This is a genomic window from Terribacillus saccharophilus, assembly GCF_002272745.1.
GTDB classification, from domain to species: Bacteria; Bacillota; Bacilli; order Bacillales; family Amphibacillaceae; genus Terribacillus; species Terribacillus saccharophilus_B.
Map to the genome: position 1 here is coordinate 692,059 of NZ_NPBD01000007.1, position 230,686 is coordinate 922,744.

The following is a 230,686-nucleotide window of genomic DNA, read 5'->3' on the forward strand; positions in this document are numbered from 1 at the left end:
GAGAATTCTGTGGTGGCGAGTCTTTGATATGTATCATCCTCCAGCAGGGCATCATAGCGAATTGAGGAGCCAATTAGCAAGTCATCGTCTTCGGCAAGCTTACGCAGCGTCTGTTTTTCCATTAGATATCCTCCTATGGCAATTCCGATAATGAGGATTGCTCCTCCGATCCAAATCCATTTACGCTTTTTCACATGAAGCCCTCCAGTGTTTATATAGTAATTTCGGATGGGATCGGCAATTAAGTACCTTTTTCCAAAAGTACCCTATAATAAACCAGCCCACCCTAAAATGTAACTTTCCTCACATGACTGTTTTTGTGTATTTTACACAAAAACTCTAAAATTGTTTGTCTTTTCTGCATATTGAAAGCCCTTCAATAGATTTCTACAATAAAGGTATAGCACATGTGCAAGTGGATTGGGAGGTGTCACAGTTGGAAGCTTTATCTCGCAATTTTTTCTTGTATTTATCAAAAAATCAGCCGTTGAATAAACTGGCTAATTTATATGGCATTCGAATGGTCAAAGGAAAAATCGTCGGAGGTGTATCCTTCGATCAAGCAGTTCCGTTCATTCAGCAATTGAATCAAACAGGGATGAGTGTGACCGTGGATCATCTTGGAGAATACGTGGCTGATCCGCAAACAGCAGTAGAAAGAGCTGGTGAAGCAGTTGCAGCTCTTGAGTTGATTAAGTCTGCGAATCTGGATGCACAGGTATCTTTGAAATTGACGTCATTGGGACTTGATATCAGTGAAGAACTTGTCCGTTTGAATCTTCGTCGTATCCTAACGGCTGCTGATCGTCTGGATGTGATGGTGACAATTGATATGGAAGATTCGGAACGCTGTCAAAAGACACTGGATTTGTTCCAAGAGCTGAAAGCCGAGTATCAGAATGTTAGTACCGTTATACAGGCATATCTTTATCGCAGCAATGATGATCTTGACAGACTGCAACATATGCAGCCGTTCATCCGCTTAGTTAAAGGGGCATATAAAGAACCAAAATCCGTCGCTTTCCCGGAAAAACGGGATGTAGATGCGAATTATCGCAAGCTGATTGCAAAGCAGTTAGACAGCGGTAGCTATACAGCGATTGCGACGCATGACGATCGGATGGTGTCCTTTGCTAAACATTATGCCTTGGAAAAAGGGATAGGGAAAGACAAATTTGAGTTTCAAATGCTATACGGCATGCGGCAGCAGCTGCAGCAGGAGCTGGTCAAGCAAGGTTATAAGGTTAGGATCTACTTACCTTATGGCGATGATTGGTATGGCTATTTCATGCGCAGGCTGGCAGAGCGACCGGCGAATATTGCGTTCGCATTTAAAGGTATGACCCAAAAATAAAGGAAAAGGAGCGATTGATCATGACGACACCTTATAAACATGAACCGTTCACCGATTTTACAGAGGAAAAAGAGCAGCAGGCTTTTCATAAAGCGCTGGAGCAGGTACAAAAGGTGATGGGAGAATCGTACCCGCTAGTGATTGACGGTGAAAAAGTGACGACCGATGAGAAAATCGTCTCTATCAATCCAGCGAACAAAGAAGAAGTAGTAGGCGAGGTTTCCAAAGCTTCTAAGGAGCATGCGGAACGTGCCATCGAGGCAGCGGCAACAGCTTTTGAAACATGGCGTTATACGAAGCCTGAGGAACGTGCACATATACTTATGCGTGCAGCAGCGATAGTTCGTCGCAAAAAGCATTATTTCTCGGCGCTTCTCGTTAAGGAAGCAGGCAAGCCATGGAAAGAAGCAGATGCGGATACAGCAGAAGCAATTGATTTCATGGAATATTATGCACGTCAGATGATAGAGCTTGCTCCTGGTAAAGCCGTCATGTCACGTGAAGGTGAAGCAAACCGCTACATCTACACAGCAACGGGCGTAACTGTCGTTATTTCACCATGGAACTTCTTGTTTGCTATCATGGCTGGAACAACTGTTGCACCGCTAGTGACGGGTAACACGGTTGTTCTCAAGCCGGCAAGTGCAACACCTGTCATCGCTGCTCAGTTCGTCGAAGTGCTTGAGGAAGCTGGTGTTCCGAAAGGCGTTATTAACTTCGTACCAGGAAGCGGCGCAGAAGTAGGCGATTATCTTGTTGAGCATCCGAAAACAAGCATCATTACGTTCACTGGCTCGCGTGATGTCGGCACACGTATTTTCGAAAAAGCAGCCAAGGTACAGCCAGGACAGCAGCATCTGAAACGCGTCATTGCAGAAATGGGCGGGAAGGATACAATCGTTGTTGATGAAGATGCTGATATCGAACTTGCAGCGGATAGTATCTCAGTTTCCGCATTCGGCTTTGCCGGACAAAAATGCTCGGCTGGCTCTCGTGCAGTTGTTCATGAGAAGGTATACGACGCTGTGCTTCAGCGAGTAATTGAAATCACTGAATCCCGTATTACTGCAGCACCAGAAAGTGCAGATGTGTATATGGGACCAGTCATTGATCAAGATTCCTTCGATAAGATTACCGAATATATCGAAGTCGGCAAACAGGAAGGCAAGCTCGTAAGCGGCGGTTCCAGTGATGACAGCAAAGGCTTCTTCATTCAGCCGACCATCTTCTCTGAGTTGTCACCGACATCCCGCATCATGCAGGAAGAAATCTTCGGACCAGTCCTTGGTTTCTCTAAAGTATCCAGCTTCGAGGAAGCAATCGACGTTGCCAATAACACCGAGTACGGCCTGACTGGCGCAGTCATTACGAAAAACAGAGCCAACATCGAATATGCTAAAGAACGATTCCACGTCGGCAACCTGTACTTCAACCGCAATTGCACCGGCGCAATCGTAGGCTACCATCCATTCGGCGGCTTCAAAATGTCAGGAACCGACTCCAAAGCCGGCGGACCGGATTATCTGCAGTTGCATATGTTGGCGAAGACTGTTAGTGAGATGTATTAAAGAAAAGCGGAAGAAACCGTTTAGAAACGTAAGGATAAGCGAAAAAGCCCGGAGTAAGGCGACCTTTCCTTACGCAGGGATTTAGCGCTTATCCTCTAGTTTCTGGTTTCTGGAGCTAGACAACATCGAAAAGCGTAAAAGACCGGTTAGACACGGAGGAATAAGTGAGAGAGCCCGGAGTAAGGTGAAGTTTCCTTACGCAGGGATTTACCGCTTAAGCCGCAGTTTCTGGTCTTTGGAGCTAGACAGCAAAGAAAAGCGGAGAAAGCCGTTTAGGAACGGAGAAGGAAGTGAGAAAGCCCGGAGTAAGGTGATTTTTCTTACGCAGGGATTTATCGCTTCCGGCGCAGTTCCTGGCTTTCGCAGCTGGACAGCTCCTCCAAGCAAAAATACTCGTCCAAAACGAAGAAAAGCGTGCCATCAAAGGCACGCTTTTTATATATGGGGAAATAAAAAGAAGGAAGATAGAGGAGAAGGGGGTTAGCCGTCTAACTCTTCTTCGTTCTCTGGGTCACTTAATCTTGTCAGCCAGTCTCTGAACTCAGCATCATCTTTGCAATGAATTACCTTTGGTGTCTCTTCTAGTTTGTTAAGCATGTTACATCTCTCCTTTTCGGTGTTCACCCAGATTATACCCGATGCAGGATATATTGAAACCAATTTTACAGACTCTTCATCAATCTAACAAACACTTTGTAAAGTTATCTCCCAGACAATTTTTAGGATACAGACTTTACAAGTTGTGTCTCATCATGTATGATTTAAATCGTAACAATTACGAATTAGGTTTGAGAGGTGTATCATGTCTAATAGAACAAATAAAATTCCAGTCATTATTTTGACGGGGTTTTTAGGAGCAGGAAAGACGACTTTATTGAACCGCATTCTTCGTGACATGCGTTGCAGCAATACAGCCGTTATCATCAATGAATTTGGTGAAACAGGAATCGATGGAAAGTTTGTCGAGGGAACGAAGGAAGAAATAATCGAAATAAATAATGGCTGCATTTGCTGCAATGTACGCGGTGATTTGATTAGAATACTTAAAGATATGCTGGTACGTGCGCACAAGGAAGGAACCGAGCTTCAGCGCGTGATTATTGAGACAACTGGTCTGGCAAACCCCGCGCCTGTCATTCAGACTTTCCTGATGGACGATGTTATGCGTTATTGGTTTGAGCTGGATAGTGTGTGTACAGTCGTGGACGCTTTACATTCTGACAGACAATTGAATGCTCACGCAGTTGCTCGGGAGCAAATTGCTTTTGCAGATAAAATCATCATAAATAAACAAGATCTTGTATCAGAAGAAGAGCTGAAACTACTATCAACACGCATGCAGGGAATGAATCCGGAAGCGGAACTTTTCTTCACACAAAATAGTTCAGTTCCATTATTTAAATTGCTAGATGTATTCAGTTTCTCGCTGGATCAAAAATTAATTGTTCGTCCTGACATGCTGGATCACCATCATCACCATCATGATGACATTCAAGCAATCGTGATGAAGGATAAGCGGCAGATCGACCCGAAGCGCTTAGATATGTGGTTCTCTTATTTGGTTCAAGTAAAAGGAGAAAGCTTATTCCGCTATAAAGGTATTCTCCATGTGAAAGGGCAGAGCAGGCGAGTACTATTCCAAGGCGTACATATGTTGTTTGCAAGTACTGCTGACAGGGAGTGGAAGCAAGGAGAAGACAAGCAGAATGAACTTGTTTTTATAGGAAAAGAGTTGGATGAAGAAGAACTGCGGACTGGTTTCGCTTATTGTCTTGGCGATATAGACGATTTTCTTACAAAGGGCGCGTAATGCTCGAAAAAAATTTCGTTATTTTTAAATCGTAGTAATTACAATTAGGAGGAATAGAATGAACAAGAAAATACCTGTAACAGTACTAAGCGGTTATCTGGGAGCAGGGAAAACTACGCTGCTCAATCATATTCTACACAATCGTGAAGGCTTGAAGGTTGCAGTCATTGTCAATGACATGAGCGAAATCAATATTGATGCAGGTTTGGTAGAAAACGAAGGGACCTTATCACGAGTTGATGAACAGTTGGTTGAAATGTCCAATGGTTGTATTTGCTGCACATTGCGGGATGATTTATTGGTCGAAGTAGAGAAGCTGGCGAAGAATGGCAGCTTTGACTATATACTCATTGAATCAAGCGGTATTAGTGAGCCGGTACCTGTTGCGCAGACGTTTACGTATATCGATGAACAGTTGAATATCAATCTTTCAGACTTCACTACATTAGACACGATGGTGACGGTAGTGGATGCGAACCGGTTTTGGCATGACTTCGGCTCCGGTGAGAGTTTGCTGGATCGGCAGCAGGAAGTTGCTGAGAATGATGAACGGGAAATTGCCGACCTGTTACTTGATCAGATTGAATTTTGTAATGTGCTGATTCTTAATAAGTGTGATCTTGTGGAAGAACAGTCATTGCGTGATTTGAAGCATGTGCTGCGGCTATTACAGCCGGAAGCGAAAATCATTGAAGCAACACATGGAAAAGTGAATCCAAAGGAGATTCTTTCCACTCACTTGTTTGACTTTGAGAAAGTCAGTTCATCAGCTGGCTGGCTGAAGGAACTGGAGAATGGTCCAGAGCAGCATACACCTGAAACAGAGGAATATGGCATCGGATCATTCACATATGTTCGGCAGCATCCTTTTCATTCAGAGCGCTTCATGCAATTCGTAGAAACGATGCCTGAAAACATCATTCGATCCAAAGGGATCACTTGGTGTGCGACACGTAATCAATTCGCTTTACTGCTTTCACAAGCTGGACCAGCAGCAAATATTGAACCAGTATCTTATTGGGTTGCTTCCTTGGAAGAGGAGCGGCAGGAGTTCATTCGAAGGGAAAATCCAACCATTAATCAAGAGTGGCATCCCGAATATGGAGACAGAAAAACTCAGCTTGTGTTCATCGGAACTGATTTAGATCAGAAAGCAATAACAGAGGAACTGGACAGCTGCCTACTGACAGAATCAGAGCTTGAAAGCGATTGGTCTCAGCTGGCAGATCCTTTTCGCTGGAACATCCAGACAGCACAATAAATAGGAGGAAAAAATAATGGCAAAGAAATCAAAAATCGCTAAAGAGAAGAAAAGACAGGAAATGGTGATGAAATACGCAGAACTGCGCAGGGAACTAAAGGAAAAGGGAGATTACGAAGCATTGAAGAAACTGCCGCGTGATTCTTCTCCTACACGATTGAAAAACCGTTGTGAAATTACCGGACGACCGCGCGGCTATATGCGGCAGTTCGGCATGAGCCGTATTAAATTCCGTGAGTATGCACACAAAGGGCAAGTGCCTGGTGTAAGGAAAGCGAGCTGGTAAGCGGTGGATCAAAGAATACCGGTAACCGTGTTGAGCGGTTATCTTGGAGCAGGTAAGACAACTCTTCTCAATCATTTGCTTGCCAATAAGCGGCATATGAAAGGTGTGCTCGTGAATGATATGAGTGAAATTAATATAGATGCTCACTTGGTTGAGCAGGGAGGATTGAAGCGTACGGATGAGAAGCTGATACAGCTTGAGAATGGCTGTATTTGCTGTACGCTCAGAGAAGATTTAATCATTGAGATCGACAAGCTGGCAGATTTGGATATCGACTATATCATTGTAGAATCCACAGGTATATCTGAGCCCATTCCGGTAGCGCAAAGCTTTACGTATCAAGAAGATGTACTCGGAATTGACTTGTCTGCTAAATGCCGGCTGGATACGATGGTTACGGTTGTAGATGCCGGGAGCTTTTGGCATGATTATCAATCAGGAGAGTCTTTATTAGATCGGCAACAGCAGGCAGTAGAAGAAGACGAACGGGAGATTTCTGATCTACTGCTCGACCAAATCGAATTTGCGGATATAATTTTGCTTAATAAAGCAGATCAGCTGGATAAGGATGAACTGCAGCGATTGTACAGCTTGATGCATACACTGAACCCAGAAGCGGACATACATCAAACGGAGTTTGGGCAAGTAGATCCTAGGTTAGTCCTTGATACAAAGAAATTTTCCTTTGAAAAAGTAAGCCAATCTGCGGGCTGGATCAAGGAGTTAAACAGTGAGCATGTTCCGGAAACTGAGGAGTATGGAATTTCTTCTTTTGTCTATCGAAGACAACAGCCGTTCCATCCGGAGCGTTGGATGAAGTGGCTGGAGAAATGGCCAAGCAGTGTAGTGCGGGCGAAGGGCTTTTTCTGGCTCGCATCCCGTCCGGATACGAGCGGGTTATTGTCGCAGGCGGGACAGTCGCTGGCAATCGAGGCTGCGGGACCTTGGGTCAGCACGTATCCGCTGGAAGAACAGGAAGCAATGCGAGCCGAGGACGAGGAACTGGCCGCAAGGTGGCATCCTTTATATGGGGACAGAATGACGGAGCTAGTTTTTATTGGTATTGGTTTAGATAAAGGAGAAATAACAACGGGATTGGATTCGTGTCTATTGACAGATGAGGAAATGCAGCAGGATAGTGCCGTATTTTCTGATCCGCTGCCAGCCTTTGTATAGAAGAAAACCCGCTTTCCTAATGGAAAGCGGGTTTTTGTTAATCTAATTTAAATTGCTGCAGCTGCTCTTGTAATGTATTGGCATCCTGCTCAAGCTTTTCAGCAAGCTCTTTCAATTGATCCATAGAATGAGTTTGGTCGGCTACAGATGCTGTAATTTCTTCTGTACCGGCTGCTGTCTGCTGGCTTATTGCGGCAATTTCACCCGTATTGGTCGCCAGAGTAGCTTCTCTTTCCATCATGAGTTTCATTTCTTCCTTCGTCCGCGCAGTCAAATCCATGTTATGTGCAATTGCCTGCTGGATCTGGATAAAGATATCTTTCGTATTATTTACTGCTGTTTCTTGTCCGCGGACAACATCGCCAGTCTTTGTAGCGAAGACTGCTGTTTCAGCTGTTTCAGATTGAATTTCCTGTACGATAGAACCGATATCGCGTAGTGCATGTTCTGTCTGTTCTGCCAGCTTACGAACTTCATCTGCTACAACAGCAAAGCCTTTGCCGCTCTCGCCGGCACGTGCTGCTTCAATAGCAGCATTTAGCGCCAGCAGGTTAGTCTGTCCAGCAATATCTGTGATCGTATTAACGATACCGCTGATGTTAGCGGATTTTTGCTGCAGGTTCTGTACAGCTTGTTCTATCTTGCCGGTTGCTTCGATGGCATCTTTTGATTGCTCGATCAATTGCTGCATCTGTGAACCGCCGACTTTAGCCGATTCCGTCATTTCCAGCGCTTCTTCATATACTTGCTGGTTGTGCGCATTTACTAGTTTGATATTTTTGGATAATGCTTCCGTCGCAACAGTATTGCGTTCCATAATTTCAGCCAGACTCGTTGTACCGGCAGAAATCTCTTCCATCGTGGCTGCTACTTCTGCGGAACTGGCAGCATTCTCTTCTGCATTCGCCGCAAGTGCCTGCGAAGCGGACTGAACATTAGCAGAGATAGCAGTATTATGCTGCATCATGCTGTGAATGTTTCCAATCATATTATTGAAGCTTCTGGATAGATCGCCCATCTCGTCTGCAGATCTATTGTTCATTTGAACTGTTAAATCGCCATCTTCTACTTTTTTCATTTTATCTCGCAATAGTTTGATTGGCCGTACTACCGAGTTTACGACGAAGAAAGTAACGAGTAGAGCGATCGCAAGAACAATCAGTACAGTGATGATCAAAGGAAGAATGATCCCTTGTGCTAAATCACTGAACTCGTGTTTTGGAACAATTGCTGCAATTGTCCAGCCTGTTCTGTCATTTGTAGTAAAAGCAAGTACACGTTCTTCGCCTTCATATTCGTAATTGACAATACCGCCACGTCCGGTGGAGAGCATTTTCTTCCAAAATTTCTCTTTCGTTGCATCCGTACCTAGTTTTTCAGCATCCGGATGAGATAGGAAATGTCCTGTCCCATCGAATACTGCAGCAAAGCCAGTTTCACCAACTTTAACCTGCTCTGTCAGCTCCTTCAAACGGGAAAGCTTGAATTCGACGATAACCATTCCTTTTAGTTGATTATCATTGTCAAAGATTGGCTTTACAGCATCGACTACAGATTCGTTTGAATCTGCTGACACGTATGGATCTGTATAACCCACACGTTCTTCCAGCTCCAAACCAAGCTGATACCATGGCCGTGTAGTCGGATCATAATCATCTGGTAAATTGGCTTTTGGATAAGCCACCATGTCTCCATTAATCGGCTGATAGAAAATCGTACTAATATTTGGGTTGTCTTTAGTATAGCTTTCCATCGTGACAGCTAGTCGATCCATATCATCTTCTTGTAATGATTGTGTCCGGCTGATACTTCCTAAAGTAGACTCGATATTGTCTAGAAATAGATCATAGATGCTGTTCAGCTGAACAACTGTCTGATCCTCCATTTGATTAGTCTGGGTTTCAAGCACCATGTTACGGCTGAAGTCATATCCGAAATAGGCTGTTACTACTCCTGATATAATAAACATTGCAAGAATAGGATATAGAATTTTGCGTAAAATCTTCCTACTAAAGAAATTACCTCTTTTTTTGTTTTCTTCCATTATTTATATTGTTCCTCTCTCTGCTTGTATTACGGCTACGTCTATTTATCGGTAGGTAAATAGAATTATGTAGTTTTTTAAAATATAAATAATTAAAGAGAACTATTTCTTAGTTAAAGTTTATCGGTATTTTTGGTTTTTATAGAAAAAAAGGAAGTATCTAGGCAAAGCCCTCCTGCTGGAGTATGATAAAAGAAAAAAGCTTAGGGGTATGAGCTATGGAGTTATTCGATCGTGTATTATCCATCAATGACTTGGATGCTGTTATCGATTTGCTTAGCTTCGAGCTGGAGCGGCCAGTGATTGTCGAGAGTGCCGACTATACATTACTTGCGTATAATTCGCATTACATCCAACATTTTGATGAAGCGAACCAGCAGACGATTTTCACGAAGAAGTGGACGCTCCCGATTTATGAAACTTTCATAGATGCAGGCGTCGTTAATAAGCTGAAAACATATGAGCGTCCTTTTGTAGTAGAAGCAATGCCGGAAATAGGCTTGAATACGAGGATTGTAGTAAGTGCAAAGCATGAAGGCCGTATTATGGGCTATATCTGGATTCAACAGATGGAGGAACCTCTGCCTGTTGAGGGCCTTGATTTTCTATATGATATATCCTTCCACATCGGCAGGCTTATCTATGACATACAAAAGTCGAAGCTAAAGCAAGAGGAGAAAGAGGATCAATTTTATCAGAATATTTTTAATAGGTTATATAAGTCCGTTTCTGATTTGGAGTGGGGGGCAAAGGAATTCGGTGTGAAGTTGCCGGAGCATTTTGCTGTTGCAGCTGTCGAGCTGATATCAAAGGATGAAAAGCTCCTTAATGATTTGCAGCAGGTTGCCCAGACTTCCTTGCAGCTTGAAGATAAATTGCATCATGTTCTCATTCAAAATGACATCCTGCTCATCGTACTTGGAGGAAAGCGAGCTAATGCGCCAATCGAAACATTAGCTAGAGAAGTCATACAGCGGATTCGAGATTATGTAAAGGATAAAGAAGCGACTGTCATGAGCGGCGTCGGCAGTATCTATAAAAATCCTCTCGACTTGCTGAAAAGCGCAAATCAAGCAAAAGAGGTTATTCATGCCAGCAGGCTGACGCATCGTCCAGTCTCTCTTTATTACAAGGATTTGCATGTATACAGGTATCTGCAAGTCATTGCTGAAAAAAATGACGAGCTAGGCTATGAAAGTGAACATATGAAAAAGATTCGAAAGCTTGATCCGAACGATAAGAAGGAACTACTTAAAACCCTTGAAATATATCTGCTCCATAACTGTAAGATCAAACCGACTGCAGCAGCGCTCTTTGTCCATCCGAATACGGTGAATTATCGGATTAATCAGATCAATGAGGCATTGCAGCTTGATTTGACGGATGTGCTGCAGAGATTCCAGCTGCTGCTGGATTTGATGACGAGGGGAAGGGTAGAAAAGTAATATATTGAAAAGGAAGAGTGCTAATGTCTTATCAGATTGATAACCTCACTGCCGGGGAGTATAGAGAGAGTTTGCAAGCAGATTGTGCAAACTGCTTTGGCTTATGCTGTACGGCACTTCATATAGTAGCATCCAGCGACTTTGCTATAGACAAGCCGGCAGGTGTTCCATGTCCTAACCTGCAATCAGATTTTCGTTGTCAGATCCATAGCGAGCTGAGAGGGAAGGGCTTTAAAGGGTGTACTGTTTTTGATTGCTTTGGGGCCGGTCAACAAGTCTCCCAAATCACGTTCAATGGACAGGATTGGAGAGAAAGCAAGCAAGTTGCTGGAAAAATGTTCTCTGTATTCCCGGTGATGGTCCAGCTGTATGAGATGCTGGCCTATGTTACAGAGGCGTTGTCTTACCAAGTGCCACAGGATCTGTACAAAGAACTGACACATCAGCTACAGGGATTGGAGAGTTTAACAAAACTCGATGCTGACAAATTACTGGCTTTAGACATAATGGAGTATCGCATGCCTGTCAATGAGCTGCTTACCAAGACAAGCACTCATATCCGAAGTACAATAACAAATTCCATTCCAAACAAACGGAAACTAGACTATAGAGGTGCAGATTGGATAGGGGAAAATGCAAAAGGAAAAGACCTTAGAGCAGCAGATTTTAGAGGGGCTTATCTGATTGCAGCAGACCTGAAAGATGCAGATTTAAGGGCTGTCGACTTTATCGGAGCAGATTTACGGGATGCAAATCTGGAAGGAGCAGACCTGTCTACTAGTATGTTCTTGACGCAGATGCAGATTAATTCGGCAAAAGGTAATAAACAAACACAGTTGCCTTCCTATCTGGTACAGCCATCCCATTGGGCATCTTAAGCAGAGAAGAATGTAGTGATGAAGATTATGCAATAATGAAACCAGCTTTAAAGAAAGCATCATTAGACTTACTTCAAGACCAAATGTTAAAAAGGAGATGATACAAGTTGATTGAACAGAATATCAGCACAACAACTTCAGGAGAGTTAATTACTACCCATCTAATTGGTAAGATTAAAATTGAAGATGTTAATGAATGGTTCAACGGTTTTGAGCAAGCTTGTCAGCAATTCATTTCTGAGGGCCGTAAATACAAATTGTTGGTGGATAGAAAAGGTTACACACCAGATCATTTTTCTGTTCAAAAAGCATGGAAAGATAAATTTTTTGATGAAAGTATTCTGAATCACAGTAAGGCAATTGCATTTCTCCTTGAAGAAGGTGAAATCATGGATTATTTACAACAATCTAATACTAGAGACTCCGTGAAATTTTTTGATGACTATGAACAAGCGCTCGTTTGGATCAATCACTTTTAACCAATTAGGAGATTTTATTCCTTGCTCATATATTGATCGAGGTTTTAACACGATAAAAAATCAATGCTGAAGTGTGATCTACATTAGATATCTATTAAAGCTATTATTCTAGTCCATTTAAAACGGCTCATCTACTGATGAGCCGTTTTTCATTGGAAGTCATTCGACAATGCTAGTTTATGATAATAATGGAATTGTTCGATTTGTTGGGCTTCCCACAATAATTGAGAATAATCGCGCGCATAGCGGCGCATCAGGTAGAACAGACCGTTCTCTTTGAAATAAGTGATAGCTGAATCGTATACATAATCCATTGTGTCACGCTCAACATATTTCGCCCAAAGAATAGCGAACTGCCAGCGATACTCCAGGTTGCCCTTTTCTTCACATACATGCATGCCAGTTTTGTAATAGGCTTCCGCTTGATCAGATTTTCCAAGGATATAGAGGGAACGAGTCAGCGTGAACAGTGCCTGTACATACAAGGGATGTTCCGAATAGGTAACGGTCTGCATCAGATATGGGATACCTTTCTCATCTGCATGCTGTTTGTGGTACATGAGACCAAGATTGAATCCGCAAGCAACAACCATATCATTCTGTCCATGTTTTTCAGCAATGGACAGGGCTTCGAGGAGATTGTTCTCTGCCTTATCGAATTCCCGCAGATCGATTTGGTTTAATCCTTGGAGGGATTTGCAATTGGCTACCTTCAGTTCGTATTGAGGATATTTTGCGTAGATGGATATAGCATGTTCCAAATGAAAACTGGACAAGGCATTGATGTCCAAATAATAAAATTGCATTGCTTTATTATAATGCAAGCCGGCATGCTCTTCTTCATCCTCAATTGCATGCATATGTAATTCTGCTTTTTCAAGTAAATCGATAGCCGTAAAGTACTCTTTTCTGCTGTACTTCACGATTGCTAGAAAACTGTAATAGAAAAAAGACTGGTAATCATTCAGCTCATCCGGATTCAATCTCTGCAGCTTTTCCTCGCAAAGATCAATCTCTCCCTTTAAAAAATCAAACCGCGCATCAAGCAGCAAAAAACGATCCCATAGTTCGTCCGTAAATTCACCTGCATGCAAAGCAGCATATGCTTCCTCGCGCAGCGTAGCCGATTGAGCTAGGTCGCGTGTTTTTATTGTTTTATGCCATGTGTGTAAATGTGTAACAAATTGTTCCGCACTTTCAATAACAGCCATATACCAATACTCCTATAAGTCATAATATGCTGGACGGGTAAGGGGGTGGTGTTAATAGACTGCGATTATAAGAAAACTACTTTCATCTGATTCAAAAGCAGCTATACCGTCCCAAAAAGATAAAGCTAGTTTAACATATTTAGCCATTAGAAGCCTATTCCTATTGCCAAACAAATAGATGATTAAATTCGATAAAAGTATAAACATTTATTATTAAATGTCTAGACAAATAGAAATTTAGTTATATAATACAAATGAAAGCGCTTTTAATAAATCAGATCCAAGGAGTGTTATTCAATGAACAGAATCCTTTTAGCATGTAGTTCTGGTATGAGCACGAGTCTTTTAGTCACAAAAATGCAAGCGTTTGCAGATTCGGTTGGAGAAGAAGCAAAGATTTGGGCTGTTGGTCAGGATCAGGCGAAGAAAGAAATGGCTGATGCTGATGTTGTACTAATCGGGCCGCAAATGAGCTTTCTCAAAGGAGAACTTGCGGCTGAAGCACAGAAATATGGTATCCAGGTCGAAGTGATCGACATGATGGCATATGGTTTGGCTGATGGAGAGAAAGCATATAAACAGGCGCTTGGTCTGATTGGAGCAACATCATGAGCGAGCTGAAATTGGAAGAGCTGACAGAGGAGCAGATTTGTTTTCAGATGATCCTGCATAGCGGTAATGCCAGAAGTAAAGTTCTGCAAGCACTTCGGCTTTATCGTGAGGGTGACATAGAAAAGGTTAATGAAATGCTGGCAGATGCAGAAGATGATCTGTCTCTCGTGCACAAGGTTCATTTCCAGCTTGTGCAGCAGGAAGCGGGAGGGAAACAGCCGGAGCTTTCGCTACTGTTCCTTCATGCAGAGGACCATTTCATGTCTACGCTGACGATGAAAGAAATGGTCAAAGAAATGATTCCTATATTCCAAGAGCTAAAGAGCTAAAGGAGGAAACAGGCAATGTTTGATAAGTTCAGTAAATTCTTGATTCCAATTGCCGGTAAGCTGAATAACAATCGCTATCTAGGTGTGCTGCGGGACGCCTTTATGCTGGCATTTCCATTAACGATTTTCGGTTCGATCATGGTTGTATTGGCTAACTTGCCATTCCTCGATAATGTGATGAGTGAATCGCTGCTCGCTGGTATTCAGGAGTCTCTCGGACCAGCACCGAATGCCACGATGAATATTGCATCTGTCTTTGTTGTCTTCGGTATAGGGTACTATTTGGCAAGAAGCTATGGTGTGGAAGCTATTTTCGGCGGAGCTATAGCATTGACCGCATTCTTGCTGCTGACACCATTCGTTGTGTCAACAGAGAGCGGTGAAGTGGTGAATAATGTGCTTGCTGTCGATCGTCTTGGAGCGAAGGGTATGTTCCTCGGTATGATTGTCGCCTTCCTTTCGGGTGAGATTTATCGTTTTATTACACAGAAGAAAATTGTCATTAAGATGCCAGCAGGTGTACCGCCAGCTGTATCGAAATCATTCGCTGCCCTCATCCCGGCGGTTGTTACGCTAACTGTATTCTTAATACTTAATATCATTGTTACACAAGTCTTCAACACGAATTTGCATGATGTCATCTTCAATACAGTGCAAGCACCGCTTGTCGGACTTGGCGGAGGGCTTACGGCTACATTGATTGCTGTATTCTTCATCCAGATCCTATGGTTCTTCGGACTGCACGGACAAATCATCATCAACTCCGTGATGGATCCAATTTGGAACACTTTGTCTTTGGAAAACCTGCAAGTTTATACAGCTGGTGGTGAAGTACCGCATATCATCAATAAACAGTTCATGGAGGTGTATCTTGTTGGAGCAGGAGGGACTGGAATGACACTTGCTGTACTAGTGGCAATCCTTCTGTTCATGCGGAGCAAGCAGATGAAGCAGGTCGGTAAGCTAGGAATCGGGCCTGGTATTTTCAATGTTAACGAACCAGTCATTTTCGGACTGCCGATTGTAATGAATCCGCTGATTCTGCTTCCTTGGATTATTGCGCCAATGATTGTAACTGTTGTCAGCTATATAGCGATGGCTATTGGTCTCGTGCCGCCGCCAACTGGAGTCACGATTCCATGGACCGTGCCGATTTTCATTAGCGGATTCCTGGCAACCAATTCGATTGCCGGTTCGCTGCTGCAGCTCGTTAACGTCTTGATCGTATTCGCCATTTGGTTCCCATTCCTCAAATTTATCGACCGGATGAATATAAAGCAGGAAAGAGACGCGGAGCAGAAAAATGCAGAAACGGATATGCAAGTACCAAAGGAGAAGATTTGATATGGAAGTGACAGAACAAAAACAAAAGCAAATAAAGTATGTATTTCCTGATAACTTTTGGTGGGGTTCTTCCTCATCGGCGCCTCAGATGGAAGGTGCTGCGGATGTAGACGGGAAGACGCAGAACATTTGGGATTATTGGTATGAACAGGAGCCGAATCGTTTTCATAACGGTATCGGTCCTGCTGATACATCTGGATTCTACTATCGTTACAAAGAAGACATTGCTCTAATGAAGCAAGTCGGCCATAACTCTTTTCGGTTCTCCATATCCTGGTCGAGGCTGATACCGGAGGGCACAGGAGCAATCAATGAAAAAGCAGCAGCATTTTATCAGGACGTAATTGATGAATTGCTTGATAACGATATCGAGCCTTTCGTTAATCTATTCCATTTTGATATGCCTATGGTGATGCAGGAAATAGGCGGCTGGGAAAGCAGAGAAGTCGTCGATGCCTATCGGGATTATGCAGCGGCATGCTTCCGTCTGTTCGGCGATAAAGTGAAGAAGTGGTTCACGCATAACGAGCCGATCGTGCCTGTAGAGGGCGGTTATTTGTATGACTTTCATTATCCGAATGTCGTAGATTTCAGGCGGGCTGTACAAGTGGGATATCATACGCAGCTCTCGAGTGCACTTGCCATTCAGGCGTACCGAGAACAAGGGCAGGATGGTGAGATTGGTATCATTTTAAATCTGACGCCATCGTATCCGCGTAGCAGCAATCCCGCTGATGTGGAAGCTTCCCGAATTGCCGATGCTTTCTTCAACCGCTCCTTCCTGGATCCATCTGTGAAAGGTGAATTTCCGTATAAACTGGTAGACATACTTCGAAATGAGGGCTATATGCCAGTTTATACGGAAGCAGATTTGAATGTCATTCGTGAGAATACGGTCGATTTGCTCGGAGTGAACTATTATCAGCCGCGGCGTGTGAAGGCAAAGGAACATACTGTCCACCCAGATGCACCGTTCATGCCTGACAGATTCTTTGATTCCTATGAGATGCCTGGCCGGAAGATGAATGTGCATCGAGGCTGGGAGATCTATGAAAAAGGAATTTACGATATACTTGTCAACCTGCGTGATAATTATGGAAACATCCCTTGTTTCATTTCTGAAAATGGTATGGGTGTTGAAGGGGAAGAGAAGTTCCGTGATGCTGAAGGGATCATTCAGGATGACTATCGAATTGATTTCATCAAGGATCATTTACGCTGGGTGCAGAAGGCCTTAAATGAAGGAGCAAATGTAAAGGGATATCATTTGTGGACGTTCATGGATAATTGGTCGTGGACGAACGCATATAAAAATCGCTATGGCTTTGTATCGGTTAACCTGGAGAAAGACGGGGAACGTACTATCAAGAAAAGTGGTGAATGGATGAGACAAGTCGTACAGCGAAACGGCTTCTAATAGTGGCGGCCAATATGGCCGTCATTTTCATTGGCAGATTGCTGCAATTCCAGTATTTTGATAAGCTAACAACAAACAGATCGGCAGCAGAGGAGGAACACTATGAAATATCAAGTCATATCAGAAGAAATCAGACATCGTATCGAATCAGGATTCTACCCTCTGGACCAGCCGTTACCAGATGAGCATAGCCTTGTCGAAGAATTTTCCTGCAGTAGGATGACAGTTAAGCGCGCGCTTGATGTACTTGCATCAGAAGGAATCGTTTTCCGAAAGCGCGGACATGGAACGTTCATTGTGCAGTCTTCCTTCCAATCGGACTATATTCACGTAGGAACGAATGAAACACTCGGCTTCACCAGCTTAATGAAGGAAAAGCAAGTCACCTCAAAGCTTATATTGTTTGACATGATAGCTCCTACAGCTGAAGTAGCATCGTATTTAGCCATCTCGGAAGATACTCCGGTCTATCATCACATCCGTGTACGCTGTGTTAATGATAATCCTCATGTTATTGAGGAAACGTATATGCCGACTCCGCTCATTCCAGGCATCACTCCGACCATTTTGCATAACTCGGTTTATGCATACATGGAGAAAGAACTTGGCTTGAAAATAGCGGGATCGCGCCGACGAATCAGAGCGGAACAAGCAACAGCACAAGACATGGAGGAATTGGGACTATCCGAAAATGAGCCTGTACTTGTGATCGAGCAGGTTGCTTATCTCAATACTGGCATTGCCTTCGAATATTCCTTTGCAAGACATCGTTTTGACAAGTTCGAAATTACAACAGTAAATATAAATGCTAAGTGACCCGTCAGCTTCTGGCGGGTCACATTTTTGTTGCGGCGATAGCGTTCCGTACCTTTTCAACGGAAGTTTGGGCTTTTTCTTTCTGACGCATAATGACTGTCACATAAAGGGCATCAATAATACTCAGCTGTGCAATCCGCGACGCAAGCGCTTCGGAACGATAATCGGTTTCCTCCGAGCTAGTATGCAAGGCAATGTTCACCTGCTGGCCGATTGGGGATTTTGGAAAACCGGTGATGGCGATTGTTTTGGCACCTGTTTTCTTGACAGTTTGAAGCAGCAGATACGCATCCTTGCTGGCGCCTGAATGGGAAAAAATAAATGCGACATCTTGATTAGTCAGTTGAGAGGCAGACATGAGCTGCAAGTGGGCATCAGGAAAAGCAAAAGCCGGCACACCAGAGCGGACAAACTTATGGTATGCATCCATTGCGACCATATTTGATCCGCCAAATCCATAAAACTCCACTCTTCTTGCCTCTAGGAGCAAGGTGACAGCCTGCTCAAGTTCTGCCTTGTTCAGAACCTGCAATGTATTTTCCAATGTCCGAATATTGGATTGAAAAATCTTTTCAGCAACCATTATTGCTTCATCCGTATCATTTACATCCTCGTGCAGCATCTTATTAGGGGCGATGATTTCTGGTGCTAATGCAATTTTCAGCGCTTGAAAGCCTTTATAGCCGATTCGTTTACAGAAACGAGATACAGTAGCATCCGCTACTTCGAGCTGATCTGCTACTTGGCTGATAGTCTGGTGAACAATTTTTTCCGGGTGTTCCAAAATGAAATCTGCAATTTTTTTCTCTTTTTCACTCAATCTTGGATAGTGGGAGCGAATGCCCATTAATCCTTGTTGTGCCAAGAAAATCAGCTGCCTTTCGTCCTAATTGTATAAGCAGTATAGCATAAATTCATTGAAAGCGGTTGCTATATGAAAATTATTTTCGTATTATGGTATCATAAATAGAAAATTATTTTGAAGGAGCTAACTATTATGCATATTGGTTTAATTGGTCTTGGAAAAATGGGATTCAATCTTGGTTTGAACTTATTAGATAATAACTTCGATGTTGTAGCTTTTGATGTAAGTGAAGAAGCACGTGCTAAATTTGCTGAATCTAAAGGATCTGCTGCTGGTTCTCTAAAAGAATTGGTAGAACAACTGCCAAGCCCTAAAATCGTCTGGTCAATGGTACCGGCTGGTGAGATTACCGATAAAGTACTGCAGGAATTGAAAGGATACCTTTCTGAGGGAGACATCCTGTTGGATGGTGGTAACTCTAACTACAAGCAATCCGTTGAAAGATCAAAAATCTTCTCTGAAACAGGCGTTCATTTCTTCGATGTTGGTACGAGCGGCGGAACTGACGGTGCTCGTAACGGCGTGTGCACAATGATCGGCGGCGATGCAGAAGTGTTCAAGACAATTGAGCCGATCTTCCAAGCGATTAGTGTAGAAAATGGCTATCACTATGCTGGTAAAAGCGGCAGCGGCCACTTCCTGAAGATGGTCCACAATGGTATCGAATATGGCATGATGCAGGCGATTGCTGAAGGCTTTGAAGTATTAGAGAAAAGTGATTACGACTTTGATTATGAACAAGTTGCGAAAATGTGGAACAACGGCTCTGTTGTCCGTTCTTGGCTGATGGAACTAGTGGAATCTGCTTTCAGCAAAGATCCAAAACTTGATGCGATTCGCGGCGTGATGCACTCTTCCGGTGAAGGGAAATGGACTGTCGAAACTGCGCTGGAATTACAAGCAGCGACACCTGTTATCGCAATGTCACTTATGATGCGTTACCGTTCCTTGGACGAAGATACTTTCTCTGGAAAAGTAGTCGCAGCACTGCGAAATGAATTCGGTGGACATGCAGTGGTGAAACGGTAAAGAAAAGGGAGGGGAATACGTTGGCAGCTTCCTATATGATCGGTGTAGACATGGGCACAACAAGTACGAAGGCAGTCCTGTTCACTACCAAAGGCGAAGTAATTGCAAAGGAAGGTATTGAATATCCTTTGCATTCGCCGACAGCTGAAACAGCCGAACAAGATCCGGAAGTCATCTATCAAGCTGTTGTCACAGCAATCCGGGATACGATCCAAGTTAGCGGTGTAGACAAAGCGGCAATCCGCTGCATCTCCTTCAGTTCGGCGATGCATAGTGTCATTGCAGTGGATGCAGACAACAAACCGTTGACAGCATGTATTACTTGGGCTGATAACCGAGCGACGAAATGGACGGAGAAGATAAAAGAAGAGACGGATAGCCATAGCGTCTATTTGCGCACCGGCACACCGATTCATCCGATGGCGCCTCTGTCAAAATTGCGCTGGCTCAAAGAAGAGCATCCAGCTACATTTGAACAAGCAGCTAAATTCATTTCGATTAAAGAGTATGTCTTTTTCAAGCTGTTCGGCAGTTATAAGGTAGATTATTCTATCGCATCTGCAACTGGGATGTTCAATTTAGAAGAGCTTGCTTGGGACAAGGAAGCATTGCAGGTAGCTGGTGTTACGGAAGATAAGTTATCTGAGCCAGTTTCGACAACGTATCAATTCATTGGTCTTACAGAGCAAATGGCTGAACTGCTTGGAGTACTGCGTCAAACACCGTTTATCATCGGTGCAAGTGACGGTGTTCTATCGAACTTAGGTGTAGGCGCAGTTGACGAAGGCGTAGTAGCTGTCACAATCGGAACAAGCGGTGCAATCCGTGCTGTAACGGACAAGCCAACGACTGATCCAAAGGGCCGTATTTTCTGTTATGCCTTGACGGAGGATCATTGGGTTATCGGCGGTCCCGTGAATAACGGGGGCGTCGTGCTGCGCTGGGTACGGGATGAACTCGGAGCTGCTGAGACAGAAACGGCAGCTAGACTTGGTATCGATCCATATCAAGTGCTGACAAAAATCGCTTCAACGGTAAATCCAGGATCAGACGGCTTGCTGTTCCATCCGTATCTGGCTGGGGAGCGAGCACCGCTTTGGGATGCCAATGCACGCGGCTCTTTCTTCGGACTTGGTCTGCATCATAAAAAGGAGCATATGATTCGAGCAGTACTGGAAGGTGTGCTTTTCAATCTGTACTCTGTGCTGCTAGCTTTGACAGAACTAACCGGTAAACCGAAACGGATTCAAGCAACAGGCGGATTTGCGCGATCTGAATTGTGGAGACAAATGATGGCGGATATTTTCGATCAGGAAGTCCATATTCCGGAAAGCTATGAAAGCTCCTGCTTAGGTGCAGCTGTTCTCGGATTATACAGCTTAGGAGATATTGATTCCTTTGATGTGGTGAACGATATGATCGGCAGAACGCATCATCATACACCAGATCCGGAATGTGTTGAAGTATATCAGGAACTCATGAGTATCTACATTCAGCTTTCAAGAAGCTTCCAGACAGAATATGAACGAATCGCTGATTTCCAGCGGAGGATGCTGCACTAAGCAGCAACTTCCGCCTATAGGTTTGAAAGCGCTTAAATAGAGAGAGGAGAAATCGAGAGATGGATATCTATCTTTTACTCATGACATTGTTATCGATTGTGATCGTCATCATCGGTGTCACGTTATTTAAATGGCATGCTTTTATTAGTTTGACGGTTGCCAGTCTATTCCTTGCTATTACAGCAGGTTTGTCATTTGACCAGATTGTTGGGGCCTATGAAACGGGTGTCGGCGGCGTGCTCGGACATCTCGTCGGTATTTTGGCGCTCGGAACCATACTTGGTAAGATGATGGCAGATTCCGGAGCAGGTAATCAGGTGGCAGATTTCTTCGTTAAGATATTTGGGCCGAAAAAATTGCCATGGGCAATGTTTATAGCTGGTTTCATCATTGGAATTCCAGTCTTTTTTGAGGTTGGTATTCTGATAGTACTTCCGCTCGTTATCAGTATCTATAAGACAACAAAGCAGAATATCTTGCTGATCGCTTTGCCGGTCATCGCAGGTCTTTCCATTGTGCACGGACTTGTGCCGCCGCATCCTGGTGCGCTTGCAGCTATTAGTATTTTTGAGGCAGATCTTGGGATGGTATTATTGTACTCTCTTATTATCGCTATCCCAGCGGGGATTATCGGCGGACCGGTATTTGCCAAATGGGTGTATAAGCGTGTGATTCCAGAAGGTGAGCCTAATCTCATTAAAGTCACTCAGCCTGAAAGCAAGCCAGGCACAGGAATTAGCTTCTTTGTTATATTGCTGCCAGTTATATTAATGATTCTATCAGCAATTGGGCCGTATCTGCCGCTTCCAAGTTTAGCAGAGAAACTGCTTGTCTTTATTGGAAGTCCATTAGTAGCCTTATTGATTGCAGTATTTGCTGCTTACTACTTCCTTGGTTTCCGTCAAGGTATGAATAAAGATCGTTTGAAAAAAATGACGGAGGAATGCATCCTGCCGGTTGGTTCTATCATCTTGATTATTGGTGCTGGCGGAGGGTTCAAGCAAGTACTCATCGACAGCGGAGTTGGCGATACAATCGCGCAAATGTCTGAGCATTTATCTCTTTCTCCAATTGTACTAGCATTCATCGTTGCCGGCCTGATCCGAATAGCGACAGGATCCGCAACAGTTGCGCTGACAACAGCAGCAGGCATTGTATCTCCGATCATCGCACACATGTCAGGCGTCAATCTAGAGCTTCTTGTTATCGCCACTGGAGCCGGTTCTCTCATGTTCTCCCACGTGAATGACGCTGGTTTCTGGATGGTCAAAGAGTACCTCGGACTTACCGTCAAAGAAACATTCCGAACATGGACCGTTCTCGAAACGATCCTGTCATTTGTAGCATTCGGCGGCGTATTGATTATGGATATATTCGTTTGATAGATTTCACCTAATTTATATCAGGCTGGAGCAGGAGTTTTTCAGCCAAATAGAAATCCGAACTGTAATGCAATCTTCTCAAAGTAGAAATAGCATAAGTTCGGATTTTTATATTCCTATTCTCTTAGTGCGAGATACCATTTTAATTTGTAAAACTAATTAGCGTAGACAGAATACGTAGACTCCTACGGGAACAGCGCGAGCTGAAGACCCCACAGTGGTGTTTTTCCACGAGGAGGCTGAGGCCGTGCCCGTGGAAAGCGAAGTATTCTGTCGGAGCGGTACACGGAAGTATTGTTGCTTTAAATTAATTTTGCTTATCAAGAGAAGAAGGATTATGATATCATCATGTGCTTTTCAAGAGGAAAAGCAGTTGTAACTACTATTTTGGATGGTGAAATCAAAAATGAAACGTTTATATTTTCTCACTGTCATTCCCTTCATCGGGATGCTGGGATTCCTCCCGTTCGTAAATAGAGTGGAACCATTTGTACTTGGAATGCCATTCGTCATGTTTTGGGTGGTCCTATGGACTGTTCTTACATCAGTCATTTTGGCTATCATGTACAAACTAGATCCACGGAATAAAGAGGATGAGAAAAAATGAATATTGCACTTATTATTATATTGGGATTTTTGCTTTTAGCAGTCTTTTTAGGAATCAGGTCCACGAAAGGAAAAGATATGGACCTGGAGCAATGGACAGTCGGAGGTAGAGGATTCAGCGGTATCTTCGTCTTCCTGCTGATGGCAGGGGAAATTTATACAACATTCTCCTTCCTTGGCGGAAGCGGCTGGGCCTATGGTAAAGGAGCACCGGCTTTATATGTGCTTATGTATATTGGCTTGTCGTATGTTATGTCTTATTGGCTCCTGCCAGTCATTTGGCGGTATGCAAAGGAACATAGACTTGTATCGCAATCCGATTTCTTCGTCAGTAAATTCAATAGCCCGTATCTAGGTGTACTAGTTGCACTAGTCGGGGTGATTGGTATGATTCCTGTCATCGTCGTACAGCTGAAAGGCTTGGGAATCATTGTTTCGCAAGCATCGTACGGTGCTATTTCTATGCATACTGCTGTATGGATCGGCGCCATCAGCTTAACAATTTATGTGATGCTTTCGGGCGTACATGGGTCTGCATGGACAGCTGCGATCAAGGATATTGTCATGGTAATCGTCATTTGCTTCCTTGGTATATATCTGCCCTTACATTATTATGGCGGCTTCCAGCCTATGTTCGAGGCAGTCAATTCTGCGAACCCAGATTTTCTCAAGTTCCCGGATGAAGGCTACAGTATGACATGGGTCATCTCTACTGTCTTACTGCTCGTGCTAGGTTTCTATATGTGGCCGCAAGTGTTCAGTTCCACGTATACTGCGAAAAACGAAAAAGTCTTCCGGAAAAACGCGATCATTAGCCCGCTTTATACGCTTATGCTCTTATTCGTCTTTTTCGTCGGAACAGCAGCAATTCTGGCTGTGCCTGGATTGGAAGGAGAAGATGTGGATCTTTCCTTACTGCGATTATCGATTGAGACCTTCGACCCTTGGGTGATCGGCATCATCGGTGGCGCTGGCTTGCTGACAGCGTTGGTACCAGGTTCCTTGCTGATCATGAACACAGCGACTCTACTCGCGAAAAATATCTATCAAGTGTTTGCGCCTAGGACAAGTGACAAGACAATAGGAAAATTGGCGAGACTGTTTGTTCCGGTTGTTTCTTTACTGGCAGTCTACTATACGCTGCATGGGGGAGCAACTTTATCAAGTATCATATTAATGGGTTACAGTCTCATGACGCAGCTAGCTCCATCGCTTTTCTGCAGCCTGTGGAAGCGGAGCTTCATTAATAAATATGGAGCAGCAGCAGGTATCATTGCCGGACTAGCTGTTGTCGCCTATATCACAACAACTCAATCTACATTAGTGGATTTAATTCCATCTCTGCCGCAATCATGGAATGACGTGAACACGGGCATCATTGCTTTAGTTATCAACTGTGTTGTCATGATAGTAGTGAGTTTAGCAACACGGAAAAAACTTCACAACGCAGCTTAAATTTAAAACTATTTGAGAGAACTGGAACAGAAGTGTTTTACCCATATGAAAATCCGAACAGATGCGAATTTCTTTTGAAAAAAATTGCATGAGTTCGGATTTTTTTTGCTCTTTTAATTATCAAATACCTTTCGAACGAAAGAAATAATCAGCGTAGGCAGAATACGTAGACTCCTCGAAAATACAAACCAATTTTCTTCGTGCGACGTGCAGCTTTCGAAGCTTTCCTTGTCCAGTGGGAACAGCACAAGCTGAAGACCCCGCAGTGGTGCATTTCCACGAGGAGGCTGAGGCTATGCCCGCGGAAAGCGGAGTGTTCTGCCGAAGCGGGGATTTTTACTGTACATGAAAATTAATTATTAGTTTGTTCTTGTGTAACCAGGGCAGATATATTCACAGCCTTTTCAAGAACTAATTGATCATTGGATGGGAAGCATTTGCAATAATGTACTATATAACAGCAGTTACTTCGGTTTATATTCATGTTAGACCACTGAAAAAGGAGAGTCAGCATGAATATCACTTCTTTTCTGATTTACTGCTTTATCGTTACATTTACGCCCGGGCCAACTAATATCGTTATCTTATCAACAGTGAATCAATTCGGTACGAGAAAAGCGATGCATTATACATATGGGGCGACTCTTGCGTTTGGTTTGCTATTATTTCTATCTGCTATACTGAATTCAGTGCTTGTAACTGTGTTACCGAAAATACTAGTTCTCTTGCAAATAATCGGAAGTCTGTACATGGTATACCTTGCTTATCAAATATATAAGTCAGATAGCTCGAAAAAGAGCGGCCAACTGAACGGCACATTCTTATCTGGTTTCTTTATGCAGTTTTTAAATCCGAAGGTAATTATCTTTACACTAACTGTCATTCCAAGTTTCGTAATGAAAAACTATACAGAAAGTACTGTGATACTGATCTTTGTTGCTGTTATAACGATAATTGGTTTTCTGGCTTTTATTGGGTGGGTTCTTTTCGGAACACTCTTTAAGAGATTCTTGCAGAAACATACTAAAGTAGTAAATATACTTATGGCAGCTTTTTTACTCTATGCAGCTTGCATGATTTGGATTTAAAAAGCCAGAGGTGACGAAAATGGAAAAGTTCATCTATAAGAAGTCGGCGGGTATCACTGCATTGTCGGCGAGTATGAAGGAATTCACATATAAGAAACATGCACATAGAGAGTATGCCATGGGTGTTACGTTGCGCGGTATCCAACAATATAATTTGGATGGTCACAAGCAATTGTCTTATCCAAATGGCGTGATGCTCTTTAATCCAGAACAGACACATGACGGTATGGCGCACGATGAGACTGGCCTTGAATATGTGATGCTGTATTTGGAGCCTGAGCTACTGCAGGAAATTACAGGGCAAAAGGAATTGATTCGTTTTGCAGATCCAATCGTATATGATGCTGGACTTAAACGGAAGGTATTGAACTTATCTCACGCCATATTAAATGAAAAAGAGGAAGCGTTTTGCAATGAACTGGCAGTTTCCCTTACAGATACACTTGCTCGGACTGATCTGGATACAAACTGTAGGAAAGATAACGCGTTAATTATGAAGGCCAAGGATATAATTCATAGCAACTTACAAGGTGTACTTAAACTAGACGCAATATGTGATGAATTACAGATCTCGAAATACAAATTTATTAGACTCTTTAACACGCATACAGGAATTTCGCCGTACCAGTATTTTTTAAATAGCAAGTTACAGCAAGCAAAGCAAATAATAGAGAAACACAAAGATATATATGAAGCAGTTGCTGCTTGTGGGTTCGTTGACCTGGCACATTTGAATAAGCATTTTAAAAGTGTTTATGGAATAACTGCACATGATTATGTGCTGAACATAAGATAAGGCACTCATTATTGAAGTGAAAAAGTCAACTGAAAACTATACATTTTTATAAGGTAACAACGATTAATAATATTTTTAAGTATAAGAAATGCTGCAACCGCGCTATCACATCAGATAGCGCGGTTTTTGTATTTTTTCTTACCAATGATGCCAATATCTTCATTCACAATTTTTTTGCTATAAAAATGATTACTTTTGGGAATGTACCTTTTAGACGCACAGGAGGTGAGCAATCGTTAAAGCTAACAAAACAAAAGTAGCCAAGACAGCAACGAGGCTCGTAACCGGTGTCCTCAAAAAAGCTATTACTCAGGAAAAGCAAAAAAAACTCAAGAAAAAAATTGGGCAAGTAGCGAAGGATCAGATGCAGGCATCTTTATCAAATAAGGTCGGTGAGAAAGCGGAAACTGCCGCCTCAAAACTAGAACACATCAAGGAAAACAAAAGTACTGATGTGCACGAAAAGGCGCAGCAGTCGGCTGATAAGCTGCGGGCGAAATTGCTTGGCTGGAAGGATGAACTCCAAGACACTGCAACGCAGATGAAGGACAAGGTGGAGGGTGACCGCAGTTCTGACAGCAAAGGCCCGCAAGTTAAGTCGATTTCTCAAATCAAACATGTTGAGGAATTAAAGAGCTACCGGGATGTGAAAGGACCGGCAGCAGTGAAAAAATTGAGCGATGTGAAGAAAAAATAAGAAGGAGTGTTTAATATGGCAGTTCAAAAAAGTACAGATAGTTCCGGCTTGGCGGACGTAATTGATCGCATTTTAGATAAAGGGATTGTAATTGACGCGTTTGTACGGGTCTCTGTAGTAGGTATCGAAATCTTAACAATTGAGGCCAGAGTCGTAATCGCTAGTGTGGATACGTGGTTGCGATATGCCGAAGCGGTCGGTCTCTTACGTGATGAGGTGCAGAACGAAGGATTGCAGGAACAAAAGAATGAACGAGGCAATTCCTTATTCAGTGTATGAGGAGAGCAGGCTTTAAGCCTGTTTCCTCTTTCATAATTTACTAAAAGGAGGGGAAATATGAGCATCACAGATATCATGAAAAAAGTTAGCAGCTTCTTTGAAGAATATATCGCGCCGCCCCATAAGATCACGGCAGTGGAACCGAGGCGGGGTGAAGATGGTGAAGACGGATGGGCTGTCATTATAGAAGTATTTGAAGAGCGGGATTATATGAAGAAGTATGCGAAGGACGAGATGCTTGGTGTGTATGCCGTCACACTGAATAAAGATGCTGAAATTGAATCTTATTTAAGACAAAGTACACGTTACAGAAGTGCAGTAGATCATTAATAAAGGAGGCAGCAGCAATGGATGGAACATATGTATTTTGCGCAGTACAGAATCCGGTTGAGCCAAGCTTCGGAGATGTGGAGATGGATGGAGTTTCCGGAAGCACGTATATGATTCCCAATGGGGATATGGCATTTGTAGCGGCTAGAGTTCCGCAGAAAATTTATCATCCTACTAAGGATAATTTAATGGCACATCAAGCTATCCTTTCCTCGGTCATGGAGAAACAGGAAGCGATGATTCCGGTCAGTTTTGGCAATGTTTTTAAAACGGATGAAGATGCAAAGGTGATACTGAAGAAACTAGAACCTCAGTTTACAGAACTATTTCCAGAGATTCGCAATAAGATCGAGCTAGGATTGAAAGTTATTGGCAAACAGGAATGGCTAGAGGAGGAAATTCATAAAGAACCTGCTATCGTCAGACTGAAAGAAGCCGTAAGCAAAAAATCAAAGGAAGCTGGATACTATGATCGAATGAAGCTTGGTGAACTAACCCAGAAGTTCTTTACTGACAAGCGTCGGCAAATCGAAGAAGAGATTCTAATGCCACTCCAGGAGCTAGCTACAGCAGCAAAAGCGAATGAACCAATCAGTGAGAAAATGCTACTGAATAGTGCGTTTTTGCTGGAAAAGGAAAAAGAATCGCAATTTGATGAAGCAGTCAACGAGCTCCATGACATATGGGGAGGAAAGGTGGATTTCAAATATTCCGGCCCATGGCCAGCATATAACTTTATCAATATTCGTTTGCAGGTTGAGAAGCCGTCATGATACCTTTTCTGGTCTCTGCACCAATCAAACTATTGATAAAAATCGGGCAGAAGATCAAGGACGAAGCTGATAAGGAGTACTTCGATATTTCTGCTATACAGCAGAAACTGATACAGCTGCAGATGCTCTATGAATTAGAGGAAATCTCGGAAGAGGCATACAAAGAAAAGGAGCAGGAGCTTCTGCTGCGCTATGAAGTCGCCAAGCAGCGTGAACTGGATGAGTGGGAAAAGCTTGCTGAAGAAGAAGAAGATAAGGGGTAAGGAATATGGGACAGAAAGAAAATTATATTTATTTATACGGTATTGTACCGGCTAATGAACTGGATGTAACACCATTTTCCCCGTTTACGGGCATCGATAAAGAACAGAAAGCAACTATTGCGAGATACGGGGACATTGCAGCTATATATACGGTAGTAGATGCAGAAGCGTACGAAGGGGAAGCGCTGGAGACTAGGATGAAAGACGACCTCGAATGGCTTCAGGAGAGTGCGATGCACCATCATGAAGTGCTACTTTCTCTGCAGAAGCAGTATACGCTGATTCCAATGAAGTTCTGTACGATTTATTTAAGTCAGGGCAGTCTGGAAGAAAAGCTGTGTGAACAAGCGGAAACGATCGAAACCCTATTTACGAGAATTAAAGGCAGTGAGGAATGGAATCTAAAAATCTACTGTGATGATGAACCCCTCCGTGAGCACGTCCTGCAGCATAGCCCCAGTATTAAAGAAAAGATGAAGGAAATAGAGAGCTTGCCTCCAGGCCGTCAATTCTTTGAAAAGCGAAAAATCGATCAGCTTGTTGATGATGAATTAGAAAAAGAGAAGAATCAATTCTGTGAACAAATACATGCGGAACTAACTGAAATTGCTTCAGAAGAGAAAGTAAAGACAGCCTGGAGCAAGGATGTCACAGGCCGTGAGCTGGAAATGAGCTGGAATAGTGTCTATCTTATCCAGAAGAACCAAGTAGAAGCGTTCTTGGAGCTTGTTCAACAAAAAAATGAAGAAAGTGCTTCGTCGGGATGGAAATTCGAAGCAACCGGACCTTGGCCAGCTTATCATTTCGTCTATTAGATGGAGGAGCTAGATGAATACACGTGAGACGATCGACAGAAACAAGGATGTGTCCTTGATAGATATACTTGATGTTATTCTCGACAAGGGAGTTGCATTAAAAGGAGATTTAATTATTTCAATTGCGGGAGTCGACTTAGTCTACTTGGACTTACGGGTGCTAATTGCATCTGTTGAAACGCTAGTACAAAATCAATCCGGTAAATCGCGGATGGATATTACATCTGAAGCATTTGATAAACAGAAGGAGGAGCTGGAATATGGAAGTGCAGCAGCCGAAGAGCGGGCGAATCCATTTAGATCCTGATGATGCAGAACATGGTTTGGCGCAATTGGTCATGACAGTAATTGAATTGCTGCGCCAAATCGTCGAACGTCATGCTATCCGACGTGTGGAAGGCGGAACACTGTCGGATCAGCAAATCGAGGATCTAGGCATAGCATTGATGAACCTAGAATTAAAGATGGAAGAACTGAAACTAATCTTCAACTTAAAAGATGAAGATTTGAATATTGACCTTGGTCCATTAGGAAATCTCTTACCAGGAAAGAAGTGAAAAAATGGCAGAACAACAAGTCGTTCAGAGCAACACTAGTAACTTGGTCGATGTATTGGAAAAAGTACTGGATAAAGGTGTTGTCATTGCCGGAGACATTACAGTAGGAATAGCGGATGTAGAGTTGCTTACAATCAAAATACGTTTAATCGTAGCCTCGGTCGATAAAGCAAAAGAAATCGGCTTGGACTGGTGGGAATCAGATCCATATCTCTCCTCAAAAGCAGCAGACAGCCATACGAAACGGCTGCAGGAGGAAAATGAACAGCTTCAGAAACGCTTGGAACTACTAGAACAAAAAATGTCAGACTAAGGTGGAATAGAAAATGAGTGAAATGAAAGATAAAGTTGTAAATAAGGCAGTAGTTAAAGCAGCAGATAAAGTAAATAAAATAGATAATACCTGGAATTGGACAATTGCAGGTGGTTTAGCCGGAGCCTCAATCGGACTACTGACCAGCCCGAAAATTGGGAAGAAAATCGCAGGTACTTTCCAATCAGCGAAAACGAAGGTGAAGGGAAAAGACTTGGGTGGATCAGTTAAGCAGATGAAAGACCAGACCATCAATTTGGTGCAGGATAAACTTAAAAAAGATAAGAGTTCGGACGAAGATAATAGCACGGAAAACCAGGAAGAAAAGAATGAGAATGTTACTAACCAGAATGATAACAACAACCAGGACAATCAGAATGATAAGAACAATCAGGATAAGCAAGATGATAGCAACAATCAAGAGAATCAAAATGATAAGAACAATCAGGATAAACAAGATGATAACAACAACCAGGATAACCAAAAGGATCAAAGCAGCCAGAACAACCATGCTAATGAGAACCTGCGAGATGAGAATGAGCATCTAAAACAGAAAATCGAAGAACTGGAAAATAAATTGAACCAGCTCATGAACGACAGTTCGTCAAAAGAGGAAGATGCTGAGAACAGCAATGGAATAACAATCGTACGACAAGATGACGTTACAAAGTGATTAGGAGGGTTAAAAATGGCTAAAGATGAAATATTGTCATTCTTTGTACAAGCAGCCAATCATCATGATTTTTCCACGGATATTACACTGCATGTAAAAGGTGCGCTGGTCACCGGGACCATCATTTCAGCAGCATCTTATTTCTCCAATTTAAAAGACAGCATCTCAGAAGAAAATGATGTTGCTAAGCAATTGAAGGAAGCCTTAAAGCAGGCGGAGGAATCGGCGGACACCAAGCAAAGCAATGCGGAGTATATTCATTTAAAAAATATGTCCACATATATGGCAGAAACTAAAACTACACCAGTTAATTCTGATCTTCTATGGCGCGGTAAGATAAGCGAGATAGATGGATTCTTCCTTGGAAGAATATCAGATGAGGAATAAAAAAAGCTCAGGCATCGTTTGATGTCTGAGCTTTTTTTTATACAATCCGTATTCTTTAAGGATACGGACTTCAAGTCGTAGTCAGCTTGGCATAGATGATAAAAAACAAGGTCATTTCTACTACTATAAGGATATATGGAATCGGCACAAGTAGATTAAAAATAAAGAACACACCTAAAATTCCTAAAAACAAACCTAAATGATATATTTTCAATTGATGATGAACGTGCCTGTATTGATGGAACACAAAGGTAGTTGAGAAGAAATAAAGCAAAACAGAACCGAAAATAAAAAATAAGTTGAAATAGTAATCAACCTCATCCAAAACCATTAGTCTGATGGATGCGGCAATAGCACTTAATGACATTAGTATAAATAGATGACCGTAAATAATTGCTTGGCCAGCTGATTGTATCGATTTATCAACTTTCTTCTCAACGTTGTCGAAGTATTGCCACCACATTGCAATGATCAGCAGGAACGACATGATGGAAAATCCTATAGAACTCCAATCTCCTTTTGTTGGCTGAATAATTGCTAATGTACTAACAAGAGATTCACCAAAGAGAATAATAGTAAATAAGCCAAAGCGTTCTAATAAATGCGCTGTGTTAGGGGGGACTTTCATTAGGTATTTCCTTCCTAATATAGGAATTACAATATCAATAAAAATACCTAAATAAAGCACAATATAGCGAGCCCATGAATCGAAGATAAGAGATAGTAACGAAACTATAATTCCTAACCATAAGTATTTTCCAAGAAATAGTGCAGCTTCTTTCCTCGCTCCCTTTTCTATACGTTGTACAACAAGATATTGGATAGCAGTAACTGCTCTTAAGCCAATATAGCCAATTAAGAAGGAAATATAATATAGATCAAAATCAACGGATAAACTTGAGGTCATAACTAAAGCAAAAAACATCTGCAAAATTAAAAATAGTCGTTGATGAAACAAGTCCTGTCCAAAGCGGTTGACAAACATCGTCTGTCCTACCCATGCCCACCAAATTGGAACAAAGATTAATACAAACTTGAGCAGATATTCAATATGTATCTGACCATCTTCCACATGAATCAAAACATGTGTTGCCACTGCAACAGACGCAACAAACAGTAAATCATAAAAAAGTTCTAACCATGTAACTTTCTTTTCAAACAACTTTTCCACATCCTCATAAATGATTAACTCTCTTTTTTATTTCATACACACAATTCGGAACATTCTCTCCATACGAAGATTGATAAAACCCGAAGCAGGTAAGAATTTATCACTATCCTTTCTCCTAAGGTCAATGTACATTATAGCTTATAGTAACAGATTAATTGTTTTGCAAAGAATTTGTAAGAGTTATTGTATAGCATTATCCTGCTGTAATAGAGGTTGCAGATCAGCTGATTCCTTCAGTTTGGTTAGCGAGTGTTTAGGGGCGTGATAATAAGAAAAGCCTGCAGTTATACACTGCAGGCTTTTCTGTCTTTATTTATTACTTAGCTGCTTTCTTCGCCTGTTTTCTTTCCTTGCGACGTTGACGCTCTGCTTTATGATGCTCTTGCATGCTGAAGCGTGTTGTTGCTTCGTACACGATTGGTACGATAACAAGTGTCAGCAAGGTAGAACTGATAAGACCACCCATTACAGTGATTCCAAGTCCTTTCGAGATAAGGACGGAACCGCCGCCTTCGAATCCGAAGGCAAGTGGTGCGAGGGCACCGATTGTAGCAATGGCTGTCATAAGGATTGGACGAAGACGAGTTGCACCGGCTTCTAGAATTGCTTCGCGAGTCGGAATGCCTTCTTTTTCCTTGTGAATGATACGGTCGACTAGAACGATGGCGTTTGTTACAACGATACCGATCAGCATGAGCACCCCGATGAGGGAGGAAACGCTGATTGTTTCACCGCCAATGAGCAATCCTACTAACGCACCGATGACTGTGAACGGCAGGGAGAATAGGATGGCAAATGGTGCCAGTGCTCCGCCGAATGTCAATACTAATACGAAGTAGACAATCGCGATTGCTGCTAGAATAGCAAGACCAAGCTGGCTGAACGATTCGTTGATCTGTTCAGAAACCCCGCCCTGATCGATGCTTACGCCATCAGGCAAATCAAGGTTATCGATTTCTTCTTGCAAGCCGCTAGTAGCTGTTGCAATATCATCGCTCGTGATATCAGCAGATACAGAACCATAAAGTTTTTCATCACGGCGCTGCAATGTATTCGGAGATTGACCGTCTTCAATTTCGGCAATCTCGTTCAATGCTACTTCTGTTCCGAGTGATGTTTGGATTGTTGTGTTTTCAAGATCCTCTTTATCCTCGAAGGATTCGTTGGCTACTTGCACATAAACATCCAATGCATCGCCATCATCATTCTGGATAGTGGCGATTGATGGCTGACTTCCGATGTTAGACAGCTGAGCCGTAACTTGAGCTGCTGTCAAACCTAACTGAGCCAGTTCTTCCTGGTTGGCTACAATTGTATATTTATCATATTGCTCAGAAGCATCAGAATCTACGTTAGTGAAGTTATCGTCATTTTCAATAAGATCAATGACCTGCTGAGATGCAGTTTGAATATCTTCTACGTTGTTACCGTAAATGTAGTATTCTGTTGTGTTGCTGCTTGTGCCTGTCATATCGATGGATCCCCACTCGCCTTGGTCTGTCAAGGCTTGCAGATCATCAACAACTGCTTCTGTCTCACTTTGGATATCCTCATAATCATCGCTATAGCCCAAATAGAAGAGGGCTGAATCACCAGTTGAACCTGAAAGCGGGTTACCTCCGCTGCTGATTGTGTACTGCAAGGTCTCAACGCCGTTGCGATCAAGGAGCAACTCTTCCGCTTTATCAGCAACTTCCTGAATGTCCTCACGTGTTTGGCCTGGTTCAGGTGAATAAGACGCAACAACCATATTCTCGCCGGTGCTAGGAATAAAGCTGACACCAATCGAAGGAACTAGGAACAGACTTCCGATTAGTAAAGCAAGTGCAATAACGAAAGTGATGATTTTATGCGACAAGCTCCAAGTCAAGACACGCTTGTAGAAATTCGCCAGTTTGCTTGGTTTTTCTTCTTTGTGTACATATTTTTTTGCTTCTTCTTCGCTAGTGCCGCGATCCAATCGTTTACGGAACAGCGTATGTGCCACCATCGGTACAACGGTAACCGCAACGAGCAAGGATGCCAGCAAAGCGAATACGACAGCTAATGCGAATGGCAGGAACAATTCGCCGATTTGTCCTTCAACTAATCCAAGAGGAAGGAATACTGCTACTGTCACAATAGTAGAGGATAGAATCGGGACGAACATTTCGCGTGTTGCATCAATAATCAATTCTTTGCCGCGTAGTTTCTCATCTGCCAATGACATACGGCGGTAGATATTCTCTACAACAACAATTGAGTCATCGATTACCCGGCCGATGGCAACGGTGATGGCTCCTAATGTCATAATGTTCAAGCTGATATCCATTTCATAAAGCAAAATCAGACCGATCAAAATCGATAATGGAATCGAAATGATGGAAATGATTGTGGAACGGATATTCCGCAGGAACAAGAGGATGATGATAACAGCAAAAATGGCACCGAACAGTGCTTTGTTTACCATCGTATGGACAGAATCTTCAATTGGTGCACCCTGGTCCATTGTTGAAGTGATAGTCATACCATCATTATCATCTTCAAACTGCTTGATTTCATCTTTTACTGCATTAACAACTTCAACAGTATTGGCGTTTGGATCCTTCGTAATGTCAATCCCGATGGAATCCTCGCCATTTGTACGGGAAATAGATTCTACTTCACCGACTACTTCCACTTCTGCTACATCCTGCAGCTGGACAGTCGGAAGTTCAGTCGGAGCTTGTGCAGCCTGTGCTGCTTGTGCCGCAGCATCAGCCTGGCCGCCTGCAGCTGCTTGACCGCCCTGTGCCTGTTGTGCACTTGCACTTCCTGTAACTGGAATTTCCAAGTTGCGCAAATCATCAAGTGTAACAATATTGCCATCTACAGCAACGTTTTTCTCGCTGTTACCGAATTGATACAGACCGAGCGGGTAAGAATCACTGCTGTTCTGAATGACTTGACCGACAGTATCCTGTGTCAAACCATTCTCAGCTAATGCATCTTCATCATAAGTGATTTGTACTTCCTGTACCTGCTGCCCGGAAATACCGACAGAAGATACGCCTTCAATGCCTTCCAGTGCTGGCTGGAGATCTGATTCAACAGTCTGCGTTAGTTCTTCGATTGTCTGATTGCTATTAGAAGCACTAAGTGTGATGACTGGGAAGGAATTTAAGTTGATCTGTGCTGCTTCTGGTTCTTCTGCATCTTCCGGAAGCTGTAAATTCTCAAGTGCTTCCTTCACTTCTGTTTCTGCATCATCCAAATTTTTAGAATAGGCGTATTCCAACTGGATAGTAGAAGCATTCTGCAAAGATGTCGAGCTTATATTTTCTAAGCCATCCAAGCTTTGTACAGCCTGTTCGATTGGTTCTGTTACGTTTTCCAATACTTCCTCTGGCGGTGCGCCAGGATATGTAGTCGTTACGGTGAGGACTGGTACACTGATATCTGGTAGTGTTTCCAGTTTCATATTTGTTCCTGCATAAATACCTGTCACTACAACCATGATGGTTAGCAACCATACGGCAACCTTATTCTTTAAAGAAAAGTTGATGAACTTTCTCACGATCCAGCTCCTTTATTCTCCATTTGACCGACTGGTCATTAGTCCTCTATACTATATAGGCAACCACTTCACAATGCAACAATTATATCAAGGATATAAGGAAGTTCAATAGCTTAAATACAGCTTTTTATAAAGAATTCATATATTATTCACAGACTCTTAACACACTTATGACCGACCGGTCAGTCGAAGGGAAAGGCAATATGCAGGAGAAAAAAATTACAATAATTGAACGAGCAACTGAGATTATTGCCAAAAAGGGGTATCATGCTACAAGTATTCAAGAGATTGCGGTAGCGAGCAAGCTTTCAAAGGGGGCATTTTACCTCTACTTCAAATCTAAGGAAGAGCTGATGGCAGAAATCCTTCGTTACCATATTCGTTTAATAACGGAGGAAATCGAAAAAGTCGACCAACTGGATTTGGACAGCCGGGAGAAAGCGAAGCTGCGTCTGGCAACCATGATGCGTGAACTCGTCAAACGCGGAAATTTCATCATCATGCAACGTCATGATATTGATTCCGATATAGGGAAAGAGATGGAACTGTTCTTCCTGGAGGAAATGGAAAAGGGAAGGCGTAAAACAGAGCTTGATTTGCTCGAAGTATACGGAGAAGAAAGCAAAGCCTATTTAAAGGATTTAAGAATATTACAGGAAGGGATTCTTGCACAAATCATCGGTGACATGCTGCTTCATGGCCTGATCCTTGATTTGGACAAGACAGCTTCTTATATTCTCGAACGAATGGACGATATGGTGGAAGGTCTTTTGAAAAGGAAAGCTGAACCGCTTGTGACAGATGCTACACCAGTCTCAGCTTCCATTTTCGAGAAAGAGATGAAGGAACGGGAAGTGAAACTAGTATTGGAGCGCATGCAGGTTGTCATCCTTAAGCTCGATGCTGAAGTTCAGGAAGTGCAAGAACTGCAAGGTGTAGTCGAATTGATACAGGAAGAGTTACAAAAAAAGGAGCCAAGAAAGCTGCTTATTCAGGGACTGTCTGCCAACTTTAAAGGCATCAAGGAACTGGATGCCTTACGTCGGGAATTGGCAAGGCTTCTGGATATAAAAGTACTATAAGTGAAAACCGGCTGCAGCATGCATGCCGGCTTTCTTGTATTTAAACAAGTTTCCGTTATGATACGGCAAAAGAATAGCAGGAATTGTAAACGCTTTCATAGTATATTGAGAGTAAGAACTGAAGGGGGTAAAAAAATGAATATCTTACTCGTGTGTGCTGCTGGAATGTCTACTAGTCTGCTTGTCTCAAAAATGCAAAAGGCAGCAGAAGCAGAATCGAAAACCTACAATATCCAAGCTGTATCAGCCGATCAGGCGAAAAAACATATCGAACATGCTGAAGTACTATTGCTTGGCCCGCAAGTACGGTACATGCTGCCACAGATGAAAAAACTAGGAGAAGAGCGCGGTATTCCGGTTGATGTAATCAATAGTGTCGATTATGGTACTGGGAACGGAAAGAACGTGCTTCATCATGCTGAATCGCTATTTGCGAAGAAGGGGTGAGGTAGATGAGCCGTTTCAATGATTTTCTAGAGATGAAGGTTATGCCGGTTGCTGGTAAGGTCGCAGCACAGCGGCATCTGGTAGCACTGCGGGATGGTATCATCCTGACAATGCCATTGATCATTGTTGGATCACTTTTTCTTATTCTCGGTAACTTGCCGATACCGGGGTACGCTGATTTCATGGCGGGAATTTTTGGAGAGTCATGGAGTACGAAGCTGCAATATCCCGTTAATGTGACCTTTGATGTTATGGCGATCTTTGCCTGTTTCGGTATAGCGTACCGACTGGCGCAGGCTTATGAATCAGATGGTGTGGATCCGTTATCTTCAGGTGCAATTGCACTATCTGCATTCTTGCTTGCAACGCCTTATAGTCCTTTCCAAGTTGGAGAAGCTACTGCCAATTTCGTGCCGGTTTCCTTGCTTGGCAGCGGCGGCTTGTTCGTCGGAATGTTAGTGGCAATGTTCGCTACCGAGGTGTATCGAATCATTGTTAAAAGGAATATCGTCATTCGCATGCCAGATGGCGTACCGCCGGCTGTAGCACGATCATTCGTTGCACTTATTCCAGGTTTTGCAGTCATCATCCTTGTTTGGCTTATTCGTTTACTTGTAGAAGCAACGTCGTTTGGTGATATCCATAACTTGATTGCAACTATTATTGGATCACCGCTTACGCTCGTTGGTTCCTCCTTCATCGGCAGCTTTGTCGCAGAATTGATGATCGTGCTGCTATGGGTTTGTGGTCTGCATGGAGCCAATATCGTGGGCGGTATCATGTCCCCGATTTGGTTGAAGGCGACAGCGGAGAATGCAACGGCTTTTGCTGCCGGTACAGAGCTGCCGCATATATTTACAGCTCAATTCTTTGAAGTGTTTATTCATGTCGGAGGGTCCGGGTCGACGATCGGTTTGGTTTTAATCATGATTTGGCGGGCGAAGTTGAAGCAAAATAAACAGCTGGGTAAGCTAGCGACTGGTCCAGCGATTTTCAATATAAACGAACCGATCGTTTTCGGTCTTCCGATTGTACTGAATCCGATTATGATCATACCGTTCATCACTGTCCCACTCGTGATGGTCATCACCACCTATATTGGGATGAGCACAGGTCTAGTAGCGAAACCAGCCGGGATTGTTGTTCCTTGGACCATGCCGCCGTTCATCTCTGGATATTTGGCAACAGGAGGGAAAATCTCAGGTGCTGTTATTCAGCTGATCAACCTAGCGCTTGCGATGCTTATCTATTATCCATTCTTCCGCGCTCTGGAGAAAAACCAGCTGAAGGAAGAGGAAGCAAGACAGCGTGAAGTGGCAGCATCAGAGGACAGCACAGGTCCGGTTAGCAGGTAAAAGGAGGAACGTGATGAATATAGAAGAGAAAGCATTTCAGTTGATACTGCATGGCGGTGATGGCCGCAGCTATGCGATGGAAGCAATGATACTAGCCAGACAGCATGCATTTGAGGAAGCGAGACAGAAAATCCAGGCTAGCAAAGAAGCGATTAATCAGGCGCATCATGTCCAGACAGAGCTTATCACTGCCGAGGCAGGCGGCGAACAAACGACCTTAACTCTGTTGATGGTGCATGCACAGGATCACCTGATGAATGCTATGACTGTAAGGGAATTGGCAGAAGAAATCATTTATTTGCAGGAGGAGCTGGCCAGACAGGCAGCTGCTAGAGGGTCAGTTTGAAGCTGGGCGGTCATTTGATCGCCTTTTTTGCATAGGCATGGAGGATATGGGGGTGAATCTGTATGCTGCAACCGAGACTATTAGAATTATTGACTTTTTTGTCATCTGAATCACGTACGCTGACAGCAGATGAGCTGGCAAGGAAACTGGCTGTTTCAGAGCGGACAGTGCGTTCTGATATCAAGCTGCTGCAGCAGGAGCTGCCAGCCGACTACGCAAAAATTGAATCCTTACGAGGTAAAGGCTATCAGTTGATTGTCATTAAGGAAAAACTATTTCAGCAGTACCTGCAGGAAACTATTCGAGTGAAACAGGAGCGTCTGTATACGCGGGTAGAGACACCTGCAGAAAGAGTGAATCATCTTATGCAGCTATTACTCTTAGCCGATAGTTTTATCAAGATGGAAGATTTGGCGCAAGCTTGTTTCGTCAGTTTTCCGACTGTACAAAACGATCTCAAGCAAGTGCGATCTTTATTGCAGCAATCAGGGCTGGATCTGCAGAAAAAGCCGAAGTACGGCATTCGGATTGCGGGAACAGAGACAGAAAAACGGTATTTCCTGTCTGCGTTCTTTTCGAAGCAGGCTAGTTGGCATAAGCCGTACAGCTTACCGGATGCTATCGTCTCTGAGGCGGAAATTCGCTATGTGCATGATATTGTGCATAAGTTTGTGACGGAAAACCAATTGATGCTGTCGGATGTAGCTGTGCAGAACTTGGTTACGCATATTGCGATTGCCTGCCGGCGTATCAAGGATGAACAATATGTTGAACTCGCACCTGATGCTATGCAAGATATTATCCAGCAGCCGGCCTTCCGGGAAGCAGCCCAGCTTACCGCTATGCTTGAAGCGGAGCTTCATCTGTTTTTCCCGCAGGTGGAAGTAGCATATATGACGATCCATTTGATGGGAACGGATTATGTCTCCAAGAGTAAATTGGATGGCCATATAGGGATGCCGGACTTGGCAGCAGCAATTGTAGCGAGGATCTATGATAAGACAGGGTTAGATCTCAGGTTGGATCAGGAGCTGCTGCATGGATTGAGTTTGCATCTCAAACCAGCTGTACACCGCCACCTGTATGGTATGAATGTAAGGAATCCACTGCTGGAGGATATCAAGCGGCATTATCCGCTTGCGTTTGAAGCAGCTGTCATTGGTGCTTGTGCAGTAGAAAAAGAGATTAGCATTCAGCTGGCTGAGGAGGAAATCGGTTATTTGGCACTGCATATCGGTGCTGCCCTAGAGCGGAGCAGGCAAACGGGGCGGAAAATCAGATGTTTGCTAGTCTGTGCATCAGGTGCAGGCAGTGCCCAGCTGCTGCGGTATAAGCTGCAATCTCTTTTTCCGGACAAGTTGGACATTATTGATACGATAGAATATTATCGCCTGCTGCGTGAAAAAGAATGGGATGCTGACTTGATTATCAGTACAATTCCGATTGAATCGACGGTCACACCATTGCCTGTCATCCTTGTACCGGTCATCTTGGATAAAGAAGCGATTTCGAAACTGGAAGCTTATCTGCATTTTGGTCAGCAACTCCGCTACATCAAGCCAGCTTATGTATTTCTGCAGCAGGATTTACGGAGTCAGGAAGAAGTTTTAACTTATTTAACAGAGGTACTGCAATCTGATGGGAAGGTTGGGGAGGATTTTCTTGCTGCTGTATACGAGAGAGAGTCTATGGCGCCAACAAGTTTTGGGAATTTTGTAGCTGTGCCGCATCCGATTGAAGCTATAGTGGAAGAGACTTTGTGGGTTATCTGCACCTTGAAACAGCCGATAGACTGGGCAGGTAAGCAAGTGCGGTTTGTGTGTCTTTTATGTATCGAGAAGGAAAGCGATGAGGATTTTACCGGCATGTACCAGCAGCTTGTACGCATTATTGAGGAGCCGGAACATGTTCAAAAATTGTTAAAGGCCGAGTCATATGAGGACTTCCATAAGGCGCTTGTATCAATATAAAAATAGCTGCCTCAGATGGGCAGCTGTTTTTAGTTCGTGGAAGGCTCGACTTTACCGCTCTGACGGGCAAGCTTCATATTCGCACGTTTTGCCATTTTATAGGCGTCATAGATATTATAGATCCAGAAAATGAAAAACGTGAACAGACCGACAACAAACCACATCAGGAACAAGTTGATCAGATTGATCAGGACGAAGATTGTCCCTTTCAGATTCTGTTGATTATAAAACTGACCCAAGCCAGCAAATAGAAAGCTCAATAGTGCCGCAACGAGCGGGGTTCTTTTGAATTCCATTTTGTCACCTCATCTTTAAAATACTTTACCAGTTTTCACAATTGTATACAAATGCGGTCGGCAAGTCTTTTTTGTTGTATTTTGAAACCCTTTTCATAGAATGGACGTAAGGATATAATTAAGAAAAAAGCGAGGCGAGTCGAGATGGATGAACAGCTGCAAGTGAAAGAGACAATTCTGCAATTAGAAAGGTCCCTGCTGGAAGATGACACGAGACTATCGACAGACGCTGTCGGCAATTTACTGACAGAAGACTTTTTGGAGCATGGATCATCCGGTCAATCATTCAGTAAAGTCGATATTGTCACAAATGGATTGGATTCAGTCGATTTGGATATCAGGGATTTTGATGTGCGTATTCTATCTGAGGACACAGTTCTCGCTACATTTCGGACTTGTGATACAGCCTCAGGAAAAGAACAGCTGCGAAGCTCCATTTGGCGTTATCAGCCGGGCGGCTGGCGGATGTTATTCCATCAAGGAACTCCAGCGGAAATATGAAAAGGGCGGCCGCATGATGCGAGCCGCCCTTTTTTATGCTGAACATTATCATCGTTATTTATCCCAAACGAAGGTGATCGCAGATTGAGGGGCGAGTGTGTATTGGAGATACTGGTTCTCCTCTGCCATCTGGAACGTTTGCGTACTATCGCTTGTATTTGCTGCGAGCATGATGATTTTCTCTTCTTTTTGATCCCAAAAAGCGGCAGTTGAGAGATGCGGCAGCTCGGTACTTGAGATACGAACTGCCCCTGGCTGGACAAACTTGCTAATATGGCCAAGAGCATAATATTCAACGTTTTTCTTGATGCTGCTCGTTTGGCTGTCGATTGTGACGACGCCTCGGCAATTCGTACAGCCTCCATTTGTTGGTCCGCCTGTCTCATCCAGTGCCAAGTTCCATAAAAGCACCGTTTTTGCCCAATTCCGGGTTGTACCGATGATTACCTGATCCATCAGCCAGCTTAAGTTATCTCCGAAATCCTCACTCCATGCCCCGCCGCTGCACTCTGTGAAGTAAATGCCCTTATCGGGATGAAGCAGATGTATTTCTTCAGTATCCCCAGGATTGCCTGCATAACAATGATAAGCAGTTCCTGCTGTATAATCTAATGCCCCATTTAGCACTGTCTCCGCGTAGTCTTTGCTGTTTTCCCAATTATGGTCATACGCAAGAATAGCTGTATCCAAACCAGCATCCTTAATTGCTGGCCCTAAAAAATTCTGGATAAAGTATTGCTGCTCTGCTGCGCCCATAGACATACTCGGATAGGCTGCTGTTTCAAACTGCGGCTCGTTTTGCACAGATAGCAGATCGATAGCTAATCCTTCCGCCTGGTAAGCCTTCAAATACCGTATAAAATAATCGGCGTAAATCTCATAGGTGCGTTGCTCTGTATAATTCAAATAGGAGCCATTAAATGTGTGCTCTCCGTATTTCAGCCATGGTGGTGCAGTCCATGGTGTGCCCATCAATCGCAGCTCGGGGTTGCTTATCTTTGCTAGTTTCAGCATGTTCATCACAGTTTGATCTGGTGCAGTGGAGAAATGCTGCAGCGGATCTTCAGCAGGCCCTTGTTGATCTGCATACGTGTAGGAAGAAGGATTCCCTGTATCATCTACACTGTAATCTGATGCTCCGATTGTGTGGCGCAAGTAGGATAAATGAATACCGGAGTCGGTGAACAAATCTTGTAATAGCATATCACGTTCTTTGGTCGTCAATTTATGTTCGAGCAGATAGGCGCTTGATCCAGTCACTGCTGCTCCGAAGCCTTCCATTTGCTGATACGTTTTGTGCTGATCTATATAAATGGTTGGTACATCCTGCTTTTCATCCTGGAATAGTTTAGCAGGCTGTTTCTCGAGAAGGTGCTGTTCATCTCCGGTTGTCAGCCAGCTGTTTGCTAGGGGAGGAGGTTCTTTAAACCTATCCAGCAGGAGGAAAAAGCATAGGATGATTAACAGAAGGAAAACGAGTCTTTTCATCATTATCTCCTTACAAAAACATCCTGCAGGGTATCTGCAGGATGTTTTCTTTTTGTTATGGCAAGGTTACTGTACCTTTTAATCTAACATCTTCAGAAGAGCTGCCCACATAGACAGGCACTTCGCCAGAAGGCATAACCCATTCATTTTTCGTTTCATCATAATAAGAGAATGCTTTCGGATCAAGCTTAATCTTAACAGACTTCTGTTTACCAGCTTTCAGCTCAACTTTTTCAAAGCCGGCTAACTGCTTTTCAGGTGTTTCTACATCGTTTGTAGGTAGTTCACCTGCATATACCTGGACGACTTCTGCGCCTTTTGTATCTCCGGTGTTACGAAGGTTAAGTTTTACTTCAATGCTAGTATCATCTTTCTTATGCTTCACTTTTGTATGCAGATTGCGATATTTGAAGTCGGTATAAGAAAGACCATATCCGAATGGATAAGCTACTTCTAAGTTTTGTTTGTCATAGCCGCGATAGCCAACGAATACACCTTCTGAGTAGTTGTTTACGCCATTCGTACCAGGGAATTGGTCTTCGCTGCTAGTTGGCGTCTTGTCTTCATCGACAGGGAATGTAACTGGAAGCTTACCAGATGGGTTGACGTCTCCAAAGAGGACATCCGCAATGGCATTTCCTTGCTCTTGACCAGGATACCAAGCTTGAACGATAGCTTTGACATCGTCCTGCCAGTCTCCCATTTCAATTGCGATTCCGCTCTCATTCACGACAATTGTGTTTTCATTTACTTTTGACACTTCTTCAATCAGCTGCTGCTGGTTGTTTGGCAGTGCCATGTCGGAACGATCTGTATACCCTTCGCTATCATACGTACGTGTTACAATGACAGCTTTATCTGCTTTCTTGGCAGCTTTGACAGCTTCTTTGATCTGTTCGTCGACAGCACCTTTTGCAGGTTCCCAACCGAATCTCACTTGACCGCCATAATCACGGCCATCTCCAGTTTTATAATCTGTTTGATATTCGATTTTGATATTATGCTGCTCGCCTTTTTTCAATTCTACTTCAACGGATTTTGTTCCAAGTTCTTTTCCTTCATTATCGACAATCAGCTTGCCATCCAAATAAAGTTTACTTGTACCGAAGCTAGTAGTGGATAGATTATATGTTCCATTCTTTGGGGCTTCAATAACACCAGTCCAGCGAGCGGACATCATGCCATTCAAGTCTGTTGGCAGTTTGTCCAGTTTAGGTGACTGAGAGTTAAAGCCTTCATAGTTATAGAATCCAAGGTTCATGTTAACTTGTCTGTCTGTACGTTCGTGTGATGGATTTCCTTCAAAGTTCTTATTCGTCCAGTATTCTGCTTTTAATCCATTCTCAGATGCATCTTTTGCAGTGTGCAGCAGGGAAGAAGGAACAGCGTCAGGTCCAGGCATCACATCGCCTGCACTGATTGGATCCGTTCCAGCTGTATAGCTGACTTCGGTATTTTTCCCAGCTTGGTTTTTGATACCTTCTAGCGGACTTACAGTATACGTAGGATTCACGAGCGAGCTTCCGCCGCCAGCTGCGGATGCATTATCTGCATCAGGTCCGATTACAGCAATGGAATCAGTATTGTCCTGGATTGGCAGAACATCTTTTTTGTTTTTCAGCAATACCATGCTTTCGGCAGCTATTTCACGAGCTGTTTGTCCATGGGCTGCTGTGTCGATCTGTTCATTCTGTGTCGGATGATCAATCAAGCCTTTATCGAACATTTGGTAAAGCAGTCGGTATGTGCTCTGATTGATTGTTTCTTCGCTCACTTGACCGTCTTTGACAGCTTGGAGCAGATTATCGCCCCATTTACCATCTGGTTCTCCTGGAGTTTCTAGATCAAGACCGGAATTGATGGAGTTTGCCGTACTGATATTAGCACCATAATCACTCATAACAAAACCTTCGAAGTCTAGCTGATCACGAAGAAGATCAGTTAGTAATGTTTTGCTATCACAAGCATATTCTGTGTTCACTTTATTAAAGGAGCACATGATACTGCTAAGATCAGCATCTTCTATCGCTGCTTGGAATGGGCGTGCATAAATCTCATTGATTGCACGTTCACTTGCCTGCGAATCATTTGTGAAACGCAATGTTTCCTGGTTATTCAGCAGGTAGTGTTTGGCAGTTGTCATAACATGATTGTCTTGAACACCATTTATGTATGAAGTAGCCATGCGGGATTGCAGTACTGGATCTTCCCCTAAAGATTCGAAGTTACGGGAACCGAATGCGTTCCGCGCGATATCAAGGCCAGGTCCGAGCAGCACATTATGTGTCGTATTGAAAGCTTCGTTACCGAGCACATCTCCGTATGCAGCTGCTGCATCTGTATCCCATGAAGCTGCAAGGGCAATCGGAGCCGGCATTGCAGTTGATTGTTTGTTCTGTATATCTGGGTTAGCAATTCTGACCCCAGCCGGGCCGTCTGCCATTTTTAATTCAGGAATTCCGTATTTCTCCATTCCTTCATTGTAATATCCATAATAGTTATTCAAATTTCCTGTTATCAGATCGATCTTGTCCTCCAATGACATAGCATCAAGCAGGAGGTTTGTCCGTTTTTTAGGGGACAGATCTTCATTCATCCAAGGCTTATCTGTCTCTTCTGCAAAAGCTTGGAATGGAGATGCGATAAGTCCAACAAGTAATACAGTAATAAATCCGATGATCGGAAAGCGGGTAAGCTTAGCCAATAGTATTCCACTCCTCTTTTAAATCTGTCAGACGTGGCGGCGTCTGTTGTCCTTGTCTAATGCTACGGAAACAAGAGAAGGAAGGGAATAGACGAATCTGTTTGTTTCTTCCATGGAGGTTTTCACGCCTAATACACTAAGAAAAGGGTATAACTAGGAAAAGTCCAGTGCTATACACGTACATTTGTAATCGTGCCGTAATGGGAATATATTCTTTCGGGTTCATGAGCCTATATTTTGGCTGATTATGGGGTTAATTCATATGCTCCAAATAATTACTCATTCTTATAGTCATGCTTTTTCGGTTAAACAATATTTTTATCTATTCAGTAGGCAAAAGGTTTGACTGCATATAGTTTAGGGTATAAACTGAATTGGTATAGGGGGTAAACTAATGTGAATAAATTGAAAGAAGCAATTGATCTCTTCAATGAGGTGTCATTCATGGCAACCGAATTGTTCCATAAGAAAGGCTCCGCGTATGACGTGTTCAAAGAGGTATCACCGCAGCAAGTCGGATTGATAAAAATTTTGAGCTTGTATGGAGCGTCCTCACCTGGCCATTTGGCTATCGTGCAGCAAGTACATAAGAGTGCGATTTCTAATCGGCTGAAAAAGCTGCATGAAAAGGGCTGGGTGGAATGGGTTGATTCAGAAGGGGATAAGCGGACGAAGCTTGTGCAAATTACAGAGGATGGGGAAGAGATTCTGAAACAAGCTGAGGAAGCTATTTATGATAGATTCTGCGGGCTTTTCGAGCATATTAAGGATGAAGACGTAGAAGCATTCATCCGCATTTTTACAGATGTAAAAGAACAGCTTAAAAAAGGGGAGAGAGAAAATTGAGGACAATCATTCGTTTCAAATGGGTCATCGCGATTGCAGTTATCTTGATCGCGGTTGGATTGACGATTTTTTCACCGAATCTGACCCAGCTTGCATCAGATAAGGGGCAGACACAGCTTCCAGAAGATGCTGTATCCATCCGCGCTAGCGAGATTTTAGAAGATGCCGGGGAGAATAGTAATTCACTTAGTGTTGTATTCGAGCTTGACGAGGCTTTGAATCAAGACAGTGAAGACATGATTCAGGGAGTCATCGATAAAGTCGAACAAATCGACGGTGTCAGTGAAATTACAACACCGCTGACGGATAATCAAGAAATACAGGATCAAATGATGTCAGAGGATAAAAAGACAGTCATGATGCCGGTTACGGTTGACGGATCAGATGAAGAAGCTGAGAGAATCTCCGAGGATATCTATGATGCTGTACCTGACGATGAAACAGCATATGTGACAGGTGCATCATTGATTAATCAGGATTTCGCCAATACATCAGAAGATGGATTGAAGAAGACCGAGTTGATTACAGTATTCATTATTGTAGCATTGCTTTTGATTGTTTTCCGTTCCATCGTGACACCGTTCGTTCCTTTGATCACAGTAGGTATTACATACTTGATCAGTCAGGGAATTCTAGCTATCTTAGTAGACACTTTGGACTTTCCGATTTCAACGTTTACCCAGACATTCCTGGTGGCGATTCTATTTGGTATAGGAACAGACTATTGTATTCTGCTGCTTAGCCGTTTCCGAGAGGAGCTGGCTAATGGTCATGATAAAGTCGAAGCTACTGTTACGGCTTATCGGACAGCCGGACGTACGTTATTCATTAGTGCCATTGCGGTATTTGTAGGATTTGCATCTATCTTCTTCGCGAAGTTTGCTATCTTCCAATCTGCAGTGGGTGTGGCAGTAGGGGTTGCGGTATTGTTAATTGTCCTTGTTACGGTATTGCCATTGTTTATGGTAACGCTGGGCGAGAAACTATTTTGGCCTTCGAAAAAAGCTGCCTCTCATGGAGATAATAAGCTATGGCATTTCCTTGGACGCCATTCGGTAGCAAGACCGGTGCTGTTCCTGGCAATCACAGCGGCTATAACAGTGCCGTTTGTGCTTACGTACGATGAACAAGTATCCTTCAACTCAACGGAAGAAATCAGCAGTGATTATAATTCAATCAAAGGGCTTAACGCAATCGGAGACGCTATCGGAAAAGGCGAAGCGATGCCGATACAGGTTGTCATCAATGACGACGAAAATCTGACAACAGCAAACACACTGCCATATCTTGATAACTTGAGTGATGCGATCAGCAAGATTGATGGTGTGGAAAAAGTCCGGACAGCAACACAGCCTACGGGTGAGAAAATTGATGACTTGTATGTAGATTCCCAAACGGGTCAAATTGCGGATGGCATGAATGATGCAGTTGATGGAATTGGAGAAGTGCAGGATGGTCTGACGCAAGTACAAGATGGACTGAACCAAATATCTGGTCAGGCAGGCGGTGCTGGTTCATCAAGCGGTGGCGGATTATCTGATGCGACAGAAGGTCTTGGTCAAGTCAATACTGCGTTGCAGCAAGTAACTGGCCAATTGCAGCAAACTGGTAACGTCCAGCAAGCATCTGCTCAGCTGGCTGGAATCAGCGAGCAACTCACGCAGATTCAATCAGGTCTGGAACAGGCTGATACGCAATTGCAAGGACAGCAGGAGCAGGTTGGCACACTCACCGAAACACTGCAGCAGCTTGCAGATGGCGTGGGTTCGGCAAACGAAGGACTTACACAAGTATCAGATGGACTGACAACTGCATCTGATACGCTGCGTGATATTAGCGACAGCGAGACAGTCCGTGAAACTGGTATGTATATTCCGGAGGACGCCTTGGAGGGTGACTTCCAGGAAAGTATCGATACGTATGCCTTCCGTGATGGAGAGGGCGTAACGCTTGATGTCGTATTAGGCGCTGATCCATATTCTGAGGAAGCGATTCAAACACTGCAAACTATTAAGGACCGTATCGATGCAGAAGTGAAGGATACTCCTTATGAAAATGCGGAAATCGTTTATGGAGGAGTAACAAGCACCAACGCCGATTTGGAAGATTTATCTACATCAGATCTTTCCCGGACGATGGTCATCATGATGGTAGGATTATTCATTATCTTGACTTTACTGTTCCGTTCTATGGTCATTCCGGCTTACATGATAGGCTCCTTGCTGCTTACGTACTATACTGCTATCTCCATCACAGAATTAATCTTTGTCAACGGGTTGGACTATGCAGGTGTAAGTTGGGCTGTCCCATTCTTCAGCTTTGTAATCCTGATATCTCTCGGAGTCGATTACTCGATCTTCCTGCTTGATCGATTCACCGAAGAAGCACGTGATGATCTGCAGGTGGGCATGGTTCACTCCATGAAGAAAATGGGCGGTGTTATCATTACCGCATCCATCATTTTGGCAGGTACATTTGCTGCCATGATGCCATCAGGTGTGTTAACGCTTCTGGAAGTCGCAACAGTAATCATCATCGGTCTGTTATTGTATGGACTCGTGATTCTGCCGCTGCTTATCCCAGCAGTTGCTACGACTCTAGGTGAGCTGAACTGGTGGCCATTCAAACGGAAACGAAGAGAAGAAGATAAATAAGTAACAGGAGTGCGCCGCGAGGCGTGCTCTTTTTTTTGTGGACAAGTTTCCATACTATGCTGCATATAGTAGCTAGGAATGGAGGTATGCAGATGAAACGAAGCCTTGGATTGCGTCTTGTTTTGGCTGGGACAATGGTGATAGCTGGCCTGCTCTTTTTCTTCACCGACCGATCCACCCACCCTGTTCCGTATAATGATGTCCACGAAGAGATGATCCGACACGCATTGGAGGAAGTGAACAATACAGCAGTCGAGGAGTTGGCTGTTTATGATACGTATGAAGTACTGGGAGTTGGTTTTGAGCCGGAAGGCATCATCAGTTTGCGCATCCAGAACGAGGGAGAGGAAGTCGATCATCATATGCTGACTGTTTGGGAAGAAGTGAAAGGAGAAGCAGCTGATGTTGTGGAAGCACATGATCTAGAAGATGACATCAACCGGGAAATAGAACTGGAGGTCACTTTGATCGGACCAGAAGGCACTGTTTTGCACACACATTAAGGCTGGGCATAACCCGATATTACGTGCTTAAAGACAAGCAATATTATCAGATTGAAAGTTTGAATAGCCTTTCCGGGAATACACAGCGCTTACTATGGCGACTGGTGCCCCACCTTGTGCTGACGCACTCCGGGGTCTCACCTAAGCCTTCCTCCCGCAGGATAAGGAATGCTACGGTAGCAAAGCATCGCACGAAAAAAACTACTTTATATTTTTGAGGAGTTTTCGTGTAACTCTCTGCTAGTTAGTGGTAACCAACGTCTTTTTCATAAAGTAGACTTAAACAGCGCAGGCAGAATGCGAAGACTCCTGCGGGAAAAGCACTAGTCGAAGACCCCGCAGCGATGTTTTCCGCGAGGAGGCTGAGGCTGTGCCCGTGGAAAGCGAAGTATTCTGCCGGAGCGGGATTCTTACTCGCAATCCTAACAATGCAAATTCACTTAGAAATTTGCATTGTTAGGATTTTTGTTTGACCAAGGCACTTTTTCTTTTGCTTAAAGCTGGTAGCGAACGGGTATATTAAAGCAAGAACATAATTGAAAGGGGTGAGGCGTATGAAGATAGCAGGCTATTTTGGATTTTTCATCCTAGCGCTTGTCTTCCTACTAATCTTTGCATTTACAACCAATACGCTATTTCTTCTGCTCACTATTCTTTCAGGTGTAGTAGGGGCATTTTTCTTATTCCGAGAATTGAGAACAAGAGAAAAGAAAGAACCAAGAGAACGAGACTATAACCGCAAGGGGCGATAATAATGGGGCATGTCATTAAGACAGAATCAGGATATAACGTATTTGCGGAAGATATCGGTACAGGTACTCCTGTCGTATTTATACACGGATGGCCGGTAAACCATAAGATGTTCGAATATCAAATGAATGAGCTTCCGAAGCAAGGCTACCGCTTCATCGGTATAGATTTGCTCGGATTCGGTAAATCGGATAAGCCATGGGACAGCTACACCTATGATGCGCAGGCAGAAGCAGTACATGCTGTTGTCGAGCATCTGGGAATTGATAATTTCGTTTTAGCTGGCTTTTCGATGGGTGGTCCGATTGCCATTCGTTATATGAATAAATATGGTCTTGCTAAAGTGAACAAGCTGCTTCTCCTAGCAGCAGCAGCTCCGGTGTTCACGCAGCGTGATGCTTATCCATTTGGTATGAAGAAGGAAGAAGCAGATGATATGATTGTGCAAATACGGGCGGATCGTCCAAATACGCTGCAAGACTTCGGTGATATGTTCTTCGCTCAAGATCATTCTGAGCCTTTTAAGGAATGGTTCTTCCATCTAGGCTTAGAAGCTAGCGGACATGGAACAATTCAGGCGATGGAAGCTCTTCGCGATGAAGATCTTCGTGCTGAACTGGTGCATATCAGCACACCGACATATATCTTCCACGGTCAAAAGGATGAGATTTGTCCGTTTGATTTCACTGCTGAAATGACTGGCGGTATCGTCAATTCGACAATTATTCCTTTTGAAAATAGCGGCCATGGACTTATGTTCGATGAAAAAGAAAAATTCAATCAAGAGCTGCTGCGTGTTTTGCAAAGCTAAAGGAATTATAATAGAGCTGACGGGTGAGTCAGCTCTATTTTGTTATGGGAAGGAGGAAAAGAGATGGATGGGATTGTTACGATTATAGGGATAGCAGTTGTCATTATACTTGTCGGGATAGCTGTATTCTACAACACGGGAGCGCGTAAACGCCCGATGCAGAATTCCGATCGGCACCGTGAGCAGTTGAAACTGCAGTATGATACGTTAAGACTACGTCCGACAGGAATAGTGGATGAGGAGCATTTCGACAGACTGAAAAAAGCATTGGATTTTGACTATTTAGATAAGATTAACGATGCTTTTCGTAAAGAGCATTACGATTGGAGTCAGAAAAAAATCAACATGCATTTCCGGGGATTATTCCGCTTCTTTATGCTTGCATCCATTTTTCGCAGCAAGGAATTATTTGATAAGGAAATCCATCGTCTATGGGAAGTAATGCGTCAATTTGAAGACGAATACAAGAAGTTTTGTTTGGATGTTTTTGAAGGAGAAATTACCGAAGATGCTTCTGAGCGCGGTGAGCGGCATGCTGAGGAAAGAGAACGTTTCGAGATCAAATACTTGATGCTGTTCCAATTAGGAGAGCAGACACCAACTATATGGGGAGAATTCTTTCAATATGGTGATGGAAAAGAGTTTATCGAATATATCCGTACGCATAATCTAGAGCAGGTGAAACAAGAGTATATGGCGGAGAATATCACTCCAGACGCAGAAAGGACATTTGAAAACTTATATAACCAGATTAAATGGGGTATGGAGGCAGATGCTGATGAACTTCGTGATCATCAAGCGGACCCTGAAGGCGATGCAGAGGATAAAGAGATGGATGTGAGTATCCTCTATTTCCTTAGTATCCGAGGGGAGTCGACGGAGGAGGAAGAAGAGGAGTTATCGCTGTATACCGGTAAAGGCAGCGGGTTTTATGCTACCAATGTATCGTACGGTCAGATGCAAAAGCAATAAGCTTGGACATATTAGAACAAAGTTAAGACCAACAAGACTTTTTTGAAAAAACAATAAAATCCAAACTCATGCGAATTTCTACTTAAGAATTTGCGTGAGTTTGGATTTTTATTTGACTAGCGCTTTTATCGCATTCATTTTTTCATACTACCTTTAGTCGGTGGTGAATAAGCTAGTCCTGAAGGGGGCTTGGTTTATGCATCATTATCGGAGAATTAAACGTAAGCAACTGATGGCTATATGTTTGCTTATTATGCTGTTGCTTTGTCTGTTTGCCCTCTTGTTGAAAAGTGCTTCTCCCAATCAGTCTAAAAAGACAGTGGAAGATTTTTATACTTTAGAACAGAAGGGCGAATTTGCTACCTCCTGGGGTTTGCTGCATAAGGATTTGCAGGCTAGATTTCCTCTTAAGGATTATGTGACGGATCGTTCTCACGTATTTATGGGGCATTTTGGTGCAGACTCTTTTTCATTTGAAATAGAAAAGGGAGAAAAGCAGAAGAAGTGGCGAGCAGGACCAAATGGACAGACCTATAAAGACGTCTATTCCTATACAGTCAAACAGAATTATCAAGGGAAGTACGGACGCTTTTCCTTTGTGCAGTATGTCTACGTAACAAAGGAAAAGGGAGAATGGCGTATTTTATGGGATTATCGGAATCAGGGTTGACCTTTACACTGTATCAAGACCGTTGAATTCTTTTGTAAAAGGCGTATGATGGAGAAAAAGAGAAACGGAGAGACAGAATGAAAGCAATTCTTTTCGATTTGGATGGAACAATTCACGACAGGCATACTACATTACAACGGTTTTTGGCTGATCAATTCCAACGATTTCAATCTAAGCTAACAGGAGTTAGTGAATCAGATTTTACAGCAACATTTCTGGAATTAGATCAAAATGGTTATGTGGAGAAACCGGTTGTCTATCATGGGTTATTAAGCCGCTTTTCCTTGGATACGAGCATGGAGCCTGTTTTGACTGCTGATTATTTTGAAAAGGTTGCGCAGTTTGCGGTTGCATTTCCGGAAGCGCTTGAGACTTTGCAGGAACTCAGTATGTCCTATACATTGGGCATTGTCACAAATGGACCAGCCCTGCTTCAGCAGCAGGTGATCGAACAACTTGGCTTGTACTGGCATTGCCAAAGCTTGATCATTTCCGAAGCAGTCGGCTTACGAAAACCGGATCCAGCAATATTTGAAATGGCGCTGCTAGAGGTGGAGGCAGTAGCTTCAGAAGCTGTATTTGTTGGAGATCATGCAGAGGTTGATGTGGCTGGAAGCAGAAATGCTGGCCTGCAGCCGGTATTTTTCGGTGGAAAGCTGGAAGGAGTACCGAGTTTCTCGGATTGGCGAGTACTGCCAGCTCTCTTGGCCAACTGGAATAGGTCTGAAAGGAAAAATAAAGACGACTATACTATAATGGACATGGACTAAGCATTTACATAAAGGGGAGATTGGATGGCTGAGAACGTAAAACGAAAGGATTACAAACTGATCGCACTTGATATGGATGGAACAATGCTCAACCCGCGCGAAGAGGTATCGGATGCGAATAGTCAGGCGATACAACGGGCGCAGGAGGAAGGTGTGCATGTCATCCTCAGCACAGGTCGAGGTATTCGGACATGTAAGCCTTATGCGGATGATCTTGAGCTGCAATCTTTTCTGGTGACAGTAAACGGAAGTGAAATTTGGACTGCAGATGGCGAACTGCTCGATCGTGTATTGATCGAGGATGATTTGATTAAAAAAATGAAACGCCTTGCAGATGAGTATGACACGCATTATTGGGCGGTTAGCACAGAGCATGTGTTCCGCGGTAATTTCCCTGCAAATATGGAGGAATACGACTGGCTGAAATTCGGCTTTGATACATTCGATGATGAAAAGCGGGATGCGATCGTCAAAGCACTTTCCCATAAAAATGAACTGGAGCTTTCCAATTCCAGTCCAACAAATATCGAGGTCAATGCAGTAGGAATCAACAAAGCAGTAGCGGTGCAAAAGGTCTGTGACAGACTTGGTATCAAAATGGAGCAGGTAATTGCCATGGGTGATAGCCTGAATGACATTAAGATGATCGAAGCTGTCGGATGCGGCGTAGCGATGGGCAATGCCCAGGATGCAGTCAAGGAAGTTGCCGACTATCAAACTGATACGAATGAAGCTGATGGGGTAGCAAAAGCGATCCACCATCTGCTAGGATGGTCATAAGCCCGGTATTCCGGGCTTCTTACATAAGGGGGAGACAGAATGAAGACAGATCATTTGTATTACCCATATCATTCTCAGCGAATGACGACCATTGCAAGACAGGGGATGGTAGCCACATCACAGCCGCTTGCTGCACAAGCAGGACTGGATATGCTGAAAAAAGGCGGCAATGCAGTTGATGCCGCGATTGCAACTGCAGCGATGCTGACAGTTGTGGAGCCGACTTCGAATGGAATCGGCGGTGATGCTTTCGCGCTTGTTTGGATCAAGGACAAGCTATATGGTTTGAATGCCAGCGGCCCAGCACCGCAATCAATCAGCATTGATAAAGTGAGAGAACTTGGACATGAAGAGATGCCATTGCACGGCTTTCTGCCGGTGACGGTACCAGGTGCACCAGGAGGATGGGCTGCCCTTAGCAAGCGCTTCGGTAAGCTTCCATTGATAGAAGTACTTCAGCCAGCAATTTACTATGCTGAAAACGGGTTTGCAGTGACTCCGACAGTTGCTAAGCTGTGGGAACGTGCATATAAGAAGTTCAGTACTTCATGTACAGAACCGATGTACACTGGCTGGTTCGATACATTTGCTCCAAATGGAGAGTATCCAAAAATAGGGGACATATGGCGATCACCTGATCATGCCGAAACGCTCCGGCAAATAGCTCGAACAGATGCTACTGCTTTTTATGAAGGAGAACTAGCTACTAAAATGACGGAATTTTCTGCTGATAATGGCGGCTTCCTGACAAAAGAGGATTTGGCAGCTTACGAGCCGGAATGGGTGGAGCCGATTTCTGTTAATTACCGTGGCTATGATGTATGGGAAATTCCGCCGAACGGCCAAGGGTTGGTTGCTCTTTCTGCTTTGAATATATTAAAAGGCTTCTCTTTCCAAGAAAAAGAATCAATTGATACATATCATAAGCAAATGGAAGCAATGAAGCTTGCGTTCGCCGATGGACATGCATACATAACTGAAGAGCAGCATATGCCTGTCACTGTGGAAGAATTGCTGTCAGATGCTTATGCGGCCAAAAGACGGGCCCTAATTGGGGAGACAGCACAAGAACCAGAGGCAGGCGAACCGAAAGCAGGCGGAACGGTATATTTAGCAACGGCAGATAGCGATGGAAATATGGTTTCCTTCATTCAGAGCAACTACCATGGCTTCGGTTCCGGGCTGGTCGTACCAGGAACAGGTATTGCGCTGCAAAACCGCGGACATAATTTCAGTCTTGATCTAGAGCATGCTAACAGTTTACAAGGCGGAAAGAAGTCTTTCCACACGATCATCCCAGGCTTTTTGACGAAAGATAATCAGGCTATTGGACCATTCGGTGTAATGGGCGGATTCATGCAGCCACAGGGACATGCCCAGGTGGTTATGAATATGCTTGATTTCGGGCTTAACCCGCAAACAGCTCTGGACGCCCCGCGCTGGCAGTGGATCAAAGGTAAAACATTCCACGTAGAAGCAGATTTCCCGAAACATATCGCGGAGGCACTGATACGTAAAGGACATGATATCGAGGTGAAAGCGGACAGATCCACATTCGGGCGCGGACAAGTCATTTGGCGCGACCAGGAGAACGGAACATTATATGGAGGAACAGAAGCGCGAGCAGACGGCAGTATCGCTTCGTATTAGAAAGGTTGAACAACATGATCTACTGGCAATTATTTATGGCATTTTTCCGTGTCGGCATCCTCGGATACGGCGGGGGACCTGCATCAATCCCGCTTGTAGAAAAGGAAGTCGTCAAACAGTATAAGTGGATGGATGACGAGGAATTCGGTAATACGCTGGCACTTGGCAACAGTTTGCCCGGTCCGATTGCAACCAAATTAGCAGGCTATATCGGCTATCGGGTCGGCGGCTGGATCGGTATGATCAGCGCATTGATTGCTACCGTCATCCCGACAGTCATTTTACTCATCATTTTATTTTATTTTGTTGAAGCTTTGAGTGATCAGCCTTGGCTCAGCGGAATGACAACAGCTGTCATACCCGTTGTTGGGGTCATGCTGGCAGTGATGACACTGGATTTTCTTAAAAAGTCCCGTAATGGGTTGAGTAGCTGGCAGATTGTTGCTTTGTTAGCTGCATCTGTTGTGCTGATTGAACTGCTTCATCTCCATCCAGCATTCCTTATCCTGGCGCTTCTTCTGTTTGCAATTGTAAAACCGGAGAAACGGAAGGAGGAAGATGGAGCATGATTTATTGGCAGATATTCCTCGCCTTCTTCATTCCTGGAATTGTCGGATATGGCGGAGGTCCAGCAACTATTCCGCTTATCGAAAATGAAGTTGTGGACAGATATGGCTGGATGACAACAGCTGATTACAGCCAGATGCTGGCACTGGCAAATGCCCTTCCCGGTCCGATTGCGACGAAGCTGGCAGGTGTGATTGGTTTTCAGCAAGCTGGGGTGCTTGGGGCGGCAATCGGTTTGTTCGCTACAGTAGCTCCTTCACTCATCTTAATGATTGGATTATTAAGTATTTTAGCGAAGTTTAAGGATTCGCCTCGGGTGAAAAGAATGACAGCTTATATTCGGCCGACTATCGCTGTGCTGCTGGCAGGTATGGCAATCAGTTTCTTCCATACTTCCTACGAAAGTGCTGGATGGATACATACAATCATACTGGTTGTGCTAAGCTATTTGCTCATGGAGAGGTGGAAGGTGCATCCTGCCTTCGTTATCCTTGGGGCTTTGGTTTATGGTGCTGTGCTCCTCGGGTGAGAAAAAGATCCTGCATTTTTTTGCAGGATCTTTTTCTCTGGGCAGGAGATGAAAAGAAAAGGGCTAATGTAATTAGTAAAATAAAATTCACTGCATAATCTAATAGGGAACCGGGTAGCTACTTAACATGGGGAATAGGATAAAAAAACATGAAGGAGTATCTTATGCGCGTTACCATTTGGAACGAATACCGTCATGAGAAGGAAAACGACCAGGTGAGAAGCATCTATCCCCGAGGCATTCATGGAGCAATTGCCGAATTCCTGGAGGACTCTGGATTTACCGTACAAACAAGGACACTTGATGATTCGGAGCAGGGATTGGACCAAGAGACGCTGGAACAAACGGATGTCCTAATCTGGTGGGCACATAAGGCGCATGATGAAGTGAATGACTATGCAATTGAGCGAGTGAAACAGCGTGTTCTGGCAGGTATGGGACTGATTGTCCTTCATTCCGGCCATTTCTCCAAAATATTTCGTAACTTGATGGGCACAACATGTGACCTGAAATGGAGACAGGATGGCGAGAAAGAACGACTTTGGGTGGTTCAGCCAAGTCATCCGATCACGAGAGGACTAGGTGAGTATTTCGAGCTTCCGGAAGAAGAAATGTACGGCGAGCACTTCGATATACCAGAACCAGACCATACGCTGTTCATCAGCTGGTTTGAAGGCGGCGAAGTTTTCCGCAGCGGCTGCACGTATAATCGAGGAAAAGGGAAAATCTTCTATTTCCGACCCGGTCATGAGACATACCCGACTTACTATGATAAGAATGTGCAGACTGTTATCCGAAATGCTTGCGAGTGGGCAGCAGCACCATCAGCTGTCGTTCCGCACTACGGAAAGTCAGAAGCCTTGGAACCGATACTGCGCCTTGCGAAGAAGTGAGTATAAAGCCGTCTAAGATCGACGGCTTTTACATAAACAGATACAAAAATAGAGGAGGAGAAATAGATGCGTGCAATCGGGATATACAAACATACATCCGTGGATCAGGCAGACAGCTTTATAGAAGAACAGGTGGATAAGCCAACTGCAGCAGGCGAGGATGTGCTTGTCAAAGTGAAAGCTGTCAGTGTCAATCCAGTTGATACAAAACAGCGCAAGCTGAAAGAGGACGATGGTAATTTCCGCATTCTCGGTTTCGATGCAGCAGGAATCATCGAGGAAGTCGGTGAGAATGTAGAGGGATTCCAGCCGGGAGACGAAGTTTATTATGCTGGATCCGTTGCCCGTCAGGGATCCAATAGTGAATTCCAGCTTGTTGATTATAAAGTTATCGCCAAAAAACCGGCAAATCTTAGTTTTGCTGAAGCAGCAGCCTTGCCGTTGACCGCATTGACTGCATGGGAAGCTATGTTTGAGAAAATGCATATCCCGCTAGACGAGGAAGCGAATAAAGACAAGACAATTCTGCTGGTTAACGCAGCAGGAGGTGTTGGTTCGATTGCTTCTCAGTTTGCGCAATTGTATGGCCTGAATGTAGTCGGAACTGCTTCCCGGGAAGAGACGATCACGTGGGCCAAGCAGCACGGCACGGAGCGGGTGATCAATCATCATGAACCGTTTCATCCTCAGCTAGAAAAATTGGGAATAGACAGTGTCGACTATGTTTTCTGTATGCATCAGCTGGACAAGGCATGGGATGATATTATTGAAGTCGTGAAACCAGAAGGTATCATTTGTGCCATCACAGGCCCAGTTGAAGATATCAAACTGACTGATCTGACTTCCAAGAGCCTGACACTTGTCTGGGAGTATATGTTTACACGTACGCTCCATCAGACACCTAGCAGATATAAGCAAGGCGAGATCCTGTCCAAAGTAGCAGAGCTGATCGAGGACGAGCGCATTCGCACGACGAAAGCGGAGGAGCTCGAAGGTCTTACCGTCGAGAATGTGCAAAAAGCGCATAAGCGATTGGAAGACGGCAACATGATCGGGAAACTCGTCATTTCTGTATGACTTGGGCAGGCGTTATGCCTGTCTTTGTTCTGTTTCCTGCCAATTCTGTTGTATAATGAAAATAAGACATATATGGTGGAGAGGTGAACCGATGTTACATAAAGTAGCTGTTATCACAAGTGGTGGAGATTCACCGGGCATGAATGCGGCCATACGGGCTATTGTCAAGGCGGCAAACTATCATGATATTGAAGTTTATGGTGTGGAAGGCGGTTACCAGGGGCTAATTGAGGATAAATTATCCATTATTCGTACACCTGATGTAGAGACGATCGCTAATAAAGGCGGAACTATCTTGAAAACGTCACGCTCGCTTGCTTTCATGGATGAGTCTGGCAGAAAACAGGCAGTGGAAGTACTTCGCAACTATGGTATTGCTGATGTTATCGTCATCGGTGGGGAAGGTTCACTTCAAGGTGCACAAAAGCTGCACGAATTGGGTATCCGAGTCATCGGCATTCCGGGAACGATTGACAATGATCTTGATTACACCGACTATTCTATAGGCTTTGATACGACATTGAATACAGTGCTCAGCTCCATCGGACGAATCAAGGATACTGGATTATCACATAACAAAACAACCATCGTGGAAGTGATGGGCAGACATTGTGGTGATCTAGCCTTGTTCACTGCAGTTGCAGGAGAAGGGGATATCATTTCTACGCCGGAGCTTAAACTGAGTTTCGAGCAAATTTGTGAAAAACTTCAAGACAAAATTTCCAAAGGCCGGAATGATAATATCATCGTTGTCACAGAACGGATGTATGATTTAGATGAGCTGCAGCAATTTATCGAAGAACAAATGAATATCGAAGTACGTACGACAGTTCTCGGATTTATCCAGCGCGGTGGCGAGCCTTCCGCATTTGATCGGATTTTAGCTAACAAGATGGGCGTTAAAGCCGTTAATATGCTGATGGAAGGGCAGTCTGGTTATGCAATCGGAATCAAAGCCAATCAGCTAATTGAGAAAGATTTGCGTACGATGCTCGATGAAAAGACTGATAAACAGCCGAATTATGATTTGCTTGATATGCTATTGCATACTATATGAATAAGCGGAACGGAGCACGCCTAAGACAGGCGTGTTTTTTTCTTTGGCGAAACTTGTATATACAATGTTATTGAAAGCGTTTGCAATATTATGATAAACTTTTTATAACTTCTGCAGAAAAGACAAAATTTGGGGGATAGGCTTAATATAGTAAAAAGGAGGGAATGAGATAACCGCACTAAAGAAAGCGTTTACCAAAATGCGAGGAGGAGCTGTGATGAAGCGAAGCTTTCTGATGGTTGCCTTATTTGCCGGTCTTGGGCTGGCAGGCTGCTCAGCCGTGACGAGCGGAGATGGTGCGAGTGATGACAAAGTTCAGATTACATACGCGAGGGGGACAGATACGACTGGTGCCACGGATGTACTAGTCGAAGCATTCGAAAAGGAGCATCCTGAAATTGATGTGGAGGTTCGGGAAATGCCATCTGATACAGGGGAATCACATAATCAATATGTGACGATGTTCAGCGGCAGAAGTGAGGAAATAGATGTATTCGATGCAGACATTGTTTGGTCTGCAGAGTTTGGTCAGGCAAACTATGTGCTGCCGCTCGACCGATTGATTGAGCGGGATCAAGTGGATATGGACGCTTACTTCCCGGCTACGGTAGAGGCTGGCCGTTATAACGGTAGACAGTATGCTATGCCTGGCTATGCCGATGCAGGATTGCTTTATTATCGGACTGATATAACTGATCAGGTGCCTGAAACATGGGATGAGCTGGAACAATTGGCTCAAGAAAACATGGGTAAGGAAGGCTCCAAATTCGGTTATCTTATGCAAGCAGCCCAATATGAGGGCATCGTAACCAATGCCATCGAGTATATTTACTCCTACGGCGGGCAGGTATTGGACGCTAATGGGAACGTTGTTATTAACAGCCCGGAAGCCATAGAAGGCTTGCAGAAGATGATTGACATAACGAATAGCGATTTTGTACCAAACAACATACTTAACTTCCAGGAAATCGACACAGAGTCCTCCTTTAATGAGGGAAATGCCGTATATGCAAGAAACTGGCCATATTTGAATGATACAGCGAATGATCCGGAGATATCCAAAGTAGCAGGTAATGTTGGCATTGCCACACTTCCGGCCGGAAGTGAAGGAGCAGCATCATCACTAGGAGGATGGATGCGGATGATCAACCGCTACTCCGATGAAGTGGAAGCATCCTGGACTTTCGTGAAGTGGATGAGCGGAGAAGAAGGGCAGAAGATCAGCGCTCTTGAAGGCGGTAAGGCTCCGACGTTGGAAGCTTTATATGACGATAAAGAGATTACGGATGTTAGTACCGTGCTTGCAAGCGAGGATTTCTATGATTCTCTGCAAAATGCGATACCGCGCCCGATTACGCCAATTTATCCGGAGATCTCCGATATCATGCAAATCGAGCTTTCTCGTGCATTGGCAGGAGATATAACTGCTGAAGAAGCGGTAGAACGTATGGAGACAAAAATGCAAGCTGCGTTGGAATCCGTAACCAATTAAAGGAGCTGAGTGTATGAAGCAACCGAAAAAAAGACGGTTTCAGCTGAGTGAACGGCAGCTTGGTTACGCGATGGTCGCACCGTCTATCATTCTTATTGCCGTCATCATCATTTGGCCAATTATGTTGTCAGCCTGGAACAGCTTGTTTGATTACCGTTTGAATGACCCGGCAAAAGCAGAGCGGATTTCATCTTTAAGTATAAATCTCGAAACATATGCTGATAACCGGTATCTGGTATACGACACATTGGAAGATGTAAGAGATGCGATGCCTGATGCAGGCGGAACACTGGATGACATCATAACAGCATTGGATGAACAGCATGAAACATTATTGAATACCGATGAAGGACTTGCGGACCGGTATGAAGAAGTCAACACTATGCTGGATAATTTCCAGCCAGTGAACGATGAGGAGCTCCGACTGGTAGAGGTTCCAGAGGAATGGGCAGATGGATTTGCCAACACTTTAGATGAGCAAACGGCCGCTGTTCAGGCTTTACGAGAAGGCGCGCCTGAAGAAGCTGTCCAGCCGCTGACGGATCTAGAATCTCAGCTGTCGAATACACAAGGTTCAATCCTGGAGCCGAACTTTGTCGGGCTAAAGAATTATACAACCTATCTTGGTGATGGACGGACATGGACGGCGATGCTGAATACGTTATTGTTCACCGTCGTTACTGTAGGTGTGGAACTTGCCGTTGGGTTGGCCGTTGCTTTACTGATCAATCGTGTCTTTATTGGTCGCGGGCTTGTCCGAGCTGCTGTACTCGTGCCATGGGCGATTCCGACAGCGGTAGCAGCAATGATGTGGACATTCCTGTTTGATGGTCAATCAGGCATCATGGCCCATTATATGGCTCAGTTTGGTCTCATCGATGACCCTGGTGCACTGCTCTCCACTGGAGCAGGCGGTATGTTCTCTATCATGTTTGCTGATATTTGGAAAACGACACCATATATGGCACTTTTACTTTTAGCTGGCTTGCAGACCATTCCACGCTCACTGTATGAAGCAGCGGAAGTGGATGGTGCAAACAAATTCCAGCAGTTTATCTCTATCACTCTGCCGATGATTCGTTCGGCAATCCTAGTTGCAGTCTTATTCCGTGCTTTGGACGCATTCCGTGTGTTCGACCTTATTTACGTCCTTACTGGTGGAGGTCCAGCCAACTCGACGGAATCAATCAGCGTCTATGCTTACAAACTGCTGTTTGAACAACAGAATTTCGGGGCGGGTTCTGCTTTGAGTGTAATCGTATTCTTGAGTGTCGCATTGCTCAGTACGATCTTCATCAAGCTAATCGGCTCGGAATTGTTCAGCGGAAGGCTAAAACAATAGGACGGAGGAGGAGAATAGTATGGTAAAACGTGCTGGAGTCGGATTCTACATTTTTTTGATTATCTTTGTATTCCTGGTCATGTTCCCGTTTATCTGGGTGTTCCTGACCTCAATCAAACCGCAGGGAGAGATTTTTTCCTCCTTCCAATGGTTCTCAAGCAATATGACATTGGATAACTATGCATCGGCACTGGAAACAAGGCCGTTGCTTATGTACATGCTGAATAGCTTTGTTGTTGCAACTCTCACCACGATTATCTCCATCATTGTCGCATCATTCACAGCCTATGCGGTCACGCGGCTGCCAATCCGTTTCAAAGGTTTGATTCTAGGATTGGTACTTGCTGCATCCATGTTTCCGCAAATCGCAGTCCTATCACCAATCTTCAACTTTGTCACCGATGCAGGCTTGCGCAACAGCTATCTTGGTCTTGTAATCCCGTACATTACGATCAGTTTGCCTCTGGCAATCTGGATTCTATCGACATTTTTCATCAAGATTCCGCTGGCATTGGAAGAATCAGCGAAGCTGGATGGAGCGACTCCGTTCCAGACATTCCGCAAAATCATCTTCCCGCTGGCAGCACCAGGCGTGTTTACGACAGCGATTCTAGTCTTTATCGCTGCCTGGAATGAATATCTATTTGCCTTGACGATCAACACCGATGATCGCTGGCGCACGATACCAGTCGGTATCTCATTCTATCAAAGTCAATACACCGTTCCGTGGGGAGATATCACTGCCGCAACCGTTATCGTCACGATTCCGATCGTTGTTCTCGTACTCTTGTTCCAGCGTCGTATCGTCGCTGGTCTGACAAGCGGATCTGTTAAAGAATAATAAACTTGGAGGTACTTCTAGATAATGAAAACCTTACGCGTAGGAGTAGTTGGACTAGGAAGTATTGCACGCAATCGTCATTTGCCGGAGCTTGAAAACAATCCGAATACTGAAATCACTGCTGTTTGTGATGTGGTGCCGAGCCGTTCGGAGGAAATCGCCAAAGAATATAACGCAACAGCATATACCGAATATGAAGAGCTGATCGAGGACCCGCGCATCGATGCGGTCATCGTCTGTGCGGCCAACCATCTGCATGCACCGGTATCGATCGCTGCTCTGCAGGCGGGAAAGCATGTGCTTTGCGAAAAGCCGATGGCAACGACACTTGAGGAAGCGGATGACATGATCGCAGCACAAAAGGCGAGCGGCAAGCTTCTGCTAATCGCACATAATCAGTGCTTCGTTCCATCTCATCAAAAGGCGCGGAAGATGATTCAAAACGGCGAGCTCGGCAAGATATTCAGCTTCCGGACGACATTTGGTCACGGAGGTCCGGAGCAGTGGAGTATTGATGGGAAAAACAGCTGGTTCTTTGATAAAGACAAAGCTTATATTGGAGCACTTGGTGATCTGGGTGTGCATAAATCCCATTTGATTGAGTTCCTGCTCGATGAACCGATTCAAGAGGTAGCGGCTTTTGTCGATACGTTGGCGAAGCCTTACGCAGATGTGGATGATAATGCGGTCGCTGTACTGCGTACAAAGTCAGGAATCATCGGTACACTTACTGCTAGCTGGTCGTATGTAGCAGACGAAGATAACTCCACAATCATTTACGGTGAGAAAGGGGTCATCCGACTCGAGGAAAGCCCAGAATATAGTTTGGTTGTCGAGTATCACAACGGGGACAGAAGCAATCATTCGCTTGGAGCGATTCAGACAAATGATTCTGATACACAGTCGAATTCCGGTGTTGTGGACGCGTTTGCCAGCTGTGTGCTGGATAGTTCATCTAACTGTCCAATCACAGCAGAAAAAGGCAGATCTGCATTGGCTGTCATCTTGGCAGCGTTGGATTCCAATGGTACGAAAAAAATAATATCACTTGCACCAGAAACAGTAGAGAAAGGGGAACAAGCATGAAATTAGGCGTTTTTACAGTTCTGTTCCAGGAGCTTTCACTTGAGGATATGCTTGCACGTGTGAAGCAAGCAGGATTGGATACTGTTGAAATAGGTACCGGCGGCTATCCTGGCAATGCGCATTGTAAGATTGATGAATTATTGGAAAGTGAAGATTCATTGAAGCAATACCAAGCAACTTTTGAGAAATATGGTGTTACAATTGGCGCTTTCAGCTGCCATGGCAACCCTATTTCACCAGACAAGGCATTTGCGGAAGAATCGGATTGGCTTTTGCGCAAGACGATCAAGCTTGCTGCCAAGATGGAGGTTCCGGTTGTGAACTGCTTCTCCGGGGTGGCGGGTTCCGAAGAGAGTGCCACAAAGCCGAACTGGCCGGTTACCGCTTGGCCGACTGAGTATGGAGATGTCTTGAACTGGCAATGGGAAGAGAAACTTGTTCCTTACTGGAAGGAGCTCGGTACATTTGCAGAGGAGCATCAGGTGAAGATTGCGCTGGAATTGCACGGCGGCTTCCTTGTCCACACGCCTTATACGATGCTCAAGCTGCGTGAGCTGACGAGTGATGCAATTGGAGCTAACTTTGATCCAAGTCATATGTGGTGGCAGGGAATCGACCCAACCGCAGCTATTAAAATACTCGGAAAAGCCGGTGCCATCCATCATTTCCATGCCAAAGATACGTACATTGACCCTGATAATGTGAACATGTATGGTCTGACTGATATGCAACCATACAGCAATATCAAACAGCGGGCATGGAACTTCCGCACAGTCGGACTCGGGCATGGTCAAGAAGAGTGGAATAAGATGATCAGCGCACTGCGCACCTACGACTACGACTATGTTATCAGCATCGAGCATGAAGATTCGTTAATGTCGATTGAAGAAGGATTCCAGCGAGCTGTTGATAATCTGAAAAATGTCGTGATAAATGAACCTGCTACTACAATGTGGTGGTCGTAAGATTTGAGAGCATCTGCCATAATGGCAGGTGTTTTTTTGTTTGTTAGATACGCTAACATCTGCCAAAAACCGCGGTGTGTCAGGGTTTCTGACAAATATACATAATATTATTAATTTTCTAAAAACTATCTTGACTTGCCACATTTGCCTGTATATTATTAGACCTAACTTCGAGGCGGCACGTACATAATCTTACAAACGCTGAAAGAAGCAAAGGGGGAAAACAGGTGGGAAAGCGAGTAATGGCTTTAGCGATGACGAGTACATTGGCACTTGGTTTTTTAGCAGCATGTGGTAATACGGACTCTGCATCAGGTGGAGGAAGCAGCAGCGAAACGGTGAAGATTGCACTCCAAGCACCAATGTCTGGAGGCAGTGCGACATTAGGGGAAGCAATTAAGAATGGTGCTGCTATGGCGGTGGAAGAGGAAAAAGCTGATTTCGAGGAAGCTGGATTCAGTCTGGAGCTAGTAGAATACGATGACCAAGGTGATCCGCAGAAAGGGGTTTCCAACGCACAGATCATCGGTTCTGATCAGGATGTGTACGGCGTCGTAGCCCATTTGAATTCTGGTGTTTTCATACCTTCGAGTGAAGTGTATGAGCGTTATAATATTCCTTCTGTATCCCCAGCCTCAACTGCAACGGATGTTACCGACCGTAATTTGAAATCGGTCAACCGGATAGTAGCACGTGATGATTTCCAAGGACCAGCTGGTGCTGAATATGCTGTCCAGGAAATCGGTGCAAAGAAAATATTCGTCATCAATGATAAGACAGCTTATGGGCAAGGCTTGGCAACTGCTTTTGCTGAGGCAGCAGCAGAAGAGGGAGCCGAAATTGTCGGAGAAGCCGGAATCACAGTCGGGGAGAAAGATTTCAACGGCGTGTTGAATCAAGTATCATCTGCAGATCCGGATCTTGTCTATTTTGGCGGTCTGTATTCTGAGGGTGGTTTGCTGATCAAGCAGGCACGTGACAATGGTATCGATGCGGCCTTTATGGGTGGTGACGGAATGGATTCTTCCACACTAGTCGAGATTGCTGGTGACACAGTCAACAATGTTTATCTGACTTCAGTAGCCGGCGATTCGAGTGCGACTGAATTTGCCAAGAATTATGAAGAAGAATATGGAGCTAAGCCGGAATCCTTCTCCATTTATGGCTATGATTCAGCTAAGGTTTTGATGGAAGGCATACTTGATGCAGCAAAGGAGAACGGAGGCAAGCTTCCTGCTAAAGATAAAGTCGCAACTGCTGTACGTGCAATCGATGATTATGAAGGGGAAATGACCCAGGTCAGCTTTGATGATAAAGGCGACAACGAATTCGCTAAGATATTTATTTATAAATTTGATGAAGCAAGCTATCCAGCCAAAATCCAAGGCGAAATTTCACAGTGAGCAGTGAAAAGGGATATGGTCACGATACCATATCCTTTTCCATTACAGAAAGAAAGGAGTTGGAATGATGACACAGGTGTGGGATACACTTCCGCAGGTGCTGATTGATGGCCTGACACTTGGAGCTATTTATGCAATCATCGCTCTCGGTTATACGATGGTCTACGGGATTTTGGAACTTATCAACTTTGCTCACGGAGAAATTTTCATGGCAGGAGCTTTTATCGGAACAGCCGTCCTGATCGGTCTGACTGGTCTTGGCTGGGTTGCTGTCATGCCAGCTATATTTATTTTGCTTCTTGTCCTAGTGATAACAGGAGGGCTCACTGGTATGCTCGGCATGGGAATCGAGCGACTCGCATATCGTCCGCTCCGAAAAGCATCCAAGCTGATTACCTTGATTACAGCAATCGGCGTTTCCTTCCTGCTGCAGGACATTGTCCGCTTTATTACGGAGACACAGCAGAATAACTATATCGTCAATACACCATCGTTGTTCCCGGGCAGTTTGTCGATAAGCGGCTTGAACATTCGCTACTCCTTCCTCGTCGTCATTATCGTTGCAATCCTGATGATGATAGCATTGGAGTTTTTCGTTAACCGGACAAAGTGGGGACTGGCCATGCGTGCTGTAGCGCAGGACCAGGATACCGCTTCACTGATGAGTGTGAATGTAAATAAAGTTATCAGCGTCACCTTTTTTGTAGGTTCAGCTTTAGGAGGTGCCACAGGAGTATTGTTCGCCATCCATTATGGCACAATTGACCCGTATATTGGCTTTATCCTAGGGTTGAAGGCCTTCACTGCAGCTGTATTGGGCGGTATCGGGAATATCCGCGGTGCCATGGCTGGCGGTATGCTGCTGGGATTATTGGAAATGTTCGCAGCAGCAAATCTATCTGCGATAACTGCGGGTCTGCTTAGCTCTGAGTACAAAGATGTGTTTGCTTTCGCCATCCTTATCCTCGTATTGATATTTCGGCCTGAAGGCTTGTTCGGCAGAGCCGCAATCGAGAAAGTGTAGGTGACATATGAAAAAAATCCTGGAACAAATTCGTGGGAATAAATGGCTCCAGCTCGGACTTTTAGTAGGCTATATCGCGCTCACTTCTCTTAGCTTGATTTTGGCACAGCGTTCGGTTGCAGCATTTCTGCTGTTGCTGTTATCGTTTTTGCTGCTGTATTACACAAAGCTGCCGAACTGGTCAAAGTGGGCAATCGGTCTTGCTATCATGTTTTTCATCCTGCCTTTTTCGGCGATGCAGGGACCTGCTTATCAGGAATACATGGATGTAGCAACGCTTGTTGGTATCTACGTCAGCATGGCACTTGGATTGAATATCGTCGTCGGAATGGCTGGTTTATTGGATCTAGGATTTGTGGCCTTCTTTGCCGTCGGTGCTTATACATACGGTATTTTCGCCACAGCGCAGGCGTCCAACTTCATGCCGTTCGGTACGTACCCATTATCGGGTAACAGCTTCTGGATCTTCATCATCCTCGGCTGTTTCGTTGCCGCATTGTTCGGTGTGCTGCTTGGGATTCCGGTGCTGCGGGTGAAAGGTGATTACCTGGCCATTGTTACACTAGGTTTCGGGGAAATTATCCGGATCGTTTTCAATAACATGGACCAGCCAGTCAATATTACAAATGGTGCGCTAGGACTATCTTCCATTGCACCGCCTAAAATCTTCGGCATTGAGCTGCTTTATTCAAATCAAATTTATTTTGTTGTACTGTTCATTTTGCTTTTCATCATTTTTGCGGTTCGCAGTCTGGAGCATTCCAAGCTGGGGCGTTCGTGGAAAGCAGTACGTGAAAATGAAATTGCAGCTCAAGCGATGGGAATCCCGCTCGTAAAGACAAAGCTGATGGCCTTCGCAATCGGCGCATCATTCTCAGGTATGATGGGCGTCGTCTTTGCTGCCAAGCAAGCATTCATCGATCCGACCAGTTTCACATTGCTGCAATCAATCAATATACTCGTAATGGTTCTGCTCGGTGGGATGGGCAGTGTGCCTGGTGTCATTCTCGGAGCTGCCGTCGTGACAATCCTGAACGCCCAAGTGCTGAATGAATTGACAATGTGGTTCAACAGCTTAAGCACAGCAGGCATCATCACCTTGCCAGATGCCATGTCTCCTGTGAAAATGCAGCGCTTTTTCTTTGGTGCATTACTCATATTGTTTGCGCTGTATCGATCGAAAGGACTAATACCGGCAAAAAATGTCGTATATGATAAACGGAAATTCCTGTCTGAGAAAGGCACGAAGAAACGACTGCAATCTGTTGCCGCACCAAAGGAGGATGAACATGGCAATACTGGAAGTTGAGAAGCTGACCAAAACATTCGGAGGATTGACTGCCAATAAGGAAATCAGTCTTCGGGCTGAAGCAAATAAGATAACAGCTGTTATCGGACCGAATGGTGCTGGTAAAACGACTTTCTTTAACATGATTACAGGTGTCTATAAACCAACATCCGGTTCAATCCAGCTGCGCGGAAAGTCAATCGGTGGTCTAAAACCGCATGCAGTGGCGAAAAAAGGGATCTCCCGTACGTTCCAGAATATCCGTCTATTCGGTCCGATCACGGTTTTGGAAAATGTGCTAGTCGGCATGCATACACATTTGAAAGCAGGTATTTTCGGGACGATCTTTCATTTGCCAGGGGTGGATAAGGAAGAACGAATTGCCGAACGCGAAGCATATCGACTGCTGGAGTATGTTGGACTGGAAGAGCATTACAATGATGAAGCGGCTAGCCTGTCATATGGAAGCCAGCGACGTTTGGAGATTGCCAGGGCACTTGCGACGAAGCCATCCGTCCTACTTCTTGATGAACCTGCAGCCGGAATGAATCCAAAAGAAACTGCAGAGCTCACAGGTCTTATTCAAAAAATCAAACAAGAGATGGATATGACGATCATCTTGATTGAGCATGATATGAAGCTCGTCATGGAAATTTCGGATTATATTTATGTGCTGGACCATGGAGAGCTAATTGCAGAAGGACTGCCAGCCCAAATTCGACATGATAAAAAGGTTATCGAGGCGTATTTGGGTAAAGGAGCAACCGAGGAACAGGAGGCGGAAGGATGAGCTATCTGGAGCTAAAACAAGTGACTGCCTTTTATGGTGCTATCCAAGCCTTGAAACAGATTGATTTGACAGTAGAGGAAGGAGAAATCGTTACGCTGATCGGTAGTAACGGAGCCGGGAAATCTACTACATTGAAGACGATTAGCGGACTCGTGCCTGTAAAGGAAGGTACTGTCTTATATAAAGGAAAAGATATCACCTCCCGAAAAGCGCACCAGACGACAAAGCTTGGTGTCGCACATGTACCGGAAGGGAGAAGGATTTTCCCGAAGCTGACGGTGAAGGAAAATCTGCAAATTGGCGCATTCGGGGTAAAAGATAAAAAGCTGATCGATCAAAGAATGGAGAAGGTATTCGGCTATTTCCCGCGTGTAAAGGAACGGCTCCATCAGCTTGGCGGTACGATGAGCGGAGGCGAGCAGCAAATGCTGGCCATCGGCCGGGCGCTAATGATGGACCCTGATCTGCTCATGCTCGACGAGCCATCCATGGGCTTAGCCCCAATCATCGTCGAACAGATTTTCCACATTATTAAAGAGCTCAACGACGACGGCATGACCATCCTGCTCGTTGAACAAAATGCCTTTCAAGCACTCAAAGTCGCCCACCGCGGCTACGTCCTCCAAACCGGTAGCATCTGGCGCAGCGGCAATGGACAGACACTGCTGGCCGATCCTACGATTACGGAGGCATATTTGGCATAAGAAAGACCCGCTGGGAGGCGGGTCTTTTGTTATGTATTTTTTATCTAGTAATCTTTACACATATCTATATTGTATAAACTCATATGCTATCCAAAAATTAATGGAAAATTCCGTGAGATTTATTGACAAAACACTTCATGAAATTTTATTTTAGTAATATAATCTAAATATGAATTAAAATTTTAAAAGAGAGCAGGTGATCCTGACAGTGAAGGGCGGTTTAACACTGCTACGAGAAAGCTTACCTTTGATTAAGCCCTCTGAAAAAAATGCAGCCAACTACATACTTGCCCATCCCGCTGAAGTGGTAAAGCTTTCGGTGCAGGAGCTGGCTGGGAAAAGCGGGTCCAGTGAAGCGGCCGTTATCCGTCTATGTAAATCGATAGGCGTGACAGGGTACCGGGAACTGAAGCTGAAGATTGCGGGAGATTTGCAAAATGAAAGCGGTAACAAATATGCCTTTGGCGAAATAAAACCGAATGATACGGTTGCGCATTTGATGGAAGCAATTGCTGAGAAGCATACACAGTCGATCAGCCAGACGATGCAGGTTAATGAAGCGGTGGCAATTGAGCAGGCGGTCTCTATGATTTCCAGGGCAAGAAAGATTGATTTCTATGGAGTTGGAGCTTCTTATCTTGTTGCGCAGGATGGAGAGCAGAAATTTGGTCGGATTGGTAAATGGTGTACGGCTTACAGTGATGCCCATCAGCAGCTGGCTTCGGCGGCGAATCTAACTTATGGAGATGTTGCTTTTGCTATCAGTTACTCAGGAGAAACGGAGCAGCTGCTACCTGTCATCAAGCAGGCAAAGGAAGCTGGAGCGACGACGATTGCTCTGACGAAGCTAGGTCCTAACCGACTGCAGGAGCTAGCTGATATCCAGTTGTTCACTGTGGCAAAAGAAGCACGCATCCGGAGTGCGGCTACAAGCTCTCGGATTGTTCAAATGTACTTGATGGATATCATTTACACAGCAGTGGCAGGAAGAGATTATGAGCATACAATTGACGCATTAGAAAAATCACGGCAGGCAATTCAGCAAGCATTCCAAACAGAGCAAAAGTGAGGGAATAACATGCTAGATAAACTGACGACAGAAAAGCGCAATGAAAGTACGATGAAGCTGGATCAGCTTACCACAAAGGAAGTACTTCAGCTGATGAATAAGGAAGATCGAACAGTGCCGGACGCGGTGGAAGCAGCGCTGCCGGAAATTGAAGCAGCAGTAGAGCAAGTCATCGCAACATTTCAGGCTGGCGGCAGACTTATTTATACGGGGGCAGGTACAAGCGGAAGGCTTGGTATTTTGGATGCAGTTGAGTGTCCGCCAACTTTCAGTACACCAGATGACATGGTGCAAGGATTGTTGGCAGGGGGAATGTCCGCTTTCCGCAAAGCGAAGGAAGGAGCGGAGGATAATCCAGAGCTTGGGGCAAGAGAGTTGGAGGATATCGGTCTGACTGCAAAAGATACTGTAATTGGTATTGCTGCAAGCGGCAGAACACCTTATGTGATTGGGGCGCTGGATTATGCTGCAGCCGTAGGAGCTGCAACAGTCAGCGTTGCTTGCAATAAAGACTCAGCTATATCTAAGCATGCAAAAATCAGTATTGAGGTAGAAACTGGACCGGAAATACTGACAGGTTCGACAAGACTGAAAGCCGGAACAGCACAGAAGCTGGTGCTGAACATGATATCTACTGCCAGTATGGTAGGAGTCGGAAAAGTATATAAGAATTTAATGGTTGATGTAAAGCCGACGAATGACAAGCTTCAGGAGCGTGCTAAACGCATCATCATGGAAGCAACCGGTGCGAACTACGATGCAGCAGAGAAAGTTTTTGATCAAGCAGACGGCCAGGTCAAAACAGCGATTGTCATGCTGTTGCTTGATGTCACAAAAGAGGAGGCGGAGGAGAAGCTTCGTAATGCAGAGGGATTTGTCCGTTCAGCGATAAAAGCGTAAAGGGGAGGAATCAGAATGGCGAAGATGAAGCAATTGGCAGAAGACATTCTCCGTGAAGTTGGCGGAGAGCAGAATGTAGTTTCTTTGACGCATTGTATGACACGAGTGCGTTTGCGGGTAAGAAACGATAATCAGGTGAACTTTGATGCTCTAAAGCGAATTGACGGAGTCATGGGCGTAGTGGCGGATGATACAATTCAGATTGTAGTCGGACCTGGGACTGTTAATAAAGTCTCCGATGAGATCAGCAGAATTACCGGTCTCGGTGTCGGGGAAGAAGCAGCAGAAATTGATGATCTTACCTTTGAAGAAAAAGCCCAGCTTAAACGGGAGAACATGAAGGAAAAGAATAAAACGCCGATTAAGTTTTTATTAAAGCGCATCGGTAATATATTCATTCCGTTAATTCCCGGATTGATTGCTTCAGGTATCATCAATGGCGGTGTCAGCTTCGCTGTCAATGCGGGCGCAGATCCTACGCTCGGTATCATCCAAATACTGCAACTGATTGGCGGCAGTTTGTTTAGTTTCTTAGCGATATTAGTCGGGTGGAATACGGCGAAGGAATTCGGCGGTTCTCCAGTACTTGGTGCCATCGCTGGTATGATTCTGTTCAATCCGGCGTTGGCGAATATTACGTTATTCGGAGAAGCGCTCGTTCCTGGCCGGGGCGGATTATTCGGCGTCATTTTCGCTGCTTGGCTGATGAGTTTTATCGAGAAGCGCGTAAGAAAGTTCATGCCTAATAGTATTGATATTATTTTTACTCCTATCTTAACTGTTCTGTTCGTCGGTGTTGCTTCTTTACTTGTCATCATGCCAGTTGCCGGTGTGATGTCAGATGGTATCACTTCCGGAATCAACGCTATTCTTGATGTTGGCGGTGTCGTAGCTGGTGCTTTGCTTGCTGGATTCTTCCTGCCACTCGTCATGGTGGGCCTGCATCACGGATTAACGCCAATTCACATGGAGCTTATTCAGACGTTCAGCTATACAGCCTTGCTTCCTGTCTTGGCAATGGCTGGCGGCGGACAGGTCGGAGCTTCTATTGCTGTCTTCGTCAAAACGCGTAATAAACGTCTGCGAAATATTATCAAAGGTGCCTTACCAGCCGGATTCCTTGGTATCGGCGAGCCGCTATTGTATGGGGTAACTTTACCGCTCGGACGTCCCTTCTTAACAGCATGTCTTGGAGCAGCTGTCGGTGGAGCTACACAGGCTTTATTTGCAACAGGTGCAACTTCTATCGGTGTTTCCGGCCTTTCTTTAACGCCGCTCATTGCAGAAGGAAAGTACCTGCAATATTTGATTGGTATTTTTGTCGCTTATATTGCTGGATTCGTGTTTACTTACTTCTTCGGATTTAAGGAAGACATGGCGAAGGAGATATAACTATCAGGGCGTCTTTATGACGCCTTTTTTTGTACATAGGAGGGATAAGGTGTTAGGAATATCTGTGTATTTACAGGAACGTATAGAAGAAGAAAAGATCAGACGGTATTATGAAGCTGGTTTCCGGAGTTTGTTTACATCACTTCACATCCCGGAGGAAGATGCCTCCGCTTATCGAACTAAATTACAGCTTCTTGGTTCAATCGCTTCTTCCCTTGATATGGAATTGATAGCGGATATTTCGACAGCTTCGATGGAGAAGCTCAATTTAGATTGGAATTCTGCAGAAACGGTATTGGATTGGGGGCTGACAGGTTTGCGGATTGATTACGGAATTGAGGATGATGTTATTATCCGTTTATCTCAAAAAATGAAGGTGGCTTTGAATGCAAGTACACTGACGAAAGAACAGCTTGAGCGATTGATTGAGGCGGGTTTGCGTACCACCCACACAGAAGTTTGGCATAATTTTTACCCTCGACCCGAAACAGGGCTTTCACTCAGTGATTTTCTAGCGAAAAATCTCCTATTTCAAACGCATGGACTGAAGGTGCAAGCCTTCATACCGGGTGACCGTAATCTACGGGGGCCGCTTTATCAAGGATTGCCAACATTGGAACAGCATCGTATGTATGGAACTTTTGCAGCTTTCATAGAGCTGAAAGCGTACAAGGTGGACAAAATCTTAATTGGAGATCCAGACGTGACGGATGAGGCTCTAATGCAGCTGAAAGATTCAACAAAGACAATTACTCTCCGTGCACAACCTTATGGGGAGCTAGCTGAAGCTCATCATTTGCTGGAAAAGGGGACACATAATCGTCCGGATCGGGCTAGGGATGTGATCCGCTCGGAGGAAGCCAGAATGAGCGGAATGTTCCGTGATGTAGAGGTGAAACCTTTCAACTGTATCGAACGAAACGAAGGCAGCATAACTATCGACAACGATCTGTACATGCGTTACAAAGGTGAAATCCAAATTACAAGGAGAAACTTGCCTCAAGACGATAAAGTCAATGTGATTGGGCAGATTGTACCAGAGGATGTGCCTTTATTAAACTATATCGAAGGCAGCGAGCATTTCAGGGTTATATGGGTATAAAAAAAGTAGGCGAGGAATATCCTCAGCCTACTTTAACTTCTTCTGAACCGCCATTTTCCAAGTAATCTTTATTCAAATTGAATTTGCCTTCCCACTTAGAAACGACGATAACTGCAAGACTGTTACCCACAACGTTTACAACTGTACGTCCCATATCAAGGATACGGTCAATACCAGCGATGAAAGCAAGTCCTTCAACTGGCAATCCTACAGAGCTCAATGTTGCAAGCAATACGACAAAGCTTGTTCCAGGTACCGCTGCGATACCTTTGGATGTAACAATCAGCAATGCCATAATTCCAAGCTGCTGCCAGATTGTCAAATCGATACCATACATCTGTGCAATGAATAGAGATGCAAGTGCCTGATACATGGTTGATCCATCCAAGTTGAATGTGTAACCAGTCGGCAATACGAAGGAAACAATGGATTTTGGTGCACCCATGCGTTCCATCTTATACATTACTCGCGGCAATACTGTTTCACCACTGGAAGTGGAGAATGCAAGCAATAGTTCATCTTTCAATACTTTCAGCATCTTGAATAGGTTGATACCGACGATTTTTGCAATGATGGAGAAGATGACAAGGATGAAGAACGCCATCGCACCATATGTGACAAGTGCAAGTTTACCTAATGGAACCAAAGATGAAATACCGAATTTCGATACTGTAACACCGATAAGTCCGAATACACCGATTGGTGCTAATTTCATAACAAGGTTTGTTACCCAGAACATGGTCTGACTGACACCTTCGAAGAAGTTCAGTACAGGCTGTCCTTTTTGACCGATAGCTGCTACCCCAAGACCGAATAGAGCGGAGAAGAATACGATAGCGAGCATATCACCCTCACCGATTGCTTGGAAGACGTTCGTCGGGATGATTTCAAGAATTGTATCTACAATAGAACGATCTTCTTGTGTCTCTGCGGTTTCTTCATATTGTGAAATGCTTGTTGTTTCTAGAGAAGAACGGTCGATACCTTCTCCAGGCTGGAAAACATTGGCGAATATAAGACCGATAGCTAACGCAATGATCGTAACAATTTCAAAGTAGACGAGAGTTTTAAAACCTAGTCTACCAACTGATTTACCATCACCTGTGCCGGCTACACCGACAATGATAGAGGCGATGACGATTGGTATAACGATCATCTTAATCGCGCGTAAGAATAAATCGCCCAGAGGCTGTAGAATAGAAACGGCAGTTTCATTGCCGTAGAAGATTGAACCAACAATAACACCTAGCGCTAGACCAATTAAAATCTGGTAGGCTAGTCCAATTTTAAAACGCTTCATGATGTACCCCCACGTTGTAAGATTAATAAATTCTTAAATGTAATAATAGCATAGCTTACTAGAATCATGTCAACTTTCCTAACAAAGAAAAGGAAGACACAATTGTGTGCCCTCCCCGGTAAATCAGAACAAATTGATTAATTCGTTGACCATTAGTGCACCGAATAACAAAATACTGATACCCAACACGCCGTTTGTGATCCAGCCATTCCTGTAATCCGGTTCGACGCGCTTCGAGTTGAGCAGCCATATGAGTGTAATTGCGAGGAACGGCATGAGCAATGCTCCCAGCGCTCCTTGAATCAATACAAGTCCTACCGGTTTGCCAAAGAATAACAAAAGCATCGGCGGAAATGTAAGCCAAACAAGATAAAAACGATAAGCAGGATCTTTTTCAGAGACGGGTTTGTCTTCTGACTGCCCCTTTTTTCGTACGGTACGGATGAAATCCGCAAACAGATATGGAACACCATTCCAAACACCGATTAAAGATGAGAATGCAGCTGACCATGCACCGATCATGAACATCCAGGAAACAACTCCGTTGAATTCTTCCCCAAGCATGCCAGACAGTGTGATTAAACCTTCTTCTCCATCAATTCTGATATTGGAGCTGTGCAGGAATTCTGCACCGATAACCATTAAGGAAAGTGTAAAGATTGCTGTCACAATGTAGGCGACGCTATTATCAACGCGCATCATAGAGACCCAAGCCTTTCCTTTCCATTTCTTCTCCTGCAGCCAATAGCCGTAGGAAGCCATCGTAATCGTTCCCCCAACGCCGCCTATCAGACCCATGACGAGCAGGAAGCTGCCAGTATCCATTTTCGGTATGACGATACCTCGAATAATATTTCCGATATCAGGAAGCAAGATAACTGCAGTTCCTACTACAGTGACAAACATGATACCGATGAAGACGAGCATCACTTTCTCGAACAGCATGTATTTACCTGTCCAAATCAAGGCAAATCCTGCGAGAAGATGGATGATGGCCCATGCCCAAAGCGGCATGATCGGAAACATCGAACGCATCATCAATGCGCTAGTGGAACCTGCTGCAGCACCATAGAGGACGCCCCAGATAATTGAGTAGACACCGAAATAGCCGGTTGCCCATTTACCAAGAGAGTGCCAGCCTTGCAGGATGGTCTTGCCGGTTGCAAGATGCCATCTGCCGACCCCCTCGGTGAGGAAATATTTGATGATAGAACCTAATATGATTGCCCAGCCGAGCATCATGCCGAAGCCTGATCCGGCTACTAAGGCGGCGATAAGATCGCCTGTTCCGACGCCCGTTGCTGCGGTAACGAAGCCAGGTCCGACATTGCGGAGCTTCTGGCCGAAGGTTTTCGGAGGAGTAGGACTGGCGGGCGCCATTGGGTTGTTTTCGTTTTCCATACACGTACCCCCTTCGCTACTGTGATTTTAAACATAAAATACAGGTGTTGGCAAGATAAATTTGTAAGGCAAAAAAAACTTGCTGATTATAAATGGGATGATAGAATAATGATTGAGTCAAAAAAACTTAGGTATATCAACATTTTTAAAGTGAATAACCTGAATAGAAGGGTGTTCATTTGATTTTTAAAGTTAAGTACTTGTCAGACAAAAAGGAGAAGAAGTATACAACATGAAAAAGGAGAAAATGTCGCATCGGATTGCGGCTGAAATATTGGAACAAATAGTGGAAGGAGATATAAAACCAGGACAGAAGCTGCCCACAGAGAAGAAGCTGTGTGAAAAATATGGCGTCAGCCGTGCTTCTATACGAGAAGCATTGAGTGAGTTGAAAGCACAAGGCGCAGTAACCTCGAAGCAGGGCGGCGGCACGTACGTAGAGCAAGCATTTCATGGTGAGTTCTTCCACCAAGTGATGGTCGATGAATCAAATCTTGCCAGCTTCCGTTATCTTTTTGAAATGCGAAAGATCCTGGAGCCCGAAGCAGCCATGCTGGCAGCTGAACGCCGGACGGACAAAGAATTGGAAGAAATGCGCTCTGCACTTGAATTAATGAAGGAAGTGGATGTTGATAGCGCTGATTCTTATAAAGGACGTAATGCGGACTTTGCTTTCCATCTTGCTGTGATGAAAGCAACACATAATCCGGTCATGATTCAGACCTTTGCCAACTTGGACACTGTTTATAAGAAAGCATTAGATCTGTCTTTTGAAGAAAAACAAGATCTTTTGCGCAATAAGCAGATCATTTATAAGGAACATGAGAAAATTTATGAAGCCATCCAGGCAGGGGAAGCAGAGCTTGCACGTTTGCAATGCTTGATTCATCTGCGGAATGTTGAGAAGAAGCTGACCCCTGACAGCTGAAAAAGGGGAGAGGACCTGAAATTGCCGGGCGCAAGCCATGAAGAATGGTGGATGATTTTCAGCTATACCTCGTAAAGCGTCATTGCCAGCAGCTACAGCTCCGCTGGAAATCGAAAAACATTTTGAAAACAAGTTCAATAGAAAACCGAGCAGCCTAGGCTGCTCGGTTATTCTTTTTCCACAGGTACTGCTGTCCAAACAAAGCGTTCAGGAGCATCTCCTACATAAGAAAACGGGTAGCATGTTGTCACAGTTAAAACTTCCTCTGGAGCAGTTGGGACGATAACTGTCAAATCTTCTTTATCGACAATTTTTGTATTCTCAACTTTATAGGTGAAGGAGCCATACGGCATTTCAACGACAAAGGTGTCGCCTACTTTCACTTCTCCCATATTACGAAATACTGTATCGCGGTGACCGGATAAGACAATCTGGTCATCTTGGAGCGGATAGGCGGTTCCTTTATAATGGCCAACGCCTTTATCCAGATCATCAGCATCTGTTCCTTCGACGATTGGCAAATCCGCATCCAGCTTCGGTACATGCAGCACACCTACCACATCTCCTTGACCAGGCTCGAAGCTACTTGCTTCCTCTTCTGCTTGCTCAGGTGTAAGTTTCTCTGCTGCGTGAGCTTCATGAAGCATTGATTTTGCATTAGACAGTGAATCTTTCTGTGCCTTTGCGGTTGTATACCATTCAAATCCTCCGTATCCTACCAATAAAAGCCCTGCAACAACTAATATGACAGCGAATCGTTTCATATGTTCTCCTTTATGTACAAGCTCGCTTGTATAATATCTAACTTATATTATATATAAATATTTTCCAGCAAGGAAGCTGTTTCTTGTAAAGGTTTAGTAAAGCGAAGCACGGGATAAACTGCCCTTATATGCGCTGTTATGATATAATCGAAACTTATCCAAAAAAAGGGAGGGGAGAAGATGAGTTTGAAAAAATGGGTCTATGGTATGCTGCCGCTGGCTTGCATCATCATCATCTTCCTATTTTCCGCCACCCCTTACCAGGAGCAGGACATCAAGCCTATGCTTGCTTCCCACATAGATTTAAGTCCGCTTGAACCATTTCTTTCACCTATCCATTTTACCTACCATGGGCAGGAGGTCAGTGTCCAGGCAGTAGGAGTGTATTCTGTCGTGGAATTCTTTATAAGGAAAGCAGCACATTTTGGTGTCTATTTTTGCTTGGCGATTCTCGCATTTGCGGCACTTTATAAGGGATTTGGTTTGAAGTACCGCTTATCATTGCGTATAGCATTGGTAATATCAATCCTATATGCCTGCTTCGATGAATTCCATCAAAGCCTGACACCTGGCAGGACGCCATATGTCGGCGATGTAGTCATTGATACAATCGGTGCTTGTGTGGGGTTGCTAGTGGTAATTATCGGAAGAAATCTGTATCACATTTACTGGAAACGATCATAAATCCTCCGAAATCCTTATTTTTGGCAAAAATAGACATCCTTTTGCAAAAAATGTGGTATATTCACTATGATTCACACGATTCAGATTACGTACATAACGTATTGTATCGATTTACCAAACGAGGTGACATAGTGAAAGAGCAGGAAATATATAAGAATATCCTAGTAAAGCTGATCTCCCAGACAGAAAACAAACAGATCAACAATACAGAAGACATGATGACAAAGCTAATTCAAGAACTACAATCATATCGAACAGTAAGCCAAAGTTAAAAGAGCAGCGTACCGTAAACCGGCGCTGCTCTTTTTGTGTGCTTTTAACGATAGAAGCTGCTTGTGAACGTGTATTTATCCGCTCTATACGTGCTCGTTACATATTCAAAGGGCCGACCATCCTCTAGATAAGATAAGCGGTGGATGCGTAGGACTGCGTCGCCTGGTGTTATGTTAAGCAACTCAGCAAGTTCCGCGCCTGCCAAATCAGCTTCAATTTCCTGTTCAGCGCGATGAAGCGTCAATCCCATTTCCTTTTCTAAATAAGCGTAAAAGCTCTCCTTTAGCTTGTTTTCTGTCAGATCTTTAGCCATTTCCAGCGGAGAAGTGATTGTTTCGACAGCAATCGGATCCTGATCCGCCGAACGTAAGCGTCTGATTCGGATTGCGGCTGCCCCGATTTCCTTTTGCAATTTGTCTGCGGCCAGACTGCTCAGTTGTATTTCCTTCCATTCCAAGATACTGCTGGATGAAGAGAGTCCGCGTGCTTGCATATCTTCACTGAAACTTGTCAATTTTGATAAAGATTGATGATATGGACGCACTTTCACGAAAAGACCTTTGTTTTTTCTTCTTTCTAGCAGCCCATCTTCTATTAGTGCCTGCATTGCATGCCTTACTGTCATACGGCTGATAGCTAATGAATCGGTATAATGCCTTTCTGGCGGCAGCATCTCTCCGGGAGGTAAGCTGCCGGACTCTATGCGCTCACGGATCGCCTGCTCCAGCTGAAAATAAAGCGGAATGGGTGAATTTTTGTCAATCATGCCAGTGCTCCTCTCTCGTTTTATTTCGCTAAGTATAGCATGCTGATTTTTAATTGTATACATATTGTCTATTTAGTTAGACAATATGTATACCTTATGCTACGCTAATTGTACTTTCAAGGAAAGAAGGAATCTTGCTATGGGTGACATCTTGCTTCGCAATGTCCGAATTTGCCTGCCGGAAAAGCTATTGACGGGTTATATTGGCATGACGAATGGGGAAATAGTAGAAATAGGAGAAGGTGAACCATCCCAAAAGTATGGTAAGGAAGTGGATGGGCTGCTTCAATATGCACTACCCGGTTTTATCGATGGACATATTCATGGGGCAGCAGGAGCAGATACGATGGATGCAACGCAGGAAAGTCTGCATAAAATGGCTGCCTGGCTGCCGAATGAAGGAACAACCACTTTCCTGGCTACTACAATTACCCAAGAAACAGAGGCGATTGAGACAGCATTGGAACAAGTACGCTTATTTACAAATCAAGCTGGAGAAGCTGAACTTATCGGTGTGCATTTGGAAGGTCCGTTTGTTAATCCGGTTAAAGCTGGAGCCCAGCCGATTGCACATATCCGCAAACCTGACACAGAACTTTTTCGTAAGTGGCAGAAGCTATCAGGAAATAAGATAAAGGTAGTGACGCTTGCGCCTGAATGCGACGAAAACTACCAGTTGACGAAGCTGCTTGCTTCGGAACAGATCACCGCATCTGCAGGACATACAGATAGCTCTTTTGAACAGATAAAGGATGCTGCGGAACAGGGAATTACGCAGCTGACTCATTTGTGCAATCAGATGAATGGAATTCATCATCGCGATGTGGGGGCTGTCGGTGCAGCATTTTTACTACCCGAGCTCATGTCGGAGCTAATAGCAGATGGTATCCACGTAGCGCCTGAGATGCTGCGTATGATTTTTCAGAATGTCGGTCCAGATCGGTTGATTTTGATTACAGATTCCTTGCGCGGAAAAGGTTTGGAAGATGGTACTTATGATCTTGGCGGTCAGGCTGTCACTGTGAAGGATGGTAAAGCATTGCTGCCGGATGGAACGCTTGCCGGAAGTATGCTGCAGATGAAGGATGCCGTTCGAAACATGGCTGCATTTGCAGATGTGTCTGTTGCAGAAATTGCCAAGATGACTGCGGAGAATCCGGCCAAGCAGTATGGAATTTATGACCGAAAAGGGTCACTGGCTGTAGGAAAAGATGCAGACATCGTTCTGCTGGATGACCAGCTGACATTGCAAGTAACCTATTGCAAGGGACACTTGGCTTATCAGAAGGAGGAAGAATCATGCTGACAATGGAAAAAGCAAAGGATTATAAAGAACTTAGTGTAATGGCTGCCGAACGTATCGCCATGAAGCTTTCTAAAAAACCGAATGCTGTGCTGGGGCTAGCAACCGGTTCAACACCGGAAGGCATGTATAACGCACTTATCGAGATGTATATTCAAAAACGTATATCTTTTGCAGAAGCTGCAACATTCAATCTGGATGAATATGTAGGACTTCATTCAGATGATGAGAATAGCTATGCGTATTATATGAACCAGCATCTGTTCCAACATATTGATCTGTCCCCAGAAAAAGCGCATCTCCCGGATGGAGAAGCAGATGATATGGAAGAAGCATGTAAGGGCTATGAACAGCTGATCGAGAAAGCAGGCGGTATTGATTTACAAGTAATCGGTATCGGCTTAAATGGACATATCGGTTTCAATGAACCACATACACCATTTGAGCAGCGGACCCATGTAGTGGAACTGGACAAGACAACCAGAAGTGCGAATGCCCGCTTTTTCCCTAGCTTAGAAGCTGTCCCGACACATGCTATCACGATGGGCATCCAGAATATAATGGAAAGTAAAGAATTGCTGTTGCTTGTGGCAGGTGAACAAAAAGCTTCTGTATTGGAGAGGCTAGTATACGGTGATAAAACCGAAGCATTTCCTGCATCTATCATCAAAGAGCATCCAAATGTCACTATCATTGCGGATCAAGGAGCACTGAGCGGCTTGAAGGCGGCAGATTATCAAACCGGGCAGTGATTTCCCGGGTAATAATTTGTCAAAAAAAAGAAGATGTGTAGAAGCCGGCTCGACTTTTACACATCTTCTTCTATATATTCTTGACCGCCAAATATGATTTCTGCCTGTGCATTCGTCATATCTGTAACATATGCTTGGAATTCTTCTTCCTGTCCAGATTGGAATGCGGCATGAAGCACGACACGGTCAGCATAATCAATATTACGCAATGTATAGGCAGATTGCCGTAGTTCATTTTCGACTTTTCCGAGCAATGTATAATCGATATGAATTTCAGCCAGCTGCATGAGCTGCCGTTTTACGACACCAATTTCATCTATTGATTGCGATGCAGACCCAGAATAAGCGCGGATTAAACCGCCAGCTCCGAGTTTAATACCGCCAAAATACCTTGTGACGACAACAGCGGTATCCTTCAGGCCCTTCTTTTTCAATACTTCCAGAATCGGCACTCCAGCAGTTCCGCTCGGTTCACCATCATCACTAGCTTTTTGAATCAAGTCGTGTTCCCCGATCATATAAGCTGAGCAGTTATGGGTGGCATCTTTATGCTCTTTCTTGATTTTCTGAACGAAACTTATTGCTTCTTCTTCTGTCTCAACACGCTTCACATGACCGATAAAACGGGATTTTTGGATGACAATTTCGTGTGAACCTTCCGTTTTTACGGTAAAATAAGTTGTAAGCATCTTGCATTTTACCTCCTTGAGCACTCATTATATAAAGATAGCAGAAAACATGACGAATTACATAGAAAAGTATCCCGCAAACCCCATAAAGCAGTTGGGTAATTCGAATGATATAGCATACAAGATTGGAGAAATGAAATGGGTAAAAAAATCGAAGACAAAGCACTCGACCGAATCATCACTGAAATGGTGGAAGCTGTCGAGAACAGCAAGGATGAGATTTTTTACATAGGGGAAGAGTCACGCATGGAATATGAACAGCTTCTCGCTGATCTGCAGCTCACGAAGGAAAAGGTGGCTGATATGATCAAGGAAGGTGATCAGCTGGAACAGAAGGTCCGCTATTCCAAGATCCGCTTATCCGATGTGAGCCGTGATTTCGATCGCTATTCGGAGGAAGAGATCCGGGAAGTGTACGAGCAGACCCATAAGCTTCAGATTGAGTTGCGCATGTCCCGTGAAAAGGAAAAGCTTCTCCGGGAACGCCGTGATGAGATCCAGCGCCGATTGCAGGGACTGGAATTGAAAATGAAGCGCGCAGAAGGTCTTGTAGGTAAGATTAGTGTCGTCCTCAACTATCTGAATGATGATTTCAAACAAGTTTCCCAGCTGATTATTGATGCGAAGGAGAAACAGGAATTCGGATTGAAAATTATTGAAGCGCAAGAGGAAGAACGTCGCAGGCTATCCAGGGAAATGCATGACGGCCCTGCTCAAATGCTGGCGAATATACTGCTCAGATCCGAACTTGTTGATCGTACCTTCCGCGAAAGAAGTACAGAGGAAGCACTGCTTGAAATTCAGAATATGCGCAAGATGGTTCGCAGCTCGCTGTACGAAGTGCGCCGCATCATCTATGACCTTCGCCCGATGGCACTAGATGATCTTGGTTTGCTGCCTACAATAAGAAAGTACTTGGCTAATATTGAAGAATTCAATAATATCCATATTGATTTCACAGCATTGAAGGCAGAGAAACGCTTGGATCCCAAGTATGAGGTGGCATTGTTCCGTCTTACCCAGGAAGCAGTTCAGAATGCAGTCAAGCATGCAGAGCCAAGCACAATCAAAGTCCGCCTTGAAGTTATGCAGGAATTGGTTGTTATCAGCATCATTGACGATGGCAAAGGATTTGATGTTACTGTAAAGAAGGAAAACTCCTTTGGAATCATCGGAATGCGTGAGCGTGTCGAGATGTTAGACGGTACCATTGCCTTCCATTCTGAGATTGGAAAAGGGACCCGAGTCCTAATCAAGGTACCCCTTACAGAGGGATAAAAAGAAGGATTACAGTGGCGATAATCAGGTAATTATGCTTATAATTAGGAGCATGCATTAATGTCAACCGCTAGACGGGACTTGTTAACGCACTCATATTGACAATTTACTCATAATTTCTTAAAACATGCAGCAAAAGATGAAAAATGATAAGAACTTGTAGGAGGAGCGAACACATGAGTATTGGAATATTATTGATTGATGACCATAAGCTATTTCGAGAGGGAGTCAAACGTATCCTGGAATTCGAACCGGCTTTCCAGGTCGTAGCAGAAGGAGACGACGGTTCAGAGGCGCTTGAGCTTGTTGAGAAGTTTAATCCTGACGTCGTTCTTATGGATATTAATATGCCGACTACGAACGGTGTACAAGCAACAGCTGACTTGATCAAGCACCGTCCAGATATCAATGTTATCATCCTTTCTATCCATGATGATGAGAACTATGTGACACATGCTTTGAAAACAGGTGCACAAGGTTACCTGCTGAAAGAAATGGATGCAGATTCTTTGATTGATGCGATCAAGGTCGTTAGTGAAGGCGGATCCTATTTGCATCCGAAAGTCACTCATAATCTTGTGAAAGAATACAGACGCCTTTCAGAGGAAAGCAATTCGTCTATTTCGAGCAAAATCGGCGAACACCGCCGTCCTTTGCACTTGCTTACACGCAGAGAATGTGAAGTACTGCAGCTGCTTGCTGACGGTAAGAGCAACCGCGGTGTAGCGGAAGCATTATATATCAGTGAAAAAACAGTTAAGAACCATGTTAGTAATATCTTGCAGAAGATGAATGTAAATGACCGTACGCAGGCAGTTGTAACGGCAATTCGCAACGGCTGGGTCGAAGTATTGTAAGGTGAAAGTCCGGGCTATAAAGCCCGGACTTTTTTGTATTTCTAATAAAGGATTAAGCAAAATTCGCTATTTCAAGCAGGTAATCTTTAATTTTTTACTTACTCGCATGAGTTGGAATTCCTAATTGATTGATGCAAAAAGGACAGGCATAGGGTAAGATAGAGGCAGAAAACGTTAGATAGAAAGCAGAAAAACATAAGGGAGACCGATAGCATGAATATTGCTGTGATGACAGATAGTACAGCATATCTTACGCCAGAACAGCGAGAAGCGTTTGACATACATATGATCCCATTGCAGGTTGTTTTCGACGATGCAACATATGAAGAAGAAGTGGATATCACTGCTTCGGAATTTTATGAAAAGGTCAAGCAGCAGAAGACATTGCCTAAGACGTCGCAGCCAGTTGTCGGCAAAGTGATCGAGAAACTTGAGGAGCTGAGCCAATCCTACGATGCCGTCATTAGTGTGCATCTTTCCAGCGGTATCAGTGGTACATACCAATCTATGGTTGCTGCTGATGATATGGTTGAAGGAATAGACGTACATGCGTATGATTCCGAGCTGAGCTGTATGGCTCAGGGCTACTATGCGTTGGAAGCAGCTCGTATGGTGAAACAAGGAGCTAGTGTGGAAGAAATTCTCAAGCGTTTGGATGAAATGAAAGAAACGATGATCGCATACTTCATCGTCGACGATTTATCCAATTTGCAACGTGGAGGACGCTTAAACGGGGCGCAAGCCATTATCGGCAGTCTGCTCCAGGTAAAACCGGTCCTCCATTTTGAGGATAAAAGAATAGTACCGTTTGAAAAGATTCGTACGAAGAAGAAAGCTATCAGCCGTATCAAAGCATTGTTAGCAGAGCAAGCGGCAGATGGTGCGAAAATGAAGGCATGCTTACTTCACGGCAATCGACCTGAAGAAGCAGAAATTCTGCGTCAAGAATTGGCAGCTGAACATCCGAATGTGGAAGTGGAAGTCTCTTATTTCGGTCCGGTTATCGCCACCCATCTTGGGGAAGGTGCAATCGGTCTTGTGTGGTACAAAGTTTAAAAGGGGAGAATTTTTCTCCCCTTTTTTAATAGAAAGGAGCAAGTAAATGGAACTTGATCCAAAACGCTATGCTGGCAAGCGATTATTGCGTCGTGAAATACCCCTCTCAACGAATGTCCTCAGAGAAGCACTCCAACACCAACACTTCAAACAGATTCCAACACTCCGAAAAGAAAAAAACAGCATGTATTGCAATCGATGCAATGCTACCCAGCCTCATTTGCAAAATATTGACTGCCAGATTTGTGACCGTACGCATCTGTATTGCCGAAATTGCATTCAGATGGGAAGAGTAAGTTCCTGTGAATCTTTCTATGAATGGTCCGGTCCAGAGCCTGACTGGCATATTCATGCTAAACCTTGTGCATGGGAAGGAGAACTGACCAGACATCAGCAGATTGCGGCAGATACAATCGATCAGACGATGAAGCAGAATGGGAAGCTACTGGTACATGCTGTGTGTGGCGCAGGGAAGACTGAGATGCTCTTCCAAGGCATTACAACCTCTCTCCGGCAAGGCAAAAGAATTTGTCTCGCAACACCGCGAGCGGATGTTGTCCGGGAATTGCTGCCGCGATTTCAGCAGGCTTTCCCGAATGTCACCGTTCAAGCATTGTATGGCGGAAGTCCGGATAAAACCGGTGACGGTCAGCTTATCCTGGCGACCACGCATCAGCTTCTGCGATTTTATCAAGCTTTTGATGTACTCATTATTGATGAAATCGATGCTTTTCCATATCATGCAGACCCGATGCTCCATGTAGCTTCCGAAAAAGCCAAGAAACCCACATGTGCCTCCATCTTCCTCACCGCAACACCACGACAAAAAGAAAAGCGGCAAATCGCTGCTAAAACCCTCCCGCATGTTTTCGTTCCCGTACGGTTTCATGGACAGCCTCTTCCAGTACCAGCTTCAAAGCTCTGCATTGGTTTGCATAAGCAACTTCGAAAAGGAAGCTTTCAAAAAGGGCTGCTGCATTGGCTCCATAATCGAAGGAATGCTACTAGACAGGTACTTATTTTCCTCCCTACCGTTGTACTTGCTAATAGACTGCAAGATGAAGCGATGGAAGTGCTGCGTCCATTTGCGCAAAAAATCCTCCCAAAAAGAGAAGCTGAAACACTAATCAGAACCGTCCATGCTGCCGATAAAGACAGAGAGGCAAAAGTACAGGCGTTCCGAAATCGGGAAATAGCCATTATATTGACGACGACCATTCTTGAGCGTGGTGTCACGTTTCCTTCTGTGGATGTGGCTATTTTAGATGCTGCTCATGATGTGTTTGATGAGGCAGCATTGGTGCAGATTGCTGGTCGCGCCGGTAGAAGTCCGGCCGATCCGACGGGAGAGGTCATCTTTTTCCATGAAGGAAGAAGTGACGCTATGGATAAAGCAGTTCGGGCCATTCAAGACATGAATCGAAGGGCAAAGCGTCTATGAACCTCTGTATTGGATGCGGAGAGGCGTATACTTCCCGACCGAGCTGGTCCATTTTCTTCTGGCCGGAGCGTATTTCGCTTCTTTGTAGGGATTGCGAAGAATCTTTTCACAGGCTGAAGGAGCCAGGTTGCCCAAGTTGCATGAAGCAGACAGGTTCTAGTATTTGTTCGGATTGTCTGGAGTGGGAGAAATCGAGCTATCAGGGTGTGCTGGAAAAGAATGTTTCGTTATACAGCTATGAGCCTTTTATGCAGGATTATATAGCAAGATGGAAATATAGAGGCGATTATATACTGGGAAAAGTGTTTGAAGCAGAGTTTCGGAAACTCTATTATCAGCATTTCCAGGATTCCAAGTATGAGGTTGTTTCTATTCCGATAAGCGCAGAGCGGATGGTGGAAAGAGGCTTCAATCAAGCTGGAGAGTTAGCTGCTTTTACGCGGGCCAAGCGGAAAGATGTACTAGGAAGGAAGAAAGCATGGAGAAAAGCAATCCAAGCGCAGACGATTGCACAGGCTGACTGCAGAAAATCCTTTTCATTTGCTATCAGAGCCGCCTAAATACGCGGTGTTGATTGATGATATTTATACAACAGGCACAACGCTAAGGCATGCTGCTCAGGTTTTGCAGGAAAATGGTACCGATTTTGTGGCTGCCTGTACGTTAATTAGGGGGTAACTTTCCCATATGCCAAATGTCGCGTAAAGCGCAGGATTGTCACATTAGCATGCTATAATTATACTAATCAGGTCACCATCGAGTGTACCTATTATACTAGGAGGAGGGCGTTAGCCTATGTTAGAACTAGCAAATTGCGTCCGCTGCGGAAGCGTATTCGCACGAGATTACCGAGATATTTGTCCGAATTGTCATCGAGAGGAAGAGCGTTCCTATCAAATGGTCTATCAATATCTGCGCAAACGTGAAAATCGCCAAGCAACCATCCAGCAAATTACGGAAGTAACAACAGTACCAGAATCATTGATCATTAAATTTGTCCGCGAAAAACGATTGCAGCCAAGTCAATTCCCGATGCTGTCTTATTCCTGCCGTAACTGTTCCAATCAGATTACAGAAGGTGAAATCTGCACAGATTGCAAAGACCAATTGCGCAAAGATTTGGATATTGCCCGCGAATTGGATGATAAACGGGTAGCTGCCGGTGTTAAAGAGCAGCGTGTCTATTACAATGCAGACCGTTCTGCGAAATAATTCGTTAAATCGCTTAACATTTCCCCGATGTTGACCGATACTATCTGTAAGAGTGTTAAGAAGTTGGAAAGGGGTGTAGATCTTTGAAAATTCAAGGTCCGAACCAATCCGGTTTCAATCCGTACACAAAACAGCTCAAGCAGCAAGCTGATTTGCAAAAAGCAAGTCAGCGCCAGGATAAGCTGGAGATTTCTCCTGAGGCAAAACGTCTTCAGGAAGGCGATAAAATCCAGGCTAGCCGTCAGAGCCATGTGGAACAGATAAAAGCCGCAGTACAAAATGGCGAATATAAAGTCGATGCAGAGAAAACCGCTAAGAAAATGATGGATTTTTGGTCATAAGACCAAGGAGGAGCAACCATGGCTTTACAAGCTTTATTAGAAACAATTGAAAAACTGCATAAATTGCATCGGAGTCTTCTGGAAATCAGCAAGCTGAAAAGTGATTTTTTGAAGGCTAATGACATGGAAGGCCTGCAGAAGCAGCTGCTTGCAGAGAAGAAGCATGTGCAAGCAGTAGCCCAACTCGAGAAACAGAGAATCAAGCAAACAGAAGCTTATGCTGTTGCTTCTGGGCTTCCGGTGCCGTCAACTGTTTCTGAGCTTTTGGAACTGATCACAGATCAAAAGATAGCTCTTCGGTTTGAACAAGAACTGATTGGCCTTACTGAGACGGTGACAGAGCTCAAGAAGCAGGAAGCACTCAATCAGCAGCTGCTGGAGCAGTCGATGCAATTCTTGCAAATTTCATTGGATATGCTTGCTCCCTCCATTCAGTCATTGAATTATGGAACACCGAATCAAGATCAGCAGCGACCGCAGAATCGCACCTTATTTGACTCCAAAGCATAACACAGATACGGAAAAGCTATCGGTAAAAGGGGAATATACATGGGATCAACATTCCAAGGATTGGAAATCGCCCGTTCTGCGCTATTCGCACAGCAGACGGCGTTATATACGACAAGTAATAATATTGCAAATGCAAACACAAAAGGCTATACAAGGCAACGCGTTAACTTCGAACAAATCTCCCCATATCCAGCCGCAGGACTAAACCGTCCACAAATAGCCGGACAGCAGGGAACAGGTGTCCAAGCAGGTTCGATCGAACGGATCCGCAATAGTTATCTGGATGCACAATATCGTTCGCAGACGGGTACGGCTGCTTATTGGAGTATGAAATCAGAAGCTTTGAGCCGCATGGAAGGCGTCATCAATGAGCCGTCTGATTCAGGCTTATCTGCTGTTTTGGATGATTTCTGGAGTTCTCTCCAAGATCTTTCAGCTACACCGGATGAATCTGGTGCACGTTCTGTCGCCTTAGAAAAAGGTAAGGCTGTTGCAGATACATTTAATTATATCTCTGGCAGCCTTACCAATGTACGAGGCGATTTGCGTGATCAGATAGATAATGTATCTGTAAAGAGTGTCAATTCGTATTTGAACCAAATCAATGAATTGAACAAACAGATAGCAGAGATGGAACCACATGGTATGGTAACGAATGATCTGTATGATAAACGAGATGTACTCATTGATGAGTTATCATCAATGGTTAACATTAAAGTAGAATATCAAGAGTCAGGCGGTTTGGCTCCGACTGCTGCACAAGGTATCGCGAAGATTACATTGGTTGATGATCAAGGTGCAGCTCAAGCAGTGCTTGTTGATCCAGATACGAAGACATATCAGCCATTGTCCATTCAGTATGGTCAAGATGAAAACGGCATGGAAGCTGTAGAGAGTATCACATTCGGAGATACAGAAATTGCTGTAGAGGATTTTACATCCAAAGGTGAGCTCAAAGGCTTGATAGATTCTTATGGTTATTTGGAAGATGGTTCTGTTAAAGGTACATATCCGGAAATGATGAAGAACCTTGATAAAATGGCGTTTAACTTTGCACAGGCCATCAATGCTGTGCAGCAAACTGGTTATACAAAAGGTGGCGTGGTTTCAGGAATCGATTTCTTTGATGCTGGTGGGTCAGAGTACGGTGCTGCGGCAAGTATTAGTTTGTCTGATGAGATTGATGGTAATCCTGATTTAATTGCAGTAAGTGCAGATGGCACTTCCGGTAATGGTGATAATGCAAAGAAGCTTTCTGAAGCAATGCGTTCCCCATTGGATGGACTGGGCGGTACTTCTGTCAGCAGCTTTTATGAAGGTATGATTGGAACATTAGGTGTAAATGCACAGGAAGCGAAGAGACAAGCAACGAATTCTATTTCATTAGTTGACCAAGCTGATTTGCAGCGTCAATCTGTTTCCAGTGTTTCACTTGATGAAGAAATGACAAACATGATCAAGTTCCAGCACGCCTATAATGCTGCAGCCCGCAGCATGACAGCCGTTGACGAAATGCTCGATACAATTATTAATAACATGGGATTAGTAGGGAGGTAAGTGAAAGTATGCGAATAACACAAAGTATGATGTCCAACAGTATGCTGCGTAATCTAAGCAACAGCTACAGTGACCTGAACAAGTACACGGAACAGCTGTCATCAGGGAAAAAAATCACAAAGCCTTCTGATGATCCAGTTGTTGCAACGAAGGGTATGAGCTATCGCACAGAGGTACGTGATGTTGCGCAATACAAGCGGAATCTTTCGGAGGCGCAGACTTGGATTGATAACTCTGATTCTGCCTTGAGCAATGCTACAAGTGCACTACAGCGACTTCGTGAATTAGCTGTCCAAGCGAGCAACGGTACTTATGAAGAGGGACAGCGCGGAAATATTGCAGAGGAAGTTGATCAGTTAAAAGAACAGCTGGCAACGATTGCGAATACACAAGTGAATGAGAAATATATTTTTAATGGCTCCGCTACTAACACTGCTCCAGTTACAATTAATGAAGATGGAAGCACTACTGTAGATTTCAATTCTAATGCTGTTAATCTGACTTTGTCTAAAGGTGTTGATGTACAGATTAATGTCGATGGCGGTGCAGTATTTGGAAATAAATTATTCGATGACTTGAATAACTTCTCTGCAGCACTCCGCTCCAACGGCTCTGATGAAGACTTAGATCAGTATATTGGGCTGATTGACGAGAACATCAATAATCTTGTCAACGAAAGAGCAGATATAGGTGCACGGATGAATCGTATGGATCTTGTAGAATCACGCTTAGGTGACCAGGAGCTTTCAGCGACAGAATTGATGTCCAATAATGAAGATGCCGAGATGGAAGAAGTTATTATGAATCTTACTTCCCAGGAAGCTGTTCACCGAGCAGCGATGTCAGCTGGTGCGCGAATTATACAACCAACTCTTATGGACTTCTTACGATAAAATAGATAAAGCTCTGCCAGTTGGCGGGGCTTTTTGTATAGAAAGGAGCGAACGATATTCATGCAAATGCCTCAGGTACGATTGCAATCGCAGCAAGCTAAAATCAGCCTTAATACAACTGATGCTGCTGTAAATATTCAACAACCTAAAGCAGAACAAACTATCCGTCAGCCACAAGCAGAAATCACAATGCATACGACACCATCCAAGCTTACGATTGATCAGACGCAAGCTTGGAATGATATGGACTTAAAATCTGTTTTTAAGCGAACAGAGGATTTTGCTCAGCTTGGTAAGAAATCTAACTTGGAAGGCATCGCGCGCCGTGTCCAGGAAGGCAAAGAAATGATGGAGATTGAAAAAGGCGGAGATCCGATTGTGGCACAAGCAAAACGGATAGATGAAAGGAAACTGAAGGATTTCGCTATTGGGTGGATCCCTTCCCGTTTTTCTGTGAAAATCGATTACCAGCCTTCTCATTTGGATATCGATGTGAATATCAATTCTCCGGAAATAAAGAATACCCCGAATAAGCCGCAGGTCGCTTATGAACGCGGACAAGTGGATACAGGTATCCTGCAGTATCAGTCACTTAAGGTAGATTTTGAAAACTTGAAGTTTCATGGTGTTAACGGATTCGAGATAAATATATGAGGAGTTTAGAAATGAATATTGAGACAAAATACTTTGGAAACATGTCGGTCGATGAAGAAAAGGGGATTCGTTTCACAAAAGGCTTACCGGGTTTCCAGGAGGAAAAGATGTTTGTATTGATTGATTTTCCTGATAACCCTCTATTTCAAATTCTGCAAAGTACTGTAACAGCCCACGTGGCATTTGTAGTGGCCAGCCCATACCATTTCCGTGAGGAATATTCATTCAATTTGGGTGAACAAACAAAAGAAGAGCTGGCAATCACATCACCAAATCAAGTGAAGGTTTTATCAATACTGACTTTGCGTAAACCTTTTGAAAAGAGCACGATTAATTTACAGGCACCAATTGTTATTAATGTAGATGCATTAAAAGGGCAGCAAGTCATTCTTACGGATGATTTTTCTGCTCGTACACCTTTGCAAACTGAGAAAGCGAGGGCAAAATAATGCTTGTTCTCACAAGAAAGGTTGGAGAGTCAGTTAAGATTGGTGATGACATAGAATTAAAAGTCCTGAGTATTGATGGTGAACAGATCAAGCTTGGTATAGATGCTCCCAGAGAGATAGCTATACATCGGAAGGAAGTTTATCTATCAATTGAACAGGAAAATAGTGCGGCTGTCGAAACTTCTGTCGATTTACTTAAATTCTTAAAAAAAGAATAAAGAAAAAGCTAAACATATGGTGAAATCCTCCGATATAAATAGTACAGCAAAGGTGAGCACGGGCGGCCGACCGTTGCGAACCAGTGAAACCACAAGGATGTGGGCTGTACTTACACTCAAGGAGGAATTTTAAAATGAGAATCAATCATAATATCGCTGCTCTTAACACTTACAACAAACTAAGTGCTAACTCTGCTGCAACACAAGGATCTTTGGAAAAACTATCTTCAGGTCTTAAAATCAACAAAGCTGGAGACGATGCTGCAGGTCTAGCAATCTCCGAAAAAATGCGCGGACAGATCCGTGGTCTTGACATGGCTTCTAAAAACGCACAAGATGGTATCTCTTTGATCCAAACAGCTGAGGGTGCTTTGAACGAAACTCACTCTATCCTACAGCGTATGCGTGAATTGGCTACACAGTCTGCCAACGACACTAACACTGATACAGACCGTGCTGAACTACAAAAAGAAGTAGATCAGTTGGCTCAAGAGATCACTCGTATCTCTACAGACACTGAATTCAACACGAAGAAACTAATCAACGGTGATGCAGCGACAACTGCAATGACATTCCATATCGGTGCAAACGAAGGTCAAAACATTGAACTTACAATTGCTGACATGGGCGCTTCAGCGCTAGGCGTAGAAGGTGCTTCTACTACTGCTGGTATCAACATCTCTTCTCAAAGTGATGCTGACGCAGCTATCTCTACAATCAACACTGCAATCGAAACTGTTTCTGCTGAGCGCTCTAAACTTGGTGCTTACCAAAACCGTTTGGATCACACAATCAACAACTTGCAAACATCTTCAGAAAACCTAACAGCTTCCGAATCTCGTATTCGTGACGTTGACATGGCTTCTGAAATGATGGAATTCACTAAGAACAACATCCTTTCTCAAGCTGCACAGTCTATGCTTGCACAAGCTAACCAGCAGCCACAAGGTGTATTGCAACTACTTCAGTAATTTCATTATAGGCGAAATTCTTTTCGCCTATAAAAATACTGGTCCAATTGATTTTGGACCAGTATTTTTATAGATTGAGGTGTTACTGTGAAGAAAAAACCATTTGTTTCTCTTTGTATGATTGTTAAAAATGAAGAGAAAGTAATTAAACGTTGCTTAGATTCAGTTGTGGATTTAATTGAAGACATTATTATAGTAGATACTGGCTCTACTGACAGTACAATAAAGATCATTCAAGAGTACGAGAATATTCAATTATTTAATTTTGAATGGAATAATAGTTTTGCTGATGCCAGGAATTTCGCTGCGAGTCACGCACAGGGTGAATGGATACTTGTATTAGATGCAGATGAATTTCTTGAGCCAACAAATGCCCGTGCTGTATTAGATGACTTAAAAAATAGTAAAGACGATGTTTATGCAATAAATATTGTCAATTTTGTCGGTAGCGATGGGAATCGCATTATAGAAAATAAACATGTTAGATTGTACAAAAATTCTGGTGTTTATAAATACACTAGAGCAATACATGAACAAATAACACATATAGATAGTAAAAACTTCACTATCAAATTATCAGAGCTAATTGCATATCACTCTGGATACATGGAAGAAGTAGTGAAGAATAAGCAAAAGACAAAAAGAAACAAAAAGTTAATCGATCTACAACTTAAGAGAGAAAAAGATGGCTTCGACTATTATAATCTCGGAAATGAGTTGAAGACAGAAAAGAAGTACGAGCAAGCACTTAATGCCTATGTAACTGCATATAAGAAAAAGGTGGATCCATTTATCAATTGGGTTCCTATATGCTTACTCAATATGACAGAAACATTAATATTGTTGGACAGACACAATGATGCGCTTAATGTTCTTCAAGACGCAATAAGAATATATCAAGATTCAGCTGATTTCCTCTTTATTAAAGGTTCGATTTATCTATCTCAAGGTAGACTTGAAGATGCTAAGCAAGTTTTTACACTAATTTTAAATGAGAAATCAACGTTTAAAACGGTTGTGAAGAGTTCTGATTCTATAGAATATCTCCCATTATTAAGGTTAGGTAAAATTTATGAACTAGAAAATAACATTGAAAAAGCCGTAACTTATTATTCAAAAGCTTTGAACATTAATAATCGCTGCTTTGATTCACTTACGAGTCTTATGAAGATACTTGCAGTTCATACTTCTGCAAAAGAAACATTCGAGTTAGCTAGACCTTATCTTGAATTTAATCAATACGATGTTATTCGCTTCTTACTAAACGAAGGTTTGCATGAACTTTTGAGCGAGATTGTAGAGCACATTACATTGGATAAAGATGTTTTAGATATTATAGAAGTAAAAATAGCAATAATTAATTTTACAGAAGTTCAAGAGGACTGGCTTGAAAAGGATGAACAAAAACTTGCTAAGGCATTGAAACTTAGGTTTATCGATGCCGGGGACATCTATTTACTCCATCTTCTAAAACCTGCCCAGGAATTAAGCGACGTATACCGCAATATAATATTAAATTCAGTATTAGGATTCACGATTGACGACCATTATGATAAAGACAAACTGAAAAAAGAAGATTATACTCTAGAATTCTGTTATATGATTAAGAAATTAGTCAAATACCAAAACTATAAAATTGCTAATGAGTTACTGGAACAAGTTTCTTTGTTCTCACCTTCTATATATGCAAAATTAGGAGGAATACTGTTCAAATTATCGCAACAAGATTTAGCTATTACACTGTATGAAAAATCAGATGAACATAACTTAGAGAAACAAGATTATTTAAATATAGTTCTATGGCTGAAGGCGCAAGGTAACTTAACAGAAGCGAACAGGATAGCAAAAGAAGCATTAACGAAATTTAAAGATGAATATTTATTTTATGAACAGATAATTGAGACGGATGAGAATCCAGAGCCATATTTAATGGAAGCATTGAACTTATATAAAGACAGTATATGGCTTGAAGAGAAACTATTAAGAATTTAAGAAAAAGCGCACCTTATAAAAGGTGTGTTTTTTATGATGTTAAAGGAAAGAGGCTGAATATAATGCTAATTGATATGGTTTTAGGATATGCAGAAGGAAAAGGAGGTTTAGAGGACGTATTAACTACTGTTGTTAATGGTCTTGTGAGTAAAGGGCATAGGATTCGTGTATTACAAACGCATGCTCCGAAATTCGAATCTTGGGCAGACACAATACCCGAAATTTATTATTATGGCCAGGAAGGAAAGGTGGAGGAAGAAACTGTCTCTTCAATGCAGACTGGTTATACAAACTTCTTGAAGAGTGCGGAGCTTCCTGATGTAATTATAGCAACGCATGCTCCTATACTAAGTTACATCTGCAGGACAGCTATTGCGCGCTTCAAACCTGATACTCCTGTGGTATCTTGGCTCCATGGACCGCCTGCTTATTTCGGAGGAGGACAATTTCTAAAGTATAGTGATGCGCATTTTGCAATTTCTTCGAGTATAGGTCGTACAATAAAAGATATTGCGGAGGAACAGCCAATTTATTTGATCAATAACCCTATAGATATCAAACAGAATAAGATAATTCGACCTAATGTATTAAAAGTTATATTTATTGGTAGGTTGAGTAATAGGGAAAAAAGGCTGGATTTGTTGCTAAGAGCACTAGTGAATGTGCAAGGTGAGTGGAGCTTAACTTGTATTGGAGACGGCCCTGATAAGAATATGCTCTATAATTTAGCTGATGAATTACATATTAATAAAGAAATAACATGGTTAGGTTGGAAAGAATCTCCCTGGGATGAGATAGATGAAGCATCAGTATTGGTATTGCCATCTGATGTAGAGGGGTTTGGATTAGTATTAGTAGAAGCACTATCCCGTGGCGTGGCGGTTATCTCGACAGATTGTGATGGACCAATGGATATAGTAAAAGACGGTATTAACGGGTGGATTGTTCCGAAAGGAGATTTTAACAAGATAAAAGATATTCTAAACGCTATACAATCTGGAATAATTAAGCTGCCTGATGAACAGCAGTGTGTCAATTCAGTTTTAGAGTACGAAGCTGAGAGAGTATTGGATAAAATGAATGATATTCTAAATGAACTTAAAACTGATGGATTTATTCTAAACCAAAAAGTTGTAAATGAAAGTCAGATAGATGATATCATTACTTGTAAATTTATAACAGATGATATTTATCCCGAGCTAGTAGAAAAGCTATCAGGGGAAAGAGCCTTTAAGTTGTATGATATGAAAATCGATGTGATTAATTATTCTTATACAAGAGCTATCGTTCGTTTTAGCTATCAAAAAGACAGTCATGATAGTATAGAAGAAGTAAGAGTAAAAATTGTAAATGAAAATGGGACTTGGCAGGTAAAACGAATCTTTTAAAAATAAAGGAGCATTTACCATGATCATCGATTTCGCCCTCATTTACGCAGATGGCAATGGTCAGCTTGAACAGACTTTAACGAAGGCAGCAGGTCTGCTAGCTGAGAGTGGCCACCATGTGCGTATTTTTCAATCATATCGACCTGAGAATACGAAATGGGAGTCTGAATTGCCTGAAATTCATTATTATGGGGAGAAGAGCGGGCTAGAGTACGAAAATCCAGATTCACTTATAGAAGGCTATACTAATAGTCTGCGGCATCATGGCAAACCGGATGTGATTGTTGCATTACGGGCTCCGCTTCTAAATTATGTATGCCGAACAGCGGTAGCGCAGCTGCATGGAGCGGCGCCGCGGATCTACTCGTGGTTGCAAGGAGTACCAGAGGAATATGGATATGAAGACGCGCTAAAATTTGCCGATCGACATTTGGTTATGAATGAGCAGTTAGAGGAAGCGGTTAAGCGATATGCGTTTCAGGATCAATGGCTGCATATGATTGGTGAGCCGATATTGCAGGAGAAACATGATATAATTCCTCGTCCTTCAGATAAAGCGCATTTCATCTCCGTTGGTGAACTTTCTTTGTTCGATAACTATTTTGAACAGATTTTCACCGCTTTTCGAAATGTACAGCATAAAGCTCATTTGACGGTAATAGGAGAGGGTTCTGATAAGGAAGCAATTCAAAACATGGCGCAGCAAATGGGAATAGAAACAATAGATTGGAAAGACGCAGCGGAAGACACTTGGCAACATATCGAATCGGCAACAGCAATCTTCGTTAATGGCAACTATGAAGAAGGTCACTTGCTAACAGTTGAAGCATTATCTAGAGGAGTTGTAACAGTCTTTGAAGGATCTAGTGATGATCTGCCAACCTTAGATGATCTGCCAGTTATTGCTGATGGGGCATTTGAATTGCCTTCAGCTGATGCATGTCAGGCAATGGTCCAGCCATACTACATCAATACTGTAGTGGAAAAATTAGAAAATGCCTTGAATGACGAAAGTGATAATGAGATACCTCTGCAGGCAATCCATGATTCGCAATACCTCTACTATAAAGTGTTGAATGATATTTTAACTTGTGCAATAGATGGAGCAGAGTCGGTAATTCAAACTGAAGAAGAGATCGACTATATAGCTAGTTTCTTCACCCAGCGCTACATTATGGAAGAGTTCAAGCCAGTTGAGGCAGATGTAACCAGGCAGGTTGCGTATCCTAAAGTAGAATCTGTTGACTATAACTATACTAGAGCTTCAGTGCGCTTACTGCTTATTCAAAAGTGGGTAGACCAAGATTGGTCTGAGAAAGTTTATTGCAGACTAGAGCTGATTAACAAGGCAGGAACATGGAAAATCGATCAGCTTCATAGAGAAGCACCTTATCGGTCAGAAGAACTATCTGTTTCGACAACCGGACGTAAAAAGCTAGTGATGGTAGCACGTAACAGCAGCGGTTCAAATACCTATGCTATGGCGAAACATATTCCTGATTCTATCCAAGAGGCATTTGATGTAGAACTTTTACAACAGCAAGAAACACAGGAATTCCAAGAAAAAGTCAAAGCTGCTGATGTATTAGTCATTACAGAAGCGAATATCAAGCATAAAAAGAAGCTTTACAACCCAAATCAATTAATCATCGACACATGGCACGGCTTCCCACTAAAGGCAATGGGCTTCCAGGACAAAAACGAACAGAATAAGCATGTACTGGCGGATCGATGGGGAAGCATTAATTATGTATGTTCGTACTCAGACTTCTTCAGTGATTTGATGATCCGTTGCTTCAAACTGAATCCGGATCATATTCAGATGACTGGCGCTCCTCGTAATGATTTGCTACTGCAGCGGCCAGATATACATTTCCTCAAAGAAGAATTTGATATAGATCCAAGTGAAAGCCGGATGATTTTCTTTATGCCAACATATCGGCAGGTAGCGCATAATGATCGTGCTGATACGAACTTGAATCGGGATAATCTATTTGGAATGGAAAGCTTTGATAATGATCAATTTTACGATTTTCTAGAGAGAGAAAATCTGGAGCTAGTTGTTAAATTGCATCCGGCTGAGGAAAAATTGTTTCTAAATCATTTCGAAATGCAGACTCGTGTTCATTTGCTGACGGATGAGATGTTAACGCGTTATGGAATGGATTTGTATGAAATCATGCCGCTAGCTGATATGCTGATTACGGATTATTCCTCCATTTATTTCGATTATTTGCTCCTGGATAAGCCAATTATCTTCTCGCCTGTAGATTTACAGTCTTATCAGCAAAATCGTGGGTTCATACTCGACTCGTATACAAACTGGACTCCTGGTCCGAAGGTGACTACACAGGATGCGCTGCAAGATGCTTTGGCATCATTTATAGAGAATCCTTCTTGGTATGGCGCTGAACGTAAACAGATTCGAGATCAGGTGCATCATTTCCAAGACAGTAAGTCATCTGAAAGGGTTTGGAAATTCATTCAGGAGAAGATTTCTGCTTATACCCAACCTGTGTAAAACCGCCATTTTAATGGCGGTTTTTATTTAGAAAAAAGAGGTTTCGGTCACAAACAAAGTGGGTATAGTGAGGGGTCTATTCTCCTAAGGATAGAAGTAAATAATAGTTTCTAAAGAATCTCTTAAAAATTTACAAAAATACCGAAATTACGTATATTTAAACAGGAAGATGTCAAATGAATCTCAGGAGGAGTAGGAATATGCATAGGAATAAGGACTTATATTTGTTTTTAGAGCAAAAAGCGAAGGAGCTTAACGATAGGTGGTATGAACAGCTTGATAAATCGAATAGTTCAGGCGTTTATGCATCCACCGATCCAGAGACCATTCAAAACCTCAAAAAGCAAAACTACGATTTTCATCTTCATTTCTTCCGTATTTTCATTGAGGATAAAGAGACTTTCAATAAAAGTTTTGAAGAGTGGATTATTTCTACAGCGCGTGATGAGAATCACTTGAGTACACCCACACATCAAATAATCCGTGAATTTATTGTAACTCGCGGACAGCATCTAGATTTAATAAATGAATTTTATAATTTACATAAAGACACCATTAAACCAGAGATGCTCGATCTTTGGAATCGTGAAATTATTACAGCTTTTGATCAGGTAATACTTAAAGTTACAGAAGAGATGCATCACTATTCAAATCGAAAACTTCAAGCGCAGCAGGAAATGATTAATGAACTTAGTTCGCCAGTTATCCTCCTGAATGATACGACAGCACTTCTACCATTGGTAGGGGATATTGACACGAACCGCGCAAAGCTTATTTTGGAGAATACCCTTCGAGATTGTACGGAGCAGGATGTGGACCTATTATTTATCGATCTTTCTGGTGTTATTATCATCGACACGATGGTCGCTCAGCAAATCTTTTATCTAGTTGAGGCATTGAAGCTAGTCGGTGTCGAAACAGTAATCTCAGGAATGCGCCCGGAAATCGCGCAAACTGCAGTTCAGCTTGGTGTCAGCTTCAATGCTAGGACAACAGCTACATTGACACAGGCAATTCGCACAAGCAATCGCATCTCTATCAAATAATGTGAAACTGCTTGGCGGTATTGGCTACAATTAATTTGTACGACGACGGGTACAGTTGCAGTACCTGTTTTTTTGTGCTTTTTTATCTTACATCTCTTCACATCTTTCCCATCTTGCCGATATAAAAAGAAACATATGTGCAAGGAGTTGGACTTTGATGATTGATAGATTATCTTCTGCTTCACAGCATGTTACACAACCGTCGGGAGAAAATCGTCCCGCAGCGAGCGAAACAGTACATAAACCGGAGAATGCTTCAGGTTCCTCCAAACCGTATATCGATTATGACAAATCGGATATCGAAAAAGTGATTGAAACAATGAATCAATTCCTGGAACCGACCCATACGAATATGAAATTCGAACTCCATGAAGAGTTAGATCGATATTTTGTTACAGTGGTTGACTCAGATACACAGGAAGTAATAAAAGAAATTCCACCGAAGAAGCTTTTGGATGGCTATGCCAAAATGGCAGAATTCATGGGACTTCTCGTTGATAAGAAAATATAAGGAGCAGGTGATTATATGGTAAATAGTATTTCAGGTAGTAACTCCATGCGTGTCGGAGGACTAGCTTCCGGGATGGATACAGATTCCTTAGTGGAGCAGTTAATGAATGCCGAGCGTCAGAAATTATATAAAATGCAGCAGGAGCAGACTAAACTGACATGGCAGCAGGACTCTTTACGTGGAGTGAATGCTTCATTAAAAAGCTTTGATACAAGTGCATTTAATATGAAATTGTCTACTACCTACAATGTAAAGACTACTTCATCAACAAGTTCTGCAATTACTGCAACAGCAGACTCTAGTGCATCTAATGGATCTTATTCCATTCAAGTGAGTCAAATCGCATCTTCAGCAATTAACGTAAGTACAGGGAGTATTGCTGGTGAGGGATTTGATCCTGATGCAGCCATTGGTGAGCAAACATTCACGAATGGGCAAGTTACCGCAGAAGATTTGAAATTCTCTTTCAAAACATATGATGAGAACGGTACTGCTAAAGAACATAGCTTTGAATTCAAGACAACAGACAGCTTGAACAGTATTTTAAAGCAGATTACAAACTCAGATGCAGGTGTACGTGCTTTCTATGATAAGCAGTCTGGCCAAGTCGTAATGGAAAAGAAAGATACTGGTAAATTCAACGAAAATGTAGATGGTAAAGAAATTGAATTTGACACAAGTAACTTTCTTGGTTCATTCCTTAAACTCAATCCAAATAATGAAAAAGGTGCACAAGATGCAAAATTCACCTACAATGGAGCACTTGAAATTACCTCAAATAAAAATAGCTACACACTTAGTGGTGTAACGTTCAACTTTAATGAGGTAACAGAAAGTGCAGTCAAGATTACAGTCGATAACGATGTCGATGCTGCCTACAATAAAATCAAAGAATTTGTGGACTCCTACAATAAAATTGTAGAAGATACAAACGCAAAGCTGAGCGAGAAAGTATACCGAGATTATCCCCCTTTAACAGATGATCAGAAAAAAGAAATGTCGGAAGATGAAATCAAGCTTTGGGAAGAAAAAGCGAAGAGCGGGATGCTTAAGGGGGAAACAGCCCTTCAAAACGGTCTTTACTCAATGCGTTCTGCTTGGTACAACAATGTCGAGACTGGCGGGGAGTTTACTCAGCTTGCACAGATTGGTATTACAACATCCAATGACTATTTAGACAACGGAAAGCTTGTTATTGATGAAGATAAGCTGAAAACGGCACTTAGAGAAAATCCGGATGGTGTGTATAAGCTATTCTCCAATGATGTGGAAGGATCAGGACGAGGTATTATCAATCGGATTGAAGATTCTTTGGAAATTACAATGGATAGTATTACCGAGCGTGCAGGCAATACAGACAAGACAAACCAGCAATTTACATTGGGCAGACGCCTTGATGATATTGAAGATCGTATCGATAGTTTCCAAGATTACCTAATTCAAGTAGAAGACCGCTACTGGCGCCAATTCACTGCTATGGAGACGGCAATCAGCCAAATGAACCAACAATCCGCTTATCTGGCGTCCAACTTTGGAGGATAAGCGCTAAAGGAGTAATACAAACATGTCTGTACAAAATTACCAGGCTTATCAGCAAAATTCCGTCCAGACCGCTTCTCCAGGTGAGCTGACGCTCATGCTGTACAACGGCTGTATCAAATTCATCAAATTTGCTCAGCAAGCAATTGAGAAGAAGGATATTGAAAGCAAGAACACGAACATCCAAAAAGCACAGAATATCATGCGAGAACTTATGCTCACACTTGATCCGGAGGTCCCGATTTCAAAAGAAATCATGCCTTTGTATGATTTCATAAATCAGCAGCTTATCCAAGCAAATACACATAATGATCAGCAAGCTCTCCACAGCGCCTTGGATCTGATCACTGATTTCCGTGACACATGGAAAGAAGTAGTGAAGAAAACGCGCAAACAGAAATTCGGCACAGGAGCAAGTGTCTGATGAACCGGGTTCAGGCTTTGTATGATACGACTGCACAGTTGGATTCACTTGTCAGCCAGCCAATAACAGCTGAGAATCGAGAAGAAGTCGTCCAATCTCTAACTGCACTTATGGAAGTCCGTTCAGGTCAGATGGAAGAGCTGAAGCCGCCTTTTACAACTGAGGAAAATCGGTTGGGTAAAGAGCTTCTCCCGATGAATGAACGAATCAGCAAGCATGTCCAGCAAATATTCGATCAGTTAAAGGTTGATATTCGTACAATTAAAAAACAAAAGCAGTCGGGTAAGAAATATATAAACCCGTACGCTAGCATGCAGACGCTTGATGGGAGATTCCTCGATAAACGCAAATAAGAAGTGCCTGAACCGATTCTGGTTCAGGTGCTTTTCTTATGTAAAGTTTTCATGTCCAAACGGTGACAAATTTCGATTAAACATCCAATTATTCTGACTATTTTTTTGTTTATGAAGGTATTGTAAAGGGAATGTAGAAAGTATCCTCATAAGGATGAAAGGAGGACACTTGTTATGAAGTACAATATTCGTGGCGAGAATGTCGAGACTACAGAAGCAATCAAGGACTACATCGAGAAGAAAGTAGGCAAACTGGAGAGATATTTCGATTCCCCGGTAGATTCCGAGGCTCACGTAAACTTGAGTGTGCATAACAATGAGTCGAAGATTGAAGTGACGATTCCGATGAAGAATCTGCTATTGCGGGCAGAGGAAAGTCATGATGATCTATATGCTGCAATCGATCTGGTTGTAACGAAGCTAGAACGTCAGGTCAAGAAGCATAAGACGAAAGTGAACCGACGCTCCCGTCAAAGCGGAGATGCACCGAAGCATGCATTTGCTGAAATGGAGAATGAAAGTGCAGCAACTGCTTTCGTTGCAACGGAGGAAGAGGAAGATCTGAGTCCGTTCGAAATTGTACGAAACAAGCGTTTTGACTTGAAACCGATGGATTCCGAGGAAGCGATTCTGCAGATGGATATGCTGGGTCACAGCTTCTTCGTATATACGAACGCGGTAAGTGGAGACACAAATGTCGTCTACAAGCGTAGAGATGGAAAATATGGGCTTATTGAGCCTAGTTAATGAAAAATAAAACGGGGCAGACGCATTTGCGTCTGCCTTTTATAATTTGGTTCGTTTTGCGAAAACGCAGATGGAATATCTCATAATTACTTAAAAATCGGGATGAAAGCTGTCGGATGTTGGCGAATTCTTGTGTTTTATGGAGAAAGGCCTTAGTCGTTTTACGAAAACGGTAATTTTTCCTTTCAAAAGTACCATGATATAAATAAGTCAGCTACAACAAAAGGAGGTACTGACCATCAGAGATTCAGATTATGCTGTCCACCGAGTCTCCCATTCCCAACTCACACAGCATGAGCATACGATCACACAGCTGCTCGAGATCATCGCAGCGACCAATCGAAGGCTAGCGGAACTTCAATGGAAGCAAGAGCAGCTCGAACGCTGGTGCATCGAACAAATGCAGCGGGATCTGTCCTCCAGATCGCGTGTCTTCTGAGGGATGGTCTTCCTTTTCCCCGCAAGACTCCACCAGGATAATCGCAGCCTCCTCCCTTGGGGCTGCGCTTTCCAACTGATGGTGGCATTCATGCGGCTGGAGTAGCGATTACAATATTGCGAATGTCTGACATGGCACTCCTTCCATGTTAAGCGGCGTCCTGGGACTGGGCGCCGCTGTTTTTTTGTTTTTGGAAGGAGCTGGTTTCCCTTTCTTGTAAACCGCTAAACTCAGTGTTATTATTATTTTTGGACTATACTTTTTTGATTTAAAAGAGGAGCGTTATTATGCGTGGACTACTTAAACGGGTGTTTGGAGACGGTACGCAAAAACAAGTCAGCCGTGCCCAGAAAACAGCCGAACAAATAGAAACATTAGCAGATGAATATCGAGCATATACAGATGAACAATTAAAAGAGAAGACAAATGAATTCAAAAAGCGCTATCAGGATGGCGAGTCTTTGGATGACTTGCTCCCAGAAGCATTTGCAACTGTAAGGGAAGCAGCTGATCGTGTACTTGGCATGCGTCCTTTCCACGTCCAGCTGCTAGGTGGTATTGCCATTCATGGCGGTAATATTGCTGAGATGAAAACAGGGGAAGGTAAAACACTTGCAAGTACGCTTCCAGCATACTTGAACGCTTTATCAGGCGAAGGTGTGCATGTTGTCACAGTCAATGACTATCTTGCCGGTCGTGATGCAGAGAATAACCGTCCGTTATTCGAATTCCTTGGTCTGACTGTCGGACAGAACGGTGCTGGTATGACACGTGAACAGAAGCAAGAAGCTTATGCTGCTGATATCACGTATAGTACGAACAACGAGCTTGGCTTCGACTATTTGCGTGATAACATGGTGCTGTATAAGAATCAAATGGTACAGCGTCCGCTTAATTTTGCCATCATTGATGAGGTCGACTCCATTTTGATCGATGAGGCGAGGACACCGCTGATCATTTCCGGTTCAGCTGCAAAATCAGCAAGTCTGTACACACAAGCTAACTCCTTTGTGCGTGTGTTGAAGATGGAAGAAGATTATACGAACGATGTCAAAACGAAATCTGTTCTTCTGACTGAAGAAGGTATCAACAAGGCGGAGAAATTCTTCGGCCTGGAAAACTTGTTTGATTTGAAGAACGTATCTATCACGCATCACATCAATCAAGCATTAAAAGCCCATGTAACAATGCAGCGCGATACTGACTACGTTGTAGAAGACGAAGAAGTCATCATTGTTGATAGCTTCACAGGACGTCTGATGAAGGGACGTCGTTACAGCGACGGTCTTCACCAAGCAATTGAGGCAAAGGAAGGTCTTCAGATCCAGAATGAAAGTATGACGCTGGCATCGATCACTTTCCAGAACTACTTCCGTATGTATAAAAAGCTTGCCGGTATGACCGGTACAGCAAAAACAGAGGAAGAAGAGTTCCGCAATATTTATAATATGGACGTGCTTCAGATTCCGACGAACAGAGATATCACACGTCAGGACAAATCTGATTACATCTTCAAATCAATGGAAGGCAAGTTCCGTTCGGTTGTCGAAGAAATCAAGGCTCGCCACGAAACTGGCCAGCCTGTACTTGTCGGTACAGTAGCTGTCGAGACTTCTGAACTGATCAGCAAGCTGCTAAAACGTGCTGGTGTACCGCATAACGTATTGAATGCGAAGAACCACCATCGTGAAGCGGAGATCATCGAGGATGCCGGTCAAAAAGGTGCGGTAACAATCGCAACGAACATGGCTGGTCGTGGTACAGATATCAAATTAGGTGAAGGTGTATTGGAGCTTGGCGGTCTTGCTGTTATCGGAACAGAGCGTCATGAATCCCGTCGTATTGATAACCAGCTCCGCGGTCGTGCTGGACGTCAAGGTGACCCTGGTGTGACACAGTTCTACTTGTCTATGGAAGATGAACTGATGCGCCGTTTCGGTTCCGACAACATGCGCAGCATGATGGATCGTCTTGGCATGGATGATAGCACGCCGATCGAGAGCAAGATGGTATCACGTGCTGTGGAATCAGCTCAGAAACGAGTGGAAGGAAACAACTTCGATTCTCGTAAAACAGTGCTTTCTTATGATGATGTTCTTCGCGAACAGCGGGAAATCATTTACAAACAGCGCTTTGAGGTAATCGACAGTGAGGATCTCAAAGCTATAGTAGATGAAATGGTCCGTGATACAGTTCATATGGTTGTCCAAGCACATACTGCTGACGATTCAGATGAGACTTGGGAGTTGGATGCATTGGTGGAATATGCACATGCTAACTTGCTTCCGCCGGACAAGCTGACAGTCGATGAGCTGAAGAACAAAGACGAAGAAGAGATTGAAGAATTGCTGCTTAAGAAAATCGGAGAGCATTTGAAACAGAAAGAAGAAGAAATGGCTCCGGATCAAATGCGCGAGTTCGAAAAAGTTATCTTGCTTCGTACGGTTGATACGAAATGGATGGATCATATCGATCAGATGGATCAGCTTCGCCAAGGTATCCACTTGCGTGCGTATGGTCAGAACGATCCGCTACGTGAATACCAGCTGGAAGGCTACAATATGTTCGAAGCGATGATCACTTCCATTAAGGAAGAAGTCACTCGTTATGTACTAAAAGCAGAAATCCGCGATAACCTGCAGCGCGAACAAGTTGCGAAAGGTGTCCAAGCAGTCAGTGGCGATGATACACAAGCTGATAAGAAAAAGAAAAAAGCTCCAGTCGTCAAAGGCGACACGATAGGACGGAATGACCCGTGCCCATGCGGTAGCGGTAAGAAATACAAGAACTGCCATGGTCAGTGATTTTGACAAACCCGTGCAAGTTGTTGCGCGGGTTCTGTCACAGTCATAGAGTATAATGGTGTTTGTTACAGACTTATATGAGGTGAGATAAAAATGGAATTAGCAGAAATCAGAAATGAACTTGATCGAATGGAAAAACAATTAAACGACTTTAGGGGGTCTCTTTGACTTAGATCAAAAGAAAGCCCGTATTGCCGAGTTAGAGGATCTGATGCTTGAGCCGACGTTCTGGGATGATCAGCAGGGAGCTCAGAAGGTCATCAATGAATCCAATGTCTTGAAGGAATCAGCAGAAGGCTATGAAAAGCTAGTATCCCAGCATGAAGATTTGGATGTTAGTTTCGAATTGGTGAAAGAAGAAGACGATGCGGATCTTCGCGCTGAGTTGGAGGAAGAAATCGTCTCGATGCGTGAAGCACTTGATGAATTCGAACTGCTCATGCTGCTGAGTGAACCATATGATAAAAACAATGCAATTCTGGAGCTGCACCCAGGTGCTGGCGGAACAGAATCTCAAGACTGGGCGAGTATGCTTCTTCGTATGTACACGCGCTGGGCTGAAAAGCATAATTGCAAAGTGGAAACACTTGATTACCTTCCTGGTGAGGAAGCTGGTGTGAAGAGTGTAACGCTGTTGATTAAAGGTCTGAATGCATATGGTTATTTGAAGGCAGAAAAAGGCGTACACCGTCTTGTACGTATTTCTCCATTCGATAGCTCCGGCCGTCGTCATACATCGTTCGTATCTTGTGATGTAATGCCAGAATTCGATGATGATATCGATGTGGACATTCGGACAGAGGATTTGAAAATCGATACGTACCGTTCCAGCGGTGCCGGCGGACAGCACGTCAATACGACGGATTCTGCCGTACGGATTACGCATCTTCCTACTAATACTGTTGTGACATGTCAATCAGAGCGTTCTCAGATAAAAAACCGTGAGCATGCAATGAAGATGCTGAAATCAAAGCTGTATCAGCTTGAGATTGAGAAACAGCAGCAAGAGCTGAACGAAATTCGCGGCGAACAAAAAGAAATTGGCTGGGGAAGCCAAATTCGTTCCTATGTATTCCATCCATATTCCATGGTAAAAGACCATCGGACGAATGAAGAATCCGGAAATACACAAGCTGTAATGGACGGACAGCTGGATCCATTCATCAATGCGTACTTGCGTTCCACAATTTAAGGACATTTTGTAATGTTCCTGTAACATAACAAGCTGAACCGTTATTCCATCTTAAAGTAAAGGATGCGATTCTCTTGAAAAAGCTGGCTTTAACTGGCTCTAGTCTTTTGTTTATACTTTTTCTGGCTGCTTGCGGCAGTAATGATAATACGGCTGAAACACCGCAAGAAGCGTATGAAAACAACTGTGCCATGTGCCACGGTCAGGACTTGAGCGGCGGCAATGGCGGCCCTCCGCTTGATAATCTTGGTTCTACGTATACAAAAGAAGAACTAGTGGATATCATGGAAAACGGCAAAGGCGGCATGCCTGCCGGGCAAGCTGAAGGAGAAGAAGCAGAAAAAATTGCTGAATGGCTCCAAGAACAGCAGTAATAATAAATAAAATGACAAATACCCATACACAAGCTGTATGGGTATTTTGTTGTGTTTTTTCTACATAGCAGCGAGTGGTTACGACAAGATACTACGTAAAATATTTCAAAAACCAAGTCTATTGTCATATATTGAAACACAAATGTAATATTATTATGTCTAAAAAAACAGGAATAAGATGTTATAATGGTTTCAGGTTTGAGAGCTTTTTCGATTGCTTTCGCCAATGTTCGACATACTTAGTTGATAAATTAGCAGATTAGAATAAATACATTAGCAAATTAGAATAAAAACAAAGGTGAGTTAAACATGATAGATATGAAGGGTGTGCATAAGACGTATTCCAATGGCGTTACAGCGCTTAATGGTGTCGACGTGCATATCGACAGTGGGGAATTCGTGTATTTAGTAGGACCGAGCGGAGCCGGGAAATCAACCTTCGTGAAGATGATCTTCCGTGGTGAGAAACCGAGCACCGGTATCGTGAAAGTAGATAACAAAGATTTGAGCACGTATAAAGAACGCCAAATTCCAAGGGTTAGAAGGAAAATCGGTGTTGTGTATCAGGATTTCAAATTGCTTCCGAAACTGACAATCTATGAAAATGTTGCTTTTGCTCTGGAAGTAATAGAAGAGTCTCCTAAAGTAATCCGAGATCGTGTGATGGAAGTGCTCGATCTTGTCGGAATAAAAGATAAAGCTAGATCGTTTCCTGATGAGCTTTCAGGCGGGGAGCAGCAACGTGTGGCAATTGCCCGGGCAATTGCGAATAACCCGAAGGTCGTCATCGCTGATGAGCCGACAGGGAACTTGGATCCAGAAACATCCTGGGGCATCATGAAGGTGCTGGAGGATGTCAATAGCAAAGGAACGACAATCATCATGGCTACACACAGTAAAGAAATCGTAAATACGATTAAGAAACGTGTCATCGCCATCGAAAACGGCCGCATTGTCCGTGACGAAGCTGGAGGTGACTACGGGTATGAAATATAATACCGCGAAACGTCATCTGCGCGAAGGATCAAAGAACATCTTCCGAAACGGCTGGATGACCATCGCCTCGATTGGGGCAGTAACAGTAACATTGATTTTGGTTGGTGTTTTCCTAGCTGTAGTATTCAACTTAAATCAATTCGCTTCCAATATCGAATCAGATGTTGAAATGAGCGTTTACTTGGACCCTACACTTGCTGAGGATCAAGTGCAATCGATTCAAGATCAGCTCGAATCGATCGATAAGGTTGGTTCTGTAACGTATTCCTCAAAAGAAGAGCAGTTAAACCAGCTCATGGAAGATATGGGACAAACAGAATGGGATTTGTTTGAACAAGACAACCCATTGAGTGACACGTATATTGTTAAGACGTCCGACCCGCATGATATTGCTTCTGTTTCAGATGAGATCTCGAAACTGGACGGAATAGACAAAGTGGATTACGGACAAGGAACGGTAGAGAATCTCTTTGCTGTAAACAAGTACGCTCGGATTATCGGTGCGGTCTTGATCGTTGGTCTAGTGTTCACGGCCATCTTCCTGATTTCAAATACAATTAAGATAACAATCATTGCCAGAAGCAGAGAAATCGGCATCATGAAACTGGTTGGTGCAACAAACTCCTTTATCCGCTGGCCATTCTTTATTGAAGGTCTGCTACTCGGAGTATTGGGTGCTATCGTTCCAGTCGCGCTAGTGCTCGGCGGGTACTACTATCTGTCGAACAACTTGACGGATAACATCAGTATCGGTTTCGTCGAGATTCTCCCTTATGCACCATTCGCTTTCCAGCTTGCAGGCATACTGCTGGCAATCGGCGCGGTAATCGGTGTTTGGGGAAGTGTCATGAGTGTCCGTAAATTTCTTAAAGTCTAAATAACCTACCATATACGCTTTACAGGAAGAAAGGGAATGAGAGAAGAATGAAGAAGATGATCAAGCCTGTTCTTGTAGCTGTTCTAGCTGCGGGAGCAATCCTACATACTCCGATTCAAACGTTCGCAAAATCTTCATCTGATATACAGAGCGAGATAGATGATCTGCAAAAGCAGCAAGATGAAAACAGCAATAAGCAAAGCGAACTTGATGGTCAAATTAATAATGCAGAGTCCGAGCAGTCTGATAACCTGGCTGAACAGGATAATCTTTTGGCGAAGCTGGATGATTTAAACAACCAGATCGACAAGAATGAAAATGCATTGAATGATAAAGAAGATGAAATCAATGAAACAAATGAGAAGATCGAAAAGATCTCTGGTGAAATCGTTGAAACAGAAGATGATATCGACAAACGTGAAGATAAATTGTCTGACCGTCTAGTCAGTATTCAGCAAAACGGCGGAGATGTTCAGTACTTGCAAGTATTGATGGGCTCCAAAAACTTTGGTGATATGGTAAACCGTCTGAACGCGGTAACTACAATCATGGATTCTGATAAGGAACTATTGAACGGCTACATCCAAGCAAAACAAAAGCTTGAAGATCAAAAGCAGCAGCGCGAAGATGAAAAGCAGAACCTGCAGGATCAAAAAGATAAACTTGTAGATATCAAATCTGACTTGAAATCCCAAGCAAGCGAGCAAGAAGACTTGAAACAGCAGCTTGAGGATGAATATTCGAAGCTTGAAGATCAAATTCTTTCTGCTGAAGAACAAAAGGAGCTTGCAGCTAACCAGGCTGAAGCACTTCGTCTGGCACAAGAAAATGCAGAATCCGAGCAAGCAGATTTAGCAGCGCAGGAAAAAGCTGCAGCAGAAGCAAAAGCAGCAGCTGCTGCAGCTCAGAAAGCAGCAGAGAGCAAGCAGGAGTCTTCTTCCTCCAGCTCTAAATCAAGCAGTTCTTCTAAGAACAGCAGTTCAAGTAAGTCAAGTAACTCAAGCAGTTCTAGCAGCTCATCCAGTGCTAAATCAGCACAAGCTGGTATCTTCTCTTGGCCGGCAGCAGGACGTACTTCTTCCGGATTCGGTGTTCGGAATGATCCATTCGGAAGCGGATCAACTGGCAACCACTACGGACAAGATATCGCCAATGCAACTGGCACGCCGGTTCATGCAGCGGCAAGCGGGGTTGTTTCCCAAAGTGGTACAATGAATGGATATGGTAATGTCATCATCATTACGCATTCCATCAATGGACGTACGTATGAAACACTATACGGACACTTGGACAGCCGTGGCGTATCGGTTGGGGAAACAGTCTCAAGAGGACAGGAAATCGCGAAAATGGGTAATACTGGAGCATCAACAGGTTCTCACCTTCATTTCGAAATTCATGAAGGCAGATGGAATGGTGCTAAGAGTAACGCAGTAGACCCGATGAAATATTTCTAATAACTAATTGAAAAAGGCATTCTCCAATAATGGAGGTGCCTTTTTTACTTCAATTGTTTCTTTTAGTGATAAGATAGAGGAAGTTTAGCATAATAGTAGAATTAACGGATTGGACAAGTGAGAAAGGATGAGAGACGAACGTGCAGATTAGAAAAGCGACGTTGATAATAGCAATCATTGTGGCATTAGTTGTTGGGGCAGGGGGTAGCTATGCCTTTACATCATATGTAGATAAGAAAGGGACTGGTACCCAATCTGCTTCAGAAGACACGAGTAATCTAACTGAGGTGGAGAACGCGTACCAACTTATTAAGGATAATGCATTGGCCAAACCAGATGCACAGCAGCTTCAGGACGGTGCAATTCAGGGAATGCTGGAAACACTGGATGATCCGTACAGCTCCTTCTTGGATGAAGAATCTTCAACGCAGCTGAATCAGCAGCTGGAATCTTCGTTTGAAGGTATCGGAGCAGAAGTGAGTATGGTGGATAAGCAGGTGACAATTGTGGCACCTATTAAGGATTCACCTGCAGAGGATGCCGGTTTACGGCCGAACGACCAAGTGCTGGAAGTGGATGGGGATTCTTTGCAGGGGCTGGATCTGCAGGAAGCAGTCAATAAAATCCGTGGGGAAAAAGGAACGACTGTTACATTATCTGTGAAGAGACCTGGTGTTTCTGAAGAACTTAAAATTGATGTAACCCGGGATGAGATACCAGTTGAAACTGTCTACGCGGATACAAAAGAAGTAGATGGAAAAAAAGCTGGTGTCTTAGAAATCACATCATTCTCCGAGAGCACGGCTGATGAATTCAAGACAGCGCTAGATAAGCTGGAGCAAGAAGGTATCGAGGGTTTGATCATCGATGTCCGTGGTAATCCAGGTGGAATTCTGACAACTGTAGAAGATATTCTGAAGAACTTTGTGACAAGTGAGAAACCATATTTGCAGATTGAAGATAAGAACGGTGAGAAACAGGAGTTTCATACCGAATTGAAAGAGAAGAAGGATTATCCAATCAATGTCCTGATTGATGAAGGCAGTGCTTCCGCTTCCGAAATTCTTGCAGGTGCAATGAATCAGGCAGGCGATTACGAGCTGATTGGGAAAACGACGTTCGGAAAAGGTACTGTACAGCAAACCGTACCATTGGAAAATGAGTCAATGCTCAAACTGACTTTATACAAATGGCTGACACCTAATGGAGATTGGATCCATGAAAAAGGTATTAACCCAACTGTCGAAGTTAATCAGCCAGAGTACTTCTACAGTTCCCCAATCCAATTGGATGAAAATGAGAAGCTGACATTCAATGATAACAATGACAAGATCAAGAATCTGCAAATCATGCTAGACGGTCTCGGATATGACCCGAGCCGCAAAGATGGTTATTTCAACGAAAAAACGGAAACAGCAGTCAAGCAGTTCCAGCAGGATAATGATTTGCAGGCATCAGGCGAAGTAAATCAGGAAACAGCAGATTTGCTTCAAACGAAAATCATCGAACAAGTACGTGATGGCAAGCATGATAACCAAATGGACAAAGCGCTGCAGCAGCTCTTTGCTAATTAATAAGAAGCCTCTCTTCATACGGGAGGCTTTTTCTATTGGCATAGGAAAACAGGGAGTATCATGTTAGAATAGACAATATACATAAGAGTTGGTTTATAGGGAGAGACACATAATGGTGAATGATTGGTTGACCGAACTGCTTTATGGGATCGGAAACTTCTTTTTAAATCCGCTGCTTTATTGGGCAGTGCTGCTGACTCTGTTCGTTTCCAACCGCAGAATCAGAAAAGAGCGGAACAACTTTGGTACGAAGGTATTTGGTTTCGGCAAAGAGTGGACAGGCACATGGGTTCTGTCGCTTGTTTTCGGACTTTTGCTTACCGCTGTGAGTGTAGGCGCGGGAATCGTCATTGCGCCCGCTGTTGTATTATTAGTCAGCGCTGTTACGATTTTACTGACGTTGCTGCTCCGTTTCACATGGCTGTCATCAGCTTATATATTTGGATTCAGTTTTCTGCTAGCTTTGGGTGCAGCGCCATACGCTGCTGATTATTTGCCGAACGGATGGGCAGATGACCTGGCAGGTCTTAATTGGATCAGCTTTGCGATTATCATGAGCATCGTTATGCTCGCAGAAGCTGTGCTGCTGCTCACAACCAAACAAGAGGATACGTTGCCAGAGCTGGTGAAGGGTCCACGCGGTCGTTGGATCGGTCAGCACCGTTTCCGTAAGCTGCTGTTCATTCCTTTCTTCTTGTTAGTGCCAGCTGGCGCAATTGAAGCCTTCGCTCCTTGGTGGCCTTTCTTCCATCTGAACGGAACAAGCTACGGACTGCTGCTAGTTCCGCTTTTGACTGGTATAGACGGTTTTGCTAAAGGCCGTCCGGCATTCATTGAGGCCCGTAAACAAGGTAAAATGGTCTTGATTCTAGCGTTACTTACTCTCGGAGTAAGCTTGGCAAGTATGTACTTCTATTACTTCGCGATTGCAGCTTTCATTATCGCACTTATCGGCAGGGAGGCCATCACGCTCTCCTTCCGGAACAAAGATCGCAAACGTGCGATGTATTACACGGAGAGCAGCAGTGGGATGTTTGTTCTTGCTGTCATTCCTGAAAGTCCGGCTGACAGGCTTGGCCTGCTGCCGGGTGAACAAATTGAAAAAGTAAATGGCGTCCGTATAACGACGGAACGAGCATTTTATGAAGCAGTACAATCTAACAGCCAATATTGCAAAATGGAAATTCGGGATGAACAAGGTGAAATACGGATTAAACAGCGCGCCATGTATGAAGGCGAGCCTCATGAGCTTGGTATCATTTTTGTACAGGAACAGCATAAGAAGAAAGCTGTGCCTATCAGCAGCTAATTCCACTTTCGTCAATTAAAAGAGCCCACTTAACTGATTACAGTTAGGTGGGCTCTTTATTTTTGCTAGCAGGACCCCGATATGGAATAACGCTTACGCAATGAATTTCGTGAACCAAGCTATATATTCTGCTCCCCAGATAAAAAATACTTGAGCAAGTAATGTTCCTAATAGCCTGGAGGTTACCATCATTAGTGACATGCTTTTTAGTTTATTATAACTTCCTCTCTGATTCACGACATCGTCTGCTATGACAGACAATTTAGGATCAACAAAAACAACTAATAATAACGTCGCCATTCCATTTATCAATCCTGATGCCATGATTGCTGTGGTCCCTCTTTCTGGAGCTAATAAGGATGCATATAAAGCAGCAAATACACCGATAGTGTAGATTGCGGTTATTATTATATTTACTAAAAAGAGCCTTATTGGAATGTCCTTGACTTTCGTATTCCGTAAATAAGAGAACTTCGGAAGACTAAAATGCGTTACGCTGCGTTTTATGTACTGTAATGATAAAATCCTTTTCATCAAGGAAGGGACAGAACCTTTTTCCTCAGATAAATGAATGATTGCTCTTGAAAATAGAGCGATGAAAGTCGGAAGTAAAATGATGCCGAAAGCTGTTCCGACGGTTGATGCCCCAATGAGGATACGAAATTGCGCTTCCACAAACTCCAACGTGTTTTCTTTTGGTGGATTATCGATCAGACTCCCTGTGAATGGCTGCTGCATCATATTCGCCAATCTTGAAACCATGACCATTATGTTAAAGAGGGATAAAGCTGCTGCGATCATTTTGACTCTTGCACCGGATAATCTTACAGCATAGGCTAGTGTTTCTATTGAATGAATGATGAAAATAAACAAAGCGATAAAAAGTAATTTTTCGGTTATAAGTTCCATTGTGTTACCTTCTTTGTATGTGAATTTAGCTAAAACACTTTTCTGTTAAGCTATCCAATCAATGCCAGAAAAGGCACTCCTTCTGATAATACCATAAAAAGTAAAATATTCCATTTGCATCACTGAAATAGTCTATTAAAAAGGGCAAACAACTTGCTTCAGGGGAAGAATTAGCGCATTGATAGCTTGTTGTTTCAGAAAAGAGCACCCTGGAACGCATTTACTAGATTACAAGTTTATTGAAACTATTTCCACCTCCGTGCGTATAGATTTTAACCAATCAAAAGGGGAGAGAAAAGAGATTCCGTTCGCTTTTCAAATTCCATTGGATACACCAATTACGATGCAGGATCCTAAGACATTCAAAAATGTGCCGCCGGTTTGGATCGATACTGATGTAGATGTGAAGAACGCAGTTGATTTAAGTGACATAGACCATATATCCGTTGAGCCGACGGAAGTACATGAAATCATCATCGATGCGATAAAGGTAATCGGATTCAGATTCAGACAAATGGAAAACCAGAAGCCGCCATACGGAATCAAGATAGCTAGACCGTATATCCAGCAGTACGAATTTATTCCTACACATGGAAGATATTTAAAGAAGCTTGATGAGTTAGAGGTTAATATCCTTCAGGGCGAGTATGAGACAACAACATACTTTGAAATAGATAAGCGAAGCAAAGGTATGTTTTCTTCTTTAGCAGAGAAGTTGAATTTAGATGAGCATAGGGGAAGTGTTACGTTCAAGAATAAAGAAATCTTAAATAATAGAAGTCTTGTGAGTGATAAGTTCGATGAGATAATTCAATCTGTATTATAAGAAAAAGGAGCAAGCCACCTGGCTTGCTACTTTCTTATTCATCCTGCATCGATAGCAGGCTACGTATTTCTTCTTCTGAAAGTGTGTTAAGCATCGTTTCACCAGGCTGGATGATTTGATCGACAAGCGCTCGTTTACGCTGCTGTAATTCAAAGATGCGTTCCTCGATTGTTCCGCGCGAAAGCAGGCGGATAACTTGAACGACATTTTTCTGTCCGATGCGGTGTGCCCGTCCGGCCGCTTGCTCTTCTACGGCTGGATTCCACCATAAGTCAAAGAGGATAACTGTGTCTGCACCTGTCAGATTCAGTCCTGTTCCTCCAGCCTTCAAGCTGATCAGGAAGCCGTCTTTTTCTCCTTCATTGAATGCTTCTGCCATCCGCATTCTTTCTTTGGCAGGTGTACTGCCATCTAGATAAAATACGTCCGTATCATCCAGTGCCTGCTGAATGATTCCAAGCATGCTGGCAAACTGGGAGAAGATCAAGAATCGTTTATTGCTTTGTTTCAGCTCTCGGATAACCTCGAGTAACTGTTCCAATTTACCTGATTGGCCACTGTAATTCTCGATGAATAGTGATGGGTGACAGCAGATTTGGCGCAATCGTGTCAGCCCGGCCAGTATTTCCAGTTTACCGCGATCGAAGCCTTTTTCGGCAATCGTCTGATCAATCTTCCTGCGGATTCGATCTAAATAAGCCACATAGACTTCTTTTTGCTCCTGCGTAAGATCTGAATAGTTCGTTGTCTCGATCTTTTCCGGAAGTTCGTGCAACACTTCTGTTTTTACTCGTCTTAAGATGAATGGACGTGTCATTCGGGCAATTTTTTCCGGTTCCATATCGGTGAATGACTTTCGGCTCCGGAATAGACCAGGTGATATAGTATGGAAAATCGACCATAGCTCCTCCAGTCTATTTTCAATTGGGGTTCCGCTCAGTGCAAATCGTTTACCTGCTTGAATCAGTCCGACTGCTTTGGCGGTCTGAGTTGCATGGTTTTTGATTGCCTGCGCTTCATCCAATATCAGACTATCGAATACTTGCCCGCTGTACACATGATTATCAATCCTCAATAACGGATAGGAAGTGATAATAATATCATGCTCTTCCAACTGGGAAAGCTGATCCTGACGTTCTGCAGCTGAGCCGGAAATAACAAGTGTACGCATACTTGGGGCAAATTTCTCAAATTCCTTCTGCCAGTTGTAAAGCAGGGAAGAAGGTACGACGATCAACGCTGGGCGTGCTGCTGGATTAGCTTCACGTTCGGACGTGAGGTAAGTAATCGTCTGCAATGTTTTTCCGAGACCCATATCATCGGCTAGAATACCGCCTAGTCCGTAATAAGCGAGTGTCTTCATCCACTTGAAGCCGGTCAGCTGATAATCCCGCAGCGTTGCCTGAAGTCCGGATGGCAAGTCAAACTCGATCTGTTCCGGATGGCGAAGCCGCTCAATCAGTGTGCGGAATGCAGCTTCCATTTCAGCTCCGCGCAGAGACTCCTCTACCTGCATGCTTTGGGCAATGGGTACGAAAATATGCTGATTACTCAGCTGGTTCTTTTTGATTTGCAACTGTTCTAGGAAGTCTTGGAAGTTCTCCATGGATTCCTGCTCCAGATCAAGCAATGCACCATCAGGGACACGGTAGTATCTTTTCTTCTCTACCATTGCCTGCAGCACATCACTAATATGTGCCTCTGATAAACCGGATACGTCAAAGCTGATCTCCAGCATTCCCTTTTCCTGCTGCAGTTTGACTGAAGAGGATACTTCATGCTGATCATCAGCCTGCATGGTTTGTACTCGATTGGAAATATACACTTCAGCAGTTTCCTGTAAAGCTGGCAGATGCTCATGAAGGAACAGATACATATACTCTACATTAAGCAAATGGAAGCGGCCTTTTGAAAAGCGGAATCCAGCGGCATGCAATTGCTGAAGGACTGCATCTTCCTTGGCAGGCTGGCGCTTGATAACTGGCATGTCTGTCTTCTGCTCTCCTGGCTGGATGACGTAATTGCCATAATGGAAAGATACGCTGGCATGAAGTACATCGTCCGTTTCATCCAGAAAGACTTTTGCGACGAGAGGAGCCATCTCAATTTTGCTGCGCACTGTTTCAGCGACATGTACGTGTCCGATTTGTTCCAGCTTGCCAACAACCTGAGACACAAAACGGTCGACGTTCTTATCTGATACGGTCTGCGGTGTATCATGCCGATAGGGAAGAATGGTGAACAGTTCTTTTACCAATTCTCGCTGATCGGGAGGTACAGGATACAGCGTGTCATCCTTGACTAAGTAATGATAGTTTTTGATATATTCGTAAGCTGCGATATCTTGTACTCCTAGCTGCAGCATTTCGTCTTCATCGGTAGACAAATAAAAGTCCAGCCGTGCTGGCTGACTGCTTACTTGGAATGTGTCCATTGGATCAGTATGCAGCAAGTGAAGCGAGGCTCCTGCATCTGCAAGCTGCGGCAGCAAATTCTTGGCTAAAGAAGGCGTCAGCTTGATCGCGCGTTTTTCCGACTGGAGGGATGAAGCTGTGAAATCATGGATCATACTGTTTTCACAAGCTTCCAGCAACCGCTCCAGGATAGCTTTGTCCTCGGGTGTAACAATATGTACACGAGGATCGAATGCAAAATTCGGTGTCACCTGATAGCGGGTTTGATGGAGCACACTTCGAAGAAAGTCCTCAGCCAGGCGCACGATGTAGGTACGGGCAGTACCTGCCTTCAGTTCGACCTCAAATACTGTATTGCCGTTCGTTTGCATAAAGCGCTGTTCGACCTTGTATTCCAGCTTTAATGTTTCCGGAGGCTTGGATGTCAGGCGTTCGGAAGGAGATACGAAAGCTTGCACAAGACGATCAGTAAAATCGGTTTGACGAGCTGCTGTCGGCGCAGCTGTTTCTTCCGTAACTGTGTACCCGTTACTGTCGAAACGATTCCGGCTGACTGCGATCAGGACGGCAGCGATATGCTTGCACGTATAATGAGTGTGATAGGCGGGGCAGCTGCAGACACCATCGAGATCGTCATCTTCAAAGAAGAAAATCCGTACAGGATAGTTTTCTGTGCCGCGAACAACAGCCTTCCATTGATTGATGGATGGCGTGAAGCTTAGCCCTTGTACGCGCCCTTTATTGACATAGTCCAATCCTCTTCGGTAGAAGCGATCACCTGTCACTTTGATGATATCTTGTTTGTCGAGAAAATAAGATTGCATGAAAGCCCAGTCTCCAGTCTAAAAAAATCATTATCCTATCATTATAACAGATATAGCTATAGCCTTCCCTAATAGGATAAAAATAGGACAAAATAAAAAACGGCAGCACTTGGCTGCCATTTCGACTTATTTCTTTTTAACTTGGAATATTTGGGTTTCTCCAGCGATAGCTTGATCCGGGTAAAGTGCTTCCAATGTATGTTCGCTTGCTTCATAATTGGTAATGATTACTGGAGTGATGCTGCTTTTCGCATTTGCTTCGATAAATGCTTTTTCGAAGGTGACGAGCTTATCACCAGCAGAGACTTTATCGCCTGCTTTTACAAAAGTCTCGAAGCCTTCACCCTTCAGATTGACAGTATCCAGACCGATATGGAGAAGCAGTTCCAATCCCATTTGCGTTTTCAAGCCGATAGCATGCTTTGTTTCAAACACTTGAACGACTTCTGCATCGATAGGACTGACAATTGTCTCATCTGATGGTTCGATAGCGATACCATCACCCATCATCTTCTCGGCAAACACTGGATCAGGAACTTCCTCAAGCGGAACTACTCTGCCATTGACAGGGCTTACAAAACTTTCTTCCGTAATATTCTTACCGAATAGTTTCTTTAGCATATTATGTCTCTCCTCGGAATAGATCGAATTTTAATGAAAATCTTATTAGTATCATATTAAAGCGTTTTCTCCCTGCGGGTCAACGAAAAACATCCAGTCAGTTGGATATTGCCTAAAAGCGCTAACATTAGGTATAGTAGAGAAAGACTGATTTTTAGAGCGGAAATGAGGTTTGACGCAGTGTGATATAAGAAATCAATCACAAAGACAATCAGGCTATACGAATGATAATAGAACGGTAGGTAATGAACCGATGCAAATAAAACAAGAAGTACAAAAACGTAAGACTTTCGCTATCATCTCCCACCCGGATGCCGGGAAGACGACAATGACTGAGAAATTACTCGTCTTCGGGAATCTAATTCGTACTGCAGGTACGGTAAAAGGAAAGAAATCAGGCAAATTCGCCACATCCGACTGGATGGAAATCGAAAAGCAGCGTGGAATTTCCGTTACATCTTCTGTAATGAACTTTCCTTATAAAGATTATCAAGTAAATATCCTGGATACACCAGGACACGAAGACTTCAGCGAAGATACGTACCGCACACTGACAGCTGTGGATAGTGTTGTCATGATCATCGATGCAACAAAAGGAATCGAAGCACAGACATTGAAACTATTCAAAGTGTGTCGTATGCGCGGTATTCCGATCTTTACTTTCATTAACAAGCTTGACCGTGAAGGCCGGGAGCCGCTGGAGCTATTAGAGGAAATTGAAAGTGTACTGGATATAGAGACATATCCAATGAACTGGCCAGCAGGAATGGGCAAGCGTTTCCTAGGTATTTTCGATCGATACAACAAGCAATTTGTCCGCTTTAACGGAAATGAGGAAGAATCATTCATTCCTTACGATCAGCTGGACGATCCGGCGTATTCTGATTTAACAGGTGATTCTACATTTGAAGATACAAAAGGTGAGCTGGAGTTATTAGATGAAGCTGGCGATCAATTCTCATTGGATCGTGTCCTTGCTGGTAAGCAGACACCTGTCTTCTTTGGCAGTGCACTTGCACCATTCGGTGTACAGACATTCTTTGATACATTCGTCAATCTGGCACCTGCGCCAGGCAGCCGTCGTACGACAGAAGGTATTGTATCTCCTGAGAATGAAGAGTTCTCTGGATTCGTCTTCAAGATTCAGGCAAATATGAATCCAGCTCACCGTGACCGTATTGCTTTCCTGCGCGTCTGCTCAGGGAAATTCGAGCGTGGTATGAGCGTCCAGCTATCTCGCTCAGCGAAGCCGATCAAACTTTCCCAGTCACAGCAATTCGTTGCATCATCCCGTGATACGGTTGAAGAAGCATATGCCGGGGACATCATCGGTATTTATGATCCAAACATTTACCGAATCGGGGACACACTCATCGAAGGGAAAGCGAATTTTGAATTTGATGAGCTGCCGCAATTCCCACCGGAAGTGTTCAAGAAAGTTACCGCCAAGAACGTTATGAAAGCCAAGCAGTTCCAGAAAGGTATTGAGCAGCTTGTTCAAGAAGGAGCAATCCAGCTGTTCCGCGGTAAACGCGACAATAGCTATATCTTAGGTGCAGTCGGAGAGCTTCAGTACGAAGTATTCGAATATCGAATGAAAAACGAGTATAATGTAGAAGTGGTATTGGAATCGATGGGAGAACGCATTCCACGCTGGCTAAAAGCCGAGCAAGTGGATGAACGCCTATTCGATGAGCGCAGTCTGCTCGCACAGGATCGCGAAGGAGATTACTTGGCATTGTTCAAGAATGATTTCGCCCTCCGCTGGTTTACGGATAAAAATCCGAAAGTCGATTTGATTGATCTATTTGAGGTCAACCAATACGACCAAGCTTCTAACTAATAATAAAGCCGTCAAATTTTGGCGGCTTTTTGCTATCTATTTGTTTATGTTTCGTATATTAGGTAAACATCTATACTAGCAGGTATGTGGAATTTTAAACGAATGTTTGTTCGTGTTTTTATATATTTTATGCTATGATGACATTAGCATACAGAACGGAGGAATTTGGCATTGAAAGAAAAGGAAACGTTTGAGTTAGTATCCAAATACGAGCCGCAGGGTGACCAGCCGAGAGCGATTGACGCCCTTGTCGACGGCATCCACCAAAACAAGCGTCATCAGACACTTCTCGGCGCGACTGGTACCGGTAAGACGTTCACCATTTCGAACATGGTGAAGGAAATAAACAAACCGACACTTGTCATTGCACACAATAAAACCTTGGCTGGTCAGCTTTACAGTGAGTTTAAGGAATTTTTCCCGAACAATGCAGTGGAATATTTCGTCAGCTATTACGATTATTATCAGCCGGAAGCATACGTACCACAGACAGACACATTCATCGAGAAGGACGCAAGCATCAATGATGAGATTGATAAGCTGCGCCACTCCGCTACATCTGCTCTATTTGAACGCAATGATGTATTGATTGTGGCAAGTGTGTCCTGTATCTATGGCTTGGGTTCCCCGGAGGAATATAAGAGCCAGGTGCTGTCTGTTCGCGTCGGTATGGAGAAGGATCGAGATGCTCTTCTTCGTAACCTAGTTGATATCCAATACGCTCGGAATGATATTGACTTCCAGCGCGGAACCTTCCGTGTTCGCGGTGACTCAGTTGAAGTCATTCCAGCATCGAAGGAAGAACATTGCATCCGCTTTGAGTTCTTTGGGGATGAAATAGATCGGATTCGTGAAGTGGACGCCCTGACAGGCGAAATCATCGGGGACCGGGAGCATGTCGCTATTTTCCCTGCTTCCCACTTCGTAACTCGCGAAGAAAATCTAAAGAAGGCAATCGTCAATATTGAGAAAGAGCTAGAGGATCAACTCAAAGTCTTCAAGGAGCAAGGCAAACTGCTGGAAGCACAGCGATTGGAGCAGCGCACTAATTACGACTTGGAAATGATGCGGGAGATGGGTTTTTGTTCAGGTATTGAAAACTACTCAGCTCAGCTTACTTTCCGCGAACGGGGAGCCACACCTTATACGCTGCTGGACTTCTTCCCTGATGATTTCATCGTCGTCGCGGATGAGTCCCATGTTACGCTGCCGCAGATAAGGGGAATGTATAATGGTGACCAAGCACGAAAAAAGGTGCTCGTAGACCATGGCTTCCGTCTGCCGTCAGCTATGGATAACCGGCCGCTCACATTCCAGGAATTCGAGAAGAAGACTGAACAGCTTGTCTATGTATCTGCGACACCTGGTCCTTATGAAATCGAGCACACACCGGAAATGATCGAACAGATCATCCGACCTACAGGATTGCTAGATCCGGAAATCGACATTCGTCCGATTGAAGGACAGATTGACGATATTATCAGTGAAATTTATAAACGGACCGAAAAGAATGAGCGTGTGCTAATCACGACGCTGACGAAAAAGATGTCCGAGGATTTAACTGATTATCTGAAGGATATCGGTATTAAAGTGGCGTATTTGCATTCAGAAATTAAGACGCTTGAACGAATTGAAGTTATTCGCGATTTGCGTGTTGGTAAGTATGATGTACTCATAGGAATCAACTTACTGCGAGAGGGCTTGGATATCCCGGAAGTTTCCCTTGTAGCCATACTTGATGCAGATAAGGAAGGATTCCTGCGATCCGAGCGTTCATTGATTCAGACAATGGGTCGGGCAGCTCGTAATGAAAACGGGCATGTCATTATGTATGCAGATAAAATCACCGATAGCATGCAAAAAGCGATGGATGAGACGGCTCGACGCCGTGAAATCCAAATCGCTTACAATAAAGAGCATGGCATTACACCGCGGACCATCCAGAAGGAAGTGCGGGATGTCATTAAAGCAACGATTAGTTCCGAAGAGTCCGGAACGAATAAGAAAGATACACCGGACTTGACGAAGCTTACGAAGAAAGAAAAGGAAAAAGTCATAGCCGAGATGGAAAAAGAAATGAAACAGGCTGCACGCGATCTCAATTTCGAGCGCGCTGCCGAGCTTCGTGATCTTGTATTGGAACTAAAAGTGGAAGGGTGAAGAAAGTGGCGAAGAAAAATATTTCAGTCAGAGGCGCCCGCGCCAATAACTTAAAAAATATCGATATTGATATACCAAAGGATAGTCTAGTCGTATTGACTGGACTGTCTGGGTCAGGGAAATCCTCGCTCGCTTTTGATACCATTTACGCAGAAGGGCAGCGGCGTTATGTGGAATCCCTATCTGCATATGCCCGTCAGTTCCTTGGTCAGATGGATAAGCCCGATGTGGATTCGATCGAAGGCTTGTCGCCAGCTATCAGTATTGATCAGAAAACGACAAGCAAGAACCCGCGTTCCACTGTTGGAACAGTTACAGAAATCTATGATTACCTGCGTCTTCTGTACGCAAGAGTCGGACGGCCGACTTGCCCGCGTCATGGTATTGAAATCAGCTCTCAAACAGTAGAACAAATGGCCGATCGTATTCTGGAATTCCCAGAGCGTTCCCGATTGCAGGTACTTGCACCTGTAATCTCCGGTAAGAAAGGAGAGCATGTGAAAGTGCTCGAAAAGCTTAAAGCGGAAGGCTATATCCGTCTTCGCGTTGATGGCGAGATGATGGAGATTCATGATGACATCAAACTGGAGAAAACAAAGAAACACTCTATTGAGGTTGTTGTCGATCGTATTGTCATCAAAGAAGGTGTTACTGGTCGTTTGACAGATTCATTGGAAACGGCACTTACGTTGGGAGACGGCCGAGTCATCGTGGACGTGATGGATGTCGAGGAGCTGCTTTTCAGTGAGCATCATGCTTGTCCGATTTGCGGATTCTCTATTGGGGAACTGGAGCCTCGCATGTTTTCTTTCAACAATCCATTTGGTGCGTGCACGTCTTGCGACGGACTTGGTACAAAATTAGAGGTCGATCCCGATCTAGTGATCCCGAATAAGGATTTGACACTGCGCGATGGCGCAATTGCAGCGTGGGAACCGACTAGCTCCCAATATTATCCGAAGCTTTTAGAAGCTGCCTGCAGCCACTTTGGTATCGATATGGATGTACCGGTAAACGAACTGCCGGAGGGACAGCTAGATATCCTGATGAACGGAAAGAAAAAGGATAAGATTCATTTTCGCTATGAAAATGACTTTGGGCGCGTCAGAGAAAGCAATATCGAGTTCGAAGGTGTTTTGACTAATATTGCTCGGCGGTACCGGGAAACAACATCCGATTTTATCCGGGAACAGATGGAAAAGTATATGAACAACCGACCGTGTCCGAAATGTAAAGGTCATCGCCTGCGTGAGGAATCGCTCGCAGTTCTTATCAACGGTCATCACATAAGCAATGTAACGGCAAAATCAGTAATTGAAGTGAAACACTTCATGGAAGACCTTGAACTGAGCGAGAAGGAAAGGCAAATTGCTTTTATGATCACCAAGGAGATAATAGACAGGATTACGTTCCTGAATAATGTCGGCTTGGATTATTTGACTCTTTCCCGTGCAGCTGGCACATTGTCAGGCGGAGAAGCGCAGCGGATTCGTCTTGCTACACAGATTGGATCAGCTTTGACAGGTGTATTGTATGTGCTGGATGAACCGTCCATTGGGCTGCATCAGCGTGATAATGACAGGCTGATTGAAACGATGAAGCGGATGCGCGATCTCGGCAATACACTCCTCGTGGTTGAGCATGATGAAGATACGATGATGGAAGCAGATTGGCTTATCGATGTCGGACCTGGCGCCGGTGAGCATGGGGGACAAATCACGAGTCAGGGAACTCCTGCAAAAGTGATGAAAGATAAAAAATCCCTTACTGGGCAGTATTTGTCTGGTAAGAAATTCATCCCGCTGCCATTTGAACGCCGCAGTCCGGATATGCAGCGTTCCATTGAAATCATCGGAGCAGAAGAAAATAACTTAAAAAAAGCATCCGCGCAGATTCCGCTCGGTCTTTTCACCGCGGTTACAGGTGTGTCCGGATCTGGGAAAAGTACATTCGTAAATGAGATTCTGCACAAAACCCTAGCTCAGAAGCTGAACCGAAGCAAGGCGAAGCCTGGTAAACATAAAGAAATCAAAGGTTTGGAGCATCTCGACAAAGTTATCGATATTGACCAGTCTCCAATCGGACGGACTCCACGTTCTAACCCGGCTACGTATACTGGTGCTTTCGATGATGTTCGTGATGTGTATGCGAGCACAAATGCTGCAAAGGTTCGCGGCTATAAAAAAGGCCGTTTCAGCTTTAACGTCAAGGGCGGGCGCTGTGAAGCTTGCCGCGGAGACGGAATCATCAAGATCGAGATGCATTTCCTGCCAGATGTTTATGTCCCATGTGAAGTTTGTCATGGTAAACGGTATAATCGGGAAACACTTGAGATTAAATATAAAGGTAAAAGTATTGCAGACGTGCTAGATATGACGATTGAAGAGGGCTTGGAGTTCTTTGCCAACATCCCTAAAATCAAGCGTAAACTGCAGACGATTTCCGATGTGGGTCTTGGCTATGTAAAACTTGGACAGCCTGCTACGACATTATCCGGCGGTGAAGCGCAACGCGTGAAGCTTGCCAGTGAACTGCATAAACGTAGTAATGGGAAGACATTCTATATTCTGGATGAACCGACAACAGGATTGCATGTAGATGATATTTCACGATTGCTGAAAGTACTTGAGCGCATTGTGGAAAATGGGGATACGGTTCTGGTTATTGAACATAACCTCGATGTCATTAAAACAGCTGATTACCTTATTGATCTAGGTCCCGAAGGCGGGGATCGAGGCGGAGAGATTGTAGCAACCGGTACACCAGAAGAAGTAGCAGAAGTGCCTGCTTCGTACACTGGTAAGTACTTGAAGCCAATTCTTGAGCGTGATCGCGAACGTACGACTAGCCAAATAGAATATGCAACGCATGTTGCAGAAAGCTAAAAAGATACAGCGAGGCTTTTGCCCGCTGTATCTTTTTACATATGTTGAGCCCTTAAAAACGTCAAAATGAGCATTGCAGTGGAATTTGTAGTAGAATATTTGTTTAGATATAGCTTTGGAAGGAGCGACTTACGGTGAAGCCGATTGATTTGAATGAAGTGCAAGAACAAATAGATGCATTTGCTGGAAAAAAAGTGTTTATACATCTGGAAACGACAAATGGTGCATATGCTAATCATGTAAATGAAAAAGCGTACAATGTTGGTGCTTTTATCCGGAATGCACAGGTGACTTATGAACATGGCAAGATAAAAGGTGCTGGAGCAGCCTATCGCGTTGGATTGAAAACAGAAAACGGCTGGGTTTACGCAGAAGGACTGAATGCATGGGAATTGGATGAGAAGAATCGTCTGCTCATGGCTGGTCATGATCGTGAAGGCCGATTGATGGTTTCATTGGAAATAAGCGAGACAGCGTTCTAAGGAGGAGAAATAATCATGGAAAAACACGTAGTAGTCATCTTCCCGCATCCGGACGACGAAGCTTTCGGAGCTGCTGGTACAATTGCTAAGTTCAGACAGGAAGGTGTGCCGGTAACATACTTGTGCGGTACATTGGGAGAAATGGGACGCAATATGGGTAATCCTACTTTTGCGACTCGTGAGTCATTACCTGAAATTCGTAAGAAGGAATTGCAGGATGCTTGTAAAGTGATGGATATAGAATTAAAAATGCTTGGTTACCGAGATAAAGTGTTGGAATTCGAAGATCTATCTAAAGTGAGTGATCATTTGAAAGAGTTGCTTGAGACAATTAAACCAACACTCGTAATCACACACTATCCGGAATATGCAGTTCATCCTGATCACAATGCACTTGGTGCAGCTGCGATCGATGCTGTGTCACGGATGGACGAAAGTACTCGCCCGACAGTTTGGGCGCAGGCGTTTATGCGCGGATACCAGGAGATCTTAGGAAAACCTGATGTCGTACAGGATATCCGTCCTTTTGTAAAAACGAAAGTGAAGACGATTCTTTGTCATAAATCTCAAGCGCAAGGCGTGCTTGGTAATGTCACTGGAGAAGAACTTACAGAAGAGAACATGGAAGCTATTGCATTGGAACATTTCAAAGAGGAAACATTCTATACTTGGAACTTCGAAAACATATAATCCGTATATGTGTAAAGGAGGCTATGTATGAGAACAGAGAGAAAGAAGATTCTGAAACAGCTGGAAGAAGGAAAGCTCACCGCCGAAGAAGCAGAGCTGCAGCTTGCTGCTCTCGATGAGCGGGCCTTTGGTGCTGTGCAGGAGCAGGATATCAACGAAGAGAAGGAACTGGTAGTCCAGGAGCTAGTAACAGCAGGTGAAGAATCTAAAAAGCAGCGTACCGGTGGCAAGACAGCCAAGAAAAAGAATGTCGGTCCGAAAGTGCTGCAATATGTTCAGCAGGCTTTCAGTAAGATTAAGAATGCTGATCTGGATTTAAACTTCGGCGATCATTATACAGTGGATCACATTTTTCAGGCTGATGAGACATTCGCGAAATTAGAGCTGAAAATTTATAACGGCTCCATTACGGTCAAGAGCTGGAATGAGCCTTTGGCAAGGCTCGAGACGAAAGCAAAGGTCTATCAGGAAGAAGATGAGCAAGCAGCTAGGAAACGATTCACTGATAAGGCTTATTTCACCATTGCAGACGGTAAACTGCAGTTTTCATTACAGGATAAACGAATTAAACCTGAAATCACATTGTATGTTCCGGAAGCTGTATATGAGGAATGTATCTTAAAAACTTTCAACGGCACGATTCGTACGGATTCCGTAAGCAGCACGAATATATATTGCAAAACGACAAATGGAAGCATTGATCTGCAAGGAGGCGGCGGTTCTATCGTTAGTGCTGAAACCTCCAATGGCAGTATCAAGCTGAAACATGTGACTGCGAAGGATCTTCTTTGTGAGTCGGTTAACGGCTCGCTCCGGCTGGAAGGAAACTTCCGTAAGCTTGATGCACAAACTTTCAATGGCAGCATCCATTGCGAGTGGCATAACGAAGATCCGGACAGTGCCTTCTTCAAAGCTACTAATGGAAGTATCCGTTTGAAGTCCTTAGCGGCAATCCCGCTGAATGGGCGTATCACGACGAATATCGGCTCACTGCATTGTGATTTGGATGAATATATTGTCATTGACGAATCAAAGGAAGTCGTTAAAAAAGCTCTCAAATTCGAGACGTATCCAGCTGCAACAGAGAAGTTCCACTTGGAAGCGAACACGAAGACAGGTTCTGTTTGGGTGCTTCCGTAACATGGAGATAATTTATGCTTAGATGGATTTTGACACTATTGCTGAACAGCGTATCCTTAATTATTGTTAGCTATATATTTGATTCCTTTTATCTAGAAGGCTTTGGTACTGCCATTCTGGCGAGCTTTATTTTGTCGGTTCTTAATCTCCTAGTCCGTCCAGTGCTGATTTTCTTGACACTGCCACTGACTGCTTTGACATTCGGATTGTTTCTGTTTGTCATCAATGCAATTACCTTGATGATCACACAAGGTCTGATTGGTAAGAATTTCATAATCGAGGGATTTGGTACAGCGATTATCGCGGCAATCATTCTTGCATTGCTGAACCTCATCCTAAATTGGCTCATCCGTGATCGGATTACGAGCTGAAGATGCTCTGCGGCATGTTGCCGCAGGGCTTTTTTGTGCCTAAGTATCTATCTTTTCTGGAAGTATGCTAGAATAAACAAGAATTGTTAGGATGGAGGGTTCTTATGGCAAAAGTGGTCATTCAAGATTTATTGGATCGTTTCAATCTGGAATTGCTGACAGGGGATGCAGGCGTACAGCGTGAGATTTTCATGAGTGATATTTCCCGTCCTGGTATAGAGTTGACTGGTTATTTTAAATATTATCCGAAAGATCGGCTGCAGCTGTTCGGGAAGACGGAGCTTTCTTTTCTCGAGGAGCTCACGAGTGAGCAGAAGCGAGAGCGTTTCGAGAAGATATGCTCTGACGTTACGCCGGGTCTAATCATCACAAGAGGTCAGGAAGTACCGCCGGAGATGAAGGAAGCAGCAGAGGCTGCTGGTGTCCCGATATTACGTTCACCACACAAAACGACGCGTGTTATCAGTCGTATTACAAACTTCCTCGAAGCAAAATTTGCTCCGTTTACAGCAGTACATGGTGTATTGGTGGATATTTACGGCATCGGTATTCTGATTACTGGTCAAAGTGGTGTTGGTAAGAGTGAAACAGCATTAGAGCTCGTCAAGCGCGGGCACCGACTTGTTGCTGATGACAGTGTTGAAATCCGACAGGAGGATTATGATACCCTTATCGGAAATTCTCCTTCTTTAATCGAACATTTATTAGAGATACGTGGTTTAGGCATCATCAATGTGATGACGCTGTTTGGTGCGGGTGCCGTGCGCAGCCACAAGAAAATTTCCATCGTCATCAATTTGGAGACATGGGATCAATCGAAACAATATGATCGAGTCGGTCTTGATGAAGACACGATGAAAATCATGGATGTTAACGTACCGAAGATGACAGTACCAGTGCGTCCTGGGCGTAACTTGGCAGTCATCATCGAAGTAGCTGCGATGAACTTCCGTCTGAAACGCATGGGCGTGAATGCAGCGGAAGAATTTTCACAGCGTCTTACTAAAATGATTGAAACAGGAAAAGATGATGAGGGAGATATGACGGATGGAAATGTGTGAAGTACAACCGCTTAATCGGGTATTTCTGCAGCTTGGTTCGGTGTCGATCTATTGGTATGGCGTCATTATCGCACTCGGTGCGGCGCTTGGACTATGGCTAGCTATCCGCGAATCAAAAAAGCGCGGATTACATAAAGATACATTCGTCGATTTCCTTGTATTTGCTATCCCGGCTGCCATCATCTCTGCACGTATTTATTACGTCGCGTTTGAATGGGAAAGCTATGCGGATGGACCGTTTTGGAAAGTGTTTGCAATATGGGAAGGCGGCATCGCCATCCATGGTGCCCTGATCGGTTCCATCATTACGGCAATCATCTTTTGCCGAGTAAAGAAAATTCCTTTCTGGAAGCTGGCGGATATTACGGCTCCGAGTTTAATACTTGGACAAGCAATCGGACGCTGGGGCAACTTCATGAACCAGGAAGCTCATGGCGGACCTGTTTCAGCAGAAGCATATCAGAACTACATTCAGTATCTTCCTGATTTCATCAATAACCAAATGTGTATTGATGGCGTTCTTTATCACCCAACATTCCTTTACGAATCATTGTGGAATATTCTTGGGTTCGTTATTTTGCTCGTCCTTCGCAGAGTGAATCTGAAACGCGGGGAAATGTTCTTGTTCTACCTCGCTTGGTATAGTCTTGGACGCTACTTTATCGAAGGAATGCGGACAGATAGTCTAGTAGCTGAGGGATTGCGTGCAGCGCAAATCGTCTCGATCATAGCTATCGTCATTGCGGTGATTATCGTCATCATCCGCCGTCGTCCTGGTGCGAATACACCTCGTTATAAAGATAAGAAATAGAGAGGCGAATGCGAAATGGCAATTACAACATTGTTGTTTGACCTTGATGGAACGCTGATAGATTCAAATAGTCTGATTCTAGCTTCGTATACTGCTACACTGGAGCAGTATACGGGGCGGACGTATGAGCGGGAAGAACTGCTTCCGTTCATAGGTCCTCCGCTGAAGGATGTGTTCGAAAATATCGATCCTTTTAGAGCGGAAGAAATGATAGCAGCATATCGGGAACATAACTTGAAGCATCATGATGCTTACGTTGAAGCGTATCCTTATGTGGCTGAAACATTGCAGCAGCTCAAGCAGGCAGGCTTTAAGCTGGGGATCGTTACGACAAAGATGCGGGACACAGCTGAGCGGGGTCTTCGGGTATGTGGGCTTGGCGGATTGTTTGATGTGGTAATAGGGTATGATGATATCACACAAGCAAAGCCTCATCCAGAACCAGTTCTGAAAGGTCTTGATGCACTTGGAAGCTTGCCTGAGGAAGCTATTATGGTCGGAGATAATTACCATGACATCGAGTCCGGTAAGAATGCGGGCACGAAAACTGCAGGTGTAGCTTGGTCGATCAAAGGCAAGGACTCCTTGCTGGCTTATGGGCCGGATTATATGCTGGAGGATATCCGTGATCTACTCGATATCGTAAAGGAAGAAGCACATGCGGAAAACGGAAAGCTATCCCGTTAAAGGATCGAACTCGCTTTGGCAGCTTTATAAAACAGTTTCCTTTTGGAAAGTAGTTAGAAACTTCATCGTCATCCAAATTGGTCGCTATACGCCCTTCCTTGCTATGAAAAATAGGTTGTATAAGACATTCCTAGGGATGAGAATCGGCAAAGAAACAGCTCTTGCTCTCATGGTTGTACCTGATTTTCTCTTTCCGGAACGGATAGCGATTGGTAGGAATACAATTATCGGCTATAATACGACGATCCTGGCTCACGAGTATTTAACGACAGAATACCGGCTAGGTGACGTCATCATCGGCGATAATGTGATGGTAGGAGCCAATACGACGATACTGCCTGGTGTCACAATAGGAGATGGAGCGGTCGTCTCCGCTGCCACACTTGTCCATCGGGATGTGCCTCCTGGTGCGATGGTCGGCGGAAATCCCATGCAAGTGATTTATACAGCAGAACAACGAAAGAACAAGCAGACAACCTAGTGTGTCTGCTTGTTTTATAAGGAGGAATAGAATGGATTTAGGACAGCGCATTTTGCCTGCAGCTCGTAATGAAAGGGATTTTGACGAATTGCTCAAGCGGGAAGATATGCAGATGATGGTCCTGCTCGAAACTAGAATTGCACAGCTCCCTTCCCAAATCAAATATGCGAAAAAGGCGGGTAAGAAGGTATTTCTGCATGTTGATTTAATACAGGGATTGAAAACGGATGATGCAGGTATGGACTTTGTCTGCCAGCGTCTGAAACCGGATGGTGTTATATCGACAAGAACGAATGTAATTCATGCAGCTAAAAAATATAAGATAACTGCAGTCCAGCGATTATTCTTGATTGACGGCCATGCATTGGATCACAATCTTTCTTTGATCAAGAAGACCCAGCCGGATTTTATCGAAGTTTTACCGGGGTTAATTCCTCATATGATAAAAGAAGTATCCGAGCAAGTGGGCATCCCGGTCATCGCTGGAGGGCTCATTCGGACACGGGAAGATGTGGATTCTGCATTGGAGGCAGGTGCGACAGCGGTTTCAACTTCTAAAAAAAGTTTATGGTAAGTTGTTGACACCGCTTTCAAATAGGTGTAAAGTCTACCTATAAGTTAATATTAATGATCGGAGATACGGAGAATCCATTACCTTTTTAGTACACGCCAAAGGGCATACTATGTTATATTAGGTGATGGATTTTTCTTATCCAAAAGACAGCGCTTCCTTGTAATATTTTTAGGATGATTGTAGCAATTTTCTATGATAATTCTGGAGTGTGGTTGATTTGGACGCTTAATGAAAGCGCTCTCCGAAAAAATTTATCAATAAAGGGGACAATCACAATGAGTATCTTCGCAGCTGAAACAATCGGCACAATGGTACTAATACTCTTCGGGGGAGGAGTAGTAGCAGTAAGTAACTTGAGCAAGTCCAAAGGGGAAGGCTCAGGTTGGATTGTAATTACTATCGCATGGGGTCTTGCAGTAGCAATGGGTGCCTATGCAGTAGGTGGTTTTTCAGGAGCGCATTTAAACCCAGCAGTGACACTTGGATTAGCGATTAACGGAGCTATTGAATGGAATGTTGTACCGACATACCTTGCTGGTGAGATGGTTGGAGCATTCTTAGGTGCTGTTCTCGTATTCTTAGTATATTTACCGCATTGGGCGAAAACGTCAGACCCAATGGCAAAGCTATCTGTTTTTGCTACAGATCCGGCAATTGATAGTCCTATTTCAAACATGCTGACAGAAATCATTGGCACTTTCATCCTAATGCTTGGTATTCTATTCATTGGAGGCAACTCTTTAGCAGAAGGATTCAATCCATTAATAACAGGTTTACTCATTGTAGTTATCGGGATGGCGCTTGGCGGTCCTACTGGATATGCTATCAACCCTGCCCGTGACTTAGGTCCGCGTATCGCGCATGCATTGCTGCCGATTCCTGGTAAAGGCTCTTCCAACTGGAAGTACGCATGGGTTCCAGTCGTAGGTCCATTGCTTGGTGGTGCATACGGTGCATATTTCTATATCGGATTTTTCAAGGAAGACTTGCAAGTAGGTTTCTGGATTTTATCTGCTGTACTATTAGTAATCATTATCGTTGCAGTCCGAGGGGAACTTGCGAAAGCTAATGCAGAAGCAGCAGCGACTAATGGTGTGAAAACAAGGGGGATTAAATAATGGAAAAATTTATCATGGCACTTGACCAAGGTACAACAAGCTCACGCGCAATCTTGTTCAACCACAATGGCGACATTGTGGAAACAGCTCAAATGGAGTTTGAGCAGTTCTTCCCGCAATCCGGCTGGGTAGAGCATGACGCGAACGAAATTTGGACATCAATTTCTGCATGTATGGCAGAAGTACTTCGCAAAGCGGATATTGACGCGAAACAGGTTGCTGGTATCGGTATTACAAACCAGCGTGAAACAACAGTTGTATGGGATAAGAACACTGGTCGTCCTATTCATAAAGCGATTGTATGGCAATCCCGTCAAACAGCTGATATCGTAAATGAATTGATCGAAAAAGGACACAACGATCTATTCCGTGAGAAAACAGGTCTATTATTGGATGCTTATTTCTCCGGTACGAAAGTGAAATGGATCCTGGATAATGTTGAAGGAGCACGTGAAAAAGCAGAGAATGGTGACTTGCTGTTCGGTACAATTGATACATGGCTTGTTTACAAGCTTTCCGGCGGAAAAACGCATGTTACTGACTATTCCAATGCTGCCCGTACATTGATGTACAATATCCACGAACTTAAGTGGGATGATGAATTATTAGATATCCTTGAAGTACCGAAATCAATGCTTCCTGAAGTAAAACCTTCTTCAGAAGTGTATGCCAACACAATCGATTACCACTTCTTCGGTGAAGAGGTACCAATCGCTGGTATCGCAGGTGACCAGCATGCTGCTTTATTCGGTCAAGCTTGCTATGAGCCGGGTATGGTGAAAAACACTTATGGCACAGGCTGCTTCGTCCTTATGCATACAGGTGAGGAAGCTGTTAAATCCGATCATGGTTTGTTGACTACAATCGCTTGGGGACTTGATGGAAAAGTTGAATACGCGCTTGAAGGAAGTATCTTTGTAGCAGGTTCAGCAGTTCAATGGCTCCGTGATGGTCTGAAAATCATCGAATCTTCTCCTGATAGTGAGCGTCTAGCTACTAGTGTTTCCGACAATGGCGGTGTTTATGTAGTTCCTGCCTTCGTTGGTCTTGGCACACCTTATTGGGATAGTGATGCACGCGGTGCAATGTTCGGTATTACACGCGGAACAACAGGTGCACACATCACACGTGCAACATTGGAATCTCTTGCCTTCCAATCCAAGGATGTTGTGGACGCAATGATCGAGGATTCTGGTATCGATGTGAAGCAGCTTCGTGTTGATGGCGGTGTCGTGAAAAACGATTTCCTTATGCAGTTCCAAAGCGATATGCTTGATGTAGATGTAGAACGTCCAGTCATTCAGGAAACAACAGCCTTAGGTGCTGCCTACTTGGCTGGTTTGGCTGTCGGCTACTGGGAAAGCCGCGATGAGATCGCCAACAAATGGCAGATCGATCGCACGTTCAAACCGAATCGCTCCAAAGAAGAAAAAGATCAGCTCTACGCAGGCTGGAAAAAAGCTGTGGAAGCGACACGTACTTTCAAGTAATATAACTTTTCAAATCGGGCCCGGCATGTTATACTGAATTCACAAGTTAATGATTCGGCCTGAGACTTTGGAGAGACCGTGAATATCTATACATTGTATGGATTATTTGCGGTCTCTTTTTGCTTTCTATACATGACTTCTACACTATTGGGGTATAGAAATACAGGGAGCGCTGAATCTAAAAAGGAGTGTTCATGCATGACTGTTTTCTCTAGTAAAAAACGTAATGAAATTTATGCAAATTTAACTGATAAACCTCTAGATGTTCTTGTAATCGGTGGTGGAATCACTGGTTCCGGTATCTCTCTTGATGCAAGAATGCGCGGAATGAACGTAGGTCTTGTTGAAATGCAGGACTTCGCAGCGGGAACTTCTTCCCGTTCAACAAAATTGGTTCATGGTGGTTTGCGCTACCTGAAACAATTTGAAGTGAAAATGGTTGCTGAAGTTGGTAAAGAACGTGAAATCGTTTATGAAAATGGTCCTCACGTAACAACACCAGAATGGATGCTGCTTCCTTTCCACAAGGGCGGAACAATGGGTCCATTCATGACAAACATTGGTTTGCGTGTGTATGACTATCTTGCAGGCGTTAAAAAAGCAGAACGTCGTACAATGCTGAAACGTGACGAAGTATTGGAAAGAGAACCACTAGTGAAATCAGAAAACCTTCTCGGTGGCGGTCGTTATGTTGAATACAAAACAGATGATGCGCGTCTGACTCTTGAAGTTCTGAAAAAAGCTGTGGAAAAAGGCGTTCATGCGATTAACTACACGAAAGTAACTGAGTTCATTTATGATGCTGGTGGTAAAGTGACTGGTGTCGTAGCAGAAGATCTTACAACTGGTGAAAAGCATCGTATTTTCGCGAAGAAAATTGTGAATGCCGGAGGCCCTTGGGTTGATACACTACGTGAAAAAGATGGTTCTAAAAAAGGTAAAACCTTGCATCTTACAAAAGGTGTCCACTTGGTATTCGATGGCGAGCGTTTCCCATTGCGCCAAGCAGTATACTTCGATACTCCAGATGGCCGGATGGTATTCGCAATACCACGTGAAGGTAAAACATATGTTGGTACAACAGATACAACATACAAAGGTGATATAAAGCACCCTGTAATGACTGTTGAGGATCGTGACTATATCATTGATTCTGTTAACTACATGTTCCCGACAGTAGAAATCACAAAAGACGATGTAGAATCCAGCTGGGCAGGTCTTCGCCCGCTTATCCAGGAAGAAAACAAGAAACCTGGTGAGATTTCTCGTAAAGATGAAATCTTCGTTTCTGACAGCGGTTTGATCTCCATGGCTGGCGGTAAGTTGACTGGTTACCGTAAAATGGCGATTGAAGCAGTTAACCTCGTTGCTGATCAGTTCAAGAAAGAAGAAGGCATTCTTTATTCCCAAGCGGATACGAAGCACCTTCCAATCTCCGGTGGGGAAGTTGGCGGATCCAAAGGCTTCGAACGTTTCAAAGAGCGTAAAGTGGATGAAGGAAAAGCTATCGGTCTTTCTGCTGAAGATGCACTTAAGATGGTAAGCCGTTACGGAGCGAATGTGGATAAAGTATTCGAACGCTTCGAAACACTGAAAGATGAAGCAAAAGCTGCTAACATCGATCCGCTTGTATTCGCGCAGCTGCGCTATGCAATGGAAGAAGAGCTAGCATTCAAACCAGTCGACTTCTTCGTTCGACGTACAGGTGCTTTGCTATTCAACATCAACTTTGTTCACACAAACAAAGATGCGGTTATCGATTACATGGCTGAAACGTTAGGCTACTCTGCAGAGCAAAAATCAGAGTACACTCGCGAGCTAGATGTATTGGCGAAAGAAGCAGTTGTGCCCGTTAAAGAAGACGACTTGCAAACTGTTTAATCTTTCTCATCAAGAATAGACTGTTTCCCTTAGGGGGAGCAGTCTTTTTTTCTTCAAGTGTAGGAGCAAATGTGGAAATATGGTATACTTCTTGGGATATCTAAAAGCAGTAGGAGGAAACACATGCAAACGCTGGAACCAGCAGAGCAGCAGGCACGACCGTCAAATATCATCCCTTTCATTCCAGAAGGAGATTTCTATTATAAAAAAGGTGTAGAAGCCTATCGGAACGGTAAGCTGGACAAAGCTATGAAATGGCTTAATAAAGCAATCGAAATGGAACCGACGGAAGTGATTTATCACTGCCAGAAGTCGGTTATTTTTACGGAAATGGGATCGTTTCATAAAGCGATCTATATACTAGATGACATCATTAAAGAGCATGGAGATGATTACGCGGAATGCTTTTATTTGCTTTCCCATAATTATTCTAAGCTTGGATATATGCACGACGCAGAAAAGTACGCTAACTTGTACTTGGAAATGGATCCAGAGGGAGACTTCCGGGTGCAGGCTGAGGAACTATTGACGTACGTGGAAGCTGAGGAAGAGGACGATGAGCTTTGGACAACAGAGGAAGAAGATGAGCTCATCATGTTCCAGGAGTCGGCTTTTTATTATTTAGAGCGGGAAGAATGGCAATTTGCTTTGCCCATTCTGGAAGAAATGATGAGCATGTTTCCGGAACATATGCTAGCGAAGCATGAGTTTGCCAAAGCACTTTTCTTCTCCGGTAATCAAAAGGAAGCAGTGCGAATGGAAGAAGAGCATTTATTGAGTGAGCAAGTCTCTGTCTACACACATGTGAATCTCGCTATGTTCTACCATGAAATGAATCAATTTGACCAAAGAGACGAACATCTGCGCTTGCTTCGCAATATCTTCCCTATCCATGAAGAGCAGCATTTACGTATCGCATGCACTTTTTCCATGACAGGATATTATGAAGACGCCGTCGAACGCTTCCTTCATCTGGATAAAAGACGTGTGAAAGGACATGCTTCCTATTATAAGTGGTTCAGCTTGGCCGCGAAGAAAGCTGGCAACGGAGCATATGCTGAAAAGCTATGGCAGGAAGGCAGCCGCAGATTCAGCCATCTGACAAAAGAAGATTTTTATTGGCTTTCTTGAACCTATAGGCAGAAAGATGGACGTTACGCACAGAATCTTATATGCTAACGAGTAGATAAAACGACTGATAAAAAGGAAAGAGGTTAATTTAAATGACTGAAGAAAGAATTTATGACGTGATCATTGCAGGTGCGGGACCAGCTGGTATGACAGCAGCAGTCTACACTTCACGTGCGAATCTTGATACGCTTATGCTGGAAAGAGGTATTCCGGGCGGTCAGATGGCGAATACGGAAGATGTGGAGAACTATCCTGGTTATGATTCCATCCTAGGACCTGATCTTTCCAATAAAATGTTTGAGCATGCGAAGAAATTCGGTGCAGAATATGCTTACGGAGACATCAAGGAAGTGAAGGACGGCAAGGAATATAAAACAGTAGTTGTAGGAAACAAAGAATATAAAACACGTTCTATTATCATCACAACAGGTGCGAAGTGGAAAAAGCTTGGTGTACCAGGCGAAGATGAATTGAGCGGACGCGGTGTTTCTTATTGTGCTGTTTGTGATGGTGCATTCTTCAAAAATCGTGAATTGATCGTAGTCGGCGGAGGAGATTCAGCTGTCGAGGAAGGTGTCTACCTGACTCGTTTCGCTGAGAAAGTTACAATCGTACACCGCCGTGACAAATTACGCGCACAGCCAATTCTGCAGCAGCGTGCTATCGCGAATGAAAAAGTTGATTTCATTTGGGATACGACTGTTGAGGAGATCAATGGCGAAAATAATAAAGTATCCAGTGTGACGCTTCTAAACCAGCTTACTGGAGAAAAATATGAAAAATCTGCTGATGGTGTGTTCATCTATGTCGGAATGGTACCATTGAGCGAACCATTCCAATCTCTTGGCATCACAAATGATTTGGGCTATATTCATACGAATGAACGTATGGAAACAGCTGTCCCGGGCGTTTTCGCCGCTGGAGATATTCGTGATAAAGAGCTTCGACAAATCGTGACAGCAACAGGAGACGGCAGTATCGCTGCTCAAGCTGCTCAAGGTTATGTAGAAACTCTTAAAGAAGAACTGAACGCAATCGGCAAGTAATAGGCTCGGCCATTCCTTGTAAATGATTCTTAATGCTGCTGTAACATGGGCGACACAATCATTTGCTATACTGGTTTTAACTAATTGACCCCCTTTTAATAGATAAATTAGTTATTGGCATAGGTGTCTCGGCACCTATGCATTTTTTTGTTGTTTTAGGGATTAACGGCGATTTTTGGTAAAGACTTAGGAAACATAATACTGTTTGAAGATAAACAGAAATAGTATAATATAGAGTGATGTGTATAACGAACCAACATGTCCACTTATACAGAGAAAGAGGTGGAAGCATGCAACGTGTTGCAAACTGCATCTTGGCAGTTGATGACAAAGTTCTCTTATTGAAGAAACCGAGTAAAGGATGGTACTCAGCACCTGGCGGAAAAATGGAGCTGGGCGAGTCCGTCAAAGAAACAGCTGTCCGGGAGTTTTGGGAAGAAACAGGATTGACTATACATGAACCCGAGCTTCGCGGTACGTTTACTTTTGTTATAAAAAAAGGCGAAAAAGTTGTACATGAATGGATGATGTTCACCTTCTTCGCTGAGGAATATACTGGTGATCTGCTTGAAGAAAGCCAGGAAGGTAAGCTGGAATGGATAGATAAAAAGAAAATCAAGGATTTGCCAATGGCAGAGGGAGATCGTGATATATTCGCCCATATGTTCAACACAGATGAGCCATTGTTCGGCACATTCGTCTACACGGAGGATCGCCAGCTGCTGCAATCAAAGCTGGATCCGACGACACCAGAATAAAACGGGGGATACGTATGGAGAAACAGTTGAATGAAACCAAGCTCGTCATCATTACAGGTATGTCCGGAGCAGGCAAAACGGTTGCCGTTCAAAGCTTCGAGGACTTGGGTTACTATTGTGTGGATAACTTGCCTCCAGCACTATTGCCGACATTCCTTGATTTGATGCGTGATGCTGCCAATGATATTAAAAAGGTAGCACTTGTCATGGATTTGCGAGGCAGGGAATTCTTCGATTCTTTATTCGAAGCATTGGACAAGCTGACACAGGAGAATTGGCTGGAACCGCAAGTATTATTCCTCGATTCAAAGGATGAAGTGCTCGTAACCAGATACAAAGAAACACGCAGGACGCATCCGCTTGCGCCGGAAGGACTTCCTCTTGAAGGTATCCAACAGGAACGTGCATTGCTTGATCAGATGCGTGGCAGAGCACAATTCATCGTGGATACATCGACTTTGAAGCCAAAGCAGCTTCGCGAGAAAATCATGAAACGCTTCAAGGACACCAATTATGAAGAGTTCACGGTGCAGATGCTGAGTTTTGGTTTTAAATACGGGCTTCCAATTGATGCGGATCTCGTCTTTGATGTCCGTTTCCTTCCGAATCCTTTCTACGTGGAGAATCTCAGACCGCAGACGGGCTTGGATGAACCTGTTTCCTCATATGTTTTCAAGTGGTCCGATACGCATACTTTCCTGCAGAAGCTTGAGGATATGCTTACTTTCATGCTGCCTCAGTACAAGAAGGAAGGTAAAAGTCAGCTTATTATAGCCATCGGCTGTACGGGCGGACAGCATCGCTCAGTAGCCATCGCAGAGTATTTGGCTAAACGGTACAGCGATAATTATGCGACGCATGTGACGCATCGGGATGTAGAAAGGAAAAGCCACTGATGACAAGGAAAAAAATAGTTGCAATTGGGGGTGGAACAGGCATGCCTGTTCTGCTGCGAGGACTAAAACAGCTTCCTGTCGATCTTTCTGCAATTGTCACGGTAGCCGATGATGGCGGTAGCTCAGGTAAACTGCGAACTGAGCTAGCGATGCCGGCACCAGGAGATATCCGGAATGTCATTGCTGCATTGGCTGATGCAGAGCCGATGCTGATCGACTTGTTCCAGCATCGATTTAAGGATGGCAATGGATTGTCAGGCCATTCGATGGGAAATCTGCTGTTAGCAGCGATGACCTCTATTTCTGGGGATTTTTATAATGGCATCAAAGAAATATCACGCGTACTTAAAGTAAAGGGCAATATTTATCCGATTGCCAATCAGAACGTCGTACTGCATGCAGAGATGACAGACGGTGAGATTATAACGGGGGAATCTAATATCCCTCTTGCGAATAAACAGATTAAACGAGTATTTGTCAGTCCGCTGCCGGTCAAGCCATTGCCGGATGCAATCGAAGCGATAAAGCAGGCTGATTTGATTGTTATCAGTCCAGGAAGTCTCTACACGAGTGTTATGCCGAATCTAATTGTTCCGGAGATTGAGAATGCCCTAAGAGATGCACCTGGCAAGGTTGTCTACGTATGTAATGTGATGACACAATACGGCGAAACGACGGGATATACAGCAGGAGATCATATTCAAGCTATACATGATCATATTGGAGCTGATATTGTATCGACAATCGTCGTCAATAATAGTTCAATTGAACAAGATATTCGTGAAAATTATGCAGAAGAGCATGCTGAACCGGTCGTTTATGATATCAGTCGCCTAAAGTCTTTAGGACTTGAAGTGATTGAAGCTGATATTATCGACCATGACCAGCGCAAGCTCCGGCATGATACACATAAAATTGCTAAGCTGCTTTACGCGATGCTGTAAAAGCGAGGCACGAGAAGGGGGGAGAGCTTCGTGAGCTTTGCATCAGAAATAAAGAAGGAATTGACGACCATTCCAATTGAAATGACGGATGTAAAAAGTGAGCTAGCAGCTTTGATTCGGATGAACGGCTCTGTCTCTTATTCGAGGCAGGAATACATGCTGGATGTTCAGACAGAGAATGCGGCCATTGCCAGACGTATCTATACGCTGCTGAAGGCGATCTATCAGCATCCTATCGAACTGCTCGTCCGTAAAAAGATGAAGCTGAAGAAAAATAATGTCTATATAGTACGATTAAATAAACAAGTAGATGACCTACTGCGCAATCTGGAAATCTTAGAAGACAAATTCACTTTTGTCCGCACAATTAGTACATCCTTCACTGATACTGCTGAAAAACGCAGAGCGTATTTGCGTGGTGCTTTTTTAGCAGGAGGTTCAGTAAATAATCCGGAAACATCTTCCTACCATTTGGAAATATTCAATACACACAAAGAACATAGTGATGCGCTTTGCGAGCTGATGAATACATTCGATTTGCATGCCCGCAGTACGGAGCGTCGTAAGGGATTTATTACTTACTTGAAAGAAGCAGAGAAGATTACAGAATTTCTCAATATTGTGGGAGCTCACAGCGCTTTGTTTAAATTCGAAGATGTCCGGATTGTACGAGATATGCGCAACTCGGTTAACAGGCTCGTTAACTGCGAAACAGCGAATCTAAACAAGACGATTGGCGCTGCTTTCCGCCAAGTCGAGAATATCAATTTCATCAAAAACACAGTTGGTATCGGGGCATTACCGGATAAGCTACAGGAAATCGCTGAGCTTCGTGTCCAGCATCAAGATGTTTCGCTGAAGGAACTTGGCGAACTGGTTTCCACCGGGAAGATCAGTAAATCCGGTATTAACCACCGCCTTCGTAAAATAGATGAATTCGCTGATAGACTTCGTAATGGAACATCAGTTAAAAAAGCGTAAGCAGGTATAAAGCTGATATAGCATGTGGTATACTTAGAAGACACTCCAACGGGTGTTTTCTTTTTCAAGATTTTGATAGCGCTTACTTGGAAGATGGGAGGAATCACATGTGATCCAAAAAACCTTGCGTGTCACCCTGGATACTGGTTTGCAAGCCAGACCCGCAGCAAGCTTCGTTCAGCAAGCTAATCGTTTCAATGCCTCTGTATTTGTAGAAAAAGGGAACAAATCGGTAAATGCAAAAAGCATCATGGGTTTGATGAGCCTGGCTATAGCCCAAGAAGAATTGATCACCTTGAAAATCGATGGTTCGGATGAGGTGGAAGCAATGGAGGAACTTACAGCCTTCATCACCACTCCATCAGCAGCCAGCTGATTTTCCCACAGAAAAGTCCTGAATTATTCAGGGCTTTTTTTGCTAATATGTGGTAACTGAAGCTATCGTAGTGTAGGCTATGTATTGTAAGATTTTTATAAGATGGAAAGGAGATTTATATTTTGAACGCAAAACGTTGGATCGCAATCGGAATCGCAGCTGGACTGCTCGCCGCATCGGTCGGTTTCCAAACTTTGTTCGCTGTGATTAATAGCAACTTCACAGAAGCGATTGATTCAGCAACTGGAAACACTTACATGAGTGAAGAAATTGTTGAAGATGGAGATATGACAAATCGGATAGCGGTGCTGAAAGTAGAAGGCACAATTCAGGATATTGGAGAAGAAGCTTCTTTATTGGGAAGCGCTACATATAATCATACAGCCTTTTTAGAGCAATTAGAGCAGGCGGGTATGGATGACACCGTCGGAGGTGTCATCATCGAAGTGAACAGTCCTGGAGGCGGTGTTGTCGAAAGTGCTGAAATTCACGATAAGGTAGTAGAAGTACAAGAGGAGTACGGAAAGCCTGTCTATGTATCCATGGGAAATACAGCAGCTTCTGGCGGCTATTACCTAGCGGCAAGTGCGAATAAGATTGTCGCTCACCCGGCTACACTGACAGGATCAATTGGTGTTATCATGTCTACACTTAATTACGCAGAACTTGCAGATAAAATTGGTATCAAAGAGGAAGTTATCAAAAGTGCTGAGCATAAGGACATCATGTCTGGAGCAAGAGAAATGACGGATGAAGAGCGGGATATCCTGCAGTCCATCATTGATGATATGTATGCTGACTTCGTCCAAGTCATCGTAGACGGACGCGGTATGCCGGAAGATCAAGTACGTGAACTTGGAGACGGACGTGTGTATTCCGGTAAACAAGCAATGGAAAATGGACTGGTCGATGATCTAGGGGATCTTGAAGATACGATTAGCATGATGAAAGAAGAGCAAGGACTTGAAAATGCGGAAGTATTCGAATATACAGGAAATGGATTTGGTATGGGTTCCTTCTGGGCAACAGCGGCCGAAGGTCTGTTTGTTTCCGATTCTGATTTGCTCGGCATCAAGCAGCTGATGGGCAAATCGAACTCACCTGAAGCTATGTATCTATATACGGAATAGGAGGCGTTAGAATATGGATAAAGAGAAACGTGAGCATCCTGAAGAACTGACGTCATCCGATCAGGATTATTCCAGAACAGAGGTACCTGAAACAACGGAAACTGACGAACATACAGCGTCGGAGAAAGCATCGGATGCCTATGAAAATTCGTATCAAGAAAACCAGACTGCTGAAGAAGTGATGAAGGATCACCGACATGAAGCAGAGTTTCCTTTCTCTCCACTAGCAGCTGAACAGCGATATGCAGGCTTTTGGATGCGATTTTGGGCATATATTGTGGACCTTATTGTTGTATTCAGTTTGACGGGTCTGATCGTTAAACCTTTCACGATGATCGATTCCTTCCGTGAAGCGACGCTTTGGTTCTGGAGCGTCAGCGGTTTGCTTGGCGGTGTGATATTCTTTGCTTATTTCCTGTTCATGACCAAATGGCGCGGACAGACATTAGGCAAAATGATATTCGGCCTTCGAGTGATTCGGAAGGATGGAGAGCGGCTGTCCTGGTCAGATACACTTATCAGGGAAGTAGTCGGCCGTTTTATTCATCGTCTGCTATTTCTGTTTTTCCTTTATGCAGTAGTAGCTTTCACACCAAGAAAACAAGGCTTGCACGATATGTTCGCTGATACACTTGTTATCCATGAATGAAAAAAGCCATCCAGCTTTTACTGGATGGCTTTTTCTTATGTCTTAAACAGGTTTTTTCTCCATTACTTTGTCGATCAAGCCGTAGTTTACTGCTTGTTCAGCTGTAAGGAAGTTATCACGGTCTGTGTCGCGCTCGACTACTTCAAGCGGCTGTCCACTGCGTTCTGCCATGATTTCGTTCAATTTCTTTCTCATTTCAATGATACGACGAGCGTGGATTTCGATATCGCTTGCTTGTCCTTGTGTACCACCTAGCGGCTGGTGAATCATAACTTCACTGTTTGGAAGTGCATAACGCATGCCTTTTTCACCAGCAGTCAATAGGAATGCTCCCATGGATGCAGCCATACCGATGCAGATTGTAGATACTTTCGGCTGGATGAACTGCATTGTATCATAGATAGCCATACCTGCTGTGATAGATCCGCCCGGTGAGTTGATGTATAGGGAAATGTCTTTTTCTGGATCCTCTGCTGCTAGGAATAACAGCTGGGAAACAATGCTGTTGGCAACATTATCATCGATCGCGCTGCCAAGCATGATGATCCGGTCTTTTAGCAAACGGGAGTAGATATCGTAAGCACGTTCTCCTCTGTTTGTCTGTTCGATAACTGTAGGGATTAGATTCATGGTAGATCCTCCTTTGGATATGAGCTCATTATTCTAAGTAATGACTAACCTTATATTACCTAAAAGGTCAATAAAGGTCAAACAAAATACTTACTTTCTTTCGCCTATTCCATGCTTCCCTAGTTGGGAGGCATATAAACGCTGGAAATAGAGTCTCTCGTTAACTTTGACTTTTAACTGACAAACTCCTGCAAGCTGGTTTATTTTTCACTTAAATTACATCATCAGGAAATGGTTTAGAAATTTTACCAGGGTGGAATGTAATCAGCAGAAAGCAAAAAACTCTAGGAGGTAACACATGTTCAACCATCAGAAAGTACTACAATATCCAGCGAAACCAGACAAGCCAGATGCATTGTTTGCAAAGAAAATGCAGGAAATCTTAGGTGGACAGTTCGGTGAAATCACTGTTGCCCTACAATACTTATTCCAAGGATGGAGCGCCCGCGGCGAAGAGAAATATAAAGATTTGATCATGGATACAGCAACTGAGGAAATCGGTCACGTTGAAATGATCGCAACAATGATTGCCCGTCTTCTAGATGGAGCCCCTGTAACAGAACAGGAAGAAGCAGCAAAAGACCCTGTTATCGGAGCAATTCTGGGCGGTATGAATCCGCAGCATGCAATCGTTGCAGGTCTTGGGCCACGTCCGACAGACAGTAACGGTGTACCTTGGAATGCAGGTTATATCATCGCAAGCGGTAACATGCTCGCAGACATCCGCGCCAACATCAACGCAGAATCACAAGGCCGTTTGCAAGTGGCGCGTCTATATGAAATGACAGAAGATAAAGGTGTCCGCGATATGCTATCCTTCCTTCTGGCACGTGACTCTATGCACCAAAACCAATGGATTGCAGCAGCACGTGAACTGGAAGAGAAGAATGGTATCATCGTACCTGGCTCCTTCCCGAAAGAGCTTGAAGCGGATAACTTCTCCCACAGCTTGATTAACTTCTCTGAAGGAGAAGATTCTAAAGAAGGCAGCTGGGCAAACGGTACAGCTCCTGATGGCGGCAAGTTCAAATATGAAGAAGCGCCAACAGCGCACGGTGAAAAACAAGAGCTGCAGCCAGCACCTCAGTATATGTATCCAAAATGAGCAGAAGCCCCTTGTTAGGGGCTTCTTTTCTATTTAAAAAGAACTTGCTTATAACTGCTATTTAACGTATAATAATCGTTGTCACATTAATTACATATGCGCTCGTAGCTCAGTCGGATAGAGCGGTGGTTTCCGGTACCACGTCTGCCGGGGGTTCGAATCCCTCCGAGCGCGCTAATATATACAGAAAACAGCAAGAGTTTGGCTATATGCCACCGCTCTTGCTGTTTTTTTGTTTAAAAGCACTTGCAAACATTTTGCAAACCTTCGAGTTTCGAAATAAATCTATTCCCTCTTTTTATGGAAAAGCTGGTCCAACATTTCAGCTGCTGCAGCTTGCATCCCTGGGATTAGATAAGATTAAGTATCCAGTGTAATTTGAATACTTGCATGTCCCAGTCTTTCTTGTGCAACTTAAGGATGGACACCCATCTTTAAGAGTAGGTAGGGTGAGTGTGTCTAAGCGAATGAAATGATATCCTTTTTACTTCTGACTTCTCAATAGCTCTCCAAAACAATTTTATTAATATTTGGTGGAGTAATGTAGTTACCAGTGTCTGTAGCATTTACAAGATTGTAAGTGCAGCAGATTGTGATTAGAGTTTCGGGCATTGAAGATTCAGATTGAGAATAGGAATGAGCAAAAGCATGGTGGGATTATTTCCCTCTCTAAGGCATAAAGACCGACTGCATGAGATTAAGGTACGGCAGATGAAGCGGGCGCTGATGGCTCACTCGACTTTATTGAAAGGCAGATCATAGAGATGAAGTACTTAACATTTATATGGAACTAGGAATTAAGAAGGGAAAATATTATCAAAAAAAGAAATTATCCTTCTTAAGATTAGCTACATCTTTAGGAATAGTTTAAATCAAAAAAGGAAGCAGACCATAATGTCTGCTCCATTTAAGTTTGCTCTAATTTTTTAAAGTCATCGCTGAACACGATGCTTATTAGTTCAAGAACTGCAAAGATAATGAGCATGCCTAAACCCGATATATGTACTCTATTAAACAAAGTTGGAATAATTCCAAGAGCTATAATAGTTGCAACTATAGTTTGAAAGAAAAATGACATAACCAGCACTTTTAAAGTGAAAGGGATAGATAGAATTGTGGAAACTAGCATAAACAGTAAATCTACTACAACTCCAATTGTGTACATGCAAATAACTACAGAACCAAAGTAAAAGAAATTTTTAAATGCTCCATCAAGTAAATCTATACGAATGATGCCGGTCTTATCGAGAAATGAAAATAGACCGAAAAAACCTAGTGTGGGTATAGATAAGACAATGATTGTAGCAATAACAACTAATAATGCTACTAATGCAATACCTAATAAATTACCAACTGAACCATTTTTAAACATATTTGGTAGTTTCATTGACGCGCTCTCTTCCTTGTAATATATTTACATGGTATCATATGTAAATATATTACTAAAGGGGTAGATATTAGTGTTTAAGAAAAGCTTACTCGTTAAAACAGTAGTAAGTGCTGCTGCGCTAACTTTAGCGTTTGGCACAATTTCACCAGGATTTGTAGCAAAGGCAGAAGAGAAGAAGGTAACTTCTGACCAACAATTAGTAGTTCCGGTTGAAGTTGAAGAATCTTTTTACGTTGAAGACTTTGGGTCTCGAGATGTGTTCCCGGATGCTGAAGGTATGTATGATGAAGAAGCATATCAAGAATTCTATAATGAAAATATAATGTCCAATCCTAATTTCAATGCTGAATTACTGGAATTAAGATCTCAATTTAACCAGCAATTGAATGGTACGACCGGTGCGGCTGAGGGACAGTTCACAACTCAAGGAGCCTTCGGACATGGACTAAAAGCAATTAGTGCCATCGGTAATATGGTTAAACATGGTGGGAGGGCGCTCTCATGGGCTTTAAAACCTTTTAGCGCAAATACTGCTAAAGTAGTCAAGAAAAATTCTAATAAAATCGGTAAAGCATTTAAAAAGCCTGAAAAAGCAACTAGAAGTTATTTGATTAAACGTTTAATGGATGCTGGAGTTTCTAGGAAAGATGCAGAATCAATTGTATATTGGGTATTTATGATTCTATAAGATTTACATAAATAAATATGGACTGTATGAAGTGAAATTCTTCAATACAGTTTTTTTTCATGCTTTCCAGTTAACATTAGAGGTTATCGTATCAATTAATATTTAGCCAGAGAATAAGAAGGAATTTCCGGACTTATTGGGTACCAAATCGGGTACTTTTTTTTGTTTGCAAAGTCTCAGAGAACTACTAATTTAACCTCGATGAAAGAAAAAGAGAGCTAAATGAAAAAATAGACTACTGAGCACCCTTTGGGTGCTTTCAATTACTCGTCTAGCAACAGCCTTAGGAATTATGGGGTACGGTAATGACGAAAGATATAAGTAGAGGATGGAGCATGTAGGTTTAAGAACCATTGAATCTAGAGATAGCCTTGATACAAATAGGGATATTACTATTAATTATAGGAGTAGAGTGAATGGAACAACTTACAGAAGTTTTGTAACTATGAATTTATTTAAATGGTACGAAGATCGGTAGAGGATGGTAAAAAGTTAAGTTAAGAATTAGAACATTTTTTAACTCAAAGACACCATATTAGCTAACTTAAAGGAGCACTGTCAAAAAAACTTGATTATTCCTGAGACAACAAGCGACGAGAGAAAAATAAAGACTGACTTATGCTAATATCAATGTATCTATTTTAAAAGGAGGTTCGATTATGAAGAAGCTTCTAATAGCGAATATATTAGTATTAATTAGCTTTATATACTTACTTCTAAGCGTAACCGAGAAAACAATTTACTTAAATGAGTTCTCAATGGATGTAGATAACCCAGTTCAGTTGGGGTTAAATTATATTGATATTAATGCCCAACTTGCTGAAGGTCTCAATGGAACATATACAATTTGGATGACGCCAGCTTATATTCTAATTATTATAGCTATTGTACTAACATTGTTAAGCTTTAAGAAAAAGAATAAACAATCATAATCATTAAAGAGTGCGGACAAAAAAGGTACAAATTGAGTACCTTTTTTTGTATGCGAAATCTATATGATTTTCTCAGAGGCACGAAAGAGTCTCTGGGAGAAGCTCCTTTCCCTTATCAAGACGTACTCGACTGATTTTGCATGGCTGTGAAGGATGCCTAAACGTCTTCGAATCTCTCCGAGCGCGCTAATAAATACAGAAAACAGTAAGAGTTTGGCTACATGCCACCGCTCTTGCTGTTTTTTGTTTCTAACTATCCTTTAAATCATAATCTTCTTGAATTACACTCATTATTATTTCATCGGAGTAAGTGCCGTTCATAAATAGTGCTTGTCTCAGTATGCCTTCTTTTTTAAAACCTGCTTTTTCGTATGCTCTGATGCCGCGAATGTTGTGAGAGAAAACCTGTAATTCTAATCGATTCAGCTTTAATTCCTCAAACGTAAATCTTAAAGCAAGTTTAGTTGCCTCAGTCCCATATCCGCGCCCATGATTTTCTTTATGATGCAATGCTATTCGAAACACTGCTTTTTTATTGTCGAAATCTATTTCGCTTATTGATAAGTCACCTATAATTTGTCCTGATTCTAGTAAACAAATAGCAAAATCATAGCGTGTAGGATTGATGCTGAAATTTCTATGAGCTATTTTAATCTGTTCCTTATTTAGTATGGTACGTGTACCAGTCATATATAATATCTCTTCATCTTGAAAACTTTTTGAAATGCTTATAAAGTCCTTTTCTTCAATTGCTCTTAAAAAAACAGATTTACCGGTAATCAATATAAGAACCTCCTTTCAGTTCATTCAATTTAAGGCAGATATGGTTCATACGGATAATGATTCATATGTGTTTCAATAAATACCAGCTATTATCCTTAGTTGGATCTGTAACCTCCTGCAGTTTATTTTGAGGGATAGTTTTTTCTTGGACATTTATGCTTGGAATCAGGAAATATATCTCACCCATAAGCATACAGTGGAAGCATGAAGTGCAATTTACTTACTTGTATACTAGTATCATTTTCGATTCAAACATTCCAGATGATAAAGAGATGATGAGCATGAATAAGTTTACTGTTCAGCGTAAAACATTGGCCTATGAAGTGTATAAACACTTATACAACAAGATTATCACGCTGGATTACAAACCAGGCCAGATGATTTATGAGAGTACGATAGCAGAAGAACTAGGTTTAAGTAGAACGCCTGTCAGAGAAGCCATTCAAATACTTGCTTCAGAGGAATTCCTGCAGATTATTCCGCAAAAAGGTATCAAGGTGAAATATATTTCTAAGAAAAAAGTGCAGGAAGCATTTCAGGTTAGAAAAAGCCTGGAAGCAGTTGCGTTTCGGGAAGCTGCTGTCATGTGGGATGAATCTGATCTACAAGTGAGTAAATACAAGTCTGATTTAAAGTATATTATGGACCAGCAACGAGCTGCTGCAAAAAAGCAGGAGGTTATTGCATTTTACGAGTATGATGAGAAGTTCCACGACAAAATCCTTGAAATATGCGGGAATCAAACTTTAGCTGCTGTTGTACGTCAGGTGCGAGGACATGTGAACCGAATAAGCTACTTGGATTTTTTTGAGTCACGGGAAATGGGTCGGGTCATGCTTGACCATGAAGAATTGATTGCACTGGTACAAAAAAATGATGCAGATGGAGTTGTAAGAAGGCTGAATCAGCATCTGGACACAGCCGCCGATCACTATGGAAACATTATCAAGAAGTATGCTGATTACTTTGAATCGCAATCTTAGTAGAAGAGTTCAGAATCACTCATAACTCGTATACTAGTATGCAAAAAGGAGAATAGCTGGATGAGAATTGCAGTGCTCGGTTTGAATCATGGATACACATTTGCACAGCAGGCGAAAAAAATGGAGGGTATCACATTGGTGGCGGTAGCGGGTAATAACGCGAGTGCAAGGGAGCGAGTAAAGGAGCTCGATATACCTTTATTCGAAGATTATAAGGAGCTCATTGATACTTGTCTCTTGGACGGAGTGATCATTACACTGCCGAATCACTTACACAAAGAAGCTGTTACGTACTGTGCTGATAAAGGGTTGCATTGTTTGGTGGAAAAGCCGATCGCTGATACAACGGATGCAGCTCGTGAAATGATTGCTTATGCCCGAGAAAAGCAAGTAAAGCTAATGGTTGGTCATCATCGGCGATTTTCTGCAAAAATTAATCATTTGAAGCACTTGCTGGAAAGTGGTGTCATCGGCGACTTAGTCGGCGTAAATATGATGTGGGTCCTTGCCAAAGACAAAGACTATTATAAGGAAGCTTGGCGCGTTAAAGCAGGGGGCGGACCGTTATTAATTAATGGCATTCATGATTTGGATAATTTGCTTTATGCGACTAACTTAAATATTGAAAGCGCTTACGCAACTAGTCGCAATAAGATACGCGGATTGGAAATAGAGGATACAGTAACAGCCATCCTAGAAGCTGATGATGGGACAGTCATTCAATATTTTTTGACAGATGGAGTACCGTCTCCATGGTCTTATGAATTCAATGTAAGAGAGAACCCGGCTTATCACTACTATGAGGAAGATTGCTATTACTTTTTCGGGACAAAAGGAAGCTTAGCTTTTCCGAGCTTTCGCTGTTATCAGTACAGTGAGGGCGAGTATGGATGGAAACATGCTTTGGCTGAACAGCATTTTCCACCCGCTGCTACTGTTGATCCGATAGCTGCAGAGCTACAGCACTTTGTAAATGTGCTGAAAGAAGAAGAGGAGCCGCGTGTCCCTGGAGAAGCAGGCTTAAGAACGTTAGAAATACTGGAAGCAATCAATTTATCTATACAAGAAAAAAGGCGAGTGACACTTCGAGAAAGCAAAGGTGGTAATCCAGAGAAGAATTAATTTTCAATTCATTGAGAAGTAAAAGCAGGTGGGAAAATGGCGGATTTTGCTCAGAAGAAAGAATATAGAAAGGTTGATCACTTTGAAGGATCAATTTTCTTTAGCACATCTGACAGCATTAGCATGTCCTCCCCCAAAACTAACTTATATTGCAGCCAGGGCAGGCTTTGATTTTGTAAGCATCAGACCGATTTGTATGGGACTGAAAAATGAACCTGATTATAACTTGGCTAGCAACAGGAAGATGCTGCGGCAAACAAAGACAGCACTCCGTGAAACTGGTATCCAAGTGTTAGATATCGAGCTGGCCAAAATAGTGGATGGTATGGATCCAAAACAGTACGAACCAGCTTTTGAAGTCGGAGCAGAGCTGGGAGCCCGGCATGTGCTTTGCAGCGTATGGACTGATGATTTAGTATTTGCAACCGAGCGTTTTATCCAATTATGTGAATTAGCAAAACCCTATCAATTGACGATTGAATTGGAATTTGTCCCTGTGGCGTCCGTTGCTACTTTGGCGCAGGCTGTCAGCATGCTGGAAGCTGCTGCTCAGGATAATGCAGGGCTGATGATTGATAGTCATCATTTTCATCGTTCAAAGGAAAATGTAAGCGATATCAAGAAAATACCCGCTGATTGGTTTCATATGTTTCATTTATGTGATGCAAGCAAAGAAATCCCAGCATCAAAAGAGCAGATGATCCAGATTATGAGAGAGGAACGCCTCTATATTGGAGAAGGTGGTATTCCTATCAAAGAAATTTTACAGGAGATTCCGAAGATCCCATATTCTTTAGAGATACCTCACTTGCAGCGAACAAAGGAATTAGGGTTCGAAGAATATGCGAGAAGATGCTTACAATCGGCGAAGGAATATATAAGTCTGAACTTAGATGACGTGAACATATACTAGTGTACAAGATTGAGATTTTGCGAGGTGAGAGAGAATGAGTGGACGAAGTGCCTTGGAGCACTACAAAAATGGCGGTGCCTGGTGGGAAACAGAGATTAGCGACATAAAGAAAAATTCAATCATTCTTCGTGGAAAACGAATTGAGGATCTGATTGGAAATGTATCTTACAGCCAAATGTTGTTTTTTTTGCTGGTCGGCAAGGAACTAACTGAGCAGCAAGCTAAATTATTTGAAAGTGTGCTGGTGGCCGGTGCAGATCATGGTCCGCGCGCACCTTCCATAGCGGCAGCAAGAATGGCAGCTACTTGCGGTGTTAGTTTTAATTCGGCAGTTGCAACCGGAATTAATATGCTTGGAGATATTCATGGCGGAGCAGTAGAAGGCGCAATGGAATTGTTATACAAAACGAATGCAGAACTGACTTCTAATAAAAATGCTGTGGCGGATACCATGCAGCAGTTCCTTGGTGAAGGGAAGAAGCTTCCTGGTTTTGGTCATCAGCTGCATGACCGGGATCCGCGGGTTAACAGGCTGTACGATTTGGCACAGCAAGTGATTGATAGCGGAGAAATTACCGGAGATTATCTTGCGATTCTGGAGGATTACAGACAAACGATGTCAGCAGTTAAAAAACGCACGTTTACGATTAACGTTGATGGCATTTCTGCAGCCATTCAGTGTGAGCTTGGTATCCCGGCAGAAGCAGCAAAAGGGATTTTTTCTCTTTCGCGAGGAATGGGAATCGTTGCGCATGCCTACGAAGAATTAATGCAAGGCACATTGATTAAAGGTCCGTGTCCTAATGAGGAAAAGCTCGTTAAATATACAGGAGATATGCCAGAAGATATGCAGAAGGAGTGATAGGGAATGCGAATGGCCAGACCTTTTGTCAATGGTGTATGGATTGATGATGATCGTGAACCGATCCCAGTGCTGGGTCCTTATAAAAATGAACAAGTTGGCGTTCAATTAATAGCGAATAAAGCAGAAGTCGATCAGGCGTTGGCAGCAGCCCGTAGCAATAAAAAGCAAATTGCGGAACTTTCACAGGCGTTCCGCGCTAAGGTGCTGTATCGGGCTGCAGCTTTGCTGGAAGAACGCAGGGAAGAATTTGCGAATTTAATTGCAAAAGAAGTAGGAAAGGCGCTGAAAAATACGAGAGATGAAGTGGCTCGTTCGATAGAAACGTTGCAACTGTCAGCTGAGGAAGCGAAACGACTTTTTGGAGAGACAATTCCGGGAGGAGCTTCAGAGCGAGGAGCATCCTCCATCGCGTTAACTTTTCGTGTTCCTGTTGGAGTTGTCGCAGCTATTACGCCTTTTAACGCACCGCTTAATTTGATATGTCATAAGGTCGGACCAAGTTTTGCTGCAGGAAATGTCACCATTCTAAAGCCAGCTCCACAAGCTCCTTTGATTGCGACTGCACTTGTAGAATTGCTTCTGGAGGCTGGTATGCCGACGCAGGCAATCCACATGATTCTAGGTGGAAAAGAAATAGGTGAGCAGCTCGTTCAGGATGATCGTGTCAATCTCGTTTCGTTCACTGGAGGTGTTCCAGGTGGCAAGCAAATCAGCAAAACAGCGGGCATGAAAAAAGTGTTATTGGAGCTTGGAGGAAATGGGGGAACCATTGTCCATAAAGATGCCAATGTTGAACGGGCTGCAGCTATTTGTGCGAAAACAGCTTTCAGTAATTCGGGGCAAAGCTGTATTTCCGTCCAGCGTATTTATGTCCATGAACAGATCTTGAACACATTTGTTGCGGAGCTAAAAGAACATACAGCAGTGCTTATTGTAGGGAACCCGGTAGAGGAGCGTACAGATGTCGGATGTGTCGTAAATAGACAAACAGCAGAGCGGATCCTTGATTGGATCGATGAAGCTGTGGCAGAAGGTGCAGAGCGCATCCACGGCGGAAATGCGAACGGCGCTTCCATAGAACCGGTAATTCTTCTGCGACCGAAAAAGCAAAGTAAAGTTGTCTGCCAGGAAGTATTCGGGCCGGTAGTAAGTGTGCTGCCATATCACGATTTGGACGACGCAATTAAAGAAGTAAATGAGTCGGAGTTTGGTCTGCAAGCCGGTATTTTTTCAAACTCATTGGAAGTGATCCATAAAGCAGCAAAAGAACTGGAGGTTGGCGGTGTTGTCGTCAATGGTTCATCTAACTTCCGTTTGGATCATTGGCCGTATGGTGGCATTAAAAACAGCGGAATTGGCAGAGAAGGTCCCCGTTTTGCAGCGGAAGAAATGACGGAGATGAAAATGGTCGTGCTTCAGGATTTACTGTAACCAGAACACGAAGAGCTAGGAGGATACTTTAGTATGAAAAAGTTGGTTTCGGAGCAGTTAGTCAAATACCTGGAATCTCGTGGTGTGAAACATATATTCGGGTTGTGCGGACACACCAACATAGCTGTTTTGGCGGAATTAGAAAAGAGCACTATTAAGTTCATTAACGTACGTCATGAGCAAATTGCGTCGCATGCAGCAGATGGATATGCCCGGGTAACGAAGAAAGCTGCAGTAGTACTGAGTCATTTAGGACCCGGTTTAACGAATGCTGCAACAGGTGTTGCCAATGCAGCTTTAGACTCTACTCCAATGGTTGTTATCGCAGGTGATGTACCGAGTTATTACTACGGGAAACATCCGCATCAAGAAGTGAATATGCACGCTGACGGCGCCCAATTTGAAATTTACCGTCCGTTCGTAAAGCGAGCATGGCGTGTTGATCAAGCTGAGCTGTTTCCGGAAATCCTTCAAAAAGCATTCCAGCTGGCAGAAAGCGGTCGGCCGGGCCCTGTACTCATATCCGTACCGATGGATATTTTTTCGAAGGAGATTGAGGAAGAAGGCTTCAAGCTGCTCAAGCATCACACTCAGGTAGTGGAAAAACCATCACTAGATGAAGAAACAGCAGCTCGGATTGTAAAGAAATTAGCTGATGCGATGCGTCCGGTACTGTATGTCGGAGGCGGCGTGGTGCTGGCCGATGCAGCGGAAGAGCTGCGGGAATTTGTGGAGCATATGAACATACCGGTAGCCCATTCTTTGATGGGGAAAGGTGTGCTGCCTGATGACCATGAACTGACACTTGGTATGACTGGCTTCTGGGGCACGAGCTTTATTAATGAACAAACAAAAAATGCTGATTACATTTTCGGGGCAGGCACTCGCTTTTCGGAAGCAGATTCAAGCAGTTGGTATGATGATGTAACCTTTCATTTTCCGAAAACGAAACTGATTCATATAGATATAGATTCGAATGAAATCGGTCGTAACTACCCAGTGGAAATCGGGGCAGTTGCTGATCTGAAAAAAGCTTTCATCGCACTAAATAGGGTAGCAAAGCGCCTATATCCGGACGGGATTGATCGTAATCATCAATTAAAAGAAGAGATTGTATCCTATCGCAAATCATTACGCGAGCGCATTTCAAAAAATGTACACAGCGCATCTTTCCCGATGAAACCAGAACGTATATTGGCTGAGGTTCGTGATGTTCTTCCACGGGATGCCTATCTTACAACTGATGTTGGTTGGAATAAGAACGGCGTAGGACAGCAATTTCCTATATACACACCAGGTTCCATCTTAACACCTGGCGGCTTTGCAACGATGGGCTTCGGCAGTTCAGCTGCTCTTGGGGCGAAAATAGCTGCTCCGGAAAAGGTAGTCGTTTCTCTGATAGGAGATGGTGGATTCGGACAAAATCCTTCTGTGCTCGCAACAGCAAAAGAAGAAAATATCCCGGTGGTCTGGGTTGTTATGAATAATAGCGCCTTTGGCACAATCGCTGGTTTGGAAATGGCGCATTATGAAACAACGTACGGAACGAGATTTCAAATTGACGGTAATAGCTACTCGCCTGACTTCGCCGCTATTGCGAAGGGATATGGCATAAAGGGAATCAAGATTGAAAATGCCGAGCAATTCAAAGGAGCATTAAAAGAAGCAATTGCAGCAAATGAGCCTGTTGTGCTTGATGTAGCTATGATAAATGAACCTGTACCGACAGATGGAAAGTGGAATATTAATGATATTTATTCGCCAGATAGCGAAAAGTCACATGTAAGAATTCCCTAAGAAAGGAGGAAGAAAATATGCCAACACCATTGGAAGGTGTAAAAATTCTGGATGTCTCCACGATGATCGCAGCCCCATTTGGGACGGCATTATTAGGAGATTTTGGTGCGGAAGTTACCAAAGTCGAAATACCAGGACGAGGAGATACATCAAGAAGTGTTGGACCATTTAAAGGAGACGAACCGCTGCGCTGGCCCGGTCTGTCACGTAACAAAAAATCGTTAACACTTGATTTGCATAAAATAGCTGGCGTGGAAATCATGAAAAAACTGGCAGCGAAACATGATATTCTGGTTGAGAATTTTCGCCCTGGCACATTGGAAAAATGGGGAGTAGGCTATGATGCGTTGAAAGAGATTAATCCGAATTTAATCATGATACGCGTTTCGGGTTATGGTCAGACAGGTCCATACCGGGAAAAGGCAGGCTTTGGTACGCCAGCGACAGCGTTCAGCGGTTATACGTATTTGCAGGGGTTCACCGATCGTCACCCGGTAAGTCCGCCGTTCTCGCTGACAGATTATATATGCGGGATTTATGTCGCCTTTGCGGCTGTGACCGCTCTCTATCACCGAGACACTAAGGAATCGGGCTCGGGGCAGATGATAGATGTTGCACTTTATGAATCGGTTTTTCGAATGATGGAATTTCTCGTAGCCGAATACGATCAGCTCGGTAAAATCCGAGAACGCTCACCAGGTTTAGCCGGACATTCATCACCGTCCGGAACCTTTAGGACGAAGGATGACCACTGGGTTGTACTTGTTACGAGCACGGATACAACCTTCAATCGGCTGGCAGCTGCTATGAATCGCAGTGATCTACTGACTGATACACGTTATCATACCAATGCAAGCCGGCTGGAGAACAATGATAGTATCAACCGAATTGTCGCAGATTGGATTAACGAGCATCCGCGTGAAGTTTTATTAAAGAAGCTCGATGAAGTTGGCGTGCCGATAAGTCCAGTATTGAGTATTGCTGATATATTTGAAAATGAACAGTACAAGGCACGTGAAAATATTGTAGAAGTAAAGCATCCGAGACTTGGGAATATCAAAGTACCTGGTATTGTCCCGAAATTCGAAAAGACACCTGGCAGTATACGTTCCGTTGCACCGGATTTAGGTGAAAGTAATGAAGAAATTTTAAAAGGGTTAGGATATTCGCCTCAGGAGATTGAAGCGCTAAAACAAAACGAAGTTATATAAAGTAGCTGCCCGATTTAGATATACTACAACGGCGGTGGTAACCGATGGAGAGTGCGCCTTGCTTTTTGTGTTAGAGTACCCGGATATTGACTGCTGCAGAAGTTCAATCAGCAAGGTTTTGGCAGTTGCCAGCCTTGCTATTTTTATTGTGGAAATTCGTTTGCATTTTATCAAAATAACTTAATGTTTAGCCGATTTTGCTAGGCAGCTATTTTTGCTGCTTTACAAAGCATAGTAAACAATTATAATGAGTATAGATTAATTAACTTAACTTAACTTAACTTTTGTATGAACTCTTTTGTTTAGTTAAGCATAAATGGTTGAGTAAGCTTCCCGTATAGCCCCGCAGCAGAAGGAGAAATGAGTTTTGAAGAAGCCAATAAAAGAACAAAAATCCGTATTAATTATTTTATTAAGCAATTTATTTATCGCGTTTTTAGGGATGGGACTTATCATTCCTGTCATGCCGTCATTCATGGATATTATGCACTTATCAGGCAAGACGATGGGTTATCTTGTCGCTGCATTCGCAGGGGCACAATTGGTCATGTCTCCATTTGCAGGCCGATGGGTGGATCGTTATGGCAGAAAGAAACTCATTACAGCAGGTTTATTTCTTTTTGCCGTTTCTGAACTGATTTTCGGCTTGGCAACACATGTATCTTTACTTTACCTATCAAGAATTTTGGGAGGAATTAGTGCCTCCTTCATTATGCCGGGTGTCACTGCATATGTAGCAGATATAACTACAAATAAGGATCGTCCGAAAGCGATGGGTTATTTGTCAGCGGCTATTAGTACAGGTTTTATCATCGGACCGGGTCTTGGTGGTTACATTGCCGAATATGGTATTCGAATGCCATTTTATGTTGCGGCAGTCATCGCATTTTTAGCTTGCTTATTATCTATTTTCATACTAAAAGAGCCATTGTCCAAAGAACAGCTGGCTGAAATTGCAGACAGTAAGAAGGGGACTAGTTTCCTGGGTGACTTAAAGAAATCATTGAATCCAATCTACTTCATTGCGTTTTTTATTGTGTTTGTCCTCGCATTCGGTTTGTCGGCATATGAAACTGTGTTCAGTCTGTTTTCTGATCACAAGTTTGGTTTTACGCCAAAAGACATAGCGTTAATCATTACTGTTAGTTCCATCTTCGGTGTAATTGTGCAGGTGCTGCTGTTCGGAAAAATGGTCGATGTTATGGGTGAAAAGAAGCTGATACAGCTATGCTTGATTATCGGCGGTGTTTTAGCAGTTGTATCGACCGTGATTTCTAGCTTCCTATTAGTTCTGACAGTAACGTGCTTTATATTCCTTGCATTTGATTTGCTGCGTCCGGCATTGACAACGTTTCTATCAAGAACTGCGGGCAAGGAGCAAGGTTTTGTAGCCGGAATGAATTCAACATATACAAGTTTAGGTAATATTATTGGTCCTGCACTAGGTGGAATATTATTCGATATAAACATTCACTATCCATATCTATTTTCGGCGGTGATCTTGATTATTGGTCTCGCGATTACTTTCATATGGAAAAGTAACAATCAGCAGGAATCAATAATGGAGAACTAATATCCGTATTTACCTATTTTCATAGTTACATGCAAGTTTATAGTTTGCTGCAAGTTGTATAGTTCCTAATGTGGGATTGCAGACATACTTTCGTCCCGACGCTCATATAATTCTGCGTTGGATAAAAACGAAAGAGGTGGGAAGCGTATGTTTTTTCACATCAAAGAACTGCAATATCACGCGAAGCCATCAAAGCCGGATCCGGTCTTCGCCAGACAGCTGCAGGAAGCTTTAGGCGGACAATACGGTGAAATTAGTGTAATGATGCAATATCTCTGGCAGGGGTTCAACTCCAGAGCAGATCCGAAATATCGAGATCTACTATTTGATACAGGTACAGAGGAAATCGGTCACGTAGAGATGTTTGCGACAATGATTGCACGGTTGCTTGATGATGCACCTTTTGAGGATCAAAAAGCGGCTTATGATAGCGATCCAGCCATTGCTGCAATTATGGGCGGAACGAATCCACAGCATGCGATTGTATCTGGGTTGGGTGCTTTGCCAGCGGATGCTATGGGATATCCTTGGAATGCGAAATATATCATTTCTAGTGGAAACCTTCTTGCGGACTTCCGAGCGAATCTGAATGCGGAATCACAGGGACGGCTTCAAGTAGTTCGTTTGTATGGTATGACAGATGATCCTGGAGTACGTGATATGCTTTCCTTCCTTATTGCACGTGATACAATGCATCAAAATCAATGGTATGCAGCAGTACGTGAATTGGAAGAGCGAGAAAACGATATAGTCGTACCGACTACTTTTCCTCGCAGGCTGGAGAAAGAGGAAGTTGCGTACACACTATTTAATTTCTCAAGAGGCAGTGAAAGCTCAAAAGGTCGCTGGGCGAGCGGACCTAGTATGGACGGCAGAGGTCAGTTTAATTATGTGGCAGAGCCACAACCGTTTGCCGGAGCCCCGAAGCTAAAACCAGCTCCATTCCTTTATCATGATACGATGCCTCCAAAATCCATGATGTAGTATGGTAGACGTACAAGCTCAGCTTGTACGTCTTTTTTTAATAGGTTAGTATCTAATGCACGTTTCTTCTTGTTCGCATAATATGCAGTACAAGAGAGAGGTGTGACATATGGATCCGATACAAAATGAAACGATGTATCAAGTGCTGGTATTTTCGACGATCCTTGCCCCAATTGTGACTGCATTAATGGAGCTACTGAAGCGGAGCCTTCCCCGATTGATACCCTATCATGCATTGCTTAGCCTCGTTGTCGGTGCAGTGCTAGGTGCTGCTGCATATCCGTTTACAGACTTTGAGCTGACAGCAAGGCTTTGGGCAGGCGGCCTTGCTGGGCTGGCAAGTGCTGGTCTATATAATTCGTTCTCCTCAAGAAAACCTCCGCCAGACAAATAGTTTAAATAAGTAACAAATAGGCTAATGAATAGTAAAAGTTGTTGATGGAGGTCTACTCATGAAAAAACTATTCTTAACCTTTCCTATTTTGTTACTATTCCTCTCTGCCTGTGGGTCGCAATATGATCCCGAGATTGAACAAGTAATCGAATTAGAGAACGAGCATCTTTCTGACCTAGGGGATGATGTGAATCTGACTCGTAACACTACTAATTTTTATGTATATGCGGATGGCGGGTATGTGGAAATCCGTTATGATAATTCTGCTGGTGAAGAGCAGCAGGCAGTATATGAGGAAATAGATGAAGATAATTATGAACGTCATGATGGGATGCCGGAAGAAGCAGAGAACCTGACAAGGGAATATGAAGAAGAGAATAGGTAAGACTCGGCGGGCTTCAGCAGAAGCCCGTCATTTTTGTGCTGTATAAATGAAGACGAGGTGGTCTGTCCATTGCCCGTTTTCAAAAATAAAGCCTTTCCGGATACATTCATAATGCATCCCAACACTTTTTGCAAGGGCAATTGACTGAGGGTTATCCAGGTTAATATGTGCCTCAATACGCTGATAGCGGATTTGAGACACAGCGATTTCAAGTGCCATATGAACTGCTGCTTTACCGTATCCTTTACTCCAGTATTGATTATGGATTGTATAGCCAATTCTTCCCCATTGAAAATCATCACGTGCTAATGTGGAAAAATCGATCATGCCAAGGTGCGCGCCATCCTCCACCCTGAATACAGCAAAAACATACGCTTTGTCTTCGGCAGCAAGCTGCTGATGCTTGTCCACTAAAGCGGCAAACCATGAGTCTGTACAATCCGTCATGTCGAGCAGCCCTGGATCATGGGTATGCTGAGACAGCTTACGTCTGCTGAAGCCGCTAAACCATTTGGTGTAATCTTCTTTACACAGCGGACGCACTAATATACCATCCGCACATGCCTGAAAATCGAAAGCCATTATGCACTCCTCCTCTCCTTTACTATATCACCAAATTCCATGTTTGCCCCTGAACAGTTTGACCATACACATATAGGTTTAGCTGCATAGCTTATAACTGTAAGGTGATAACAAAACCTAAGGAGGAATTACAGATGGCAGATAAATGGAAAAACAGAAATAAATACGAAGGGAGCAACCAAGAGATGAGCTACCATAAGCATGATAAGGAACACGACGATGATAATTTCGATGAAGTAGAAGTGGATGCTGCAGCTAAGAACAAATCTAAGAACCACAACGAAGCAAAGGTAGTAAAAAGCGGAAACTCCTACGTTTGGGTAAAAACAAAAGCAGACGCAGAAGTTGAAGAAGATGACGATCATGATGATCATGATCACGATCACGGTCACGGCCACGGCAAGAAACACAAAAAGTACCGTAGATAATTAAGAGAGGAGAAGAACAATGAGCAATCTTAGAAAGTACCAGAACCAGAACCCATTCTCAGCCAGCAGAAACGATAACAATTCCCAAGTTGCCAATAGCGGTAACTCAGATGTTGATGTTATTGTAGAAGTGAATACAATGCCGATTGCATATGCCATGCTTTGTTCCCTTTACGCAACTAAACAGTTGTCTCTAACTGAGTTCGAAGATGCTATCAAGAACTTGAAAAGCCTTGTGGATGAAGATCGTGTCAACAATGATAATGACCCGAATACAGCTAAAATCTATCATGTAGAATAGTGCTATAGAAGTAGCTCTCCTGCTTGCTCCAAGCGGGATTGCTACTACCAGCTTTTTGCTCACAATATATGCTTTCAAATGCCCTAGTGATAATTGTCAGCTCATGTTCTTCTCCTAGCCAGCCTTATGAAGGCTGGCTTTTTACATAGATAAGAAAAGCGCCCCTAAAAGGAGCGCTTTTCTTACAAGGCAGCAGGGCCTTGTTTTCCTGTATTAATATCAATCGTTTGTTGGATAGGATAGACGAATATCTTTCCATCACCAGCTTTACCAGTATGGAGTGCACTAGTAGCTGCTTTGATGACATCATCGACTGGAACTGCACTGACGACAATCTCAATCTTAAGCCGATCGAATACATTCTGCACTTTCTTGACACCGCGGTATAGCTCAGTGTAGCCTTCCTCAAGACCACATCCTTGCACATGGGAGAAAGTCATGCCCGATACCCCGATTTCAGCCATTTTCATTTTGAATGCCTCAAGATCTGCTGAGTTCCTAGTGATAATCTCAACCTTGAACATGTCACTCATATACCGTTCCTCCTTATAGTTTAATCCTGGTAAGCGCGCTCGCCGTGCATTGTCAAATCCAAACCTTTTGCTTCTTCATCATCAGTAGCACGTGCTTTGAAGATGAGGTTGACGATTGTAATTAGGATAAATGTCACCACGCCGACAAAGGCGAATGTTGCGATGATGGCAACTACCTGTCTCCATAATAGATCAATACCGCCGCCGTAGAAAAGACCGTTGTGCTCAACAATTGCATTAATGGAATCGCTAGCGAACAAGCCAGTTGCGATGCCGCCCCACGTACCGCCGACAGCGTGCAAACCAAAGGCATCAAGTGCATCATCGTAACCAAGCTTTTGTTTCAGCCAGCCAACACCCCAGAAGCAAACGATACCGCCAATGAAACCGATTGGAATGCTCGCAATAGGAGAGACGAAACCTGCAGCAGGAGTAATTGCTACAAGACCGGCAATCGCACCGGATACCGCTCCCAATAGTGTCGGCTTTTTGTTTATGGCCCATTCAATGATCATCCAGCCTAGTACACCAGAAGCAGCAGCAGTATTCGTATTGATGAAGGCATACATTGCTACATCATCGAAAGCAAGCTCACTACCGACGTTGAATCCAAACCAGCCGAACCAAAGCAAAGCGCCGCCAATCAAGGTGAAGATCAGGTTATGTGGTGCAGTTGAGCCGGCGTTTTTTCGTTTGCCAATGACGATGGCAACAACCAAACCTGCAAGACCGGAAGAAATGTGAACAACGTTTCCGCCTGCGAAATCGAGTGCGCCCATTTCCGCGATCCAGCCGCCGCCCCATACCCAGTGTGCAAGCGGGGAGTAAACAATAAGGACCCATAGAACTGTAAATAAGATGAATGCAGGAAAACGAATACGTTCTGCATAAGCGCCAGATACGATTGCAGTTGTCAGAATCGCGAATGTCATTTGGAACATCATGAATAAGTTGAATGGAATAGTGTGTCCTTCAGCCGGTTCGAAACCGACATTATTAAGCCCGAAGAAATCCAATCCTCCAATAATTCCGTTACCTGGTGAGAACGCCAGGGAAAAGCCAATGATAATCCAGATGATCGACACGATTGCCATTGTCGTAAAGCTGTGCATCGCTGTGCTCAGCACGTTCTTGCTTCTTACTAACCCGCCGTAGAAGAGTGCGAGTGCTGGTGTCATCAACCATACTAAGACGGTTGCGACAAACATGAATACCGTATTAGCCATATCCATTTTCTCTACCCCCTGTGTTTATCTTTAATTGTTTGAAAATTTAAATCTTTACTCATTATAAGTGCCACACAAAAAAATGTAACAAACTTGTCAGGTTATCTTACGTGAATATTTCTGACCAACTCATGTAAGTGTTTTCAGGGCTTTTGTCATGAAGCGTTACCTAAAATAGGACGGAATTTATGGCAAATGGGAATTTTGGGGTGGTTTGTACTTGTTTGCAACGGGAATAGATAGATAGCTGCGAAGATGTCCTACATCGGAAGTTTGACAATAATTGTAAAGCGTGATATGATAGTTAACGTCTTCGATGTTTAAGTAACTTTATCGAAGGCCAATGGCATTCTGCTATAGTTTTAATTAGAAGTACTTATTCAGACTGGAGCGGCCTAGGAGCCGTGAGGATGCAATAGAGGTAGGGATTGCATCGTTTAAGTGTAAACTACCATGTGGAACAAGTACCGCGGCAAGAGGATGTATTAGGTATCCTCTACTTACAATAGAAAAGTTACATTATAAGCCCCGCATTGGCATTAGCTGATGCGGGGCGTCCAAATTTCTAAGGATATTTACAGCGTAAATGGAAATTTCAGAATTTATAGTTGACTCATAATTTAACCCATGCTACAATCCTGTTAACAAATAAATAGCAAGCTCTTATCAAGAGAGGCGGAGGGACTGGCCCGACGATGCCCGGCAACCTGCAAGCAGAAATGCTTATAAGGTGCTAATTCCTGAAAGTGCGTATGCACTTTAGAGATGAGAGAGACAAGTCGGTACATATTGCCACCCTGTCCTCTCAGGGTGGCTTTTTTATTTGAGGGGAGGAAGCGTACGGAACATGGAGTCACAACAGTCATACCAAACCGGCAAACTTCTCATAGGGAATATCGAGCTTGAATCAGGTGAGATCCTCTCACAGGTGGAAGTAGCTTATGAAAGAAGCGGTCCTGAATCAGGAGAAACGGTGCTGATCTGCCATGCGCTGACAGGAGATCAATTTGCGGCCGGTACTGGTACAGTTCCAGGCTGGTGGAGCGGATTGCTGCAGCCCGGAGGTTTTATTGACACCGGCCGGTATCAAATAATTACATTTAATGTGCTGGGTGGCTGCAATGGCACAACAAGTGCCTTGTCGGCAGATCCAGTTTCAGGTGATAGGTATGCGGCAGCTTTTCCTGCTATTACGATCCGTGACATGGTTTCAGTTCAGCGCATTGCGTTGGAGAAACTAGGAATCTCTCATTTGAGAGCTGTGATCGGCGGATCTTTAGGAGGAATGCAAGTACTAGAATGGGGTGTCATGTACCCAGATTTCATGGATGTACTGATCCCCTTGGCGGCAACTCCTTACGTAAGTGATTATGCAATTGCCTATAATCACTTAGCTAAGACAGCTATCACTTCCGATCAAAATTGGAACAATGGTAATTACACGGCAGATAAACCACCTGCTGCTGGTCTCGGACTTGCAAGGATGGTAGGAATGCTTACTTACCGTTCCGATCACCAATATAATGAACGCTTCTGCCGCGCTGCCTCCCGCAGGGACGATGCAGCATATGAAGTGGAATCATATTTGAACTACCAAGGAGAGAAGCTCGTCAATCGCTTTGATGCCAATTGTTATGTGACATTATTAGAGGCGATGAACAGTCATGATATCGGCAGAGGAAGAGGAGGGTGGCAGTCTGCTGCTCAAAGTATAAAAGCGGTTGTACTGACATTCGGCTTCTCCAGAGACCTGTTGTTTCCACCTGAAGAGATTGAACGCTTTGCAGCGACAGTTACGAGTGCACGTCATATAGACGTTAAAACAATCTATGGACACGATGGCTTCTTGCTCGAATTTGAAAAATGGGGACATCATATCCGTCAGGTGCTTCAGCAGCCTATAAAAATTTCATAATAGCTTATCCAGAGAGGCGGAGGGACTGGTCCTATGATGCCCGGCAACCTGCAAGCAGCAATGCTTGGAAGGTGCTACTTCCAGCAAACAAAGAGTTTGAGAGATAAGAAGTTCCATGCTTATGCAGCAGCTTCTTACAAGAAGCTGCTTTTTTTCATCTATATATAAATTGGAGGAATGACAAAATGACAGATCAAGTATATAAAGCAGAGACATTAGCATTACACGGCGGGCAGGCACCTGATCCGACAACAGGTTCAAGAGCAGTTCCGCTTTATCAAACGACTTCTTACCTTTTCCATGATACAGATCATGCAGAGCGTCTATTCGCTTTGGATGAGCCGGGTAATATTTATTCCCGTATCGGCAATCCTACCGTTGATGTATTGGAAAAACGGATTGCATTGCTCGAAGACGGCGTTGCAGCAGTCGGCGTTGCTTCTGGTATGGCAGCAATCAGCTACAGCATTCTCAATCTGGCAGCCGCTGGAGATGAAATCGTAGCAGCGACCAATTTGTATGGCGGAACGTATAATCTATTCCAAACGACACTTCCTCGCTATGGAATCAACGTAAAATTCGTCGATCCAACTGATCCGGAAGCTTTCCGTGCAGCGATTACAGACAAGACGAAGGCTGTATTTGCTGAGATTATCGGAAACCCGAGTCTGCATGTGCTAGACGTTGAAGCAGTAGCAAAAGTGGCGCACGATGCAGGTATTCCGCTAATCGTCGACAGTACGTTTGCTACACCAATTTTGAGCAAGCCAATTACATTAGGTGCTGATATTGTAGTTCATAGTGCGACAAAGTGGATTGGCGGTCATGGTACTTCTATAGGAGGATTGATTGTAGACGGAGGCAGGTTTGATTGGAATTCACCGAAATTTCCGACATTCACTGAACTGGATCCGAGCTACAATGGTATCCGCTATGCATTTGATTTCGGCACACTTGCTTTCAGTACGAAATTGCGCGTGCAATTGCTTCGTGATTTAGGAGCTGCGCTTAGTCCGTTTAATGCATGGCAGCTAATCCAGGGGCTTGAGACTTTGCACTTGCGTGTGGAGCGCCATGTACAAAATGCAGAAAAGCTTGCGACCTATCTTGAACAGCATCCGGCAGTTGATTGGGTTGCTTATCCAGGACTCAGCAGCCACCCATCTTATGAAATAGGAAAGAGAGTACTTCCATTCGGTACTGGTTCAATTGTTAATTTTGGTATTAAGGGTGGCAGAAAAGCTGGTGCTACACTTATCAATAATGTTGCACTTTGGTCACACGTTGCCAATGTCGGAGATGCAAAATCATTGATCATACATCCAGCATCAACCACACATCTTCAGCTGGATGCAGAAGGGCTCGCGGCGACAGGAGTGAAAGAAGAATTGGTGCGCTTGTCCGTTGGGATAGAGTCAGTGGATGATCTTATCCATGATTTGGACAGAGCGTTGGAAAAAGCGACGGGAATCCGTTCTGAATCACGGAAAATTGTTATCAATGATGAAGCCGTTATCCGGGAAGCGCTAGGCAGTGCGACAGATGCAACAGGCCGTCAAAAAACTATTGCTGTAGTGGGCTTGAGCAGTAAGGAACAGCGCCCAAGCAATCGTTTGGCACGGAAGATGCAGCGACTCGGATACAAAATCATTCCGGTTAACCCTGCCGAAACGAGTGTATTGGGAGAAAAAGCTTATCCTGATTTGACAAGCGTGCCTGAGAAAATCGATATCGCTCAGATTTTTCGCAGTCCCGAAGCAGCTGTTGAACTAGCTAAGGAAGCAGCTGAAGTACGTCCAGAGATATTCTGGCTCCAAGAAGGTGTCGTTTCGCAGGAAGCAGCGGCTATTGCCAGAGAAGCAGGTTTGGAAGTTGTTCATAATCGGTGCACATATAAAGAAGCGCAGCGCCTGCGCGGTACGATCAGCACCTATGCCTGTGAACTGGATAACAAAGGAGTAACGATTGATGAATAAGATTCCCCTTATAGACAAAAGAAGTTTACTAGCTTTACTTAGTTTAGTTGTAATCGTGTTTCTGGCAGCTTGCGGGAACTCAAGCAGTGCATCAGGTGAACTGAAACAGATTCGCTTGGATTATGCCTACTACTCCCCAGCAAGTATGGTAATAAAAAATAAAGGATGGGCAGAAGAAGCATTCAAGGATTCTGACATCGAGGTGACTTGGACACTTAGCCAAGGAAGTAATAAAGCACTGGAATTTTTAAATAGTAACAGCGTGGATTTCGGTTCTACAGCAGGCAGTGCCGCCTTGCTTGCCAAGGCGAACGGCAATCCAATTCAAGGTATATATCTGGCGTCTAAACCAGAATGGACAGCATTGGTTGCGGCAAAGGACAGCGACATTAAAGATCCGGCGGACTTGAAAGGTAAGAAAGTTGCCGCTACTGTCGGAACCGATCCATATATCTTCTTGCAGCGTACCTTGCAAGAAGCTGGTCTGAATGAGCAGGATGTCGAAATCGTCAATCTGCAGCATGCAGACGGAGCTAGTGCTCTTCTCTCAGGTGATGTAGATGCATGGGCAGGACTTGATCCGCATATGGCAAAGCTTGAATTGGAGAATGATGCACAGCTATTTTATCGTAATGAAGATTTTAACACATATAATTTCCTGAATGTTCGGAAAGAATTCGCTGAAAATCATCCTGAAGAAGTGAAAGAAGTCTTGAAACTTTATGACAAAGCAAGAGAATGGATCGAAGAGAATCCAGAAGAGACAGCAGAAATTGTTGCCAAAGAGGCGGGAATCAGCCAAGAAGTTGCTGCAAAGCAGTTGGAACGTAATGATTTCTCTGAATCTGTCCCAGGTGATACACAGCGGGAAATTCTGAATCAGTCAGGTGCTGTTCTGGAAAAGGCGAAACTATGGAAAGGCAACAAAGATGTAGCGGAAACGGTTGATGCTTATATCGAACCGAAATTCGCACAAGAACTTGGAGAGGAATGATGATTTATGTGGAAGAAATTACGGACACATCCTGTACTGCTCGGTTCACTGCTGCCGATCGTATTGCTGGCAGCATGGGAGATTCTGAGCAGAGCAGGGGTCATTCCTGCCTATCAGCTGCCTGCGCCTAGCGTTATTTTGTCGACCATCATTACATACTTTAAGGATGGCTCCCTGCAGGAGCATGTATTACTTACTGTTTACAGGCTGTTCGTTGGTTTCATCATTGGAACTATCGCAGCGATCCTATTGGGAACACTTGTCGGCTATTCTGAACTTGCTGAACGATTTTTCGATCCGCTGATTCAAGCATTCCGTAGCATCCCGTCGCTAGCATGGGTTCCGCTATTCATCCTTTGGATGGGAATTGGCGAAACATCGAAAGTGACATTAATTGCAGTCGGTGTGTTCTTCCCTGTTTATTTGAATATCGTTGATGGTATTCGCGGAGTGGATCGAAAACTGATTGAAGTAGGCAGAATGTATGGCCTCGATGGGGTAGCGCTCGTAAGAAGAATTATTCTTCCGGCCTCCCTGCCCTCTTTCCTTACCGGTTTACGAAGCGGTCTCGGTTTAGGGTGGATGTTCGTTGTTGCTGCAGAGATCATGGGTGCCAGCCAAGGGCTCGGCTATCTGCTTATATTAGGGCAGAACACATACGCTCCCGATGTAATTATCGCCAGCATCTTCTTGTTTGCCCTGCTTGGTAAATTGACAGATTGGGTGTTGAAGCTCATTCAGAAAAGATCGCTTCATTGGCAGGATACAGCATTAGCGAAATAACGAGGGAGGAATCAGCATGACATTACAAGTGAAGGCGTTGGGAAGATGCTTCGGGGAAAAACAAGTATTGCAGCAAGTAGATTTCTCTGTCGGAAAAGGAGAAATCGTAAGTCTGCTCGGTACAAGCGGATGCGGCAAGAGTACGGTTCTGCGTGCGCTGGCGGGTCTTGATTCGGATTATGAAGGGAATATCAGTATTCCTTCTGATCAGCGTGTTGGCTTTATCTTTCAGGAGCCGCGGCTCTTGCCTTGGAAAACGGTCTTAGCTAATGCCACTTTCGGCTTAAAGGGAGACCGTAAGGAAAATGAGGCAAAGGCACGGCGGTATTTGGAGCTTGTCGGACTAAAAGAAGCAGAAAAGCTCTATCCACGTGAGCTCTCTGGCGGTATGGCACAGCGGGCAGCTATTGCGCGTGCGCTTGTAACAGAGCCTGATATCCTTTTGCTGGATGAACCGTTCAGCGCACTGGATGCATTCACAAAAATGCAGCTGCAAGAGCTTCTTTTGAAGATTTGGGAAAGATTTGGTACAACGATTATCCTTGTTACGCATGATATCGATGAAGCTTTATATTTGAGTGATCGTGTCTTGCTCCTGCAAGGACGACCATCAACTTTGGCCAAAGATTTGAAAGTAGCTTTAAACAGACCTCGCTCTCGAGGAAGTGCAGCGCTAGGAAAATGGAAAGAAGACATACTAGAGCAACTGGAAGGGAAGGAACAGACATATGACTACAGCCTTGTCACCGAAATCGGACAGAAAGCATAATCTTACAAGCTATCAAGAAGCACTGAACAAACATGACTGGAAAGTGCTAGAAGAGGAACTTCTCGGTAGGAAAGATGGCAGATGTAACGCATCCTATGAAGCTGTGGACCGCCATGTGGAGGAAGGATATGGATCGAAAATCGCATTGCATTATGTGAAAGATGGGGTGCAGCAGTCCAGTCTGACATTCGAACAGCTGCAGGAGAAAATTGAGCATTATGCGAAGGTCCTTCGCTCACGTGGAGTAGAGAAGGGAGACCGCGTTTTTATATTTCTTCCGAAAAATCCTGAATGCTACATTGCTATTCTTGCAACCATCCGTGTTGGAGCGATTGCAGGTCCGTTGTTTGAAGCGTTCATGGAAGATGCTGTACGTGATCGGATCAATGATTGCGGCGGTACGTTGCTGATAACGGACCAGGACTTGATTAACCGAGTTCCAGTCGAGGATATCCCTTCCTTGCAGGGAATTCTTTTAATAGAAGAAATTGATGCAGCTGAACCGGAAGCAACTGTTTCAGGAGAAGTAGAGTGGGTCGACAGAGAAGACGGTCTTCTGATCCATTATACGAGCGGCTCTACTGGTAAACCAAAGGGCGTTCTGCATGCTCATCGTTCTTTCATCCACCATGCTGTATCCGGCAAGTGGGTGCTCGATGTTCAAGACGATGATGTGTATTGGTGCACGTCCCATCCTGGCTGGGTGACTGGCAGTGTCTATGGCTTGTTTGCGCCATGGCTGAACCGCGCAACAATTGTTATCCAAGGAGGACGTTTCCAAGCAGAATCATGGTACAAAATCATTGAAGAGCTTAAAGTGACAACACTATATAGTGCACCTACTGCTTTCCGCCTTCTCAAGGCAAAAGGAGATTTGTACAAGGATTATGATTTATCCAGCTTGCGCCATATTCTTAGTGTCGGAGAACCGCTCAATCCGGAAGTTATTACATGGGCATGGGATAACTTGCAGCTTCGTATTCACGATACGTGGTGGATGACAGAAACAGGCGGACATATTATCGTCAATCTGCCTTCCGAACCAATCAAACCCGGCTCAATGGGACGCGCATTCCCAGGCATTCAGGTTGGTATCCTGGATGAAGAAGGGAATGAGCTGCCGGCGAATTCAATTGGTCAGCTTGCCGTTAAGACGCCATGGCCAGGTCTTATGCAGGATATCTGGGGCGATCGAGGGAAATATGAAAGTTACTTTGTTTATCCTGGCTGGTATATTTCCGGGGATTTAGCGCTGAAGGATGAAGAGGGCTATGTCTTCTTCCAAGGTCGGAACGATGATATGATCAATAGTTCCGGTGAGCGAATCGGTCCATTTGAAGTAGAAAGCAAGCTGATTGAACATCCTGCTGTTGCAGAAGCAGGTGTAATCGGGAAACCGGACCCTGTTCGCGGGGAAATCGTCAAAGCTTTCATTACGCTGCGTGATGGCTATGAGGAGACACCGGAGCTGCTGGAATCTTTACGATTGTTTGTCCGTAAGAATTTGGCCGCTCATGCCGCGCCAAGGGAAATTGAAGTAATGACCGAGCTGCCGAAAACACAGATTAGCGGGAAGATCCTGCGTCGAGAATTGAAGCAGCGCGAGCTGGAAGCACAGCTTGCATCAGAAACGCCTTCCAAATAAGGAAGGCGTTTTTTTATTGGTTTTTACTGCAAGTCAGATTTCTGAATTAATTAATATAAGTGAGCATGGGTTCAAGATGTAAAGCAGCGAAAGAAGTTAGAGGATTTGTTATTATTATTTGAAAACGCTTCCTTTAATAATATTAATATACTTACTAAACATTAAGAAAATAAGCACATGTGAGGTTATTATTGTGTCGGAAAAATATTTTTGACTTTTTTAGGTAAAGCCCTTTACATTCCAGAAAAAAGGATTAATATAGAGTGAGTTTGATTTTAACGAAAAGGAGAATGTCTGTTGGGTAACCCAACTTCTACATCTGAGCAAACATTGTTTCGCATCTCTTGGCCGCTGTTTATTGAATTAGCACTTCATATGGGAATGGGTATTGTTGCTACACTGATGCTGAGTCATTACTCAGATTTAGCTGCTGCCGGAGTTGGCGTAGCGAATCAGCTGATTAGCATTTTTATTTTGGTTTTTAATGTCACTTCTATTGCTTCTATGATCATCATCGGCCAGAAGCTCGGTGCAGAGGATTTGGCTCATGCTCGGCAGACTGCTCGGACAGCATTCGGTATGAACTTCTGGTTTGGTTTGATCGTATCTGCTGTCGTCGTTCTGTTCGGTTCTGTATTTTTAAGTTTCTTCGATTTGAAAGGTGAGACACTCGCTTATGCGACCACCTTCGTGAAAATATGTGGTGCGTCCTTATTCTTAGAATCATTATCCTTGACTCTTAGTGCAATTCTCCGGGCGAATGGCCGGACTAAAGTCTCTATGGTTGTTGCAGTTCTGATGAACGTGTTAAGTGTATTCGGTTATTTGGTTGCAATCTTTGGATTATTCGGCTTACCAATCACTGGTGTTGTCGGCGTATCTTGGACAATTGTGATTGCACGTATTTTTGCAGTTGTTGTATTGTTCTACTTTGTATCTCGTTATCTTGCAATTCGTTTTACAGGTACACATTTGATTAAGCTGAACATGCAAGATATCAAGGACATCCTAGTTATCGGTGTTCCTTCGGCAGCAGAAAACTTGTCTTATCAATATTCCCAGATTGTCATCACAGCAATCGTAGCGAATTTCGGTGATGCTTCACTTGCTGCTCGTGTATATATCAATAATATATCTATGCTTTGTTACTTGTTTACACTATCCATTGCAGAAGGTACGCAGCTGCTTGTATCCCGCTATATCGGCGGTAAGCAGTACGATCGAGCATTGAAGCGTGGCTTGCGTACACTGAAAATTGCTATGATAGCATCCTTCATCGTTTCAATGGGCTTTGCACTAACTGGAGCACCAATTCTGCAAATGTTCACAGATGACCCGGCTATTTTGGCAGTTGGGATCCCGATTTTATGGGCAGTTGCCTTCACTGAGCCTGGCCGTGCGATGAATATTGTTTTGATGAGTTCACTCAAATCGGCTGGGGATGCAAAATTCCCAGCGATTATCGGAGTCATCAGCATGTGGGGTATTGCTGTACTTCTTAGCTACACGCTCGGCGTATCCTTCGGTCTCGGTTTACTTGGAGTCTGGATTGCGATGGGCGTAGATGAATGGTTCCGCGGCTTCTTCGCTTACCGGAGATGGCGTTCCCGTCCTTGGGAAAAGAAAGAACAGGCAGCCGTTCCGGAAACTGCATTAACATAATATAATAGAAGGAAGGCATCGACACACGTGTCGGTGCCTTTTTGTTATGAAATTGTTAAGTTAAATAAATATGTGAATTAATTGTTTTTTCGGTTGTTTTAAGTTGAATATGTGAAGCCTTACTGTTATGATGAATTTGCAAGAGGAATTTTTTTTGTAGCAAGTGGGACAATAAATGACATACTGGGACTTTTTTGACCCATTAAGCTTTATGAAGAAGGGGTATGTTATGCGATCGGTAATAGATCTACAAAAGAAGCTTTTCCCAGATGTTCTGGCAATTATGCAGCGAAGATACGGAATCCTGCAGTTTGTCAAAACAATGGGACCGCTGGGACGTCGCACACTTGCTGAAAACATGAATCTTGCAGAACGGGTCGTCAGGGGTGAAATCGAATTCCTTCAGAACCAAGGAATGATCTATATCACCACAAAAGGGGTACAGATTACCGATGAAGGATTGGAAGTTCACGAGCAATTAGAAGCTTTTATGCTCGAAGCCTCTGAAATAAGTGTTTTGGAACAGCGTGTCCGGGAAACACTAGGAATAGATAATTGTATTGTCGTCCCCGGTAATAGTGATACCCAAGATTGGGTAAAACAAGAGATGGGAAAACGGTGTGCACTGCTTCTTGAAGGTATGCTGCATCCGAACTATACGGTTGCAGTAACAGGAGGCACCACCATGGCCGCGTTGGCAGCAGCGATGCCGCCGATTCATACAGCTGAAAATGTCATGTTCGTACCTGCCCGCGGCGGTATTGGTGAGCAGGTGGAAAACGAAGCGAACACGATTTGTGCTGCTATGGCGAAGCGAGCCAGGAGTCAGTACCGGCTGTTGTATGTTCCTGACCCTATCGGGGAAGAATCTTATCAGACAATTATCGAAGAGCCTTCCGTTAAGGAAGTTCTGTCCATCATCAACCGTTCGAACGTGGTTATCCACGGTATCGGTGACGCCATGACAATGGCGGAGCGGAGACGGACGCCTGCGCCGCTTGTCGAGCAGATCAAGAGCGGTGTTGCAGTAAGTGAGGCATTTGGTTATTACTTCGATGCTGAGGGGAATGTAGTCCACCGTGTACGGACGGTTGGATTGCAGTTAGAGGACTTAGATAAAGCAGAACACGTAATAGCTATTGCAGGCGGTGCCTCGAAAGCCCGTGCAATCGCCTCATACTTCAAACTGGGAAGGAACAATATCCTGGTGACGGATGAGGCGGCAGCGAACCAGTTAATAAAGGGATATTAAACCCTTTAATCATTCAGTTATTACAAGGAGGAAATTTTCATGACAGTAAAAATTGGTATTAACGGTTTTGGACGTATTGGACGTAACGTATTCCGTCAAGCGCTAGCTAATAGCGAAGCAGAGGTAGTTGCAATCAACGACCTTACAGATGCGAATATGCTTGCCCATTTGTTAAAGTATGATTCTGTACACGGTGTCCTTGATGCAGAAGTATCCGTAAACGGCAAAAACCTAGTTGTTGACGGTAAAGAGATCAAAGTTCTTTCTGAGCGCGATCCTGCTAACCTTGGCTGGGGAGATCTTGGTGTAGAAGTAGTAGTTGAATCTACTGGTATTTTCACAAATGGTGAAGATGCGAAGAAACACGTTGAAGCAGGAGCGAAAAAAGTTATCATCTCTGCACCAGCTAAAGGCGAAGACCTTACTGTCGTAATGGGCGTTAACGAAAACAGCTATGACCCATCTGAGCATACTGTACTTTCAAACGCTTCTTGTACTACTAACTGCTTGGCTCCGGTTGCAAAAGTACTTCATGATACATTCGGAATCAAACGCGGTCTAGTAACAACTGTTCACGCGTATACAAATGACCAGCAAATCCTTGACTTGCCGCACAAAGACTACCGTCGCGCACGTGCAGCAGCAGAAAACATTATTCCTACAACTACAGGTGCTGCTAAAGCTGTATCTCTAGTATTGCCTGAACTTAAAGGTAAATTGAATGGTATGGCAATGCGTGTACCAGTTAAAGATGCTTCCCTTATTGACTTGGTTGCTGAATTCGACCAAAACGTAACAGCTGAGCAAGTTAACGCTGCTTTGAAAGAAGCTGCTGAAGGCGAACTTAGCCACGTTCTTGGCTACAGCGAAGAGCCACTTGTTTCTTCCGATTACATCGGAAACAGAAACTCTTCTACAGTAGATGCACTTTCTACTATGGTATTGGAAGATAACATGGTAAAAGTTGTTTCTTGGTACGATAACGAAATGGGTTACTCCACTCGTTGCGTAGACTTGGCTGTATTCTTGAAAAGCAAAGGCATCTAATTTTTAAATAAGCAATGGTAGAAAGGGAGGGAGGAGCACCTCCCTCCCTTTTGACCTATGCCTGTTCTTTTTTCTAAAGGACGTCAGAAGGATAAGTAAGAGACCTTAAAGGAGGACTTTTACTCTTGAAGGGCTGTTGCTTATACCGTAGTTTTTTGTTTCTCGTGCTAGCTAATGCCGATAGTTAGTTAGTCAACGTAAGGAACAGACCTGCCGTGACGGATGAATAGAGAGAACAGATACATAGGTAACAAGTATTCGAGGAGGCGTAAATATGAACAAGAAATCAATCCGCGATATTGATGTAGCCGGTAAGAAAGTTTTCTGCCGTGTGGATTTCAACGTACCAATGGAAAATGGCACAGTAACTGATGATACACGAATCAAGGCTGCCCTTCCGACAATCAAACATCTTGTCGAACAAGGAGCAAAAGTGATTCTTGCCAGCCACCTTGGCCGCCCAAAAGGCGAAGTAAAAGAAGATTTACGTTTGGACCCTGTTGCTCAGCGTCTTAGCGACTTGCTAGATAAGGAAGTCGTGAAAGTTGACCAAGTACAAGGCGAAGAAGTAAACCAAGCAGTAGAAAGTCTTGCTGATGGTGACGTACTTCTTATCGAAAATGTACGCTTTGAAGCTGGTGAAGAGAAAAACGATCCAGAATTAGCAAAAGCTTTTGCTTCCATAGCTGATGTGTATGTAAATGACGCATTCGGTGCTGCACACCGTGCGCATGCATCTACAGAAGGTGTAGCAAAACATCTTCCAGCTGTTGCAGGTTTGCTATTAGAACGTGAACTAGAAGTTCTTGGTAAAGCACTATCTAATCCGGAACGACCATTCACAGCCATTATTGGCGGTGCAAAAGTAAAAGATAAGATTGGTGTTATCGATAACTTGCTTGATAAGGTTGATAATTTGATCATCGGCGGCGGTTTAGCTTATACATTCATTAAAGCACGTGGCTATGAGATCGGAAAATCTTTGCTTGAAGAAGATAAAATCGATTTGGCGAAAGAATTCATGCAAAAAGCAAAAGACAAAGGCGTCAATATGGTAATGCCTGAGGATGTTGTTGTAGCTGATGATTTCTCCGAGGATGCCAACAAGCGCGAAGTGAGCATTGAAGAAATTCCTGCTGACTGGGAAGCGTTGGACATCGGACCTAAAACTCGTGAAACTTACAAGCAAATCGTTAAAGATTCCAAACTAATCATCTGGAACGGACCAATGGGTGTATTTGAATTGAATGCATTTGCTGAAGGAACAAAAGCAGTTGGGGAAGCACTGGCAGAAGGAGAAGGATTCTCTATCATCGGCGGTGGTGACTCTGCTGCAGCAGTAGAGAAATTCGGTCTTGCTGACAAAATGGATCATATCTCCACTGGCGGCGGTGCCAGCCTTGAATTCATGGAAGGCAAAGAGCTGCCTGGTGTAGCTGCATTGAACGACAAATAAAAAGACTGAAGGGATGGAGAACTATGCGTAAAAACGTCATCGCAGGAAACTGGAAAATGAACAAAACAATTTCTGAAGCAAAAGAATTCATCGAAGCGACGAAAGCGAAGATTCCATCCAGTGACAAAGCGGAAGCAATCGTTTGTGCACCAGCATTGTATTTGACAGAGCTAGTGAAGCTTACAGAGGGTACGGACCTTAAGATCGCTGCTCAAACAATGCATTATGAAGAAAGCGGCGCTTTCACTGGTGAAATCAGCCCGACAGCGCTGAAAAGCATTGGTGTAGAATATGCGGTAATCGGACACTCCGAGCGTCGTGAATACTACAACGAAACAGACGAGTCTGTAAACAAGAAGACACATGCAGCATTGCAGCATGGTATTACTCCAATCGTCTGCATCGGTGAAACGCTTGAAGAGCGTGAAGCTGACAAAACAAACGAAGTAGTCGGCGGCCAAGTCGAAAAGGCTTTGGAAGGTCTGTCTGCTGAACAAGTTTCAACAGTTATTCTTGCTTATGAGCCAGTATGGGCTATCGGTACTGGTAAAACTGCAACAGCACAGCAAGCGAATGAAGTCTGCACCTTCATCCGTAATGTTGTAAAAGAAAAAGTATCCGCTGAAGCAGCTGATGCTGTACGCATCCAATACGGGGGAAGCGTAAAGCCAGCAAACGTGGACGAACTACTTTCTGAATCTGATATCGACGGCGCTCTAGTCGGCGGTGCAAGCCTGGAAGCTGATTCCTTCCTAGCGCTTGTGGAGGCTGGTGCAAAATGAGTCAGGACAAACTAGCTGCCCTCATCATCCTCGACGGATTCGGAATCCGCGATGAAGAAAAGGGTAATGCAGTGAAGCATGCTAAAAAGCCGAACTTCGACCGTTACTGGAACAAGTACCCGCATAACGAACTTACTGCTAGCGGAGAGGCTGTTGGCTTGCCGGAAGGCCAGATGGGGAATTCTGAGGTAGGTCACTTGAATATCGGTGCTGGACGCATCGTGTATCAAAGCCTGACTCGCGTGAATAAATCCATCAAAGATGGCGACTTCTACGATAATGAAGTGCTTCTTAAAGCAGTCGACCATGCGAAAAAGAACGATAAGAGTCTGCACCTCTTCGGTCTTTTGTCCAATGGCGGCGTACACAGTCACATTGAGCATTTATTCGCTCTATTGGAGCTTGCGAAGAAGCATGGATTAGAGAAAGTTTACATCCATGGTTTCCTTGACGGTCGTGACGTTGGTCAGCGAAGCGCGAAAGAATTCGTTGATCAGACAGAAGCGAAAATCAAGGAACTCGGTATTGGAAAGATTGCAACAGTTACAGGACGCTATTATTCCATGGACCGCGACAAACGCTGGGATCGTGTGAAAAAAGCGTATGATGCGATGGTTTACGGAGAAGGCCCTGCCTATAAGAGCCCTTATGACGTTATCGAAGATTCCTATAAGAATGAAATCTATGATGAATTCGTCCTTCCATCTGTCATCACAGAGGAAAATGGTGAACCGGTAGCGAAAATACAGGATGATGATGCAATCATCTTCTATAACTTCCGCCCGGACCGAGCTATCCAGATTTCTCGGACATTCGCAAACAAAGACTTCCGTGACTTTGATCGTGGTGAACACCCGCCAACGATTAATGAATTCGTCTGCATGACGAACTTTAGTGAAACGGTAGACGGCGACGTTGCGTATAAGCCAGTCAACTTGGATAACACGATCGGTGAAGTGCTTTCTCAGAACAACATTAAACAGTTGCGTATTGCAGAAACAGAGAAATACCCGCATGTGACGTTCTTTATGAGCGGCGGTCGCGAAGAAGAGTTCCCTGGTGAGGATCGAATCCTGATTAACAGCCCGAAAGTGGCGACATATGATTTGAAACCTGAAATGAGTGCATATGAAGTGACGGACGCGTTACTTGATGACTTGGATCAGGACAAACACCAAGCGATCATTTTGAACTTCGCTAACCCGGACATGGTTGGACATTCAGGCATGCTGGAACCAACTGTGAAGGCAATTGAAGCAGTTGATGAATGCCTCGGTAAAATCGTCGACAAGATTATTGAAAAAGGCGGTCATGCTATCATTACGGCTGACCATGGTAACTCGGATGAAGTAGTTACGCTTGAAGATAAGCCAATGACTGCCCATACGACAAATCCGGTTCCTGTAATCGTGACAAAAGAAGGCGCAGAACTTCGCAGCGGCGGTATCCTTGCTGATTTGTCTCCGACATTACTGGATCTATTGGATGTCGAGAAACCAGAAGAAATGACAGGCACAAGCCTAATCCAAAAATAAGAGGAGAGAAAAAATAATGCCATACATTACTGACGTATATGCACGCGAAGTCCTTGACTCCCGCGGTAACCCTACAATTGAAGTAGAAGTACTAACAGAATCCGGAGCTTTCGGTTCTGCAATCGTTCCAAGTGGTGCGTCCACTGGTGAATACGAAGCAGTTGAGCTTCGTGATGGCGATAAAGATCGTTACCTTGGCAAAGGTGTTCAAACAGCAGTTGCTAACGTAAACGAAAAAATCGCTCCAGAATTGATCGGTGTCGATGTTACACGTCAAGTAATCATTGACCAACTATTGATCGAACTTGATGGTACAGAAAACAAAGGTAAACTTGGTGCTAACGCTATTCTTGGTGTTTCCATGGCAGCAGCACACGCAGCAGCAGATCACCTTGGAGTACCACTTTACACTTACCTTGGAGGATTCAACTCCAAAACACTTCCAACACCAATGATGAACATCCTTAACGGTGGGGAGCATGCGGATAACAACGTTGATATCCAAGAATTCATGATCATGCCTGTGGGAGCTCCTACATTCAAAGAAGCACTTCGCATGGGCGCGGAAATCTTCCACAGCCTGAAGAAAGTTCTTCAGTCTAAAGGCTTGAACACTGGTGTAGGTGATGAAGGTGGTTTCGCACCTAACCTTTCTTCTAACGAAGAAGCTCTTGAAACAATCGTAGAAGCAATCAAAGCTGCTGGTTACAAACCAGGTGAAGAAGTACAACTTGCAATGGACGTTGCATCTTCTGAGTTCTACGAAGATGGCAAGTACAACCTAAAAGGTGAAGGCGTAGTTCGCTCTTCTGAAGAAATGGTTGCTTGGTACGAAGAAATGACAAACAAATACCCAATCATCTCTATCGAAGATGGTTTGGACGAAAACGACTGGGAAGGTCACAAGCTATTGACTGACCGCATCGGCGACAAAGTTCAGCTTGTTGGTGATGACCTATTCGTTACAAACACAAAACGTTTGAAACAAGGTATCGAGCAAGGCGTTGGAAACTCCATCCTTGTAAAAGTTAACCAAATCGGTACACTTACTGAAACATTCGACGCTATCGAAATGGCGAAACGTGCTGGTTATACAGCTGTTATCTCTCACCGTTCTGGTGAATCTGAAGATGCAACAATCGCTGACATCGCTGTAGCGACTAACGCTGGCCAAATCAAAACTGGTGCACCATCCCGTACTGACCGTGTTGCGAAATACAACCAACTTCTTCGTATCGAAGACGAGTTGAAAGCATCCGGTATCTACGGCGGACTTGCATCTTTCTACAACTTGAATAAATAAGCAGTATAAAAAGGGATGAGCTTAATGCTCATCTCTTTTTTTGTAGATGAAGAGTATGTTTTGGTTAACAGACCAATAATAATCAAAAGGAGTTTCAGAAAATGAAGCTCCCTGTTTATTTGAAAACACTGGCGAGCAAAAATCTTGTTGACCTTACATCAGGCTGATAATATAAAGCGAATAGTTTCATATAAGGAGGAAATACATAATGGCACAATCTTTACAAGGGAAACGAGCTATCATCACAGGCGGCGGACGCGGCATTGGGAAAGCAATTGCAGAGGCACTTGCAGCAGAAGGCGCTCATATCGGCTTAATTGGCCGTTCAGAAGAACATATTAAAGCAGTGACAGAAAATCTCGGTGAAGTGAAAACAGCTTATGCTGCGGCGGATGTATCAAGTCTAGAAGATGTCACAGCAGCAGTTAACAAGGTAAAAGACGAACTTGGCGGTGTGGACATTCTTATCAATAATGCCGGTATCGCTAAGTTTGGCGGATTCATGGACCTTGATCCGGAAGAATGGAAAAATATTATTGATGTAAATCTGATGGGTGTGTACAACGTCACACGCGCGGTTCTGCCGGACTTGATCGAGCAAAAATCAGGAGACATCATTAACATATCATCCACAGCAGGTCAAAAAGGAGCTCCAGCTACAAGTGCTTACAGTGCATCGAAGTTCGGTGTGCTAGGATTGACTGAATCACTTGCAATGGAAGTTCGTAAGCACAACATTCGGGTAACTGCTTTGACGCCAAGTACAGTGGCAACCGATTTAGCAATTGAAAACAAGCTGACAGATGGTAATCCGGAAAAGGTTATGCAGTCTGAGGATATTGCGGAGTTTGTCGTAGCACAACTGAAATTAAACAGCCGCACATTTATTAAATCTGCTGGTCTATGGTCAACAAATCCTTAAGATATAAATAGTAAAGCGGGACATTCGAGAGATTAATCGAATGTCCCGCTTTTTCTTTGTCCGTTGTTATTTTGGTCACTAGTGTTCTAAAAGCCGAAAACGGGTATAGCAAGAGGGAGAAATTCTTTTCTTAGAATTAGAAGCTATACCGATAAACAGGGAAGAGCATGCTGGTAAATATGCTCGCTCTTGACCTCCTTTTCGGAGGGAAACATGCCATTTAGGAGGAGAACAAAATGTCAGTGAGAATCGGAGTAATTGGAACAGGCGCTATTGGAAAAGAGCATATGAATAGGGTAGAACAAAGATTATCAGGAGCGCAGATTACGGCTGTTACGGATGTTAATCCTGCAGCAGCAGAAGTGGCTCTTAATGAACTGGGAATTAAAGCAAACTTTTATCCAGATGACCAGGCATTGATAAATGCAGAGGAAGTAGATGCGATATTCGTCACAAGCATCGGACCAGCACATGAAGCAACAGTGCGTAAAGCAATAGAAGCAGGGAAATATGTCTTCTGTGAAAAACCCCTTTCCGTTACCGCAAAGGGCTGCAAAACAATCATGCAAGATGAAATGGAATATGGTAAGCGTATTGTACAAGTTGGCTTTATGAGGCAGTTCGACAAAGGCTATGAGCAGCTAAAACAAGCCATTGATTCCAAATTGGTTGGAGAACCGCTCATGGTCAAATGCGCTCACCGTGCTCCAGAAGTGGATGCAGCCTACACCACAGATATGGCAATTACGGATACCTTAATCCACGAAATAAATATCCTGCACTGGCTGTTAGCGGATAACTATGTATCTGTTCAAGTCCTATATCCAAGAAAGAATAAGCATGCTCTCCCACATCTGCGAGATCCGCAAGTCATCTTACTTGAAACGGAATCCGGCGTACTTATCCAAGCTGAAGTGTCTGTTAATATCAAATACGGATATGACATCCAATGTGAGATAGTAGGAGAAGAAGGAATCGTCAGTCTGCCGGAGACTGAAAGTATTAAGATGCGTCATAATGGAAAACAAAGCACCAACGTCTTACAAGATTGGAAAGTGCGTTTTCAAGATGCCTATGATAAGGAAATACAAGCGTTTATCAATCAGGTGGCTAAACAAGAGGCGCTGCAAGGTCCTTCCGCTTGGGAAGGGTACGTAGCTGCAGTTACATCAGATGCATGTCTGAAGGCGCAAGAATCCGGTCAGAGAGAGCCGGTAGAACTGGGAAGTATGCCTGCTTTCTATAGTAAGGCAGAAACAGCAGAAGCTCAGCTATTAAGATAATTGGAAAGAGCTATGAAGATATTACAAGCAGATCTAGTAATGAAATAGGAGGATTATGATGAAACTAGGTTTTAATCAAGCTACAACATTGGAAAATTCAAATCTAGCAACCGACCTCGATTTATGTGAACAGTATGGCTATGATTATATAGAAATCCGAACGATGGATAAGCTGCCGGAGTATCTGGAGCAGCATTCTTTGGATCAATTAGCAGAATATTTCAAGGAGCATCATATAAAACCGCTGGTGCTGAATGCACTTGTATACTTTAATAATCGCAGTAACGAAGATTATCAGGAACTGCTAAATGAATTTAAGCAAATGCTGGATTATGCGGACAAATTACAAGTGCCTTACATCGTTGTAGTTCCGCTAGTAACCAAGGATAAAATACTTAAGAAAGATATCAAAGCAAGCAGTGTGGATGTCCTGAATGAACTAGCCGGTCTTGCAGAACCTTACGGTATTAAGCTTGCATTGGAATTTGTCGGACACCCGGAATGTACAATTAATACATTTGAGCAAGCTTACGATATCGTACAAACAGTCGGTAATTCGAATGTTGGTTTAGTATTGGATTGTTTCCACTTCCATGCAATGAATTCCAGCATAGAAGCATTAAAACAGGCAGATATATCAAAGATATTCCTTCTACATATGGACGATACAGAAGACTTTCCGATTGGAAGCCTAGCAGACGAAGATCGAGTGTGGCCTGGGCACGGAGCGATAGATCTGGAAGGAATTTTATCTGTAATGAAGGAAAAGGGCTTTGAGGGTCCGGTGACTGTAGAGCTATTTCGACCGGAATATTATGAGATGAAAGCAGAAGATGTAATTAGAAAGGCTAAGGAAACTACGGAGGAAGTAATAACCAAATATCTTTAAAATAAGGAGACAGAGCCAGTAAGCAATACAGCTGGCTCTGTCTCCTTTTATTTATTTGCCGAAAGCATCAAAACTGCAGTTTCAGCAGCTTCTGCAATCAAATCGTCATCCGCTTTCGCGTCTGCTTCATCATGATCGGACATAATGGCCAGTACAATAGGTTCTTCATCAGGAGGCCAAAGGATTGCAATATCATTTCTTGTGCCGTAAGATCCAGCGCCGGTTTTGTCTCCGACTTCCCAGTCCTTCGGAACACCTGCCCGTATAAGTGCATCACCAGTGGTGTTTCCTTTGAGCCAATCTATGAGAAGCTGGCGCTTATCTGCAGATAGGTGATCTCCCAGCGCATACTCTCGGAGGCTTTCTGCCATTGCTTTTGGAGTACTGGTATCACGTGTATCACCTGGTTGTGTATTATTTAGGTCCGGTTCAATCCTCTCGGAATTTGTCACTTGATCTCCAATCTTACGTAATCCGTCTTCAAACCCATCTGGACCACCGATTTCTTCAAATATTAAATTGGCAGCAGTATTATCACTGTAACTGATAGATGCCTCACTCAACTCTTTCAAAGTCATACCAGAATCCACATGTTTTTCAGTAATAGGATTGTAGTTTACAAGATCATCACCCGTAAACATTATTCTTTTATTAAGGTCTTCCATTGACTTTTGCTGCAATAAGACGCCAACAGATAATGCCTTATGAGTGGAAGCAAAACCAAAGCGTTCGTTTTCTCGATATGCTACTGTCCTTCCGGTGCCAGTATCAATTGCAAAGACACCCAGGCGGGCATCATATGTCTCTTCTAAGCTGCTAAATGATGCCTTGTCATTGACATCCGTTGATTTGGTTTCGCCGGCATCACCCGAACACCCCGCCGCAATATAAAGAAAACAAAATGCAAAGAATATGTAGGTACACTGTTTCAATTTTCTTCTCCCTCTCCAATTCGGATTACAACTGTAGTCATTATTACACTTGTAATCCATGACTGTCAACTGTACAATACAAATTATAAAGATAGGGGAAGGGAGAGCAAGAATGACATTTGTTCAATTGCTGCTGGCAATGACGTTAGCTTCCGTAACAGTTGGGATCATATTATTTATCCGAAGGTTTCTGAATTCGCAGCTGGCTCCGGCTTGGCGGTATTATTTGTGGTTTTTTCTGTTAGGCACATTATTCCTTCCATTCCTGCCGCTGAAGCGACTCAGTATGAAACAGCCTACGTCTTTCACAAACACTGATAAGAGTGATGTGGGTAGTGTTGCTTCATCAGATACAACCGAAACTGGATGGATTAATGATTTCGGAAATTCCGTCACAAGAATAGATGGTTCAAGTTTGGACCAGCTAACCAGCGGTCTCTGGATAGCAGGAGTGGCTGTTAGTGTATCTGCTGTTCTATTCACGCAGATGAAAGTAATGCACCTAGTAAACAAGGCAGAGGTTATCAAAGATGAAAAGGTAATCGAGTTGTTTCAAAAATGTAAAATGGAGCTGAACATACGGAAACAAATTAATCTAAAGCAATCAGCAGATGTGTCAGCACCATTCATTTTTGGCTTGTTCCGTGCCTGTGTGGTTCTCCCAATAGAAAGCGGTAGTTCGTCCAAAGAAATGAAGCATATCCTGCTTCATGAACTGCATCATTATAAGAGCAGACATGTGCACTGGAATTATCTCTTCTTGCTAGGGGGAATCATTCACTGGTTTAATCCCTTTGTACGGTACGCGCTGAAGGAAATGCGATTAGATCGGGAGATTGCCTGTGATGCTGCTGTTTTGCGATGTTTGACCGATGAAAAGGAGAAAACTGATTATGGACGGACAATATTGCACTTTGCTGAGAAATCGAGATGGTCGATGGTCGACCAACATACCACTTCCATTAGAAGTACAAAGCAGCATCTTAAGAAACGGCTGATACATATCATGTCAGGACGTCTTACTGCCAAGAGGCTTCATGTAAAGAGCCTAGCTATATTTACTGTACTGGGCCTTATCGTTGCTTTTCAAGTGCCTGCTTATGCGGCTGTCCTAACGGATGAACAGTATACAATAGGCAGGAAAAATATAGCGGAAGCGAATGTCAGTACATATCTAAAAGGCGATAACAGCAGTTTTGTTTTATACAGCATGAAACAAGACAAGTATTATATCCATAATAAGAAGCAAAGCATTAAAAGGGTTTCTCCCAATTCCACTTATAAGATATACAGTGCCTTAACAGCATTAGAAGCGGGAGTAATGAAACCAGTATCCACAGATATGGAATGGGACGGAAGCAATTACGAATATGAGAGTTGGAATGCAAGCCAGGACTTACAATCTGCAATGCAGTATTCCGTAACGTGGTACTTTCAGAATGTCGATAGGCAGGTCGGGAAGCAGACCATCAAAAGGATGTTATCAGAATACCATTACGGCAATGAGGATGTATCTGGTAAGATGGAGGACTTTTGGCTGGAATCCACGTTAAAAATATCTCCCTTTGAACAGGTGGAATTACTACATAATTTATATGAAAATAAATTTAATGCAAATTCAAAGAATATTGAGGCAGTCAAGGCATCAATAAAGCTGGAAAGAAAGGATGGAGCCGTCCTCTATGGCAAGACAGGAACAGGTATTGTTAACGGAAAGGCAGCTAACGGCTGGTTCATTGGCTTTGTGGAAACAAAAATGGATACCTATTTCTTTGCAACGAACATTAGAGATGGGGATGCAACCGGAAGCAAGGCTGCTGACATCACACTGAGGATATTGAATGAAAAAGGTATATATCAATAAGAGAGAGGGATGGCCATGTCCAAAAACGTGCCAAATATATCAGAATCAGAGTGGGAGATAATGAAAGTGCTTTGGGATAATTCCCCCCGTACAGCAAATGAAGTTGTTAGTTCGCTTCAGGGTAAAGCTGATTGGAAACCTAAAACGATCCGAACATTGCTTGACCGACTGACAAAGAAGAAGGTGGTGGGCGTGAATAAAGAACAAAGAATATATACATTTTATCCGCTTTACGCCGAGGAAGAGTGCCAGCGTGCAGAGACTAGATCCTTTATCGATCGAATCTATGGAGGAACGATGAAATCCATGCTGGTACAGTTTATGGAAGAAGAAGCTTTATCGGAAGAAGATATGGAGGAACTTCGCCAGATATTGGATAAAAAAACTAGTAAATAAACCAAAGAAAAACAGCTCTCCATAACGGAGAGCTGTTTTTTATTGACCTGTCTTTTGACGGACAAGCTGTTCTACTTCATCAGCAGTGCTGAGAGTCAATGCTTGTTGACTTAGTTCCTGCATGTCTGCTTTGGAAAGCTTTGTGATTTGTGTTCTTGCTGGCAGGATACTTGTTGCGCTCATACTGAATTCATCAAGGCCAAGACCGAGAAGAAGCGGGATTGCAATTGCATCGCCTGCCATTTCACCACACATGCCAGCCCATTTCCCTTCTGCATGTGCTGCCTCGATGACATTATGCACAAGGTTCAGGATAGCTGGGTGGTATGGCTGATACAAGTAGCTTACGCGTTCATTCATGCGGTCAGCTGCCATAGTGTACTGGATTAAATCGTTTGTTCCAACGCTGAAGAAATCGACTTCTTTTGCAAATTGTTTCGCAGCAACGGCAGTAGAAGGGATCTCAACCATGATACCGATCTCGATAGAATCAGAGACTGAAACGCCATCTGCTACAAGCTTGTCTTTCTCTTCAAGAAGGATTGCTTTTGCTTGGCGAAATTCTTCCAATGTAGCGATCATCGGGAACATGATTTTCAGGTTGCCGTACACGCTCGCACGCAATAGGGCACGAAGCTGAACACGGAAGATATCGTCACGCTCAAGGCAAAGGCGGATAGCACGATAACCTAAGAACGGGTTCATTTCTTTCGGAAGCTGCAAGTAGCTGAGCTCTTTATCTCCGCCGATGTCCAATGTACGAACTACGACAGGCTTGTCTCCCATGTTTTCAAGTACAGCTTTATAAGATTCGAACTGTTCGTCCTCACTAGGAAGCTCACTCTTACCCATGTAAAGGAATTCTGTGCGGTAAAGGCCAACCCCTTCGCCACCATTGTTTTGAACGCCAGTAACGTCTTCTGGCGTACCAATATTAGCAACAAGCTCTACGTGAACGCCATCTGTTGTAATGGTAGGTTCGTTCTTTAGCTTCGCCCATTCTTGCTTTTGCTGTTCGAAAGCTTCTTGTTTTGCTTTGTATGTTGCTAGTTCATCTTCTGTCGGATCGATGATAACAGTACCTTCCATACCGTCTACAATGATCATAACGTCGTTTGCAGCAGAAGATGTAATCGACTTCGTACCAACAACAGCAGGAATCTCAAGGGAACGAGCCATGATGGCAGAGTGGGAAGTACGTCCGCCAATATCGGTTGTAAACCCTTTCACAAACTGTTTGTTAAGTTGTGCTGTATCAGAAGGAGTCAGGTCCTCTGCAATAATGATAACTTCTTCGTCTATAAGTGCAGGGTCCGGGAAGGATACCTGTAAAAGATGTGCCATAACGCGTTTCGTAACATCCTGAATGTCAGCTGCGCGTTCTTTCATATATTCATTATCCATGCTGCGGAACATGTCGATGAACATTGTAGCTGTCTCATCAAGAGCAGCTTCTGCATTGATGTTGTTATTGCGGATATTGTCTTTGACAGGATTGATCAGTTCTGGATCTGCTAAGACAAGCAAATGAGCCGAGAAAATCTCGGCATGCTCGTCGCCAAGTGACACACGAGCATTCTCGCGGATTTTCTCCAACTCTTTTTTGCTGATCTCGAGGGCAGCATCCAAACGGCTAATCTCTTCTTCCGCATTCGCAACAGTTGTCTTATCGAAAGAGAGGTCTGGTACAGCTAAATGGTACGCTTTTGCAATCGCAATACCATTTGAAGCTGCAATTCCGTTTATCATGCTCATCGGAATTATTCTCCTAGGCCTTCGCTTTTGATTGTTTCCGCAATTGTGTTGACTGCTTCTTCTGCATCGTCGCCTTCAGCGGAGATCGTGATCTCAGCACCTTGTGGAATACCTAGGCTCATAACACCCATGATAGATTTAAGGTTAACGCTTTTACCGTTGTATGCAAGCTGGATGTCAGATTTGAACCCACCTGCTTTATTTACTAAAATTGTTGCCGGACGAGCGTGTACGCCAGTCTCATCTGTAATTGTCATTGTTCTTTCTGCCATGATAAATACCTCCAAAGTAGTTTGTTATGTGAATGCTTTCATCCTTATTTTTGTGAATGCTTTCATTCTATCTTATTTTATACTTTTCTTAGGTCTTTTTTCAATAGTCCTACAATAATAGCTGTGACAAATGCACCAATAATGATGGAAAGGAAGTAAAGCAATGGATTTCCATCTACAAGACTTGCTGAGATAATACCGCCATGCGGTGCATTCAGACCAATTGCGAAGAAGGCAGATAGACCTCCTGCTACTGCAGCACCGATTGCTGTCGCTGGAATGACACGAAGCGGGTCAGCAGCTGCGAATGGGATAACACCTTCTGAGATGAAGAATGCACCAAGCACGTATGCTGTCTTACCTGTTTCTCTTTCCTGTTTCGTAAATTTGTTGCGGAATAGAGAAGTTGCTAGCGCTAGTCCTAGCGGCGGTACCATACCACCGGCCATAACAGCAGCCATGAATTCCAAGTTGCCTGCATCAAGCATTGCAATACCAAATGTATACGCTGCTTTGTTGATCGGACCGCCCATGTCAATTGCCATCATGGCACCAAGAACGATTCCTACCAGAACTAAATTCGTGCCTCCAAGACCTTCTAGGAAGTCAGAAAGTGCTACATATACTTGTGTTAAAGATGGGTTGATCAATAGCATGATCATACCTGTAATGAAAATACTTAGTACAGGGAAGAAGAGAATCGTTTTCAATCCTTCCAATACAGGAGGAAGACCAGATAGTGCTTTTTTAATACCAAGAGTTACATAACCAGCTAGGAAACCAGCAATTAAACCGCCAAGGAATCCAGAACTAGTCGCGTCACCATGACCATAAGTAACAGCAATCAAACCGCCGATAGCACCCGGTGCGAAACCAGGTTTGTCAGCAATACTGCTGGAGATGAATCCGGCAAGTACAGGAACAATCAGGAAGAACGCTTGGCTGCTTCCGATTTCATTCAGCATTTCAGCAAAACGGCTGTCTGGGAACAATTCTCCGAATAGGATGCTTAGTGCAATCAGGATACCGCCACCGACAACGAATGGAAGCATGTTGGAAACACCATTCATGATGTGCTTGTAGAATCCGGAACGCTGTTCTTGCTTTTGGCCGCCTTCAGCTTCTGAGCTGCGACCGCTGTTATGGTGTACTGGTGCATCTTGAGATAGTGCTTTTTCAATCAATTCTTTTGGTATTTTCAAAGCACGTCCAACCGGTACTTGCAGAACATGTTTGCCTTCGAATGGGCTAAGATCAACATTGACATCAGCTGCAACGATTATAGCAGTTGCATCTTTAATATCTTCATCTGTCAGACGGTTTTTAACTCCACCAGCTCCATTCGTCTGAACTTTAATCGGCACATTCATCTCTGCTGCTGTTTGCTTCAGCTTATCTGCAGCCATGAAAGTATGTGCGATACCAGTAGGGCAGGCAGTAATGGCAAGCACTTTACCCTGTGTACCTGGTGCATCCTGTGCCCATTCTACAGCTGGATTTTCTTGTTCTTCTTCACCTAGCTCTTCTTTTTCCTTCGCATCGATGATAGACATGATTTGTTCTTCTGTTTCCGCACTTTCAATGTTAGAGCGGAACGTGCTGTCCATTAAGAAAGAAGAAAGTCGGGACAATGTTTCTAAATGCGTCTGATTGGCACCTTCGGAAGCTGCAATCATGAAGAATAGGTGAGATGGCTGTCCATCTAACGCTTCGTAATCCAAGCCTTCCTTAGAACGACCGAAAGCGATGGCCGGTGTTTTAACAGCAGCAGATTTACCATGCGGAATAGCAATCCCTTCGCCGATTCCTGTTGTAGATTGTGCTTCACGTGCAAGAATTGCATCTTTAAATCCTGCTTTATCATTCAATTTTCCAGCTTGGTCCAGTTTGGAAACAAGCTCTTCAATCACATCTGCTTTTGATTGGGATTGAAGTTGCAAAATGACTGTATCTTTTGTCAGTAGTTCTGTAATGCGCATAATTAACACCCCTCTTAGATAGATGTGAGCTTGACTTGGCTGACTAATTCTTCTATATATTGTCTCTCGCCGAGGTCGTCACTGAATGCTGTAGCACTTCCTGCTGCTACTGCGTAGGTGAAAGCTTGTTTGTAATCACCTGATTTTTCATATGCGGCCAGGAAGCCTGCCACCATACTATCGCCAGCACCTACAGAGTTCTTAACTGTTCCTTTTGGTGTCTCGGCTTTCCAAGCATGATCCTTGTTCACAAAGATGGCACCTTCACCACCCATTGAAACGATAACGTTTTCGATGCCTGTTTCGTGCAGCTTTCGTGCGTAGCTGACAATGTCTTCAATAGAAGAGATCGTTGTATCGAAAAGCTCACCCAATTCATGATGGTTTGGCTTTACGAGGAACATACGTTTGCCGATTAAATCACGAAGGGCAGCACTTGATGTATCAGCGATGAATCTAGTTCCATTCTCTTCACAGATATCAGCCATCCTTGCATATATGTCAGCCGGAACGGAGCCGGGGGCATTGCCTGCCGCAACAAGAGCATCCTGTTTCCCTAGGCTTCTAATCTGTTCGAAAAGCAATGCAAGCTGTTCTGTTGTAATGGATGGTCCAGGTCCATTAATCTCTGTTTCTCCGCCCGACTTTAGTTTCACATTGACACGTGTCGGTTCATTTATTTCGATGAACTGATGTTCGATGCCAGCACTTTCAAGCGTTTCCCTAATGAAAGCACCGGTGAAACCACCGATATATCCTAATGCTGTTGTTTCAACATCCAATCGTTTCAGTAAGCGGGAAACGTTAATACCTTTTCCGCCAGCAAAATATGCTGTTTCTGTGGCACGGTTCAAATCTTCTGCCTGGAAACCGTCCACATGCATAATGTAATCGATGGATGGGTTCAGCGTACATGTGTAATTCATGAGTCCACAACCTTTATTGATGTAAATTTCTTGTAAGCAGTCTGCTGTTTTGAACTGACAGTGTCGACGATAAGTGTCGCTTCTGTCAGATCCGCTATATGGGCGAAGGTTGTCTTGTCCAGCTTGCTGCGGTCAGCTAAAACGAAAGTCTCATCTGATCGAAGCATTGCCTGACGCTTAATGGCAGCTTCCTCCGGGTCTGGTGTTGTATAGCCGTTTTCCGGATGAACACCATTGGTCCCGAGAAAACATTTATCAAAACGATACTGAGCGAGTGCCGTCATTGCACCTCTGCCGATCAAAGTTCTCGTTTTATCCTTTACTAATCCGCCGGTTACATACACAGTGATGTCCTTTTCATACAGCGCCTCCAAATGTGTCAAACCATTTGTGACGACGGTTACATTTCTGCCAGATAAGAAAGGAATCATTTGATATGTCGTCGTACCTGCATCTAAGAAGATGCATTCTTCTTCACCGACAAGACTTGCAGCATAAGCGGCGATTTTCTGCTTTCCGGTTTGGTTTTGTGTTTCCTTTTCCGTATAGCTCATTTCGTAACTTAATGAAGAAACAATCGTTGCTCCGCCATGAACCCGCTGCAGCAGCTTCTGCTTCTCCAGTTCAATTAGATCTCGGCGAATTGTCGAGATGGAGGCGTCTGTTGCTTTCACGAACTCTGGAATCGTTACAACGCGCTGCTCTTGCAGCATTTGTAAAAGCATTTCCTGCCGCTCAGGTGTAAGCATTTCCATAACCTCCTCCTGAACTTAAGTCCACTATAAAGGAAACGGTTTCAGCTTGCAACCAAAAAAGTTCAAAAAACTCCATAGAAATTCATTTTCTGCAAAAATAGTTCATAGTTTTGTCGCATATCGTCGATTGGACAAGAACATCTTGCCAATTATCTGACACATATGCTACAGTTGACATAGGTATTTGCTGTTATAGGAGGTGCTGGGATGCAGACAACTTTAGTAGTTCTATTAATTATCGATGCCATTGCGCTTATTACGTTAGTCATTTTACAATCTGGTAAGAGTGCAGGTTTGTCCGGAGCGATATCTGGCGGGGCAGAGCAATTGTTCGGAAAACAGAAAGCCCGTGGACTGGACTTGTTCCTCCATCGTGGAACAATTGTTACAGGAGTCATTCTTTTCATTTTGACGTTCCTTTTGGCGTACGTCTTGCAATAATCGAATAGCCAATTTAATCCCTCGTCACAACTTCTGTGGTGGGGGATTATTTATTCCTGATGAAGGGAAAACTAATGCGGAAACCTACTATATAATATAGAAATAACAGGGGAGATACATATGGTCACAATGAAACAGCCAGAGCCGTTCACATTTGAGGGGAAAGGAGATCGAGCTGTTCTGCTGCTGCACGGCTTTACTGGTCATTCAGCTGATGTACGGATGATGGGCCGTTTTCTTGCTAGTAAAGGGTACACTGCGCACGCCCCAATTTATCGCGGGCATGGGAAAACACCCGATGATATCGTCGCTTCCAATTCGGATGAGTGGTGGGAGGACGTCCAGGCTGCATATCAGTACTTGAAGGATAAAGGCTATGAAAAAATCGCTGTTGCCGGCTTATCCCTAGGTGGAGTGCTTAGTTTAAAGCTTGCCTATTCGTATCCGGTAAAAGGCGTTGTAACGATGTGTTCGCCGATGTTCTTTGATAACGAAACCCAGTTGAACAAAGGATTTAAGCTATATGCAAGACAACACAAACAGCTGCAAGGTAAAGATAACCAAGCGATAGAACAGGAATTAGCTGAATTGATGGAGGCACCAGCCACTGCGGATATGTTCCAGCGTCTGGGAGCGTTTATCACCGATGTGAGCAAGCATGTAGATGAAATCTATGCACCGCTCTTTGTTGTGCAAGCAACAGAAGACCAAATGATCAACACGGACAGTGCTAATTTCATTTATGAGCACGCAGAATCGGATTTAAAGGAAATCAAGTGGTACGAAAACTCTTCCCATGTCATTACGATGGGGAAAGAAAAGGAACAGCTGCATGAAGATGTGTATCAGTTTCTCGAATCGCTTGATTGGGAATAGTTCATACTAGATGAAAAAAGAGCCGAAAAGAAGGTGAAGCAATAATGGAAGAAATCAAACAAAAAATATTGGCTTATTTCAAAGAAAATGCGGCGAAGCCGTTAACAGTAGAAGAAATCGAGGAGCACTTGACGCTTGATGAAGCTAGCGAGTTCAATGTCCTTGTCAAAGGGCTGAATGAACTAGAAGCAGAAGGACAGCTCGTACGGACGAGAAGCAACCGCTTCGGTCTGCCTGAGAAACTGAACCTCGTACGAGGAAAGATCCAGATGCATGCAAAAGGTTTTGCTTTCCTCATACCAGAAGAAGAGGGAGTAGCTGATGTTTATATCCACTATTCCGATCTTCAGTCTGCCATGAATAATGATATAGTGCTGGTACGAATCGAAAATCAGGCCGAGGGCGGACAGCGTCGAGAAGGACAAGTTGTTCGGATACTAGAGCGAGCAATAGCGGAGGTTGTCGGTACATATGAAGATAATGGCCGTTTCGGATTCCTTATTGCCGATGACAAACGTATCCCGAATGATATCTTTATACCGCGCGGTGCTGCAGGCGGAGCGACTGATGGACACAAAGTCATCGCCAGAATCACAAAGTATCCGGAAGGACGCATGAGTGCAGAAGGAGAAGTTATTCGAATACTTGGTCATAAGAACGACCCGGGTATTGATATACTATCCATCATTTATAAGCATGGCATTTCCACTGAATTCCCGCCGGAAGTACTGGAACAGGCGGCGAATACACCAGATACGATCGATCCTGCAGAGATAGAAAACCGCCGGGATATCAGAGATATGATGACCGTTACCATAGATGGAGCAGACGCAAAGGATTTGGATGATGCGGTTTCTGTCAGCCGTCTTGAAAATGGGAACTATCGTCTTGTTGTTTCCATTGCGGACGTCTCTTATTATGTGGAAGAGGGCTCTCCAATTGATGAAGAAGCTTTGGAACGAGCAACAAGTGTCTATCTTGTCGACCGTGTAATACCGATGATCCCTCATCGTCTTTCCAATGGTATCTGTTCCTTGAATCCACAAGTGGACCGGCTTACCTTGACATGTGATATGCAGATTACACCACAAGGAGAAGTGGTGGAACATGAGATTTACCAAAGTGTCATCAAAACGAATGAACGGATGACCTATGGTGAAGTGAACCGGATATTACTTGAGGATGATCAGGAGCTGAAAGACCGCTATTCGGATCTTGTCCCGATGTTCCAGCAAATGGAGGATCTCGCCGCTGTACTGCGTAAGAAGCGTATGGACAGGGGAGCAATCGACTTCGATTTCCCAGAAGCGCGAGTTGCTGTCGATGAAGAAGGAAAGGCCATCGATGTTATCCTTCGGGAGCGCTCTGTTGCAGAGAAGCTGATTGAGGAATTCATGCTTGCTGCCAATGAAACAGTTGCGGAGCATTTTCACTGGATGGATGTACCGGCTATTCACAGAATCCATACTGATCCGGATCCAGATAAGCTGCAGAATTTCTTCGAGTTCATTACGAGCTTAGGCTATACAGTCAGAGGATCGTCCTCGGATATTCATCCTCAGACTTTGCAGAAGATCGTGGAACGGGTAAGAGGCACGCAGGAAGAAATGATCATCAACCGACTTATGCTGCGTTCGATGCAGCAGGCGAAATATGATCCGCAAGGCTTGGGTCACTTTGGTCTGGCGACGAAATTCTATACACATTTCACTTCGCCAATCCGACGTTATCCGGATTTGATTGTGCACCGGTTGATCCGCACGTATATTGTCAACAATCTGCTGGATAAAAAGACACAAGATCACTGGAAAGAACGGATGCCTGAGATCGCGAGACAGTCCTCGGAACGAGAACGTGCTGCTGTCGATGCAGAGCGGGAAACGGATGATCTGAAAAAAGCTGAATTTATGCAAGATAAAGTCGGTGAGGAATTTGATGGTGTCATCAGCTCTGTCACAGGCTTTGGATTGTTTGTCGAGCTGCCGAATACAATTGAGGGTCTTGTTCATGTCAGTTATCTGACAGATGATTTCTACCACTTCGATGACAAGCGTTATGCGATGATCGGGGAACGGACAGGCAATCAATTCCGTATCGGAGATGAAATCACAATTCGCGTTGTGAAGGTGAATATTGAAGAGCGTATCATCGATTTCGAAGTGGTCGGCATGAAGCCGCGTAAGCCACGAGAGAATCGTGACCGTCCTACAATTATTAAAGCGGAAAAGAAGAACAAACCAGGTGATCATCGTCCGCCGAAGAACAAAAGTAAAAATAAGTCGCCGGCAAGAGGAAAGAAAAGCAAGAAACGCAACACAAGAAAAAGACCATAAAAATAACGCCCCGACTTTTATTTGTCGGGGCGTTTGTTATCTGATATATCTTCCATAAATGAGCCAAGGATCATTATTTTCCGTAAAGCTTTCGCGAAAGACTGCAGGTATACTGGAGGCCGTTTCGGGGGACACGTCCAGCTGTGGTACCAGCTGCTTGTCCGATTGCTTGAGATAGTTAAACACAGTTGGCCATAAGCCGTCTTGTTGAAATACATCTGGCCAGAAATATTGGATTTGAGCTATATCCTGCCCTTTATAGTCTTCTTGAATCGCCATGATGCGGCTGGAATCAGGATCACGGAATACAGCCAGATTTTCTATATAGTCATCCTCTAATATGGCTGAAGCATAAGGAATTGGGAAATACGCCTCATATGGATAGAAAGCCGCTTTTGCTTCAACAGCTGCTTGTTCAATTAGTGCTCGCTTCGTATCTGTTCCTTCAATCAATTCCCAAGGTGCAGCAGAAGGGACAATAAATCTTTCAGGGGCTTCCATCAACAGACTGATAAAGGAGCTCTCAGGCTGTATATTGAGTTTATCAAGCACCCGCTGCGCAGGAATATTGGACTTGAGGGTGATAGCACCAAGCCAATTCATCATTGGATCTTGTTCACAAGACGCAATAATATGCTGCAGCAAAGCAGTAGCATTTCCTTTGGAGTGAAAACGTATATCACTCCGCAATCGGCCGAGTATCCCATTTCCGTTCGGCAAACGAACCACCCCGGCTACTGCAGCAATACCTTCTTCCGTTTCCAAGCCGAATAAGGTTTGGGCTGGATTCTCGATCAGCTGTGGGAAGATTCGGAGGACATAGTCATCCTCAATACCTGTCTGCATTTCAAGCACTGCCTGGTAATCATTTATTGTCAATTGTCTGATGGTTGTCATCTATGTACACTCCAATCGATCGGGTTCACTTGTCTATACCCGATTCAGTATATGAATCGTTAGGATTATCATACAGTTTCTGATAAAATAAAGCTCGTAGTTAGGAGGAAGAAGTCTATGGCTAAGGGACAAGGTAGAGTACTTGCACAGAATAAGAAGGCTAATTTCGAGTATGCGATCGAGGAAACGATGGAGGCAGGAATCGTGCTGCAAGGTACCGAGATCAAATCGATTCGGGCCGGCCGGGTGAATCTGAAGGATAGTTTTGCAAGAATTGACCGCGGCGAGGTGCGCATCATCAATATGCATATTTCCCCTTATGAACAAGGGAACCGATTTAATCACGATCCGACAAGGACAAGGAAGCTGCTATTGCATCGCAAGCAGATCGATAAACTAATTGGTCAGACACAGCAGCAAGGTTATTCCTTAGTACCGATAAAGATGTATATCAAAGACGGCTTCGCGAAGATATTATTAGGTGTAGGTAAAGGGAAGAAGAAATATGATAAGCGTGAAGACCTCAAGCAAAAGCAGATGAAACGCGATGTAGATCGTGCTATGCGCGACCGCGATTACTAAACTTGCATTTTCTAATAAAGATGATATAATGGAAGTTGTCTGGGATTTGATTATCCTGATTTAGAACGGGTTACTTCCTGTAGCCCCCATATCATGGGGACGTTACGGATTCGACAGGGATAGTTCGAGCTCAGGCTGCGTGTCGAGGTTACGGCTCGTAAAACGTTACGCCTAAATATAACTGGCAAAACTAACAACAACTACTCTCTAGCAGCTGCGTAAGTAGCACTGGAGGATCCTTGCTGCTATCGCCCATGTGGCAGATTTGAGGGTCTCAAACTTAAGTGGGCTACGCCATTATTCTCGGCTTGCGGATAATCGGAAGAAGACAATCAAGCTAGCCTCGCTGAAAGCCTGTCGTTAGGCCGAAGCGTGTGCGAAATATAATATAACGAATACACACGTAGATGCCTGAGTGCCGTTATCTTTGGACGTGGGTTCGACTCCCACCGTCTCCATCCTTACATAGTAGGAATGGAGTAAAGCCCGGAACGTTTAAACGTTCCGGGCTTTTTTTAAACACAACTATAAGTGTTAAGATCGATGTCCTGATAGACTGTTTAATCTCTTCAAACAACAATGGTTTACATTGCTTGTGTTTCTCGAGAAAATAACACTTATATAGTTAATTGATGATCAAAGTGAGGTAGATAAAATGATTGCAAAAACAGAAGAAGACTTTAATGGCTTGAAGGAAATTGGCAAGATTGTTGGCTCCATTAGAGACGAATTGGTACAAAAGACAGTTCCTGGAATAACGACAAAAGAACTTGATGATATTGCCGGAGAGATGTTTAAGAGAGAAGGCGCAGTTTCAGCGCCGAAAAGTGAATATGATTTTCCTGGCCATACTTGCATTAGTGTGAATGATGAAGTGGCACATGGTATTCCGGGGTCTCGCGTCATTTCTGAAGGGGATCTAGTAAATGTAGATGTTTCTGGATCAAAGAACGGTTATTTTGCAGATACAGGAATCTCGTTTGTGGTAGGCGAAGGAGAAGAAATACTAACAAAGATATGTGATGTTGCTAAGCAAGCATTTGAAGCAGGCCTTAAGAAAGCAAAACCTGGTTCCAAAAAAAGCGGAATCGGAAGAGCAGTATTCCAAACAGCAAGACAGAATGATTTAACTGTTATCACAAACCTTACAGGACACGGTATTGGACGCACAATTCACGAAGCTCCTGACCATATTTATAATTATAAAGATACATTTGATGATGAATTATTAAGAGATGGGATGGTTATTGCATTCGAGCCATTTATCTCAACCTTAGAAGAAGAAGTATTCCAAAAAAATGATGGCTGGACCTATGCTACAGAAAAAAGCTTTGTAGCTCAAGTGGAACATACGATTATCCTTACTAAAACTGGTCCGATTATAGTCACACTTTAATGGGATCAAGTGGATTTTTTCTTTTACCGTCTCCTTCCTTAAATTAGGAATGGAGTAAAGCCTGGAACGTACAATCGTTCCAGGCTTTTTGTTATGCAATAGTGAAAATCTTAAGGTCGATGCCTGGTTAGATACTGTTTCAGCCATTCTACGATACGTTCACTTGTCTGCCCGTCGCCATATGGATTGACTGCTTCAGCTGTGTGCTGGTGAAGTGATGTATCTGTAAGCATAGTCTCGATGGTTTCTTTAATGCTTTGCTTATCTGTCCCTGCCAAGATTAGTGTTCCTGCTTCTACACCTTCTGTCCTTTCCGTCGAATCTCTTACTACAATTACAGGAACATTAAAAGCTGGTGCTTCTTCCTGGATGCCTCCTGAATCTGTGACTACTAAATAGGCGTGTTTGAGAAGATGAGTAAAGGAAGCATAATCTAAGGGGGCAATGATATGGATACGATCATGTTCCCGCATTGATTTACTGATTTGGTTACGTACATTCGGATTCGGATGTACCGGGAAGATAACTTCTACCTCTTTATGATGATCTGTTATTTCCAGAATGGCATTATGAATTTGGGTTAAATGATGGAAATTCTCCTTTCTATGTGTAGTCAGGAGGATGAGTCTTTTATTGGATTTTACGTATTGGGAAGTTTCTGCAACGTTGGGAGGTACGTTATTGTGTATATAGAATAGAGCATCAATTACTGGATTACCGACTACATAAATATAACGTTCATCTATATGTTCCTTGATTAGGTTTTCTTTGTTTTGTTCAGTGGGTGCTAAATGATAAGTCGCTAGGCGGGTGACCAACTGTCGATACATTTCCTCTGGAAAAGGTGAGTACAGATTGTCTGTTCGCAAACCTGCCTCTACATGTACGACAGGAATCCGTTCGTGAAATGCTATGAACGCTCCAGTGAATGTTGTGGCGGTATCACCGACCACAAAAACAAGATCAGGCTTTTCTTTTTTCAAGATTACAGAAATGACAGGTATAGCCTCACGAACTACTAGTTCTGCGGATTGATTGGGTTTCATCAGCTTTAGATTATAATCTGGTTTGATAGCGAACGTTTGGAGTACTTCATCTAATAAATCTGCGTGCTGCCCGGTATTGATAACAAGCGCGGCGAAATCAGGATTTTCTTTTAATTTGTTGATGATAGGAGCTAGTTTAATTCCCTCAGGCCGGGTTCCAAGTATGAAAGCTATCTTCATGAACTGCTCCTTTCTTATACTAAGTTGATTTCTTCAATGATATCTCCGTCCATTTTAAACTCCGGAAACAATTTATTCCCCCACACATGCAGCTGATGCTGTACAACAGCTCTAAGCTGCGTATTATACAATTTTTGATTTGCTGTTATATTTTTCTCTTCATATTTTCTTTCATGGTAAAGGACAACGTCAATCCAATTCATCTTATACGCATCTGCTATACGGAGAAACAACATATAGTCGGACGCCAGCAATGCTTCGCCGTTCAATTCTGCTGGCCAACCATCTAGCTTCTCAAGGACCGACTTTCGATACATACGCGGGCTGTGAGATGCGATCCCAGTCAAAACGTGGAACTTATCTGTATAATGGATTCCTTTGATTTCCGGGCCTTTCTGCAGACCTGATGACGGGTTATCGTACCATATTCTCTTGTTTGCATACACTAAGCCATAAGATTTATCCAGCCGTTCAAATTCGAACAGCATAGTCTCTATTGCACGCTCATCCAGCCAATCATCGCCATCCATTTCCAGTACATATTTGCCTAATACATATCCCAGTCCGACATTCAATGCCTCTGCTTTTACCCCACTTGCGATGTGGAGCGGAATGACTCGAGGATCGTTTCGGTTTGTTATTTGCTGCAGTGTATCGTCTGTGGAACCAATATCAATTGCTACTACGTGGATATTGGAATGTGTTTGCTTTAGTACACTATCCAGGCATTTGCCGATATATGCTCCATGATTGTGAGTGGTAATTAAAACTGTAACATCAGGAATTTCCTTCCGTTTCTTACGATGGTCTAAGCTTGCCCTCATGCTCTGTAAATAAAGCCCTTGAGCACCAGTGAGGGTCGTGAGGGACAAGGCGCTGTTCACGCGATATTCCATTAAGGTATGACGTATTAATTGGATATTCCCTTGCTCCATCAGACGAATCCAGAATTCATAGTCCGACACTACACCATAATTGGAATCATAGCCGCCCGCTTTCTTAAATGCGGATTGACGGAAGAGGAAGGAAGCTCCAACGAAGCATATGGATAATATTTCTTCCTTGTTCCTGTTCATCAGCGTTTCCATCGTTTGCAGCCATTGTTTTTCATCTGCAAAGCGCTGCCCTTTTTCATCGATGAGCCAATAATAAGAATAGAGAAGGACAGTATCATCCGGAGCTTGCTGTATATGATTATAAAATGTAAGCAGAAAAAGCGGATCCTGCCGATTGTCAATGGAAATCCACGTTAAGTATGGACAGTCTTTTAAATAGGAAAAACCTTCATTCAAGGAATAGGCAATACCCATGTTCTTTTTTCGATAGATGATGCGATAAGGTATAGTCAGGATGCTGGAAGCATTGAAAACTGCTTCTGTTGTTTCTTCATTTGCGCCATCTATGACGATGATCAATTTGCAATCACGGTACACTTGTTTTTCCATTGCTCCTAAGCATTCATATATATACGTTGGTTCCTGGTTATAAACAGGCAATACAACCCCAATAGTCATAATTTCTCCTCCTCACATAGAAAAGTATGTAAGAATGAACGTATTCATACTTTTTATGCTGTAGAAGATATTCTTTCACAGATCTTATAGCTTTCTAAAACAGGTACATCGAGATGATCATATGAAGAGTTAAATGAAGATAAGCTAATAAAAGCAGCTTTCTGGCTCAAAATAAACTAATGTTGCTCAAAACTGAACTGCATTTTAAAGATGGATGCTTTGAAGATATTATCTATTCCCAGTAAAAGGGGGGAGGTATCTTAACCTATATAGAAAGGTTATTTATATTGTGGCTTAGAATTATTTTGAAGGATTAAGTTCACTTTTTGATAAGAATACGGCAGATATAGAAGATGTGTAGAATTTAAAGTGATTAATATTATAGTTGGAGGGGGGAGCGACAGTTCCAGTTTCGGTACTATATAGAATATGTTCGATGAATTATATTTGTAAGAAAGGCAATGCAATAAGGTAACATTGCCTTACAACAATTTAATGAATTCATTATATGTTTTTGCTTTGATCAGATTTTGCACAATGGATCTGTTTTCAATTATTTTTAATAGAATATCGTATAAAGACTGCAAGTCCTCCATACTTTTCTTTTTAACACAAAGTAGCCCTATAAATTGTATGGGTTTATCATTCCACATGATAGCTTTTTCCAATGTGCATACAGCTAAAAATGTTTCATTGGATTGAGGTGAGATAGGGTGAGGTATAGCTACTAGATTTTCATATGCTGTTGGAGCGACCTTTTCTCTCTCATAAACTGCATCGAGAAATGTATGATCAACTAATCCATTTTTCACTAATTTACTGTTTAGAAATTCAAGAACTTCTTCTTTGGATGTGAAATTTTCCCTTAAAAATACTAGGTTTTCAGGAAAGTGGATTTGTGGTTTTTCCTTTTTTGTTAGGAAGTATCTCTTTATTTTTTGTAAGTCTTCCTCTCTTAAAACTGCATTAACCTCAATTACCGGAACAGCCAATTTTTGCTGAATGGGAATAGAACTGATAATAAAATCAATATCACTTAAGTCATATTGATTCAGCTTGTAATATTCTGTTGTACCAATAACGTCAAGAGATTGACCAAAGTAGTTATTGAGTTTATAAAAAATAAGTTTTGCTGTTCCTAACCCAGAAGCGCAGACAACTAAACACCGACTCGGACCCTTTTTCAACTTGTTTTTTTCTATAGCAGCTCCTATATGTAAGGCAATATATCCCAGTTCGTTCTCGTCTATTTTAGAATCTATGGCTACCTCAATTGCTTTACCTGCTATTACAGCGGCTTCGTAAGATAATAGATAATTCTTTTTTATATCGTCCAACATTGGATTTCTAATATTCATTCCATATTTAAATCGGTTAATAGCCGGTTTTAAGTGTAATACTAAAGCCATTCTTAATTCATCATCTTCGTTTATCCCTAGGTTCAATTCTTGTTCTACTTGTTGAAGTGCATAGTCAACTAGTTGATTAATTTCCTCTTCTATAAGCCCTTTAACTGCCTTATTTCCATTCGAATCTGCAACTATCTTCGTTCCCAGCAAGTGAATAGCAATATAGGCGATTTCTTCCTTTGGGAATTGAACATCAAATGTATACTCAACGTCTTTTACGATCTCTCCTGCGACATTATATTCATGTTTGTCCAATATGTCATCTAGATCACTTTTAAATATTTTCACGTAGTTATTAAATTTAATTCTATTAATAGCAATTGAAATATGAACCAACAAATTATTAAAGGCTATATCAGATAACGGAATATTGTGCATATTGATTTTTTCTAAAAGAATTCTCTTAACTGTATTGAGGTCCTCCTCAGCCATAAATTGCTCACTCAGTAAATAATGATTGCCTTCTGCTTTTCTATTGAATAAATACTCAGACATGCAAAACCGCATTTTCAATTCATTTCCTATCAATTTTAAGCCATAGTTCGGTCGGGATTTGAGTTGAATATCATATTTGGAGAGAGATTCCTTAACGATTCTTAAATCATTTTGGACAGTGGATTTACTAACAAATAATAAATCCGCAATCTCGTCAAGTTTTACATAATGTTCGTTCATGAGTAGATGTTTTATTATAAAGGATACACGGTCTTCTGGCTGGCTAGGTACAGTTTGAAGTTCTAAATCTCCAGTTATAGAACGAATATATTTATAAAATTGCTTCTCATGAATAATATTAAGCTCATAACCTTTTCCCATTATAGAATCTATGATTGCTCCGTGATCATGAATAAATGAGTTTAATATTTTTACATCTTCTCGTATGGTTCGGATACTAACTTGTATGTGATTGGCCAAATATCGTCCGCTAATTGGTGTTTCAAGAGACATTAAATGTTTAAGTATAGCTCTGCCTCTATTTGTTAACATTTTGTTATCACCACTCCTACATATTAAAAAGGAAGCGCTTTCTATATTGTGCTAGAAAGGTTCTGGCTCAAACTGAACCAGAACCGATTGATAGTATTATATCACAACGATATGACGCTATTTTGTCTTGGTTAAAATCCATTATTTCGCGAAACTTCGGTAAACCATTGAGCACTCTTCTTTAAAGAGCGTTCCTTTGTTTCAATATTTACAGAAATAAACCCATAACGATTTTTGTAAGCATTCATCCAAGACCAATTGTCCATGAAAGTCCATAGATGGTATCCCTTAACATTACAGCCTGCTTCAATAGCTTTATGCAGCCATTTTAGATGTTCACGAATAAATTCAATCCGATAATCATCTTTAATTTGCTCATTTTGCATAAATCTTTCTTCGTCTTCAACACCCATACCATTTTCGGAAATAAAGGATTCAATGTTTCCGTAGCTGTTTTTTAAGTTAATCAATATATCGAATATACCTTTTTCGTAAATTTCCCAACCGCGGTATTTATTCATTTTTCTGCCAGGCATTTCGTATCTATCAAAAAACCATTCTGGCATAAGTGGGCTTTCTGGATTGACAGCATATTCTTTTGCTTTTACACGACGGGGTTGATAATAATTCACGCCAAGAATATCCACTGTATTATTTTTTATTAAATCTAAATCCTCATCAAGTATAAGCGGAAGCTCGCTATATTCCTTGATAATTTCAATTAATTCTTGTGGATATTTTCCAAGTACTGCCGGATCCAGGAAACAGCGATTAAAGAATAAATCTGCAATTCTAGCGGCTTTTAAATCCGCGGGATGGTCACTTCTTGGATAGGACGGTGTTAAATTAAGAATGATACCTATTTTACCATCTTTAAATTGATGGGAATGATAGACTTCAACTGCTTTTGCGCTCGCAACAACAGTGTTGTATGCCACTTGTGTTGCTCTTTTGAAATCAACTATATTTGGATAATGTATATTATATAGATAACCTGCTTCGACTGGAACAATAGGTTCATTAAAAGTGAACCACTTTTTAACTCGATCACCGAATAAGTCAAAGCATATTTTCGCATAGTCTTTATATGCTTCAACAACTTCTCGGCTTTCCCAGCCACCTACATTTTGCAAATCAAGCGGCATATCGAAATGATAGAGATTTACGAATGGCTCTATACCATTATCAATCAAGTTATCAATTACAGCATTGTAGAAGGTTACAGCTTTTTGGTTAACTTCTCCGCGGCCTGCTGGAATTAATCGTGACCACGATATGGAAATACGGAATGAATTATGGCCAATTTCCTTCATCAAATGGATGTCTTCTTTATAATGATGGTAAAAATCTGATGTAGATTCAGGACCGACATTATTAAAAAAGCGGTTTGATTCTAATTCATACCAATGATCCCAGATGTTTTTACCTTTTCCGTCTTTATTTGCAGCACCTTCAATTTGTGTAGCAGAAGTAGCGCTGCCCCACCAAAAGCCTTCGGGGAATTTATAGGATAATTCCATTTATAAAACCTCCATCTATTGAGCTGCTATTTAAAACGATAAAGTTCAATAAACTCTACTGCCAGGTCTCGAACGGTCATTGCTGTCATTAGATGGTCTTGAGAATGAATCAGCAATACACTAATAATGTTTCCATTACCGTTTGCTTCTTCTTGTAACAGTTTTGTTTGAACACTGTGAGCTTTACTTAATTCTTCACCAGCTTCTTTAATCAATTCATCTGCACGTTCAAAATTCCCTTGTTTTGCTTCCTGTATTGCTTCCATTGCATTTGCTTTGCCGTTTCCTGCATAAAGAATGATTTGAAATGATATTTCTTCCATCGTTTCCAATTTAATAACCTCCAATATAAGACTTATCTACGTTGCATTTTTATTTCATTAGACTTTAAATAGCCATATACAGCGCCTAACAAATTTGCATGTTGAGCGAATTTACATGTAGCAATACTAGGTTTGATTTTAGCTAAGTCGATTTTCCCGATGATAAGATCGAGCTTTTGATTGATTTTTTCAATTAAATCTGCTCTTTGACTGATACCGCCGCCAATTAAAATCACTTCAGGATCATAAATGTATTGCAAATTGTAAATACCGACTGCTAAAAGGTGGAAGAAATCCTCAACAATTTTGGTGACCTCAACATCACCCGATTCGGCTAATTCAAATACTTGTTCACCAGATAGAGTGTTTGAATCAATCTGTTTTAAAGCAGCAACTTTCTTTACTAATGCTTTGGTGGAAGCTAGTCTGCTCCAGACATCATCACTATTGGAGATGTTGTGGTTAAGCAGCATATAGCCAAATTCGCCACCATGTAAATTGGCTCCTTTATGTAAACTGCCATTCTTAAAAATAGCCCCGCCAATCCCAGTACCAATAACCATTACTAAAACATCGTTCTTTCCTTTGCCGTTTCCATCCCAAATCTCAGCATAGCCTGCACAATTTGCATCATTCTCGAGATATACATGCAAGCCTGTTGTTTCTCCAATTAGCTGTTTCATATTGGGGCCGTGGATGTAAGGAACAGCGCTGGATCCGTAAATAATTCCATCATCAGAAACAGCGCCAGGACAACTTACAGCTATGCCCGAAATAGTACTTAAAGATTGACTTAAATCCTTGATAAGATCTAATAGTGATTGGAGGGTCTCAGGTGTTTTAACTTTATTTAAACGAGTGACTACAGCGTTTTCTGAAACTACTCCGTATTTAACAAATGTTCCACCTATATCAATTGCCAAAAAGTTCTTCATATCATTTTCCTTCTTTGCATTGAGTCTGACCGTCACTTATTTATATTCTTCTTCTAAAACTTCAAGCTGTCTTGATTTGATCAGTTCTTTATACCAATAACCTGATTTTTTTAGACTACGGTTACGGTTTTCATTTAAATTGATTTCTACTAGACCATACCGATTTTTAAATGCATTCATTGGTGAAACATTATCTGTAAATGCCCAAAGCATATAACCTGTGCAGTTTGACCCCTCATCTACGGCTTTTAATAACCATTGTAAATGTTCACTTATAAACTCAATACGATAATCATCTTGAATTATGTTATCCTCGTTTTTAAAGCGATGTTCATTTTCAACACCCATACCATTTTCAGCAATGAACCATTCAATGTTGCCATATTCCTCTTTCATTCGAAGTGCAATATCATACATTATTTGAGGATAAATCTCCCAACCGCGGTAGGGGTTCATTTTTTTCCCTGTTAATTCATGTTTGTCATAATAATATTCCGGATGGAAAGGTGTATCCTCGTTCCATGCAGCAGTTCTTGCTTTCACACGGTGAGGGAAATAAAGGTTTAAACCAACGTAGTCTACAGTGTTTTCTTTAATAAGTCTTAATTCCTCTTCCGTAGAATCAAATGTTATGTCATGTTTCTCCATTAGTTCAAATAATTCTGGTGGGAATTCTCCCTTGATAGAAGGATCTAAAAATACACGATTAAAGAATAAATCATAGATGCGTGCAGCTTTTTGATCATGTTCTGCAGAAGATCTTGCATATGTTACTTCGGGATTTATGATATTACCAATCTTTGCACCAAATTTCTCTTTTAACTGCATTTGTTTAAATAGCTTTACAACTTTTGCTGTAGCTAAAGATTTGTTGTAATTCCATTGCATCCATTTTTTTGTATTTTGCTCAAAGGGCCAACGAATGGCATCTAAATGAACGCGAGTCTGTACAACTATTGGTTCATTGAATGTAAACCAATGTTTTACCTGGCTGCCATATCGGTGGAGAACCTTTTCTGCATATTTTTCAAATAATTCCACAACATGTTTCGAACCCCAGCCACCGTATTTTTCAAACAGAACAGCTGGCAGTTCATAATGTTCGAGGCAAATCATCGGTTCAATGCCGTTGTTAAGTAATTCATCAATTACGTTTTCATAATAAGCTGCATATTCTTCATCAACTACGGCATTTTCGTAATCTACTAAAAATCTGGCCCAGTTTATAGAAGTTCGATAATGTGTAAGTCCAATTTGTTTCATCATTTGAATATCTTCTTTGTAACGGTTATAAAAATCTGTTGCTACAGCAGGGCCATAGCCATTATGCCAGACATTTTTATTGTTTTTATACCAAAGGTCTAAATAGGAGTCTTGAAAATCTTTTTTACCGGACCAACCTTCCGTTTGCCAGGCAGAAGAAGCGGCACCAATAATGAAGTTATCTGGTACTTTGATTACTTTGTTAGACAATTTTATCATCCCGTCCTTGTTTTTGATCTTTAGTAGTTGTTTGCTCAGTCCGGAAATATTGCTTATCTAGAATTCTTAAGAATGGGAGCCAGATTAGTACAACAATTACTAGGTTCACTAATTGCATGATTGCGCCGGCAATTGAATTCGTAACCAACATACCGCTAATGAAAATTGGTGTTGTCCAAGGAACATGTACACCTGTTGAAACCGGAACCAGTCCAGTTGACATTGCAAAGTAAGTAACGATAGTAACAACTACTGGAGAAAGCAACCAAGGAATGATTACCATAGGGTTCATTACAATTGGTAAACCAAAGATGAGAGGTTCGTTTACATTGAAAATTGCTGCTGGTCCACCAAGCTTACCAAGATTTTTTAGTTGTCTACTCTTGGTGAATAGAAAGATTCCTAAGATTACTGCCATTGTCATACCAGTTCCGCCCATTCCCACAATGAATGTATCTATAAACTGGTTGTTAACAATATTTGGTCGTTCTAGACCAGCATTAAATGCCTCTAAATTTTCGAGGGATAATGTCATCCATATTGGATCCATGATTGAATTAACAATAATCTGACCATGCAGTCCAAAGAACCAAAATACCTGTATTAAAAGAACAGCGATAATTGTTGCCACCAAACCACTGCCTAAAGAAGTTAATGGTTGTTGAATAAGAGTATAAATAAAATTCTGTAATGTTTCGTAAGGCGTGTAGCTCAAGATAGCGCGTATTGCTAAAAAGAAAGTTAATGTTAAAGTAAGTGGAATTAATGAGCTGAAAGATTTCGATACAGCTTCAGGTACACCTTGAGGCATTTTGATAGTCCAATTTTTCTTAACAAAGAATCTGTAAAGTTCTACTGATACAAAGGCCGTGAAAATCCCTAAGAATAAACCTTGAGCCCCTAAAGCTGAAGCAGGAATAACCCCTGCAACACCTTCTAAAACTTGAGGTGTTAAGATAATGAAGGAAGCTAGAGCAGCGAAGCCACCATACAAAGCTTCTAACTCATACTGTTGAGTCAATTTATAGGCGATGCCAAAGATAACAAAAAGACCCATAATACTTAAAGTTGAAGCAGAAGCAGGGCCTAAAATACTTTGATATTCTGCCAGAGCGTTTTCACTAATTATTTTGTCCAAGAAAGGTATGTTCGCTAATACGACAAATAGAGATCCGAAAATAATAAAAGGCAAAGCAACCATAAAGCCATCGCGCAGTGCGCCAAGATAACGGTTATTATTTAATTTATCTGCAATAGGTAATAATATGTTTTCTAATGTCTCTGTGAATTTACTTCCCATAATGGTTCCCCCTTATCAAACCTTTTTTTTGATTAATTCTAATGCTTTATCCAGCACTGCTTCTCCGTCGATGCGTCCGTAAGAAATAGGATCGATCACATCAACTGGAACGCCTTTCTCATCAGCAACTTTTGAGATCTTTTTGAAGAGAAACCTCATTTGAGGACCAATTAACAGTACATCAGCTTTTTCCATGTCGGATTCAGCCTTATCCTGTGCCACAGCCCAAATCTCTGCTTCAATTCCCTTTTCTCGAGCAGCATCTTTCATTTTGGATACTAATAAACTTGTAGACATTCCAGAAGAACAAGCAAGTAGAATTTTCATCAATATTTCCCCCTATATCCGAATAATGATATCGCTTACAAAGTTGATTATATATTTTGTGCAGAGGGAACTGTACATATTATTTTGCCTCTTTAAGGGTGAAATCTTTAAAATCGTAAGTAGAGAATATTATTTAGCTCAAAGATATGGAGTATAAGATATTAATTTGGCTTGTTAAATAGTGATTGGGTTCGTACAGTAAAAGGTAAAAAAATAGGGTGGTGCAGAGAAAATCTCGGCACAACCTTATATTGCTTCGTGTTTCCATGTTGTTTTCTTTCCCTTTACTGGGCAAGCTGGAAATACATCATCTTTATTAATTTCTACTCTTTCGCCTGACTGGCAGATATATACGCCTGTTTGTGGGACGCCTTGTCCTGTTCTGTATTCACGCGTGTCATTACTCACTTTCACACCTCCTAATTCTCTTCTATATCTTATCCCTTCCTGTTTCAACTTACTCTATATTACGGGGGTTAGCTGAATGATAGTCACTATTTACTAAAACAGAGGAGGCAGACCGTATAGCTTCCTTGAGTGGAAGTATCTTGATAAAATCATAGTAGCTGCTTTACGGCGAAATTAATAAATTTGGATCGAATAGAATGGAGTGACTAGCAATGCATCAGACAATCATAACGCTCTCTACAGGGGAAGAAATACATACGAAGGCACCGGAACAGCAGATTTTGGAGCATATAACTAACAATCAAGGTATGATGAACAAGGCTTTCGTCGTGATCGGGGGTATACATATAGCAACAGCTCACATAGTTAAGATCGAATCCATTGAACAGGTAGATGAATTTGAAAATCCAAATCAGGTTGAGCAGGCAGAAGAAAGCGAGTATTCTGATCCAGAGGAACAGGCAAATGCAGATGTGAGTCCGAATCAAGTCGAACTTGTGGAGCAGGTGCTTTTAGAAGCAATGCAAACACGTGATATTTTTGCAATGGATATGCTTATGCATGATGATTTTGTTTTCATCAATCATGAGGGCAGTTATGTGACAAAGGAAATGGATTTGGAAGCGCATCGGACACTAGCTGTGCGTTACACGAAAGTATCAAGTACAGATCAGCAAATCAAACCGACAAAGGATGGAGCAGTGACGATCTCCCGTATCCACCTGGAAGGACAAGCAGGGGACGAAAAAATCAATGGTGACTTTATTTATACGCGTGTGTGGCAGCTAATAGGTGAACAATATCAAGTGATCGCTGGACATTGTTCTATGCTGTAATTAATGCGCATTTGTCTATTTTTTGCATAAACTACAGATGTCTGACCTAACGGGAAAATAAGAGCATTGTCACGTATGTGAAATGTGGTATACAATACAGGTTGGGGCACGCTCATTTGCAGCGGCTAATACAATAATGAGGGATTATATGATGAATGTAAAGGCATTGGAGAGAGACATAAAGCAATTCTTAGAGGATGCGGATGTACTTGTAGAAGCACCGCTTGCAGATTATACGTATACAAAAGTGGGCGGAAAAGCGGATGTACTCGTTTTTCCAAGAAGTTACACAGAAATTGAACAGGTTGTTGCCTATACAAAAGAAAATGGGGTACCACTGACAATACTCGGTAATGCCTCGAATGTCATCATTCAGGATGGCGGACTACGCGGAGTGGTCATGATTCTGACGAAACTCGATGAAGTTAAAGTAGATGGCAATAAAATTACAGCTCAGTCAGGTGCAGCTATTATCGATGTGTCTAGAATTGCACTGGAGGCTAGTTTGACTGGATTAGAGTTCGCCTGCGGCATTCCTGGTTCCATCGGAGGGGCATTGTATATGAATGCTGGCGCGTATGGTGGAGAAGTGAAGGATGTTTTGGAGCAAGTAGTTGTCATAACTGATGCTGGTGAGCGCAAAGTGATGACAAGTGAAGAGTTAGAGCTTAGTTACCGTACCAGCATTCTGCAGAAGAATAATTACATCGCTGTAGAAGCAACATTTGTATTGGAAAATGGTGACCAGACGGCAATTAAAGCGAAAATGGATGAACTAACATACCTTCGTGAATCAAAGCAGCCGCTTGAGTACCCATCATGCGGCAGTGTCTTCCAACGTCCTCCGGGTCACTTTGCTGGTAAGCTGATTATGGATGCGGGACTGCAGCTTACGCGAATCGGCGGGGTAGAGGTTTCGGGTAAACACGCGGGCTTTATGGTAAACGTAGACAATGGTACAGCATCGGATTACATTAATCTGATCAAACACGTACAGAAGACAGTCAAAGAGAAATTCGATGTGAGTCTTCACCGGGAAGTACGGATAATAGGAGATTCTCCAGATAAATGAGGTAGAGTACATCACTTTAGAGTGGTGTACTCTTTTATTTTACGAAAGATCAGCTAGATAAGCATGCAAAAAAAGGATAGATGAACATAACAGTTCATCTATCCTTCGTTTTACCTATTAGTATTAAACTTCTTGTGGAAGTGCAATGCCTAGACCGTCAGCGACGCGTTGGCCCCATTCTTTATCTGCTTTGTAGATATGAGCTACTTCGCGTTCAAGAATGTCTTTTCTTGTAACAGGCTTCATTGCATCAACGAAATTCTGTACAAGACGAGATTTTTCATCGTCAGTCATAAGACGGTAAAGATCACCAGGCTGTGTGTAGTGGTCGTTTTCATCGTAACCGACGCTGTCAGCTTGTCCAGATACTTCGAATGGCGCAATTTTGCTTGCAGGGTCTTCTTTCGGACCATTGAAGCTATTAGGCTCATAGTAAACGCCGCTTCCGCCATTGTTGTCGAAACGCATTTGACCATCACGCTGGTAGTTGTTCACTTCATTGCGTGCACGGTTGATCGGAAGTGCTTGGTGGTTAGCACCTACGCGATAACGGTGTGCATCATGGTAAGCAAAAAGACGACCTTGAAGCATCTTATCAGGAGATACATCGATACCTGGTACAAGTGTTCCAGGAGAGAACGTAGCTTGTTCTACTTCCGCGAAGTAGTTCTCAGGGTTACGGTTCAATACCATGCGGCCAACTTCGATTAGCGGGTAATCTTTTTGAGACCATACTTTTGTTACATCAAATGGATCGAAGCGGTATGTATTCGCATCTTCCATTGGCATGATTTGAACATAAAGCTTCCATTCAGGGAAATCGCCGTTTTCGATTGCATTGAATAGATCTTCTGTATGGTAATCCGGATGCTCACCAGCAATTTTTGCAGCAACAGCAGGATCCATGTTTTTAACACCTTGCTGTGTCTTGAAGTGATATTTCACCCAAACGCCTTCGCCTTGTTCGTTTACCCATTTGAATGTATGGGAACCGAAACCGTGCATATTCCGCAATGTTGCAGGAATACCGCGGTCAGACATAAGGATAGAAACCTGGTGCAAACTTTCAGGGGATAGAGACCAGAAATCCCATACCGCATCAGGGTTTTTCAAATGTGTTTGCGGATGTCTTTTTTGTGTATGGATGAAGTCAGGGAACTTGATTGCATCACGGATGAAGAATACAGGTGTATTATTACCGACTAGATCATAGTTTCCTTCTTCTGTATAGAATTTAACAGCGAAACCGCGAGGGTCACGTACTGTGTCAGCAGAACCAAGCTCACCAGCTACAGTAGAGAAACGGATGAACATATCTGTTTTCTTACCAACCTCAGAAAGGAAGTCTGCTTTTGTATATTTGGAAACATCATTGGTGACTTCGAAGTAACCATGTGCACCGGCACCTTTTGCGTGTACAACACGTTCAGGAACGCGTTCACGGTTAAAGTGTGCTAGTTTTTCAAGAAGATGCACATCCTGGATCAGTGTGGGTCCACGTGAGCCAGCAGTTTGTGAATTCTGGTTATCTCCAACTGGAGCACCCCAGCTAGTAGTTAGTTTTTTATCTGCCAAGAAAATCACCTCAGAAAAAGTATTGTGTTAGTAAATCTATAAACATAGTAACATCTTTTTATTAAAAATCAATACTTATTTATAATAATTACAAAGTTATTATAAGGATAAATAAAAAAGGATAAACCAGCCAGAAAGCCAGTTTACCCTTTCGTTAAAATGATACCGTTTACAAAAAATTATAAAGAAGCTACCCATGTGACTAAAGCACACCCTACTATGCTACCGCTGATTAACAAGTTTGTTTTCCACATTGGCACCCCTCCTCCTTCGATAAATTAAGTCTATCAAATTATGAAAGGGTTTTCAATATGCGAAGAAGCCCAATTATTGGAATTGAGCTTCTTGTTGCCGTTGTTTTGATTTGTACATTTCCTGATCTGCAATTTCTATCAATTCTGTAACTGTCAGAGTCGATCCCGGTGCATAGTCATGGATGCCGAAGCTTGCTGCGATCGGATATGCTTTTATTTTTGAGTCATTCAAACGGGTTAGATTCTCCTGCAGTTTATCGAGGAATTCTTCTGCTTGGCTGTGAACTTTCTGTGGAAGCAAGATAATGAATTCATCACCACCATGTCGGAAAAGATATTCATCTTCTGTCAAGGTTAAGGTTATTGTAGAGGCGATGAGCTGAATAAGCTGGTCGCCTTCATTATGCCCGTGCTCGTCGTTGACTCGTTTTAAATTGTTCACGTCTACGAAACAGAGGCAGAAGGGGTGCTTGCCCTGCTGGAGAAGATTCTCGATATATTGTATACCGGCACGACGGTTAAAAACCCCTGTTAGCACATCCCGGCTGGCGTGCTCCTGGAGTTCTTTTTCGATCCGTTTAAAGCGTGTAACGTCCGTTACACTGATTAAAAGTGCATCTTTTTTATTATAACTGAGCAGCTCAAAATTCAGCATCATCCAGTTTGCATGATGTACCAGATTATGAGTAATATAATTCTCAATCTTTACTTCGTTTTTTAGCTGTCCTAACAATGATACCAGCTCTTTTTTTTCAGGAAAGAAGGAGGTGAGGGAAAAACTGCTGACTGTGTGTGTGTTGATTCCAAAAAAATGTCCAGCTTGTTTATTGTACAGAGTAATATTTTCAGTATCTAAATCAATAAGTACAACTGGCTGTGGATTGGCAAAAAATAGGCTTTTGAAATTGCGTTTTTCTTCCTCTAGCTGGATTTGGCTGCTGTAGTCTTTTCTCAAGTAGTGATAGAAACTGAGATTGATTACTACGCTTACTACCAATCCACCTGTGAAATTAATAAGCATGATAAGCGAAACAGCACCGGGATTAAAGTAGAATAGACCGCCCAGCATCATGATATGCGCTATACCTGCCAAAATGGCGTAAATAATCGGCCGAATCGGTAAAAGTGAAGCACAAGCAAGCAGGATGATGAGATACGCATACATATTTCCTTCCTGCTGAAAGCTGTTAAAAGAAGAGAACGCACCTTGGGCGATATACAGCCCTATGTAACAGACACTGAGAAATCTGGAATGCACTGATTTAAAAAAGAGAAGATAACAAGCAGACATCAGCATGCCAGTCAGATGGACAAGGGCAAGTGGAAGTACATAATCTGGGTTATCTAAAGATCTATATAGGGATATATCCGCAATTAGGAATAGTGGATAACAAGCAAGCAGTGTAATGGAACTCAGCTTAATCCTCTGTGACAGGAGTGACTGATGGTGTGTATCGAAATCGTTTATCTGCTTCATGAATTTTTCCTTCACTTTTTTTAGATAGTGTACTATATAACCAGACAGAAAGCTTCATTTTCTTTGATTCTTAACACATTGTAAAGATTGCAGCAAATTGTAAGAGAAGGGAATGGAACAAAGAAGGATTAACTGAATGACGAACAAAAAAGAGCTGCAATAGCAGCTCTTTACAGATGGTTATTATATGCAGTTGTAAGATTTTCCACGATTTCTTCTACATCGTAGCCTTCAATCTGTTCGCGAGGGATGAAATGGACTAATTTTCCGTCCTGCATCAAAGCAACAGAAGGGGAGGATGGCGGCTGATCTGTGAAATATTCCCGCATCTTTTCTGTAGCTTCTTTATCCTGGCCGGCAAAAACAGTTACAAGATTTTCTGGTTTTTTAGCATTCTGTAAGGATTCTCTGACTGCTGGGCGTGCAAGACCTGCTGCACAGCCGCATACAGAATTGACAACTACCAGTGTGCTGCCTTTTGCCTGTTCCACATAGTTTTTAACCTTTTCAGCATCAGTTAGCTCCTGGAACCCTGCCTGTGTCAGCTCATCCCGCATAGGCTGGACGATGCCGCGCATATATTCTTCGTATGCATTCATTTTGTTATTCCTCCTTTTGTTTTGTTGCTTCCGTCATTTGTTTCCAGACGGATCCTTTTGCTGCTTCGCCCCCAGCAATTCGTTCAATTGCCATGTTAAGCTGCAGCTTAACTTCGAATTCATTTTCCTGTCTTGCTGCTTTTTCAAGCATCGGCAAGCTTTCGCTATCTCCAATTTCATATAAAAACATCGCAGCCCGCCATCTTACAATCCGACTTGGGTCGGCAAGTGTCGCTTCCATTGCTGGTGTTGCTTCTTTGAAGCCGAGGTCCGATAGACAGTCACCAGCGGTCCGTCTAACTGTTACGACCTTATCCCGTAAGGCGAGGTATAGCAGCGGTAGGACCGCTTGATCTTCTATCATGCCTAGATAAGCAGTTGCTAGCCGGCGAATGGAGGCTTTCGGGTCCTGCAGAGCTTTATCCAAGAAAGGAATATGCTCTATGCCAGGCTCCAGCGCATCCAATGCGCGATAGCGAACGCGCCAATCATCTTCATTCCACACATCCATTGTCGGCTGCTGTCGCTTCGCGGTCGGGGCTTGGGGATTCCTGGCACGTGCTACAAGTTCCCGCAGCCGTTCTGAGCTATAGCTTGCGAGCAATTCTTCATAAATATCCTGTCCTACCTGATCCGGATCACCATAACGGGGATACTGTTCTTCCCATTTGCGGGCAAATACAATATTGTCGTCACCGGCGGCTTCCATTGCTGCTTCCGTAAATAAAGCAGGAAGTCCAATCCGCTTCTCTTGTTCATCAAATAGAAGCTTGATTTGCATCGGTACCCCATAAATCGTCTGAACCTGAACATCCACTTGGCCATAATGCGGGTCTTGGATGCCGACTTCTGCCGATGCACCTTGGCTTTTCTCTCCAAATGCTCCGCGTACAGCAGGCAGTATGGTCTCCCAAGCTGTTTTTGGGCTTCGTTCCAGTGCAAGGAAGTCTGCCACACGGTAAATACCTTTCACGCCTTCAATTTGAAATAACGCCTGGACGTAGTCAGGGTCGCCAGAAGAATATGTCTCTCGTTTGTAATCGAAACTGCTGCCCATCGGCAGCATGTCATCCACCACGATCTTCATCGAGTATGGACTCGGGGTAGGCTCGATTGTCACGATTTTCATCGTATTCCCCCTTATATAAAATAATCATTTTCTTCCTATAGACTATATCACAGATAAGGTGAAAGGCGCGACAATGCAAGCCTAGGACTTAAGCCTAATATGAAACTAAGTCTCTGTTTCTATTAACCTCTCATTAGCTGTCTGTTAGAATGTTAATAATGCGTAAAAAAATCCACCTTTTCGGGTACAGGATGCTATAATGATTTGGTAAATAATTTACGTTTGGAGTTGTAAAATGGATAATTGGATAACGCAGTTTATGGAACAATTCGGTTATTTTGCGATCGTATTGCTGATGGCAGGCGAAAACGTATTCCCGCCGATCCCTTCAGAAATCATCCTGCTGTTCGGCGGCTTCCTGACAACCACTTCTGATAGTGTCACTGCAGTCGGTGTTATTATCGCAGCGACAATCGGTGCAGTCATCGGGGCTATAATCCTTTACGGCATCGGTCTTCTCTTGGATGTAGAACGTCTGGAGAAAATCGTGGGACGCTGGGGACATATTTTGCGAATTAAGAAAGAAGACATACATAAAGCGGATGCTTGGTTCGATAAGTATGGCGTATGGACAATTTTCCTTTGCCGATTCGTACCTGTGATTCGGAGCTTAATTTCCATACCAGCCGGGATGTCCAATATGAATTTTCCACTGTTTCTCATCTTCACGACATTAGGAACACTCATTTGGAATACAGTATTAGTATTGCTTGGTATGTGGCTCGGTGAATCCTGGACGACAGTGGAAACATATCTTGGTTACTACCAGGATGTCGTCATCGTAGTACTGGCGATTCTTATCGTCTTGTTCGTCATTTGGTTCATCAGACGGAATAAAAAGAAAAAAAGTAGCTAGAGGAGTAGAGGCATGAGTATCATTGAGTTCTTTTCGGCCTTAATCATGGGGCTGGTCGAAGGATTAACAGAGTTTGCCCCGGTTTCATCTACAGGTCATTTAATCATCGTTGATGATATGTGGCTTAAGATCCACGAATTGTTTAACAACGAAGTAGCGAATACATTCATCATCGTCATTCAACTTGGTAGCATTTTGGCTTCTGTCATCGTGTTCTGGGACAAGTTCATGCAGATTCTTGGTATTCGTAAGCTGCAGGGAAAAACAGAATCGATGCCAGGAAAGCAAAACAAGTTCAATCTTGGAATCGTTATTGTTGGTTTGCTGCCGGCGGGGGTTCTTGGATTATTGTTCGATGATCTGATTGATGAGTATCTATTTTCCGTATGGTACGTTATCGTAGCATTGGTCGTTGGAGCATTATTCATGATCTTTGCAGATAAAGTATCATCCAAAAAGACAGAAACAATCGATTCATTGGATGGCCTTACGTATAAGAAAGCTTTTCTGATTGGTTTATTCCAGTGTATCTCTTTATGGCCTGGTTTCTCCCGTTCCGGAGCAACAATCTCTGGTGGAGTCATTCTTGGATTGAATCACCGTGTAGCATCAGATTTCACTTTTATCATGGCAGTGCCAATCATGGCGGGTGCGAGCCTTGTCTCGTTGCGTAATCACTTGCATGCTTTCACCCCTGATGTGATTCCGTTCTTTATTGTTGGATTCATCAGCGCATTTATTTTTGCACTGATTGCTATCCGGATGTTCTTGAAAATCATTTCCAAATATAAACTCGTACCTTTCGCCTTTTACCGAATTGCTCTGGCGATTGTGATCGTAATCTTCTTGATCATTAACTGATCCCTGTCTTGTACAGGGGTCTTTTTTTTTGGCTAGAAGTGCCTTTCATATTATGGCGCCAAAGACAGAAACTAATGCGGAAAGGAGGAGAAGCATAATGAAAAAGCATCGAGTTGACGGCGGAATCTGGATTGACGATACGTATCAGCCAGGCATGGAGGAAGGGCTTACTGCCAACCGGGATGAACAGGATTCAAACAAGAAGCATGTGCGCGCCGATTATGAAGGCGAGACAGGTGATGCAAACACGCTTGGACATTATCGATGACAAGACGTAATCGAATACTCGTACCAGAGGCTCGTGAAGGTCTTGACCAGCTGAAATATAAAATCATTCAGGATGCCAATCAGCCTTACCAGACTGAGCAGGCTGGTGATTTAGGTAATAGAACGAGCAGAGAGAATGGCAAAACAGGCGGCAGTATTGGCGGTAATATGGTCCGTGAACTTGTAAGGATGGCGGAAGAAAATCTGAAGCACCGTTAAGGAGGAAAAGCCCGTGAACGACAAGGATAAATCATTGGAAGATTATTATATGCGTTATACCGATTTGGATAGAGATGGAAGAGATATTTCCTTTTCACAAGAGGAAGCGGATATCGATGACTTGGAAGCACAGGCGCGTTCCGATGAAGCAGATGCTCGTGTCGCCAAAAGGCATAAATAACCGGTCATAAGTGCGTGTACCCGATAGCATACTAATAAGGCACGACATTTCATAGGGGGTTATCACATTGGAAAACCAGATGCAGACTGCACAGATGAACCAGCCGACAACTTTGCATGGCAAGCAGAACCATGGTGGTCATGAAATTTTTGATACACATGAAATTCTCGCTGGTATGATTAGTGTGATGGACCAATATCAGATCTTTGAGCAGCATATGCAGGATCAGGAGCTGAAAACAATTGCGCATAATCAGTGTGATTTTCTGAAGCAGACGTACAACACAATGGTGGAGGCGTTTAAAACAGGTCAGGATCCAACCCAGCCAACAAAGCAGTACAATATGCAGCAGGATAATGATGTTGTTTATGGTATTACACCGTCCCAGCCAAAAAAGCCAAACACTTCTGTTAGTGAAGTAAATGAGCAAGGTCTTTCTGCTTATATGCTGGCACAAGTGAAAGGCATGGCTTCCATGTGTGCGCTAAGTGCATGTGAAATCACGAACCCGGTTCTTCGTCGCGTTGTTGCAGATACTGTACCAAACCTGATTGAGATGAGCTATGAAATCTTCCTGTATCAAAACAAACACCACTATTATCAAGTGCCGCAACTTCAGCCTGCTGATCAGGCGGCGATGATGCAGAGCTATGATACAGTACCGCTGAATCAAACGCATTAAAGAAAAGGTCCGCCATAATGGCGGACCTTTTCATTTGTCTTTCTGCTGTTGGTAATTTGCTTCTTCTTTTAACTCATGGCGAAGACTATCTACGCTTGCAGCGCGTCGCTCGTTCTTTTCTTTCAGAAATGACATTTCTTCATCTGTCAAATGCTCACTGTTAGCTTTGACAAAATCCTCTGTTTGATGAACATTCTGCAGGGTATGCTGGATTGTATCCTCGATACGCTCCGCATTATCTGCGCGATTATCTGGGTTCGGCATTCATGGACCTCCTTTTCAGAACAGATATGATGTAGTATCTGCCTGAAAAGAGAAGTTATGTATGCTATAACTCTTTGTGATGGAAAGGACATCCTCCTTGTATTGGCTTCGCATCATCTCCGATGAAATATTGCTTCCATTCATTGTGGCTGTGATCACCGAAGTGGCCGATATCCGGATGTTTCGGCAGCTGATCCCATTTTTCTACCCGGTCCCGGACGGAACCTCGTGATTTTGTCCCAGCGGGCTTGTCTCCTTCCAGCCCGTCGAAGATACTGCGTGGTTGTAGACCAATGACAAGGGAAGGACCTAAGTCCCGTGTAATTCGCTGCTTATATGCTGGCGCATTACCGAATAGGAAGTAAGCCTCCCCGCCGATATGATAATCAAAGAGGAAATGATCTGGATCCCGTGGGCGTTCTGCTGGCCATGGAATGTCGTCCACTTCATGCAGCCGCTGAAGGAAACGCCAGAAGTAATCTCTGTAGTATTCCAAATCTTGTTCGGTATCTTCCGGCTCAAAGAAAAGAAATAAACCTCGACGTACAGCTTTTTCCTGTGTATGCATCAGTTTTGTGAAATCATTGATAATCTGAAGTGCACCATCCCAGTTGTCGTGAGGGACAAAGCCATAACGCAAATCACCTTTCTTCTGTGCAGCAATTCCGAAGTAGCAGGGAAAGTCTCTTTTACCGACTGTTTCAGCAAAAGGCTGGTAAGCCTTAAGTGCCCAGTCAGGAAGCTGTTGATTTGCAGTGCTGATGTCTTCTTTCTTTAAAAGCGGCAGCATGTATACACTCCTTATGTAAGTTAGTAATTGTTATAATTCTTTTGTCAGTTCAAAACTCCTATTGACGAGCCTTTTTCCATTTACTATACTAAAACTAGAATCTAATTGATAATGAATATCAGTATCATTGATGCTGCTGAAGAGGTTTGACGCTTATGAAGTTGATTTACTTGATTGTTATTACCGTTCTATTAGCTGTTTGTTCCCTTTTTGTCGGGGTAGAAAACGTGTCATTTTCTGCACTGTGGAAGATGGATGAGGAAGCATGGAATATCGTTATGATTAGCCGGCTGCCGCGGATGCTCAGCATTATCATGGCTGGCATAAGTCTCAGTATATGCGGACTTATCATGCAGCAGCTTACCCAAAATAAATTTGTATCCCCGACAACTGCGGGGACAATGGATTGGGCAAGATTGGGGATTCTTGTTTCCTTGCTGTTCTTCACAGATGCCAGTCCAATCTTAAAGATGTGCATCGCGGCTGCTTTTGCTTTATTCGGCACTTTGCTCTTCATGGGCATTCTGCAGAGACTGAAGCAGAAGGATACAATCTTTATACCTCTGGTCGGAATAATGCTGGGAAATGTAGTCAGTTCGATTGCAACATATTTTGCACTCAAGTTCGACCTAGTACAAAATATGTCCTCATGGCTTCAAGGAGACTTCTCTTTGATCATGGAAGGGCGCTATGAACTTCTTTACATAAGTGTACCGCTGCTAATCATCGCTTTTCTGTTTGCTAATATGTTCACAGTCGCTGGCATGGGAGAAGACTTCGCAACGAATCTTGGTCTTCCTTATAAATATGTCGTGAATGTAGGGTTGATTGTTGTCGCAATCATTACTGCAGTTGTTATTCTGACGGTCGGCGTCATTCCGTTTCTCGGTTTGATCGTGCCAAATATCGTCAGCATGTACCGCGGCGACAATTTAAAGAACAGTATCTGGCATACAGGTGTGCTTGGTGCAGCATTCCTGCTCGTATGTGATATAGCAGGACGCTTGATCATCTATCCTTATGAAATTTCTGTCGGTTTGATGGTGGGCGTCATCGGCACAGGTATCTTCCTTTTTATGCTGTTAAGGAGAAACGCCTATGCTTAAACGGAAGATTATATTACTACTCGTTGTCGCCTTGTCTTTAGCCAGTCTTTACCTTTTCATTCATATGAACTTCCAAGCGATGGAGTATCTGCTGCGCACACGGCTGGAAAAAATCCTAGCCATGATCTTATGCGCTGTATCGATTGGAGTTTCGACAGTCGTGTTCCAGACCATTACGCATAATAGAATTCTGACTCCGAGCATCATGGGCCTGGATAGTGTCTATATGTTCATTCAAACCATTGTTGTCTTCCTATTCGGTTCGGGAACATTTGTAATCATGCAAAGTGATGCGTATTTCTTCCTTACTATCCTGCTGATGGTCGGTTTCGCTTTCGGACTTTATCAGCTGCTGTTCCGCAGAGGGCAAAGTAATCTGTTTCTGCTGCTTCTCGTCGGCTTGGTTCTGGGTACATTTTTCAGCAGCTTGTCCTCTTTCATGCAGATGATAATCGATCCGAATGAGTTTCTCTTGATTCAGGACAGTATGTTCGCAAGCTTCACGGATGTTAACACGGATCTACTGCTTATTTCAGCAGTCATCATCATTGTGCTTTGTATTTACATATTCCGTTATCGTCACTATTTTGATGTCATGTCCATCGGTCGCGATCATGCAGTGAATCTTGGAGTACCATATGAAAAGATCGTTAAACGAATGTTCTTAGTGATTGCAGTACTCGTTGCCGTGTCGACTGCATTAGTCGGACCTATCACTTTCCTCGGATTGCTGACTGCTAATCTGGCGCGGGAATTTCTCCAAACTTTCCGGCATACGTACCTGCTTATTGCAGCAAGTCTGCTCAGCGTGATCGCATTGCTCGGCGGACAATTGGTTGTCGAAAGGATCTTCTCCTTCTCAACGCCAATCAGTGTCATCATCAATTTTGTCGGTGGTGTTTACTTCATTTATTTATTAGTAAGGGAGAGTAAGAAGATATGATCGTTGCAGAAAAGCTTTCAAAGTATTTCGGATCCAAGAAAGTCATTCAGGATGTGTCCATAGAGGTGAAACGCGGTGCGATCACTAGTTTCATCGGCCCAAACGGTGCAGGGAAGAGTACCTTGCTTTCTATGGTGAGCCGCTTGTTAAAACAGGATGATGGTATTGTCTACCTTGATGGGAAAGACGTACATAAACAAAAGAGTAAAGATTTGGCGAAGACGATTGCTATCTTGCGTCAGTCCAATGTCGTCCAGATGAGACTGACAGTTCGTGAGTTGGTGAGCTTTGGCCGTTTTCCTTATTCGAACGGGCGTCTCACTGCGGAAGATGAACAAAAGGTCAGTGAAGCTATTTCGTACGTGAATCTGGTGGAAATGGAAGATAAATATTTGAACGAACTGAGCGGCGGTCAGAAGCAGCGGGCATTCATCGCTATGGTGCTGGCACAGGATACAGATTATATCCTGCTTGATGAACCGCTGAATAATCTGGATATGAAACACGCCGTTCAAATGATGAAGCTGCTTCGG

Annotated in this window: 224 protein-coding genes, 1 tRNA gene, 1 other RNA gene and 2 riboswitches (2 of these 228 running past the window's edge); of the genes, 180 read left to right on the forward strand and 46 right to left on the reverse strand. The window is 43.3% G+C overall.

All coding sequences use genetic code 11. The annotated features are described in order from the left end of the window. Window positions 1-194, reverse strand: the 5' end (the start) of a protein-coding gene (locus CHH58_RS10515; protein ID WP_095228976.1) for an endo-1,4-beta-xylanase. The gene continues 844 nt to the left of window position 1, outside the view; the window shows 194 of its 1,038 coding nt (coding positions 1-194); it begins with the start codon at window positions 192-194; the stop codon falls past the left edge of the window. Window positions 195-436: 242 nt separating this feature from the next. Between CHH58_RS10515 and CHH58_RS10520 the strand changes: the two genes are divergently transcribed. From CHH58_RS10520 to CHH58_RS10550, 6 genes are all read left to right on the forward strand, one after another. Then, entirely contained in the window at window positions 437-1,354 is a 918-nt protein-coding gene (locus CHH58_RS10520) for a proline dehydrogenase family protein (protein ID WP_095234375.1), read from the forward strand. A 20-nt stretch (window positions 1,355-1,374) separates the two neighbouring features. Beyond that, window positions 1,375-2,922: an L-glutamate gamma-semialdehyde dehydrogenase gene (pruA, locus tag CHH58_RS10525; protein ID WP_095228979.1), complete on the forward strand. Its 1,548-nt coding sequence runs from the start codon at window positions 1,375-1,377 to the stop codon at window positions 2,920-2,922. Window positions 2,923-3,724: 802 nt separating this feature from the next. Continuing rightward, entirely contained in the window at window positions 3,725-4,732 is a 1,008-nt protein-coding gene (locus CHH58_RS10535) for a CobW family GTP-binding protein (protein ID WP_095228983.1), read from the forward strand. 58 nt (window positions 4,733-4,790) lie between these two features. Then, complete coding sequence (locus tag CHH58_RS10540) at window positions 4,791-5,993, forward strand: GTP-binding protein (RefSeq protein WP_095228985.1); 1,203 nt, start codon at window positions 4,791-4,793, stop codon at window positions 5,991-5,993. Window positions 5,994-6,009: 16 nt separating this feature from the next. Continuing rightward, window positions 6,010-6,279: a 30S ribosomal protein S14 gene (gene rpsN / locus CHH58_RS10545; RefSeq protein WP_095262496.1), complete on the forward strand. Its 270-nt coding sequence runs from the start codon at window positions 6,010-6,012 to the stop codon at window positions 6,277-6,279. Window positions 6,280-6,282: 3 nt separating this feature from the next. Continuing rightward, window positions 6,283-7,455 carry a GTP-binding protein gene (locus CHH58_RS10550; RefSeq protein ID WP_095262497.1) on the forward strand — a complete coding sequence of 391 codons (1,173 nt, stop codon included), beginning with the start codon at window positions 6,283-6,285 and terminating at the stop codon, window positions 7,453-7,455. A gap of 37 nt (window positions 7,456-7,492) precedes the next feature. Here the strand turns inward: CHH58_RS10550 and CHH58_RS10555 are convergent, their stop codons facing one another. Next, window positions 7,493-9,499, reverse strand: a complete 2,007-nt coding sequence (locus CHH58_RS10555) for a methyl-accepting chemotaxis protein (protein ID WP_095262498.1) — start codon at window positions 9,497-9,499, stop codon at window positions 7,493-7,495. A gap of 218 nt (window positions 9,500-9,717) precedes the next feature. Here CHH58_RS10555 and CHH58_RS10560 point away from each other — a divergent pair, with 218 nt between their 5' ends. From CHH58_RS10560 to CHH58_RS10570, 3 genes are all read left to right on the forward strand, one after another. Further along, complete coding sequence (locus CHH58_RS10560) at window positions 9,718-10,944, forward strand: PucR family transcriptional regulator (RefSeq protein ID WP_095228993.1); 1,227 nt, start codon at window positions 9,718-9,720, stop codon at window positions 10,942-10,944. A gap of 23 nt (window positions 10,945-10,967) precedes the next feature. Continuing rightward, a complete protein-coding gene (locus tag CHH58_RS10565) occupies window positions 10,968-11,822 on the forward strand; it encodes a pentapeptide repeat-containing protein (RefSeq protein ID WP_095262499.1) in 855 nt (284 codons plus the stop codon). Window positions 11,823-11,929: 107 nt separating this feature from the next. Next, window positions 11,930-12,301: an STAS/SEC14 domain-containing protein gene (locus tag CHH58_RS10570; protein ID WP_095232340.1), complete on the forward strand. Its 372-nt coding sequence runs from the start codon at window positions 11,930-11,932 to the stop codon at window positions 12,299-12,301. A gap of 149 nt (window positions 12,302-12,450) precedes the next feature. On the opposite strand, the gene CHH58_RS10575 is transcribed toward CHH58_RS10570, so the two are convergent. Beyond that, window positions 12,451-13,512, reverse strand: a complete 1,062-nt coding sequence (locus CHH58_RS10575; protein WP_095228997.1) for a hypothetical protein — start codon at window positions 13,510-13,512, stop codon at window positions 12,451-12,453. Between the two features lie 297 nt (window positions 13,513-13,809). Between CHH58_RS10575 and CHH58_RS10580 the strand changes: the two genes are divergently transcribed. The 5 genes from CHH58_RS10580 to CHH58_RS10600 all read left to right on the forward strand — a co-directional run bounded on the left by CHH58_RS10580 (window position 13,810) and on the right by CHH58_RS10600 (window position 18,030). Then, a complete protein-coding gene (locus tag CHH58_RS10580) occupies window positions 13,810-14,124 on the forward strand; it encodes a PTS sugar transporter subunit IIB (protein WP_095228999.1) in 315 nt (104 codons plus the stop codon). Next, window positions 14,121-14,453, forward strand: coding sequence for a PTS lactose/cellobiose transporter subunit IIA (locus CHH58_RS10585; RefSeq protein WP_095229001.1), 333 nt, complete (start codon window positions 14,121-14,123; stop codon window positions 14,451-14,453). The genes CHH58_RS10580 and CHH58_RS10585 overlap by 4 nt, the downstream gene beginning before the upstream one ends. Before the next feature lie 15 nt (window positions 14,454-14,468). Further along, window positions 14,469-15,797, forward strand: coding sequence for a PTS cellobiose transporter subunit IIC (gene celB / locus CHH58_RS10590; protein ID WP_095229003.1), 1,329 nt, complete (start codon window positions 14,469-14,471; stop codon window positions 15,795-15,797). Window position 15,798: 1 nt separating this feature from the next. After that, the gene (locus CHH58_RS10595; protein WP_095262500.1) at window positions 15,799-17,214 is read left to right on the forward strand and encodes a glycoside hydrolase family 1 protein; all 1,416 of its coding nucleotides are present in this window, start codon (window positions 15,799-15,801) and stop codon (window positions 17,212-17,214) included. A 102-nt stretch (window positions 17,215-17,316) separates the two neighbouring features. Then, window positions 17,317-18,030 carry a GntR family transcriptional regulator gene (locus tag CHH58_RS10600; protein ID WP_095229007.1) on the forward strand — a complete coding sequence of 238 codons (714 nt, stop codon included), beginning with the start codon at window positions 17,317-17,319 and terminating at the stop codon, window positions 18,028-18,030. Window positions 18,031-18,049: 19 nt separating this feature from the next. On the opposite strand, the gene CHH58_RS10605 is transcribed toward CHH58_RS10600, so the two are convergent. Further along, window positions 18,050-18,895, reverse strand: coding sequence for a MurR/RpiR family transcriptional regulator (locus CHH58_RS10605; protein ID WP_373554082.1), 846 nt, complete (start codon window positions 18,893-18,895; stop codon window positions 18,050-18,052). 132 nt (window positions 18,896-19,027) lie between these two features. Here CHH58_RS10605 and gnd point away from each other — a divergent pair, with 132 nt between their 5' ends. The 18 genes from gnd to gvpU all read left to right on the forward strand — a co-directional run bounded on the left by gnd (window position 19,028) and on the right by gvpU (window position 31,900). Next, on the forward strand, window positions 19,028-19,924 hold the full coding sequence (gnd, locus tag CHH58_RS10610) for a phosphogluconate dehydrogenase (NAD(+)-dependent, decarboxylating) (protein ID WP_095232342.1): 897 nt from the start codon (window positions 19,028-19,030) through the stop codon (window positions 19,922-19,924). Window positions 19,925-19,959: 35 nt separating this feature from the next. Beyond that, window positions 19,960-21,486 carry a gluconokinase gene (gene gntK, locus CHH58_RS10615; RefSeq protein ID WP_095262581.1) on the forward strand — a complete coding sequence of 509 codons (1,527 nt, stop codon included), beginning with the start codon at window positions 19,960-19,962 and terminating at the stop codon, window positions 21,484-21,486. A gap of 59 nt (window positions 21,487-21,545) precedes the next feature. After that, window positions 21,546-22,868: a GntP family permease gene (locus tag CHH58_RS10620; RefSeq protein ID WP_095229011.1), complete on the forward strand. Its 1,323-nt coding sequence runs from the start codon at window positions 21,546-21,548 to the stop codon at window positions 22,866-22,868. A gap of 406 nt (window positions 22,869-23,274) precedes the next feature. After that, complete coding sequence (locus CHH58_RS10625; RefSeq protein ID WP_095229013.1) at window positions 23,275-23,475, forward strand: DUF3311 domain-containing protein; 201 nt, start codon at window positions 23,275-23,277, stop codon at window positions 23,473-23,475. Further along, window positions 23,472-24,929, forward strand: a complete 1,458-nt coding sequence (locus CHH58_RS10630; RefSeq protein WP_095262501.1) for a sodium:solute symporter family protein — start codon at window positions 23,472-23,474, stop codon at window positions 24,927-24,929. Before CHH58_RS10625 ends, CHH58_RS10630 begins: the two co-directional genes overlap by 4 nt. Window positions 24,930-25,441: 512 nt before the next feature. Then, window positions 25,442-26,017 (forward strand): LysE family translocator, encoded by a 576-nt coding sequence (locus tag CHH58_RS10635; RefSeq protein ID WP_095232345.1) that lies wholly within the window; start codon window positions 25,442-25,444, stop codon window positions 26,015-26,017. A gap of 19 nt (window positions 26,018-26,036) precedes the next feature. Beyond that, window positions 26,037-26,813, forward strand: coding sequence for a helix-turn-helix transcriptional regulator (locus CHH58_RS10640; protein WP_095229019.1), 777 nt, complete (start codon window positions 26,037-26,039; stop codon window positions 26,811-26,813). A gap of 364 nt (window positions 26,814-27,177) precedes the next feature. Next, window positions 27,178-27,510 (forward strand): hypothetical protein, encoded by a 333-nt coding sequence (locus CHH58_RS10645; protein WP_095229021.1) that lies wholly within the window; start codon window positions 27,178-27,180, stop codon window positions 27,508-27,510. A 15-nt stretch (window positions 27,511-27,525) separates the two neighbouring features. Then, on the forward strand, window positions 27,526-27,789 hold the full coding sequence (gvpJ, locus tag CHH58_RS10650) for a gas vesicle protein GvpJ (protein WP_095229023.1): 264 nt from the start codon (window positions 27,526-27,528) through the stop codon (window positions 27,787-27,789). Between the two features lie 57 nt (window positions 27,790-27,846). Next, a complete protein-coding gene (gvpO, locus tag CHH58_RS10655; protein ID WP_095229025.1) occupies window positions 27,847-28,119 on the forward strand; it encodes a gas vesicle protein GvpO in 273 nt (90 codons plus the stop codon). 17 nt (window positions 28,120-28,136) lie between these two features. After that, window positions 28,137-28,892 carry a GvpL/GvpF family gas vesicle protein gene (locus CHH58_RS10660; RefSeq protein WP_095260441.1) on the forward strand — a complete coding sequence of 252 codons (756 nt, stop codon included), beginning with the start codon at window positions 28,137-28,139 and terminating at the stop codon, window positions 28,890-28,892. Then, complete coding sequence (locus tag CHH58_RS10665; RefSeq protein WP_095229029.1) at window positions 28,889-29,155, forward strand: gas vesicle protein GvpG; 267 nt, start codon at window positions 28,889-28,891, stop codon at window positions 29,153-29,155. The genes CHH58_RS10660 and CHH58_RS10665 overlap by 4 nt, the downstream gene beginning before the upstream one ends. 5 nt (window positions 29,156-29,160) lie before the next feature. Next, window positions 29,161-29,970, forward strand: a complete 810-nt coding sequence (locus CHH58_RS10670; protein WP_095262502.1) for a GvpL/GvpF family gas vesicle protein — start codon at window positions 29,161-29,163, stop codon at window positions 29,968-29,970. A gap of 13 nt (window positions 29,971-29,983) precedes the next feature. Continuing rightward, window positions 29,984-30,277 (forward strand): gas vesicle protein, encoded by a 294-nt coding sequence (locus CHH58_RS10675; protein WP_095229033.1) that lies wholly within the window; start codon window positions 29,984-29,986, stop codon window positions 30,275-30,277. Beyond that, entirely contained in the window at window positions 30,231-30,527 is a 297-nt protein-coding gene (locus CHH58_RS10680) for a gas vesicle protein K (protein WP_095229035.1), read from the forward strand. The genes CHH58_RS10675 and CHH58_RS10680 overlap by 47 nt, the downstream gene beginning before the upstream one ends. 4 nt (window positions 30,528-30,531) lie before the next feature. Continuing rightward, window positions 30,532-30,840, forward strand: a complete 309-nt coding sequence (locus CHH58_RS10685) for a gas vesicle protein (protein ID WP_095260443.1) — start codon at window positions 30,532-30,534, stop codon at window positions 30,838-30,840. 13 nt (window positions 30,841-30,853) lie between these two features. After that, window positions 30,854-31,513 carry a YtxH domain-containing protein gene (locus CHH58_RS18190; protein WP_141235094.1) on the forward strand — a complete coding sequence of 220 codons (660 nt, stop codon included), beginning with the start codon at window positions 30,854-30,856 and terminating at the stop codon, window positions 31,511-31,513. 15 nt (window positions 31,514-31,528) lie between these two features. After that, window positions 31,529-31,900, forward strand: coding sequence for a gas vesicle accessory protein GvpU (gene gvpU / locus CHH58_RS10695; protein ID WP_095229041.1), 372 nt, complete (start codon window positions 31,529-31,531; stop codon window positions 31,898-31,900). A gap of 70 nt (window positions 31,901-31,970) precedes the next feature. On the opposite strand, the gene CHH58_RS10700 is transcribed toward gvpU, so the two are convergent. Next, entirely contained in the window at window positions 31,971-33,062 is a 1,092-nt protein-coding gene (locus tag CHH58_RS10700) for a low temperature requirement protein A (protein WP_095229043.1), read from the reverse strand. A gap of 325 nt (window positions 33,063-33,387) precedes the next feature. Further along, on the reverse strand, window positions 33,388-36,606 hold the full coding sequence (locus CHH58_RS10705) for an efflux RND transporter permease subunit (protein ID WP_095262503.1): 3,219 nt from the start codon (window positions 36,604-36,606) through the stop codon (window positions 33,388-33,390). A gap of 203 nt (window positions 36,607-36,809) precedes the next feature. Between CHH58_RS10705 and CHH58_RS10710 the strand changes: the two genes are divergently transcribed. The 5 genes from CHH58_RS10710 (at window position 36,810) to CHH58_RS10730 (ending at window position 41,806) form a co-directional block, all read left to right on the forward strand. Beyond that, on the forward strand, window positions 36,810-37,688 hold the full coding sequence (locus tag CHH58_RS10710; RefSeq protein ID WP_170937596.1) for a TetR/AcrR family transcriptional regulator: 879 nt from the start codon (window positions 36,810-36,812) through the stop codon (window positions 37,686-37,688). A gap of 135 nt (window positions 37,689-37,823) precedes the next feature. Beyond that, the gene (locus CHH58_RS10715) at window positions 37,824-38,135 is read left to right on the forward strand and encodes a PTS sugar transporter subunit IIB (RefSeq protein ID WP_095229051.1); all 312 of its coding nucleotides are present in this window, start codon (window positions 37,824-37,826) and stop codon (window positions 38,133-38,135) included. A gap of 5 nt (window positions 38,136-38,140) precedes the next feature. After that, the gene (gene celB / locus CHH58_RS10720) at window positions 38,141-39,490 is read left to right on the forward strand and encodes a PTS cellobiose transporter subunit IIC (RefSeq protein ID WP_095262504.1); all 1,350 of its coding nucleotides are present in this window, start codon (window positions 38,141-38,143) and stop codon (window positions 39,488-39,490) included. Window positions 39,491-39,503: 13 nt separating this feature from the next. Then, the gene (locus CHH58_RS10725; protein WP_095229055.1) at window positions 39,504-39,836 is read left to right on the forward strand and encodes a PTS lactose/cellobiose transporter subunit IIA; all 333 of its coding nucleotides are present in this window, start codon (window positions 39,504-39,506) and stop codon (window positions 39,834-39,836) included. A gap of 62 nt (window positions 39,837-39,898) precedes the next feature. Continuing rightward, the gene (locus CHH58_RS10730) at window positions 39,899-41,806 is read left to right on the forward strand and encodes a BglG family transcription antiterminator (protein WP_095260446.1); all 1,908 of its coding nucleotides are present in this window, start codon (window positions 39,899-39,901) and stop codon (window positions 41,804-41,806) included. A gap of 29 nt (window positions 41,807-41,835) precedes the next feature. Here the strand turns inward: CHH58_RS10730 and CHH58_RS10735 are convergent, their stop codons facing one another. Next, the gene (locus tag CHH58_RS10735) at window positions 41,836-42,102 is read right to left on the reverse strand and encodes a hypothetical protein (RefSeq protein ID WP_095229058.1); all 267 of its coding nucleotides are present in this window, start codon (window positions 42,100-42,102) and stop codon (window positions 41,836-41,838) included. 144 nt (window positions 42,103-42,246) lie between these two features. Between CHH58_RS10735 and CHH58_RS10740 the strand changes: the two genes are divergently transcribed. Then, complete coding sequence (locus CHH58_RS10740; RefSeq protein ID WP_095229059.1) at window positions 42,247-42,603, forward strand: DUF4440 domain-containing protein; 357 nt, start codon at window positions 42,247-42,249, stop codon at window positions 42,601-42,603. Between the two features lie 54 nt (window positions 42,604-42,657). Here the strand turns inward: CHH58_RS10740 and CHH58_RS10745 are convergent, their stop codons facing one another. After that, window positions 42,658-44,094: a glycoside hydrolase family 30 protein gene (locus CHH58_RS10745; protein WP_095262505.1), complete on the reverse strand. Its 1,437-nt coding sequence runs from the start codon at window positions 44,092-44,094 to the stop codon at window positions 42,658-42,660. A 52-nt stretch (window positions 44,095-44,146) separates the two neighbouring features. Continuing rightward, entirely contained in the window at window positions 44,147-46,795 is a 2,649-nt protein-coding gene (locus CHH58_RS10750) for a beta-glucosidase (protein WP_249275100.1), read from the reverse strand. Window positions 46,796-47,191: 396 nt separating this feature from the next. Between CHH58_RS10750 and CHH58_RS10755 the strand changes: the two genes are divergently transcribed. The 29 genes from CHH58_RS10755 (at window position 47,192) to CHH58_RS10895 (ending at window position 76,722) form a co-directional block, all read left to right on the forward strand. Further along, window positions 47,192-47,641, forward strand: coding sequence for a MarR family winged helix-turn-helix transcriptional regulator (locus CHH58_RS10755; protein WP_249275101.1), 450 nt, complete (start codon window positions 47,192-47,194; stop codon window positions 47,639-47,641). After that, window positions 47,638-50,295 carry an MMPL family transporter gene (locus CHH58_RS10760; RefSeq protein WP_095262506.1) on the forward strand — a complete coding sequence of 886 codons (2,658 nt, stop codon included), beginning with the start codon at window positions 47,638-47,640 and terminating at the stop codon, window positions 50,293-50,295. Before CHH58_RS10755 ends, CHH58_RS10760 begins: the two co-directional genes overlap by 4 nt. A gap of 92 nt (window positions 50,296-50,387) precedes the next feature. Next, a complete protein-coding gene (locus tag CHH58_RS10765; protein WP_095232359.1) occupies window positions 50,388-50,798 on the forward strand; it encodes a hypothetical protein in 411 nt (136 codons plus the stop codon). A gap of 554 nt (window positions 50,799-51,352) precedes the next feature. Beyond that, a complete protein-coding gene (locus CHH58_RS10770; protein WP_095224191.1) occupies window positions 51,353-51,550 on the forward strand; it encodes a hypothetical protein in 198 nt (65 codons plus the stop codon). Between the two features lie 2 nt (window positions 51,551-51,552). Next, window positions 51,553-52,359, forward strand: a complete 807-nt coding sequence (locus tag CHH58_RS10775; protein WP_095229071.1) for an alpha/beta fold hydrolase — start codon at window positions 51,553-51,555, stop codon at window positions 52,357-52,359. 63 nt (window positions 52,360-52,422) lie between these two features. Further along, a complete protein-coding gene (locus CHH58_RS10780; RefSeq protein WP_095232360.1) occupies window positions 52,423-53,331 on the forward strand; it encodes a hypothetical protein in 909 nt (302 codons plus the stop codon). 196 nt (window positions 53,332-53,527) lie between these two features. Continuing rightward, a complete protein-coding gene (locus tag CHH58_RS10785; protein ID WP_095232361.1) occupies window positions 53,528-54,001 on the forward strand; it encodes a hypothetical protein in 474 nt (157 codons plus the stop codon). Between the two features lie 77 nt (window positions 54,002-54,078). Continuing rightward, the gene (locus tag CHH58_RS10790; protein WP_095262507.1) at window positions 54,079-54,771 is read left to right on the forward strand and encodes an HAD family hydrolase; all 693 of its coding nucleotides are present in this window, start codon (window positions 54,079-54,081) and stop codon (window positions 54,769-54,771) included. A 24-nt stretch (window positions 54,772-54,795) separates the two neighbouring features. After that, entirely contained in the window at window positions 54,796-55,551 is a 756-nt protein-coding gene (locus CHH58_RS10795) for a Cof-type HAD-IIB family hydrolase (RefSeq protein WP_095262508.1), read from the forward strand. Between the two features lie 39 nt (window positions 55,552-55,590). After that, window positions 55,591-57,201 (forward strand): gamma-glutamyltransferase, encoded by a 1,611-nt coding sequence (gene ggt / locus CHH58_RS10800; protein WP_095262509.1) that lies wholly within the window; start codon window positions 55,591-55,593, stop codon window positions 57,199-57,201. A 14-nt stretch (window positions 57,202-57,215) separates the two neighbouring features. Then, window positions 57,216-57,770, forward strand: coding sequence for a chromate transporter (locus tag CHH58_RS10805; RefSeq protein ID WP_095262510.1), 555 nt, complete (start codon window positions 57,216-57,218; stop codon window positions 57,768-57,770). Next, entirely contained in the window at window positions 57,767-58,297 is a 531-nt protein-coding gene (locus CHH58_RS10810; protein ID WP_095229085.1) for a chromate transporter, read from the forward strand. The genes CHH58_RS10805 and CHH58_RS10810 overlap by 4 nt, the downstream gene beginning before the upstream one ends. Before the next feature lie 164 nt (window positions 58,298-58,461). Beyond that, window positions 58,462-59,190 carry a ThuA domain-containing protein gene (locus tag CHH58_RS10815; RefSeq protein ID WP_095229087.1) on the forward strand — a complete coding sequence of 243 codons (729 nt, stop codon included), beginning with the start codon at window positions 58,462-58,464 and terminating at the stop codon, window positions 59,188-59,190. Window positions 59,191-59,256: 66 nt separating this feature from the next. Continuing rightward, window positions 59,257-60,267, forward strand: coding sequence for a zinc-binding alcohol dehydrogenase family protein (locus tag CHH58_RS10820; RefSeq protein ID WP_095229089.1), 1,011 nt, complete (start codon window positions 59,257-59,259; stop codon window positions 60,265-60,267). A gap of 91 nt (window positions 60,268-60,358) precedes the next feature. Continuing rightward, the gene (pfkA, locus tag CHH58_RS10825; RefSeq protein ID WP_095229091.1) at window positions 60,359-61,324 is read left to right on the forward strand and encodes a 6-phosphofructokinase; all 966 of its coding nucleotides are present in this window, start codon (window positions 60,359-60,361) and stop codon (window positions 61,322-61,324) included. Between the two features lie 217 nt (window positions 61,325-61,541). Continuing rightward, entirely contained in the window at window positions 61,542-62,816 is a 1,275-nt protein-coding gene (locus tag CHH58_RS10830; RefSeq protein ID WP_249275103.1) for an ABC transporter substrate-binding protein, read from the forward strand. 13 nt (window positions 62,817-62,829) lie between these two features. Continuing rightward, window positions 62,830-64,158 carry a carbohydrate ABC transporter permease gene (locus tag CHH58_RS10835; RefSeq protein WP_095229095.1) on the forward strand — a complete coding sequence of 443 codons (1,329 nt, stop codon included), beginning with the start codon at window positions 62,830-62,832 and terminating at the stop codon, window positions 64,156-64,158. 19 nt (window positions 64,159-64,177) lie between these two features. Continuing rightward, a complete protein-coding gene (locus tag CHH58_RS10840; protein ID WP_095224178.1) occupies window positions 64,178-64,999 on the forward strand; it encodes a carbohydrate ABC transporter permease in 822 nt (273 codons plus the stop codon). 24 nt (window positions 65,000-65,023) lie between these two features. Beyond that, window positions 65,024-66,085, forward strand: coding sequence for a Gfo/Idh/MocA family protein (locus CHH58_RS10845; RefSeq protein WP_095229097.1), 1,062 nt, complete (start codon window positions 65,024-65,026; stop codon window positions 66,083-66,085). Next, on the forward strand, window positions 66,082-67,050 hold the full coding sequence (locus CHH58_RS10850) for a sugar phosphate isomerase/epimerase family protein (RefSeq protein ID WP_095232364.1): 969 nt from the start codon (window positions 66,082-66,084) through the stop codon (window positions 67,048-67,050). The genes CHH58_RS10845 and CHH58_RS10850 overlap by 4 nt, the downstream gene beginning before the upstream one ends. Before the next feature lie 242 nt (window positions 67,051-67,292). After that, window positions 67,293-68,453, forward strand: coding sequence for a branched-chain amino acid ABC transporter substrate-binding protein (locus CHH58_RS10855; RefSeq protein ID WP_095229125.1), 1,161 nt, complete (start codon window positions 67,293-67,295; stop codon window positions 68,451-68,453). A 64-nt stretch (window positions 68,454-68,517) separates the two neighbouring features. Then, window positions 68,518-69,477 (forward strand): branched-chain amino acid ABC transporter permease, encoded by a 960-nt coding sequence (locus tag CHH58_RS10860; RefSeq protein ID WP_095229101.1) that lies wholly within the window; start codon window positions 68,518-68,520, stop codon window positions 69,475-69,477. 7 nt (window positions 69,478-69,484) lie between these two features. Beyond that, entirely contained in the window at window positions 69,485-70,786 is a 1,302-nt protein-coding gene (locus CHH58_RS10865) for a branched-chain amino acid ABC transporter permease (RefSeq protein ID WP_095229103.1), read from the forward strand. Continuing rightward, the gene (locus tag CHH58_RS10870) at window positions 70,767-71,555 is read left to right on the forward strand and encodes an ABC transporter ATP-binding protein (RefSeq protein ID WP_095232365.1); all 789 of its coding nucleotides are present in this window, start codon (window positions 70,767-70,769) and stop codon (window positions 71,553-71,555) included. Before CHH58_RS10865 ends, CHH58_RS10870 begins: the two co-directional genes overlap by 20 nt. Further along, a complete protein-coding gene (locus tag CHH58_RS10875) occupies window positions 71,552-72,259 on the forward strand; it encodes an ABC transporter ATP-binding protein (protein ID WP_095232366.1) in 708 nt (235 codons plus the stop codon). The genes CHH58_RS10870 and CHH58_RS10875 overlap by 4 nt, the downstream gene beginning before the upstream one ends. 208 nt (window positions 72,260-72,467) lie before the next feature. Further along, the gene (locus CHH58_RS10880) at window positions 72,468-73,328 is read left to right on the forward strand and encodes a MurR/RpiR family transcriptional regulator (protein WP_095232367.1); all 861 of its coding nucleotides are present in this window, start codon (window positions 72,468-72,470) and stop codon (window positions 73,326-73,328) included. A 9-nt stretch (window positions 73,329-73,337) separates the two neighbouring features. After that, a complete protein-coding gene (gene murQ / locus CHH58_RS10885) occupies window positions 73,338-74,228 on the forward strand; it encodes an N-acetylmuramic acid 6-phosphate etherase (RefSeq protein WP_095232368.1) in 891 nt (296 codons plus the stop codon). Between the two features lie 15 nt (window positions 74,229-74,243). Beyond that, window positions 74,244-75,620 (forward strand): PTS transporter subunit EIIC, encoded by a 1,377-nt coding sequence (locus tag CHH58_RS10890; RefSeq protein WP_095262511.1) that lies wholly within the window; start codon window positions 74,244-74,246, stop codon window positions 75,618-75,620. Window positions 75,621-75,669: 49 nt separating this feature from the next. Further along, complete coding sequence (locus tag CHH58_RS10895; RefSeq protein ID WP_095262512.1) at window positions 75,670-76,722, forward strand: DUF871 domain-containing protein; 1,053 nt, start codon at window positions 75,670-75,672, stop codon at window positions 76,720-76,722. Window positions 76,723-76,744: 22 nt separating this feature from the next. Here CHH58_RS10895 and CHH58_RS10900 read toward each other — a convergent pair whose 3' ends face one another. Together CHH58_RS10900 and CHH58_RS10905 are read right to left on the reverse strand one after the other, a co-directional pair. Next, window positions 76,745-78,022 (reverse strand): cation:dicarboxylate symporter family transporter, encoded by a 1,278-nt coding sequence (locus tag CHH58_RS10900; RefSeq protein ID WP_095232371.1) that lies wholly within the window; start codon window positions 78,020-78,022, stop codon window positions 76,745-76,747. Between the two features lie 123 nt (window positions 78,023-78,145). Beyond that, window positions 78,146-79,423 carry an Nramp family divalent metal transporter gene (locus tag CHH58_RS10905; RefSeq protein WP_249275104.1) on the reverse strand — a complete coding sequence of 426 codons (1,278 nt, stop codon included), beginning with the start codon at window positions 79,421-79,423 and terminating at the stop codon, window positions 78,146-78,148. Between the two features lie 232 nt (window positions 79,424-79,655). Here CHH58_RS10905 and CHH58_RS10910 point away from each other — a divergent pair, with 232 nt between their 5' ends. Continuing rightward, window positions 79,656-80,351: a FadR/GntR family transcriptional regulator gene (locus CHH58_RS10910; protein WP_095229144.1), complete on the forward strand. Its 696-nt coding sequence runs from the start codon at window positions 79,656-79,658 to the stop codon at window positions 80,349-80,351. A gap of 167 nt (window positions 80,352-80,518) precedes the next feature. Here CHH58_RS10910 and CHH58_RS10915 read toward each other — a convergent pair whose 3' ends face one another. Next, window positions 80,519-81,115, reverse strand: coding sequence for a class D sortase (locus CHH58_RS10915; protein ID WP_095232372.1), 597 nt, complete (start codon window positions 81,113-81,115; stop codon window positions 80,519-80,521). A 180-nt stretch (window positions 81,116-81,295) separates the two neighbouring features. Between CHH58_RS10915 and CHH58_RS10920 the strand changes: the two genes are divergently transcribed. Both CHH58_RS10920 and CHH58_RS18420 read left to right on the forward strand, forming a co-directional pair. Further along, the gene (locus CHH58_RS10920; protein WP_038564494.1) at window positions 81,296-81,799 is read left to right on the forward strand and encodes a VanZ family protein; all 504 of its coding nucleotides are present in this window, start codon (window positions 81,296-81,298) and stop codon (window positions 81,797-81,799) included. A gap of 131 nt (window positions 81,800-81,930) precedes the next feature. Next, the gene (locus CHH58_RS18420; protein WP_164072102.1) at window positions 81,931-82,071 is read left to right on the forward strand and encodes a hypothetical protein; all 141 of its coding nucleotides are present in this window, start codon (window positions 81,931-81,933) and stop codon (window positions 82,069-82,071) included. Window positions 82,072-82,115: 44 nt separating this feature from the next. On the opposite strand, the gene CHH58_RS10925 is transcribed toward CHH58_RS18420, so the two are convergent. Beyond that, the gene (locus CHH58_RS10925; RefSeq protein WP_170937598.1) at window positions 82,116-82,838 is read right to left on the reverse strand and encodes a GntR family transcriptional regulator; all 723 of its coding nucleotides are present in this window, start codon (window positions 82,836-82,838) and stop codon (window positions 82,116-82,118) included. A 139-nt stretch (window positions 82,839-82,977) separates the two neighbouring features. Between CHH58_RS10925 and nagA the strand changes: the two genes are divergently transcribed. Both nagA and nagB read left to right on the forward strand, forming a co-directional pair. Beyond that, window positions 82,978-84,144 (forward strand): N-acetylglucosamine-6-phosphate deacetylase, encoded by a 1,167-nt coding sequence (gene nagA / locus CHH58_RS10930; protein ID WP_095232373.1) that lies wholly within the window; start codon window positions 82,978-82,980, stop codon window positions 84,142-84,144. Next, window positions 84,138-84,893, forward strand: a complete 756-nt coding sequence (gene nagB / locus CHH58_RS10935) for a glucosamine-6-phosphate deaminase (protein ID WP_095229151.1) — start codon at window positions 84,138-84,140, stop codon at window positions 84,891-84,893. Before nagA ends, nagB begins: the two co-directional genes overlap by 7 nt. Window positions 84,894-84,949: 56 nt before the next feature. On the opposite strand, the gene CHH58_RS10940 is transcribed toward nagB, so the two are convergent. Further along, window positions 84,950-85,582: a YigZ family protein gene (locus CHH58_RS10940; RefSeq protein WP_095229153.1), complete on the reverse strand. Its 633-nt coding sequence runs from the start codon at window positions 85,580-85,582 to the stop codon at window positions 84,950-84,952. Between the two features lie 138 nt (window positions 85,583-85,720). Between CHH58_RS10940 and CHH58_RS10945 the strand changes: the two genes are divergently transcribed. The 31 genes from CHH58_RS10945 to CHH58_RS11095 all read left to right on the forward strand — a co-directional run bounded on the left by CHH58_RS10945 (window position 85,721) and on the right by CHH58_RS11095 (window position 118,559). Next, complete coding sequence (locus tag CHH58_RS10945) at window positions 85,721-86,860, forward strand: sensor histidine kinase (protein WP_095229154.1); 1,140 nt, start codon at window positions 85,721-85,723, stop codon at window positions 86,858-86,860. Window positions 86,861-87,036: 176 nt separating this feature from the next. Beyond that, window positions 87,037-87,717: a response regulator gene (locus tag CHH58_RS10950; protein WP_095229156.1), complete on the forward strand. Its 681-nt coding sequence runs from the start codon at window positions 87,037-87,039 to the stop codon at window positions 87,715-87,717. Between the two features lie 213 nt (window positions 87,718-87,930). Continuing rightward, the gene (locus CHH58_RS10955; protein ID WP_095232374.1) at window positions 87,931-88,773 is read left to right on the forward strand and encodes a DegV family protein; all 843 of its coding nucleotides are present in this window, start codon (window positions 87,931-87,933) and stop codon (window positions 88,771-88,773) included. A gap of 46 nt (window positions 88,774-88,819) precedes the next feature. Next, window positions 88,820-90,214: a DEAD/DEAH box helicase gene (locus CHH58_RS10960; RefSeq protein WP_095232375.1), complete on the forward strand. Its 1,395-nt coding sequence runs from the start codon at window positions 88,820-88,822 to the stop codon at window positions 90,212-90,214. Window positions 90,215-90,354: 140 nt separating this feature from the next. Further along, entirely contained in the window at window positions 90,355-90,774 is a 420-nt protein-coding gene (locus tag CHH58_RS10965) for a ComF family protein (RefSeq protein WP_095262513.1), read from the forward strand. Window positions 90,775-91,009: 235 nt separating this feature from the next. Further along, the gene (locus CHH58_RS10970) at window positions 91,010-91,426 is read left to right on the forward strand and encodes a TIGR03826 family flagellar region protein (RefSeq protein WP_095229163.1); all 417 of its coding nucleotides are present in this window, start codon (window positions 91,010-91,012) and stop codon (window positions 91,424-91,426) included. A gap of 83 nt (window positions 91,427-91,509) precedes the next feature. Continuing rightward, window positions 91,510-91,767 carry a flagellar biosynthesis anti-sigma factor FlgM gene (flgM, locus tag CHH58_RS10975; protein ID WP_038564523.1) on the forward strand — a complete coding sequence of 86 codons (258 nt, stop codon included), beginning with the start codon at window positions 91,510-91,512 and terminating at the stop codon, window positions 91,765-91,767. Window positions 91,768-91,785: 18 nt separating this feature from the next. Then, on the forward strand, window positions 91,786-92,277 hold the full coding sequence (locus tag CHH58_RS10980) for a flagellar protein FlgN (RefSeq protein WP_095262514.1): 492 nt from the start codon (window positions 91,786-91,788) through the stop codon (window positions 92,275-92,277). Between the two features lie 39 nt (window positions 92,278-92,316). Next, window positions 92,317-93,834 (forward strand): flagellar hook-associated protein FlgK, encoded by a 1,518-nt coding sequence (gene flgK, locus CHH58_RS10985; protein WP_095229166.1) that lies wholly within the window; start codon window positions 92,317-92,319, stop codon window positions 93,832-93,834. Window positions 93,835-93,842: 8 nt separating this feature from the next. Next, window positions 93,843-94,727 carry a flagellar hook-associated protein FlgL gene (gene flgL, locus CHH58_RS10990; RefSeq protein WP_095229168.1) on the forward strand — a complete coding sequence of 295 codons (885 nt, stop codon included), beginning with the start codon at window positions 93,843-93,845 and terminating at the stop codon, window positions 94,725-94,727. A 60-nt stretch (window positions 94,728-94,787) separates the two neighbouring features. Continuing rightward, on the forward strand, window positions 94,788-95,381 hold the full coding sequence (locus tag CHH58_RS10995) for a DUF6470 family protein (protein ID WP_095232378.1): 594 nt from the start codon (window positions 94,788-94,790) through the stop codon (window positions 95,379-95,381). 11 nt (window positions 95,382-95,392) lie between these two features. Further along, entirely contained in the window at window positions 95,393-95,830 is a 438-nt protein-coding gene (gene fliW, locus CHH58_RS11000) for a flagellar assembly protein FliW (protein ID WP_170937599.1), read from the forward strand. Further along, window positions 95,830-96,048, forward strand: coding sequence for a carbon storage regulator CsrA (gene csrA, locus CHH58_RS11005; RefSeq protein ID WP_095229174.1), 219 nt, complete (start codon window positions 95,830-95,832; stop codon window positions 96,046-96,048). The genes fliW and csrA overlap by 1 nt, the downstream gene beginning before the upstream one ends. Window positions 96,049-96,182: 134 nt before the next feature. Then, window positions 96,183-97,019: a flagellin Hag gene (gene hag, locus CHH58_RS11010; RefSeq protein ID WP_095229176.1), complete on the forward strand. Its 837-nt coding sequence runs from the start codon at window positions 96,183-96,185 to the stop codon at window positions 97,017-97,019. A gap of 87 nt (window positions 97,020-97,106) precedes the next feature. Next, window positions 97,107-99,011 (forward strand): glycosyltransferase family 2 protein, encoded by a 1,905-nt coding sequence (locus CHH58_RS11015; RefSeq protein ID WP_095262515.1) that lies wholly within the window; start codon window positions 97,107-97,109, stop codon window positions 99,009-99,011. A gap of 62 nt (window positions 99,012-99,073) precedes the next feature. Further along, entirely contained in the window at window positions 99,074-100,399 is a 1,326-nt protein-coding gene (locus CHH58_RS11020) for a glycosyltransferase (RefSeq protein ID WP_095262516.1), read from the forward strand. A 19-nt stretch (window positions 100,400-100,418) separates the two neighbouring features. Beyond that, window positions 100,419-102,920 carry a CDP-glycerol glycerophosphotransferase family protein gene (locus CHH58_RS11025; protein ID WP_095229182.1) on the forward strand — a complete coding sequence of 834 codons (2,502 nt, stop codon included), beginning with the start codon at window positions 100,419-100,421 and terminating at the stop codon, window positions 102,918-102,920. A 200-nt stretch (window positions 102,921-103,120) separates the two neighbouring features. Beyond that, the gene (locus tag CHH58_RS11030; protein WP_095229184.1) at window positions 103,121-103,966 is read left to right on the forward strand and encodes an STAS domain-containing protein; all 846 of its coding nucleotides are present in this window, start codon (window positions 103,121-103,123) and stop codon (window positions 103,964-103,966) included. Window positions 103,967-104,123: 157 nt separating this feature from the next. Beyond that, window positions 104,124-104,477, forward strand: coding sequence for a flagellar protein FlaG (gene flaG, locus CHH58_RS11035; protein WP_095232410.1), 354 nt, complete (start codon window positions 104,124-104,126; stop codon window positions 104,475-104,477). Window positions 104,478-104,492: 15 nt separating this feature from the next. Beyond that, complete coding sequence (locus tag CHH58_RS11040; protein ID WP_249275105.1) at window positions 104,493-106,019, forward strand: flagellar hook-associated protein 2; 1,527 nt, start codon at window positions 104,493-104,495, stop codon at window positions 106,017-106,019. A 22-nt stretch (window positions 106,020-106,041) separates the two neighbouring features. Further along, window positions 106,042-106,440 (forward strand): flagellar export chaperone FliS, encoded by a 399-nt coding sequence (gene fliS, locus CHH58_RS11045; protein ID WP_095262517.1) that lies wholly within the window; start codon window positions 106,042-106,044, stop codon window positions 106,438-106,440. Next, entirely contained in the window at window positions 106,440-106,793 is a 354-nt protein-coding gene (locus tag CHH58_RS11050) for a flagellar protein FliT (RefSeq protein ID WP_095232412.1), read from the forward strand. Before fliS ends, CHH58_RS11050 begins: the two co-directional genes overlap by 1 nt. 174 nt (window positions 106,794-106,967) lie before the next feature. Further along, on the forward strand, window positions 106,968-107,540 hold the full coding sequence (gene hpf / locus CHH58_RS11055; protein ID WP_095229192.1) for a ribosome hibernation-promoting factor, HPF/YfiA family: 573 nt from the start codon (window positions 106,968-106,970) through the stop codon (window positions 107,538-107,540). A gap of 726 nt (window positions 107,541-108,266) precedes the next feature. Beyond that, a complete protein-coding gene (gene secA, locus CHH58_RS11060; RefSeq protein WP_095232413.1) occupies window positions 108,267-110,783 on the forward strand; it encodes a preprotein translocase subunit SecA in 2,517 nt (838 codons plus the stop codon). A gap of 93 nt (window positions 110,784-110,876) precedes the next feature. Next, window positions 110,877-111,975 (forward strand): peptide chain release factor 2 gene (gene prfB, locus CHH58_RS11065; RefSeq protein ID WP_141234986.1). Its coding sequence is split into 2 segments (ribosomal slippage): window positions 110,877-110,939 and window positions 110,941-111,975, totalling 1,098 coding nucleotides; the frame shifts between segments, so codons are not numbered across the junction. Window positions 111,976-112,049: 74 nt separating this feature from the next. Next, the gene (locus CHH58_RS11070) at window positions 112,050-112,349 is read left to right on the forward strand and encodes a c-type cytochrome (protein WP_095229196.1); all 300 of its coding nucleotides are present in this window, start codon (window positions 112,050-112,052) and stop codon (window positions 112,347-112,349) included. 309 nt (window positions 112,350-112,658) lie between these two features. Next, the gene (ftsE, locus tag CHH58_RS11075) at window positions 112,659-113,345 is read left to right on the forward strand and encodes a cell division ATP-binding protein FtsE (protein ID WP_095229198.1); all 687 of its coding nucleotides are present in this window, start codon (window positions 112,659-112,661) and stop codon (window positions 113,343-113,345) included. Further along, the gene (gene ftsX / locus CHH58_RS11080; RefSeq protein WP_095229200.1) at window positions 113,335-114,222 is read left to right on the forward strand and encodes a permease-like cell division protein FtsX; all 888 of its coding nucleotides are present in this window, start codon (window positions 113,335-113,337) and stop codon (window positions 114,220-114,222) included. The genes ftsE and ftsX overlap by 11 nt, the downstream gene beginning before the upstream one ends. A 47-nt stretch (window positions 114,223-114,269) precedes the next feature. Beyond that, window positions 114,270-115,676: a murein hydrolase activator EnvC family protein gene (locus CHH58_RS11085; RefSeq protein ID WP_095260469.1), complete on the forward strand. Its 1,407-nt coding sequence runs from the start codon at window positions 114,270-114,272 to the stop codon at window positions 115,674-115,676. Window positions 115,677-115,816: 140 nt separating this feature from the next. After that, window positions 115,817-117,250 carry a S41 family peptidase gene (locus CHH58_RS11090; RefSeq protein ID WP_346426082.1) on the forward strand — a complete coding sequence of 478 codons (1,434 nt, stop codon included), beginning with the start codon at window positions 115,817-115,819 and terminating at the stop codon, window positions 117,248-117,250. A 112-nt stretch (window positions 117,251-117,362) separates the two neighbouring features. Beyond that, window positions 117,363-118,559, forward strand: a complete 1,197-nt coding sequence (locus CHH58_RS11095) for a PDZ domain-containing protein (protein ID WP_095262518.1) — start codon at window positions 117,363-117,365, stop codon at window positions 118,557-118,559. 93 nt (window positions 118,560-118,652) lie between these two features. Here the strand turns inward: CHH58_RS11095 and CHH58_RS11100 are convergent, their stop codons facing one another. Further along, on the reverse strand, window positions 118,653-119,468 hold the full coding sequence (locus tag CHH58_RS11100; RefSeq protein ID WP_095262519.1) for a lipid II flippase Amj family protein: 816 nt from the start codon (window positions 119,466-119,468) through the stop codon (window positions 118,653-118,655). Window positions 119,469-119,646: 178 nt separating this feature from the next. Here CHH58_RS11100 and CHH58_RS11105 point away from each other — a divergent pair, with 178 nt between their 5' ends. Continuing rightward, a complete protein-coding gene (locus CHH58_RS11105; RefSeq protein ID WP_170937600.1) occupies window positions 119,647-120,294 on the forward strand; it encodes a sporulation protein in 648 nt (215 codons plus the stop codon). A 34-nt stretch (window positions 120,295-120,328) separates the two neighbouring features. Here CHH58_RS11105 and CHH58_RS11110 read toward each other — a convergent pair whose 3' ends face one another. Together CHH58_RS11110 and CHH58_RS11115 are read right to left on the reverse strand one after the other, a co-directional pair. Next, window positions 120,329-123,532, reverse strand: coding sequence for a DEAD/DEAH box helicase (locus tag CHH58_RS11110; RefSeq protein ID WP_095229210.1), 3,204 nt, complete (start codon window positions 123,530-123,532; stop codon window positions 120,329-120,331). A 126-nt stretch (window positions 123,533-123,658) separates the two neighbouring features. Then, window positions 123,659-124,153 carry a PTS sugar transporter subunit IIA gene (locus CHH58_RS11115; RefSeq protein ID WP_095232418.1) on the reverse strand — a complete coding sequence of 165 codons (495 nt, stop codon included), beginning with the start codon at window positions 124,151-124,153 and terminating at the stop codon, window positions 123,659-123,661. A gap of 253 nt (window positions 124,154-124,406) precedes the next feature. Between CHH58_RS11115 and CHH58_RS11120 the strand changes: the two genes are divergently transcribed. The 24 genes from CHH58_RS11120 (at window position 124,407) to CHH58_RS11235 (ending at window position 149,738) form a co-directional block, all read left to right on the forward strand. Then, window positions 124,407-125,996 (forward strand): peptide chain release factor 3, encoded by a 1,590-nt coding sequence (locus CHH58_RS11120; protein WP_095262520.1) that lies wholly within the window; start codon window positions 124,407-124,409, stop codon window positions 125,994-125,996. 171 nt (window positions 125,997-126,167) lie between these two features. Further along, on the forward strand, window positions 126,168-128,156 hold the full coding sequence (uvrB, locus tag CHH58_RS11125) for an excinuclease ABC subunit UvrB (RefSeq protein WP_095218506.1): 1,989 nt from the start codon (window positions 126,168-126,170) through the stop codon (window positions 128,154-128,156). 5 nt (window positions 128,157-128,161) lie between these two features. Next, a complete protein-coding gene (gene uvrA / locus CHH58_RS11130; RefSeq protein ID WP_095229214.1) occupies window positions 128,162-131,041 on the forward strand; it encodes an excinuclease ABC subunit UvrA in 2,880 nt (959 codons plus the stop codon). A 134-nt stretch (window positions 131,042-131,175) separates the two neighbouring features. After that, window positions 131,176-131,523 carry a YojF family protein gene (locus tag CHH58_RS11135; RefSeq protein ID WP_038564594.1) on the forward strand — a complete coding sequence of 116 codons (348 nt, stop codon included), beginning with the start codon at window positions 131,176-131,178 and terminating at the stop codon, window positions 131,521-131,523. 15 nt (window positions 131,524-131,538) lie between these two features. Beyond that, the gene (gene bshB2 / locus CHH58_RS11140; protein ID WP_095229216.1) at window positions 131,539-132,213 is read left to right on the forward strand and encodes a bacillithiol biosynthesis deacetylase BshB2; all 675 of its coding nucleotides are present in this window, start codon (window positions 131,539-131,541) and stop codon (window positions 132,211-132,213) included. Between the two features lie 27 nt (window positions 132,214-132,240). Beyond that, a complete protein-coding gene (locus tag CHH58_RS11145) occupies window positions 132,241-133,353 on the forward strand; it encodes a DUF4097 family beta strand repeat-containing protein (RefSeq protein WP_095229218.1) in 1,113 nt (370 codons plus the stop codon). A gap of 14 nt (window positions 133,354-133,367) precedes the next feature. After that, window positions 133,368-133,724, forward strand: coding sequence for a phage holin family protein (locus CHH58_RS11150; RefSeq protein WP_095229220.1), 357 nt, complete (start codon window positions 133,368-133,370; stop codon window positions 133,722-133,724). A 104-nt stretch (window positions 133,725-133,828) separates the two neighbouring features. After that, window positions 133,829-134,785 carry an HPr(Ser) kinase/phosphatase gene (gene hprK, locus CHH58_RS11155; RefSeq protein WP_095229222.1) on the forward strand — a complete coding sequence of 319 codons (957 nt, stop codon included), beginning with the start codon at window positions 133,829-133,831 and terminating at the stop codon, window positions 134,783-134,785. Further along, complete coding sequence (lgt, locus tag CHH58_RS11160; RefSeq protein ID WP_095229224.1) at window positions 134,772-135,596, forward strand: prolipoprotein diacylglyceryl transferase; 825 nt, start codon at window positions 134,772-134,774, stop codon at window positions 135,594-135,596. Before hprK ends, lgt begins: the two co-directional genes overlap by 14 nt. A 15-nt stretch (window positions 135,597-135,611) precedes the next feature. Then, the gene (gene ppaX, locus CHH58_RS11165) at window positions 135,612-136,283 is read left to right on the forward strand and encodes a pyrophosphatase PpaX (protein ID WP_095229226.1); all 672 of its coding nucleotides are present in this window, start codon (window positions 135,612-135,614) and stop codon (window positions 136,281-136,283) included. Next, window positions 136,255-136,764 carry an acyltransferase gene (locus CHH58_RS11170; RefSeq protein ID WP_095229228.1) on the forward strand — a complete coding sequence of 170 codons (510 nt, stop codon included), beginning with the start codon at window positions 136,255-136,257 and terminating at the stop codon, window positions 136,762-136,764. Before ppaX ends, CHH58_RS11170 begins: the two co-directional genes overlap by 29 nt. 31 nt (window positions 136,765-136,795) lie before the next feature. Beyond that, window positions 136,796-137,338, forward strand: a complete 543-nt coding sequence (locus CHH58_RS11175; protein ID WP_095229230.1) for a glycerol-3-phosphate responsive antiterminator — start codon at window positions 136,796-136,798, stop codon at window positions 137,336-137,338. A gap of 275 nt (window positions 137,339-137,613) precedes the next feature. Beyond that, window positions 137,614-138,456: an MIP/aquaporin family protein gene (locus tag CHH58_RS11180; RefSeq protein WP_095229232.1), complete on the forward strand. Its 843-nt coding sequence runs from the start codon at window positions 137,614-137,616 to the stop codon at window positions 138,454-138,456. Beyond that, entirely contained in the window at window positions 138,456-139,946 is a 1,491-nt protein-coding gene (glpK, locus tag CHH58_RS11185; protein WP_249275106.1) for a glycerol kinase GlpK, read from the forward strand. Before CHH58_RS11180 ends, glpK begins: the two co-directional genes overlap by 1 nt. 198 nt (window positions 139,947-140,144) lie before the next feature. After that, the gene (locus CHH58_RS11190) at window positions 140,145-141,827 is read left to right on the forward strand and encodes a glycerol-3-phosphate dehydrogenase/oxidase (protein ID WP_095232426.1); all 1,683 of its coding nucleotides are present in this window, start codon (window positions 140,145-140,147) and stop codon (window positions 141,825-141,827) included. A gap of 123 nt (window positions 141,828-141,950) precedes the next feature. Next, window positions 141,951-142,958, forward strand: coding sequence for a tetratricopeptide repeat protein (locus CHH58_RS11195; protein ID WP_095262521.1), 1,008 nt, complete (start codon window positions 141,951-141,953; stop codon window positions 142,956-142,958). Between the two features lie 92 nt (window positions 142,959-143,050). After that, window positions 143,051-144,004, forward strand: coding sequence for a thioredoxin-disulfide reductase (gene trxB / locus CHH58_RS11200; protein ID WP_095229240.1), 954 nt, complete (start codon window positions 143,051-143,053; stop codon window positions 144,002-144,004). 290 nt (window positions 144,005-144,294) lie between these two features. Further along, window positions 144,295-144,762, forward strand: coding sequence for an NUDIX hydrolase (locus CHH58_RS11205; protein ID WP_093880390.1), 468 nt, complete (start codon window positions 144,295-144,297; stop codon window positions 144,760-144,762). Between the two features lie 14 nt (window positions 144,763-144,776). After that, window positions 144,777-145,658 carry an RNase adapter RapZ gene (gene rapZ / locus CHH58_RS11210; RefSeq protein WP_095229242.1) on the forward strand — a complete coding sequence of 294 codons (882 nt, stop codon included), beginning with the start codon at window positions 144,777-144,779 and terminating at the stop codon, window positions 145,656-145,658. Next, window positions 145,658-146,602: a gluconeogenesis factor YvcK family protein gene (locus CHH58_RS11215; RefSeq protein ID WP_095229244.1), complete on the forward strand. Its 945-nt coding sequence runs from the start codon at window positions 145,658-145,660 to the stop codon at window positions 146,600-146,602. Before rapZ ends, CHH58_RS11215 begins: the two co-directional genes overlap by 1 nt. A 30-nt stretch (window positions 146,603-146,632) precedes the next feature. Continuing rightward, a complete protein-coding gene (whiA, locus tag CHH58_RS11220) occupies window positions 146,633-147,583 on the forward strand; it encodes a DNA-binding protein WhiA (RefSeq protein WP_038564637.1) in 951 nt (316 codons plus the stop codon). A 109-nt stretch (window positions 147,584-147,692) separates the two neighbouring features. Then, window positions 147,693-147,959 (forward strand): HPr family phosphocarrier protein, encoded by a 267-nt coding sequence (locus CHH58_RS11225; RefSeq protein ID WP_038564640.1) that lies wholly within the window; start codon window positions 147,693-147,695, stop codon window positions 147,957-147,959. 122 nt (window positions 147,960-148,081) lie between these two features. After that, the gene (gene sppA / locus CHH58_RS11230) at window positions 148,082-149,089 is read left to right on the forward strand and encodes a signal peptide peptidase SppA (RefSeq protein ID WP_095229246.1); all 1,008 of its coding nucleotides are present in this window, start codon (window positions 148,082-148,084) and stop codon (window positions 149,087-149,089) included. Between the two features lie 13 nt (window positions 149,090-149,102). Then, on the forward strand, window positions 149,103-149,738 hold the full coding sequence (locus tag CHH58_RS11235) for an RDD family protein (RefSeq protein WP_346426083.1): 636 nt from the start codon (window positions 149,103-149,105) through the stop codon (window positions 149,736-149,738). A 42-nt stretch (window positions 149,739-149,780) separates the two neighbouring features. Here the strand turns inward: CHH58_RS11235 and clpP are convergent, their stop codons facing one another. Next, on the reverse strand, window positions 149,781-150,368 hold the full coding sequence (clpP, locus tag CHH58_RS11240) for an ATP-dependent Clp endopeptidase proteolytic subunit ClpP (protein WP_095229247.1): 588 nt from the start codon (window positions 150,366-150,368) through the stop codon (window positions 149,781-149,783). 298 nt (window positions 150,369-150,666) lie between these two features. On the opposite strand from clpP, the gene CHH58_RS11245 reads away from it, so the two are divergent. Next, a complete protein-coding gene (locus CHH58_RS11245; RefSeq protein ID WP_095229249.1) occupies window positions 150,667-151,473 on the forward strand; it encodes a manganese catalase family protein in 807 nt (268 codons plus the stop codon). Between the two features lie 98 nt (window positions 151,474-151,571). Further along, window positions 151,572-151,647, forward strand: a tRNA-Arg gene (locus CHH58_RS11250). A gap of 733 nt (window positions 151,648-152,380) precedes the next feature. Here CHH58_RS11250 and CHH58_RS11255 read toward each other — a convergent pair. Beyond that, the gene (locus tag CHH58_RS11255) at window positions 152,381-152,860 is read right to left on the reverse strand and encodes a hypothetical protein (protein WP_095262522.1); all 480 of its coding nucleotides are present in this window, start codon (window positions 152,858-152,860) and stop codon (window positions 152,381-152,383) included. 73 nt (window positions 152,861-152,933) lie between these two features. Here CHH58_RS11255 and CHH58_RS11260 point away from each other — a divergent pair, with 73 nt between their 5' ends. Continuing rightward, window positions 152,934-153,551, forward strand: a complete 618-nt coding sequence (locus CHH58_RS11260) for a hypothetical protein (protein WP_095262523.1) — start codon at window positions 152,934-152,936, stop codon at window positions 153,549-153,551. Between the two features lie 659 nt (window positions 153,552-154,210). Next, complete coding sequence (locus CHH58_RS11265; RefSeq protein ID WP_095232448.1) at window positions 154,211-154,483, forward strand: hypothetical protein; 273 nt, start codon at window positions 154,211-154,213, stop codon at window positions 154,481-154,483. A 249-nt stretch (window positions 154,484-154,732) separates the two neighbouring features. Here the strand turns inward: CHH58_RS11265 and CHH58_RS11270 are convergent, their stop codons facing one another. Then, window positions 154,733-155,269, reverse strand: a complete 537-nt coding sequence (locus CHH58_RS11270; protein WP_170937614.1) for a GNAT family N-acetyltransferase — start codon at window positions 155,267-155,269, stop codon at window positions 154,733-154,735. Window positions 155,270-155,547: 278 nt separating this feature from the next. Between CHH58_RS11270 and CHH58_RS11275 the strand changes: the two genes are divergently transcribed. From CHH58_RS11275 to CHH58_RS11325, 11 genes are all read left to right on the forward strand, one after another. Then, on the forward strand, window positions 155,548-156,249 hold the full coding sequence (locus tag CHH58_RS11275) for a GntR family transcriptional regulator (protein ID WP_170937601.1): 702 nt from the start codon (window positions 155,548-155,550) through the stop codon (window positions 156,247-156,249). A 60-nt stretch (window positions 156,250-156,309) separates the two neighbouring features. Further along, entirely contained in the window at window positions 156,310-157,371 is a 1,062-nt protein-coding gene (locus CHH58_RS11280; protein ID WP_095262524.1) for a Gfo/Idh/MocA family protein, read from the forward strand. An 82-nt stretch (window positions 157,372-157,453) separates the two neighbouring features. Then, window positions 157,454-158,284 carry a sugar phosphate isomerase/epimerase family protein gene (locus CHH58_RS11285; protein WP_095232525.1) on the forward strand — a complete coding sequence of 277 codons (831 nt, stop codon included), beginning with the start codon at window positions 157,454-157,456 and terminating at the stop codon, window positions 158,282-158,284. A gap of 34 nt (window positions 158,285-158,318) precedes the next feature. Further along, window positions 158,319-159,146: a citryl-CoA lyase gene (locus CHH58_RS11290; RefSeq protein WP_095260481.1), complete on the forward strand. Its 828-nt coding sequence runs from the start codon at window positions 158,319-158,321 to the stop codon at window positions 159,144-159,146. 6 nt (window positions 159,147-159,152) lie between these two features. Next, the gene (locus CHH58_RS11295; RefSeq protein ID WP_095262525.1) at window positions 159,153-160,580 is read left to right on the forward strand and encodes an aldehyde dehydrogenase family protein; all 1,428 of its coding nucleotides are present in this window, start codon (window positions 159,153-159,155) and stop codon (window positions 160,578-160,580) included. Between the two features lie 33 nt (window positions 160,581-160,613). Beyond that, a complete protein-coding gene (locus tag CHH58_RS11300; RefSeq protein ID WP_095262526.1) occupies window positions 160,614-162,377 on the forward strand; it encodes a thiamine pyrophosphate-binding protein in 1,764 nt (587 codons plus the stop codon). A 17-nt stretch (window positions 162,378-162,394) separates the two neighbouring features. Beyond that, window positions 162,395-163,588 carry a CaiB/BaiF CoA transferase family protein gene (locus tag CHH58_RS11305; protein ID WP_095262527.1) on the forward strand — a complete coding sequence of 398 codons (1,194 nt, stop codon included), beginning with the start codon at window positions 162,395-162,397 and terminating at the stop codon, window positions 163,586-163,588. Window positions 163,589-163,955: 367 nt separating this feature from the next. Further along, window positions 163,956-165,161, forward strand: a complete 1,206-nt coding sequence (locus CHH58_RS11310; RefSeq protein ID WP_095260484.1) for an MFS transporter — start codon at window positions 163,956-163,958, stop codon at window positions 165,159-165,161. A gap of 147 nt (window positions 165,162-165,308) precedes the next feature. Further along, the gene (locus CHH58_RS11315; RefSeq protein ID WP_095229279.1) at window positions 165,309-166,145 is read left to right on the forward strand and encodes a manganese catalase family protein; all 837 of its coding nucleotides are present in this window, start codon (window positions 165,309-165,311) and stop codon (window positions 166,143-166,145) included. Between the two features lie 109 nt (window positions 166,146-166,254). After that, window positions 166,255-166,539, forward strand: coding sequence for a holin (locus CHH58_RS11320; protein ID WP_373554083.1), 285 nt, complete (start codon window positions 166,255-166,257; stop codon window positions 166,537-166,539). Window positions 166,540-166,597: 58 nt separating this feature from the next. Then, window positions 166,598-166,924: a hypothetical protein gene (locus CHH58_RS11325; protein WP_095262528.1), complete on the forward strand. Its 327-nt coding sequence runs from the start codon at window positions 166,598-166,600 to the stop codon at window positions 166,922-166,924. A 27-nt stretch (window positions 166,925-166,951) separates the two neighbouring features. On the opposite strand, the gene CHH58_RS11330 is transcribed toward CHH58_RS11325, so the two are convergent. Further along, the gene (locus tag CHH58_RS11330) at window positions 166,952-167,506 is read right to left on the reverse strand and encodes a GNAT family N-acetyltransferase (protein ID WP_095262529.1); all 555 of its coding nucleotides are present in this window, start codon (window positions 167,504-167,506) and stop codon (window positions 166,952-166,954) included. Between the two features lie 134 nt (window positions 167,507-167,640). Here CHH58_RS11330 and CHH58_RS11335 point away from each other — a divergent pair, with 134 nt between their 5' ends. Together CHH58_RS11335 and CHH58_RS11340 are read left to right on the forward strand one after the other, a co-directional pair. Beyond that, window positions 167,641-167,934, forward strand: coding sequence for a hypothetical protein (locus tag CHH58_RS11335; RefSeq protein WP_095262530.1), 294 nt, complete (start codon window positions 167,641-167,643; stop codon window positions 167,932-167,934). Window positions 167,935-167,953: 19 nt separating this feature from the next. Further along, a complete protein-coding gene (locus CHH58_RS11340) occupies window positions 167,954-168,235 on the forward strand; it encodes a hypothetical protein (protein WP_095260488.1) in 282 nt (93 codons plus the stop codon). A gap of 182 nt (window positions 168,236-168,417) precedes the next feature. On the opposite strand, the gene CHH58_RS11345 is transcribed toward CHH58_RS11340, so the two are convergent. Together CHH58_RS11345 and CHH58_RS11350 are read right to left on the reverse strand one after the other, a co-directional pair. After that, window positions 168,418-168,768 carry a P-II family nitrogen regulator gene (locus CHH58_RS11345; RefSeq protein WP_095218428.1) on the reverse strand — a complete coding sequence of 117 codons (351 nt, stop codon included), beginning with the start codon at window positions 168,766-168,768 and terminating at the stop codon, window positions 168,418-168,420. 20 nt (window positions 168,769-168,788) lie between these two features. Further along, the gene (locus CHH58_RS11350; protein WP_095232459.1) at window positions 168,789-170,000 is read right to left on the reverse strand and encodes an ammonium transporter; all 1,212 of its coding nucleotides are present in this window, start codon (window positions 169,998-170,000) and stop codon (window positions 168,789-168,791) included. Window positions 170,001-170,654: 654 nt separating this feature from the next. Then, a riboswitch (SAM riboswitch) is annotated at window positions 170,655-170,766 on the forward strand. A 75-nt stretch (window positions 170,767-170,841) separates the two neighbouring features. Between CHH58_RS11350 and metX the strand changes: the two genes are divergently transcribed. From metX to CHH58_RS11430, 16 genes are all read left to right on the forward strand, one after another. After that, window positions 170,842-171,909, forward strand: coding sequence for a homoserine O-acetyltransferase MetX (gene metX / locus CHH58_RS11355; protein WP_095262531.1), 1,068 nt, complete (start codon window positions 170,842-170,844; stop codon window positions 171,907-171,909). 1 nt (window position 171,910) lies between these two features. Continuing rightward, window positions 171,911-172,019: riboswitch (SAM riboswitch) on the forward strand. Between the two features lie 75 nt (window positions 172,020-172,094). After that, the gene (locus tag CHH58_RS11360; protein WP_095262532.1) at window positions 172,095-173,885 is read left to right on the forward strand and encodes a PLP-dependent aspartate aminotransferase family protein; all 1,791 of its coding nucleotides are present in this window, start codon (window positions 172,095-172,097) and stop codon (window positions 173,883-173,885) included. Continuing rightward, window positions 173,878-174,879, forward strand: a complete 1,002-nt coding sequence (locus tag CHH58_RS11365; protein WP_095262533.1) for an aliphatic sulfonate ABC transporter substrate-binding protein — start codon at window positions 173,878-173,880, stop codon at window positions 174,877-174,879. Before CHH58_RS11360 ends, CHH58_RS11365 begins: the two co-directional genes overlap by 8 nt. 6 nt (window positions 174,880-174,885) lie before the next feature. Further along, on the forward strand, window positions 174,886-175,662 hold the full coding sequence (locus CHH58_RS11370; protein WP_095235228.1) for an ABC transporter permease: 777 nt from the start codon (window positions 174,886-174,888) through the stop codon (window positions 175,660-175,662). 16 nt (window positions 175,663-175,678) lie between these two features. Continuing rightward, window positions 175,679-176,431, forward strand: coding sequence for an ABC transporter ATP-binding protein (locus tag CHH58_RS11375; protein WP_095229299.1), 753 nt, complete (start codon window positions 175,679-175,681; stop codon window positions 176,429-176,431). Continuing rightward, window positions 176,391-178,076: an acetate--CoA ligase gene (acsA, locus tag CHH58_RS11380; protein WP_095229301.1), complete on the forward strand. Its 1,686-nt coding sequence runs from the start codon at window positions 176,391-176,393 to the stop codon at window positions 178,074-178,076. Before CHH58_RS11375 ends, acsA begins: the two co-directional genes overlap by 41 nt. A 297-nt stretch (window positions 178,077-178,373) precedes the next feature. Further along, on the forward strand, window positions 178,374-179,738 hold the full coding sequence (locus tag CHH58_RS11385) for an MATE family efflux transporter (RefSeq protein ID WP_095218421.1): 1,365 nt from the start codon (window positions 178,374-178,376) through the stop codon (window positions 179,736-179,738). A 229-nt stretch (window positions 179,739-179,967) separates the two neighbouring features. Beyond that, window positions 179,968-180,990, forward strand: coding sequence for a sugar-binding transcriptional regulator (locus tag CHH58_RS11390; RefSeq protein WP_095232465.1), 1,023 nt, complete (start codon window positions 179,968-179,970; stop codon window positions 180,988-180,990). A gap of 39 nt (window positions 180,991-181,029) precedes the next feature. Beyond that, on the forward strand, window positions 181,030-182,037 hold the full coding sequence (gene gap / locus CHH58_RS11395) for a type I glyceraldehyde-3-phosphate dehydrogenase (protein ID WP_095218419.1): 1,008 nt from the start codon (window positions 181,030-181,032) through the stop codon (window positions 182,035-182,037). Between the two features lie 274 nt (window positions 182,038-182,311). Next, window positions 182,312-183,493 carry a phosphoglycerate kinase gene (locus CHH58_RS11400; RefSeq protein ID WP_095229305.1) on the forward strand — a complete coding sequence of 394 codons (1,182 nt, stop codon included), beginning with the start codon at window positions 182,312-182,314 and terminating at the stop codon, window positions 183,491-183,493. Between the two features lie 23 nt (window positions 183,494-183,516). Further along, entirely contained in the window at window positions 183,517-184,275 is a 759-nt protein-coding gene (gene tpiA / locus CHH58_RS11405) for a triose-phosphate isomerase (RefSeq protein WP_093880367.1), read from the forward strand. After that, window positions 184,272-185,810, forward strand: a complete 1,539-nt coding sequence (gpmI, locus tag CHH58_RS11410; RefSeq protein WP_095229307.1) for a 2,3-bisphosphoglycerate-independent phosphoglycerate mutase — start codon at window positions 184,272-184,274, stop codon at window positions 185,808-185,810. The genes tpiA and gpmI overlap by 4 nt, the downstream gene beginning before the upstream one ends. Window positions 185,811-185,826: 16 nt before the next feature. Beyond that, window positions 185,827-187,113 (forward strand): phosphopyruvate hydratase, encoded by a 1,287-nt coding sequence (gene eno, locus CHH58_RS11415; protein ID WP_038564733.1) that lies wholly within the window; start codon window positions 185,827-185,829, stop codon window positions 187,111-187,113. Window positions 187,114-187,321: 208 nt separating this feature from the next. Further along, window positions 187,322-188,035: a 3-ketoacyl-ACP reductase gene (locus CHH58_RS11420; protein ID WP_095229308.1), complete on the forward strand. Its 714-nt coding sequence runs from the start codon at window positions 187,322-187,324 to the stop codon at window positions 188,033-188,035. A 236-nt stretch (window positions 188,036-188,271) separates the two neighbouring features. Then, window positions 188,272-189,318 carry a Gfo/Idh/MocA family protein gene (locus tag CHH58_RS11425; protein ID WP_095262534.1) on the forward strand — a complete coding sequence of 349 codons (1,047 nt, stop codon included), beginning with the start codon at window positions 188,272-188,274 and terminating at the stop codon, window positions 189,316-189,318. A gap of 58 nt (window positions 189,319-189,376) precedes the next feature. Next, entirely contained in the window at window positions 189,377-190,207 is an 831-nt protein-coding gene (locus CHH58_RS11430; RefSeq protein ID WP_095262535.1) for a sugar phosphate isomerase/epimerase family protein, read from the forward strand. Window positions 190,208-190,254: 47 nt separating this feature from the next. Here CHH58_RS11430 and bla read toward each other — a convergent pair whose 3' ends face one another. Beyond that, window positions 190,255-191,139, reverse strand: a complete 885-nt coding sequence (gene bla, locus CHH58_RS11435) for a class A beta-lactamase (protein WP_249275107.1) — start codon at window positions 191,137-191,139, stop codon at window positions 190,255-190,257. Between the two features lie 112 nt (window positions 191,140-191,251). On the opposite strand from bla, the gene CHH58_RS11440 reads away from it, so the two are divergent. Both CHH58_RS11440 and blaI read left to right on the forward strand, forming a co-directional pair. Then, on the forward strand, window positions 191,252-193,003 hold the full coding sequence (locus tag CHH58_RS11440; RefSeq protein ID WP_170937602.1) for a BlaR1 family beta-lactam sensor/signal transducer: 1,752 nt from the start codon (window positions 191,252-191,254) through the stop codon (window positions 193,001-193,003). Window positions 193,004-193,018: 15 nt separating this feature from the next. Further along, window positions 193,019-193,399: a penicillinase repressor BlaI gene (gene blaI / locus CHH58_RS11445; protein WP_095229318.1), complete on the forward strand. Its 381-nt coding sequence runs from the start codon at window positions 193,019-193,021 to the stop codon at window positions 193,397-193,399. A 39-nt stretch (window positions 193,400-193,438) separates the two neighbouring features. On the opposite strand, the gene ptsP is transcribed toward blaI, so the two are convergent. The 5 genes from ptsP to CHH58_RS11470 all read right to left on the reverse strand — a co-directional run bounded on the left by ptsP (window position 193,439) and on the right by CHH58_RS11470 (window position 199,086). Beyond that, on the reverse strand, window positions 193,439-195,154 hold the full coding sequence (ptsP, locus tag CHH58_RS11450) for a phosphoenolpyruvate--protein phosphotransferase (RefSeq protein WP_095218409.1): 1,716 nt from the start codon (window positions 195,152-195,154) through the stop codon (window positions 193,439-193,441). Window positions 195,155-195,159: 5 nt separating this feature from the next. Then, window positions 195,160-195,426, reverse strand: coding sequence for a phosphocarrier protein HPr (locus CHH58_RS11455; protein WP_095218408.1), 267 nt, complete (start codon window positions 195,424-195,426; stop codon window positions 195,160-195,162). Window positions 195,427-195,503: 77 nt separating this feature from the next. Continuing rightward, window positions 195,504-197,405: a PTS fructose transporter subunit IIABC gene (locus tag CHH58_RS11460; protein WP_095262537.1), complete on the reverse strand. Its 1,902-nt coding sequence runs from the start codon at window positions 197,403-197,405 to the stop codon at window positions 195,504-195,506. 14 nt (window positions 197,406-197,419) lie between these two features. After that, window positions 197,420-198,331, reverse strand: a complete 912-nt coding sequence (gene pfkB / locus CHH58_RS11465; RefSeq protein WP_095229322.1) for a 1-phosphofructokinase — start codon at window positions 198,329-198,331, stop codon at window positions 197,420-197,422. Then, a complete protein-coding gene (locus CHH58_RS11470; protein WP_249275108.1) occupies window positions 198,328-199,086 on the reverse strand; it encodes a DeoR/GlpR family DNA-binding transcription regulator in 759 nt (252 codons plus the stop codon). The genes pfkB and CHH58_RS11470 overlap by 4 nt, the downstream gene beginning before the upstream one ends. 207 nt (window positions 199,087-199,293) lie before the next feature. On the opposite strand from CHH58_RS11470, the gene secG reads away from it, so the two are divergent. The 3 genes from secG (at window position 199,294) to rnr (ending at window position 202,736) form a co-directional block, all read left to right on the forward strand. Further along, complete coding sequence (gene secG / locus CHH58_RS11475; protein ID WP_095218405.1) at window positions 199,294-199,527, forward strand: preprotein translocase subunit SecG; 234 nt, start codon at window positions 199,294-199,296, stop codon at window positions 199,525-199,527. A 120-nt stretch (window positions 199,528-199,647) separates the two neighbouring features. Then, window positions 199,648-200,403 (forward strand): alpha/beta hydrolase, encoded by a 756-nt coding sequence (locus CHH58_RS11480; protein WP_095229324.1) that lies wholly within the window; start codon window positions 199,648-199,650, stop codon window positions 200,401-200,403. Between the two features lie 44 nt (window positions 200,404-200,447). Next, window positions 200,448-202,736 (forward strand): ribonuclease R, encoded by a 2,289-nt coding sequence (gene rnr, locus CHH58_RS11485; protein ID WP_095262538.1) that lies wholly within the window; start codon window positions 200,448-200,450, stop codon window positions 202,734-202,736. A 36-nt stretch (window positions 202,737-202,772) separates the two neighbouring features. Here rnr and CHH58_RS11490 read toward each other — a convergent pair whose 3' ends face one another. After that, complete coding sequence (locus CHH58_RS11490; protein ID WP_095262539.1) at window positions 202,773-203,633, reverse strand: hypothetical protein; 861 nt, start codon at window positions 203,631-203,633, stop codon at window positions 202,773-202,775. A 117-nt stretch (window positions 203,634-203,750) separates the two neighbouring features. On the opposite strand from CHH58_RS11490, the gene smpB reads away from it, so the two are divergent. From smpB to map, 3 genes are all read left to right on the forward strand, one after another. Next, window positions 203,751-204,215, forward strand: a complete 465-nt coding sequence (smpB, locus tag CHH58_RS11495; RefSeq protein ID WP_038564783.1) for an SsrA-binding protein SmpB — start codon at window positions 203,751-203,753, stop codon at window positions 204,213-204,215. Window positions 204,216-204,310: 95 nt separating this feature from the next. After that, window positions 204,311-204,676: a transfer-messenger RNA gene (gene ssrA, locus CHH58_RS11500) on the forward strand. A gap of 194 nt (window positions 204,677-204,870) precedes the next feature. Next, a complete protein-coding gene (gene map / locus CHH58_RS11505; protein ID WP_095229330.1) occupies window positions 204,871-205,611 on the forward strand; it encodes a type I methionyl aminopeptidase in 741 nt (246 codons plus the stop codon). Window positions 205,612-205,721: 110 nt separating this feature from the next. Here the strand turns inward: map and wecB are convergent, their stop codons facing one another. From wecB to CHH58_RS18425, 10 genes are all read right to left on the reverse strand, one after another. Further along, a complete protein-coding gene (gene wecB, locus CHH58_RS11510) occupies window positions 205,722-206,837 on the reverse strand; it encodes a non-hydrolyzing UDP-N-acetylglucosamine 2-epimerase (RefSeq protein WP_095262540.1) in 1,116 nt (371 codons plus the stop codon). A gap of 14 nt (window positions 206,838-206,851) precedes the next feature. Next, window positions 206,852-208,351 (reverse strand): glycosyltransferase family 2 protein, encoded by a 1,500-nt coding sequence (locus CHH58_RS11515; protein WP_095262541.1) that lies wholly within the window; start codon window positions 208,349-208,351, stop codon window positions 206,852-206,854. A gap of 482 nt (window positions 208,352-208,833) precedes the next feature. Continuing rightward, complete coding sequence (locus CHH58_RS11520) at window positions 208,834-210,747, reverse strand: BglG family transcription antiterminator (RefSeq protein ID WP_095262542.1); 1,914 nt, start codon at window positions 210,745-210,747, stop codon at window positions 208,834-208,836. A 131-nt stretch (window positions 210,748-210,878) separates the two neighbouring features. Beyond that, complete coding sequence (locus CHH58_RS11525; RefSeq protein ID WP_095262543.1) at window positions 210,879-212,267, reverse strand: glycoside hydrolase family 1 protein; 1,389 nt, start codon at window positions 212,265-212,267, stop codon at window positions 210,879-210,881. Between the two features lie 26 nt (window positions 212,268-212,293). Further along, complete coding sequence (locus CHH58_RS11530; protein WP_170937615.1) at window positions 212,294-212,590, reverse strand: PTS lactose/cellobiose transporter subunit IIA; 297 nt, start codon at window positions 212,588-212,590, stop codon at window positions 212,294-212,296. Between the two features lie 32 nt (window positions 212,591-212,622). Beyond that, complete coding sequence (locus CHH58_RS11535; protein ID WP_095260563.1) at window positions 212,623-213,525, reverse strand: ROK family protein; 903 nt, start codon at window positions 213,523-213,525, stop codon at window positions 212,623-212,625. A gap of 36 nt (window positions 213,526-213,561) precedes the next feature. Next, window positions 213,562-214,998: a glycoside hydrolase family 1 protein gene (locus CHH58_RS11540; RefSeq protein ID WP_249275109.1), complete on the reverse strand. Its 1,437-nt coding sequence runs from the start codon at window positions 214,996-214,998 to the stop codon at window positions 213,562-213,564. Continuing rightward, a complete protein-coding gene (gene celB, locus CHH58_RS11545) occupies window positions 214,991-216,307 on the reverse strand; it encodes a PTS cellobiose transporter subunit IIC (protein ID WP_095229340.1) in 1,317 nt (438 codons plus the stop codon). Before celB (CHH58_RS11545) ends, CHH58_RS11540 begins: the two co-directional genes overlap by 8 nt. A gap of 15 nt (window positions 216,308-216,322) precedes the next feature. Continuing rightward, window positions 216,323-216,637, reverse strand: a complete 315-nt coding sequence (locus CHH58_RS11550; RefSeq protein WP_095229342.1) for a PTS sugar transporter subunit IIB — start codon at window positions 216,635-216,637, stop codon at window positions 216,323-216,325. Window positions 216,638-216,880: 243 nt separating this feature from the next. Then, window positions 216,881-217,042 carry a hypothetical protein gene (locus tag CHH58_RS18425; protein WP_170937603.1) on the reverse strand — a complete coding sequence of 54 codons (162 nt, stop codon included), beginning with the start codon at window positions 217,040-217,042 and terminating at the stop codon, window positions 216,881-216,883. Between the two features lie 212 nt (window positions 217,043-217,254). Between CHH58_RS18425 and CHH58_RS11555 the strand changes: the two genes are divergently transcribed. Both CHH58_RS11555 and murB read left to right on the forward strand, forming a co-directional pair. After that, the gene (locus tag CHH58_RS11555; RefSeq protein ID WP_095262545.1) at window positions 217,255-217,878 is read left to right on the forward strand and encodes a nuclear transport factor 2 family protein; all 624 of its coding nucleotides are present in this window, start codon (window positions 217,255-217,257) and stop codon (window positions 217,876-217,878) included. A 151-nt stretch (window positions 217,879-218,029) separates the two neighbouring features. Next, window positions 218,030-218,950, forward strand: a complete 921-nt coding sequence (gene murB / locus CHH58_RS11560) for a UDP-N-acetylmuramate dehydrogenase (RefSeq protein WP_095232527.1) — start codon at window positions 218,030-218,032, stop codon at window positions 218,948-218,950. 123 nt (window positions 218,951-219,073) lie between these two features. Here the strand turns inward: murB and katA are convergent, their stop codons facing one another. The 4 genes from katA to CHH58_RS11580 all read right to left on the reverse strand — a co-directional run bounded on the left by katA (window position 219,074) and on the right by CHH58_RS11580 (window position 223,984). Further along, window positions 219,074-220,525: a catalase KatA gene (gene katA / locus CHH58_RS11565; protein WP_095229348.1), complete on the reverse strand. Its 1,452-nt coding sequence runs from the start codon at window positions 220,523-220,525 to the stop codon at window positions 219,074-219,076. Window positions 220,526-220,852: 327 nt separating this feature from the next. After that, window positions 220,853-222,256, reverse strand: coding sequence for a sensor domain-containing diguanylate cyclase (locus tag CHH58_RS11570; RefSeq protein WP_095262546.1), 1,404 nt, complete (start codon window positions 222,254-222,256; stop codon window positions 220,853-220,855). Between the two features lie 170 nt (window positions 222,257-222,426). Then, window positions 222,427-222,855 (reverse strand): BrxA/BrxB family bacilliredoxin, encoded by a 429-nt coding sequence (locus CHH58_RS11575; RefSeq protein WP_095229351.1) that lies wholly within the window; start codon window positions 222,853-222,855, stop codon window positions 222,427-222,429. A gap of 4 nt (window positions 222,856-222,859) precedes the next feature. After that, window positions 222,860-223,984 (reverse strand): conserved virulence factor C family protein, encoded by a 1,125-nt coding sequence (locus CHH58_RS11580; protein ID WP_095232481.1) that lies wholly within the window; start codon window positions 223,982-223,984, stop codon window positions 222,860-222,862. A 235-nt stretch (window positions 223,985-224,219) separates the two neighbouring features. On the opposite strand from CHH58_RS11580, the gene CHH58_RS11585 reads away from it, so the two are divergent. The 6 genes from CHH58_RS11585 (at window position 224,220) to CHH58_RS11605 (ending at window position 227,050) form a co-directional block, all read left to right on the forward strand. Next, complete coding sequence (locus CHH58_RS11585; protein ID WP_095229355.1) at window positions 224,220-224,840, forward strand: DedA family protein; 621 nt, start codon at window positions 224,220-224,222, stop codon at window positions 224,838-224,840. A 12-nt stretch (window positions 224,841-224,852) separates the two neighbouring features. Beyond that, window positions 224,853-225,701, forward strand: coding sequence for an undecaprenyl-diphosphate phosphatase (locus tag CHH58_RS11590; RefSeq protein WP_095229356.1), 849 nt, complete (start codon window positions 224,853-224,855; stop codon window positions 225,699-225,701). Window positions 225,702-225,798: 97 nt separating this feature from the next. Beyond that, entirely contained in the window at window positions 225,799-225,969 is a 171-nt protein-coding gene (locus CHH58_RS18430) for a hypothetical protein (RefSeq protein ID WP_170937605.1), read from the forward strand. Beyond that, a complete protein-coding gene (locus CHH58_RS11595; RefSeq protein ID WP_095232482.1) occupies window positions 225,966-226,187 on the forward strand; it encodes an alpha/beta-type small acid-soluble spore protein in 222 nt (73 codons plus the stop codon). Before CHH58_RS18430 ends, CHH58_RS11595 begins: the two co-directional genes overlap by 4 nt. 13 nt (window positions 226,188-226,200) lie before the next feature. Beyond that, window positions 226,201-226,368, forward strand: coding sequence for a YfhD family protein (locus CHH58_RS11600; RefSeq protein ID WP_249275110.1), 168 nt, complete (start codon window positions 226,201-226,203; stop codon window positions 226,366-226,368). Window positions 226,369-226,447: 79 nt separating this feature from the next. Next, window positions 226,448-227,050, forward strand: a complete 603-nt coding sequence (locus CHH58_RS11605; RefSeq protein ID WP_095229538.1) for a spore coat protein — start codon at window positions 226,448-226,450, stop codon at window positions 227,048-227,050. A gap of 30 nt (window positions 227,051-227,080) precedes the next feature. Here the strand turns inward: CHH58_RS11605 and tlp are convergent, their stop codons facing one another. Together tlp and CHH58_RS11615 are read right to left on the reverse strand one after the other, a co-directional pair. Next, window positions 227,081-227,314 carry a small acid-soluble spore protein Tlp gene (gene tlp / locus CHH58_RS11610; protein ID WP_095229359.1) on the reverse strand — a complete coding sequence of 78 codons (234 nt, stop codon included), beginning with the start codon at window positions 227,312-227,314 and terminating at the stop codon, window positions 227,081-227,083. A gap of 64 nt (window positions 227,315-227,378) precedes the next feature. Continuing rightward, complete coding sequence (locus CHH58_RS11615) at window positions 227,379-228,104, reverse strand: YqcI/YcgG family protein (RefSeq protein WP_095229360.1); 726 nt, start codon at window positions 228,102-228,104, stop codon at window positions 227,379-227,381. Between the two features lie 155 nt (window positions 228,105-228,259). Between CHH58_RS11615 and CHH58_RS11620 the strand changes: the two genes are divergently transcribed. The 3 genes in view from CHH58_RS11620 to CHH58_RS11630 are tightly spaced (each overlapping or abutting the next) and all read left to right on the forward strand, a layout consistent with a single transcriptional unit that may run on beyond the window. Then, the gene (locus CHH58_RS11620; RefSeq protein WP_095229362.1) at window positions 228,260-229,210 is read left to right on the forward strand and encodes an ABC transporter permease; all 951 of its coding nucleotides are present in this window, start codon (window positions 228,260-228,262) and stop codon (window positions 229,208-229,210) included. After that, complete coding sequence (locus CHH58_RS11625) at window positions 229,203-230,153, forward strand: iron chelate uptake ABC transporter family permease subunit (protein WP_095229364.1); 951 nt, start codon at window positions 229,203-229,205, stop codon at window positions 230,151-230,153. The genes CHH58_RS11620 and CHH58_RS11625 overlap by 8 nt, the downstream gene beginning before the upstream one ends. Beyond that, a protein-coding gene (locus tag CHH58_RS11630; RefSeq protein ID WP_095232486.1) for an iron ABC transporter ATP-binding protein crosses the window boundary here: on the forward strand, window positions 230,150-230,686 show its 5' portion. The gene runs 219 nt beyond the window's last position; 537 of the gene's 756 nt are visible here — the first part of the coding sequence; the start codon lies at window positions 230,150-230,152; the stop codon falls past the right edge of the window. The genes CHH58_RS11625 and CHH58_RS11630 overlap by 4 nt, the downstream gene beginning before the upstream one ends.

Coding starts and splice junctions, on each gene's coding strand:
- CHH58_RS11480 (WP_095229324.1), top strand. CDS start 199,648: ATGGTCACAATGAAACAGCCAGAGCCGTTCACATTTGAGGGGAAAGGA.
- CHH58_RS10865 (WP_095229103.1), top strand. CDS start 69,485: ATGAAAAAAATCCTGGAACAAATTCGTGGGAATAAATGGCTCCAGCTC.
- CHH58_RS11530 (WP_170937615.1), bottom strand. CDS start 212,590: ATGGAAGAAATATCATTTCAAATCATTCTTTATGCAGGAAACGGCAAA.
- murB (WP_095232527.1), top strand. CDS start 218,030: ATGAATGTAAAGGCATTGGAGAGAGACATAAAGCAATTCTTAGAGGAT.
- hpf (WP_095229192.1), top strand. CDS start 106,968: ATGAAGTACAATATTCGTGGCGAGAATGTCGAGACTACAGAAGCAATC.
- CHH58_RS10840 (WP_095224178.1), top strand. CDS start 64,178: ATGGTAAAACGTGCTGGAGTCGGATTCTACATTTTTTTGATTATCTTT.
- CHH58_RS11420 (WP_095229308.1), top strand. CDS start 187,322: ATGGCACAATCTTTACAAGGGAAACGAGCTATCATCACAGGCGGCGGA.
- CHH58_RS11470 (WP_249275108.1), bottom strand. CDS start 199,086: ATGGAAATGCTTACACCTGAGCGGCAGGAAATGCTTTTACAAATGCTG.
- CHH58_RS10770 (WP_095224191.1), top strand. CDS start 51,353: ATGAAGATAGCAGGCTATTTTGGATTTTTCATCCTAGCGCTTGTCTTC.
- CHH58_RS10925 (WP_170937598.1), bottom strand. CDS start 82,838: ATGATTGACAAAAATTCACCCATTCCGCTTTATTTTCAGCTGGAGCAG.
- CHH58_RS11370 (WP_095235228.1), top strand. CDS start 174,886: ATGTGGAAGAAATTACGGACACATCCTGTACTGCTCGGTTCACTGCTG.
- CHH58_RS10625 (WP_095229013.1), top strand. CDS start 23,275: ATGAAACGTTTATATTTTCTCACTGTCATTCCCTTCATCGGGATGCTG.
- acsA (WP_095229301.1), top strand. CDS start 176,391: ATGACTACAGCCTTGTCACCGAAATCGGACAGAAAGCATAATCTTACA.
- CHH58_RS11100 (WP_095262519.1), bottom strand. CDS start 119,468: ATGGAACTTATAACCGAAAAATTACTTTTTATCGCTTTGTTTATTTTC.
- CHH58_RS10595 (WP_095262500.1), top strand. CDS start 15,799: ATGGAAGTGACAGAACAAAAACAAAAGCAAATAAAGTATGTATTTCCT.
- CHH58_RS10875 (WP_095232366.1), top strand. CDS start 71,552: ATGAGCTATCTGGAGCTAAAACAAGTGACTGCCTTTTATGGTGCTATC.
- CHH58_RS10915 (WP_095232372.1), bottom strand. CDS start 81,115: ATGAAACGATTCGCTGTCATATTAGTTGTTGCAGGGCTTTTATTGGTA.
- CHH58_RS11300 (WP_095262526.1), top strand. CDS start 160,614: ATGAAAAAGTTGGTTTCGGAGCAGTTAGTCAAATACCTGGAATCTCGT.
- pfkA (WP_095229091.1), top strand. CDS start 60,359: ATGTTACATAAAGTAGCTGTTATCACAAGTGGTGGAGATTCACCGGGC.
- CHH58_RS11030 (WP_095229184.1), top strand. CDS start 103,121: ATGCATAGGAATAAGGACTTATATTTGTTTTTAGAGCAAAAAGCGAAG.
- CHH58_RS11120 (WP_095262520.1), top strand. CDS start 124,407: ATGCAAATAAAACAAGAAGTACAAAAACGTAAGACTTTCGCTATCATC.
- CHH58_RS11020 (WP_095262516.1), top strand. CDS start 99,074: ATGCTAATTGATATGGTTTTAGGATATGCAGAAGGAAAAGGAGGTTTA.
- CHH58_RS11320 (WP_373554083.1), top strand. CDS start 166,255: ATGGATCCGATACAAAATGAAACGATGTATCAAGTGCTGGTATTTTCG.
- CHH58_RS10965 (WP_095262513.1), top strand. CDS start 90,355: ATGAAGCAGACAGGTTCTAGTATTTGTTCGGATTGTCTGGAGTGGGAG.
- bshB2 (WP_095229216.1), top strand. CDS start 131,539: ATGGAAAAACACGTAGTAGTCATCTTCCCGCATCCGGACGACGAAGCT.
- CHH58_RS11595 (WP_095232482.1), top strand. CDS start 225,966: ATGACAAGACGTAATCGAATACTCGTACCAGAGGCTCGTGAAGGTCTT.
- CHH58_RS10900 (WP_095232371.1), bottom strand. CDS start 78,022: ATGAAGCGTTTTAAAATTGGACTAGCCTACCAGATTTTAATTGGTCTA.
- CHH58_RS10640 (WP_095229019.1), top strand. CDS start 26,037: ATGGAAAAGTTCATCTATAAGAAGTCGGCGGGTATCACTGCATTGTCG.
- CHH58_RS11580 (WP_095232481.1), bottom strand. CDS start 223,984: ATGAAAATCGTGACAATCGAGCCTACCCCGAGTCCATACTCGATGAAG.
- pruA (WP_095228979.1), top strand. CDS start 1,375: ATGACGACACCTTATAAACATGAACCGTTCACCGATTTTACAGAGGAA.
- clpP (WP_095229247.1), bottom strand. CDS start 150,368: ATGAATCTAATCCCTACAGTTATCGAACAGACAAACAGAGGAGAACGT.
- CHH58_RS10740 (WP_095229059.1), top strand. CDS start 42,247: ATGGATGAACAGCTGCAAGTGAAAGAGACAATTCTGCAATTAGAAAGG.
- CHH58_RS11205 (WP_093880390.1), top strand. CDS start 144,295: ATGCAACGTGTTGCAAACTGCATCTTGGCAGTTGATGACAAAGTTCTC.
- CHH58_RS11425 (WP_095262534.1), top strand. CDS start 188,272: ATGTCAGTGAGAATCGGAGTAATTGGAACAGGCGCTATTGGAAAAGAG.
- ptsP (WP_095218409.1), bottom strand. CDS start 195,154: ATGAGCATGATAAACGGAATTGCAGCTTCAAATGGTATTGCGATTGCA.
- CHH58_RS10560 (WP_095228993.1), top strand. CDS start 9,718: ATGGAGTTATTCGATCGTGTATTATCCATCAATGACTTGGATGCTGTT.
- ppaX (WP_095229226.1), top strand. CDS start 135,612: ATGGCAATTACAACATTGTTGTTTGACCTTGATGGAACGCTGATAGAT.
- CHH58_RS10970 (WP_095229163.1), top strand. CDS start 91,010: ATGTTAGAACTAGCAAATTGCGTCCGCTGCGGAAGCGTATTCGCACGA.
- CHH58_RS11110 (WP_095229210.1), bottom strand. CDS start 123,532: ATGCAATCTTATTTTCTCGACAAACAAGATATCATCAAAGTGACAGGT.
- gnd (WP_095232342.1), top strand. CDS start 19,028: ATGCATATTGGTTTAATTGGTCTTGGAAAAATGGGATTCAATCTTGGT.
- CHH58_RS11570 (WP_095262546.1), bottom strand. CDS start 222,256: ATGAAGCAGATAAACGATTTCGATACACACCATCAGTCACTCCTGTCA.
- CHH58_RS10815 (WP_095229087.1), top strand. CDS start 58,462: ATGCGCGTTACCATTTGGAACGAATACCGTCATGAGAAGGAAAACGAC.
- CHH58_RS11265 (WP_095232448.1), top strand. CDS start 154,211: ATGAAGAAGCTTCTAATAGCGAATATATTAGTATTAATTAGCTTTATA.
- CHH58_RS11440 (WP_170937602.1), top strand. CDS start 191,252: ATGACATTTGTTCAATTGCTGCTGGCAATGACGTTAGCTTCCGTAACA.
- CHH58_RS10980 (WP_095262514.1), top strand. CDS start 91,786: ATGGCTTTACAAGCTTTATTAGAAACAATTGAAAAACTGCATAAATTG.
- flgK (WP_095229166.1), top strand. CDS start 92,317: ATGGGATCAACATTCCAAGGATTGGAAATCGCCCGTTCTGCGCTATTC.
- CHH58_RS10730 (WP_095260446.1), top strand. CDS start 39,899: ATGCTGCAACCGAGACTATTAGAATTATTGACTTTTTTGTCATCTGAA.
- CHH58_RS10995 (WP_095232378.1), top strand. CDS start 94,788: ATGCAAATGCCTCAGGTACGATTGCAATCGCAGCAAGCTAAAATCAGC.
- CHH58_RS11195 (WP_095262521.1), top strand. CDS start 141,951: ATGCAAACGCTGGAACCAGCAGAGCAGCAGGCACGACCGTCAAATATC.
- CHH58_RS11325 (WP_095262528.1), top strand. CDS start 166,598: ATGAAAAAACTATTCTTAACCTTTCCTATTTTGTTACTATTCCTCTCT.
- CHH58_RS10710 (WP_170937596.1), top strand. CDS start 36,810: ATGCAGGAGAAAAAAATTACAATAATTGAACGAGCAACTGAGATTATT.
- CHH58_RS11245 (WP_095229249.1), top strand. CDS start 150,667: ATGTTCAACCATCAGAAAGTACTACAATATCCAGCGAAACCAGACAAG.
- CHH58_RS10960 (WP_095232375.1), top strand. CDS start 88,820: ATGGAACTTGATCCAAAACGCTATGCTGGCAAGCGATTATTGCGTCGT.
- CHH58_RS10765 (WP_095232359.1), top strand. CDS start 50,388: ATGAAACGAAGCCTTGGATTGCGTCTTGTTTTGGCTGGGACAATGGTG.
- CHH58_RS11290 (WP_095260481.1), top strand. CDS start 158,319: ATGAGTGGACGAAGTGCCTTGGAGCACTACAAAAATGGCGGTGCCTGG.
- CHH58_RS10745 (WP_095262505.1), bottom strand. CDS start 44,094: ATGATGAAAAGACTCGTTTTCCTTCTGTTAATCATCCTATGCTTTTTC.
- tlp (WP_095229359.1), bottom strand. CDS start 227,314: ATGCCGAACCCAGATAATCGCGCAGATAATGCGGAGCGTATCGAGGAT.
- ftsE (WP_095229198.1), top strand. CDS start 112,659: ATGATAGATATGAAGGGTGTGCATAAGACGTATTCCAATGGCGTTACA.
- CHH58_RS11585 (WP_095229355.1), top strand. CDS start 224,220: ATGGATAATTGGATAACGCAGTTTATGGAACAATTCGGTTATTTTGCG.
- CHH58_RS11345 (WP_095218428.1), bottom strand. CDS start 168,768: ATGAGTGACATGTTCAAGGTTGAGATTATCACTAGGAACTCAGCAGAT.
- celB (WP_095229003.1), top strand. CDS start 14,469: ATGTTTGATAAGTTCAGTAAATTCTTGATTCCAATTGCCGGTAAGCTG.
- CHH58_RS18430 (WP_170937605.1), top strand. CDS start 225,799: ATGAAAAAGCATCGAGTTGACGGCGGAATCTGGATTGACGATACGTAT.
- csrA (WP_095229174.1), top strand. CDS start 95,830: ATGCTTGTTCTCACAAGAAAGGTTGGAGAGTCAGTTAAGATTGGTGAT.
- CHH58_RS10920 (WP_038564494.1), top strand. CDS start 81,296: ATGAGTTTGAAAAAATGGGTCTATGGTATGCTGCCGCTGGCTTGCATC.
- CHH58_RS10600 (WP_095229007.1), top strand. CDS start 17,317: ATGAAATATCAAGTCATATCAGAAGAAATCAGACATCGTATCGAATCA.
- CHH58_RS10620 (WP_095229011.1), top strand. CDS start 21,546: ATGGATATCTATCTTTTACTCATGACATTGTTATCGATTGTGATCGTC.
- CHH58_RS10830 (WP_249275103.1), top strand. CDS start 61,542: ATGAAGCGAAGCTTTCTGATGGTTGCCTTATTTGCCGGTCTTGGGCTG.
- flgL (WP_095229168.1), top strand. CDS start 93,843: ATGCGAATAACACAAAGTATGATGTCCAACAGTATGCTGCGTAATCTA.
- nagB (WP_095229151.1), top strand. CDS start 84,138: ATGCTGACAATGGAAAAAGCAAAGGATTATAAAGAACTTAGTGTAATG.
- CHH58_RS10585 (WP_095229001.1), top strand. CDS start 14,121: ATGAGCGAGCTGAAATTGGAAGAGCTGACAGAGGAGCAGATTTGTTTT.
- CHH58_RS10835 (WP_095229095.1), top strand. CDS start 62,830: ATGAAGCAACCGAAAAAAAGACGGTTTCAGCTGAGTGAACGGCAGCTT.
- fliW (WP_170937599.1), top strand. CDS start 95,393: ATGAATATTGAGACAAAATACTTTGGAAACATGTCGGTCGATGAAGAA.
- rnr (WP_095262538.1), top strand. CDS start 200,448: ATGGAAGAAATCAAACAAAAAATATTGGCTTATTTCAAAGAAAATGCG.
- CHH58_RS11515 (WP_095262541.1), bottom strand. CDS start 208,351: ATGACTATTGGGGTTGTATTGCCTGTTTATAACCAGGAACCAACGTAT.
- CHH58_RS10950 (WP_095229156.1), top strand. CDS start 87,037: ATGAGTATTGGAATATTATTGATTGATGACCATAAGCTATTTCGAGAG.
- ggt (WP_095262509.1), top strand. CDS start 55,591: ATGAAGACAGATCATTTGTATTACCCATATCATTCTCAGCGAATGACG.
- CHH58_RS10850 (WP_095232364.1), top strand. CDS start 66,082: ATGAAATTAGGCGTTTTTACAGTTCTGTTCCAGGAGCTTTCACTTGAG.
- gpmI (WP_095229307.1), top strand. CDS start 184,272: ATGAGTCAGGACAAACTAGCTGCCCTCATCATCCTCGACGGATTCGGA.
- CHH58_RS11520 (WP_095262542.1), bottom strand. CDS start 210,747: ATGTTAACAAATAGAGGCAGAGCTATACTTAAACATTTAATGTCTCTT.
- secG (WP_095218405.1), top strand. CDS start 199,294: ATGCAGACAACTTTAGTAGTTCTATTAATTATCGATGCCATTGCGCTT.
- CHH58_RS10860 (WP_095229101.1), top strand. CDS start 68,518: ATGATGACACAGGTGTGGGATACACTTCCGCAGGTGCTGATTGATGGC.
- CHH58_RS10680 (WP_095229035.1), top strand. CDS start 30,231: ATGGAAGTGCAGCAGCCGAAGAGCGGGCGAATCCATTTAGATCCTGAT.
- wecB (WP_095262540.1), bottom strand. CDS start 206,837: ATGAAGATAGCTTTCATACTTGGAACCCGGCCTGAGGGAATTAAACTA.
- CHH58_RS10665 (WP_095229029.1), top strand. CDS start 28,889: ATGATACCTTTTCTGGTCTCTGCACCAATCAAACTATTGATAAAAATC.
- CHH58_RS11215 (WP_095229244.1), top strand. CDS start 145,658: ATGACAAGGAAAAAAATAGTTGCAATTGGGGGTGGAACAGGCATGCCT.
- fliS (WP_095262517.1), top strand. CDS start 106,042: ATGTCTGTACAAAATTACCAGGCTTATCAGCAAAATTCCGTCCAGACC.
- CHH58_RS11430 (WP_095262535.1), top strand. CDS start 189,377: ATGAAACTAGGTTTTAATCAAGCTACAACATTGGAAAATTCAAATCTA.
- CHH58_RS11095 (WP_095262518.1), top strand. CDS start 117,363: ATGGTGAATGATTGGTTGACCGAACTGCTTTATGGGATCGGAAACTTC.
- CHH58_RS10805 (WP_095262510.1), top strand. CDS start 57,216: ATGATCTACTGGCAATTATTTATGGCATTTTTCCGTGTCGGCATCCTC.
- gap (WP_095218419.1), top strand. CDS start 181,030: ATGACAGTAAAAATTGGTATTAACGGTTTTGGACGTATTGGACGTAAC.
- CHH58_RS11040 (WP_249275105.1), top strand. CDS start 104,493: ATGGTAAATAGTATTTCAGGTAGTAACTCCATGCGTGTCGGAGGACTA.
- gvpO (WP_095229025.1), top strand. CDS start 27,847: ATGAGCATCACAGATATCATGAAAAAAGTTAGCAGCTTCTTTGAAGAA.
- CHH58_RS10735 (WP_095229058.1), bottom strand. CDS start 42,102: ATGGAATTCAAAAGAACCCCGCTCGTTGCGGCACTATTGAGCTTTCTA.
- secA (WP_095232413.1), top strand. CDS start 108,267: ATGCGTGGACTACTTAAACGGGTGTTTGGAGACGGTACGCAAAAACAA.
- CHH58_RS10785 (WP_095232361.1), top strand. CDS start 53,528: ATGCATCATTATCGGAGAATTAAACGTAAGCAACTGATGGCTATATGT.
- CHH58_RS10715 (WP_095229051.1), top strand. CDS start 37,824: ATGAATATCTTACTCGTGTGTGCTGCTGGAATGTCTACTAGTCTGCTT.
- metX (WP_095262531.1), top strand. CDS start 170,842: ATGGAGTCACAACAGTCATACCAAACCGGCAAACTTCTCATAGGGAAT.
- celB (WP_095229340.1), bottom strand. CDS start 216,307: ATGGGAAGTAAATTCACAGAGACATTAGAAAACATATTATTACCTATT.
- CHH58_RS11400 (WP_095229305.1), top strand. CDS start 182,312: ATGAACAAGAAATCAATCCGCGATATTGATGTAGCCGGTAAGAAAGTT.
- CHH58_RS10535 (WP_095228983.1), top strand. CDS start 3,725: ATGTCTAATAGAACAAATAAAATTCCAGTCATTATTTTGACGGGGTTT.
- CHH58_RS10685 (WP_095260443.1), top strand. CDS start 30,532: ATGGCAGAACAACAAGTCGTTCAGAGCAACACTAGTAACTTGGTCGAT.
- CHH58_RS11390 (WP_095232465.1), top strand. CDS start 179,968: ATGCGATCGGTAATAGATCTACAAAAGAAGCTTTTCCCAGATGTTCTG.
- CHH58_RS11115 (WP_095232418.1), bottom strand. CDS start 124,153: ATGCTAAAGAAACTATTCGGTAAGAATATTACGGAAGAAAGTTTTGTA.
- CHH58_RS11180 (WP_095229232.1), top strand. CDS start 137,614: ATGAGTATCTTCGCAGCTGAAACAATCGGCACAATGGTACTAATACTC.
- CHH58_RS10540 (WP_095228985.1), top strand. CDS start 4,791: ATGAACAAGAAAATACCTGTAACAGTACTAAGCGGTTATCTGGGAGCA.
- tpiA (WP_093880367.1), top strand. CDS start 183,517: ATGCGTAAAAACGTCATCGCAGGAAACTGGAAAATGAACAAAACAATT.
- CHH58_RS11605 (WP_095229538.1), top strand. CDS start 226,448: ATGCAGACTGCACAGATGAACCAGCCGACAACTTTGCATGGCAAGCAG.
- CHH58_RS10775 (WP_095229071.1), top strand. CDS start 51,553: ATGGGGCATGTCATTAAGACAGAATCAGGATATAACGTATTTGCGGAA.
- blaI (WP_095229318.1), top strand. CDS start 193,019: ATGTCCAAAAACGTGCCAAATATATCAGAATCAGAGTGGGAGATAATG.
- CHH58_RS11525 (WP_095262543.1), bottom strand. CDS start 212,267: ATGGAATTATCCTATAAATTCCCCGAAGGCTTTTGGTGGGGCAGCGCT.
- CHH58_RS11170 (WP_095229228.1), top strand. CDS start 136,255: ATGCGGAAAACGGAAAGCTATCCCGTTAAAGGATCGAACTCGCTTTGG.
- glpK (WP_249275106.1), top strand. CDS start 138,456: ATGGAAAAATTTATCATGGCACTTGACCAAGGTACAACAAGCTCACGC.
- gvpU (WP_095229041.1), top strand. CDS start 31,529: ATGGCTAAAGATGAAATATTGTCATTCTTTGTACAAGCAGCCAATCAT.
- hprK (WP_095229222.1), top strand. CDS start 133,829: ATGGCAAAAGTGGTCATTCAAGATTTATTGGATCGTTTCAATCTGGAA.
- CHH58_RS11050 (WP_095232412.1), top strand. CDS start 106,440: ATGAACCGGGTTCAGGCTTTGTATGATACGACTGCACAGTTGGATTCA.
- CHH58_RS11085 (WP_095260469.1), top strand. CDS start 114,270: ATGAAGAAGATGATCAAGCCTGTTCTTGTAGCTGTTCTAGCTGCGGGA.
- gntK (WP_095262581.1), top strand. CDS start 19,960: ATGATCGGTGTAGACATGGGCACAACAAGTACGAAGGCAGTCCTGTTC.
- ftsX (WP_095229200.1), top strand. CDS start 113,335: ATGAAATATAATACCGCGAAACGTCATCTGCGCGAAGGATCAAAGAAC.
- CHH58_RS10780 (WP_095232360.1), top strand. CDS start 52,423: ATGGATGGGATTGTTACGATTATAGGGATAGCAGTTGTCATTATACTT.
- gvpJ (WP_095229023.1), top strand. CDS start 27,526: ATGGCAGTTCAAAAAAGTACAGATAGTTCCGGCTTGGCGGACGTAATT.
- CHH58_RS11275 (WP_170937601.1), top strand. CDS start 155,548: ATGAATAAGTTTACTGTTCAGCGTAAAACATTGGCCTATGAAGTGTAT.
- trxB (WP_095229240.1), top strand. CDS start 143,051: ATGACTGAAGAAAGAATTTATGACGTGATCATTGCAGGTGCGGGACCA.
- CHH58_RS11150 (WP_095229220.1), top strand. CDS start 133,368: ATGCTTAGATGGATTTTGACACTATTGCTGAACAGCGTATCCTTAATT.
- CHH58_RS10955 (WP_095232374.1), top strand. CDS start 87,931: ATGAATATTGCTGTGATGACAGATAGTACAGCATATCTTACGCCAGAA.
- CHH58_RS10555 (WP_095262498.1), bottom strand. CDS start 9,499: ATGGAAGAAAACAAAAAAAGAGGTAATTTCTTTAGTAGGAAGATTTTA.
- CHH58_RS10820 (WP_095229089.1), top strand. CDS start 59,257: ATGCGTGCAATCGGGATATACAAACATACATCCGTGGATCAGGCAGAC.
- CHH58_RS10635 (WP_095232345.1), top strand. CDS start 25,442: ATGAATATCACTTCTTTTCTGATTTACTGCTTTATCGTTACATTTACG.
- CHH58_RS10645 (WP_095229021.1), top strand. CDS start 27,178: ATGCAGGCATCTTTATCAAATAAGGTCGGTGAGAAAGCGGAAACTGCC.
- CHH58_RS10910 (WP_095229144.1), top strand. CDS start 79,656: ATGAAAAAGGAGAAAATGTCGCATCGGATTGCGGCTGAAATATTGGAA.
- CHH58_RS11255 (WP_095262522.1), bottom strand. CDS start 152,860: ATGAAACTACCAAATATGTTTAAAAATGGTTCAGTTGGTAATTTATTA.
- CHH58_RS11615 (WP_095229360.1), bottom strand. CDS start 228,104: ATGCTGCCGCTTTTAAAGAAAGAAGACATCAGCACTGCAAATCAACAG.
- CHH58_RS10940 (WP_095229153.1), bottom strand. CDS start 85,582: ATGCTTACAACTTATTTTACCGTAAAAACGGAAGGTTCACACGAAATT.
- CHH58_RS11235 (WP_346426083.1), top strand. CDS start 149,103: ATGGATAAAGAGAAACGTGAGCATCCTGAAGAACTGACGTCATCCGAT.
- CHH58_RS10660 (WP_095260441.1), top strand. CDS start 28,137: ATGGATGGAACATATGTATTTTGCGCAGTACAGAATCCGGTTGAGCCA.
- CHH58_RS11535 (WP_095260563.1), bottom strand. CDS start 213,525: ATGAAGAACTTTTTGGCAATTGATATAGGTGGAACATTTGTTAAATAC.
- CHH58_RS10675 (WP_095229033.1), top strand. CDS start 29,984: ATGAATACACGTGAGACGATCGACAGAAACAAGGATGTGTCCTTGATA.
- pfkB (WP_095229322.1), bottom strand. CDS start 198,331: ATGAATTACACATGTACGCTGAACCCATCCATCGATTACATTATGCAT.
- CHH58_RS11575 (WP_095229351.1), bottom strand. CDS start 222,855: ATGAATGCATACGAAGAATATATGCGCGGCATCGTCCAGCCTATGCGG.
- CHH58_RS10845 (WP_095229097.1), top strand. CDS start 65,024: ATGAAAACCTTACGCGTAGGAGTAGTTGGACTAGGAAGTATTGCACGC.
- CHH58_RS11350 (WP_095232459.1), bottom strand. CDS start 170,000: ATGGATATGGCTAATACGGTATTCATGTTTGTCGCAACCGTCTTAGTA.
- murQ (WP_095232368.1), top strand. CDS start 73,338: ATGCTAGATAAACTGACGACAGAAAAGCGCAATGAAAGTACGATGAAG.
- CHH58_RS10870 (WP_095232365.1), top strand. CDS start 70,767: ATGGCAATACTGGAAGTTGAGAAGCTGACCAAAACATTCGGAGGATTG.
- CHH58_RS10790 (WP_095262507.1), top strand. CDS start 54,079: ATGAAAGCAATTCTTTTCGATTTGGATGGAACAATTCACGACAGGCAT.
- CHH58_RS11490 (WP_095262539.1), bottom strand. CDS start 203,633: ATGACAACCATCAGACAATTGACAATAAATGATTACCAGGCAGTGCTT.
- CHH58_RS10630 (WP_095262501.1), top strand. CDS start 23,472: ATGAATATTGCACTTATTATTATATTGGGATTTTTGCTTTTAGCAGTC.
- CHH58_RS11175 (WP_095229230.1), top strand. CDS start 136,796: ATGGATTTAGGACAGCGCATTTTGCCTGCAGCTCGTAATGAAAGGGAT.
- eno (WP_038564733.1), top strand. CDS start 185,827: ATGCCATACATTACTGACGTATATGCACGCGAAGTCCTTGACTCCCGC.
- CHH58_RS10855 (WP_095229125.1), top strand. CDS start 67,293: ATGGCTTTAGCGATGACGAGTACATTGGCACTTGGTTTTTTAGCAGCA.
- CHH58_RS10565 (WP_095262499.1), top strand. CDS start 10,968: ATGTCTTATCAGATTGATAACCTCACTGCCGGGGAGTATAGAGAGAGT.
- CHH58_RS10575 (WP_095228997.1), bottom strand. CDS start 13,512: ATGGCTGTTATTGAAAGTGCGGAACAATTTGTTACACATTTACACACA.
- CHH58_RS10580 (WP_095228999.1), top strand. CDS start 13,810: ATGAACAGAATCCTTTTAGCATGTAGTTCTGGTATGAGCACGAGTCTT.
- CHH58_RS11360 (WP_095262532.1), top strand. CDS start 172,095: ATGACAGATCAAGTATATAAAGCAGAGACATTAGCATTACACGGCGGG.
- CHH58_RS11315 (WP_095229279.1), top strand. CDS start 165,309: ATGTTTTTTCACATCAAAGAACTGCAATATCACGCGAAGCCATCAAAG.
- flaG (WP_095232410.1), top strand. CDS start 104,124: ATGATTGATAGATTATCTTCTGCTTCACAGCATGTTACACAACCGTCG.
- CHH58_RS11625 (WP_095229364.1), top strand. CDS start 229,203: ATGCTTAAACGGAAGATTATATTACTACTCGTTGTCGCCTTGTCTTTA.
- CHH58_RS10725 (WP_095229055.1), top strand. CDS start 39,504: ATGAATATAGAAGAGAAAGCATTTCAGTTGATACTGCATGGCGGTGAT.
- CHH58_RS11555 (WP_095262545.1), top strand. CDS start 217,255: ATGCATCAGACAATCATAACGCTCTCTACAGGGGAAGAAATACATACG.
- lgt (WP_095229224.1), top strand. CDS start 134,772: ATGGAAATGTGTGAAGTACAACCGCTTAATCGGGTATTTCTGCAGCTT.
- CHH58_RS11190 (WP_095232426.1), top strand. CDS start 140,145: ATGACTGTTTTCTCTAGTAAAAAACGTAATGAAATTTATGCAAATTTA.
- CHH58_RS10670 (WP_095262502.1), top strand. CDS start 29,161: ATGGGACAGAAAGAAAATTATATTTATTTATACGGTATTGTACCGGCT.
- CHH58_RS18190 (WP_141235094.1), top strand. CDS start 30,854: ATGAGTGAAATGAAAGATAAAGTTGTAAATAAGGCAGTAGTTAAAGCA.
- CHH58_RS11590 (WP_095229356.1), top strand. CDS start 224,853: ATGAGTATCATTGAGTTCTTTTCGGCCTTAATCATGGGGCTGGTCGAA.
- map (WP_095229330.1), top strand. CDS start 204,871: ATGATTGCAAAAACAGAAGAAGACTTTAATGGCTTGAAGGAAATTGGC.
- rpsN (WP_095262496.1), top strand. CDS start 6,010: ATGGCAAAGAAATCAAAAATCGCTAAAGAGAAGAAAAGACAGGAAATG.
- smpB (WP_038564783.1), top strand. CDS start 203,751: ATGGCTAAGGGACAAGGTAGAGTACTTGCACAGAATAAGAAGGCTAAT.
- CHH58_RS11025 (WP_095229182.1), top strand. CDS start 100,419: ATGATCATCGATTTCGCCCTCATTTACGCAGATGGCAATGGTCAGCTT.
- CHH58_RS11460 (WP_095262537.1), bottom strand. CDS start 197,405: ATGCGCATTACAGAACTACTGACAAAAGATACAGTCATTTTGCAACTT.
- CHH58_RS10795 (WP_095262508.1), top strand. CDS start 54,796: ATGGCTGAGAACGTAAAACGAAAGGATTACAAACTGATCGCACTTGAT.
- CHH58_RS11365 (WP_095262533.1), top strand. CDS start 173,878: ATGAATAAGATTCCCCTTATAGACAAAAGAAGTTTACTAGCTTTACTT.
- CHH58_RS11330 (WP_095262529.1), bottom strand. CDS start 167,506: ATGGCTTTCGATTTTCAGGCATGTGCGGATGGTATATTAGTGCGTCCG.
- CHH58_RS10890 (WP_095262511.1), top strand. CDS start 74,244: ATGGCGAAGATGAAGCAATTGGCAGAAGACATTCTCCGTGAAGTTGGC.
- CHH58_RS11295 (WP_095262525.1), top strand. CDS start 159,153: ATGCGAATGGCCAGACCTTTTGTCAATGGTGTATGGATTGATGATGAT.
- CHH58_RS11145 (WP_095229218.1), top strand. CDS start 132,241: ATGAGAACAGAGAGAAAGAAGATTCTGAAACAGCTGGAAGAAGGAAAG.
- CHH58_RS11340 (WP_095260488.1), top strand. CDS start 167,954: ATGAGCAATCTTAGAAAGTACCAGAACCAGAACCCATTCTCAGCCAGC.
- CHH58_RS11620 (WP_095229362.1), top strand. CDS start 228,260: ATGAAGTTGATTTACTTGATTGTTATTACCGTTCTATTAGCTGTTTGT.
- nagA (WP_095232373.1), top strand. CDS start 82,978: ATGGGTGACATCTTGCTTCGCAATGTCCGAATTTGCCTGCCGGAAAAG.
- CHH58_RS10905 (WP_249275104.1), bottom strand. CDS start 79,423: ATGGAAAACGAAAACAACCCAATGGCGCCCGCCAGTCCTACTCCTCCG.
- CHH58_RS11305 (WP_095262527.1), top strand. CDS start 162,395: ATGCCAACACCATTGGAAGGTGTAAAAATTCTGGATGTCTCCACGATG.
- rapZ (WP_095229242.1), top strand. CDS start 144,777: ATGGAGAAACAGTTGAATGAAACCAAGCTCGTCATCATTACAGGTATG.
- CHH58_RS10945 (WP_095229154.1), top strand. CDS start 85,721: ATGGGTAAAAAAATCGAAGACAAAGCACTCGACCGAATCATCACTGAA.
- CHH58_RS11280 (WP_095262524.1), top strand. CDS start 156,310: ATGAGAATTGCAGTGCTCGGTTTGAATCATGGATACACATTTGCACAG.
- celB (WP_095262504.1), top strand. CDS start 38,141: ATGAGCCGTTTCAATGATTTTCTAGAGATGAAGGTTATGCCGGTTGCT.
- CHH58_RS11375 (WP_095229299.1), top strand. CDS start 175,679: ATGACATTACAAGTGAAGGCGTTGGGAAGATGCTTCGGGGAAAAACAA.
- hag (WP_095229176.1), top strand. CDS start 96,183: ATGAGAATCAATCATAATATCGCTGCTCTTAACACTTACAACAAACTA.
- CHH58_RS10810 (WP_095229085.1), top strand. CDS start 57,767: ATGATTTATTGGCAGATATTCCTCGCCTTCTTCATTCCTGGAATTGTC.
- CHH58_RS11455 (WP_095218408.1), bottom strand. CDS start 195,426: ATGGCAGAAAGAACAATGACAATTACAGATGAGACTGGCGTACACGCT.
- CHH58_RS11335 (WP_095262530.1), top strand. CDS start 167,641: ATGGCAGATAAATGGAAAAACAGAAATAAATACGAAGGGAGCAACCAA.